The sequence below is a fragment of the Xylophilus sp. GW821-FHT01B05 genome, from assembly GCA_038961845.1.
GTDB lineage: Bacteria > Pseudomonadota > Gammaproteobacteria > Burkholderiales > Burkholderiaceae_C > Xylophilus.
In genome coordinates this window covers 113,859-338,636 of sequence record CP152408.1, presented here as the reverse complement: position 1 = coordinate 338,636, position 224,778 = coordinate 113,859, and the positions used below count along the sequence as shown (strand labels likewise).

The 224,778-nt window shown below is 67.3% G+C and carries 212 protein-coding genes and 3 pseudogenes (2 of these 215 running past the window's edge); 110 read left to right on the top strand and 105 right to left on the bottom strand.

Annotation, left to right across the window (positions count from 1 at the left end):
- A protein-coding gene (gene ptsP, locus AAFF27_01585) for a phosphoenolpyruvate--protein phosphotransferase (protein ID XAH23904.1) crosses the window boundary here: on the bottom strand, window positions 1-1,126 show its 5' end (the start). It extends 1,382 nt beyond the left edge of the window; 1,126 of the gene's 2,508 nt are visible here — the first part of the coding sequence; the start codon lies at window positions 1,124-1,126; the stop codon falls past the left edge of the window.
- A 263-nt stretch (window positions 1,127-1,389) separates the two neighbouring features.
- Between ptsP and AAFF27_01580 the strand changes: the two genes are divergently transcribed.
- A complete protein-coding gene (locus tag AAFF27_01580; protein ID XAH23903.1) occupies window positions 1,390-2,382 on the top strand; it encodes a LacI family DNA-binding transcriptional regulator in 993 nt (330 codons plus the stop codon).
- A 1-nt stretch (window position 2,383) separates the two neighbouring features.
- Here the strand turns inward: AAFF27_01580 and AAFF27_01575 are convergent, their stop codons facing one another.
- On the bottom strand, window positions 2,384-3,565 hold the full coding sequence (locus tag AAFF27_01575; GenBank protein XAH23902.1) for an MFS transporter: 1,182 nt from the start codon (window positions 3,563-3,565) through the stop codon (window positions 2,384-2,386).
- Window positions 3,566-3,667: 102 nt separating this feature from the next.
- On the opposite strand from AAFF27_01575, the gene AAFF27_01570 reads away from it, so the two are divergent.
- Both AAFF27_01570 and AAFF27_01565 read left to right on the top strand, forming a co-directional pair.
- Entirely contained in the window at window positions 3,668-4,234 is a 567-nt protein-coding gene (locus tag AAFF27_01570; protein XAH23901.1) for a TetR/AcrR family transcriptional regulator, read from the top strand.
- A 104-nt stretch (window positions 4,235-4,338) separates the two neighbouring features.
- Entirely contained in the window at window positions 4,339-5,262 is a 924-nt protein-coding gene (locus AAFF27_01565; GenBank protein XAH23900.1) for a DMT family transporter, read from the top strand.
- On the opposite strand, the gene AAFF27_01560 is transcribed toward AAFF27_01565, so the two are convergent.
- From AAFF27_01560 to AAFF27_01535, 6 genes are all read right to left on the bottom strand, one after another.
- Window positions 5,256-6,056, bottom strand: coding sequence for an aldolase/citrate lyase family protein (locus AAFF27_01560; protein ID XAH23899.1), 801 nt, complete (start codon window positions 6,054-6,056; stop codon window positions 5,256-5,258). The genes AAFF27_01565 and AAFF27_01560 overlap by 7 nt on opposite strands.
- A 183-nt stretch (window positions 6,057-6,239) precedes the next feature.
- Window positions 6,240-7,058: a 2-oxo-hept-4-ene-1,7-dioate hydratase gene (hpaH, locus tag AAFF27_01555; GenBank protein XAH23898.1), complete on the bottom strand. Its 819-nt coding sequence runs from the start codon at window positions 7,056-7,058 to the stop codon at window positions 6,240-6,242.
- Window positions 7,055-7,921 carry a fumarylacetoacetate hydrolase family protein gene (locus AAFF27_01550; GenBank protein ID XAH23897.1) on the bottom strand — a complete coding sequence of 289 codons (867 nt, stop codon included), beginning with the start codon at window positions 7,919-7,921 and terminating at the stop codon, window positions 7,055-7,057. Before AAFF27_01550 ends, hpaH begins: the two co-directional genes overlap by 4 nt.
- A complete protein-coding gene (locus AAFF27_01545; protein XAH23896.1) occupies window positions 7,918-8,805 on the bottom strand; it encodes an amidohydrolase family protein in 888 nt (295 codons plus the stop codon). Before AAFF27_01545 ends, AAFF27_01550 begins: the two co-directional genes overlap by 4 nt.
- Before the next feature lie 10 nt (window positions 8,806-8,815).
- Entirely contained in the window at window positions 8,816-9,262 is a 447-nt protein-coding gene (locus AAFF27_01540; protein ID XAH23895.1) for a RidA family protein, read from the bottom strand.
- Window positions 9,220-10,170 carry a tripartite tricarboxylate transporter substrate binding protein gene (locus AAFF27_01535; GenBank protein ID XAH26360.1) on the bottom strand — a complete coding sequence of 317 codons (951 nt, stop codon included), beginning with the start codon at window positions 10,168-10,170 and terminating at the stop codon, window positions 9,220-9,222. Before AAFF27_01535 ends, AAFF27_01540 begins: the two co-directional genes overlap by 43 nt.
- A 230-nt stretch (window positions 10,171-10,400) precedes the next feature.
- Here AAFF27_01535 and AAFF27_01530 point away from each other — a divergent pair, with 230 nt between their 5' ends.
- Both AAFF27_01530 and AAFF27_01525 read left to right on the top strand, forming a co-directional pair.
- On the top strand, window positions 10,401-11,033 hold the full coding sequence (locus tag AAFF27_01530; protein XAH23894.1) for a flavin reductase family protein: 633 nt from the start codon (window positions 10,401-10,403) through the stop codon (window positions 11,031-11,033).
- Window positions 11,030-11,824 carry an IclR family transcriptional regulator gene (locus AAFF27_01525; GenBank protein XAH23893.1) on the top strand — a complete coding sequence of 265 codons (795 nt, stop codon included), beginning with the start codon at window positions 11,030-11,032 and terminating at the stop codon, window positions 11,822-11,824. Before AAFF27_01530 ends, AAFF27_01525 begins: the two co-directional genes overlap by 4 nt.
- A 57-nt stretch (window positions 11,825-11,881) precedes the next feature.
- Here AAFF27_01525 and AAFF27_01520 read toward each other — a convergent pair whose 3' ends face one another.
- Both AAFF27_01520 and AAFF27_01515 read right to left on the bottom strand, forming a co-directional pair.
- A complete protein-coding gene (locus AAFF27_01520; GenBank protein XAH23892.1) occupies window positions 11,882-13,333 on the bottom strand; it encodes a D-aminoacylase in 1,452 nt (483 codons plus the stop codon).
- Entirely contained in the window at window positions 13,333-14,241 is a 909-nt protein-coding gene (locus AAFF27_01515; GenBank protein ID XAH26359.1) for a tripartite tricarboxylate transporter substrate binding protein, read from the bottom strand. Before AAFF27_01515 ends, AAFF27_01520 begins: the two co-directional genes overlap by 1 nt.
- Before the next feature lie 235 nt (window positions 14,242-14,476).
- On the opposite strand from AAFF27_01515, the gene AAFF27_01510 reads away from it, so the two are divergent.
- Together AAFF27_01510 and AAFF27_01505 are read left to right on the top strand one after the other, a co-directional pair.
- On the top strand, window positions 14,477-15,442 hold the full coding sequence (locus AAFF27_01510; GenBank protein XAH23891.1) for a LysR family transcriptional regulator: 966 nt from the start codon (window positions 14,477-14,479) through the stop codon (window positions 15,440-15,442).
- A gap of 174 nt (window positions 15,443-15,616) precedes the next feature.
- Entirely contained in the window at window positions 15,617-16,570 is a 954-nt protein-coding gene (locus tag AAFF27_01505; GenBank protein ID XAH23890.1) for an N-carbamoyl-D-amino-acid hydrolase, read from the top strand.
- A 595-nt stretch (window positions 16,571-17,165) separates the two neighbouring features.
- Here the strand turns inward: AAFF27_01505 and AAFF27_01500 are convergent.
- The 5 genes from AAFF27_01500 to AAFF27_01480 are packed head-to-tail and all read right to left on the bottom strand — an operon-like array spanning window position 17,166 to window position 21,420.
- Window positions 17,166-17,726: a TIGR00725 family protein gene (locus AAFF27_01500; protein ID XAH23889.1), complete on the bottom strand. Its 561-nt coding sequence runs from the start codon at window positions 17,724-17,726 to the stop codon at window positions 17,166-17,168.
- The gene (locus AAFF27_01495; GenBank protein XAH23888.1) at window positions 17,677-18,498 is read right to left on the bottom strand and encodes an ABC transporter permease subunit; all 822 of its coding nucleotides are present in this window, start codon (window positions 18,496-18,498) and stop codon (window positions 17,677-17,679) included. Before AAFF27_01495 ends, AAFF27_01500 begins: the two co-directional genes overlap by 50 nt.
- A gap of 18 nt (window positions 18,499-18,516) precedes the next feature.
- Window positions 18,517-19,596, bottom strand: coding sequence for an extracellular solute-binding protein (locus tag AAFF27_01490; GenBank protein XAH23887.1), 1,080 nt, complete (start codon window positions 19,594-19,596; stop codon window positions 18,517-18,519).
- A gap of 34 nt (window positions 19,597-19,630) precedes the next feature.
- Window positions 19,631-20,659 (bottom strand): ABC transporter ATP-binding protein, encoded by a 1,029-nt coding sequence (locus AAFF27_01485; protein XAH23886.1) that lies wholly within the window; start codon window positions 20,657-20,659, stop codon window positions 19,631-19,633.
- Window positions 20,656-21,420, bottom strand: coding sequence for an ABC transporter permease subunit (locus AAFF27_01480; protein ID XAH23885.1), 765 nt, complete (start codon window positions 21,418-21,420; stop codon window positions 20,656-20,658). The genes AAFF27_01485 and AAFF27_01480 overlap by 4 nt, the downstream gene beginning before the upstream one ends.
- A gap of 181 nt (window positions 21,421-21,601) precedes the next feature.
- On the opposite strand from AAFF27_01480, the gene AAFF27_01475 reads away from it, so the two are divergent.
- Entirely contained in the window at window positions 21,602-22,504 is a 903-nt protein-coding gene (locus tag AAFF27_01475) for a LysR substrate-binding domain-containing protein (protein XAH23884.1), read from the top strand.
- Window positions 22,505-23,063: 559 nt separating this feature from the next.
- Here the strand turns inward: AAFF27_01475 and AAFF27_01470 are convergent.
- Window positions 23,064-25,130, bottom strand: a complete 2,067-nt coding sequence (locus AAFF27_01470) for an acetoacetate--CoA ligase (GenBank protein ID XAH23883.1) — start codon at window positions 25,128-25,130, stop codon at window positions 23,064-23,066.
- A gap of 190 nt (window positions 25,131-25,320) precedes the next feature.
- On the opposite strand from AAFF27_01470, the gene AAFF27_01465 reads away from it, so the two are divergent.
- The 8 genes from AAFF27_01465 (at window position 25,321) to AAFF27_01430 (ending at window position 32,040) form a co-directional block, all read left to right on the top strand.
- Window positions 25,321-25,689 carry a hypothetical protein gene (locus AAFF27_01465; GenBank protein ID XAH26358.1) on the top strand — a complete coding sequence of 123 codons (369 nt, stop codon included), beginning with the start codon at window positions 25,321-25,323 and terminating at the stop codon, window positions 25,687-25,689.
- 142 nt (window positions 25,690-25,831) lie between these two features.
- Window positions 25,832-26,998, top strand: coding sequence for a saccharopine dehydrogenase C-terminal domain-containing protein (locus AAFF27_01460; protein ID XAH23882.1), 1,167 nt, complete (start codon window positions 25,832-25,834; stop codon window positions 26,996-26,998).
- 79 nt (window positions 26,999-27,077) lie between these two features.
- Window positions 27,078-28,325, top strand: coding sequence for an FAD-dependent oxidoreductase (locus tag AAFF27_01455; protein XAH23881.1), 1,248 nt, complete (start codon window positions 27,078-27,080; stop codon window positions 28,323-28,325).
- Window positions 28,326-28,402: 77 nt separating this feature from the next.
- Window positions 28,403-29,239: a transporter substrate-binding domain-containing protein gene (locus tag AAFF27_01450; GenBank protein ID XAH23880.1), complete on the top strand. Its 837-nt coding sequence runs from the start codon at window positions 28,403-28,405 to the stop codon at window positions 29,237-29,239.
- Window positions 29,240-29,378: 139 nt separating this feature from the next.
- Complete coding sequence (locus AAFF27_01445; GenBank protein XAH26357.1) at window positions 29,379-30,047, top strand: amino acid ABC transporter permease; 669 nt, start codon at window positions 29,379-29,381, stop codon at window positions 30,045-30,047.
- A 1-nt stretch (window position 30,048) separates the two neighbouring features.
- Window positions 30,049-30,825 (top strand): amino acid ABC transporter ATP-binding protein, encoded by a 777-nt coding sequence (locus AAFF27_01440; protein ID XAH23879.1) that lies wholly within the window; start codon window positions 30,049-30,051, stop codon window positions 30,823-30,825.
- 58 nt (window positions 30,826-30,883) lie between these two features.
- Window positions 30,884-31,345 carry an Lrp/AsnC family transcriptional regulator gene (locus AAFF27_01435; protein ID XAH23878.1) on the top strand — a complete coding sequence of 154 codons (462 nt, stop codon included), beginning with the start codon at window positions 30,884-30,886 and terminating at the stop codon, window positions 31,343-31,345.
- Between the two features lie 17 nt (window positions 31,346-31,362).
- The gene (locus AAFF27_01430; protein ID XAH23877.1) at window positions 31,363-32,040 is read left to right on the top strand and encodes an aspartate/glutamate racemase family protein; all 678 of its coding nucleotides are present in this window, start codon (window positions 31,363-31,365) and stop codon (window positions 32,038-32,040) included.
- A gap of 134 nt (window positions 32,041-32,174) precedes the next feature.
- Here AAFF27_01430 and AAFF27_01425 read toward each other — a convergent pair whose 3' ends face one another.
- From AAFF27_01425 to AAFF27_01410, 4 genes are all read right to left on the bottom strand, one after another.
- Window positions 32,175-32,771 carry a hypothetical protein gene (locus AAFF27_01425; GenBank protein ID XAH23876.1) on the bottom strand — a complete coding sequence of 199 codons (597 nt, stop codon included), beginning with the start codon at window positions 32,769-32,771 and terminating at the stop codon, window positions 32,175-32,177.
- Window positions 32,772-32,853: 82 nt separating this feature from the next.
- Entirely contained in the window at window positions 32,854-33,492 is a 639-nt protein-coding gene (locus AAFF27_01420) for a hypothetical protein (GenBank protein ID XAH23875.1), read from the bottom strand.
- A gap of 410 nt (window positions 33,493-33,902) precedes the next feature.
- Window positions 33,903-34,202, bottom strand: coding sequence for a HigA family addiction module antitoxin (locus AAFF27_01415; GenBank protein XAH23874.1), 300 nt, complete (start codon window positions 34,200-34,202; stop codon window positions 33,903-33,905).
- 99 nt (window positions 34,203-34,301) lie between these two features.
- Window positions 34,302-35,213 carry a LysR family transcriptional regulator gene (locus AAFF27_01410; protein ID XAH23873.1) on the bottom strand — a complete coding sequence of 304 codons (912 nt, stop codon included), beginning with the start codon at window positions 35,211-35,213 and terminating at the stop codon, window positions 34,302-34,304.
- A 124-nt stretch (window positions 35,214-35,337) separates the two neighbouring features.
- Here AAFF27_01410 and AAFF27_01405 point away from each other — a divergent pair, with 124 nt between their 5' ends.
- Complete coding sequence (locus AAFF27_01405) at window positions 35,338-36,801, top strand: amidase (GenBank protein XAH23872.1); 1,464 nt, start codon at window positions 35,338-35,340, stop codon at window positions 36,799-36,801.
- Window positions 36,802-36,827: 26 nt separating this feature from the next.
- Window positions 36,828-37,817, top strand: a complete 990-nt coding sequence (locus AAFF27_01400; GenBank protein ID XAH23871.1) for a tripartite tricarboxylate transporter substrate binding protein — start codon at window positions 36,828-36,830, stop codon at window positions 37,815-37,817.
- 278 nt (window positions 37,818-38,095) lie between these two features.
- Here AAFF27_01400 and AAFF27_01395 read toward each other — a convergent pair whose 3' ends face one another.
- Complete coding sequence (locus AAFF27_01395) at window positions 38,096-39,070, bottom strand: LysR family transcriptional regulator (protein XAH23870.1); 975 nt, start codon at window positions 39,068-39,070, stop codon at window positions 38,096-38,098.
- Window positions 39,071-39,159: 89 nt separating this feature from the next.
- Here AAFF27_01395 and AAFF27_01390 point away from each other — a divergent pair, with 89 nt between their 5' ends.
- Window positions 39,160-40,521 (top strand): aspartate aminotransferase family protein, encoded by a 1,362-nt coding sequence (locus AAFF27_01390; GenBank protein ID XAH23869.1) that lies wholly within the window; start codon window positions 39,160-39,162, stop codon window positions 40,519-40,521.
- 159 nt (window positions 40,522-40,680) lie between these two features.
- Window positions 40,681-42,828 carry a TonB-dependent receptor gene (locus AAFF27_01385; protein XAH23868.1) on the top strand — a complete coding sequence of 716 codons (2,148 nt, stop codon included), beginning with the start codon at window positions 40,681-40,683 and terminating at the stop codon, window positions 42,826-42,828.
- Window positions 42,829-43,008: 180 nt separating this feature from the next.
- On the opposite strand, the gene AAFF27_01380 is transcribed toward AAFF27_01385, so the two are convergent.
- The 3 genes from AAFF27_01380 to AAFF27_01370 form a co-directional block, all read right to left on the bottom strand.
- The gene (locus AAFF27_01380; GenBank protein ID XAH23867.1) at window positions 43,009-43,503 is read right to left on the bottom strand and encodes a RidA family protein; all 495 of its coding nucleotides are present in this window, start codon (window positions 43,501-43,503) and stop codon (window positions 43,009-43,011) included.
- Entirely contained in the window at window positions 43,500-44,114 is a 615-nt protein-coding gene (locus AAFF27_01375; GenBank protein ID XAH23866.1) for a GNAT family protein, read from the bottom strand. Before AAFF27_01375 ends, AAFF27_01380 begins: the two co-directional genes overlap by 4 nt.
- A 186-nt stretch (window positions 44,115-44,300) precedes the next feature.
- The gene (locus AAFF27_01370; GenBank protein ID XAH23865.1) at window positions 44,301-45,587 is read right to left on the bottom strand and encodes an AsmA-like C-terminal region-containing protein; all 1,287 of its coding nucleotides are present in this window, start codon (window positions 45,585-45,587) and stop codon (window positions 44,301-44,303) included.
- A 93-nt stretch (window positions 45,588-45,680) separates the two neighbouring features.
- Here AAFF27_01370 and AAFF27_01365 point away from each other — a divergent pair, with 93 nt between their 5' ends.
- The 3 genes from AAFF27_01365 (at window position 45,681) to AAFF27_01355 (ending at window position 49,799) form a co-directional block, all read left to right on the top strand.
- The gene (locus tag AAFF27_01365) at window positions 45,681-46,973 is read left to right on the top strand and encodes a solute carrier family 23 protein (protein ID XAH23864.1); all 1,293 of its coding nucleotides are present in this window, start codon (window positions 45,681-45,683) and stop codon (window positions 46,971-46,973) included.
- Window positions 46,974-47,061: 88 nt separating this feature from the next.
- Window positions 47,062-49,185 carry a PAS domain S-box protein gene (locus tag AAFF27_01360; protein ID XAH26356.1) on the top strand — a complete coding sequence of 708 codons (2,124 nt, stop codon included), beginning with the start codon at window positions 47,062-47,064 and terminating at the stop codon, window positions 49,183-49,185.
- On the top strand, window positions 49,182-49,799 hold the full coding sequence (locus AAFF27_01355; GenBank protein XAH23863.1) for a response regulator: 618 nt from the start codon (window positions 49,182-49,184) through the stop codon (window positions 49,797-49,799). Before AAFF27_01360 ends, AAFF27_01355 begins: the two co-directional genes overlap by 4 nt.
- Window positions 49,800-49,823: 24 nt before the next feature.
- Here the strand turns inward: AAFF27_01355 and AAFF27_01350 are convergent, their stop codons facing one another.
- Window positions 49,824-50,585, bottom strand: coding sequence for an SDR family oxidoreductase (locus AAFF27_01350; GenBank protein XAH23862.1), 762 nt, complete (start codon window positions 50,583-50,585; stop codon window positions 49,824-49,826).
- 39 nt (window positions 50,586-50,624) lie between these two features.
- Window positions 50,625-51,851, bottom strand: coding sequence for an MFS transporter (locus AAFF27_01345; protein XAH23861.1), 1,227 nt, complete (start codon window positions 51,849-51,851; stop codon window positions 50,625-50,627).
- A 101-nt stretch (window positions 51,852-51,952) separates the two neighbouring features.
- Between AAFF27_01345 and gcvA the strand changes: the two genes are divergently transcribed.
- From gcvA to AAFF27_01320, 5 genes are all read left to right on the top strand, one after another.
- Window positions 51,953-52,897 (top strand): transcriptional regulator GcvA, encoded by a 945-nt coding sequence (gcvA, locus tag AAFF27_01340; protein ID XAH23860.1) that lies wholly within the window; start codon window positions 51,953-51,955, stop codon window positions 52,895-52,897.
- 670 nt (window positions 52,898-53,567) lie between these two features.
- On the top strand, window positions 53,568-54,233 hold the full coding sequence (locus tag AAFF27_01335) for a hypothetical protein (protein XAH23859.1): 666 nt from the start codon (window positions 53,568-53,570) through the stop codon (window positions 54,231-54,233).
- 422 nt (window positions 54,234-54,655) lie between these two features.
- On the top strand, window positions 54,656-55,003 hold the full coding sequence (locus AAFF27_01330; GenBank protein ID XAH23858.1) for an STAS-like domain-containing protein: 348 nt from the start codon (window positions 54,656-54,658) through the stop codon (window positions 55,001-55,003).
- Window positions 55,000-55,695: a hypothetical protein gene (locus AAFF27_01325; GenBank protein ID XAH23857.1), complete on the top strand. Its 696-nt coding sequence runs from the start codon at window positions 55,000-55,002 to the stop codon at window positions 55,693-55,695. Before AAFF27_01330 ends, AAFF27_01325 begins: the two co-directional genes overlap by 4 nt.
- Window positions 55,696-56,241: 546 nt before the next feature.
- Window positions 56,242-57,597 (top strand): MFS family transporter, encoded by a 1,356-nt coding sequence (locus AAFF27_01320; protein XAH23856.1) that lies wholly within the window; start codon window positions 56,242-56,244, stop codon window positions 57,595-57,597.
- Between the two features lie 693 nt (window positions 57,598-58,290).
- Here AAFF27_01320 and AAFF27_01315 read toward each other — a convergent pair.
- The 11 genes from AAFF27_01315 to AAFF27_01265 all read right to left on the bottom strand — a co-directional run bounded on the left by AAFF27_01315 (window position 58,291) and on the right by AAFF27_01265 (window position 68,445).
- A complete protein-coding gene (locus AAFF27_01315; protein XAH23855.1) occupies window positions 58,291-59,253 on the bottom strand; it encodes an IS1595 family transposase in 963 nt (320 codons plus the stop codon).
- A gap of 110 nt (window positions 59,254-59,363) precedes the next feature.
- Complete coding sequence (locus tag AAFF27_01310) at window positions 59,364-60,269, bottom strand: acyltransferase domain-containing protein (protein XAH23854.1); 906 nt, start codon at window positions 60,267-60,269, stop codon at window positions 59,364-59,366.
- A 1-nt stretch (window position 60,270) separates the two neighbouring features.
- Entirely contained in the window at window positions 60,271-61,140 is an 870-nt protein-coding gene (gene mdcB, locus AAFF27_01305; GenBank protein XAH23853.1) for a triphosphoribosyl-dephospho-CoA synthase MdcB, read from the bottom strand.
- Window positions 61,137-61,817, bottom strand: a complete 681-nt coding sequence (gene mdcG, locus AAFF27_01300) for a malonate decarboxylase holo-[acyl-carrier-protein] synthase (GenBank protein ID XAH23852.1) — start codon at window positions 61,815-61,817, stop codon at window positions 61,137-61,139. Before mdcG ends, mdcB begins: the two co-directional genes overlap by 4 nt.
- A gap of 1 nt (window position 61,818) precedes the next feature.
- The gene (locus AAFF27_01295; protein XAH23851.1) at window positions 61,819-62,526 is read right to left on the bottom strand and encodes a biotin-independent malonate decarboxylase subunit gamma; all 708 of its coding nucleotides are present in this window, start codon (window positions 62,524-62,526) and stop codon (window positions 61,819-61,821) included.
- Window positions 62,527-62,729: 203 nt separating this feature from the next.
- On the bottom strand, window positions 62,730-63,722 hold the full coding sequence (locus AAFF27_01290; protein ID XAH23850.1) for a tripartite tricarboxylate transporter substrate binding protein: 993 nt from the start codon (window positions 63,720-63,722) through the stop codon (window positions 62,730-62,732).
- A 50-nt stretch (window positions 63,723-63,772) separates the two neighbouring features.
- Window positions 63,773-64,687 carry a biotin-independent malonate decarboxylase subunit beta gene (locus AAFF27_01285; protein ID XAH23849.1) on the bottom strand — a complete coding sequence of 305 codons (915 nt, stop codon included), beginning with the start codon at window positions 64,685-64,687 and terminating at the stop codon, window positions 63,773-63,775.
- The gene (gene mdcC / locus AAFF27_01280) at window positions 64,684-65,007 is read right to left on the bottom strand and encodes a malonate decarboxylase acyl carrier protein (GenBank protein ID XAH23848.1); all 324 of its coding nucleotides are present in this window, start codon (window positions 65,005-65,007) and stop codon (window positions 64,684-64,686) included. The genes AAFF27_01285 and mdcC overlap by 4 nt, the downstream gene beginning before the upstream one ends.
- Before the next feature lie 75 nt (window positions 65,008-65,082).
- Complete coding sequence (gene mdcA / locus AAFF27_01275) at window positions 65,083-66,768, bottom strand: malonate decarboxylase subunit alpha (protein XAH23847.1); 1,686 nt, start codon at window positions 66,766-66,768, stop codon at window positions 65,083-65,085.
- 179 nt (window positions 66,769-66,947) lie between these two features.
- Window positions 66,948-67,565: a YitT family protein gene (locus AAFF27_01270; protein XAH23846.1), complete on the bottom strand. Its 618-nt coding sequence runs from the start codon at window positions 67,563-67,565 to the stop codon at window positions 66,948-66,950.
- 106 nt (window positions 67,566-67,671) lie between these two features.
- The gene (locus AAFF27_01265) at window positions 67,672-68,445 is read right to left on the bottom strand and encodes a DJ-1/PfpI family protein (protein XAH23845.1); all 774 of its coding nucleotides are present in this window, start codon (window positions 68,443-68,445) and stop codon (window positions 67,672-67,674) included.
- Between the two features lie 102 nt (window positions 68,446-68,547).
- On the opposite strand from AAFF27_01265, the gene AAFF27_01260 reads away from it, so the two are divergent.
- The 6 genes from AAFF27_01260 (at window position 68,548) to AAFF27_01235 (ending at window position 72,455) form a co-directional block, all read left to right on the top strand.
- Window positions 68,548-69,522, top strand: coding sequence for a tripartite tricarboxylate transporter substrate-binding protein (locus tag AAFF27_01260; GenBank protein XAH23844.1), 975 nt, complete (start codon window positions 68,548-68,550; stop codon window positions 69,520-69,522).
- Window positions 69,473-70,582: a helix-turn-helix domain-containing protein gene (locus AAFF27_01255; protein XAH23843.1), complete on the top strand. Its 1,110-nt coding sequence runs from the start codon at window positions 69,473-69,475 to the stop codon at window positions 70,580-70,582. Before AAFF27_01260 ends, AAFF27_01255 begins: the two co-directional genes overlap by 50 nt.
- Window positions 70,583-70,745: 163 nt before the next feature.
- A complete protein-coding gene (locus AAFF27_01250) occupies window positions 70,746-71,312 on the top strand; it encodes a TetR/AcrR family transcriptional regulator (GenBank protein XAH23842.1) in 567 nt (188 codons plus the stop codon).
- The gene (locus AAFF27_01245; GenBank protein XAH23841.1) at window positions 71,309-71,641 is read left to right on the top strand and encodes a multidrug efflux SMR transporter; all 333 of its coding nucleotides are present in this window, start codon (window positions 71,309-71,311) and stop codon (window positions 71,639-71,641) included. The genes AAFF27_01250 and AAFF27_01245 overlap by 4 nt, the downstream gene beginning before the upstream one ends.
- A gap of 17 nt (window positions 71,642-71,658) precedes the next feature.
- Window positions 71,659-72,192 (top strand): hypothetical protein, encoded by a 534-nt coding sequence (locus AAFF27_01240; protein XAH23840.1) that lies wholly within the window; start codon window positions 71,659-71,661, stop codon window positions 72,190-72,192.
- Window positions 72,189-72,455: a DUF2164 domain-containing protein gene (locus AAFF27_01235; protein ID XAH23839.1), complete on the top strand. Its 267-nt coding sequence runs from the start codon at window positions 72,189-72,191 to the stop codon at window positions 72,453-72,455. Before AAFF27_01240 ends, AAFF27_01235 begins: the two co-directional genes overlap by 4 nt.
- Here the strand turns inward: AAFF27_01235 and AAFF27_01230 are convergent, their stop codons facing one another.
- Genes AAFF27_01230 through AAFF27_01215 form a run of 4 tightly spaced genes read right to left on the bottom strand, consistent with a single transcriptional unit; the run spans window position 72,456 to window position 75,645 of the window.
- A complete protein-coding gene (locus tag AAFF27_01230; protein XAH23838.1) occupies window positions 72,456-73,133 on the bottom strand; it encodes a YoaK family protein in 678 nt (225 codons plus the stop codon).
- On the bottom strand, window positions 73,117-73,557 hold the full coding sequence (locus tag AAFF27_01225; GenBank protein ID XAH23837.1) for a DoxX family protein: 441 nt from the start codon (window positions 73,555-73,557) through the stop codon (window positions 73,117-73,119). The genes AAFF27_01230 and AAFF27_01225 overlap by 17 nt, the downstream gene beginning before the upstream one ends.
- On the bottom strand, window positions 73,557-75,416 hold the full coding sequence (locus tag AAFF27_01220) for an amidohydrolase (protein ID XAH23836.1): 1,860 nt from the start codon (window positions 75,414-75,416) through the stop codon (window positions 73,557-73,559). The genes AAFF27_01225 and AAFF27_01220 overlap by 1 nt, the downstream gene beginning before the upstream one ends.
- Complete coding sequence (locus AAFF27_01215) at window positions 75,406-75,645, bottom strand: DUF1427 family protein (GenBank protein ID XAH23835.1); 240 nt, start codon at window positions 75,643-75,645, stop codon at window positions 75,406-75,408. The genes AAFF27_01220 and AAFF27_01215 overlap by 11 nt, the downstream gene beginning before the upstream one ends.
- A gap of 114 nt (window positions 75,646-75,759) precedes the next feature.
- On the opposite strand from AAFF27_01215, the gene AAFF27_01210 reads away from it, so the two are divergent.
- Complete coding sequence (locus AAFF27_01210; GenBank protein ID XAH23834.1) at window positions 75,760-76,677, top strand: LysR family transcriptional regulator; 918 nt, start codon at window positions 75,760-75,762, stop codon at window positions 76,675-76,677.
- Window positions 76,674-77,138: a ribonuclease HI family protein gene (locus AAFF27_01205; GenBank protein XAH23833.1), complete on the top strand. Its 465-nt coding sequence runs from the start codon at window positions 76,674-76,676 to the stop codon at window positions 77,136-77,138. The genes AAFF27_01210 and AAFF27_01205 overlap by 4 nt, the downstream gene beginning before the upstream one ends.
- 90 nt (window positions 77,139-77,228) lie before the next feature.
- Here the strand turns inward: AAFF27_01205 and AAFF27_01200 are convergent, their stop codons facing one another.
- The 4 genes from AAFF27_01200 to AAFF27_01185 form a co-directional block, all read right to left on the bottom strand.
- Window positions 77,229-77,942 carry a YebC/PmpR family DNA-binding transcriptional regulator gene (locus AAFF27_01200; GenBank protein XAH23832.1) on the bottom strand — a complete coding sequence of 238 codons (714 nt, stop codon included), beginning with the start codon at window positions 77,940-77,942 and terminating at the stop codon, window positions 77,229-77,231.
- A 66-nt stretch (window positions 77,943-78,008) separates the two neighbouring features.
- The gene (locus AAFF27_01195; GenBank protein XAH23831.1) at window positions 78,009-79,277 is read right to left on the bottom strand and encodes a type II toxin-antitoxin system HipA family toxin; all 1,269 of its coding nucleotides are present in this window, start codon (window positions 79,275-79,277) and stop codon (window positions 78,009-78,011) included.
- The gene (locus AAFF27_01190) at window positions 79,277-79,552 is read right to left on the bottom strand and encodes a helix-turn-helix domain-containing protein (GenBank protein ID XAH23830.1); all 276 of its coding nucleotides are present in this window, start codon (window positions 79,550-79,552) and stop codon (window positions 79,277-79,279) included. The genes AAFF27_01195 and AAFF27_01190 overlap by 1 nt, the downstream gene beginning before the upstream one ends.
- 87 nt (window positions 79,553-79,639) lie before the next feature.
- Window positions 79,640-80,572, bottom strand: a complete 933-nt coding sequence (locus AAFF27_01185; protein XAH23829.1) for a LysR family transcriptional regulator — start codon at window positions 80,570-80,572, stop codon at window positions 79,640-79,642.
- 52 nt (window positions 80,573-80,624) lie between these two features.
- Here AAFF27_01185 and AAFF27_01180 point away from each other — a divergent pair, with 52 nt between their 5' ends.
- Both AAFF27_01180 and AAFF27_01175 read left to right on the top strand, forming a co-directional pair.
- Window positions 80,625-81,842 carry an alpha-hydroxy acid oxidase gene (locus AAFF27_01180; GenBank protein ID XAH23828.1) on the top strand — a complete coding sequence of 406 codons (1,218 nt, stop codon included), beginning with the start codon at window positions 80,625-80,627 and terminating at the stop codon, window positions 81,840-81,842.
- Window positions 81,843-82,056: 214 nt separating this feature from the next.
- Complete coding sequence (locus AAFF27_01175; GenBank protein ID XAH23827.1) at window positions 82,057-82,479, top strand: hotdog fold thioesterase; 423 nt, start codon at window positions 82,057-82,059, stop codon at window positions 82,477-82,479.
- Between the two features lie 100 nt (window positions 82,480-82,579).
- Here AAFF27_01175 and AAFF27_01170 read toward each other — a convergent pair whose 3' ends face one another.
- Window positions 82,580-83,692 carry an LLM class flavin-dependent oxidoreductase gene (locus tag AAFF27_01170; GenBank protein XAH23826.1) on the bottom strand — a complete coding sequence of 371 codons (1,113 nt, stop codon included), beginning with the start codon at window positions 83,690-83,692 and terminating at the stop codon, window positions 82,580-82,582.
- A gap of 21 nt (window positions 83,693-83,713) precedes the next feature.
- Window positions 83,714-84,697: a tripartite tricarboxylate transporter substrate-binding protein gene (locus AAFF27_01165; GenBank protein XAH23825.1), complete on the bottom strand. Its 984-nt coding sequence runs from the start codon at window positions 84,695-84,697 to the stop codon at window positions 83,714-83,716.
- Between the two features lie 173 nt (window positions 84,698-84,870).
- On the opposite strand from AAFF27_01165, the gene AAFF27_01160 reads away from it, so the two are divergent.
- The 12 genes from AAFF27_01160 (at window position 84,871) to AAFF27_01105 (ending at window position 97,713) form a co-directional block, all read left to right on the top strand.
- Window positions 84,871-86,532 (top strand): rhodanese-like domain-containing protein, encoded by a 1,662-nt coding sequence (locus AAFF27_01160; GenBank protein XAH23824.1) that lies wholly within the window; start codon window positions 84,871-84,873, stop codon window positions 86,530-86,532.
- A gap of 68 nt (window positions 86,533-86,600) precedes the next feature.
- On the top strand, window positions 86,601-87,449 hold the full coding sequence (locus tag AAFF27_01155; protein XAH23823.1) for a transporter substrate-binding domain-containing protein: 849 nt from the start codon (window positions 86,601-86,603) through the stop codon (window positions 87,447-87,449).
- Window positions 87,450-87,527: 78 nt separating this feature from the next.
- Entirely contained in the window at window positions 87,528-88,385 is an 858-nt protein-coding gene (locus AAFF27_01150) for a transporter substrate-binding domain-containing protein (GenBank protein XAH23822.1), read from the top strand.
- Between the two features lie 17 nt (window positions 88,386-88,402).
- Window positions 88,403-89,227, top strand: a complete 825-nt coding sequence (locus tag AAFF27_01145) for a transporter substrate-binding domain-containing protein (GenBank protein XAH26355.1) — start codon at window positions 88,403-88,405, stop codon at window positions 89,225-89,227.
- Complete coding sequence (locus AAFF27_01140; GenBank protein XAH23821.1) at window positions 89,224-90,708, top strand: FAD-binding oxidoreductase; 1,485 nt, start codon at window positions 89,224-89,226, stop codon at window positions 90,706-90,708. The genes AAFF27_01145 and AAFF27_01140 overlap by 4 nt, the downstream gene beginning before the upstream one ends.
- Window positions 90,705-91,976, top strand: a complete 1,272-nt coding sequence (locus AAFF27_01135) for an aminotransferase class I/II-fold pyridoxal phosphate-dependent enzyme (protein ID XAH23820.1) — start codon at window positions 90,705-90,707, stop codon at window positions 91,974-91,976. The genes AAFF27_01140 and AAFF27_01135 overlap by 4 nt, the downstream gene beginning before the upstream one ends.
- The gene (locus AAFF27_01130; GenBank protein ID XAH23819.1) at window positions 91,973-92,719 is read left to right on the top strand and encodes an amino acid ABC transporter permease; all 747 of its coding nucleotides are present in this window, start codon (window positions 91,973-91,975) and stop codon (window positions 92,717-92,719) included. Before AAFF27_01135 ends, AAFF27_01130 begins: the two co-directional genes overlap by 4 nt.
- A complete protein-coding gene (locus tag AAFF27_01125) occupies window positions 92,709-93,527 on the top strand; it encodes an amino acid ABC transporter permease (protein ID XAH23818.1) in 819 nt (272 codons plus the stop codon). Before AAFF27_01130 ends, AAFF27_01125 begins: the two co-directional genes overlap by 11 nt.
- On the top strand, window positions 93,514-94,377 hold the full coding sequence (locus tag AAFF27_01120) for an amino acid ABC transporter ATP-binding protein (GenBank protein ID XAH23817.1): 864 nt from the start codon (window positions 93,514-93,516) through the stop codon (window positions 94,375-94,377). The genes AAFF27_01125 and AAFF27_01120 overlap by 14 nt, the downstream gene beginning before the upstream one ends.
- 159 nt (window positions 94,378-94,536) lie before the next feature.
- Entirely contained in the window at window positions 94,537-95,175 is a 639-nt protein-coding gene (locus tag AAFF27_01115) for a cysteine dioxygenase family protein (GenBank protein ID XAH23816.1), read from the top strand.
- On the top strand, window positions 95,172-96,368 hold the full coding sequence (gene metC, locus AAFF27_01110; protein XAH23815.1) for a cystathionine beta-lyase: 1,197 nt from the start codon (window positions 95,172-95,174) through the stop codon (window positions 96,366-96,368). The genes AAFF27_01115 and metC overlap by 4 nt, the downstream gene beginning before the upstream one ends.
- A gap of 76 nt (window positions 96,369-96,444) precedes the next feature.
- Window positions 96,445-97,713: an outer membrane protein transport protein gene (locus AAFF27_01105; protein ID XAH23814.1), complete on the top strand. Its 1,269-nt coding sequence runs from the start codon at window positions 96,445-96,447 to the stop codon at window positions 97,711-97,713.
- A gap of 60 nt (window positions 97,714-97,773) precedes the next feature.
- Here the strand turns inward: AAFF27_01105 and AAFF27_01100 are convergent, their stop codons facing one another.
- Both AAFF27_01100 and AAFF27_01095 read right to left on the bottom strand, forming a co-directional pair.
- Window positions 97,774-99,093, bottom strand: a complete 1,320-nt coding sequence (locus AAFF27_01100; protein XAH23813.1) for an ATP-binding protein — start codon at window positions 99,091-99,093, stop codon at window positions 97,774-97,776.
- 127 nt (window positions 99,094-99,220) lie between these two features.
- Complete coding sequence (locus tag AAFF27_01095) at window positions 99,221-100,171, bottom strand: LysR family transcriptional regulator (protein XAH23812.1); 951 nt, start codon at window positions 100,169-100,171, stop codon at window positions 99,221-99,223.
- A 90-nt stretch (window positions 100,172-100,261) separates the two neighbouring features.
- Here AAFF27_01095 and AAFF27_01090 point away from each other — a divergent pair, with 90 nt between their 5' ends.
- Both AAFF27_01090 and AAFF27_01085 read left to right on the top strand, forming a co-directional pair.
- Window positions 100,262-101,443: an MFS transporter gene (locus tag AAFF27_01090; protein XAH23811.1), complete on the top strand. Its 1,182-nt coding sequence runs from the start codon at window positions 100,262-100,264 to the stop codon at window positions 101,441-101,443.
- 140 nt (window positions 101,444-101,583) lie between these two features.
- A pseudogene (locus tag AAFF27_01085) lies at window positions 101,584-102,276 on the top strand (aldo/keto reductase).
- A gap of 166 nt (window positions 102,277-102,442) precedes the next feature.
- Here AAFF27_01085 and AAFF27_01080 read toward each other — a convergent pair.
- The 11 genes from AAFF27_01080 to AAFF27_01030 form a co-directional block, all read right to left on the bottom strand.
- The gene (locus AAFF27_01080) at window positions 102,443-103,222 is read right to left on the bottom strand and encodes an alpha/beta fold hydrolase (protein XAH23810.1); all 780 of its coding nucleotides are present in this window, start codon (window positions 103,220-103,222) and stop codon (window positions 102,443-102,445) included.
- Window positions 103,223-103,400: 178 nt separating this feature from the next.
- On the bottom strand, window positions 103,401-104,387 hold the full coding sequence (locus tag AAFF27_01075) for a tripartite tricarboxylate transporter substrate binding protein (GenBank protein ID XAH23809.1): 987 nt from the start codon (window positions 104,385-104,387) through the stop codon (window positions 103,401-103,403).
- 101 nt (window positions 104,388-104,488) lie between these two features.
- The gene (locus AAFF27_01070; GenBank protein XAH23808.1) at window positions 104,489-105,703 is read right to left on the bottom strand and encodes an acyl-CoA dehydrogenase family protein; all 1,215 of its coding nucleotides are present in this window, start codon (window positions 105,701-105,703) and stop codon (window positions 104,489-104,491) included.
- Window positions 105,704-105,829: 126 nt separating this feature from the next.
- A complete protein-coding gene (locus tag AAFF27_01065; GenBank protein ID XAH23807.1) occupies window positions 105,830-107,563 on the bottom strand; it encodes an ABC transporter ATP-binding protein in 1,734 nt (577 codons plus the stop codon).
- Entirely contained in the window at window positions 107,560-108,507 is a 948-nt protein-coding gene (locus AAFF27_01060) for an ABC transporter permease (protein XAH23806.1), read from the bottom strand. Before AAFF27_01060 ends, AAFF27_01065 begins: the two co-directional genes overlap by 4 nt.
- A gap of 200 nt (window positions 108,508-108,707) precedes the next feature.
- Window positions 108,708-109,673, bottom strand: a complete 966-nt coding sequence (locus tag AAFF27_01055) for an ABC transporter permease (protein XAH23805.1) — start codon at window positions 109,671-109,673, stop codon at window positions 108,708-108,710.
- A gap of 18 nt (window positions 109,674-109,691) precedes the next feature.
- Window positions 109,692-111,314, bottom strand: coding sequence for an ABC transporter substrate-binding protein (locus AAFF27_01050; protein XAH23804.1), 1,623 nt, complete (start codon window positions 111,312-111,314; stop codon window positions 109,692-109,694).
- Window positions 111,315-111,407: 93 nt separating this feature from the next.
- On the bottom strand, window positions 111,408-113,012 hold the full coding sequence (locus AAFF27_01045) for an ABC transporter substrate-binding protein (GenBank protein XAH23803.1): 1,605 nt from the start codon (window positions 113,010-113,012) through the stop codon (window positions 111,408-111,410).
- Between the two features lie 5 nt (window positions 113,013-113,017).
- Window positions 113,018-114,604: an ABC transporter substrate-binding protein gene (locus AAFF27_01040; GenBank protein ID XAH23802.1), complete on the bottom strand. Its 1,587-nt coding sequence runs from the start codon at window positions 114,602-114,604 to the stop codon at window positions 113,018-113,020.
- A 163-nt stretch (window positions 114,605-114,767) separates the two neighbouring features.
- Window positions 114,768-116,180: a leucyl aminopeptidase family protein gene (locus tag AAFF27_01035; protein XAH23801.1), complete on the bottom strand. Its 1,413-nt coding sequence runs from the start codon at window positions 116,178-116,180 to the stop codon at window positions 114,768-114,770.
- Complete coding sequence (locus tag AAFF27_01030; protein XAH23800.1) at window positions 116,180-118,387, bottom strand: rhodanese-like domain-containing protein; 2,208 nt, start codon at window positions 118,385-118,387, stop codon at window positions 116,180-116,182. The genes AAFF27_01035 and AAFF27_01030 overlap by 1 nt, the downstream gene beginning before the upstream one ends.
- Window positions 118,388-118,560: 173 nt before the next feature.
- Here AAFF27_01030 and AAFF27_01025 point away from each other — a divergent pair, with 173 nt between their 5' ends.
- Together AAFF27_01025 and AAFF27_01020 are read left to right on the top strand one after the other, a co-directional pair.
- On the top strand, window positions 118,561-119,547 hold the full coding sequence (locus AAFF27_01025) for a tripartite tricarboxylate transporter substrate binding protein (protein ID XAH23799.1): 987 nt from the start codon (window positions 118,561-118,563) through the stop codon (window positions 119,545-119,547).
- A 241-nt stretch (window positions 119,548-119,788) separates the two neighbouring features.
- On the top strand, window positions 119,789-120,733 hold the full coding sequence (locus AAFF27_01020; GenBank protein XAH23798.1) for a CysB family HTH-type transcriptional regulator: 945 nt from the start codon (window positions 119,789-119,791) through the stop codon (window positions 120,731-120,733).
- A 105-nt stretch (window positions 120,734-120,838) separates the two neighbouring features.
- On the opposite strand, the gene AAFF27_01015 is transcribed toward AAFF27_01020, so the two are convergent.
- Together AAFF27_01015 and AAFF27_01010 are read right to left on the bottom strand one after the other, a co-directional pair.
- A complete protein-coding gene (locus tag AAFF27_01015) occupies window positions 120,839-121,582 on the bottom strand; it encodes an amino acid racemase (protein XAH23797.1) in 744 nt (247 codons plus the stop codon).
- Between the two features lie 162 nt (window positions 121,583-121,744).
- Complete coding sequence (locus tag AAFF27_01010; protein ID XAH23796.1) at window positions 121,745-122,623, bottom strand: transporter substrate-binding domain-containing protein; 879 nt, start codon at window positions 122,621-122,623, stop codon at window positions 121,745-121,747.
- Between the two features lie 242 nt (window positions 122,624-122,865).
- On the opposite strand from AAFF27_01010, the gene AAFF27_01005 reads away from it, so the two are divergent.
- Together AAFF27_01005 and AAFF27_01000 are read left to right on the top strand one after the other, a co-directional pair.
- Window positions 122,866-124,074 carry a D-amino acid dehydrogenase gene (locus tag AAFF27_01005; protein XAH26354.1) on the top strand — a complete coding sequence of 403 codons (1,209 nt, stop codon included), beginning with the start codon at window positions 122,866-122,868 and terminating at the stop codon, window positions 124,072-124,074.
- A 236-nt stretch (window positions 124,075-124,310) separates the two neighbouring features.
- A pseudogene (locus AAFF27_01000) lies at window positions 124,311-125,273 on the top strand (IS1595 family transposase).
- A gap of 64 nt (window positions 125,274-125,337) precedes the next feature.
- Here the strand turns inward: AAFF27_01000 and AAFF27_00995 are convergent.
- A complete protein-coding gene (locus AAFF27_00995; protein XAH23795.1) occupies window positions 125,338-126,237 on the bottom strand; it encodes a LysR substrate-binding domain-containing protein in 900 nt (299 codons plus the stop codon).
- A 3-nt stretch (window positions 126,238-126,240) separates the two neighbouring features.
- The gene (locus AAFF27_00990) at window positions 126,241-126,804 is read right to left on the bottom strand and encodes a cob(I)yrinic acid a,c-diamide adenosyltransferase (protein XAH23794.1); all 564 of its coding nucleotides are present in this window, start codon (window positions 126,802-126,804) and stop codon (window positions 126,241-126,243) included.
- A gap of 185 nt (window positions 126,805-126,989) precedes the next feature.
- On the opposite strand from AAFF27_00990, the gene AAFF27_00985 reads away from it, so the two are divergent.
- From AAFF27_00985 to AAFF27_00945, 9 genes are all read left to right on the top strand, one after another.
- Window positions 126,990-127,352, top strand: a complete 363-nt coding sequence (locus AAFF27_00985; protein ID XAH23793.1) for an EF-hand domain-containing protein — start codon at window positions 126,990-126,992, stop codon at window positions 127,350-127,352.
- A gap of 79 nt (window positions 127,353-127,431) precedes the next feature.
- Window positions 127,432-128,052 (top strand): TetR/AcrR family transcriptional regulator, encoded by a 621-nt coding sequence (locus AAFF27_00980; protein XAH23792.1) that lies wholly within the window; start codon window positions 127,432-127,434, stop codon window positions 128,050-128,052.
- A 23-nt stretch (window positions 128,053-128,075) separates the two neighbouring features.
- Window positions 128,076-129,068, top strand: a complete 993-nt coding sequence (locus AAFF27_00975) for a tripartite tricarboxylate transporter substrate binding protein (protein XAH23791.1) — start codon at window positions 128,076-128,078, stop codon at window positions 129,066-129,068.
- On the top strand, window positions 129,065-130,546 hold the full coding sequence (locus AAFF27_00970; GenBank protein XAH23790.1) for a carboxylesterase family protein: 1,482 nt from the start codon (window positions 129,065-129,067) through the stop codon (window positions 130,544-130,546). Before AAFF27_00975 ends, AAFF27_00970 begins: the two co-directional genes overlap by 4 nt.
- Entirely contained in the window at window positions 130,543-131,967 is a 1,425-nt protein-coding gene (locus tag AAFF27_00965; GenBank protein ID XAH23789.1) for an FAD-linked oxidase C-terminal domain-containing protein, read from the top strand. The genes AAFF27_00970 and AAFF27_00965 overlap by 4 nt, the downstream gene beginning before the upstream one ends.
- Before the next feature lie 178 nt (window positions 131,968-132,145).
- Window positions 132,146-132,838, top strand: coding sequence for an FCD domain-containing protein (locus AAFF27_00960; protein ID XAH23788.1), 693 nt, complete (start codon window positions 132,146-132,148; stop codon window positions 132,836-132,838).
- A gap of 73 nt (window positions 132,839-132,911) precedes the next feature.
- Window positions 132,912-133,895: a tripartite tricarboxylate transporter substrate binding protein gene (locus tag AAFF27_00955; protein XAH23787.1), complete on the top strand. Its 984-nt coding sequence runs from the start codon at window positions 132,912-132,914 to the stop codon at window positions 133,893-133,895.
- Between the two features lie 10 nt (window positions 133,896-133,905).
- Window positions 133,906-135,276 carry an MmgE/PrpD family protein gene (locus AAFF27_00950; protein ID XAH23786.1) on the top strand — a complete coding sequence of 457 codons (1,371 nt, stop codon included), beginning with the start codon at window positions 133,906-133,908 and terminating at the stop codon, window positions 135,274-135,276.
- Window positions 135,273-136,262: a D-2-hydroxyacid dehydrogenase family protein gene (locus AAFF27_00945; protein XAH23785.1), complete on the top strand. Its 990-nt coding sequence runs from the start codon at window positions 135,273-135,275 to the stop codon at window positions 136,260-136,262. Before AAFF27_00950 ends, AAFF27_00945 begins: the two co-directional genes overlap by 4 nt.
- Before the next feature lie 403 nt (window positions 136,263-136,665).
- On the opposite strand, the gene AAFF27_00940 is transcribed toward AAFF27_00945, so the two are convergent.
- Window positions 136,666-138,228 carry a TULIP family P47-like protein gene (locus tag AAFF27_00940; protein XAH23784.1) on the bottom strand — a complete coding sequence of 521 codons (1,563 nt, stop codon included), beginning with the start codon at window positions 138,226-138,228 and terminating at the stop codon, window positions 136,666-136,668.
- A gap of 28 nt (window positions 138,229-138,256) precedes the next feature.
- The gene (locus tag AAFF27_00935) at window positions 138,257-139,519 is read right to left on the bottom strand and encodes a TULIP family P47-like protein (GenBank protein XAH23783.1); all 1,263 of its coding nucleotides are present in this window, start codon (window positions 139,517-139,519) and stop codon (window positions 138,257-138,259) included.
- A gap of 815 nt (window positions 139,520-140,334) precedes the next feature.
- Here AAFF27_00935 and rutA point away from each other — a divergent pair.
- From rutA to AAFF27_00895, 8 genes are all read left to right on the top strand, one after another.
- On the top strand, window positions 140,335-141,444 hold the full coding sequence (rutA, locus tag AAFF27_00930; protein ID XAH23782.1) for a pyrimidine utilization protein A: 1,110 nt from the start codon (window positions 140,335-140,337) through the stop codon (window positions 141,442-141,444).
- Window positions 141,445-141,455: 11 nt separating this feature from the next.
- A complete protein-coding gene (rutB, locus tag AAFF27_00925; protein ID XAH23781.1) occupies window positions 141,456-142,250 on the top strand; it encodes a pyrimidine utilization protein B in 795 nt (264 codons plus the stop codon).
- A 24-nt stretch (window positions 142,251-142,274) separates the two neighbouring features.
- Window positions 142,275-142,667 carry a pyrimidine utilization protein C gene (rutC, locus tag AAFF27_00920; GenBank protein XAH23780.1) on the top strand — a complete coding sequence of 131 codons (393 nt, stop codon included), beginning with the start codon at window positions 142,275-142,277 and terminating at the stop codon, window positions 142,665-142,667.
- Between the two features lies 1 nt (window position 142,668).
- A complete protein-coding gene (gene rutD / locus AAFF27_00915) occupies window positions 142,669-143,469 on the top strand; it encodes a pyrimidine utilization protein D (protein ID XAH23779.1) in 801 nt (266 codons plus the stop codon).
- The gene (locus AAFF27_00910; GenBank protein XAH23778.1) at window positions 143,466-144,053 is read left to right on the top strand and encodes a malonic semialdehyde reductase; all 588 of its coding nucleotides are present in this window, start codon (window positions 143,466-143,468) and stop codon (window positions 144,051-144,053) included. The genes rutD and AAFF27_00910 overlap by 4 nt, the downstream gene beginning before the upstream one ends.
- Window positions 144,054-144,063: 10 nt before the next feature.
- Window positions 144,064-144,591, top strand: coding sequence for an NADH-dependent FMN reductase RutF (gene rutF / locus AAFF27_00905; protein ID XAH23777.1), 528 nt, complete (start codon window positions 144,064-144,066; stop codon window positions 144,589-144,591).
- Between the two features lie 796 nt (window positions 144,592-145,387).
- Window positions 145,388-145,747, top strand: coding sequence for a DUF2946 family protein (locus AAFF27_00900; GenBank protein ID XAH23776.1), 360 nt, complete (start codon window positions 145,388-145,390; stop codon window positions 145,745-145,747).
- Window positions 145,748-145,835: 88 nt separating this feature from the next.
- Window positions 145,836-147,902 carry a TonB-dependent receptor gene (locus AAFF27_00895; protein XAH23775.1) on the top strand — a complete coding sequence of 689 codons (2,067 nt, stop codon included), beginning with the start codon at window positions 145,836-145,838 and terminating at the stop codon, window positions 147,900-147,902.
- A 455-nt stretch (window positions 147,903-148,357) separates the two neighbouring features.
- Here AAFF27_00895 and AAFF27_00890 read toward each other — a convergent pair whose 3' ends face one another.
- The gene (locus AAFF27_00890) at window positions 148,358-149,578 is read right to left on the bottom strand and encodes an MFS transporter (protein ID XAH23774.1); all 1,221 of its coding nucleotides are present in this window, start codon (window positions 149,576-149,578) and stop codon (window positions 148,358-148,360) included.
- A 350-nt stretch (window positions 149,579-149,928) separates the two neighbouring features.
- On the opposite strand from AAFF27_00890, the gene AAFF27_00885 reads away from it, so the two are divergent.
- Entirely contained in the window at window positions 149,929-150,222 is a 294-nt protein-coding gene (locus AAFF27_00885) for a GNAT family N-acetyltransferase (protein XAH23773.1), read from the top strand.
- A 186-nt stretch (window positions 150,223-150,408) separates the two neighbouring features.
- Entirely contained in the window at window positions 150,409-150,936 is a 528-nt protein-coding gene (locus AAFF27_00880; GenBank protein XAH23772.1) for a hypothetical protein, read from the top strand.
- Between the two features lie 24 nt (window positions 150,937-150,960).
- Here AAFF27_00880 and AAFF27_00875 read toward each other — a convergent pair whose 3' ends face one another.
- The 4 genes from AAFF27_00875 to AAFF27_00860 all read right to left on the bottom strand — a co-directional run bounded on the left by AAFF27_00875 (window position 150,961) and on the right by AAFF27_00860 (window position 152,799).
- Complete coding sequence (locus tag AAFF27_00875) at window positions 150,961-151,332, bottom strand: type II toxin-antitoxin system RelE/ParE family toxin (protein XAH23771.1); 372 nt, start codon at window positions 151,330-151,332, stop codon at window positions 150,961-150,963.
- A complete protein-coding gene (locus tag AAFF27_00870; protein XAH23770.1) occupies window positions 151,319-151,570 on the bottom strand; it encodes a type II toxin-antitoxin system Phd/YefM family antitoxin in 252 nt (83 codons plus the stop codon). The genes AAFF27_00875 and AAFF27_00870 overlap by 14 nt, the downstream gene beginning before the upstream one ends.
- Before the next feature lie 80 nt (window positions 151,571-151,650).
- Complete coding sequence (locus AAFF27_00865) at window positions 151,651-151,809, bottom strand: GNAT family N-acetyltransferase (protein XAH26353.1); 159 nt, start codon at window positions 151,807-151,809, stop codon at window positions 151,651-151,653.
- 375 nt (window positions 151,810-152,184) lie between these two features.
- Window positions 152,185-152,799 carry a TetR/AcrR family transcriptional regulator gene (locus AAFF27_00860; protein ID XAH23769.1) on the bottom strand — a complete coding sequence of 205 codons (615 nt, stop codon included), beginning with the start codon at window positions 152,797-152,799 and terminating at the stop codon, window positions 152,185-152,187.
- Between the two features lie 57 nt (window positions 152,800-152,856).
- Between AAFF27_00860 and AAFF27_00855 the strand changes: the two genes are divergently transcribed.
- The 4 genes from AAFF27_00855 to AAFF27_00840 all read left to right on the top strand — a co-directional run bounded on the left by AAFF27_00855 (window position 152,857) and on the right by AAFF27_00840 (window position 159,498).
- Entirely contained in the window at window positions 152,857-153,585 is a 729-nt protein-coding gene (locus AAFF27_00855) for a nitroreductase family protein (GenBank protein ID XAH23768.1), read from the top strand.
- 206 nt (window positions 153,586-153,791) lie between these two features.
- A complete protein-coding gene (locus AAFF27_00850) occupies window positions 153,792-155,291 on the top strand; it encodes an efflux transporter outer membrane subunit (GenBank protein ID XAH23767.1) in 1,500 nt (499 codons plus the stop codon).
- A gap of 145 nt (window positions 155,292-155,436) precedes the next feature.
- Window positions 155,437-156,384 carry an efflux RND transporter periplasmic adaptor subunit gene (locus tag AAFF27_00845; GenBank protein XAH23766.1) on the top strand — a complete coding sequence of 316 codons (948 nt, stop codon included), beginning with the start codon at window positions 155,437-155,439 and terminating at the stop codon, window positions 156,382-156,384.
- 3 nt (window positions 156,385-156,387) lie between these two features.
- Window positions 156,388-159,498 (top strand): efflux RND transporter permease subunit, encoded by a 3,111-nt coding sequence (locus AAFF27_00840; GenBank protein XAH23765.1) that lies wholly within the window; start codon window positions 156,388-156,390, stop codon window positions 159,496-159,498.
- A gap of 116 nt (window positions 159,499-159,614) precedes the next feature.
- Here AAFF27_00840 and AAFF27_00835 read toward each other — a convergent pair whose 3' ends face one another.
- Both AAFF27_00835 and AAFF27_00830 read right to left on the bottom strand, forming a co-directional pair.
- Window positions 159,615-159,998 carry a hypothetical protein gene (locus tag AAFF27_00835; GenBank protein ID XAH23764.1) on the bottom strand — a complete coding sequence of 128 codons (384 nt, stop codon included), beginning with the start codon at window positions 159,996-159,998 and terminating at the stop codon, window positions 159,615-159,617.
- Window positions 159,999-160,054: 56 nt separating this feature from the next.
- Window positions 160,055-161,035 carry an aldo/keto reductase gene (locus tag AAFF27_00830; protein XAH26352.1) on the bottom strand — a complete coding sequence of 327 codons (981 nt, stop codon included), beginning with the start codon at window positions 161,033-161,035 and terminating at the stop codon, window positions 160,055-160,057.
- Between the two features lie 238 nt (window positions 161,036-161,273).
- Here AAFF27_00830 and AAFF27_00825 point away from each other — a divergent pair, with 238 nt between their 5' ends.
- The gene (locus AAFF27_00825; protein ID XAH23763.1) at window positions 161,274-162,167 is read left to right on the top strand and encodes a LysR family transcriptional regulator; all 894 of its coding nucleotides are present in this window, start codon (window positions 161,274-161,276) and stop codon (window positions 162,165-162,167) included.
- Here AAFF27_00825 and rutR read toward each other — a convergent pair whose 3' ends face one another.
- Entirely contained in the window at window positions 162,168-162,899 is a 732-nt protein-coding gene (gene rutR, locus AAFF27_00820; protein ID XAH23762.1) for an HTH-type transcriptional regulator RutR, read from the bottom strand. It abuts the gene before it with no gap.
- Between the two features lie 212 nt (window positions 162,900-163,111).
- Here rutR and AAFF27_00815 point away from each other — a divergent pair, with 212 nt between their 5' ends.
- From AAFF27_00815 to AAFF27_00780, 8 genes are all read left to right on the top strand, one after another.
- Window positions 163,112-164,113 (top strand): 2-oxoglutarate and iron-dependent oxygenase domain-containing protein, encoded by a 1,002-nt coding sequence (locus tag AAFF27_00815; GenBank protein XAH23761.1) that lies wholly within the window; start codon window positions 163,112-163,114, stop codon window positions 164,111-164,113.
- 173 nt (window positions 164,114-164,286) lie between these two features.
- The gene (locus AAFF27_00810) at window positions 164,287-164,673 is read left to right on the top strand and encodes a VOC family protein (protein ID XAH23760.1); all 387 of its coding nucleotides are present in this window, start codon (window positions 164,287-164,289) and stop codon (window positions 164,671-164,673) included.
- The gene (locus AAFF27_00805; protein ID XAH23759.1) at window positions 164,673-166,184 is read left to right on the top strand and encodes an NAD(P)/FAD-dependent oxidoreductase; all 1,512 of its coding nucleotides are present in this window, start codon (window positions 164,673-164,675) and stop codon (window positions 166,182-166,184) included. The genes AAFF27_00810 and AAFF27_00805 overlap by 1 nt, the downstream gene beginning before the upstream one ends.
- Entirely contained in the window at window positions 166,181-166,702 is a 522-nt protein-coding gene (locus tag AAFF27_00800; GenBank protein ID XAH23758.1) for an ureidoglycolate lyase, read from the top strand. Before AAFF27_00805 ends, AAFF27_00800 begins: the two co-directional genes overlap by 4 nt.
- Window positions 166,703-166,773: 71 nt before the next feature.
- Window positions 166,774-167,847, top strand: a complete 1,074-nt coding sequence (locus AAFF27_00795; protein ID XAH26351.1) for a BMP family ABC transporter substrate-binding protein — start codon at window positions 166,774-166,776, stop codon at window positions 167,845-167,847.
- 124 nt (window positions 167,848-167,971) lie between these two features.
- Window positions 167,972-169,492: an ABC transporter ATP-binding protein gene (locus tag AAFF27_00790; GenBank protein XAH23757.1), complete on the top strand. Its 1,521-nt coding sequence runs from the start codon at window positions 167,972-167,974 to the stop codon at window positions 169,490-169,492.
- A 49-nt stretch (window positions 169,493-169,541) separates the two neighbouring features.
- Entirely contained in the window at window positions 169,542-170,663 is a 1,122-nt protein-coding gene (locus tag AAFF27_00785) for an ABC transporter permease (GenBank protein ID XAH23756.1), read from the top strand.
- A gap of 3 nt (window positions 170,664-170,666) precedes the next feature.
- On the top strand, window positions 170,667-171,593 hold the full coding sequence (locus tag AAFF27_00780) for an ABC transporter permease (protein XAH23755.1): 927 nt from the start codon (window positions 170,667-170,669) through the stop codon (window positions 171,591-171,593).
- A gap of 131 nt (window positions 171,594-171,724) precedes the next feature.
- Here AAFF27_00780 and AAFF27_00775 read toward each other — a convergent pair whose 3' ends face one another.
- The 5 genes and pseudogenes from AAFF27_00775 to AAFF27_00755 form a co-directional block, all read right to left on the bottom strand.
- Entirely contained in the window at window positions 171,725-172,108 is a 384-nt protein-coding gene (locus AAFF27_00775) for a site-specific integrase (protein XAH23754.1), read from the bottom strand.
- Window positions 172,109-172,354: 246 nt separating this feature from the next.
- Entirely contained in the window at window positions 172,355-173,371 is a 1,017-nt protein-coding gene (locus AAFF27_00770) for a zinc-binding dehydrogenase (protein ID XAH23753.1), read from the bottom strand.
- A gap of 60 nt (window positions 173,372-173,431) precedes the next feature.
- Window positions 173,432-173,701, bottom strand: a pseudogene (locus AAFF27_00765) (IS630 family transposase).
- Window positions 173,702-173,946: 245 nt separating this feature from the next.
- Window positions 173,947-174,438: a GNAT family N-acetyltransferase gene (locus tag AAFF27_00760; GenBank protein XAH23752.1), complete on the bottom strand. Its 492-nt coding sequence runs from the start codon at window positions 174,436-174,438 to the stop codon at window positions 173,947-173,949.
- A gap of 4 nt (window positions 174,439-174,442) precedes the next feature.
- The gene (locus AAFF27_00755; protein ID XAH23751.1) at window positions 174,443-174,715 is read right to left on the bottom strand and encodes a DUF1778 domain-containing protein; all 273 of its coding nucleotides are present in this window, start codon (window positions 174,713-174,715) and stop codon (window positions 174,443-174,445) included.
- Between the two features lie 102 nt (window positions 174,716-174,817).
- On the opposite strand from AAFF27_00755, the gene AAFF27_00750 reads away from it, so the two are divergent.
- The 3 genes from AAFF27_00750 (at window position 174,818) to AAFF27_00740 (ending at window position 177,825) form a co-directional block, all read left to right on the top strand.
- A complete protein-coding gene (locus AAFF27_00750; protein XAH23750.1) occupies window positions 174,818-175,495 on the top strand; it encodes an isochorismatase family cysteine hydrolase in 678 nt (225 codons plus the stop codon).
- A 72-nt stretch (window positions 175,496-175,567) separates the two neighbouring features.
- The gene (locus AAFF27_00745) at window positions 175,568-176,647 is read left to right on the top strand and encodes an alpha/beta fold hydrolase (GenBank protein XAH23749.1); all 1,080 of its coding nucleotides are present in this window, start codon (window positions 175,568-175,570) and stop codon (window positions 176,645-176,647) included.
- A gap of 56 nt (window positions 176,648-176,703) precedes the next feature.
- Entirely contained in the window at window positions 176,704-177,825 is a 1,122-nt protein-coding gene (locus AAFF27_00740) for an ABC transporter substrate-binding protein (protein XAH23748.1), read from the top strand.
- Between the two features lie 49 nt (window positions 177,826-177,874).
- Here the strand turns inward: AAFF27_00740 and AAFF27_00735 are convergent, their stop codons facing one another.
- Complete coding sequence (locus AAFF27_00735) at window positions 177,875-178,717, bottom strand: tripartite tricarboxylate transporter substrate binding protein (GenBank protein ID XAH23747.1); 843 nt, start codon at window positions 178,715-178,717, stop codon at window positions 177,875-177,877.
- A 171-nt stretch (window positions 178,718-178,888) separates the two neighbouring features.
- Window positions 178,889-179,773 carry an amidohydrolase family protein gene (locus tag AAFF27_00730; protein XAH23746.1) on the bottom strand — a complete coding sequence of 295 codons (885 nt, stop codon included), beginning with the start codon at window positions 179,771-179,773 and terminating at the stop codon, window positions 178,889-178,891.
- A gap of 101 nt (window positions 179,774-179,874) precedes the next feature.
- On the opposite strand from AAFF27_00730, the gene AAFF27_00725 reads away from it, so the two are divergent.
- A complete protein-coding gene (locus tag AAFF27_00725; GenBank protein XAH23745.1) occupies window positions 179,875-180,813 on the top strand; it encodes a LysR family transcriptional regulator in 939 nt (312 codons plus the stop codon).
- A gap of 65 nt (window positions 180,814-180,878) precedes the next feature.
- On the opposite strand, the gene AAFF27_00720 is transcribed toward AAFF27_00725, so the two are convergent.
- Together AAFF27_00720 and AAFF27_00715 are read right to left on the bottom strand one after the other, a co-directional pair.
- Window positions 180,879-181,946, bottom strand: a complete 1,068-nt coding sequence (locus AAFF27_00720; protein ID XAH23744.1) for a peptidoglycan-binding protein — start codon at window positions 181,944-181,946, stop codon at window positions 180,879-180,881.
- 107 nt (window positions 181,947-182,053) lie between these two features.
- Window positions 182,054-182,791, bottom strand: a complete 738-nt coding sequence (locus tag AAFF27_00715; protein ID XAH23743.1) for a class I SAM-dependent methyltransferase — start codon at window positions 182,789-182,791, stop codon at window positions 182,054-182,056.
- 173 nt (window positions 182,792-182,964) lie between these two features.
- Between AAFF27_00715 and AAFF27_00710 the strand changes: the two genes are divergently transcribed.
- Genes AAFF27_00710 through AAFF27_00675 form a run of 8 tightly spaced genes read left to right on the top strand, consistent with a single transcriptional unit; the run spans window position 182,965 to window position 191,849 of the window.
- Window positions 182,965-184,398, top strand: a complete 1,434-nt coding sequence (locus AAFF27_00710) for a UbiA family prenyltransferase (GenBank protein ID XAH23742.1) — start codon at window positions 182,965-182,967, stop codon at window positions 184,396-184,398.
- Window positions 184,392-185,705 carry an FAD-binding oxidoreductase gene (locus tag AAFF27_00705; GenBank protein ID XAH23741.1) on the top strand — a complete coding sequence of 438 codons (1,314 nt, stop codon included), beginning with the start codon at window positions 184,392-184,394 and terminating at the stop codon, window positions 185,703-185,705. Before AAFF27_00710 ends, AAFF27_00705 begins: the two co-directional genes overlap by 7 nt.
- Before the next feature lie 21 nt (window positions 185,706-185,726).
- Complete coding sequence (locus AAFF27_00700) at window positions 185,727-186,494, top strand: SDR family NAD(P)-dependent oxidoreductase (GenBank protein XAH23740.1); 768 nt, start codon at window positions 185,727-185,729, stop codon at window positions 186,492-186,494.
- A gap of 12 nt (window positions 186,495-186,506) precedes the next feature.
- On the top strand, window positions 186,507-188,201 hold the full coding sequence (locus AAFF27_00695; protein XAH23739.1) for a hypothetical protein: 1,695 nt from the start codon (window positions 186,507-186,509) through the stop codon (window positions 188,199-188,201).
- Between the two features lie 25 nt (window positions 188,202-188,226).
- Entirely contained in the window at window positions 188,227-189,165 is a 939-nt protein-coding gene (locus AAFF27_00690; protein XAH23738.1) for an NAD-dependent epimerase/dehydratase family protein, read from the top strand.
- Window positions 189,166-189,191: 26 nt separating this feature from the next.
- Window positions 189,192-190,490: an NAD(P)/FAD-dependent oxidoreductase gene (locus AAFF27_00685; protein XAH26350.1), complete on the top strand. Its 1,299-nt coding sequence runs from the start codon at window positions 189,192-189,194 to the stop codon at window positions 190,488-190,490.
- Window positions 190,491-190,497: 7 nt separating this feature from the next.
- Complete coding sequence (locus AAFF27_00680) at window positions 190,498-190,908, top strand: GtrA family protein (protein ID XAH23737.1); 411 nt, start codon at window positions 190,498-190,500, stop codon at window positions 190,906-190,908.
- Window positions 190,905-191,849 (top strand): lysylphosphatidylglycerol synthase transmembrane domain-containing protein, encoded by a 945-nt coding sequence (locus AAFF27_00675; protein ID XAH23736.1) that lies wholly within the window; start codon window positions 190,905-190,907, stop codon window positions 191,847-191,849. The genes AAFF27_00680 and AAFF27_00675 overlap by 4 nt, the downstream gene beginning before the upstream one ends.
- A gap of 76 nt (window positions 191,850-191,925) precedes the next feature.
- On the opposite strand, the gene AAFF27_00670 is transcribed toward AAFF27_00675, so the two are convergent.
- From AAFF27_00670 to AAFF27_00595, 16 genes are all read right to left on the bottom strand, one after another.
- Entirely contained in the window at window positions 191,926-192,852 is a 927-nt protein-coding gene (locus AAFF27_00670) for a ParB/RepB/Spo0J family partition protein (GenBank protein ID XAH23735.1), read from the bottom strand.
- Between the two features lie 12 nt (window positions 192,853-192,864).
- A complete protein-coding gene (locus AAFF27_00665) occupies window positions 192,865-193,164 on the bottom strand; it encodes a cupin domain-containing protein (GenBank protein ID XAH23734.1) in 300 nt (99 codons plus the stop codon).
- A gap of 2 nt (window positions 193,165-193,166) precedes the next feature.
- Window positions 193,167-193,712: an alpha/beta fold hydrolase gene (locus tag AAFF27_00660; protein XAH23733.1), complete on the bottom strand. Its 546-nt coding sequence runs from the start codon at window positions 193,710-193,712 to the stop codon at window positions 193,167-193,169.
- Between the two features lie 183 nt (window positions 193,713-193,895).
- Window positions 193,896-199,652: an IPTL-CTERM sorting domain-containing protein gene (locus AAFF27_00655; protein XAH23732.1), complete on the bottom strand. Its 5,757-nt coding sequence runs from the start codon at window positions 199,650-199,652 to the stop codon at window positions 193,896-193,898.
- 535 nt (window positions 199,653-200,187) lie between these two features.
- The gene (locus AAFF27_00650; GenBank protein XAH23731.1) at window positions 200,188-200,973 is read right to left on the bottom strand and encodes a ParA family protein; all 786 of its coding nucleotides are present in this window, start codon (window positions 200,971-200,973) and stop codon (window positions 200,188-200,190) included.
- Between the two features lie 6 nt (window positions 200,974-200,979).
- Window positions 200,980-201,594, bottom strand: a complete 615-nt coding sequence (locus AAFF27_00645; GenBank protein ID XAH23730.1) for a LysE family transporter — start codon at window positions 201,592-201,594, stop codon at window positions 200,980-200,982.
- A 41-nt stretch (window positions 201,595-201,635) separates the two neighbouring features.
- Window positions 201,636-202,322: a 16S rRNA (guanine(527)-N(7))-methyltransferase RsmG gene (gene rsmG / locus AAFF27_00640; protein XAH23729.1), complete on the bottom strand. Its 687-nt coding sequence runs from the start codon at window positions 202,320-202,322 to the stop codon at window positions 201,636-201,638.
- Window positions 202,319-204,286 (bottom strand): tRNA uridine-5-carboxymethylaminomethyl(34) synthesis enzyme MnmG, encoded by a 1,968-nt coding sequence (gene mnmG / locus AAFF27_00635; GenBank protein XAH23728.1) that lies wholly within the window; start codon window positions 204,284-204,286, stop codon window positions 202,319-202,321. The genes rsmG and mnmG overlap by 4 nt, the downstream gene beginning before the upstream one ends.
- Window positions 204,283-204,711, bottom strand: coding sequence for a type II toxin-antitoxin system VapC family toxin (locus tag AAFF27_00630; protein XAH23727.1), 429 nt, complete (start codon window positions 204,709-204,711; stop codon window positions 204,283-204,285). The genes mnmG and AAFF27_00630 overlap by 4 nt, the downstream gene beginning before the upstream one ends.
- A 4-nt stretch (window positions 204,712-204,715) precedes the next feature.
- On the bottom strand, window positions 204,716-204,967 hold the full coding sequence (locus AAFF27_00625) for a type II toxin-antitoxin system Phd/YefM family antitoxin (protein ID XAH23726.1): 252 nt from the start codon (window positions 204,965-204,967) through the stop codon (window positions 204,716-204,718).
- Between the two features lie 343 nt (window positions 204,968-205,310).
- Window positions 205,311-206,762 carry an aldehyde dehydrogenase gene (locus AAFF27_00620; GenBank protein ID XAH23725.1) on the bottom strand — a complete coding sequence of 484 codons (1,452 nt, stop codon included), beginning with the start codon at window positions 206,760-206,762 and terminating at the stop codon, window positions 205,311-205,313.
- A 32-nt stretch (window positions 206,763-206,794) separates the two neighbouring features.
- The gene (locus AAFF27_00615; protein XAH23724.1) at window positions 206,795-207,505 is read right to left on the bottom strand and encodes an ABC transporter ATP-binding protein; all 711 of its coding nucleotides are present in this window, start codon (window positions 207,503-207,505) and stop codon (window positions 206,795-206,797) included.
- On the bottom strand, window positions 207,502-208,245 hold the full coding sequence (locus AAFF27_00610) for an ABC transporter ATP-binding protein (GenBank protein XAH23723.1): 744 nt from the start codon (window positions 208,243-208,245) through the stop codon (window positions 207,502-207,504). Before AAFF27_00610 ends, AAFF27_00615 begins: the two co-directional genes overlap by 4 nt.
- Window positions 208,242-209,165 carry a branched-chain amino acid ABC transporter permease gene (locus AAFF27_00605; protein XAH23722.1) on the bottom strand — a complete coding sequence of 308 codons (924 nt, stop codon included), beginning with the start codon at window positions 209,163-209,165 and terminating at the stop codon, window positions 208,242-208,244. The genes AAFF27_00610 and AAFF27_00605 overlap by 4 nt, the downstream gene beginning before the upstream one ends.
- Window positions 209,162-210,037 carry a branched-chain amino acid ABC transporter permease gene (locus AAFF27_00600; protein XAH23721.1) on the bottom strand — a complete coding sequence of 292 codons (876 nt, stop codon included), beginning with the start codon at window positions 210,035-210,037 and terminating at the stop codon, window positions 209,162-209,164. The genes AAFF27_00605 and AAFF27_00600 overlap by 4 nt, the downstream gene beginning before the upstream one ends.
- A gap of 4 nt (window positions 210,038-210,041) precedes the next feature.
- Entirely contained in the window at window positions 210,042-211,235 is a 1,194-nt protein-coding gene (locus AAFF27_00595; protein XAH23720.1) for an amino acid ABC transporter substrate-binding protein, read from the bottom strand.
- Window positions 211,236-211,420: 185 nt separating this feature from the next.
- On the opposite strand from AAFF27_00595, the gene AAFF27_00590 reads away from it, so the two are divergent.
- From AAFF27_00590 to AAFF27_00560, 7 genes are all read left to right on the top strand, one after another.
- Window positions 211,421-212,368 (top strand): helix-turn-helix domain-containing protein, encoded by a 948-nt coding sequence (locus AAFF27_00590; protein ID XAH23719.1) that lies wholly within the window; start codon window positions 211,421-211,423, stop codon window positions 212,366-212,368.
- A 32-nt stretch (window positions 212,369-212,400) separates the two neighbouring features.
- Window positions 212,401-212,901 (top strand): hypothetical protein, encoded by a 501-nt coding sequence (locus AAFF27_00585; protein XAH23718.1) that lies wholly within the window; start codon window positions 212,401-212,403, stop codon window positions 212,899-212,901.
- Between the two features lie 95 nt (window positions 212,902-212,996).
- Window positions 212,997-213,383 (top strand): hypothetical protein, encoded by a 387-nt coding sequence (locus AAFF27_00580; protein ID XAH23717.1) that lies wholly within the window; start codon window positions 212,997-212,999, stop codon window positions 213,381-213,383.
- A 62-nt stretch (window positions 213,384-213,445) separates the two neighbouring features.
- A complete protein-coding gene (locus AAFF27_00575; protein XAH23716.1) occupies window positions 213,446-213,931 on the top strand; it encodes a hypothetical protein in 486 nt (161 codons plus the stop codon).
- Between the two features lie 716 nt (window positions 213,932-214,647).
- Window positions 214,648-214,902, top strand: coding sequence for a helix-turn-helix transcriptional regulator (locus tag AAFF27_00570; GenBank protein XAH23715.1), 255 nt, complete (start codon window positions 214,648-214,650; stop codon window positions 214,900-214,902).
- A gap of 66 nt (window positions 214,903-214,968) precedes the next feature.
- Window positions 214,969-215,217 carry a DUF1272 domain-containing protein gene (locus AAFF27_00565; protein XAH23714.1) on the top strand — a complete coding sequence of 83 codons (249 nt, stop codon included), beginning with the start codon at window positions 214,969-214,971 and terminating at the stop codon, window positions 215,215-215,217.
- A 218-nt stretch (window positions 215,218-215,435) separates the two neighbouring features.
- Entirely contained in the window at window positions 215,436-217,076 is a 1,641-nt protein-coding gene (locus tag AAFF27_00560; GenBank protein ID XAH23713.1) for a methyl-accepting chemotaxis protein, read from the top strand.
- A 112-nt stretch (window positions 217,077-217,188) separates the two neighbouring features.
- Here the strand turns inward: AAFF27_00560 and AAFF27_00555 are convergent, their stop codons facing one another.
- Window positions 217,189-218,034 (bottom strand): transglutaminase family protein, encoded by an 846-nt coding sequence (locus AAFF27_00555; GenBank protein XAH23712.1) that lies wholly within the window; start codon window positions 218,032-218,034, stop codon window positions 217,189-217,191.
- 15 nt (window positions 218,035-218,049) lie between these two features.
- Window positions 218,050-218,235: a DUF1328 domain-containing protein gene (locus AAFF27_00550; protein XAH23711.1), complete on the bottom strand. Its 186-nt coding sequence runs from the start codon at window positions 218,233-218,235 to the stop codon at window positions 218,050-218,052.
- Window positions 218,236-218,432: 197 nt separating this feature from the next.
- Here AAFF27_00550 and gstA point away from each other — a divergent pair, with 197 nt between their 5' ends.
- Window positions 218,433-219,041: a glutathione transferase GstA gene (gstA, locus tag AAFF27_00545; GenBank protein ID XAH23710.1), complete on the top strand. Its 609-nt coding sequence runs from the start codon at window positions 218,433-218,435 to the stop codon at window positions 219,039-219,041.
- A 16-nt stretch (window positions 219,042-219,057) separates the two neighbouring features.
- On the opposite strand, the gene AAFF27_00540 is transcribed toward gstA, so the two are convergent.
- From AAFF27_00540 to tauA, 3 genes are read right to left on the bottom strand one after another with little or no spacing between them, the layout of a single operon-like run.
- Complete coding sequence (locus AAFF27_00540; GenBank protein ID XAH23709.1) at window positions 219,058-219,933, bottom strand: ABC transporter permease subunit; 876 nt, start codon at window positions 219,931-219,933, stop codon at window positions 219,058-219,060.
- A complete protein-coding gene (locus AAFF27_00535; protein ID XAH26349.1) occupies window positions 219,930-220,721 on the bottom strand; it encodes an ATP-binding cassette domain-containing protein in 792 nt (263 codons plus the stop codon). Before AAFF27_00535 ends, AAFF27_00540 begins: the two co-directional genes overlap by 4 nt.
- Window positions 220,722-220,776: 55 nt before the next feature.
- Window positions 220,777-221,736, bottom strand: coding sequence for a taurine ABC transporter substrate-binding protein (gene tauA / locus AAFF27_00530; GenBank protein ID XAH26348.1), 960 nt, complete (start codon window positions 221,734-221,736; stop codon window positions 220,777-220,779).
- A 315-nt stretch (window positions 221,737-222,051) separates the two neighbouring features.
- Between tauA and AAFF27_00525 the strand changes: the two genes are divergently transcribed.
- Together AAFF27_00525 and AAFF27_00520 are read left to right on the top strand one after the other, a co-directional pair.
- Window positions 222,052-223,158: an alkene reductase gene (locus AAFF27_00525; GenBank protein ID XAH23708.1), complete on the top strand. Its 1,107-nt coding sequence runs from the start codon at window positions 222,052-222,054 to the stop codon at window positions 223,156-223,158.
- Between the two features lie 80 nt (window positions 223,159-223,238).
- Window positions 223,239-224,246 carry an alpha/beta fold hydrolase gene (locus AAFF27_00520; GenBank protein XAH23707.1) on the top strand — a complete coding sequence of 336 codons (1,008 nt, stop codon included), beginning with the start codon at window positions 223,239-223,241 and terminating at the stop codon, window positions 224,244-224,246.
- A 68-nt stretch (window positions 224,247-224,314) separates the two neighbouring features.
- Here the strand turns inward: AAFF27_00520 and AAFF27_00515 are convergent, their stop codons facing one another.
- A protein-coding gene (locus AAFF27_00515; protein ID XAH23706.1) for a sensor histidine kinase N-terminal domain-containing protein crosses the window boundary here: on the bottom strand, window positions 224,315-224,778 show its 3' portion. 928 nt of this gene lie beyond the right edge of the window; the window shows 464 of its 1,392 coding nt (coding positions 929-1,392); its start codon lies beyond the right edge, outside the window; the stop codon is at window positions 224,315-224,317.

Below are 224,778 nucleotides of genomic sequence, written 5' to 3'. Positions count from 1 at the left end.
CCAGCGCCTGCTGCCAGGACCAGGCGGCGGCATGGCCTTGCACCACGCGGCGCGAGGTTTCGCGCAGCAGTTCGGCATCGGCCAGCAGGCCGGCGTGGGCGGTGAAGACACCGGCTTGTTCCGTCGCACCACGTTCGCGTGCCTCGGCGGCCAGGGCTTCCAGCCGGTCTTGCGCGGCGGACAGGGCCTGGTCCAGCGCTGCCGCTTCAACGGCGATGTCAGCGGGGCGGTCTACCGCCTCTAAACGTGGCGAAGTGGCGGCGGCGATCGTGCCAATCACCAGCCCCGGGCTGGCGGCGATGCCGGTGAGCGTGCGCGCGGCGTCTGGCTGCCAGTCGCCCAGCTCACGGCCCAGGCCTTGGGCCTGCGCCTGGCGCAGTGCGGCGCGCTCGGCCTGGCGGGTTTCCTCGGCGCCCAGGCGCTGGATGGCGTCGCGCAGCGCGGCCAATGCAGCCTCGGCGTCTTCGCCTTGCGCGGACAGGCGCAGGGCGGCGCCGCGTGCCGCGCCCAGGCCCAGCAGCTCGGCCACGCTGCGGGCGTCGGCCACGGCGTCGCCATGGCGCACGCGCAGCGCAGCACGAAAGCGCGCCGCGGTTTGCGCCCACTGGGCGGCGGGGCGGGCGTGCAGGCCGTTGGGGTAGTCCAGCACCAGGTCCTGCGCCAGCGCGAAGTCGGCCAGCGCCGGTGCGGCAGGCGCGGCGTCTTCGCCGGTGAGTGCGCGCACGATTTCGGCGGCATCGGCCGTCTGCCCCAGCGCTTGCAGGCGGGCGTCGTCGCGCATCAGGCGGGTGAGGCGGCGCAGCAGCGCGATGTGCTCGTCCGACGCGGCGGCAATCGCCACCACCAGGTGCACGCGCTGGCCGTCATCGCCCCAGGCCACGCCACCCGGCACCTGCAGCACGGCCAGGCCGGTGCGCTGTACCAGGTGCTTGTCTTCGACCATGCCGTGCGGGATCGCCAGGCCCTGGCCAAGGAAAGTGGTGGCGGTGCGCTCGCGCCGCAGCAGGCTCTCGACATAGGCGGGAGCGGCAAAGCCGGCCTGCACCAGCAGGGCGCCGGCAGCGCGGACCGCGTCGTCGCGGTCTATAGGTGCGGCGGCAAGCCGGACCTCGACGGGGGTGACCATGGGTTGTCTCCTGAAGACGATTTGGTGCAGGGCAGCACCAAATTTGGTATCGATACCAAAATTTTAAGCCGCCAATTTGGCGCTTGGCAAATGCATGCAGATCAACATAAATCCATCAATCCCTTGATTTCATTGGAGTTTGTGAACTTTGCAGCGCAACACCTATTCGGGAAAACCCCAGGGTTTTGCGTCATAAATTTGGTATCGATTCCATTTTTGGCGTGGCATCATTTCAACGTCCCAGCCCCTTCAGAGAATCCTCCGTGGCCAGCATCAAGGACGTCGCCCGCGAGGCCGGCGTATCCACCACCACCGTCTCCCGCGTTCTGAGCCAGCCCGATGCCGTGCGGCCGGCGCTGCGCGCGCGGGTGCAGCAGGTGATCGAGGCGCTGGACTACCGCCCCAACCTGGCGGCGCGCCGGCTGCGGCAGCAGCGCGCCTCATTGATCGGGCTGATCGTCTCGGACATCCGCAACCCCTTCTTCACCGACATCAGCCGCGCGGTGGAAGACATGGCCTACCGGCACGGCCTGCGCGTGATCCTGTGCAACTCGGACGAAGACCCGGCCAAGGAGCGCGCCTACCTGGAGCTGATGGCCGACGAGCAGGCCAGCGGCGTGATCCTGTCGGCCACGCCCGAGGGCCTGAAGCACCTGGCAAGCGGCCCGCGCCCGGCGGCGCCGGTGGTGCTGATCGACCGCGCGCCCGAAGCCCTGCCGGCCGACGCCGTGACGCTGGACAACAGCGCCGCCGCGCAGCGCCTGACCGAGCACTTGCTGGCGCAGGGCCACCGCCATATCGTGGCGCTGGCCGGCGCCCACAGCACCACCGGCCGCGACCGCCAACAGGGCTATGAGAACGCGATGCGCGCAGCGGGCCTGGCGCCGCAATCCGTGCCGCTGCGCCCCAGCGCCGGCGCCGGCCAGGCCGCCATGCAGGCGCTGCTGGCCGCGCCGCAGCGGCCCGACGCGGTGCTGGCCACCAACGGCCTGCTGCTGCTGGGCGTGGTGCAGGCGATGCAGGCCGCCAACCTGGCCTGGCCGCGCGACGTGGCGCTGGCCGGCTTCGACGACAACGACTGGACCACGCTGGTGCAGCCCGGCATCACCGTGATCGCCCAGCCCACCTACGACCTGGGCCGCACCGCCGCCGAGCTGCTGCTGCAGCGCATGGCCGAGCCCGCACGCGGCCCGCGCCGCATCTTGCTGGAGGGCGAATTGCGCGTGCGCGGCTCCAGCGGGCCCCGCGTGGCTTGATTCACGCGCCCACGGTACGGCGCGGTGCGGCAACCAAGGTAGCAAGCGCCAGCAGCACCAGCACGCAGGCGTAGCCATCAGTGGTGACGCTCAGCCCCACGGCATGCACCAGCACCCCGGCCAGGATGGCCGGCAGGCTGAAGGCCAGGTAGCTCAGCACATAGAAGGCCGCCATCAGCCCGCCGCGCTCATGCGGCGCCGCCAGCGGCAGCACCGCGCGCAGCGCACCCTGGAAGCCCGTGCCAAAACCCACGCCCGCCACCGCCGTGCCCAGGAAGAACAGCACGGCACCGCCGCCATGCACGCCGGCCAGGGTAATCAGCAGGCCGGCGGCCAGCGCCAGCGCGCCCAGGCGCAGCAAGGCCGGCGCAGCCCAGGCGCGCAGCAGCCATACCGCCAGCGCACCGCTGGTGGTCAGCGCAAACACCACCCAGCCGCCAGTGGTGACCGCGTCTGAGCCGGTCACCGCGCGCGCCAGCGTGGGCCCGAGCGACAGATAGAAGCCGCCCAGCGCCCAGACCGCGATGTCGATAGGCGCCACGCGCAGCAGCGCCTGCCGTGCCGCGGCCGGCACCCGGATGCGCGGCCACAGCGCGGCCAGCGCACCGGGCCGGCGGCTGACGGTCTCAGGCAGGCGCGCGGCGGCAATGGCCTGCAGCACGAACAGCAGTAGCAGCACGCCGTAGACCAGCCGCATCGGCGCCGGCGCGTACTGCACCAGCAGGCTGCTGCCGAGCGCGCCCACCGCCATGCCCTGCACCGGCGCCAGGCTGTTGAGCAGCGCGCCGCGTGCCCGGTCCACGTCCAGTACCGCAGCCGCCAGCACGCTGGCCGCCACGCCGGTGGCAAAGCCCTGCAGCAGCCGCGCCAGGATCAGCGTGGCCACGCCGTCGGCCTCGGCAAACACCAGCATGGCCACCACTTCCAGCGCCAATGCGCCCAGGACCACCGGGCGCCGCCCGACATGGTCGGACAGCGAGCCAGTGGTGAGCAGCGCCAGCAACAGGCTGAAGGCATAGACACCAAACACCAGCGTCAGCGTGCCGGCGGAGAAACCCCAGGCTTCCTGGTACAGGTGGTAGAGCGGCGTTGGCGCGCTGGACGCGGCCATGAAGGTGGCGAGCATGAGCGCATACAGCGCCAGCGCATGGCGCGGAACGCGAAGGTTTTGGTGGGCAGGCATTACACGCTCCGGCAAAATAAACGCAAAATATTTGCTTTTGCGGATTGTGCACCTATCTCATCCACTAACGCAAATATTTAGCTTTAATAGCTGGGAGACAACATGACGCTCAGAGAAGGCCTGCGCCCCGGCGGCCGCAGCGCACGGGTGCAAGAGGCCGTGCACCAGGCCACCCAGGCCCTGCTGGCAGAAACCGGCCGCGACACGCTGACCGTGCCGCAGATCGCCGCGCGCGCCGGCGTCACGCCCTCGACCATCTACCGCCGCTGGGGCGACCTGCCCCAGTTGCTGGCCGACGTGGCCCTGCGGCACATGCGCCCGGACACCGGCCCGCAAGACACCGGCACCTTGCGCAGCGACCTGGAGATCTGGGTCGACCAGTACACGGAAGAGATGTCCTCCGCCCCCGGCCGCGCCATGCTGCGCGACGTGCTGGCGGCCACCGACCAGGGCTACGCCGCCAGCCAGTGCGCCGGCATCACCCGCGCCCAGATCGAGCAGATCCTGCAACGCGCCCAGGCGCGCGGCGAGGCCGTGCCCGAGGCCGCGCTGCTGATGGAGCGCGTGGTGGCGCCTGTCGTCTACCGCATGCTGTTCGATGCCGTGGCGCTGGATACCGCCTATGGCCGTGCGCTGCTAGCGGGCTGCCTGCAGACTGTCGCCGCGTAGAATTCAATAGAAATAGGCCTCTAGCCCATACCACGACTGGGCTAATAGCTATATTTTTAATAGCTGCCAAGTTCCCGCACCGCCCCCACCCTGACCCTCCGCCCATGAGCTTCCCGCGCCGCGACCATCTCGACTCCCTTGCCGTCTCCTTGCTGCTGGCCTGCTGCCTGTTCTGGGGCTTTCAGCAGGTGCTGGTGAAGGCGACGGTGGCCGAGGTGGCGCCGGCCTTCCAGGCGGCGCTGCGCTTTGCCTTGGCGCTGGCGGTGTTGTGGGCCTGGTGCCTGTGGCGCGGTGTGCCGCTGTGGCGGCGCGACGGCTCGCTGGGGCCGGGGCTGCTGGCGGGCGCGCTGTTTGCGGGGGAGTTCGTCTGCATTTACGTGGGCCTGCAGTTCACCCATGCCTCGCGGCTGACGGTGTTTCTCTACGGCGCGCCGTTCTGGCTGGCGGTGCTGCTGCCGCGCTTTGTGCCCGGCGAGCGGCTGCGCGGCGCGCAGTGGATGGGCCTGGCCTGCGCCTTTGCCGGCGTGCTGCTGGCCCTGGGCGACGGCGGCGGCGCGGCGGCGCTGCCACGGCAGTGGCTGGGCGATCTGCTGGGCCTGCTGGCCGGGCTGCTGTGGGCGTTGACCACGGTGGTGATCCGCGCCACGCCGGTCGGCCGCATCGCGCCGGAGAAGCAGTTGTTCTACCAGGTGGGCGTGTCGGCGCTGATGTTTCCGCTGCTGTCGCTGCTGCTGCGCGAGCGCTGGGACTGGAACCTGAGCGCCTTCGCGCTGGGCTCCATCGGCGCGCAGGCGCTGGTAGGCGCCTTTGCCAGCTACCTGGCCTGGGTGTGGATGCTGGCGCACTACCCGGCCACAAAGCTGTCGGTGTTTGTCTTTCTGACGCCGGTGTCGGCATTGGTGGCCGGCGCGCTCTGGCTGGGCGAGCCGGTGACGGCTGGCTTTGTCACCGCACTGGCGCTGGTCGCGGTGGGCATCGCGCTGGTGAACCGCAAGCCGCGCGTGGCGGCGGCCACGCCTGGTCAGTAACTACCGCTGGCTGGGCCTGCGGCACCGGCCTTGAACTTGGCGGCCACCGCGTCGGCCGCATTGCGCAGCAGCAGCATGTCCATGGCCACGGCCACAAACAGCGCGCCGTTGGCCAGGCATTCACGCGCGCGCACCTCGTCGGCCATGAGAATGCCCGGCGCCTTGCCGCAGGCGCGGATGCGGCGGATCGCGTCGTCGATGGCGGTGCGCACCTCGGGGTGCGCGGCGTTGCCCGGGTGGCCCATGCTGGCCGACAGATCGGCCGGGCCGATGAAGACGCCGTCGATGCCATCCACCCCCGCGATCTCTTCGATGCGCTCCAGCGCCTCGCGCGTCTCCACCTGCACCAGCAGGCACAGCTCGCTCTCGGCGTCGCGAACATAGGCGGCGTCGCGCCCAAAGCGCGAAGCCCGCATCGAGCCGCCCATGCCGCGAATGCCGCGCGGCGCGTAGCGAATGGCGGCCACGGCGGCGCGTGCCTCGTCGGCGTTCTGCACAAAGGGCAGCAGCAGGCTTTGCGCGCCAATGTCCAGGTAGCGCTTGATCAGCACCGGATCGTTCCAGGCCGGCCGCACCACCGCCGCCGTGCGGCGCGAGGGCTCGGCATCCACCGCCTGCAGCTGCTGCAGCATCAAGGGCACGTCGCTGGGCGTGTGCTCGGTGTCGAGCAGCACCCAGTCATAGCCCGAGCCGGCGATCAGCTCGGACACATAGGGCGAAGGCAGCGTGGACCAGATGCCGATCTGCGGCGTGCCGGCCGCGAGGGCGCGTTTGAAGGTGTTGGGTGTGGGCATGGGGAGAAGTGAGAACAAGGTGCGAAACCGTACCAGTTTTCCACAGCGCGGCGCAGGCAACACAAAAGCACCAAAGGCCGCGGAGCAGGCCAAGCCAAAACATCCGCGGAACCGGCTCCGCCGGGCCACTGGATGTGCCCCCTTTAGGGGGTTGGCGAAGACACGAAGTGCGTAGCCTGGGGGTCAGCCAAAACAACAAGAGACGGTACCGAATTCACCATAGTCGGCCACGATGGTGTCGCCCTTCTGCACGTCGATCGGGCGGATGAAGGAGCCAGCCAGCACCACCTCGCCCGCCTGCAGCGTCACGCCATGGAGGTGCAGGCGATTGGCCAGCCAGGCAATGCCATAGGCCGGGTGGTTCAGCACGCCGGCGGCCAGGCCGGTTTCCTCGACCTCGCCGTTCTTGCTGACGATGGCGCCGATGCGGCGCATGTCGGCGTCGATCAGGTTGGGCTTGAAAGCGCGGCCGCCCAGCACCAGCGCGGCGTTGGCGGCGTTGTCGGAGATGGTGTCGAGCACGGTGCGGCTGCGGCCGGTGGCGGCGTCCACTCGCTGGATGCGGGCGTCGAGGATCTCCAGCGCCGGCGTGACATAGGCCGTGGCGTCGAGCACGTCGAACAGCGTGCAGTCGGGCCCGGACAGCGGCTTGTCGAGCACAAAGGCCAGCTCGGCCTCGATCTTCAATTGCAGGAAGCGCGCAGACGGGATCACCGCGCCGTCGCGGTAGAACATGTCGTCCAGCAGCGTGCCGAAATCGGGCTCGTCTATCTTCACCGCGCGCTGCATGGCCTTGGAGGTGAGGCCGATCTTGTGGCCCTTCACGCGGCGGCCGTTGCGCAGCTTCAACTGCATCCAGGCGTGCTGCACGGCGTAGGCGTCGTCCATGGTCATGCCGGGATATTCGAGCGAGAACTGGCGGCAGGCAACGCGGCTGCGCTCGGCCTCTTCCAGTTGCTGCGCGGCGCGCTCCAACTGCTCGGCGGTAAGGCTTGTGCTCATTGCTCTTTCTCCACCACGTTGCGCAGGATGCCCACGCCGCTCACCTCCACCTCGACCACGTCGCCGGGCTGCAGAAACTTGGGCGGATCAAAGCGGATGCCGGCACCGGTCGGCGTGCCGGTGGCGATGACGTCGCCGGCCTCCAGCGTGGTGAAGGTCGACAGGTAGGCAATGAGATAGGCGAAGTCGAACATCAGATGTTCAGTGGTGTCGTCTTGCCGCGCCTCGCCGTTCACGCGGGTCTGCACGCGCAGCGCGCCGTAGCCCTGCGTAAATTCGTCTGCCGTGACGATCCACGGGCCGATGGCGCCGGAGGCGTGGAAGTTCTTGCCCTGCGTGACGTTGAACTTGGCGTGGTGCACCCAGTCGCGGATGGTGCCTTCGTTGATGCAGGTCAGGCCGCCGATATGGGCCAGCGCCTGCTCGCGCGCAATGCGCCGACCGCCACGGCCGATGACGATGCCGATCTCGCCCTCGTAGTCGAGCTGCTGCGACTCATGCGGCTGCAGCAAGGCGCTGCCATCGCCCACAAACGAATCTGGCACGCGCATGAAGATGCTGGGGTACTTGGGCAGATCGCTGCCGTCCTTGTACTCGGCATTGCGGTGCGCGTAGTTCACGCCTATGCAGAAGATCTTGCGCGGCGCGGGGATGGGCAGTTGCAGTTGCACCCCGGCCAGCGCGTGGTCGGGCGCGGCGCCGTTCAGCGCGGCACGCGCCTGCTGCAGCGCGGCGTCGCCGCCTTCAAGAAAAGCCGTGACCGAGCCGAACTGCGGCAGGCGCCGACCCAGGTCAACGATGCCGGCATCGGTGGCGGCGCCCCAGCAGGGGCGGCCGGCGTGAAGAAAGCTGACGAGTTTCATGCGGGATCGAATCCAAAAAAGCGGGCGGGGTTGTCGACCAGGATCTGCTGCCGCGTGGCAGCATCAGGCGCAAAGCGGTAGAGCAGCTCCAGCAGCGCGCCCTCGTTGGGCGGCTGCTTGAGCGACACCGGGTGCGGCCAGTCGCTGCCCCAGACGCAGCGCTTGGGCGCGGCGGCGATCAGGCGCTGCGCCAGCGGCACTACGTCGTCCCAGGGTGCGCCGGTCTTGGAGATTTTTTCGGACAACGACAGCATCACCCAGAAGTTGCCGCGTTTGAACAGCTCCAGCATGCGCGCCAGCGTGGGATCGGCGTCGCCGCGCGCCGGGTCTGCGCGGCCCATGTGGTCCAGCAGCACCGGCACGTCGAGTGCCTCGAAAGCATCCAGTTGCTCCGCCATGCCCGAAGGCTCTGGCTGCACCTTGACGTACCAGCCCAGCTCCTTCACGCGGGCAAAGGCGCGCGCCTGCTCTGCGGCCGTGAAGCTGATGCCCAGCCCACCGCGCGTGAAGCGCGCGCCGCGCACGCCGGCGTCGTGCAACTGCTGCAGGTAGGCGTCGTCGCGCTCGATCAGCACCGCCGCATTGGCGCAGGCCATGTAGCGGCGCGGGCCGCTGCCGTTCAGGCCGGCCAGCGCATCCAGCACCACCGTGTGGTCGGCGCCATAGGTGGTGGCCTGCACGATCACGCCGCGCTGAATGCCCAGCGTGGCATGCAGCTGCTGCGCCACCTGCCAGGTGGCGGTGGGCATCTCGTAGGCCGCGCCTTCGCGCACCGGGTATTGCGAGCGCGGGCCAAACACGTGGAACTGGCTGTCGCAGGACAGGGCCGGCGGCAGCGGCACCGGCGCGCGTGGATGGGGGTCGAAGGGGAGGTAGTCAGGCATGGGGTTCTTGCTAGTCGATGTATGCCGTGAAGCTGCACTCGATGAGTTTTCCCATGTCGAGTTCGGGCGCCACGATGGCGTGGCGCGCGGGGCGCGATGCGGCATCGGGAAACATCTCCAGCCAGGGCACGTTGAGCGCGGGGCGCTGGCTGCGGTCCTTCATCCAGACGGTGAGCTTGACGATGTCGCCGGTGTTGCCACCAGCGGCCTCGACGATGCGGCGCACGTTGTCGAGCATGAAGCGGCACTGCGCCTCGATCGTCTCGGCCGGCTTGCCGGTGGCCGGGTCGGTGCCCAGCACGCTGCCGCTCTCCACCAGCGGCCCGATGCGGCTGGCGGCCGGGATCGGGTTCTTGTGGCTGAAGCCTTCGATGTAGATGCTGGTGCGCCGCGCGGGGGCGGCACGCCCCAGCACTACTCCGCCGTGATGTTGGCCTGCTTGATGATCGGAATCCATCGCCTGTCTTCTTTCGTGAGGAACTGGGTGAACTGTTCGGGCGTCATGCCGCGCGCCTCGGCGCCCAGGATCTGGAACTTGTCCTGCACGGCCTTGTCGGCCAGGATCTTCTGCAGCACCGTGGAGAAGCGCAGCACGATCTCCGGCGGCGTGCCCTTGGGCGCGAGGATGCCGGTGAAGGTCTCGGCCTCGAAGTCCTTGAAGCCGGCCTCTTGCAGCGTCGGTACGTCCGGCAGTTGCGGTACGCGGCGGGCCGATGTCACCGCCAGCGCGCGCGTGCGCCCTTGCTGGATGAAGGGCTGCGCCACAGACAGCTGGTCGAAGTTGAACTGCACCTGGCCGCCGAGCAGGTCGGTGGTGGCGGGCGCGTTGCCCTTGTAGTGCACGGTGGTCCATTGCGCGCCGCTCTCGCGCTGCAGGTATTCGCTCACCAGGTGGTTGGTGGTGCCGGCGCCGGGCGATGCCATGCTCAGGTGGTTGCCGGTTTTTTTGCCCTCGGCCAGCAGCTCGGCAATGGTCTTGTAGGGCGTGGACGGGTGCACCTGCAACACCAGCGGCGTGAAAGAAACCGAGCCCACCGGCACGAAGTCTTTCTTCCAGTCGTAGGCGTTGCGCTTGAAGATGACCGGCGAGAACAGGATCGGCCCGTTGGCGCCCATGAAGAAGGTGTAGCCGTCTGGCGCGGCCTTGGCCACGTATTCGCCGGCGATCATGCCGCCGGCGCCAGGCCGGTTGTCGACGATGAAGACCTGCTTGAACTGCGCCTGCAACTGTTCGCTGATGATGCGCGCGGCGCCGTCCACATTGCCGCCGGGCGGGTAAGGCAGCACCAGCCGCACCGGCTTGTCGGGCCACACCGCTTGTGCGCCGGCCAGGCCGGGTGCCAGGGTTGCGCAGACGGCAAGCAATGCCGCCGCGCAAGAGAAAGCGTGCTGTTTCAAGTCTTGTCTCCTTATGCCGGAACGCCCCGCGCAACGATGGCGCGGGATCAGCGTTCGACTCTAAGAAGGGCATGCCCGATGCTGCAATGCAATAAACCCGTTTTGTTCCATGATGCGGACTTTTATCGAAGACCGGCCGCAACGCGGCGGGCGGCGGCTGCGCACAATTGCCGTTCTGCCCCGACACCGCACACACCATGTCCATCGACGCCCGCAGCCTCAGCCCCGAAGCCACCTACCGCCTGATGAGCGGCATCGTGGTGCCGCGCCCCATTGCCTGGATCACCACGCTGTCGCCCACGGGCGTGGTCAACCTCGCGCCGTTCTCGTGCTTTACCTTTCTGTCCAACAAGCCGCCGCTGCTGGGCGTGAACATCGGCCGCAAGGCCGGGCAGCGCAAGGACACCGGCGCCAACATCCATGCGCTGGGCGAGTTCGTGGTGAACATCGGCGACGCCTCGCAGATGGTCGCCATCCACGAAAGCAGCGCCGAGCACGCGCCCGACGTGAGCGAGGCCGAGCTGCTGGGCCTGGGCACCCTGCCCTCCGAGACCGTGCGCGTGCCGCGCCTGGCCGATGCGCCGATCAGCATGGAATGCCGGCTGCAGCAGGTGATCCCGTTTGGCGACACCGGCGCTGAATTCATCGTGGGCGAGGTGCTGCGCTTTCACGTGCGCGAAGGCCTGCTGCACGACGGCAAGATCGACACCCGCGCGCTAGCCCCGGTGTGCCGCATCGGCGGCCCCAACTACGCCACGCTGGGCGAGATCGTCACGCTGCGCGGCATGCAGCAAACGCCCAAGTCGGTGCTGCGGGAGACCTCTGGTTGACTGAAGAGGCCACGGCACCCACTGGCGGCGCGCAGAGCATCCGGCGCGCGTTGGCGGTGCTGCGCATCGTCGCTGCCGGGCAAGAGCACGGCGTGCGCCTGGTCGACGTGGCCAACGCCACCGGGCTGAACCGCCCCACCGCGCACCGCATCCTGCGCGTGCTGGTGGAAGAAGGCGCGGCCGAGCAAGACAGCGCCACGCGCCGCTACATGATCGGCCGCGAGGTCTCGCTGCTGGGCCTGGCGCGGTCGGCGCGCTTCCCCATCCGCGCCATTGCCGAGCCGCACCTGCGCGAGCTGAGCCAGACCCTGGGCGACACCACTTTCATCACCATCCGCAACGGCGACGACTCGGTCTGCCTGGACCGCCAGCCCGGCAGCTACCCGATCAAGGTGCTGTCGATCGAGGTCGGCGCGCGCCGCCCGCTGGGCGTGGGCGTGAGCGGCCTGGTGCTGCTGGCCGCCCTGCCCTTCGACGAGGCGCAGGCCGTGGTGCAACGCAACGCGCGCCGCCTGCAGGCACTGCAGCTGGACCCGGCCGAACTGCTGGAGCGCGCCGCGCTGGCACGCGTGCGCGGCTACGCCTATGCCGCGCCCGGTGTGGTGCCGGGCACCTGCGCACTGGCAGTGCCGGTCTGCACCGCCGACGGCCGCACCGTGGCCGGCCTGGCCGTGACCGCCATCCGCGACCGCCTGACGGAAGAGCGCGTGCCGCGTATCGCCGAGCTGCTGGGCGAGCATGCGCGGCGCATTGCGCAGCAGGTGAATCTGCGCGGGCGGGCGCGGCGGTGAACTATCAAATGCATAGCTACTAGCTCAGGCAGTACCTGGGCTAGAGGCATATTTCCCTCACAAACTGCGCACCAACACTTCCCCAGGCCGCGCGCCCGTGGCGCCAAGCCCATCCCACACCCGCTGCCCATTGACCCACACGCCTTCAATGCCCACGCTGGTCTGCAGCGGCTGCTCGAAGGTGGCGCGGTCGGCCACGCGTGCCGGGTCGAGCAGGGTCAGGTCGGCGCGCATGCCGGGGCGCAGCACACCGCGGTCGGGCAGGCCGTAGTAGTGCGCGGCCAGGCCGGTCATCTTGTGGATGGCGGCCTCCAGCGTGAGCACGCCGCGTTCGCGCACCAGGGTGCGCAACACGTTGGTGAAAGTGCCCCACTGGCGCGGGTGCGGGTGCTGGTCGAAAGGCAGGCCGTCGGAGCCGACCATGCCGCGCGGGTGGCACATGATGCGTTCCACGTCGCCCTCGTCCATCAGGAAGTAGATGGCACCGGCGGGGGCCAATCGCTCCAGCGTTCCCTGCTCGTCCAGGCCCAGCTCGCGCTGCACGTCGGCGAAGTCGCGGCCCTGCGCGGCCGGGTAGCCGCGCGACCAGGTGACCAGGGTGCGGCGCGCAATGCGCACCCGGTCCAGCCGCAGCATGGTGGAGGTGGCCGGGTAGGGGTGGCAGTCCAGGCACACCGGCTGCAGCGCGGCGGCGCGGTCGATGTGCGCCAGGGTCTCGCGCGAGCGGCCATGGTTGCGGCCGCCGGCCAGCTTGTGGTGCGAGAAGACCACCAGGCAGCCCAGCGCGCGCCCGATCTCCAGCGCCTCGTCCATGGCCGGCACGATGTGGTCGGCCTCGTCGCGCAGGTGCGTGGCATACAGGCCCTGGCGGCCGCGCAGCGGCGCGCCGACGGCGATGATTTCTTCCGTCGGCGCATGTGCCGCCGGCGGGTAGAAGGTGCCGGTAGACATGCCAAAGGCACCGGCCTCCAGCGCCTCGGCCAGCAGGCGCTGCATGTGCTGCGTTTCTTCTGCGTTGGCGGGGCGCTGCGTGTCGGCCATGGCGGCCACGCGCAAGGTGGTGTGGCCCACCAGCGGCACCACGTTGACCGCTGCCGGCGCCTGCCGCAGCGCGTCAATCCACGCGGCAAAGCTGGCAAAGCGAAACAGCTCGGCGGGCCCGAGCAGATCCAGCGGCTGCGGCACACTGGCACGCACCAGCGGCGCCAGGCTGATGCCGCAGTTGCCGGTGACGACGGTGGTGATGCCCTGCGACACCTTGGGCAGCATCTCCGGGTGCACCAGCAGGTAGCCGTCGTCGTGGGTGTGCGAATCGATGAAGCCGGGCGCCAGCACGCGGCCGCTGATGTCCTGCACCGGCACGTCTTGCGGCATGTCGGCGGCATTGCCAATGGCGGCGATGTGCGCGCCCTCCAGCAGCAGGTCGGCACGCCGGCCCGGCGCACCCGTGCCATCGATGAGGGTGCCGCCGCGCAGCAGCAGCCGGGTGTCCTGCGTTGTACCGGGCATCAGTCGAGCTTCTCGATCTGGGCCTTCTCGATCAGTTGGCCCCAGCGCTGGGTTTCGCTGTTGATCAGGCGCTGGAAGTCTTCCGGCGAGCCATCGGCCGGCACCGCGCCGAGCTTGGCCAGGCCTTCGCGCACGGCGGGTGTTTTGAGCGCGGCGCGGATGGCGGCGTTGAGCTTGTCGACCACTTCGCGCGGCGTGCCGTGCGGGGCGACCACGCCGCCCCAGGCGATGGTCTCGTAGCCCTTCAGGCCGGATTCGTCCAGCGTGGGCACCTCGGGCAGGATGGGCAGGCGCTGCAGGCTGCTGACGCCCAGCGCGCGCACCTTGCCGGCGCCAATCAGCGAGCCGACCTCGGACGAGTTGGCGAACAGGTAATCGATGCGCCCGCCCAGCAAGTCCTGCAGCGCGGCCGGGCCGCCGTTGTAGGGCACGTAGAGCACGTCGATGCCGGCCATGCTGCGGAACAGCTCGCCGCCCATGTGGCCGGTGGTGCCTATGCCCGGCGCGCCAAAGGACAGCTTGCCCGGCGACTTGCGCGCGGCATCCACCAACTGGCCCATGCTTTGGTAAGGCGACTCCTTGCGCACGATCAGCACGTTGTAGAGGTTGAAGGCCGGCGCCACCGGCTGCAGGTCGCGGTCCACGTCGTAGGGCAGCTTCTTGAACAGCGAGCGGTTCACCGCCAGCGTGTTGACGTTGCCGTAGCCAATCGTGTAGCCGTCGGCGGGCTTGCCCTTGATCTGCAGAATGCCGATGTTGCCGGCCGCGCCCGGCCGGTTGTCCACCACCACGGCCACGCCCAGGCTCTTGGCCAGCTCGGTGGTCAGCAGGCGCGACAGCACATCGGGCGAGCCGCCAGCGGCCGAGGGCACAATGAAAGTGATGGTCTTGTCTGGCCAGGCGGCCATGGCGGGCAGCGCGGCACAGAGCAGGCCGGTGGCCGCAGCAAGCGATGCGGCCCAGCGGGGAAGAGGGGTTCGGAACATGGTGCGGTCTTTCTGCCGGAACGCCGGCCGGGTGGGTTTCTTTTTTCAGACTAGCTGCGCCGCGCCAAAACGCCTCATCCAAAAATGTCCCAAGCCCATAAGGGTTCGTTATCGCGCAGGCCTGTGGGCACGGAACCTGCGTCCAACTTTTCACAACATGGACAAGCTCTGGACTGACGACGAAACCCCCACCGGCAGCGGCCCGCGGCGCCCGCTCAACCTGCGGCAGATCGAGGTGTTTCGCGCCATCATGGTGGCCGGCTCGGTCAGCGGCGCGGGCCGGCTGCTGCATGTGTCGCAGCCCGCCATCAGCCGCGTGCTGGCGCTGACCGAAAGCCGCCTGGGCTTCCAGCTGTTCGAGCGCAAGCAGACCCGCTTTGCGCCCACGCCTGAGGCGCGCCGCCTGTTCACCGAGGTCGAGGGCCTCTACCAGGGCGTGCAGCGCGTCAACGACCTGGCCACCAACCTGGCGCGCAGCGGCGCCGGCAGCCTGCGCATCGTCTCCAGCGCCAGCCTGGGCGAGCGCCTGGTGCCGCTGGCGCTGCAGCGCTTCGAGAAGCGCAACCCGGGCGTGCGCATCAACTTTCGCAACGTCACCTACGACGAGCTGACCACGCGCTTTCTCACCGGCGACGCCGACATCGGCATATCGCTGCTGCCGCCCGAGCACGCCAGCCTGGCCGCCGACGAGCTGGGCCAGGACGAGGTCGTGTGCCTGATGGCGCCCGACCACCCGCTGGCCGGCCAGCCCGTGGTCAACGCCCAGGCGCTGGCCGGCACGCGCTGGATCGGCTACCCCGCGGCCACGCCGCTGGGCCACTTGCTCACTGAACTGCTCGGCGCCGACCTGGCCGCCTCGGCCCAGGTGCAGGTGCATTCGCCCATGACCGCCATCGCCTTCGCACAACAGGGCCTGGGCGCGGCCCTGGTGGACCGCTGGAGCTTGCCGGTAGCGCTGCGCCCCGGCATGGTGGTGCGGCCATTGCAGCCCACGCCCACGGTGGCGGTGTGGGCCACCTACTCCAAGCTCGAATCCCTGCCACTGCTGGCGCGCCGCTTTCTGGCCGCCGTGAGCTGGGTGCTGCGGCACGAGCAGCCATCGGATTTTGTGGAAACGCCATAACCTGAGGCTATCTGGCGATTGGCACTGCAGTGCCCGCAAAGCCTTGCGCCATGCGGGTTTGCGGCCATCGGCAGGTGCTTGAAGACAGGGCCGGCCAGCGCGCGCCGGCGGGTAGCGCCGGGCACGTGCCGCCGGCATGATCCGCGCATCGACAACAGCCTGAGTGCCCGCGCCATGACCACAGCCCAGCCCCGCAAGATCGGCCTTGCCGTTGCCCAGATGGGCCCGGTCCACCTCCACGACAGCCGCGCCGCCGTGGTCGCGCGCCTGCTGGAGATGCTGCGCGAGGCCAAGTCGCGCCAGGCCGACCTGGTGGTGTTCCCCGAGCTGGCGCTGACCACCTTCTTCCCGCGCTACTGGATGAGCGACGAAGAAGCGCGCGAGCGCTTCTTCGAGGCGCAAATGCCCAACGCCGCGGTGCAGCCGCTGTTTGACGAAGCGCGCCGCCTGGGCATTGGCTTCTACCTGGGCTATGCCGAACTCACGCCCGAAGGCCGACCCTACAACACCGCGATCCTGGTGGACAAGCAGGCCAACATCATTGGCAAGTACCGCAAGGTGCACCTGCCCGGCCACACCGAGCACAAGCCGGATGCGCCCTTCCAGCATCTGGAGAAGAAGTTCTTCGACGTCGGCGACCGCCCCTGGGGCGTGTGGGACGCGATGGGCGCCAAGGTCGGCATGGCCCTGTGCAACGACCGCCGCTGGCCCGAGACCTGGCGCGTCATGTCGCTGCAGAGCGCCGAGGTCGTGGTGCTGGGCTACAACACGCCGTCCGAGAACATCCACTGGCCCGAGCCGGTGCACCTGCGCATGCACCACCACCTGATCACCCTGCAGGCCAGTGCTTACCAGAACTGCGTCTGGGCCGCGGCGGCCGCCAAGTGCGGGCGCGAGGACGGCTTTCACATGATCGGCGGCTCGGTCATCGTTGCGCCCACCGGCGAGATCGCCGCGCAGGCCAGCACGGAAGACGACGAGGTCATCAGCGTGCAGGCCAACCTGGACCTGGCTGCGGCCTTCCGTCACAACGTGTTCGACTTTGCACGGCATCGGAGGCCGGAGCATTATGGGTTGATTGTGGAGAGGACGGGGCCGGGGGAGCCGTTGGAGCAATTGCCGCTGTAGAGACTCAAGGTCTTTGAGATATCTCGGCTCTGCTTGCCTTGCGGGCGGCGGGTGCCGGGAGTTCGCCCCGGCGGGCGAGTAACTTTCTCTTGTGTCGCCAAGAGAAAGTCACCAAAGAGAAGGCGACCCCGCTGTGGCGGTCCGGCTTTGCCGGACTGCTCTGCGGTGCTCAGAGTCAGCAGGCGGCTGCGGAACTCGCCTTCGGCTCAAACAGTCCTCGCCGTCCCTTCGCTTCGCTACGGGCAACCTGCCGACTCCTCCGCTCCTCGACGCCACAGAGGGGACCCGGGACTGCCAGTCGGGCCATCGCTTCGCTCGGCCTTTGTCTCTGCATTACTCCCTCCCCCGTTGGGGGAGGGCTGGGGTGGGGGCCGGCTGTTCGGCTGTTGGCTGCTCACCGCCGTTGGCAGCGCAGGGAAGCCCACAGGGCCCCTGGCTCCGGCTCGCCTTTCTTCTGCCTACTTTTCTTTGGCGAAGCAAAGAAGAGTAGGTCGCCCGCCGGGCCGAGACCCGGCACCCGCAAACAGCAAAACACGCCAACTATCAAATAGATAGCTAATAGCCCAGGCAGCACCTGGGCTAAAGGCATATTTCCCTACGAAACCAACTCACCCACCAAACACCCCAACACCAACCCCAACAAGTGCTCCACATCCCGCGCCACCACAGCCCCCGGCAACGCGATGTCGCCGTGCAGCACGAATACCGGCTTGCCCCACTTGAGGCCCATGGCCATCTCTGACAGCGTGCCCATGTTGCCGCCCACGGCGACGATGCAGACACCGCTGCGGGCCACCAGGGCGTTGCGCATTTCGCCCATGCCGGTGGGGATGGCCACCGTCAGCCATTCGTTGGCGGCGCTGGTGTCTTCTTCGGGCAGCAGGCCCACGGCCACGCCGCCGGCGTCGGTGGCGCCACGGGATGCGGCCGCCATGACACCGCCACGGCCGCCGCAGACTATCGCCATGCCGGCGCCCGCCAGGGCGTGGGCTACCGTGTAGGCGGCCTCGCACTCACGCACGCCACCATCGCCCGGGCCGATCATGGCCACCGGCTGGCGGTGGCGTTGCGGGCCGCGCTGTTTTTGCGCCAGGCGCGCTAGCGCCTCAATGACCGGCGCCGACAGCACCGCGTTCGCGCTTGCGCGTAACGACATCCCCTACTCCCATGACGATCACACACACCACCATCAGCACCAGCGACAAGGCTGCTGCCAGGCCAAAATCCGATCCGCCGTCGCTGACCTGCGCGAGCAGCATCAGCGGCAGGATGTTGAGCTGCGTGCCCACCAGCGCCAGCGCCGTGCCGTAGGTGCCCATGGCCAGCGCCGCCACCAGGCAGGCGCTGGACAGCACCGAGGGCGCGACCTCGGGCACGACCGTGTCCCAGAAGGCGCGCAGGCGCGAGGCACCCAGCGTGCGTGCGGCCAGCAGCGGGCGCTCATCGAAGTTGGCAAACACCGGGTAGAGCGACAGCGCCACGCGCGGGATCAGGTAGTAGGCATAGGCAAAGGCCAGGCCCGACACGCTGTAGATCCAGCTGCCCACGGTGGCTGGGTCGGCACCCAGGCCGGCCAGCAACTGCGTAACAAAACCGGCGCGGCCAAAAGCCAGGATGAAGCCGTAGGCAATCACCAGCCCGGAGAAGGCCAGCGGCAGACCGAGCAAGGTCATCATCCATTGGCGCCGCTGCGCCGGCTGGCGCGCCAGCTCGATCGCGATGCAGGTGCCGACCAGCGCCGACAACGCGCCCGCGACCAGGCCCAGCACCAGCGTGTTGCGCAGCGCACCCATGAAGAGCGGGTTGCCAAACAGGCGGCCAAAGGCGCTGCCGCCGTCGGCAAAAGCCTCAGGCAAGAGCGCGGCCAGCGGTGCCGCAAAGAAGAGCGCCATGAAGGCCCATGCGGGCCAGGCGCCGAAGCGTCGCATCGACACGTGTGCCCTGCCCTACTTGCCGAGCACGGCCTGCGCCCAGAGCTTGTCCAGCTCAGCCTTGCGCTCGGATGCTTTCACCACGTCCAGCGGGCGCACCTGCGGTGCCGGCGGCATCTTGGCGGCGACGTCGGCCGTGAGCGGCGTGCCTGGCACGGCCGGCCGCACAAAGCCTTGCGCGAACAGCGACTGCCCGGCCTCGCTCATGATGAAGTTGAGCCAGAGCTTGCCGGCATTCGGGTTGGGGCCGTTCTTCACCAGGCTGATGGCGTAGGGTGCGGCCACGCTGGCTTCCTTGGGGATCACGACCTCGGCGGCGTCGCCCATGCCGTCTACGTACTTGGCTTTGAGGCCATCGTTTTCGTAGCTGATCCAGATCGGGACTTCGCCCTTCAGGAACTTGGCGTAAGGCGTGGTGCCTTCCACGCGCAGCACATTGCCGGCGGCGTGCAGCTTGCCCAGGTAGTCGGTGCCGGGCTTGATGTTGTCGACGTCACCGCCGTTGGCGTAGGCCGCGGCAAAGGTCAGCACCTGGCCAATGCCGGTGGAGCGCGGGTCGAGATAGACCACGCTGCTCTTGTACTCAGGCTTCAGCAGATCGGCCCAGCTGGTGGGCACGTTCTTCACCAGCTTCTTGTTGACCAGGAAGGCGATGTTGAGCGTGTGGATGGTGAACCAGCGGCCTTCCGCTTCTTTGAACACCGCCGGCAGCTTGTCGAAGTTGACGGGCTTGAAGGGCGCGACCACGTCCTTCTTCACCGCATCCACCGCCGAGGCGGCGAAGTAGTAGGCGGTGTCGGCCTGTGGGCGGCGGCGGGTCTTGTCGAGCGCGACCACGGTGGCGGCCGAGCCGATGTCGTTGTAGGTCAGCTCGATCTCGGGGTAGCGCTTCTTGAAGTCACGGAACAGCGACTTCCAGTTGGCCCACTCGGGACCGGTGTCGAAGGAGACGCACAGGCCTTCCTTTTGCGCCTCGGCGTACAGCGCCTTCTCGCCCGCGTACAGCTCGGGGCCGTCGAAGGCAAAGGCGGTGCGGGCCACGACAGATGCCAGCGGCAGGGCGCCGGCGGCCTGGATCAGGGTTCTGCGATGCATGGAGGTTTCTCCTTCGGACAGTGGATGGGCTAGCTCAGTTATCTAGCAACCGGATGTGCTCCGGCGCCACGGCGATCGCGTCTGCGGCGGGCGTCCGTGATTCGGCCAGGAACGGAACATCCGTCCCCGGCACATGAAAGTCGTAGCGGGTCAGCGCGCCAAAGTAGCGCTGCGCACCAGGCTTGCCGGCCAGGCGATTCAAGGCACCGGCCGGCGGATCGGCCTGCACATGCTCGGGCCGCAGCAGCGCATGCACGGCCGTGCCGACCGTGCGCGTGCCGGTGGGCGCGGCCCATTCGGCAAAGCCCAGGTCGATGCGGTCTTGCGCGCTGACCTTGGCCGGCAGCAGCGTGGACAAGCCCACAAACTGCGCCACCGCGCGGTTGGCCGGGCGCTCGTAGATCTCGCGCGGGGCGGCGATCTGCAGCAGCTTGCCGTCTTGCAGCACCGCCACGCGGTCGGCCATGGTCAGCGCCTCTTCCTGGTCGTGCGTGACCAGCAAGGTGGTGGCGTTGAAGCGCTGCTGGATCTGGCGGATCTGGTCGCGCAGGTGGCCGCGCACGCTGGCGTCCAATGCAGACAGCGGCTCGTCCAGCAGCAGTGCGCGCGGGTCTATCGCCAGCGCCCGCGCCAGGGCCACGCGCTGCTGCTGCCCGCCGGAAAGTTGCGCCACCGCGCGCTGCGCGAAGCTGCCCAGGCCGACCATATCGAGCAGCTCTTGCGCGCGCTTGTGGCGGGCATCGGTGGCCACCTTGCGCAGCTTCAGGCCGTAGGCCACGTTGTCGAGCACGCTCAGGTGCGGGAACAGCGCGTAGCTCTGGAACACCATGCCGATATGGCGCTGGTGCACCGGCTTGGCCGACAGGTCTTCGCCGTCCAGCGCAATGCGGCCGCTGTGGCCGGTAGACAGCCCCGACACCAGCTTGAGCAGGGTCGATTTGCCCGAGCCGCTGGGCCCGATGACCGCGACCAGCTCGCCGGTGCGCACGTCAAGCGATACGTCGTCCAGCCCTTGCGTGCTGCCCGGGTAGGTGTAGGAGACGTGGTCGAGGACGAGGCTCATGAACGTTTAACCAAAGAAGAAGACAGAAAGGCCGACGCACCCGCCAGCACCAGCAGCACCACCGTGGCAGCGCAGGCAAAGCCGGTGGCGCCATAAAAGGCCTGCAGCAGCACGATGGGATAGGTGCGGTTCTGGAAGCTCACCAGCAGGTTGGACAGGCCAAACTCACCGACCGAGATCGCCGCCACCATCACCAGCCCGCTGATCAGGCTCTGCCGCAGGCTGGGCAGCACGATGCCCATGAAGCGCTGCGCGCCCGAGGCGCCCAGCGTGGCCGCGGCCTGCTCCAGCCGGTCCAGGCCCAGATGGCGCAGGTCGGCCAATAAGGTGTTGGTGAGATAGGGCAGCGTGGCCACCGCATGCGCGGCGATCAGCAGCGGCATGGTGCCCAGCCAGGGCAGGTAGTCGGTGTTGAACACCACCATGTAGCCAAAACCCAGCGTGATGGTGGGCACCGCCACCGGCATGGCGCTGACGATGCGCGCGGCCAGGCTGCCGCTGCGGCGCGCGCCGTGGTACAGCGCATAGGCCAGCGGCAGCGCCAGCACGGTATTGATGACACAGGCCGACATGGCCACCAGCAGGCTGTTGACAAAGGCCTTGCGGAAAGACGTGTCCTGCCACAGGTCCCAGTACCACTGGCCGGTGATGCCGGTGGGCAGCAAGGTGTTGGTCCAGCTGCCGCCCACGCTGCCCACCAGCAGCAGCGCAATGGGCAGCAGCAGGTACAGGCCGTAGATCAGCGCAACGCCACGAATCACTGTCGTCTCCGTCTTGGAAGGCGCCTGGGGAAGCTCATACTTTCCAGGCGCGCCAGTTTCAGCCCCACGACTGTGGAGCCCCGGGAATTCTATGCAGCCCGGCATGCACCATGGATGAATAGTGGATGATCAAGCTTGAGCGAAAGGAAAGTGTTTTTCACCGCTGCGACACAATCCCCCCATGAAGCGAGACTGCCCCACCATCCAGGAACTGCTGGCCTTTGACGCCGTGGCCCGCCACGAGAGCATCACCCTGGCCGCCGGCGCACTGTGCATTACCGTGAGCGCCGTCAGCAAGCAGATCGCCGGACTCGAGGCCTTCATCGGCCGGCCGCTGCTGCAAAAGAGCGGCCGCGGCGTGCAGCTCACGCCGCAGGGCCGGGTCTACTGGCAGAAGATTGCAGGCGGCCTGCGCGCCATCGAGACCGCCACCTTCGAGGCCCGATCCGGCGACGCCGGCGCCGGCCTGCTCACGCTGGCCAGCGTGCCCACCTTTCTCACCAAGTGGCTGATCCCGCGCCTGCCGGCCTTCAGCCAGCAGAGCCGCCACGTCACCCTGAGCTTCAGCCGCCACCTGGAGCCCACCGACGGCATCCCGGCCGGGGTGGACGCCGCCATCCGCTATGGCTCAGACGCCTGGCCCGGCGTGGTGTCCGAGTACATCGCCGGCCGCGAGTTTGTGCTGATCGCCGCGCCCGTGCTGCTGGGCGGCGGCCACCGCATCACCCAGCCCGCCGACATCATCGGCCACACCTTGCTACACCACGAAGGCGCCCCCACCGCCTGGCGCCAATGGGCCGCCCAGCACGGCGTGGCCGAGATCCACACCACCGCCGGCCCGCGCTTTGCTCAGTACTCAGCCTTGATACAGGCGGTGCAGAGCGGCCTGGGACTGGGCCTGGTGCCACGCGTGCTGGTGGAGGCCGAACTGGCCGAAGGCGCCCTGCGTTTGCCCTGCGGCGAGCCGGTGACGGTGGACCAGGGGCATTACCTTTGCTATCGGGCGGATCGGCTGCATTTGCCGGCGTTTGTGGCGTTTCGGGAGTGGGTGTTGGGGGAGGGGGCTAGGTCGCAGGGGGGTTAGGGTTTGTTGTTTTGGTTGGTTATTTAGATATCTGGGGTTGCTTGCCTTCGCTGGCGGCGGGTGCCGGGAGTTCGCCCCGGCGGGCGAGTAACTTTCTCTTGTGTCGCCAAGAGAAAGTCACCAAAGAGAAGGCGACCCCGCTGTGGCGGTCCGCTGCGCGGACTGCTCTCCGGTGCTCGGTGCGGGCAGGCGGCTGCGGAACTCGCTTCGCTCAAACAGTCCTCGCCGACCGCGCTACGCGCGGCAACCTGCCCCCACCTCCGCTCCTCGACGCCACAGAGGGGACCCCGGGACTGCCAGCCGGGCCGTCGCTGCGCTCGGCCCGGTATTGCTCCCTCCCTCGCTGGGGGAGGGCTGGGGTGGGGGCCGGCTGTTCGGCTGTTGGCTGCCCACCGCCGTTGGCAGCGCAGGGGAGCCCGAAGGGCCCCTGGCTCCGGCTCGCCTTTCTTTTGCCTAGGGGCGAGTCCCGGCACCCGCAAACAGCAAAACCACAGAACTATCAAATAGATAGCTAATAGCCCAGGCAGCACCTGGGCAAAAGCCACTTTTCATCAAAAAATCACCTAGACCGCGCAAACTCCACATACCAATCCAAACACTCCGGATTGGCCATCGCCTCCCGGTTCACCACCTTCTCCACCGGCTGCCCCAGCAGCAGCTTCTTCACCGGCAGCTCCTGCTTCTTGCCTGACAAGGTGCGCGGGATGGCGGCCACTGCGTAGACGGCGTCGGGCACAAAGCGCGGGGACAGGGCCTCGCGGATGGCGGCGGCGATGCGGCTGCGCAGGGCGTCGTTCAGCACCGCGCCTTCGCGCAGCACCACAAACAGCGGCATCCAGCTGTCGCGGCCCAGCACCTCCAGGTCGACCACGAGCGCGTCCAGCACCTCGGGCAAGGCCTCGACGGCGCGGTAGATCTCGCTGGTGCCCATGCGCAGGCCGTGGCGGTTGATGGTGGCGTCGCTGCGGCCGTGGATGACGCAGCCGCCGTCCTCGCGCAGCAGCAGCCAGTCGCCGTGGCGCCAGACGCCGCCCTGGCCGCCGCGCCGGCCGTGGCCTTGCGGGTAGTGCTCGAAGTAGCTGCCGCGGTAGCGCGCGCCGTCGGCGTCGCCCCAGAAGTACAGGGGCATGGAGGGGATGGGCTGGGTGCAGACCAGCTCGCCCAATTGGCCTATGACCGGCTCGCCGGCCTCGTCCCAAGCCTCAACCGCGGCGCCCAGCATGCGGCACTGCATGACGCCGGGCTGCTGCGGCAGCTCGCGGTTGCCGCCAAGAAAGGCGCCGGCAAAGTCGGTGCCGCCAGAGATGTTGCACCACCAGATGTCCGGCGTGCCGATGGCGGCGAACTGCTGCGACACCCAGGCCTGCACCTCTTCCGACAGCGGCGAGCCGGTGCTGCCCAGCGCCCGCACCTGCGACAGGTCGCCGTAGGCGGCCAGGTCCACGCCGGCCTTCATGCAGCCGGCAAAGAAAGCCGCGCCAGCGCCAAAGAAGCGCACGCCGGTCTCGGCGGCAAAGCGCCACAGCACGCCCCAGTCCGGCCGCTCTTTGCTGCCGCTGGGGCTGCCGTCGTAGATGCAGCAGGTGGCGCCCAGCAGCAGGCCGGCGGCCTGGGCGTTCCACATGACCCAGCCAGTGGAGCTGTACCAGTGAAAGCGCTCGCCCAGGCTGTTGGGCGCGTAGCTCGGGCCCACGTCGTAGTGCAGCGCGCCGTTGGCCATGGCGACGATCAGCGTGCCGCCATGGCCGTGCACGATGGGCTTGGGCGCGCCGGTGGTGCCGCTGGAATAGACGATCCACAGCGGGTGGTCGAACGGCAGCCAAAGCGGCTCGAAAGCCGCCGTTTCTGCATCATTTCGGGCGCAAGCCAAGGCCAGACAACGGCTATCAGCTATAGATCCAGGAGCACCCAGGTGGTGCAGCACCAGCAGCTGCTGCACGCTGGGCAGGGCCGCGCGCAGCTCTTGCACCAGCGCGCGGCGGTCTATGTCGCGGCCGGCGTAGGTCACGCCGTCGCAGGCGATCAGCACCTTGGGCTCGATCTGGCGGAAGCGGTCCAGCACCGCGCCCGCGCCCATGTCGGGCGCGCAGATGCTCCACACCGCGCCAATGCTGGCGCAGGCCAGCAGGCAGACGATGGCCTCGGGCACGTTGGGCAGGTAGGCGGCCACGCAGTCGCCGGGGGCCACGCCGGCGGCCTGCAGCTCCAGCGCCAGCGAGGCGACCTGGCGCCGCAGCTCGGGCCAGGACAGCTCGCGCGCGTTGCCGCGCTCGTCCCGGCTGACGATGGCCGGCAGGCCCGCCGCATCGGCCGCCGCCACATGGCGCAGCGCCTGCTGCGCGTAGTTGACCTGCGCGCCCGGGAACCACACGGCGCCGGGCATGGCGTTGTGGGCCAGCACCGCCAGGTGCGGCGTGGGCGACTGCAACTGGAAGTAATCCCAGATGCTTTGCCAGAAGGCGTCCAGCTCGGTCACCGACCAGCGGTGCAGCGCCGGGTAGTCGTCAAAACGCAGGCCGCGCTCGGCCGCCAGCCACTGGCGGTAGAGCGCCATTTGCGGCACATAAGGCGGCTGCACGTCGGGCGTGATGGCGGGCAGGTGGACAAGGGCAGAGGCATGGGACATGCGCTTGAGCCTATGGCGCAGCGGCCGGCAGCGGGCACCGGGTTTTCACCGGCGGCGTCGTGCCGGCGACAGCCTGCCGCCCTGCAATTTTTAGAAGAAAAATGCCTCTAGCCCATACCCACCAAGGGCTACTAGCTATAGTTTTTGCAGTACCCGTATGCAACACAACGGCTCATGCATCATCGCCACCATGACATTGCAGTACCTGGACTTTGACTACAGCGAAGACGACGAAGGCACCGGCACCTTCGACGCCATGGCCAGCACCGCGCCGCAGCAGGTGGCCGCCGTGCGGGCCGAACTGGTGCGGGTGCTGGCCTGGGCGCACGCGGCCTTCCCCGATGCGCGTGGCCCGGTGGAAGACGGCGGCGAGTGGGACTACGACCTGCGCGGCCACTGCGAGTCCACCGTGCCTGAGCAGTTCACTTTTGACGAGCACGCCGGCCGCCTCGCGGTGCAGCCCGAGCCGCCGGGCACGGTGCGGCACACGGTGAACCTTGCCATCAGCGGCAGCGCGGCCTTTTGCGCGGCGCTGCGCGAGCAGTTCGCGCTGGAATAGCACCCGCCCGCGCAATCGACGGCCGGCATCGTCAAAACAGCGGAAACGCCCGCGCTTTCGACGTTTTGCACGCTGGTGCCTGCCAGAGGCCGCTCCTACCATTTCTCCAACGCACGGCGCCCCGCCGGCCAGGAGAAATGACATGAAAAAAACCGATATCCGCAACGTGCTGGTGCTGGGCGCCGGCAAGGTCGGCAGCACCGTCGCCGACATGCTGGCTGAATACCACGGCCTGCCCGTAACGCTGGCCGACCGCATCGGCTGCGACAGCCCCGGCAGCGACGCCCTGGTGCGCCGCATGCCGCTGGACGTGGACGACGCCGCAGCCCTGGGCCGCGCGCTGGCCGCGCATTCGGTCGTCATCAACGCCCTGCCCTTCTTCCTGGCCGAGCGCGTGGCCGCGCAGGCCGCGCAGCACGGCGTGCACTACTTCGACCTGACCGAAGACGTGGCCGCGACCACCGCCATCCGCCAACTGGGCCGCACGGCGCGCTCGGCACTCATGCCGCAAAGCGGCCTGGCGCCGGGCGTGATCGGCATGCTGGGCGGCCACCTGGCCGGGCAGTTCGACGAGCTGTACGACCTGCGCCTGCGCGTGGGCGCCCTCACGCGCAACGCCACCAACGGCCTGCGCTACAACTTCACCTGGAGCATCGACGGCGTCATCAACGAGTACTGCCACCCCTGCGACGCCATCGTCAACGGCCAGCAGGTATCGGTGCAGCCGCTGGAAGGCCATGAAACCTTCACGCTCGACGCCGAGGCCTACGAGGCCTTCAACACCTCGGGCGGCCTGGGCACGCTGTGCGACACCCTGGCCGGCAAGGTGCGCAACCTTGATTACAAGACCATCCGCTACCCCGGCCACCGCGACGCCATGGCCTTCTTGCTGCAGGACCTGCGCCTGATAGAGCGGCGCGACCTGCTGCGCCAGGTACTGGAGCTGGCCGTGCCGCACAGCCGCGAGGATGTGGTGATCCTGTTTGCCTCGGCCAACGGCCTGCGCCAGGGCCGCTTCGAGCAAGAAACACGGGTGGCGCGCGTCTTTGGCGCGCCGCTGCGCGGTGTGGACCGCACCGCGATTGAGCTGACCACCGCCGCCGGCGTGGTCGGCGTGTTCGAGCTGCTGCGCGAGGGCCGCCTGCCCACCGCCGGCTTCATCGGGCAAGAGCAGGTGCCGCTGGAAGCTTTTCTGGGCACGCGCGTGGGCCACTATTACGCCGGGCTGGGTGTGGGCGCCGCGCCGCATGCAGCGCAGGCACAGCCACAGGCCAAGGAACAGCGCCGCGAGCTTGCCGCCTGCGCTTGAACGCGGCGCACACCGAATACCATCCGCTATTCGACCGGCTGCCGCAGGCGCAGATTCAGGTCGCTCTATCGGGGTTTTGATGAATCACACGGTCGCCGTCATGGGCGCGGGCATTGTCGGCGTGTCGTGCGCCCTGGAACTGCAAAGGCGCGGAGCGCAAGTCACGCTGATCGACCGGCGAGCGCCGGGGCAGGAGACCTCTTACGGCAACGCCGGCGTGATCGCCCGCAGTTCGCTGATGCCCTTCAACCACCCCGGCCTGTGGCGCGCACTGCCCACGCTGCTGCGCAATCAATCAGCACAGTTCCGCTACAACCCGGCCTTTTTGGCGCGCAACGCGGGCTGGGCGCTGGGCTTTCTGGCGAATGCGCGCCGCTCCGTGTTCGAGCAAACCACCACTGCGCTGGACGCGCTGATCCGCCTGTCCATGGCCGAGCACCTGCGCCTGCTCGACCAGGCCGGCGCACGCCAGCGCCTGCGCGAAAACGGCTGGCTGTTTCTGTACCGCAGTGCCGAGGCCTTTGCGCGCGGCCAGGCCTCACGCAACACCTTTGAGCACTTTGGCGTAGCCACCGAGGCGCTGGACCCGCACGGCCTGTCGGACCTGGAGCCGCACCTGGCGCCCATCTTCCCCAAGGCCTTGTGGATCAAGGACACGGCGTCGGTCGACAGCCCGGGCCAGGTCGTGGCGGCCTATGCCCGCTTGTTTGCAGAGCGCGGCGGCAACATAGAGCAGCGCGAGGTCACGGGCCTGGAGCGCGATGGCAGCGGCTGGCGGCTGCGCGATGCGGCGGGCGGCGCCACGGCCGCCGACCAGGTCGTCGTCGCGCTGGGGCCTTGGGCCAAGGATTTTCTGGGCCCGCTGGGGCTCTCGGTGCCCATGGCCTTTGAGCGCGGCTACCACATGCATTACGGCGCCACCGGCGGCGCCACGTTGAACCGGCCCATCTACGACACCGGCGGCGCCTATGTGCTGTCGCCCATGGAGCAGGGCCTGCGCCTGAGCACCGGCGTGGAGCTGACCGACTGCGACGCACCGCCCAACCTGACGCAACTGACATTGGCCGAACAAGCCGCCACCGCCGCCTTCCCGCTGGGCCAGCGCCTGGAAGACACGCCCTGGCTGGGCCGCCGCCCGACGCTGCCCGACAGCCGCCCGGTGATTGGCGCCGCGCCCCGGCACCCGGGCCTGTGGCTGGCCTTTGGCCACCAGCACATTGGCTTCAACACCGGCCCGGGCACGGCCGCAGTGCTGGCATCGCTCATGGCGGGGGAAGCCCCGGCCATCGACCCGGCGCCGTTCCGGCCAGAGCGCTTCATCCGGTAACGCGCACAGAGGCGGCCCGGGCAGACTCTAAACTCGCGGCCTGATAAAGATGGCGAGCTTATTGCTTGGAGAATGTAATGACCACTAAACGACGCTTCGCTCACGTTCTGATCGCCCTTGCCGGCATCGTCTCCTTCGGTGCCGCCCTGGCGCAAGACGCCGCTGAAAGCTCGCTGGCCCGCGTCCAGCGCACCAAGACGCTGCGCGTAGGCACGGTGGCGGGGGCCGTTCCCTACTTCAACAAGGACATCACGTCCGGCAAATGGGAAGGCTTTGGCCCCGACTTTGCCGAGAGCCTGGGCAAGAAGCTCGGCGTCAAGGTCGAGTACGTGGAAACCACCTGGGGCAATGCGGTGCTGGACATCCAGGCCAACAAGATCGACCTCATGTTTGGCATGGCGCCCACGCCGGCCCGGCGCGAGGTGGTCGGCTTCTCTGACACGCTGTTCGACAACACCTACACCGTGGTCTGCAAGAAGGGCTTCCCGCAAAAGACCTGGGAGCAGCTCAACACGCCCGACACCAAGGTGGTGGTGGACGTGGGCTCCAGCCACGACCAGCTCGCCACCAAGGTGCTGACCAAGGCCAACGTGAGCCGCCTGGAAAACTCCGGCTCCGCCACCCTGGCCCTGCAATCCGGCCGCGCCGACTGCCAGATCCTGGTGGTGCTGCTGGCCCAGCCCCTGCTCACCAAGCGCCCGGGCATCGGCACCATGTACATCCCAACCCCGGTAGAGACCGCGCCGGTCAGCATCGGCATGCGCAAAGAGGCCGACACCGGCCTGCAAAAGGCCGTCAACACCTGGCTGGCCGAGGTGCGCGCCAAGGGCGAGGTGCGCAACGTGATCCTGCAGAACATGGAGAAGCTGGCCGGCGTGCCCGCCAGCGCCTTCCCGCCCGAGATCAAGTTCTAAGAGGCCCGCCGTGGAAGAAGCAAACTCCCAGGCCGGCCAGGGGAGCTGGAGGCATCGCTCGCGCCTGACCTCCATCCTGGTGCTTGCCCTGGGCCTGGTCGGCCTGTGGGCCATCCTCAAGCATTTCTCGGCCGGGGCGGTGGCCTATGACTGGGATTTCGGCTCGCTCTGGAAGTACCGCTGGCTGCTGCTGTCGGGCATTGGCTACACGCTGCTGTTCACCGTGATGTGCGTGGCGCTGGGCCTGCTGATTGGCCTGGTGACCGGGCTCGGGCGCCTATCCAGCAACCCCTACATCACGGCGCCGCTGCGCGCCTATATCGAGATCTTTCGCTGCACGCCGGTGCTGGTGCAACTGGTGTGGTTCTATTACGCGTTGCCGGTGCTCACCGGCATAGAGATGTCGGCGGTGGTCGCGGCCACCATCTGCCTGTCGCTGTATGGCGGCGCGTTTTATTCCGAGATCGTGCGCGGCGGCATCATCTCCACCGACCTGGGCCAGACCGAGGCCGCCAAGGCACTGGGCATGACGCGCCTGCAGCTGCTGCGCCGCATCGTGCTACCGCAGGCCTTCAAGAAGATGGTCCCGCCGCTGATGAACCAATCCATCATGCAGCTCAAAAACACCTCGCTGCTGTCGGTGCTGGCCGTGCCCGACCTGCTCTACCAGGGCCAGGTGATCGCGCATGACACCTACCGGCCGCTGGAGATCTATACCTTCATCGCCGTGGCCTACTTTGCGGTGCTGCTGCCGGTGACGATCTGGGCCAAGCGCATGGAATTTGGCACGGCGCCCAAGGAGGTATGACATGGCCCAGGCATTGATAGAGATCAAGGGGCTGAAGAAGTCCTTCGGCGGGCACACCGTGCTCAAGGACATCACGCTGCAGGTAGAGCGCGGCCAGGTGGTGGCGATGATCGGGCCTTCGGGCTCGGGCAAGTCCACGCTGCTGCGCTGCATCAACCTGCTGACCGTGCCCGAGGGCGGGCAGATCACCGTGGGCGAGCAGACCATTGCCTTCTGCGGCGCGCAAACCGTGCTGCCGTCAGAGCGCAAGCTGGCGCGTTTTCGTGCCACCACCGGCATGGTGTTTCAGCACTTCAATTTGTTCCCGCACATGACGGCGCTGCAGAACGTCATGGAAGGCCCGCTCACCGTTTTGAAAACGCCCAAGGCGCAAGCCCAGGCCGAAGCCCGGGCGCTGCTGCAGAAGGTGGGCCTGCTGGAGCGTGCCGACTACTACCCCGACAAGCTCTCTGGCGGCCAGAAGCAGCGCGTGGCGATTGCCCGCGCGCTGGCCATGAAGCCTGCGGTGATGCTGTTCGACGAGGCCACCTCGGCCCTGGACCCAGAGCTGGTGGGCGAGGTGCTCAACGTCATCAAGGGCCTGGCCAAAGAGGGCATGACCATGATCCTGGTCACGCACGAGATCGGCTTTGCGCGCGAGGTGGCCGACCAGGTGATCTTCATGCGCGACGGCGTCGTCGCCGAGGCCGGGCCGCCCAGCGTGGTCATAGACAAGCCGCAGAACGAAGCCACCCGCGCCTTCCTGGGCCGCTTCAACGCCGCCGCCGCAACTGCGTGAAGCACGGGCATGGCGGCGCCCGGGACACAATAGCCCGGAACCCAAACAGAGGCAGGCCATGGACCTACGGCTAGACGACACCGACCGACACCTGCTGGGCCTGCTGCAGGCCAATGCACGCGAACCCGCAGCCACGCTGGCGCGCAAGCTGAAGATTGCGCGCACCACCGTGGTCGCACGTATTGCGCGGCTGGAGCGCGAAGGCATCGTCGCCGGCTACGGCGTGCGCCTGGGCCGCCGCCTGGAGCAGGCCGCCGTGCGCGCCTACTGCGGCCTGAGCGTCAACGCCAAAAGCACGGCAGCCGTCATCAAGGCGCTGGAGCGCCTGCCCGAGGTCGAAGAGGTCTCGGCCGTGAGCGGCCAGTTCGACTACATGGTGTTCTTGCGCTGCGAGACGCCCGAGCAGCTCAACAGCCTGCTGGACCAGTTGGGCCAGATCGAAGGCGTGCACCAGACCCACACCTCCGTCGTACTGAGCCGCAGCATCGACCGCCGCAGCGCGGTCGGTAGCGCCAACTGAAAGCGAAAGCGATAGCCATGGACGGCTTTCTCGGCATGCTGATGCTGGACACCCGCTTCCCACGCCCGCCCGGCGACATCGGCTGCCCCGAAACCTTCAGCCGCGCCGGCATACCGGTGCGCTTCGTGACCGTGCAAGGCGCATCGCCCAAACGCATCGTGCAAGAGGCCGACCCCACGCTGCTGCAACCCTTCGTCACCGCCGCGCAAGCACTGGCCCAACAAGGCGCACGCCTGATCTCCACCAGCTGCGGCTTCCTCGCCGCCCACCAGACCCGCTTGGCACAAGCCGTGCCCGTGCCGGTCATCACCTCCAGCCTGCTGCAATGCAGCCGCTACCCACGCCCCGGCATCGTCACCTTCGACGCCGCATCCCTCAACCCCAGCATCCTGGCAGCAGCCGGCGTGCCGGTGGGCACACCCGTGCAAGGCATAGAGCCTGGCTGCGAAATGCACCAGCGCATCTTGTCCAACGACACCGTGCTTGACCTTGCAGAAGCTGAACGCAACGTGGTCGCCGCAGCGCTAACGCTAGTGCAGCGCCACCCGGAGGTCACGGACATCGTGCTGGAGTGCACCAATATGCCGCCGTACCGGCAGAGCGTGGCAAAGGCTACGGGGCGGCGGGTGGTGGATATTGAGACGCTGTTGGTGGGGGTTTGGGGTGGGTTGGAAGTGGGTGTTGGCTCTGCGTAGATGCGGGGATTCGGGCGTCTAGTGCCTTGCGGGCGGAAGCCGCTGGAGGCGTGGCCGGGCTTTGTGGCCGCAGCAGACCGGAAGCGGACTGCAAGTCCACCTTAAGGCGATCGTTACGTCCGGATGAAAAATGGCTAGACCTGATCTTGGGAGCTTGGAGGAAGAGTGGGCTGAATGGTCTTGCGCCTATACCGCACCGGGAAGAGGTAGTCCTTAACCAGAACTCTCCTGTTCCAAATAAGTTCTTCTTCCATCGCGACAACAGCATCTCTGTAGGCCCCGCTCAATGCGAGCAACTGTCCCTCTGAGAGGGGAGGACCTGTTTCTGCTTTGTAGATGAGCATGTTCACTTCACCATTACAGCAAAAGACCATTTGATGCGCTTCCGAGAGCAGCGGAAAGTACAAGCGCACAAGCATGATGATCTTCTTATGAAGATCGAGGCCTTGACGATCAACTGAGTGGCCGCTGATTGTCGGCTTGGTAAAGGGCGTCGCCGATGCGAGCGGAAGAGCCTCCTCAACTCTCCTGACATTGTGTGCGGATATCTCGTTCAGGGCCAAGTAGAGCTCCTCAAGCTTTTTAGTGAGGAGCTCCGTCCTCGCCCTCCGGCCCAAGATCCATTGCGTCAGAACTGTGACCAATACGGTAATACCCGCGGCCAGACCGGCTGTCAGTATTGCAATGGCGCCCTGTGGTGCCGAAGAGAGCCACTCTACAAAAGCCGGCATTGGTTTCTTGGGGTAGGTCGTTGAAATTGAGCCTCAGACCAGGGCTTGTCGAAGGCTGTCGACTCAAACAACAACCTACCCATCATCTGCGGCCGCCCTGCGCCTGGCCAAGAGCAAAGACCAAAAACATTGCCAAAAGCACTGTCAAGAACGCATCGAAGAAGGTCTTTTCGTAGAAAAGCCAAATTGAAGTCGCCGCGACAGGAATGCAGAAGAAAAAGAACACCAACATCGTGACGGCTGACCAAATACGGGAAGTAACCGGATGGATTGAATCGATGATCGGATACAACATGGAAGTGCCAAACTCCGCAATGACGAGAAGCGGAAAATAGAGAACAGCCGCAATGATAAAGAAGGTAATTTGAAGGTAGTCCTTACCAACGGGAATGGGGGGCAAAATATCCCCGATGAATCTTGCATGACTAAGGAGAACGTCGCCCTTTGAAAACAATGCTTTGAACAAGAGCGGCATTGTTACTGAAAGATAGAGCGCCCCGAAGGTTGCCAGATAGAAAATGAACCTGTGCGCAACGCGCTCAAGGGATTTCCGATTCTGCACGCGTCGATCAAGATTGGCATCAACCTGCACCTTCTTCGGCTCAGGCCGTGCGGCGGTGGGCGGAGGCCGATTTCCACGCCTCCGCCATAGCGAGACAATCCCAGCAAATACGAATGAGGCGACGACGCTTAGGAAGATGCTCCAGAGATCACTTGCCATACAAAACTTCCGAACCAAGAGTTAACGTGTTTCATATCGTACGATGCTGCGACATAACGTGCAATTTTGACCACTTGCAGCCAGAGACTTATTCCAATAAAAATATCAGCAGGCCCGGCCTCATGTCGAGTTTCTCGCTCGATATTCGAATCAATCTCCGACCAGTCGTTGTGGTTTGCAGACCTCCCATTTTGGGGATGCTTGCCAAGAAGGCCGTGCTCGCTGCATTGCGAGCACTCATAGCAGCAACACCCAATCCAGCCCATCCACAGCGATGGAATCAGCCGCACGTCGCTAATCCGCGGCCCAATCGCGCCGTTCCCGCCTCCCCAGTCGCACAACCTCGCGCGATGCGCTGTTACGAAAGCACATCAGTTCAGCCAGGAGTCAATCTACGGAAAGGATCATGCTCACGCCGCCACCCCAAACCGCTCAATCCCAGCCAGCCTTGGCCCCAGCACTTCGCGCGCCTGCGCTACGTCGTAGTGCGATTGCAGATTGATAAACCCCTCGGCTTCGACGCCGAAGAATTGGCCCAGCAGCACCGCTGTCTCGGCCGTGATGGAGCGGTTGCCATGCACGATTTCATTGATCCGGCGCGGCGACACGCCAATGCCTTTTGCCAGGGCGGACTGGGACACTCCCAGCGGGTTCATCCACTCTTCGAGCAGGATCACGCCGGGGTGTACGAGAGGAATTTGACGGGCCATAGGTAGCTCCTAAACAGTGTCCGTAGTAGTTCACGATTTCAACGTTCATAGGGCCAGCGCCAGCCTACACAAAGCCACGCGCCATGGGTCATTGAGCCCTCACCCCGGCACCGGCAACGCCCCCCGCAAAAACTCCAGAAACACCGCCACGCCCGCTGGCAGCGTGCGCCCATGCAGGGTTTGCAGCTCTATCGCGCGGCGGTCCAGGCCGCGTTCGCGCAGCGCCACGCCGTGCAGCTCGCCGCGCTGCATGCGGTGGCGCACGGTGATCTCGCCTGAGATCGACACCACGCCGCTATGCAGCACGAAGTTGGTCAGGGTCTCGAAGCTGCTGCTGGTCAGCACCGGTTCGAACACCAGGCCGCGGTGGCTGCAGCCTATGTCGAACAACTGGCGCACGGTGTTGTCGCGGTCAGGCAAGGCCACCGGGTGGGGGTGGAGTTGCGCCAGCGTCAGGCTACGCAGCGATGCCAGCGGGTGATCCGGCCGCATGATGGCCAGCACGGGCGCGGTCTGGCGGTGCACCACGCGGATGCCCTGCTCGGCGGTGCGGCTGTAGGTCAGGCCGATGTCGACATCGCCGTGCAGCACGGCGGTGGTGACATTGGCCGGGCTGGCGACCTGCAGCTGGAACTGCAGGCCCGGGTACTGCAGCCGGAAGTCGGCAATGGCACGCGGCAGAAATTCAATGGCAAAGCCGGCCGAGCTGGCCAGGCGCACGCGGCCGCGGCGCAGGCCTTGCAGTGCCTCGATGTCGGCCACCACGCGCTCGGCCTCCAGCGCGCCACGGCGGGCATGCACGGCCAGCAACTCGCCTGCGGCGCTGGGCACCATGCCGCGCGGGCGGCGCTCGAACAGGGCCACGCCCAGCGCGGCCTCCAGCCCCGATATCTGCCGGCTCACGGCCGAGCCCGAGACGCACAGGCGCCCGGCGGCCTCGCTGATCGAGCCGCAGCGCACCACTTCCAGGAAATAGCGCAGGGCGGTGTCTTGCAGATGCGGAGCTTGCATGGCAGTGGTGTGCGTAAAACGCAAGGCTTGCTTGCAGAAATTGTGATTGTCGCAAGGCATGGCGCTTTCTACGATGCAGACAACCCGCATCCCCGCACACCTTTTCTGCGACTGCCCACAGCCCATGAATGCCCGCGCTCCCAGCCCCGCCGCCCAGGACATTGTTGAACTCGACGCGGTGGCCTTGTCGCAGGCCATTCGCCAGCGCGCGCTGTCTTGTGCGGAGGTGCTGGAGGCCTACCTGGCGCAGATCGACCGCTTCAACCCGCAGGTCAATGCCCTGGTGGCGTTGCAAGAGCGTGATGGCTTGCGGCAACTGGCGGCCGAGCGCGATGCGCAACTGGCTGCGGGCGAGTACCTGGGCCCGCTGCACGGTTTCCCGCAGGCGCCCAAAGACATCATGCCGGCCGCCGGCATGGTGACGACGCGGGGCTCACCGATCTTTGCCGGCCAGGTGTCGGCCACCGACGCGGTGGTGTTCGAGCGCATGCGGCGCGGCGGTGCGCTGTTTGTGGGGCGCAGCAACACGCCCGAGTTTGGCCTGGGCGGCCACACCTACAACCCGGTCTACGGCACCACCGGCAATGCCTACGTGCCCGGCCGCAGCGCGGGCGGCAGCAGCGGCGGCGCGGCCAGCGCGGTGGCGCTGCACATGCTGCCGGTGGCAGACGGCTCAGACATGATGGGCTCGCTGCGCACGCCGGCGGCCTTCAACAACGTCTACGGCCTGCGCACGTCCTTTGGCTGCGTGCCGCACGGGCCGACGGAGGAGGTGTTCTTCCAGCAGTTCAGCGTGGCCGGCCCGATGGCGCGCAACATCCCCGACCTGGCGCTGCTGCTGTCGGTGCAGGCCGGCTTTGACGCCCGCCTGCCACTGACGCGCCGGCAGGACGACGCGGCGGCCTTCAGCGCGCCGCTGGAACGCGACTTTGCCGGTACGCGCATTGGCTGGCTGGGCGACCTGGGCGGCCACCTGGCGACCGAGCCCGGCGTGCTGGAGGTCTGCACCCAGGCGCTGCGGCATTTCGAGACCATGGGCTGCACGGTCGATGCGGTGACGCCGGCCTTCGACCTGGAGCGCCTGTGGCGCGCCTGGATCGACCTGCGCAGCTTCAACGTGGCCGGCAACAACGCAGCGCTCTACCGCGACCCGGCCAAGCGCGCGCTGCTCAAGCCAGAGGCGCTGTGGGAGATAGAGCGCGGCCAGCAGTTGTCTGGCCCGGACATCTTCCGCGCCGCCTGCGACCGCAGCGCCTGGTACCAGGTGCTGCGCGGGCTGTTCGAGCAGTACGACTACCTGGTACTGCCGGGCGCCCAGGTGTTCCCGTTCGACGCGCAACTGGACTGGCCCAAGACGATCAACGGCCGCGCCATGGACAGCTACCACCGCTGGATGGAGGTGGTGGTGCCCGCCACCATGGCCGGCCTGCCCGCGCTCGGCGCACCGGCCGGCTTTGGCGCGGGCGGCCTGCCCATGGGCCTGCAGATCATCGGCCCGGCGCAGGCCGACTGGGCGCTGCTGCAACTGGGCCACGCCTATGACCAGGCCAGCGGCCATGCACGGGTGCGCAGCCCGCTGTTGGGCTAATGTTTTCTTCCTCGACTGGAGTTTTGATGACGACACCCGGATTGATCCGCCTTGCCGCCCGCCTCACCACCGGCCTGGCCGCCACTCTGGCGCTGGCCCTGCCGGCCTTGGCGCAAACGCACTACCCCGACCGTCCGGTGAAGCTGATCATTCCGTACGCGGCCGGCGGCGCCACCGACGTGCTCGGGCGGGTGCTGGCCGTGGGCCTGGGCGAGAAGCTGGGCCAGCCGGTGGTGGTGGAGAACAAGCCCGGCGCCAGCACGGTGCTGGCCGCCGGCCAGGTGGCCAAGATGCCGCCCGACGGCTACACGCTGCTGCTGGGCGCCAGCACCACGCTCACGCTCAACCCGGCGATCCGCCCGCAACTGCCCTATGACCCGGTCCGCAGCTTCACGCCGATCGGCATGCTGGCCGACATGCCCTTGGTGCTGGTGGCCAACAGCGCCGGCCCCACTTCGCTGAAAGAGCTGGTCACGCAGGCCAAGGCACAGCCAGACAAGTTCTCTTACGGCTCCTTTGGCACCGGCTCGTCGGTGCACTTTGGCGGGGAAATGCTCAAGTCCACGACCGGCATCCAGATGGTGCACATCCCCTTCAACGGCAGCGCCCCCAGCCTCAATGCGCTGATGGGCGGGCAGGTCGAGCTGGCGGTGGATTCGGTGGTGGCGTCGGGCCCGCTGATCAAGGGCGGACGGATCAGGCCACTGGCCGTGCTGTCGGCCCAGCGCCTGCCGCTGCTGCCCGATGTGCCCACCGTGGCCGAAAGCGGCTACCCCGGCTTTGCCATGGACACCTGGTTTGCGCTGCTGGCACCGGCCGGCTTGCCGCCCGCAGTGCAGCGCCAGCTGGAGAAGGCACTGGCCGACGTGGCGGCCACGCCCGAGATGAAGAAGAAGCTGGGCGAGCTGGGCCTGGTGCCGGCTTATGGCAATGGCGCGGCGTTGGCGGCCCGGGTGGATAGGGAACTGCCGCTGATGCGGGCGGTGGCCCAGCGGGCGAGTATTCGGGCGGATTGAGGGCCGTCGTTCAAAGGCTTTGAGCTATCCGTTCCTGTGAGCCTTGCAGGCGGCGGGTGCCGGGAGTTCGCCCCGGCGGGCGAGTAACTTTCTCTTGAGGTCTGCCCAAGAGAAAGTCACCAAAGAGAAGGCGACCCCACTGTGGCGGCCCGGGACTGCCAGTCGGGCCGTCGCTGCGCTCGGCCTTGGTTCTGCGCGTTAATATTAAATTGATAGCTAATAGCCCAGTCTCCGCCTGGGCTAGAGGCACTTTTCATCAATAATCGAAAAGCACCCACTCACCCCACCGCATGCGCCGCCAGCAAACACTCCCTAAACGCCTGCGCCGCGCGTGAGGGCTGGGGCGATCGCCGCAGCATGCAGACGAACTGGCACTCATAGCGCAGCCGCTGCGGCGCCACGGCCTGCATGCGGCTGCTGCGCTCGAAGGCTTCGGCGTAGTGGTCGGGCAGAAAACCCAGGTAGCGGCCGGACAGGATCAGCGTGGCGATGGATTCCTGATCGAAGCCGGTGGCCTTGCGCGGCAGGCGGGCGCCGTGGCTTAGCTCCATGTTGGGCGAGTGGTAGCCCAGCCCGGCAAAGCCCCAGGCGCGCAGGCCGTCCCAGTCGAGTGCGCTGTGGTCTGCGCCAAACAGCGGGTGGCCGGCGCCGCAGTAGAGCTGCATGGATTCAGTAAACAGCTCGTCATACAGCAGGCTTTGCGAATGCCGGTGCGCCGGGATGATGCCGACCTGAAAGCTGCCGTCGATCAACCCGCGCTCAATGGCGTTGATCGATGCCACGTGCATCTGCAGCCCGACCTCGGGCGCGCGCCCGGCAAACAGCGCAATCGCCTCGCCAATGCGCGCCTGCGGGTTGCTGGCGGTTTTGTCGAACACGGCCACGGCCAATTGGCCGCCCATGCGCTGGTGGATGTCATCGACGCCGCTGCGAAACACATCCACCGCCGCCAGCAGGCGCTCGGTTTCTTCGTACACGCGCTGGCCCTCGGCGGTCAGCGCAAAGCCGGCCCGGCCACGCCGGCACAGCACCAGGCCCAGGCGGGTTTCCAGGTCTTTGACGTGGCGGCTGACGGTAGAGGTGCCGATGTTCAGCTCCAGCTCGGCCGCGGCCATGCCGCCGCAGTCGGCCACGCTCTTGAACACGCGCAGCAGGCGCAGGTCCATGTCGCTGAGCTGGCCCAGCACGGCGCGGCTCTTGCCGGGTGAGGCAGCGGCTGGCCGGCGGGGTGGGCGGGATGGCTTTGCTTGCATAAACTGGCAAGTGAACATTGATATCGCTCTATTCTCAAGACTATCGCGCCGCCCAACAATCCCCCTCATTCCTCCTACGGACTACCGCCATGACCGCCATCGCTCCTCCCGCCCACGAACCGCAGACCCCCGCCGTGCGCACCGACGCCGCCTGGCTCGACGCGCACTGGATGCCCTACACCGGCAACCGCAACTTCAAGGCCGACCCGCGCCTGATCGTGGCCGGCCAGGGCGCCTACTACACCGACGCCGATGGCCGCAAGATCTTCGACGGGCTGTCGGGCCTGTGGTGCTCGGGCCTGGGCCATGGCCGCCCGGAGATCACCGAGGCGGTGAGCCGCCAGATCGCCAAGCTTGATTACTCGCCGGCCTTCCAGTTTGGCCACCCGTTGTCTTTCGAGCTGGCCAACAAGATCAAGGAGCTGACGCCAGCCGGCCTGGACTACGTGTTCTTCACCGGCTCGGGCTCTGAGGCTGCCGACACCTCTTTGAAGATGGCGCGCGCCTACTGGCGCACCAAGGGCCTGGCCAGCAAGACGCGCCTGATCGGCCGCGAGAAGGGCTACCACGGCGTGAACTTTGGCGGCATCTCGGTGGGCGGCATTGCGGCCAACCGCAAGCTGTTTGGCCAGGGCGTGGAGGCCGACCACCTGCCGCACACGCAGCTGCCGGGCAATGCCTTCAGCCGTGGCGAGCCCGCCACCGGCGCCGAGCTGGCCGACCGCCTGCTGGACCTGATCACGCTGCATGACGCGTCCAACATCGCGGCGGTGATCGTCGAGCCGTTCTCGGGCTCGGCCGGCGTGGTGATCCCGCCCAAGGGCTACCTGCAGCGCCTGCGCGAGATCTGCACGCAGAACAACATCCTGCTGATATTTGACGAAGTCATCACCGGCTTTGGCCGCTGCGGCGCGCTCACCGGCGCCGACGCCTTTGGCGTGGTGCCCGACATCATGAACATCGCCAAGCAGGTCACCAACGGCGCGCAGCCGCTGGGCGCGGTGATCGCCAAGAAGGAGATCTACGACACCTTCATGGCGGCAGGCGGCCCGGACTACATGCTTGAATTCCCGCACGGCTACACCTATGGCGCGCACCCGGTGGCCTGCGCCGCCGGCATCGCCGCACTCGACGTGCTGGTGAAGGAAGACATGATCGGCCGCGTCAAGGCGCTGGCGCCGCACTTCGAGGCCGCCGTGCACAGCCTGAAGGGCGTCAAGCACGTGACCGACATCCGCAACTACGGCCTGGCCGCCGGCATCACGCTGGCCCCCGTGCCCGGCGAGCCGGCCAAGCGCCCTTATGAAGTGGCGCTGGCCTGCTGGAAGAAGGGCTTCTACGTGCGCTACGGCGGCGACACCATCCAGCTGGCACCGCCCTTCATCAGTGAGAAGGCCGAGATCGACCGCCTGGTCAACGCCCTGGGCGACGCGCTGGCCGAGACGGCTTAAGCCCCGCAGGCGCTGCAAAGGCGCCGCCCCCACAACGGCCCCAGCCTCAACCGCTGGGGCCGTTGCATTTTCGGCACTGCCTTGCTCGCACATGAGAATGCAAAGAATTCTCAATTACCATCACGCCTCCTTACCGTTGGTAGTCATTTCTTTACTTTCATGTGTTATTTGCCCAGCGCTGGCCTGCCGTTTGGCCTGCGCCTTCCCCTCGTGCCCGTATCGGGTGTTTTGCTGGCACTGCTGGCCGCGCCGGCCACGGCCCAGACCGCCGCTGAGGGCGGCGCCACCTTGTCGGAAGTGCAGGTGCGCAGCGACAGCGGCGGCTACGCCGCACCGCAGGGCGGCAGCGCCGCCACCCGCACCGACACGCCGCTGCGCGAGTTGCCGCAATCGGTGCGGGTCATACCGCGCCAGATGATCGAAGACCTGGGCGCCACCAAGCTCGCCGACACGGTGGACTACGTGAGCGGCATCAGCCGGCTCAACGACTTTGGCGGCACCTGGGACAACTTTGCCGTGCGCGGCTTCAGCAGCGGCGACATGGGCTATCTGCTCAACGGCTTTCCCGGCTCGCGTGGCTACGGCCCGCAGCGCGACGCAGCGACCATAGAGCGCATCGAATTCCTCAAAGGCCCGCCGGCCGCGCTGTATGGCGGCAGCGAGCCCGGCGGCACCATCAACGTGGTGACCAAGAAGCCCCAGTTCACCGCCGCCAACAGCGCCGGCCTGCAGATCGGCACCATGGGCCTGCGCCGCGCCACGCTGGACAGCACCGGCCCGATCAACGACCGCCTGGCCTACCGCCTCAACCTGGTGTCGGAAGACGGCACCAGCCGCAGCCCGCTGGTGGACAACCGCCGCCACGTGATCGCCCCGGCGCTGACCTGGAAGCTGGCGCCCTCCACCGTGCTGCACTACGAGGCCGAGTTCATCCGCATCAGCACGCCGCTGGACCGTGGGGTGGTGCAGGTCAATGGCCAGCTCCCGCTGCCCAATGACCGCTTTCTGGGCGAGCCCGGCCTGGGCAATATGCGGGTCAACGGCGACACGCACCAGTTCACGCTCGACCACGAGCTGGCCGAAGGCTGGCGCACCCGCGCCGGCCTGAGCTACCGCGAAACGCAGTACTCCGGCAACGCGGCCGACCTCACCGGCCGGCTGCTGGACGACGGCCGCACGCTGACGCGGCGCGACAGTTGGCGCAGCCTGCCCTCGCGCGATACCTCGGCGCAGCTGGAGGTCGAGGGCAAGTTCCGCGCGGGCGGCCTGGGCCACACGCTGCTGGCTGGCGTGGAGGCGTCGCGGCTGTTCATGGCGATGGACATCTACTACTCGTCGCTGGCGCAGAACCCCTATGCGATCGACATCTACCAGCCGGTCTACGGCCAGCCGCGCCCCGCGCTGCTGCCCGGCTACCGGGTGCGCGAGCAGCGCCGCAGCACCGGCCTGTTCGTGCAAGACCAGATCGACCTGTCGGATCGCTGGAAGCTGCTGCTGGGCGCGCGCGCCGACCGCTACCACCAGGATTTCAGCAACCTGCTCAACGCGCCCGGCCAGCAGGACGTGTCGCAGAACCAGTCATCCGTGTCGCCGCGCGCCGGCCTGACCTGGCTGGCCAGCACGCAGACCTCGTTCTATGTGTCGGCGGGCAAGTCGTTCCGGCCCAATGACGGCGAAGGCGCGCTGGACGAAGGCGGCAGGCCGTTCGACCCGCAGCGCGGCCGCGCACTGGAGGCCGGCATGAAGTGGGAATCGGCCGACCAGCGCACCGGTGCCACCGTGGCGCTGTTCGACATCCGCAAGAACAACGTGCTCACGCCCAGCCCGACCAACGCGCTCTACAGCGTCGCCGCCGGCGAGGTGCGCAGCCGCGGCCTGGAGACCGACGTGTTCGGCCGCATCGGCAGCCACTGGCGCATCAGCGGCAACCTGGCGCTGACCGACGCCAAGGTCACGCAGGACAACAACCCCAACCTGATGGGCAAGCGCCTGAGCAACATCCCGCGCGTGAGCGGCGCGCTGCTGGCGATCCGCGAAGCGGCACTGGCGCGCGGCGGCCGCTGGGGCCTGGGCGGCGGCGTGGTGCACGTGGGCGAGCGCAGCGGCAACAACACCGACAGCTACCGCCTGCCGGCCTACACCACGGCGCGGCTGATGGGCTACTGGCAGGTAGACGCGCGCACCCGCGTGTCGCTGGACATCCACAACCTGTTCGACAAGGGCTACTACACGGCGTCGTGGAACAACCTGACGGCGCTGCCCGGCCTGCGCCGGCAGGTGATTGCGGGCGTGCAGGTGAAGTTCTGACGCGCGCACTGCAAAATAGATAGCTAATAGCCCAGGCGGAACCTGGGCTAAAGGCATATTTCTCTAAACTTTTTAGCCCCCCCCGTTCGGGCTGAGCTTGTCGAAGCCCTGCTACGTATCGCCAAGCCCTTCGACAGGCTCAGGGCGAACGGGTGAGGGCCGACCCGGGCCGGCCCGCTTTCACGCCGTGGCCGCCACCAGGCTCACCTCCACGGTGGCGTTCTTGGGCAGCCGGTACACGCCAACCGAGGTGCGCGCGTGCACGCCGGCCGGCCCCAGCACCGTCTGCAGCAGGCCGGAGGCGGCGTCGGCCACCTCGCTCAGCAGGGTGAAGTCTTCGGCCGCCTGCACATAGACCGTCACCTGCAGCACTTGCTGCACCGCGTCCAGACTGCCCAGTGATTGCTCCAGCAGCCGCAGCGCGCGCATGGCGCAGATGCGCGCAGCGTGCTGGGCCTGGGCCAGGCTGGCGTCGGCACCGGCGCGGCCGGTGACCATGACCTGGTCGCCCACGCGCGGGATCTGGCCGCTGACATGGGCCTGGCCGCCATGCACGATGACGGGACGGTAGTCGCCGCCGATGCGGATCTCGCCCTCGAAGCTGTGGCCCAGGTCAGCTGCGGCGTGATCGAAGCGCTGGCGTCGGGTGGTGGAGGTGGTGGTGGGGGTGGTCATTGCGTAGTTAGCTCTGTGTTGGTTTGCATGCGGGCCTGAAGCCGGGCCTCAAGCCGGGCCTTCACCTGCGGCCACTCGTCATCAATGATGCTGAAGCGCAGGGTGTCGCGCTGGCGGCCGTCGGGCATGACGCGCTCCTTGCGCAGCAGGCCCTCTTGTGTCGCGCCCAGGCGCAGGATGGCGGCGCGCGAGCGCTGGTTGAGCGCATCGGTCTGCAACTGCACCCGCAACAAGCCCCAGGTCTCGAAGGCGTGGCGCAGCATCAGGTACTTGGCCTCGGTGTTGACAAAGCTGCGCTGGTGGCTGGCCGCGATCCAGGTGTGGCCGATCTCGGCCTTGCGGTTGCGGTGGTCGACCTTCCAGAAGCGGGTGCTGCCCACTACCTCGCCGCTGGCGCGCAGCGTGGTCACAAAGGGCAGCACCGTGCCGGCCGCCGCGCCGTCCAGCGCAATGCGCAGGTAGTCGGCCACAGTCGCAGCCGAGGGGATGGCGGTGAGCTTGCTGGTCCAGAGATCGCCGTCGGCGGCGGCGCGCACCAGCGCATCGCCATCGGTGGCGGCCAGGGGGCGCAGGACAAGGCGCGGCCCGGTCAGGGTGCAGGGGGTGGTCATGGAAGCAGCAGCCTTGGGTGCAAAGGGTGAAGGCCACCATGATGCCCACGGCCCGGCGCCGGCATAAGGCACAGATGGCGCCCTGCCGCAAGATAACAGCGGCCACCGCCTTATGAGCCAAATAGGCCTCTAGCCCAGTCGTGGCCTGGGCCATTAGCTATCTATTTAATAGCATTCGGCTGCAGCTTAGCGCGCCGGCTTCTCCGGCTCCTTGCCGAAGATCTGGCGGATGGTGTCGCCCACGCGCGCGCCAATCGCCGTGCCTACGCCCGGCAGCACCGCCGTGCCCACCGCTGCGCCGGTCAGTGCGGCGGCAGACAGCGACAGCGTCGGGTCGTCCAGCGTGCCGCCAAACTGCAGCGGCAGGCCGACCACGCCATTGACCAAATCCACCGCCACATGGCCTTGCACGCGGCGGCTTTGCAGCACGGCGTCGCCCGTGGCGCTGAGCACGCCGGAGCGGGCCTTGAGATCGCTGTAGCGCACCACCAGGCCGGCGCGGTCGTTTTGCGTTTCCACGATGCCGCTGAGGCGGTCGAGCGCGGTGGTGCCGCCACGGTGCATGCCGGCGCTTTTCACGGCCGCCGCCAGGTCGAACTTGAGCAGCGTGGCCGGCGCCAGCGTGAAGCTGGTGCGGGTGTGCGCCGAGCGCAGCAGCGCGGCGGCATCCGCGCCGCGCGCGTCCAGCTCGGCATGGCCGCTGGCCTGGCCGGCCACGGCGGATTCGCGCTCGAACGCGGCCAGCAACTGCACCAGGTCCACGTTCTGAAAATCCAGGCTGCCGGTGACGGCGTAGTCGCTGCCCTGCGTCTGCAGCGCCAGCGTGCCGGTCTCGCGCCGGCCGCCGGCGTGCAGCTCAAGCTGCCAGCGGTCGTCCTGGCCCTGGCGGGTGATCAGCAACTGGGTGTCGGTGGGCGCGCCGCTGCGCACCAGCGTGGCACGGCGCGGGCGCCAGTGGGCGTCGAAATCCACCTCGCCCGCATAGGCCAGCGCCTTGCCCGGCACCGACACCCAGCGCAGGTTGCGCCACTCGGCGCGTTCGATCGGTATGCCGGCGACCTGCAAGGGGCCGACGCCGGCCGGCGCCGCGTCCTGCGGCGGCAGCTTCAGGCCCGACAGCAGCGGCTGCGGTAGCGTGGCGTCGTCCAGCTGCAGCCGGGCGATGGCGATGCGGCGCTGCAGCAGCGCGGGCAGGTCCAGGTCAGCGCTCAGCCGCCCAATGCTGGCGGCCGGCACGCCGGCCACGCCGGCATCGGCACGCAGGTTTTCCAGCACCAGTTGCGGCCGTGGCAGCAGGCGCCAGTGCAGGTCGCCCACGCTCACCGGCACACCCAGCGTTGCGCTGGCGCGGGCAGCCACACGCTGCGCCAGTTGGGCATCCGATGGCACCCATGCGGCTACCGCCGCCGCCCCCAGCACCACCAACGCCGCCACGGCGCCCAGCGCGGTCCACCATCTTCTTTTGCCTTGCATCACATGCTCTCAAAGTGCGAGGGGCAGAACTTACTCCAGTTGTCCCTACACTGCGCGCATTTCACAAGCTCACACAACACAAGGAGACCTGCAGTGTCTGAACCCTTCTTCCCCCGCTGGCGCGAGGTTTCTCCCGCCGAAGGCGCCGTGGTGGCGCCTGACGAGCGCCTGCCCTGGCCGCAGACCGGCGCCATGGGCCTGCAGCATGTGGTGGCCATGTTTGGCTCGACCGTGCTGGCGCCGATCCTGATGGGCTTCAACCCCAACATCGCCATTTTGATGAGCGGCATCGGCACGCTGATCTTCTTCGTGCTCACGCGCGGCCGCGTGCCCAGCTACCTCGGGTCGAGCTTTGCCTTCATCGGCGTGGTGATCGCCGCCACCGGCTATGCCGGCCAGGGCCCCAACCCGAACCTGGCCGTGGCGCTGGGCGGCATCGTGGCCTGCGGCGCCATCTACGGGCTGATCGGGGTGCTGGTGCAAGCGGTGGGCACGGGCTGGATCGAGCGCTTCATGCCGCCCGTGGTGACCGGTGCAGTGGTGGCGGTGATCGGGCTCAACCTGGCATCCATCCCGGTAAAGAGCATGGCGCCGACCAATTTCGACGCCTGGATGCAGGCGCTGACCTTTCTCTGCGTCGGGCTGGTGGCGGTGCTCACGCGCGGCATGGTGCAGCGGCTCTTGATCCTGGTCGGCCTTATCGCCGCCAGCGTGCTGTACGCCGTGCTTACCAACGGCCTGGGCCTGGGCAAGCCGGTAGACCTGTCGGGCGTGGCCGCTGCCGCCTGGTTTGGCCTGCCGAGCTTCACCACGCCGGTGTTCACCGCCAACGCCATGCTGCTGATCGCGCCGGTGGCCGTCATCCTGGTGGCCGAGAACCTGGGCCACCTGAAGGCCGTCACCGCCATGACCGGCCGCAACCTGGACCCGTACATCGGCCGCGCCTTCATTGGCGACGGCGTGGCCACCATGGTGTCGGGCGCAGCCGGCGGCACCGGCGTGACCACCTACGCAGAGAACATCGGCGTGATGGCCGCCACCCGCATCTACTCCACCGCCGTGTTTGTGGTGGCGGCGCTGATCGCCGTGCTGCTGGGCTTTTCCCCCAAGTTTGGCGCGGTGATCCAGGCCATTCCGCTGGCGGTGATGGGCGGCGTGAGCATCGTGGTGTTTGGCTTGATTGCCGTGGCCGGCGCCAAGATCTGGGTCGACAACAAGGTCGACTTCTCGCAGAACCGCAACCTGATCGTGGCCGCCATCACCCTGGTGCTGGGCACGGGTGACTTCACCTTGCGCTTTGGCCAGTTTGCGCTGGGCGGCATCGGTACCGCCACCTTTGGCGCCATCCTGCTGTGGGCGCTGCTGGGCCGGTCGAAGAACCGCTGACAGCGCCTTTGACGGTGCCACGGACAATAGCGGGCTTGCCATGCCCTCTCACTCGTCCGCACCGCCACCGCCATCACCACTCGCCTCCATGGGCTGGCGCACGCGCAGCGCCTGGGCCGCGGCCATCGCGGCAGCGCTGCTGCTGATAGCCGCCGCCGGCCAGTGGGCCGCGCGGCGCGAGGCCGGCCTGCAGGCCGACTCGATCCGCCGCGCCATGGAGGTGCACGCGCTGGGCCTGCGCGACGCCGCCGCCAAGTACAGCTACCTGCCCGTCATCGCCGGCCAGCACCCCGACGTGCTGGCCGCGCTGGCCCACCCGCAGGACGCCGCCCTGCGCCAGCGCGCCAACCAGTACATAGAAGAAGTCAACCGCCGCGCCGGCTCGGAGGCGCTCTACCTCAGCAACCTGCAGGGCCTGACGCTGGCGGCCAGCAACTGGGCCACGCCGCAGAGCTTTGTGGGCGAGTCCTATGCCAACCGGCCCTATGTGATCGACGCCCTGGCCGGCCGCAGCGGCCTGTTCTACGGCGTGGGCCAGACCACCGGCGCGCCGGGGCTGTTTCTTTCGGCACCGGTGCGCGCGGATAGCGGCGCCGTGCTGGGCGTGGTCACGGCCAAGGTCAGCCTGCACCCGCTGCAAGAGGCCTGGGCCTTTGTGCGCGACCCGCTGCTGCTGACCGATGCGCACGGCATCGTCTTTTTGGGCTCGGTGCCGGGCTGGATGTACCAGGCCACGCGCGCGCTCAGCGCCGCCGACCTGGCCGCCGTGCAGCGCCACCAGCAATACGGCGCCCACCACGATTTCCCGCAACTGCCCTGGGCGGTAGAGCGCAGCGCAGACGCCCCCGGCTACCTGGTGCGCACGCGCATCGACGGCCGGCCGCGCCGCTTCCTGGCGTTGGACGAGCCCCTGCCCGAACTGGGCTGGACCTTGACTGTGATGGCCGACTACACGGCGGTCGAGCACGCCCGCGAAGCCGCATGGATGCTGGGCCTGCTCTGCGCCGGCGTGCTGCTGCTGGGCGGCCTGTACTGGCAGTTGCGCGAGCGCCGCTTTGCCGAGCAGCGCGACGCCCGCCGCGACCTGGAGCTGCGCGTGCGCGAGCGCACCCACGCGCTGGACGAGGCCCACGCCTTTCGCAAGGCGATGGAAGACTCGCTGCTGGTGGGCATGCGCGCGCGTGACCGCGAGGGCCGCATCATCTACGTCAACCCGGCCTTCTGCGCCATGACCGGCTACGGCGCCGACGAGCTGCTGGGCAAGCTGCCGCCCTACCCCTACTGGCACCCCAACGACGTGACCGAGCACTGGCGCCACTACCAGGCCATGATCAGCGGCCAGCCCGCGCGCTCGGGCTTTGAGTCGCGCCTGCGGCACCGCGACGGGCGCGAGGTGATCACCATGGTCTACACCGCGCCGCTGATCGACGCCGATGGCCAGCACAGCGGCTGGATGAGTTCGGTGGTCGACATCACCGAGCAAAAGCGCGCCGAGCTGCGCCAGCGCCAGAACGACGAGCAACTGCAGCACGCGCAGCGCCTGGCCAGCCTGGGCGAGATGGCCTCGACCCTGGCCCATGAGCTGAACCAGCCGCTGATGGCGCTGACCAACTTCGCCAGCGCGGCCAAGGCCTTTGCCGAACAAGGCAACCAGGCGCTGCTGGCCAGCAGCCTCGACGAGACCATGGCCCAGGCGCAACGCAGCGCCGAGATCGTGCGGCGCATTCGCGGCTTTGTGCGGCAAAGCACGGTTGGTGCAGAAGACTGCGCCGTGGCCGCCCTGGTCGCCAACGTGCTGGCCCTGCTGCGCGGCGAGATGCGGGCGCAGCAGGCGCGCGCCGTGGTGCGCGTGCCGGCCAGCCTGCCCAGCGTGCGCGGCGACCGCGTGCTGCTGGAGCAGGTGCTGCTCAACCTGCTGTCCAACAGCCTGCAGGCCATGCAGGCCACGCCACCAGAGCAGCGCGTGGTCGAGGTCGAGGCCGAGCTGTGTGAGGGCCGCATGCACTTGCGCGTGGCCGACCGCGGCACCGGCATTGATGCGGCGCTGGCCGAGCAGGTCTACGCGCCCTTCTTCACCACCAAGGCCGGCGGGCTGGGCCTGGGCCTGAACATCTGCCGCACCATCGTCGAGGCCCACCGTGGCCGCCTGTCTTTTGCCAACCGGGCCGGCGGCGGCACGGTCTTCACCCTGGAACTGGAAATTTCACCGTGAACGCAGCCCTTGCCAAACACCTGTGCATCGTCGACGACGACGAGGCCGTGCGCCGCTCACTCGGCCTGTTGCTGCTGTCGCGCGGCTACGCGGTGCAGGCCTTTGCATCTGGCGAAGCCTTCCTGGCCGGCGCCGACCTGCAACGCCCCGGCTGCGTGATCCTGGACCTGCGCCTGGACGGCATCAGCGGCCTGCAGGTGTTCGACGCGCTGCGCGCACAAGACAGCCCGCTGGTCGTCATCTTTTTATCCGGCCACGGCGACATCCCCATGGCGGTCGAGGCCGTGCAGAACGGCGCCTTCGGCTGGCTGGAGAAGCCCTGCCACGACGAGCGCCTGCTCGACAGCATCACCAAGGCACTGCAAAAAGCCGACGACATCGCCATCCGCCGCCAGGCCAAGCAAGCCGCGCAAGCCCTATGGGACAAGCTCACCCCGCGCGAGATGCAGGTCGCCCGGCTGGTAGCCGAAGGCAAGCCCAACAAGCAGATAGCGCTAGAGCTGGCACCGCTGGAGCAGCGCACGGTGGAGACACACCGGGCGCATGTGTTTGCCAAGCTGGGGCTGTCGAACAGCCATCAGTTGGATAGATTTTTGCGGGAGCATGGGGTGTAGGAAGCCGGCGCGGCCCCCGGTTGCTCACTTGCCGCCAGTGACATCCAGGAAGGTGCCGGTGATGAAGGACGCCTCGGCGCCAGCCAGCCACAGGATTGCACGCGCAACCTCTTCAGGCTGGCCGCCTCGGCCCATGGGGATCGAGTCCTTGACGCGATCCACCCGCCCGGGCTCGCCGCCGCTGGCGTGCATGTCGGTGTAGATGTGGCCGGGGCGAATGCAGTTGACGCGTATGCCATCCCGCGCGACTTCCTTGGCGAAGCCGGTGGTGAAGGTCTCCAGCGCCCCCTTGGACGCGGCGTAGTCCACATACTCGCCCGGGCTGCCCAGGCGCGCCGACGCCGATGAGATGTTGACCACAGCGCCACCGCGCCCGCCGTGGCGGTAGGACATGCGCTTGGCCGCCTGCTGTGCACACAGGATGGGGCCGATGGCGTTGACCGCGAAGATGCGCTGCATGCGCTCAAACCCCAGGTCCTCCAGCCGGGATTGCCGCGCCAGCATCGCGGCGTTGTTCACCAGCACGTCGATGCGCCCAAACTCGCGGTCGATTGCGGCGAACAGCTGCGCGACCTGATCTGGGTCTGCGCTATCTGCGCGCACAGCCAAGGCCCGGCGCCCCGCCGCCTCTACATCTGCCACCACCGCAAGAGCGGCTGACTCGTTGGAGATGAAGCTGATCGCTACGTCGTAGCCTTGTGCGGCAGCCAGCCGCGCAGTCGCCGCGCCAACGCCGCGACTTCCACCCGTGATCAGAATCAGCGGCGCCTGAGAGACCGTATCCATGGAGAGAACCTTTCCTTATATGGTGGTGAGATGAGAAGCCTACGGTCGAGGCTCGTCGGGGACGATATGCGCGCGCAGGGCAATGGCCAATGGGTAGATGGCCAAGGCGGTCAGCGCAGTAGCAAAGGTGGCGCCTTGCACGCCAATCTGGTCGCCAAGCAAGCCGTAGATCACCGGCGCGATCGCGCCCGCACCAATGGTGCCGGTGTAGAACAGCGCAAACGCCCGCTCGGTCGCATGTGCGGGTGCCAGCTCCGGTACCGTGCCGTAGAGAACGGAAGACGTTCCATTGAGCATCACGCCAAGCAAGGGAAGCAGCACCAGGCTAGGCCATAGCGGGCACAGCATCACGGCGATGATCAGGGCCGCGGTGCCGCCCTCGGTGGCCAGCACGGTGCCGATCACGCCCACGCGCGCCCCCAGCCAGCCGCACGCAAACTTGCCTGCCGCGCCGCCAATGAACACCAGCGCAAGCGCGGTGCCCACCATCGGTGTCGAGGCGCCCTTGGCCTTCAACAGAAAGGGCAGAAACGTCAACAGCCCCATGCGGACGGCGGTGTCGAGCACACCAATCGCCAACAGCAGATTGAAGCCCGTGCCCGCAGTCTTGCGAACCTGATCGGATGCCTCTTCGGCCGGGGGCGCGCTGCGCGGGATCGAAGGGAGAAACAGCACGATGGCCACGGCCACCACGCAGCCCAGCGCCGACACCATCCATAGCGCATGGCGCCAGGGCATGAGGGTCACCAGCAGGGCAACCGCCGCCGGCAGTGCCGCCTTGCCCAGGTCGCCAGCAAAGTTGTAGATGCTCAACGGACGCCGCGCATCCCGCCCATAGACACGGGCCACCGCGCCCGAGGCCAGCGGATGCTGGGTGCTTGAGCCGCTGCCCGACAGCGCCAAGGCCACGCACAGGCCCAGCAAGCTGCCCGACGCCCCCGCGGCGGCGTAGCCAATGGCAGCCAGCAAGGTGCCCCAGGCCAGCACGGCCTTGTTGCCAAACCTTCGCGCCAAGTGCCCTGCGGGAAGCTGCAGGCTGGCCATCGTGCCCGCATAAATGCCCCGCAACATGGCCAGCGCGCCGTAGCTCAGGCCAAAGTCCGTCTGCCATATGGGCAGCAGCACGTAGATCATGTCGGTGTAGCCGTCGTGCAGCGCATGCGCCACGCACGAGAGCCACAACACCCGCGAGCGTGACGTGGATGCTGGCGGCGCAAGCTGCTCGGCTTGCGGCAGGTCTGGCAACGAAGTTGGCGTGGCGCTCATTGCTCTCGGGGTTCGGTGGCGGGCAAGGGACAACTCTAGGTCCACGCACCGTAGCCCACAACGGACCAAACATTGACCCAGCAGAGAGATAAAGTCACGCCATGGCACCTACCCCCATCCACGCCGGGAACCGTGACAGGCTCCCGCCGCTCAACGCGCTGCGCAACTTCGAGGCGGTAGCCCGCCATGGCAGCTTCGCCGCCGCGGCGGCTGACTTGCACGTCACCCACTGGGCCGTCGGCAAGCAGATCAGGCTGCTGGAGGACTGGTTTGGCGTGCCCTTGTTCGAGCGCCAGGCGCGGGGCGTGGTGCTTACCGACGACGGCGCCGCCTTGCTCCACGACGTGACCCACGCCTTCGACCGCCTGGCGGCCGGCGCGACCCGCCTGCGCCACGACGAGCCTGCCCGCCGCGTGTCGGGCATCGTGCGCGTGAACGTGTTGGCCAGTTTCGCCCTGTGCTGGCTGCTGCCGCGCCTTGGCGATTTCCAGTCACGCTACCCCGACATCGACGTCCGGGTATCGACCACGTCGCGCAAGCTGCGCTACGTCGGCGACGCCTTCGATGTGGGCGTGCGCTCCGGCCCTGAAGAAGGCGCGGGCATCGTGTCGCGCCCGCTCATGGCCGACCAGCGCCTTCCGGCCTGCAGCCCCGAGCTTTTGCGCCGAAGCCCGATCCACAGCGCGGCGGACTTGCGCCATCACACCCTGCTCCACTCCGCCAGCACACGCACCGCCTGGTCGCACTGGTTGCGCACAGCCGGCGCAGCAGACCTGCGGGCTCCCCGCCGCGCCGAGTACGACCACACCTACCTGCAGCTCGCCGCCGCCGTAGAGGGGCTGGGGGTAACGCTTGCCTCCCTGCCCCTGATCGACCGGGACATCGCCGCGGGCCGACTGGTATGCCCGATCGCAGCACCCACATGGCGCGCGCCCGACTACACCCTGGTGGTGAATGCGGAGCGCATCAGCGACGGCGCGGTGCTGGCTTTTGAGCGGTGGATTACGGGGATGGCTAGCCAGGCGGGCGGCAATGCCCAGGGTTGACGGTGCGGAGGCTTGCGGGCGGCCCGGCATCGGACAAGCGGACGTTCGGGCGGGGCCTTCCTGGCCGGGGGCGATCTGCAGCGTGCGGGCGGCGTGGTTCTTGCCCTGCGCATGGAAGGCGTAAGCGGTCTGCAGGTGTTTGACGCGTTGCGCGCGCAGGGCAGCCGGCGGCCGGGCCAAGTAGACCGCGCAAGCGCTATGGGACAAGCTCAACCAGCGCGAAATGCAGGTCGCCCGACTGGTGGCTGAAGGCAAGCCCAACAAGCAGATCGCGCTGAAGCTGGCACTGCTTGCTGGAGCAGCACACGGTGGAGACGCTCCGGACGCCTGTCTTCGCCAAGCTGGGGCTGGTAAATAGCCATCAGTTGGATCGGTTTTTGAGGGAGAGGGTGGGCCCCCGCCAATTGGGCGCCCTCACCGTGGCGTGGCTTCGCTAAAGGGATGGAATAGGGCGGGCTAGACATCATGGCCTCCGATCCGGGGGTGACAGCCTTGATGTCTGGGAGGCGGACTGATTCCCCCGGAGTGGACGGAGCCATCTTCAAGGCCGAGGCTAAAGCGGGCATTGGGCCATGCCTCGACGAATCGAGTAAGTCTGTTTGCCGTCGGGTTACGCATCGTGCGATCGTCGGAGGGAGGCTAGACTTGAGAAAACGGGGACGAGGCCAATATGAAGAAACAGAGAGAGAAGCAAAGACGGTTTCAAGGCTGGAAAAGTGCATATGTGATGCGCTTGCGCCAGAAATCGAAACTGAAAGTCGCCCAGCACGTGCATCGCCGGCATCGGAATGCTCTTGTCAAGCACGTGTTGGTGGCGCCATCGCATTTCATAATTTTATCTGCAAAGAGTCATCAAAGTGGCACAGACGTTAATGAGTATTTTCATTTTCTAACCATGTTGAGGGCCGCCAATCCACCCGAACTAGTAATTGATATGAGTGGCGTTCGGCGAATGATTTCTGATGCCGCACTATTATTTAAGGCAGAATTGTCACGCCTGACCCAACTGCGGGGGATTCGAATTAAAGCAATCGCACCGAAGAGCCACAGAACACAACAAGTACTCAAGCAAACTGGTATTGATCGGCTCTTAAACCTCAATATTGAAGTAGAGCCAGGCAGAGAAGATGTGATCCACTGGAGAATAGCTGAAGGACCCCAGGCTGGCGTAGATCCGAGCTCACTAGAGCCAATGATGGAAGATATTGAAGAGGTCACTGGATTGGCCACCCATCCAGTTTACCAGGGAATAATAGAATCAATCGGCAACTGCGCCGAACATGCATACAAAGATCACCCTGATGTCACGTGGAGAATGCCGAAAAATCCAGGTTGATGGGTTTTTCAGCAGGTTAAGGATGGCGTGCTGATGGTGGTTGTCTGCGATCTGGGCATTGGCGTCAATCGAGCACTCCCCCTTACGTTGGCGAGCGAGCAGGGTTTATTTAGAAAATTAATGCATTTCGTACGCAGAACGAAGGGTGAAGACGCTCGCTCACTATTGGCAGCCATGGAATATGGCCGAAGTAGCACTGGACTACAGCAGCGAGGAAAGGGAATGAAAAATGCCCATTCCGTGATTAACGATCACGGTGAGGGTGATTTTTATGCAATAAGTAATAAAGGATATTACGTGTATCGAAAACCCTCCCGATCAACAGAGGGGCAGCACAGAACCGTAAAATTGCGTCATTCCATCCACGGAACGATTCTGGGCTGGAGGCTCCCACTGGAGCACCCCCCGAAACAAGGAATGTCATGACACCCGTTGCGACTGTGAGAGTCAATGTGGCAAAGCAGTTCACAAGGCTCCCCGGCTTGAGATATATGCGTCTGGGCTCCTTTAGCGGAGAAGAGTTTCGCCAAAAATTCCTGATAGAACCAATGCGGCAAGGCAAAACCGTAATTGTAGAACTGGACGGTGTGCGAGGCTATGGAAGTAGTTTTCTAGAAGAGGCGTTCGGGGGAACTGTTCGAGAGCTCGACCTCGACATTGAAGATGCCTTACAACGACTAAAAGTCGATACGTCTGTGCAAAGTTGGCAGCTTGATGTTGATGAATACATCCGGACCGCCAAACTCAAAAAGAGTGCGCCCGGTGTATGAGTAAAATCGAGGCTCAATCATCCCTCTCTGCGGCGGCTGCGGTGTCCCCATCCCAGTCAATCAGCGACTCCTGCTGCGGCCTTGAAATAAAACTAGATAAATTTCTGGTATTGAATCCGCATGAATCACATCGTCCTCCGATAGCGCTCGCAAGTGCCTATACATGCTCACCACAATTCAATTGCATTCAATCCGGCGCCTCAACCGCGCCGGGACTTGTCACGACGTTATTACCTAGCTCTGTTTCAGCTGTAATGGTCATTGTTGGCTGGTACGTTGTCAATAAAGCGCAAAGCAATCGTGAGCGTCGAAAGCAAATTAGAGAATATGTCTCCAATTTGTGCGATAACCTGGAGGAGCTTGAAGCCTTGACCATCGGCTATCACACCACTACGCGCGAAGAGGCTAAAGAGCAGGAAATAATTTCCAAGCTTGGGCGCTTTGAAAAAAACTGCTCCGCATTGCCGCGTTTTATTGAAAGCCAAAAATACCTTAAGGCAGTACCGCCCGAAAAACTAAAGATTGATGGCCAGCATTTGCAGGTATTGCGAAAGGCCATGACTCTTAACCATTTTGGGGATGAACACACTGGAGCGCTTAGTCGTCAGAATGAATACATTATGAATTTGGAGCTTGCTTCATCGAACATGCAGGAAACGCTAGAACGCGTTCGTATTGACTCGCTGGATTGAGTGGTCCATCTCTAGTCAAAATACTGTTCCCTGGCCTGACTTATGTGTCATGGGATACCTCAACCGAGATCGCCGCACCTAGCCAAAACGGAAGGGCCGCCGGCACTGGTATTTCTCTGCCGACACACCGATTGCGTCTGAGCTTCGGCGGTCCAGTACCCACACCGGCCTGTCACCTCAATTTATGACACTGAGCAGCTTTGTCCGAGCGCCGGTATAGCGCATCATCCCATTACACACAAGTCCGCATTTTCTTATGAATCAACGACTTACGCACTACCGGGCGATATCCATCCGGATGAGCGGATGCCCACGAAATCAACCACTTAGGTGCAGGACTACCGGCAAAAATCTGGTCGGACCTGATTTGTGTGCAATGGGATGGGTATAGCGGCGAGCGACAGCCCCTAGGTACTAACCCTTGCGTACCCCTACGTAGCCCCCCACCCATCAGCTACGGACGACAGACAGACGGCGGCAAACGAGACTCCCAGTCACGGCTTCACGCGGCCCCTTGGCGGGCTGCGGCCAGAGACAAGGACCCTCATGACTGCCATTACGAGTGCACGTGCAAGTGCCACCAGCGCCGGCGCGCCGAGCCCGGCCGCCGCTACCGACCACACACCCTACACCTTCGAAGAAAAGCGCAAGCGCATCTTCGCGATCTTTGCCGCGTCGTCGGGCAACCTGGTGGAGTGGTTTGACTTCTACGTCTACGCCTTTTGCGCGATCTACTTTGCGCCGGCGTTCTTCCCCAAGTCTGACCCGACGGTGCAGTTGCTGAACACGGCGGGCGTGTTCGCCGCCGGCTTCTTGATGCGCCCAATCGGCGGCTGGCTGTTTGGCCGGCTGGCTGACCGCAAAGGCCGCAAGACCTCGATGGTGACCTCGGTGGTGATGATGTGCGTGGGCTCGCTGGTGATTGCCTGCCTGCCGACCTATGCGCAGATCGGCGCCGCCGCACCCGCGCTGCTGCTGGCGGCGCGGCTGCTGCAGGGCCTGTCGGTGGGTGGCGAGTACGGCACCACGGCCACCTACATGAGCGAAGTGGCCATGCGCGGCCAGCGCGGCTTCTTCTCGTCGTTCCAGTACGTGACGCTGATCGGCGGGCAGTTGCTGGCCGTGGTGGTCGTGGTGGTGCTGCAGCAGGTACTGGACGACGCCGAGCTGAAGGCCTGGGGCTGGCGCATTCCCTTCGTGCTGGGTGCGGCGGCGGCCATCGTGGCGCTGATGCTGCGCCGCACGCTGACCGAGACGGCCAGCACCAAGACCCGCGCCGCCAAGGGCGCCGGCACCATGGGCGAACTGTTCAAGCACCACAAGCGCGCCTTCCTGGTGGTGCTGGGCTACACGGCCGGCGGCTCGCTGATCTTCTACACCTTCACCACCTACATGCAGAAGTACCTGGTGAACTCGGCCGGCATGTCGGTCAAGACCGCCAGCAACGTGATGACGGCCTGCCTGTTCATCTACATGTGCATGCAGCCGTTGTTTGGCGCACTGTCAGACCGCATTGGCCGCCGCACCAACATGCTGTTGTTCGGTGCGCTGGGCGCGCTGATGACGGTGCCGGTGCTGAGCAACCTGCAACACGTCGGCAGCCCGCTGATGGCCGGTGTGCTGATTACGCTGGCGCTGGCGGTGGTGAGCTTCTACACCTCGATCAGCGGCATCGTGAAGGCCGAGATGTTCCCGCCCGAAGTGCGCGCGCTGGGCGTGGGGCTGTCGTATGCGCTGGGCAATGCGATCTTTGGCGGCACGGCGGAGTACGTGGCGCTGGGGCTGAAGTCGCTGGGGCACGAGTCGTACTTCTATTGGTATGTGACGGGGATGATGGGCGTGGCCTTCTTGGTCAGTTTGCTGTTGCCGCGGCAGGCTACTTATTTGCATAACGACAAGTGAGTTCGACCGGGGGAGTGCCTTCCTTTTTAGGTCTTTGAGATATCACGGGGTTGTCTGCCTTGCGGGCGGCGGGTGCCGGGAGTTCGCCCCGGCGGGCGAGTAACTTTCTCTTGTGTCGCCAAGAGAAAGTCACCAAAGAGAAGGCGACCCCGCTGTGGCGGTCCGGCTTTGCCGGACTGCTCTGCGGTGCTCGAAGTCGGCAGGCGGCTGCGGAACTCGCTGCGCTCAAACAGTCCTCGCCGTCCCTTCGCTGCGCTACGGGCGACCTGCCGACTCCTCCGCTCCTCGACGCCACAGAGGGGACCCGGGACTACCAGTCGGGCCGTCGCTGCGCTCGGCCCCGGTACTACTCCCTCCCCCGCTGGGGGAGGGCTGGGGTGGGGGCCGGCTGTTCGGCTGTCCAACGCCGTTGGCAGGGCCGAGCAGCGCAGCGACGGGCGGATCAGGGATCGCCCTTGTCTGAGCGAAGCGAGTTTGGGCGATTCCCCGCCCGGCGCGAGCAGCGCAGGGAAGCCCGAAGGGCCCCTGACTCCGGCTCGCCTTTCTTCTGCCTACTCTTCTTTGGCGAAGCAAAGAAGAGTAGGTCGCCCGCCGGGGCGAGTCCCGGCACCCGCAAACAGCAAAACTACAGAACTATCAAATAGATAGCTATAAGCCCAGGCAGCATCTGGGCAAAAGCCACTTTTCACCTGATTAGGTACCTGCCTCAGACATGCGGAGGATGAGCAGAGGCTGGGGCTTGGTAGTAACAGCGGCGCGCAGCAAGCGAGCAGGCATGGAGGAGAGATCAAAGCGGCGGTTGAATCGATACGCAAACTCCGCCAGATAGCGCGCCGCATACTTGGCATGATCAAACGAGTGGTAGGTACCCGCCAGCGCGGTCTTCAGATTGCCTAGCATCGTGTTGACCCAGCGCAGTTCGGGCTTCTTAGCCGCCTCCCGTCCGCCACCGGTCACGTAGCGCTCGTGGGTAGCGCCGATCTGGCGCACCTGCGCAAAGCTGCGCAAGCCATCGGAGACCACGTGGGCCGTGGGAGCCAGGCTCTCTGTGGCCCAGACCTTGAGCGCCTCGTTCGTGAAGGCTGCAACGGGACTCAGGCGCATAAACCTCGGATGGCCTTCGGTATCGGTCTGCACCGCTGCCACAAAGGCTGACTTGCGCCAGGCCCCGCGCCCGCCGTGGATATGGCCGGCACGCTCGCCGCCCAGATAGGCGTCATCAATCTCCACCCGCTCATCCAGACGCCGCGGCGCCTCGCGCAACAGCATGGTCTGCATGAGCTTGTGCTTGACCAGCCAGGCCGTCTTGTAACTCACGCCCAGTTGGCGCCCCAAGGCCAGCGCGCTGATGGAGTTCTTGTGCTGGGTCATCAGATACATCGCCAGAAACCACACCCGCAGAGGCAGCTTGGTGTGCTCAAACACCGTGCCGACGATGCTGGAGGACTGGTAGCCACAGATCAGGCACTCCCACAGCTGGCGCCCATGGCCATTGCGCGTTTGAAACGAGCGTGAACATCCGCAGTGCGCGCAACGCCAGCCCTGGGGCCAGCGGGAGGCAAAGAGAGCGCTCTCGCACTGCTCCTCGTTGCCATAGCGCTCGTGGAACTGCAGCAGCGACAGGCCGGGCTGGAACTGGATGAGGTTCATGGACATGGGATGCCTCGCAGATAACTGGACATAAATCCAGTATCAAACATCCCAGCCAGAATTCAAGTCAGTCTGAGGCAGGTACCTAATCAGGACTTTTCATCAAAATCCTGCATTCACAGCAGCGCGTGCCTACCCACCCAATCCGCAATCGCCCCGGCACTCCGAAACTCATCCACAGACCGCGCTGGCACCTGCGGATAGCGCTGGTTCCACATTCGCGCCAGCGCCTGACCCGGCCCGATCTCCAGCACGCAGGCCACGCGCCGGCTGGCGATGTTTTCCATGCACTCGTCCCAGCGCACGGTGTGGTCGATCTGCGTTGCCAGTGCGCACCTGGCCTGCTCTGCGTTGGTGATGCGGCCGGCGGCGTTGCTGAACAGCAGGGTGCGCGGTGCGCGCAGTTCCAGCGGCGCGATGGCCTGGGCAAAGGCCAGCGCGGCCGGCTGCATCCAGGGTGTGTGCGAGGCCAGTTGCACGTTGAGCGGCGTGGCATGCGCGCCCTGTTGGCGGGCGGCGTCTAACGCGGGCGGCAGCAGGGCGCGTGGGCCGCCCAGCACTACGCTGTCTTCCCCATTGCGGATGGCAATGGCCAGCCCGAAGTCGGCGCACAGGCGTTCTGTTGCCGGGCCGGTCAGGCCGCTGAGCCCGAACAGGCCGGTGGGGCGGGCCTCTGCGGCTTGGTCCATCAAGATGGCGCGCTGCTGCGCCAGGGTGAGTGCGGTGTCGGTATCGAACACGCCTGCCGCGGCAAAGGCGGCCAGCTCGCCCACGCTGTAGCCGGCCACGGCGGCGGGGGGCGGCAGCAGCGGCGCAAGCTGGGCCCAGGCCGCCAGCGCGAGCCCGGTCAGCAGCAGTTGCGCATGGGCGTTGCGCCCGGCCCATGCGGGGTCGGCCAGGCGCTCACGCCAATCGCTGCCCAAGTGCTGCTGCACGCGCTGCAGCGTGCCGTCTTCCACCAGCCAGGGCAGCATGGCCGGGTGCTGCATGCCCTGGCCGGAAAAGAGCAGTGCCAGGCCCATGTCAGGCGGGGCCGCAGATGCGCACTGTCCAACAGGCGGCGGCCAGCGTGTCCGCCGCGCCGCCCGGTGACAGCCGGCGCGCGACAAAGTCGCGGTGCAGCGCCCAAGCCGCCTCCAGCCCACCCGGCCGCGCGGCGCCGCCGTCTGCAAGAAAGCCGCGCGCCGCCTGCTGCGCATGCCGCAGGCCGGCCATGCCGCCGCGGTGGACCAGGTTGGTGTCGTCCAGCACGGCCATGGCGTGGAACAGCGCGTCTAGCCGCGCCTGCTCTGGCGTCAGGCCACGGCGCAAGCCTTGGTCCAGCGCCGGCACCACGGTATCGAATAGCGTGGGCAAGCCCGCCGCCGCCTCTTGCGACGCGCTGCGCAGGCCGTGGCGCTGCGCGGCGATGCCGCCCGGCAGGCCGGTGGGTTGGCCGCTGCGCGCCAGCAGCGCCGCGCCCCAATGCTGTTGCAGGGCTGTGCGCAGACTGGCAGGCTGCGGCGCCTTGCCTTCGCGCAGCAAGGCCCCGGCGCTGGCGCACAGCAGCCCCAGCGTGAACACCGCGCCGCGGTGCGTGTTGATGCCGCCGGTGGCGGCCAGCATGCGTGCCTCTGCCGCGATGCCGCAGGCCTGCAGCGCGTCGAAGGGCACGCCGTGCCAACCCAACTCTGCAATCTGCCCAAAGTAGTGGCGCAGCGCGAACAGGCTGCGCATGAAGGTGCGCGCGTCCATGTCGCTATGGCTGCCGTTGTCGATGAAGGACACCAGGCCCGGCTTGGGCGCCAGCGCCAGTTCCTCGTAGAGCGCCACGGTGGCGGCTGCGCCTATGCGGTGCAGCCGCACGGTATCCGGCGCGTGGCCGGCACGGACGATGGAGCGGGCCTGGCTCATGCAACGGCCTCCAAGGCGAGCCAATCCAGGCCGCGTTCCAGCGCCACGCCGTCGCGCCGCTTGACCATCACAGCCGCCGCATCGCCCGCACGCCAAGCCTGCCATTCACGCCAGGCCACGGCCGCGCCGTGGGGGAACAGCAGCTCGCCATCCAGTCGCGGCGCGGCAATGCCTGCGTTGGTCAGCACGCGCACGGCCGCATCGGCATCGTCGGCGTCGTCCACGCGCACCAGCAGATCCAGGTCCGACGTGGCATGCAGATAGGCCAGCCCGCTCAGTTGCTGCCAGCCATAACTGCCGTAGACGCGCGCTGGCAGGTAGAGGTCGTCCAGCGCGCGCTGCAAGTGCGCCCAGCCGGCGCGCACCGCGCGCGGCAGCAGCGGCGCCACGGCCGCCATGCGCGGGAACTCGTCGCTGTAGAGCAGCGCTGCACGCGGCACGCGCAGCGCGATGCGGCGGCGCGACCAGCAAAGGGGCGCGGGCAGGCCCAGCGCCACTTCGCCATCGGTCGCCGTGCGGCCACTGCAATCGATCTGCCGCGTGACCACCAGCGGCAGTTGCTGCACGGCCCAGTGCTTCAGGCAGGCCTGCGCCTCGGCGTCCCATGCGCGCGCCAGCACGCCGGCCCAGCCGGCGCTGGACAGGTACACAAGGCCGTGGCGCTGCAGCGGGGGCATGTCAGACGGCGTCGAGCACGCGTTGGATGACGGGGGCAGCCAGCTTGCGGCCACCGCGTGCCAGGCCATCGGCGGCGCGGCTGTCTTGCGTGGGCGTATCGGCCAGCGCCTGGCGCAGGCAGGCTTGCAGGTCGCCCCGCCACAAGCTGCGCACACCGCCCATGGCGACGTAGTTCTGCACGCCGGGCGCAAACACCGGGTTGGATTGCGACAGGCGCGTGAGCATTTCTTCTGGCAGCTTGGTCACGCGCGCCATGGCGGGGATGCGCATGACACGGATCTCTGCATCCGGCAGCGCGTCGCAGGCGTCGGCGATCAGGCCCGAGGTGATGAAGCCGCCCGACAGCGCCTGGTCGTACACCAGCCCCAGCACCTGGTGCCCCTGACGCCGCGCCAGGTCTATGGCCATGCCCAGATGCGCCATGGCGCGGTTGATGCCCAGCAGCTCGTCACGCCGGCGCAACTGCTGGCCCTGGGTATCGATCAGCAGCAGGATGGGCCGGCCCGGGTGCTGCGCCACGGTGTCGAGCACCGCGCGCGCCTGCGCCAAAGCCAGCTGCACGCCGATGGCGGCATGGCCGGTGGTGCCCACGACGGTGACCGGCGCACCATCGACCAAGACCGTGCCATGCAGGAAGTCGCCTTCGGCGGTGATGCCGTGGTCGGCGCCGAAGAGCGTGGTGGCGAGGGTGTTCCAGTCTGGGGTCATGGCAGCGGGGTAAGTAGTGGTGTGAGGCTTCGGTTGTTCATGGCGCTGCCCCCGCTGCGCACAGAGCACAACGGGACAAGAGGCCGCGGAGCAGGCCATGCCAGGACATCCGCGGAACTGGCTCCGCCAGGCCGCTGGATGTGCCCCCTGCAAGGGGGTTGGCGCAGCGACACGCAGTGCGCGGAGACTGGGGGTGTGTCATATCAGTCCAACTTCACGCCGGCGGTCTTTACGACCGATGCCCAGCGGGTGATTTCGCCGTCGACGAACTTGCCGAACTGCGGCGCCGTCAGGCTGCCAAACTGCGCGCCGTTGCTGGCCCATACGGCCTTGATCTCGTCGGCGGCGCCCAGCTGGCGCACCTCGTCGGCGATGCGCGCCTGCACCTCGGCCGGCGTGCCCTTGGGCGCCCACAGGCCGTACCAGGTGGTGACGTTGTAGGCCGGCAGGCCCATCTCGGCGGCGCAGGGTATGTCGGGCAGCGACGGGTTGCGCTTGGCGCCCGAGACCATCAACGCCTTGATGCGGCCGCCCTTGATATGCGCGGCCGAGGAGCCCAGGCCGTCGAACATCAGGTCGACGTTGCCCGAGATCAAATCCTGCAGCGCGGGGCCCGCGCCACGGTAGGGGATGTGGGTGATGAAGGTGCCGGTCTGCTGCTTGAACAGCTCGCCCGCCAGATGGTGCGAGGTGCCCGCGCCGGCCGATGCGTAGTTGAGCTGGCCGGGGCTTCTGCGCACCTGCTCCAGGAAGGTCTTGAAGTCTGGCGCGGTGATGCGGCGCGGGTTGACGACGATCACCTGCGGCACTTCGGCCAGCAGCGCCAGCGGCACGAAGTCGCGCTGCAGGTCGTAGTCGAGCTTGGGGTAGATCGAAGGCGCGATGGCATGGTGCACACCACCCATGAACAAGGTGTAGCCATCAGCCGGTGCGCGCGACGCAATGGACGCGCCCAGCGTGCCGCCGGCGCCGCCCCGGTTGTCGATGACGAGCTGCTTGCCGGTCAGTTTGGAGAACTGCCCCGACAGCGGCCGCGCGAAGGCATCGGTGCCGCCGCCCGCCGGGAAGGGCACGATCAGCGTTACCGGCTTGCTCGGCCAGGTGGATGTGGATTGCGCGCGCACGCCTGCTGCGGCCAGGGCGGCAGCGCCTGCGGTGGTGCGCAGCAGGCTGCGCCGGGTCAGATCGAATGTCATGGTTTGTCTCCTGTTGTTGAACTCACGCTTCTGTGCCCGGCCGCAACTCTTTAACGGTTGCGTTCCGGGAACAGGCCGCGTACTGCGGCCACCTCCATGTCGGGAATGCGGGCGGGCTCGGCAATGCCAAGCCCGCGCCACAGACGCACGGCATTGTCTTCGGCACCGTCGTGCCATGTTGCCTCTGGCGCGGCGGCCAGCCTTGCGGCCAGCAGCGCGTGCTCGGCCTCCAGCGCGGCCAGCGTTACCGGGCGCGCAGCATCGGGCGCGGCCAGCACGGCGATGGCGGCATCGCGGAAGGCCTGCACGTCGTCTTCCACCAGCAGATCGCAGTCGCCGGTGAGCCAGCGGTGCTTGCCGCCGGTGGTGCGCCAGACCAGCGCGCGGTCGCGCGAGTCGAACTCGTCCACGCCGTGCGATGCCTCTATCACCTCGGGGCCGGACATGGCGAGCCGGCCGGTGTCGCTCATGACGATGCGGTCGGCGCAGCGCGCGACGATGCCCATGCCGCCAAAGCAGCCGTTGGCGCCGCCGATCAACACCAGCGTGGGGGTGCCGGCGGCGCGCACGTCGAGCAGCGCGCGCATCACTTCCGACACCGCGATGAGCCCCGCATTGGCCTCATGCAGGCGCACGCCGCCAGACTCGGCCAGCAGCAGCACCGCCGCCGGCTTGTCGCGCAGCGCGCGCTGCAGCAGGCCAACCAGCTTGGCGCCATGCACCTCGCCCACGCCGCCGCCCATGAAGGCGCCCTCTTGCGCGGCGACAAAGACGCTGCGCCCCGCCAGCGTGGCCCGGCCTATGGCCACGCCGTCGTCAAAGGCCGATGGCACGCCCAGCTGCGCCAGGTGCGGGCTGGCCAGGCGCTCAGACGGCGGCAGCCATTCGTGGAAGCTGCCCTTGTCCAGCAGCAGCGCGAGGCGTTCGCGGGCGGAGCATTCGGCGTAGCTGATGGATGTCGTCATGCCTTCAACTCCGAAACTGCTTGGTCGAGTCGAAGGCTGACGACGGCAGGCGTGGCGCCCATGTCGTTGACCGACACGCGCACGCCAGCCAGCCCGTGGCGCTGGTGGAAGTCGCGCACCACGGCGTCCCAGATCGGGCCAAAGCCGCGCGCCGAGGTCTCTATGCGCACGGCGCAGTCACTGCCGGCGGCGGGCTCCAGCAGCACTTCGAGGTTGCCGGAGCCGACCACGCCGACCAGCACCGGCGCAAACGCGCCGGCCGGGTGGCTGCCGGGAAAGGAGTAGTCCAGGGTTTCAAGCCCGGGGGTGATGTCGCTCATTGAAGTACCTTCGTGCTGCGCACTGCGGTGCGAGCTTGCTTGGGGCGGCCCGGCGCGTCGCTCATGCTGTGTGTCCTACCAATTGCGGAAGCGCCGGGGCGGCTGGTACAGCCCGCCGGATGCGCGCACCAGGTCGCGCATGCCGCGCGCGGCCAGCAGATTGCGGGTGGCGTCGCGCGGGTCTATGCCCAGGTCTTGCGGGCGCTGGATGATCTTGCGGTCACGCAGGTTCTCGACCATGCGCTGGTCGCGTGCCAGGCCCACCGCCGTGTAGCCGGCCACGCCGCGGATGGCCTGCGCGCGCTCTTCGTCGTTGCGGCACAGCAGCAGGTTGGCAATGCCTTCTTCGGTCAGCACATGGCTCACGTCGTCGCCGTAGACCATGATGGGCGGCAGGGCCATGCCGGCCTGCTGCTGCAGCGTCCAGGCGTCGAGGTTTTCGACAAAGGCCGGCTGCATGTGCTCGCGGAAGGTCTCGACCATCTGCACCACCAGCTTCTGCCCACGCGGCGTGCCGGCCGCGCCGCTGCGGCCCGCGCGCGCCTGCTGGCCGGCCTTGAGCCAGGCCGGGCTGGCATGGCGCCGGCCACGTGCATCGGCGCCCATGTTGGGTGCGCCGCCAAAGCCGGCGATGCGGCCCAGCGTGGCGGTGGAGCTGTTGCCGTCCAGGTCCATCTGCAGCGTGGAGCCAATGAACAGGTCGCAGGCATAGTGGCCCGCCGCCTGGCTGAAGGCGCGGTTGCTGCGCAGGCTGCCGTCGGGGCCGGTAAAGAACACGTCGGAGCGCGCGCGGATGTAGTCCTCCATGCCCAGCTCGGAGCCAAACGAATGGATGGACTTGACCCAGCCCGCCTCTATCGCCGGGATCATGGCCGGATGCGGGTTGAGCGCCCAGTGCTGGCAGATCTTGCCCTTGAGCCCCAGCGACTCGGCATAGGTGGGCAGCAGCAACTCGATGGCTGCCGTGTCAAAGCCGATGCCGTGGTTGAGGCGCTGCACGCCGTACTCGGCATAGATGCCCTTGATCGCCATCATGGCCATCAGCACCTGGATCTCACTGATCTGCGCCGGGTCGCGCGTGAACAGCGGCTCGATGAAATGCGGGCGCGGCGCCGGCACCACAAAGCTCACCCAGTCAGCCGGGATGTCGATGCGCGGCAGCGTGGTGGTCTTGCCATCGACCAGCTCGTTGACCTGCGCGATCACGATGCCGCCAGAGAACGCCGTGGCCTCGACGATGGCCGGTGTGTCTTCGGTGTTGGGGCCGGTGTAGAGGTTGCCCTCGGCATCCGCCGCCTGCGCCGCGACCAGCGCCACGTTGGGTGTCAGGTCCACAAAGTAGCGGGCGAACAGCTCCAGGTAGGTGTGGATGGCGCCAATCTCGATGCGCCCCGCCGACACCAGCTTGGCCAGCCGCGCGCCCTGCGGGCCGGAGAAGCTGAAGTCCAGCTTGCTGGCAATGCCGTTCTCGAACACGTCCAGATGTTGCGGCAGCGCCAGCACCGACTGCACCATGTGCAGATGGTGCACCCGCTGCGCATCCAGCCCCACCAGCGCATCGGCCAGAAAGTCGGCCTGCTTCTGGTTATTGCCTTCCAGGCAGACGCGGTCGTGCGGCTCTATCACCGCTTCGAGCAGCGGGCCGATGGCATCGGTGGCCACCACCTTGCCCTGCAGTTGCGCGCCAAGGGCCTGGGCGGCGCGGGCAAGTCGTGTGGTGCGGGCTTGGGCGCGAAGGTTCCAGCGCGGGGTGTTGTCCATGGCGCTGACGGTAGTCGGCGCGCACCTTGGGATCAATCAAGGAAGGAGGCGGAAGCTTACGCTTTGCGGAATGGATGGGCGGGGGTTTTCACGGGGGTGTTTGCCGAACCAGCCTTTCGTCGGGTGCACACCTTTCGGTCAAGCGCCGCCACATGCACCTGCGATGCACTGGCGGGAACTCAGCCCTGGTACCTGCCAGGCTTGTGCCAAACGATGACCATTGCATTCATGGCGAGGGTGCCGAGGAGCGACCAAGCAATGGTTCGCCAAGGGAGGAACATTGACGCAACAACGAAGAGCAGCGCGTCGATCATCAACTGGCCCACGCCGGCGTTCAGGCCGTACCGTCTCTGCAGCCAAAGGACCACGGCGCCCGTCCCTCCCAACGATGCGTTGTGCCGGGCGAGAAAGAGGATGCCCGTGCCCAACAGCGTGCCGCCTCCGATGGCTGAGAAAGCAGGGGAAATCTCGGAAACGATCAGTGAACGGCCGAGCAGCGCAACCGCGATACCGAGTACGGTGCTCACGACCAATGTCTTTGCGCCAAAGCCTTGCCCCATGGCGACGAATGCGAAGGCGACAAATGGCGCATTCCATATCCAGACCAAGCCTCCTACAGGCTGCTGAACGAACAGGGAGAGCAGCAGCGAGAGGCCGGCGATCCCGCCTGTGATCATCTCGCCTCGGTACAGGAGGCCAATCCCGACGGCGCAGAAGAATATTCCGAGCGCCACACCGTAGAGATCCTCGCGCGTGCTGTGAGGGCGGGGCGGCACTGCGGCGGAACGTCGGTCCATTGGCCACGATCGGCGCATTTTCAGGCTTATGCCCTGCACGAAACCGCGAGCGTCACGCGCGGCTGCAGCCTCGTCCGGGTAGTGCCATATCCGTCAGTCACGGCAGTCATTGGTTTTCCAGCCGCTGGGCGACGCGTGCCGAGACCTCTCGACGCTGCCGCAACATGCCCTGCGCCGAGAGCCGGACCTTCTCGACGAGCTCTGGGGCGGCCACGCGGGGGTGGCCGCTCTGAAACGGCGGGGCCGGATCGTATTCGAGCATCAGCTGAAGCGACTTTGCGGCTTCGGCCCCGCGGAGTACTTCAAGCACGGTGAAGGCGAAATCGAGACCAGAGGTCACACCAGCACCGGTGATCCTGTTTCCATCCACGACGACCCGGTCGGGGACGATCTCGACGCCGAACAGGGCCAGTTGGTCGATAGACAGCCAATGGCATGTGGCCTTGCGTCCTGTCAGCAGACCGGCCGCCGCGAGCAACAGGGAGCCAGTGCAGACCGAGGTCACCAGTCCAGCACCGAGCGCCTGCTGGCGCAGGAATTGCATCACCTCCTCGTCGTCCATCAGCGGGGTCTGGCCGGGGCCGCCAGGCACTACCAGCACGTCGTACTGCGGGGCCTCACCGAAGCTTTGGTCGGGAATGATCGTGAGCCCGGTGTCGCCCTTGATGGGATTGCGATCCTTCCAAACCAATTCCGCGTGGCAGTCCGGCGCACGCGCCAACACTTCAAAGGGTCCAAGGATGTCCAGCGAGGTCATCATCGGGAACGCAAGCATGCCGATTCGGGTTTTATGTTTCAAGTTCATGCCGAATACTTTGCCCGGCGGCCCGGGTTCGCGTTGGACAAACAGTGCTTGTTTGTGGACACGCAACAGCAGCAAGGCGGCGGATGTCCCGGAATCAGTTGTCAAAGTCCGGCACTGTCGATTCCTCACAGAAAGACTTGCACTCAAAGCTGCCCTTCGGCAGCTACGAGGTGGGTCATGAGCAACCGACGAGAATCCATTCAAATGCTGGGTGCGCTCGCGCTGATGCAGCCGTTGCTGTCTATGTCGCAGGACTCGCACCCCAGCATGGTGAGGCTCCTGGTGGGCTTCCCGGCCGGCGCAACCGGCGATCGGATCGCAAGAGCAGTCGCACCGCTGCTGGCAACCAACCTGCAAGCCAGCGTCATCGTCGACAACAAGGCGGGGGCCGGTGGGCAGTTGGCGATCGAGTACGCAAGGGGTGCGCCATCCGATGGCAGCGTGCTGCTGCAAACCATCGGTTCTTCGATGGTCATCTACCCGCACACCTACCGCAACCTGCGCTACGACCCGGTTCACGATTTTGTTCCCCTCGGAACGGTTGCGACCGCGCCGATCGCATTCGTCAGCGCGGCGAACCTGCCGGTGAAGACACTGGCGGAGGCCGCAGCCTTGATCCGGCAAAACCAGAAGCTGGGCTTCTATGGTTCGCCCGCCTCGGGCAGCGTCTTCCATTTCTCGGGCGTTCTGTTTGCGCGCGCATTGGGCTGCGAGTTCACCCATGTCGCTTACCGTGGCTCCGCCCCCGCCCTGGCCGACGTGCTCTCCGGGCAGATTCCTTTTGCTTTCCTGGCACCCAGTGACATCCTGGAGCACCACCGCGCCGGCAAGTTGAGGATTCTTGCCGTGACCGGGCAGACGCGTGCAACGCAGCTTCCCGATGTCCCCACCTTCCCCGAGGCGGGATTCAAGGACCTGGTGAACAGGGAGTGGTTCTCGTACTTCCTTAGCCGAAGTGCGAGCCCGGAGACTGTGGCCCGCTACAGCGCCGCCCTGCGCAAGGTGGTGATGGACCATGAGTTACGTGCCATGCTGTTGGCCGCGGGGCTCGAAATCGGTGATGGAGACCCGGCACTCCTTGCAGCAACGATGCGGAACGAATATGTCCAATGGAAGCAAATTGTCAAAGACATCGGATTCGTTGCGGACTGACGCTCGTCCATCCGCGACACCGTACGGCAGGACTCGGGAAGTCGGCATCGTCGTTTTCAGCGACGTACTGCTGCTCGATGCGAGCAGCCCGGCCGATGTATTCGGCCGGGCAAACCACCATTTGCGCCGCCCGGACCAGCCCGATCGCTATCGGCTCACCGCGATCTCTTCGTTCGGAGGTGAAGTCGTGACTTCGTCGGGGCTGCGTCTTCAAACCAGCGCGCTACCGCCCCCAGAGATATGCGCGTTCGACACGCTGATCATTGCCGGCGGGCCCGGTGTGATGAACGCCAAACATGACCTCCACCTGAGCAATTGGCTGCAGGCCGTCGAGCCGCGCGTGCGACGGATCGGGTCGGTGTGCACCGGCGCATATGTGCTCGCGGAGTCCGGCTTTCTTGCCGGAAAGCGGGCGACGACGCATTGGGGGCATGTCGCCCGTTTCGTACAGCTGTACCCTGACGTTTGCGTCCTTGAGGATGCCCTCTTCACGCGCGACGCAAAATTCTTTACCTCGGCTGGAGCAACGGCGGGCATCGAGCTTGCCCTGAGCCTGGTGGACGAGGATTTTGGCCGCGAGCTTGCGCTGGCTATTGCACGCGAGCTGGTCGTCTTCAGGGTACGTTCTCCGGGCCAAGGGCAGCGAAGCGCTGCTCTGGACGCCTACGGTGGCACATCGGACCGCCTGAGCCGGGCAACGGACTACATCCTGGCCCATCTGGAGGACGGCGTCACGGTGGAGCAGGTGGCCGAGCACGTGTGCCTTGGTACGCGCCAGCTGTCCCGCACGTTCAAGGAAGTCTTTGGTCTTTCGCCAAGCGAATACATCCGCGCGGCGCAGGTCGACTTGGCGCGTGAACTGCTTTCAGGCAGCCATCTGTCGATGGACAAAATCGCCCTGCGCTGTGGCTTCTCTGGACGTCAGCAAATGGTGCGCGTCTTCGAACGCGTACTGGGGCTTGCGCCGATGGCATTCAGAGAGCAGCTCGATGTGCACCGGAAGCCGGAAGCGGCAGCACGCCCGCGGGGCAGGCACGGCAGTAGTCGCCACGCGGCTTGAATACCTACGTGGGACCTTCGGATGAAGGTCAGGTTTGGAGAAAAGCGCATGGCCGCTGCGGACCCGCTGCGCCGCTCCAAATGCCCCCACACCACCCCAAGGCCATTCACAAACCCGACGGACAAGCACGCTAACATCAAACAATCCATCCAGCTGGATTGTTATGTCCCTAGCCAATCGCCGCCCCAAGCAACCCGAACTCGTCCGCCAGCAACTGCTGGATGTCACCCTGCAGATCGTCGCCACCGAAGGCGCACACGCGGTGACGCTGGATGCGGTGGCCAAGCGGGCACAGGTCACCAAGGGCGGGCTGCAGCACCACTTTCCCAGCAAGCAGGCGCTGCTCGATACCTTGTTCGATACGCTGTTTGCGGACTTCGAGGCGCAACTGCAGCAGATGCTGGAGGCGGAAGAAGACACGCCCGGGCGGCATGCGCGCGCCTACATCAAGCTGGTTTTTGACAATGCAAGCGATGTCGCCACGCACCGCGCGGTTCTTTCGCTGGGCCTGAGCTGGGCGCCCTATGCCGCGCGCTGGCGCGACGCTTGCGCTGCGGCCTTGCTGGCCGATGGCGGGGATCGGGGCAATGCCAACCGGCTTTTGCTGTGCCGGCTGGCCGCAGATGGGTTGTGGTCGGCGCAGATGTTCGACATCTACGCGCTGGACACCGCGCGGCGGGCCGATCTGCTGGCCCTGCTCTTGAAGCTCTGCAGCGAAGAGCCCGCATGAGCTATTGGAACTACGGCTTCCTCGCGATTGCCATCGTGAGCGAAGTGATTGCCACTGCCGCCCTGAAGGCGACCGAGGGCTTTACCAAGCCCGTGCCCAGCGTGATCACGGTGCTGGGCTACGCAACGGCCTTCTACTTTCTGTCGCTCACGCTGAAGACACTGCCCACGGGCGTGGCCTACGCCACATGGTCGGGGGTGGGCATCGTGCTGATCTCGCTCATAGGCTGGCTGTACTACAAGGAAAGCCTGAATGTCCCCACCATGCTGGGCATGGCCATGGTGATTACGGGCGTGGCCGTCATCAACCTGTTTTCGAAAGCGCATTGAACATGCAGGCAGCCAGCATGGACGACGAACAATGGATCACCGGTTTTGCGGCGCAGGCGGCTTGCCGCTGGCCCTGCATGGCGACGGAATCCCTCACCGAGCTTGCCCGTGGACTGGCCACCGAGCCGCACTGGCGGGAGCTTGAACCCAGCATGGGCGCAGACAACTACGTGCGCTCGATGGAAGAGCTGTGCTGGGTGGAGCCCAGCGCCATGGAGCTGAGCATCGACATGGAGGGCGCCAGCGCGCAAAGCCTTGCGCTGGGCGTGGCGGCGGCGCTGGAGGTGTTCCGGGCGGCCAATGTATCGCCGGCGGCCGGTGCGCGCGCCATCTTTGCCCGCGATTCATGGGGCGCGCTGGGCTACCCGGAAGAAGCCCTGCCGGCCGCGACCTTCCTGGATGCGGCACGCGCCTGGGAAAAGGCCGAACTGGCCGCGCACCAGGCGTGCTGCGGGGACACGGCGGCCAGCCCGCAGGCCTGCACGCTCAGGCTGGGCTGGCGGGTGCCGGAACAACAGACTTACCGGGCCTATGAAAGATCAATGCGATGACGATTGAACTGAGCAAGGACGCGCGCAAGGCCGCCGTGTCCTCCATAGAGCGGTTCTTCCGCGAGAACATGGACGAGCCCATAGGCAACGTCACCGCCGGCCAACTGCTGGAGTTCTTCCTGAAGGAGATCGGGCCAACCATCTACAACCGCGCCGTGACGGATGTGCAGGAGCGCGTGCAGGCGCAGGTGATGGAGCTGGACATCGAGATCCACGAGCAAGAGTTTGCGTACTGGCGCACGCCTCATGGCCGCGGTGGATGACTACTGCAGGCGCACCCTGAGCAGGATCAACACCAGCGCAACGGCTGGAGCGCACAAAGACCAGAAGCCCGCCAGCCGGTAGCCCAGGCCACCAGCAATCGCCCCCACGGCAAAGGCAAGCACCGCCGGCCAGGTCTTGCGCATGCGCTCCCGGGTCCCAGGTGCGGCGGCGCCGCTCATGAGGTCGACCAGGTCGATCACGATCTGGGTGACGTTTCCGGTCATCACCGTGGTCGGCCCCAGATAGGCAAAGGTGAGCCGGGACGCGGTGTTCTGCACCGCCATGGTGGCCACCCCAACCATGCCCACGATGATGGTGGGCCAGGCGTCAGCGCTGCCAAAGGGTTCCGCCCAGACGCCGGCCAGCATGAAGGCCAGCAACAGCACGAGTTCGGCGGTCACCACCGGCACGGCGACGGCGCGCTGCCTGCGCTCCAGCAACAGCAGATAGGCACGCGTGCCCGCAACGCCGAGCACGAACATCGGCAGGGCCAGCAGCTTGCCGATGACGCCCGGGTGCCCGTTTGCCACCGATGCACCAACAAGCACGAAATTGCCAGTGACATGCGCGGTAAACATGCCAAACAGCGCAACAAAGCCCAGGGTGTCTACAAACCCCGATGTGAAGGCCTTCAGCGTGCTCACTACGCGCACCTCGTGTTCAGGCTGTGGGTTCATGGCTTGCCCTTGTGTCTGTTGCACTGGCCAGCACGGCCGCCAGCGCGAGGCCGCCTACCAAGCCGATGTGTTCAAGAAAGGTATTGAACTCCCGAAAGCGCTCAGCCGGATCATGAAAGGCCCAGAAGTTGTGTGCAACCAAGGTGGCAAGCATGGTGAACACGCCCAGGGAACCGGCGGCAAGCCAGGACAGCCGGCCGACGATCAGCAGGGCCGACGCGCCCAGTTCAACGGCAATGGTCAGGGCTGCAACCGCCCACGCCGGCGCCAGGCCGAAGTGCTGCGCCTCCGCTACCGCGCCCTGGAAGTCGAACAGCTTGCCAAAGCCGCCCCACCAGAACGCGCAGGTGAGCGCGATACGCGCCAGCAGTGCAAACAAGGGCGCGGCCAGCAACGCACGGATAGGCTGCGGAACGGGCGCCATCACACCGCCCAGCAGCCGCAGCCGAAGGCCCCCCAGAAGCCCTGCGCGTCACTGGCAGGAATCTGGCGGCCGAGCGTGGCGGCATGCTGGTGGCCGTGGACCCCGCAGGCCGTGCTGCAGTTGCACAGCGCCGCCATCCGCGCTGCGCCTGGCTGGCCCAGCCGGCGCTGCTGGTAGCCACCAAAGCGCTTGACGGGGGACCACTCTGGCAGCACCGGCGGCAGGGGTGGTGCCAGGTCGCTGAACTCGGCCTCGCCATGCACGACTTCACCGCCCAGCACGGTCAGCACCGACGACAGATGCGCGATGTCGCTCTCCGGGACCTTGAAGTAATCCTGCGACAGCACCGCCAGGTCCGCCAGTTGGCCAACCACCATGCTGCCCTTCTTGCCTTCTTCGCTGGAGAACCAGGTGTTGGCCTGGGTCCACAGCCGGAGCGCCTGCTCACGGTCGAGCCGGTTGGCGGGCGGGTAGAGCTGGGCGCCGCCCACGGTCTTGCCGGTCACCAGCCATGACAGGGACACCCACGGGTTGTAGCTGGCCACGCGCGTGGCATCGGTGCCCGCGCCCACCGGCACGCCCGCGGCCAGCATGCGCGCGATTGGCGGCGTGGCCTCTGCCTGCCGGGCGCCGTAGCGCTCGCTGAAATACTCACCCTGGTAGGCCATGCGGTGCTGGATGGCAATGCCGCCCTTGAGCGCCGCGATGCGGTCTATGTTCTTGTCGCTGATGGTTTCCGCATGGTCGAAGAACCAGTGCAAGCCATCGAAGGGGATCTCGCGATTGACCTTCTCGAACACGTCGAGCGCCCGGTCAATCGACTCGTTGTACGTGGCATGCATGCGCCAGGGCCAGCGGTTCTGCACCAGCACGCGCACCACGCGCTCCAGGTCTTCTTCCATGTTCTGCGGCAGCTCGGGCCGCGGCTCGCGGAAATCTTCGAAGTCGGCAGCGGAGAACACCAGCATCTCGCCGGCGCCGTTGGCGCGGTAGCTGTCGTCGCCCTGGCCTGGCTTGACCAGCCCGGCCCAGCGCGTGAAATCCTCGGCCTCGCTGCCGGGTTTCTGTGTGAAGAGGTTGTACGCAATGCGCAGCGTGAGCTGCTTGTCGGCGTGCAGCTTCTCGATGATCTCGTAGTCGTCCGGGTAGTTCTGGAAGCCGCCACCGGCATCTATCACGCTGGTCACGCCCAGGCGGTTGAGCTCACGCATGAAATGGCGGGTGGAATTCAACTGCAGCTCGGGCGGCAGCTTCGGGCCCTTGGCCAGGGTCGCATACAGGATGGTGGCGTTGGGCCGCGCCAGCAGCAGCCCGGAGGGCTCGCCGGCCGCATCGCGCACGATCTCGCCGCCCGGGGGATTGACCGAATCCCGCGTGTAACCCACGGCGCGCAGGGCAGCGCGGTTGAGCAGCGCCCTGTCGTACAGGTGCAGGATGAACACTGGCGTGTCGGGCGCCGCAGCATTGAGTTCGTCCAGCGTCGGCAGGCGCTTCTCGGCGAACTGGTGCTCGGTAAACCCCCCGACGACTCGTACCCACTGCGGTGAGGGCGTGGCCTGCGCCTGGCGCTTGAGCATGGCCATCGCATCGGCCAGCGACGGCACACCGTCCCAGCGCAGTTCCATGTTGTAGTTGAGGCCACCCCGGATGACGTGGATGTGACTGTCGATCAGGCCCGGGATGGCACGTCGGCCGCGCAGATCGATCACGCGCGTTTGCGGGCCGCGTGTCGGCATGATGTCCTTGGCATCGCCAATGGCGCTGAAGCGGCCGCCGGTGATCGCCACCGCCTCGGGGTCGGGCTGCGCCCGGTCCAGCGTGGTGAAGCGGCCGTGAGTGAGGATCAGATCAGGGTGCATGGTGTACATCTTTCATGGGGGGCGAGGCTGGAGGTGCATTGGCAGCACTGGACGTCGCGGCCGCAGGGGCATGCAGGTGGCTGCGGACCGCCGAGACCGCCTGCTCGCCAGCCACCATGCCCAGCAGGCCGATCAGTGCGATGACCGGCGGCGCGGGCGAGCGGACCTGCAGCAGCCCGTAGAGTGCGCCAACGCCCAGCCCGACGATGAGAGACAGCATGTAGTTCATCCAGTTTCTTGCCAACATTTCACTTTTTGAAAGATATCCCGGCGTATCAAACTGTTCAATACAGGATTGCGCAACATAAGATTCCACTTTTCGGAAAATACGGCAGCTAGGGCTATGGCAGACCAGATCAACGACCTCAAACTTCTGACCCGGCTCGTGGCTGCCGGCAGCCTCTCCAAGGCAGCGTTGGAGCTGGAAAGCTCACCGCCGGCCATGAGCCGACGCCTGGCCGCCATGGAGGCGCGGCTGGGCGTGCGCCTGATAGAGCGCCACTCGCGCCGCTTCATGCTGACGGAAGAGGGGGCGCTGCTGCACGAACGCGCGGTGCGCATCCTGCGCGACGTGGACGAGGCAGAGGCCGAGGCATCGGCCAGGGGCGACGCGGTTGGCGGCCTGCTGCGCATAGGCGTGCCGACCGAGTTGGGGCGCCGCGTGATCGCGCCCTTGCTGGCGCAGTTCCGGGAGCGCTGCCCATCGCTCGAAGTGCTGTTGGTGCTGTCGGACGCGGGGCTTGACCCGGTGGAAGACGAGCTGGAGATGGTGCTGCGCAACGGCATGCCCGACGACCCGACCGTAGTCGTGCGCAAGCTGCTCACCAGCCGCCGCGTCGTCTGCGCCACACCGGACTATCTGGCCCGGCACGGCATGCCGATGCGGCCCGGCGACCTGCTGCAGCACGATTGCATCCGGCTCGTCAGAGGACGTCGCGTGTTTGACGAGTGGCCCTTTCTGGAGGACGGCAAGCGCCGCGTGGTGACCGTGCGCGGCACCCTCTCCAGCACCAGCGGCGAAGTGCTGCACGACTGGGTGCTGGCCAGCATGGGCATCGGCCTCAAGGCGTTGTGGGACGTAGAGGCCGACCTGCGACAGGGCCGGCTGACAGAGTGCCTGGCCGACCATTGGTGCGACGAGATCGCGCTGTACGCATGCTTCCCCAGCCGCGCCCATATGCCACGGCGCGTGCGCGCCTTCACCAACTTTCTAGTGGAGGCGCTGGCGACTTTGGCGCCTGCGCAGACGGTGCTTGCGTGAGCGAGACCTCTTCCCTGCACTGGACCATCCACTGCGACGGCAGCGCCATGCCCAACCCCGGGCGCATGGGCCTGGGGGCCGTGCTGGTGGCGCCCGATGGCACGCGGCACACGCTGTCGCGGGCCACGCACACCATCGGCTGCAACAACGAGGCCGAGCTGCTGGCGCTGATGGCGGCCTTGATCGAGCTAAGAAAGCACAAGGCCACGGCGCTGCAGATCTACAGCGACAACAGCATCCTGGTCGAGCAACTGGGCCCGCGCGCCGGCCCGCCCATTGCCCCCATCGCCCGCCTGGCGGATCTGTTTGACGAAGCGCGTGCATTGCTGGACAGCTTCGACAACGCCCGCCTGCAATGGATACCGCGCCACCGCAACGGCGAGGCCGATACACTGGCGCGTGCGGCGCTGGGCATGGCGCCGAAGGCGCCGCCCAAGCCGTTTAAAAAGCGGCGGCGCTAGCCGCATTGCTCCCCGCTCGCCCTTAGCCGGTCGTTGGGCTGGCAGATGCGGGTAGGGCTTCGACAAGCTCAGCCCGAGCGGGATGTGGGCTCAGTTGCCCAGGCCGACGAACATGTTCTGCACGTCGTCGTTGGCGTCGATGGCCGCAAGGAAGTCTTCCACCTCGGCCAAATGCTCGGCGCTCAGCGTGGCCGGATCGACCGGGTTCTTGGCCTTGTAGCCCAGCTTGGCCGACAGCACGGTAAAGCCTTGCGCCGGCAGGGCGCGGCTCACCAGGTCCAGGTCGGTCGGGTCGGTCAGGAACAGGGTGGAGCCGTCTTCCTCTGCCGGCTCGAAATCCTGCGCGCCGGCCTCGATGGCGGCCAGCTCGGGGTCAGCGCCCGGCGTGGCGGGCTCGGCTTCTATCAGGCCCAGGTGGTCGAAATCCCAGGCCACCGAGCCCGAGGTGCCCAACTGGCCCTTGCGGAACAGCACGCGCATCTCGGGCGCGGTGCGGTTCACGTTGTCGGTCAGGCATTCGACCATCACCGGCACGCGGTGCGGGCCGTAGCCCTCGTACATCACGTGCTCGAAGTTCACGGTCTCGCCGGTCAGGCCGGCGCCCTTCTTGATGGCGCGCTCCAGCGTCTCCTTGGGCATGGACACCTTGCGTGCCTGCTCTACCACCAGCCGCAGCTTGGAGTTGGCGGCCGGGTCCGCGCCGCTGCGCGCGGCAACCATGATTTCCTTGGCAAGCTTGCCAAAGAGCTTGCCGCGCGCGTCTGCTGCAGCGGCCTTGCCTTTGGCTTTCCATTGGGCGCCCATGTGATCTTCCTTCGTGTTCTGGCGCACGTGGCGCCCGGTGTCTGGTGTGTTGCGGAAAGGGGCTGGTTATAAACCACCGGCGCCTGCAATGCGCGCGGCCGTCTTCCGGGTCGTGGTGGCGACGAAGGCCAGCAGGCGCTCCGACAGGCTGTGCGCCGCACGGGGCAGCAGGGGTGCCATGGCCTCAGCCGCTTGTGCAATGGCACCGGGCAGGACCTGCGCCATGTCTGCGGCCACCTTGCGCACAAAGGCCGGCTGCATGCGCAGCGCTACCGCCATGCCGTCGATCTGCGCGCGGCCTATGGCGCCCGGCAGGGTCTCGCCGCCGATGGCGAATGCAAACTCCGGCGACAGGCCCGGGTACAGGCGCGTGCACATCAGGTCGTAGAAGGGCGTCAGGCGCACGCCCTGCTCCGGTCGGTAGTAGACCGACAGGTTCTTGGCGTGGCTGTCGTTGTTGCCCACGTAGAGATTGAAGAACACCCAGCGCAGCAGTTCACGCAGGTCCAGCGCTGGCTGGCTGCTGTAGCGGCGGACCAGCTCGGCGCAGGCGGCCAGGCTGGGGCCGCCTTCCTTCTCGTACTTGTGCTCTGACACAGTGCCGACCAGCTGGCACATGTCGTACTGCACCAGCCGGCCCAGGCTGCCATCGGCGCGCAGGGTGCGGTCAAAGCGGCGCACCACGCAGGATTGGGTCACCGGTTCGTAGAACACCTCGGCCGTGGGCAGGCCGCACAGCGCGGCGGCACGCATCACGATGGCCTCGTTGGCGGCGGATTGCCAGACCTGGCCCAGCCGCCGGATGTCGGGCTTCAAGATGTGCGTGGAAGGCGCCGTGCCCTGCGGCAGGCGCGGCGCGCCGTCGCCGAAGATTGCCAGGCTGGCCTTGTCCTGCGCGCCGGCCAGGGAGATGCGCGCGCCCTCGCTCGCAAGATCCATCGCGGCGGCCAGGGGCGCATTCAGGCGCTGCGCCAGCGCCTCCCAGGTAGTCGGCTCGTAGCGCGGCGCGGCAGGCGCTTGCCCCGCCGGCAGCATGACGAAGGCCCCGGCGGTATCGCCCGCCACTTCCAGCAGCAGCGAGAACAGGGTCGAGGCCTTCTTCTGCTGCGCCAGGTACTGCCGCAGCTCGCCCTCGGGCAGCAGGTTCTCAAAAAACGCCAGTACCGCCGGGCCGCTTTGCAGCCCCGGCTGCAGCGCGATGGCAGCCACGGCCATGGGCCGCGGCTGCGCCAGCCAGCCGGGCGCATAGGCGAAGGCCAAGGGCGATGTGTCGTGGAGGACGCCAGCCAGTTGCGCGTCCAGGTACAGGTCGAGCTGCGTGGGGCGCGCTGCCATCACGGTACCCGGGGGGTCTTGGGCCGCAGCACCAGCTCCAGCCCCAGCAGATCGATCAGGTCCAGCACCTTCTGCAGCTGCACCGTGGGCTTGCCGCGCTCCAGCTCGACGATGAAGCGGTTGCCGGTATTGCCCAGGCCCGCGACCTCTTGCTGCGTAAGCGCCTGCTGCCGGCGCTGCGCGCGCACCAGCGCACCCAGATCGATGGCCGAGCGGACGGGCTGGCCTGGGCCAATCCCATTACCGAGCGGTAATGGATTTACTTGCGTGTCCATAGATGCCCCGTTAAGTTACCGATCAGTAACTTTACTTGGATTTTCTGATGCAAGTCAATGAAAATTACCGATCAGGACAATCTACATCTATCCCAAGCGCCCCGCCCCCACCACCACCCGGCAGACCGAGGCCAACAGCAGCAGATCCGGGTCGCGCTCGCGTGGCTTCAGGAAGGACAAGCCGATGGACTGGCGCGCGCGGTACTTTTCCTCCAGCGCGATGAACTGCAGCTTGTGGCCGAAGATGCTGCGCACGCGCCCGGGCAGCAGGGTGTAGCCGACGCCGCCGCTGACCAGGTTGGCCAGCGAGAAGATGTCGCCGACCTGCATCGCCACCTCGGGCGCGAAGCCGGCCACCTCGAACGCGCCGCGAAAGCCGCGCTGGGTGGCAAAGCCTTCGCCCAAGGACACAAAGCGCTCTTGGGCGCAGTTGCGCAGGTCGATGGACTGCAGCGCCGCATAGGGCGAGCCCAGCGGGGCGGCAAAGTACATGTCGTCTTCCAGCAGCGGGAGCGAGACGATGCCGGGCTCGGGGTCTGGCAGGGCCATCAGGGTGGCGTCTAGCGTGCCCTGGCGCAGTTTCTCCAGCAGCTCGGCGTTGGAGCCCAGCACCAGCTCGGCCTGCAGGTTGGGGCGGCGCTGGCGCAGGCCAACGATGACCTCGGGCACGAGCTGGATGGTGAGCGAGTAGAGCGAGCCGAGCTTGATGCGCCCGTCGGCGTGGCCGGCGGCGGCGCGGGTGGCGCGCAGGCCTTCGGCCATGCTGCCCAGCACCTCGCGCGCGACCTCGGCCAGCACCTGGGCGGCTTCGGTCGGGATCAGGTTGCGGCCCTGGTGGCGAAACAGCGCGCAGCGCGCGCCCTCTTCCAGCGAATGCAGCGCACGGTGCACGCTGACGGCGCTGGTGCCCAGGCGCTCGGCGGCGCGGGCCAGGTTGCCGGTGTCCATGAAGGCCAGCAGTACCTCCAGCTTGCGAAAGCTGATGTCATCGTCGATGCGGGGCAGGCCGGCGTTGGTCATGCGGCGATGCTAGCCGGCATTAGCATGGCGCCCTGTTTCGTCTGCCCTCGCCATGCCATCCACTACCGAGTCTTCCACCCATCGCGCGGCCTATGCGCCGCCTCCCAGCAGCCTGCCGCGCCGGCTGCGGCGCGTGCTGTCGCTGCATGATTTCGAGGCCGCCGCGCAGCGCCACCTGCCGCGGCCCTTGTTTGGCTATATCGCCGGCGCGGCCGAGGACAACATGGCGCGCACGGCCAACCGCCAGGCCTTTGCCGCGCACGCGTTTCGCACGCGGGTGATGGTGGACGTGTCGCAGCGCAGCCAGGCCGTCACGCTGTTTGGCAAGCGCTATGCCTCGCCCTTTGGCGTGGCGCCGGTGGGCATCAGCGCGCTGTCGGCCTATCGCGGCGACCTGGTGCTGGCGCAGGCGGCGCAGGGCGCGGGCGTGCCGGCGATCATGAGCGGCTCGTCGCTGATCCGCATGGAGGACGTGGCCCAGGCCGCGCCGGGCACCTGGTTCCAGGCCTACCTGCCAGGCAAGCGCGAGCGCATCAGCGCACTGATAGACCGCGTGGCTGCGGCCGGCTTCGAGACGCTGGTGCTGACGGTGGACATCCCCGTCTGGGCCAACCGCGAGAACAACGTGCGCACCGGCTTCTCTACCCCGCTGCGGCCCAGCCTGCGGCTGGCCTGGGACGGGCTGACGCACCCGCGCTGGCTGCTGGGCACCTTTGCGCGCACGCTGCTGGCGCACGGCATGCCGCACTTCGAAAACTCCTTTGCCGAGCGCGGCGCACCAGTGGTGTCGGCACGCGCGGTGCGCGACACCACCGGCCGCGACCACCTCGACTGGAGCGACGTGGCCGCCATCCGCAAACGCTGGCAGGGCCCGCTGGTCATCAAGGGCATCCTGCACCCGGACGACGCGCGGCTGGCGCTGCAGCACGGCGCCGACGGCGTGATCGTCTCCAACCACGGCGGGCGCCAGCTGGACGGTGCCGCCGCGCCGCTGCGCGTGCTGCCGTCCATCGTCGATGCGGTGGGCGCGCGCATGCCGGTGATGCTCGACAGCGGCGTGCGCCGTGGCGGCGATGTGCTCAAGGCGCTGGCGCTGGGCGCGGCCTGCGTGTTTGTGGGCCGGCCCTTCATGTACGCCGCCGCCGTGGGCGGCCGCGCCGGCGTAGACCACGCCATGGACCTGCTGCGCGCCGAGGTGGACCGCGACCTGGCCATGCTGGGCCTGGCCGATGTCGCGGCACTGGATGCGAGCTGCTTGCTATCTAATTAGTAGCTAATAGCCCAGGCAGGGCCTTGGCAAAAGGCATATTTCTTCAAAATTCCTGACGCACAGGCGTCCCTGCCGGACGGCCACCACAAGGTGCTCGCCCTAGACTGCCGGCTGCGCTTGCCGTGCCCGTCAAGCTATGCTATTAATAGCTATCAGCCCAGGCAGCTATTGGGCTGAAGCCATATTTGACCCATACAACCTGGAGAAACTTGCGATGGCCATCTGGCAAAAACCCCTGAGCCTCGAGATCCTGCGCGCCCACCACGCCGACACCGCGCCCGAACTGCTGGGCATGGAGTTTCTGGAGGTGGGCGATGACTTCATCCGTGGCCGCGTACCGGTGGACAAGCGCACGCGCCAGCCCTACGGCATCCTGCACGGCGGCGTGTCGGTGGTGCTGGCGGAAACGCTGGGCTCTTGCGGCGCGGCCTACAGCAGCCCGGAAGGCCACCGCGCCGTGGGCCTGGACATCAACGCCAACCACATCCGCTCCGCCAGCGAGGGCTGGGTGACCGGTACCGCGCGGCCGGTGCACATTGGCCGCACCACGCAGGTCTGGCAGATCGACATGGTGAATGACGCGGGGCAGTTGACCTGCGTGTCGCGCATCACGATGGCGGTATTGGCTCCTCGCTGAGGGCCGTACTGTTCCAGTAGCTCCGTTCGCCCTGAGCCGGTCGTTGGGCTGCTAGGTACGGGCCCAGGCTTCGACAAGCTCAGCCCGAACGGGGGGCGAATCAAGCCAAGCGCCGCGCCCCACGCGCATCGCGCTCGGCCGCACCAGCGCGCAGCAGCGGCACCAGCGCGCGGCCATAGTCATCGGCGTCGGTGCGCGGGTCAAAGCCGCGGAACAGGAAGTTGTGCACGCCCAGGTCGTAATAGGCCAATAGCGCCGCGCTCACCTGCTCGGGCGTGCCGACGATGGCGGTGGTGTTGCCCGGTGCATTGGTGGCGCTGGCCACGCCCATGAATAGGCGCTCGTCCAGCACCTCGCCCTTCTTGACCAAGGCCAGCAGGCGGCGCGAGCCCTCGTTCTCTGCCTGCGGCGGTGGCACGTGGCCGCCAAACACGGGCGACTTGGCGCTCCACAGGCCGACCTCGCGCGTGCGCTCGGCGATCTCGCGGGCGCGCTGCCAGGCCAGCGCCTCGGTGTCGTCGACGATGACGCGGATCGAGATGCTGAAGCCCGGGTCGCGGCCCCGGGGCACGGCGGCGGCGCGCACGCGGGCGATCAGCTCGCGCGTGCCCTCCAGCGTCTCGCCCCACAGCGCGTACAGATCGGCATGCCGCGCCGCCACGCGGATGGCGGCATCCGACGCGCCGCCAAAGCTGATCGGGATGGCCGGCTGCTGCAGCGGCTTTAGCTCAGAGAACGCGCCGGCCACGCGGTAATGCTGCCCCTGGTAGTCGATAGGCGCCGGGCTGCGCCAGATGCGGCGCACGATGTCCAAAAACTCATCCGTGCGCTCGTAGCGCTGGTCGTGGTCTAAAAAATCGCCGTCGCGCTGCTGCTCGGCATCGCGGCCGCCAGTAACCACGTGCAGTAGCAGGCGCCCGCCGGTGAAGTGGTCCAACGTGGCGAGCTTGCGCGCGGCCAGTGTCGGCGCAACAAAGCCGGGCCGGTGCGCCAGCAGAAACTTGAGCCGCTCGGTAACGCCTGCGGCGCGCGCGGCGGTCAGAAAGTTGTCGGCCCAGCCCGCGTTGTGCGGCAGCAGCACGCCATCGAAGCCGGCCGCTTCATGGGCACGGGCCACGCGCTCGATGTGGGCAATGTCAAAGGCCGGGCCCTCGGCCGGAATGGTCTCGGAGAACAGCCGGGGGTAGAGCGTGCCGAAGAGCGATAGCGTCATGGATGTACCTTGCGGAGAAAGTCAGGCCTGGATGCCGGCACGCGCGATCACCTGGTTGTTCACCGCGATCTCGGACTTGAGCAACTGCGTGATCTGCGCCTGGGATAGAGGCGCGATCTCCACGCCCAGCGCCTTCAGCTCAGCCACCACCGCCGCATCGCGTGCCAGCGCGTCGTAGGCCTGCAGCAGCGCTTGCACCACGGCCGGCGGCGTGTGCGCCGGCACGGCGGCCAGGAAGAAATTGGTGGCCTCCCAGCGCGGCACGCCGGCCGCGTCGATGGCCGGCACGCCGGGCAGGTCAGGCGCCGAGCTGGCACCCGAATAGGCCAGGCCGCGCAGCTTGCCGGCGCGCACATAGGGCGCGGCCAAAGGGTCCAGCACCAGTTGCACGTGGCCGGCCACCGCATCGTTGAGCGCGGGTGCCGAGCCACGGTAGGGCACGTGCACGATGTCAATGCCGGTGCGCAGCCGCAGGTACTCGCCCGCGATATGGCCGCCGGTGCCATTGCCCGCCGTGCCGTAGTTGATGCGGCCCGGGTTGCGGCGCGCGTAGTCCAGAAACTCTGCCAGCGTGGTGGCCGGCACCGAAGGGTGTACCGCCAACACGAAGCGGATATGGCCCAGGAAGCCCACCGGCACCAGGTCAGCCAGCGGGTCATAGGAAGCCCCCAGCACCTGTGGCGCCGAGGTGAGGTTGCCGCTGGAGGCGTTGAGCAGCGTGTAGCCGTCGGCCGCGCCCTGCGCCACGGCCGCCGTGCCCAGCGTGCCGCCGGCACCGCCGCGGTTGTCCACCACCACCGGCTGGCCCAGCAAGGCCGACAGCCTGCGGCCGGCCACGCGGGCCACCAGGTCGTTGGTGCCACCGGGCGGGTAGGGCGACACCAGGTGCAGCGCGCGCTCTGGATAGGCCTGGGCGTGGGCCGCGCCCCAGGGGCTTGCGGCGATGGCGCCGCCGGCCGCGCCCACGGTGAAGAGAAAACGGCGGCGGCTGCGATGGTGGATCATGGTGCGGCCCATTCTGGGAAGCAGCGCCACCGCCGGCAACGAAGAAGGCCGCATGAGTTCATGCAGGCGCCAAGCAAGCCACGGAACGCGCATGCTTATGCGCAAATCTTCGTAGCCCGCAGCAGCCTGCGGCCGATATGGTCGCGCGCTTATTGCCCCTTGATCGCCTCGCCATGTCCGATACCGCCGTCGCCGAACCGCTTGCCACCCAACCCACCGTGGCTGCCCCCGCCATCAACGCCAGCACCCTGCAGCAGTGGCTGCAGGACGGCGGCGAGATCGCCCTGCTGGACGTGCGCGAGCATGGCCAGTACGGTGAAGGCCACCCCTTCTTCGCGGTGCATCTGCCCTACAGCCGGCTGGAGCTGGAAGCGCCGCGCCTGGTGCCGCGTGCCAGCACGCGCACCGTGGTGTTCGACGATGCGGCCTCGCCCGGCGTGGCGGCGCGCGCGGCAGCGCGGCTGGCCGCGCTCGGCTACAGCCAGGTGTCGGTGCTGGCCGGCGGCGCAGAGGCCTGGGCCGCCACCGGGCGCGCGCTGTTCCAGGGCGTGAACCTGCCAAGCAAGACCTTTGGCGAGCAGGTGGAGCACGCCTTCGACGTACCCCACATCAGTGCCCAGGAGCTGGCCGCGCGCCTGCAAAGCGGCGAGCCGCTGGTGCTGCTGGATGGCCGCACGCTGGAAGAGCACCACAAGATGACCATCCCGGGCGCGATCCCCGTGCCCAACGGCGAGCTGGCCCTGCGCTGGCGTGCGCTGGTGCCTGACGCCACCACGCCCGTGGTGGTGCACTGCGCCGGCCGCACGCGCAGCATCATCGGCGCGCAGATCCTGCGTGACCTGGGCCTGCCCAACCCGGTGCTGGCACTGGAGAACGGCACCCAGGGCTGGGCCCTGGCCGGCCTGGCGCTGGAGCGCGGCAGCAAACGCACGCTGCCCGCCGCCCCCGACGCCGCGCAACAAGACACGGCCCGCGCCGACGCCCAGGCCTTTGCCCAGCGCAGCGGCGTGCCAGTGCTGAGCGTTGCCGCCGCGCAGGCCTGGCTGGATGACGCCGCACGCAATACCTTTGTCTTCGACGTGCGCACCGCTGGTGAATTCACCGCCGGCAGCCTGCCCGGCGCGCGCCATGCGCCCGGCGGCCAGCTGCTGCAGGCGGCCGACCTGCAGTTGGCCGTGCGCGGCGCGCGCGTGCTGCTGCTGGACGACGAGGGCATCCGCGCGCCCGTGGTGGCCGCCTGGCTGCAGCGCCTGGGGCTGGAGGCCGCCGTGGTCGAAGGCGGCACCCGGGCTGCGCTGCGCGTGCCCCGCACGCCCGCATTGCCGCTGCCGCCGGCCGTGCCTGAGCGCACGGCTGAAGAGTTGTCCACGCTGCGCCAGGCGCCGGGCCGCCAGCCGCTGGTGATAGACCTGCGGCCGTCCCAGCTCTACCGCCACCGCCATGCGCGCGGCGCCGCCTGGTCGATCCGCCCGCGCCTGGTGGCCGACGTGCGCGCCGCCACGCAGGGTGACCACCTGCGCCCGGTGCTGTTGCTGGCCACGGAAGAAGCCGTGGCCCGCCTGGCCGCGCAAGACCTGCGCGAGGCCGGCTGGCAGTCGCTGGCCTGGGCCCCGGCCGCCGCCACCGAGCCCGCCGGCTGGCCACAAGAGTCGACACCGAACCTGCCCACCGACCACGACGCGATCGACTACCTGTTCTTTGTGCACGACCGGCACGACGGCAACCTGGACGCGGCGCGCCGCTATCTGGAATGGGAAACCGGCCTGCTGGCCCAGTGCGCGCCAGAGGAACTGGCGGTGTTCCGCCTGCCCGCCGCAGCACATATCGATATCTGAAAGCCTTCCTTGTAGGGGTGTAGGGGGCGCGGGAAGATGCGCCCCTTTCTTCGTTTCAGTCTGATTCCATGCAGCCAGCGCACCTCTTTCGCCCCGCCCACCGTATTGCCGCCGCACTCGCAGCCGCGTTGTGCCTGGCAGGCGGTACCGCCCATGCCGACGCCACGCTGGAGCGCATCCACCAACGCAGCAAGGTAGTCATTGGCGTGCTCGCCAATGGTGGCCCGTTCGGCTCGATAGACCCGGCCACGCAGCAACTGGTGGGTTGGAACCCCGAGCTGGCGCGCGACCTGGCCAAGCGCCTGGGCGTGGAGGCCGAGCTGGTGCAGGTGCAGCCGGCCAACCGCGTGCAGTTTCTGCAGTCGGGCAAGGTCGATCTGCTGATCGCATCGATGGAATACAACGCCGACCGCGGCGAGATCCTGGGCTATGCGCCCACGCCCTTCTACCGCGTGGGCGGCACGGCGGCCGTGCTGAAGACCAGCGGCATCACCAAGTGGGAAGACCTGCGTGGCAAGACGGTGTGCGCCTCGCAGGGCAGCAGCTTTGTGAAGCCCTTGCAGGAGCAGTACGGCGCGCAGGTGCGCGGCTTCAAGACCTCGGCCGAATCGCTGCTGGCGCTGCGCGGCAACAACTGCGTGGCCGCCGTGCATGACGCCACGCTGATCCACCCGCTGCTGCGCGGCAATGCGGAATGGGCGGCCTACGCGGCACCGATTGCGGACGAGATCGCACCCGCGCCCTCGGTGGTCTGGGCCCGCAAGGGCGAGGCCGACACCATCGCCGCAGTGGACAAGGTGGTGCAGCAATGGCACCGCAGCGGCTGGCTGATCGACACCGAGAAGCGCCTGGGCATCACGCCGGCGCAGCCGCTGCTGCCTGAGCTGCAAGCCAAGTTCAAGGCCGCAGCGTCCTGATCCGCTGACAGGGCGCGCTGCGCCCTTTTCTTTTTGTTCTCAAAGGCCGCCCGTGCGTGGCCGGGGAGTGCTTTTGCCATGAGATTCCGTTCCTTCATACCGCTGCTGTCGGCCCTGGCCTTGCTGGCCGCCGGTGCCGCCCATGCCGACGCCACGCTCGACAAGATCAAGCAGCGCGGCAAGATCGCCGTTGGCATCGACGGGCCCAACCCGCCCTTTGGCTACCTGGACACTGCCACCGGCAAGACCGCGGGCTACCAGACCGACCTGGCCAGCGACATCGCCAAGCGCCTGGGCGTGCAGCTGGAGACGGTGCCCGTCACCGCCGCCACGCGCGTGCAGTTTCTGCAGGCCGGCAAGGTCGATCTGCTGATCGCCAACATCCAGTGGACACAAGAGCGCAGCGAGATCCTGAGCTTTGCGCCCACGCCCTATGACCTGATTGGCGGCGCAGCCATGGTCGCCAAATCCAGCGGCATCACCAAGTGGGAAGACCTGCGCGGCAAGGTGGCCTGCGTGTCGCAGGGCAGCAACTTTGCGCGGCCGCTGCAGGAGACCTATGGCGCCATCGTCAAGGGCCTGCGCGGCATCCCCGAATCGCTGCTGGCGCTCAAGGGCGGCACCTGCGCCGCCTCGGTGCACATCCAGCCCGCGCTCTACCAGACGCTGCACGGCCCAAGCGCCGGCGAGTGGAAGGACTACGCCTTGGCCACGCAAGACCAGTTGATCCCCTCACCCACCGTGGTCTGGACGCGCCGTGGCGAGGCCGACACCGTGGCCTTCGTCGACAAGGCGATCCAGGACTGGCACCGCTCCGGCCTGCTGCTGGCCGCCGCGCGCAAGTACGGCATCCCGGACGCCTACATCCAATCCGGCAACCAGAAGGCGCAGCAAGGCCAGTTTGACCGCGCGCCCTTCGAGCAAGACAAGCCATGACCACAAAGCCCACCCTCATGTCCCGCGCCTCTGTACGCGCTCTGCTGCTTGCCGGCCTGGCGCTGGCCGGCGCCAGCGCCCATGCCGACGCCACGCTGGACAAGATCCAGCAGCGCGGCAAGCTCATCGTCGGCGTGATCCTGTCGGGCCCGCCCTTTGGCACCATCGACCCGGTCACGCAGAAGCACATTGGCTACAACGTGGAGCTGTCCGAAGGCGTGGCCAAGGGCCTGGGCGTGGCGCTGGAAACCATCCAGGTGCAGCCCTCCAACCGCGTGCAGTTTCTGCAGCAGGGCAAGGTCGACATCCTGATCGCCAACATGCAGTGGACGCAGGAGCGCAGCGAGATCCTGTCCTTCGTGCCCACGCCGTTTGAAGAAGTTGGCGGTGCGGCCATCGCCCGCAAAGGCAGCGGCATCAGCAAGTGGGAAGACGTGAAGGGCAAGGCCGTCTGCGTATCGCAGGGCAGCAACTTCACGCGGCCGCTGGCCGAGCAATACGGCGCGCAGATCAAGGCCTTCCGTGGCCAGCCCGAGTCGCTGCTGGCCCTGAAGGGCAGCAACTGCGTGGCCGCCGTGCACGTGAGCCCCACGCTGCGCGAGCTGGTGGCCGAGAACGCCGACTGGAAGGACTACGAGATCGTCTCGCCCACCGACCTGATCCCATCGCCTTCGGTGATCTGGGTGCGCAAGGGCGAGGCCGACACCCAGGCCGCAATCGACAAGATCGTGCAGAACTGGCACCGCACCGGCTGGCTGATCGAGGTCGAGAAAAAGAACGGCATGACGCCCACGCCGCTGCTGCACCAGTTGCACGACAAGTTCAAGAAGAGCCCGGCATGAACACCGCCACCGCATCGCTGCCGGCACAGCAGCACGCACACGCCGCGCCTTTTCTGGAGCAGCTGCGCGCCATCCTGGGCGCAGCCCATGTGCTGACCGGCGACGATGCGGCGGGCTACCTCACCGACCAGCACCGCCGCCTGACCGGCCGCGCGCTGGCCGTGGCGCGCCCGGCCGACACCGCGCAGGTGGCGCAGGTGGTGCGCCTGTGCCGCGAGCATCGCGTGCCCATCGTGCCGCAGGGCGGCAACACCGGCCTGGCCGGCGCAGCCACGCCCGATGCCAGCGGGCAAGCGCTGCTGCTGTCGCTGACACGGCTGAACCGGGTGCGCGCCATCGATACCGACAACGACACCATCACGGTCGAGGCCGGCAGCGTGCTGGCCCATGTGCAGCAGGCCGCGCGCGATGCCGGGCGGCTGTTTCCCTTGAGCCTGGGCTCTGAAGGCAGTTGCACCATAGGCGGCAACCTGGGCACCAACGCCGGCGGCACGCAGGTGCTGCGCTACGGCAATGCACGCGAGCTGACGCTGGGCCTGGAAGTGGTCACGGCCGAGGGCGAAGTCTGGGAATCCCTGAGCGGCCTGCGCAAGGACAACACCGGCTATGCGCTGCGCGACCTCTACATCGGCAGCGAAGGCACGCTGGGCATCATCACCGCGGCCACGCTCAAGCTCTACCCGCTGCCTGCGGTGCAGCACACGGCGCTGCTGGCCTTTGGCTGCATACGCGATGCGATTGCCTTCTTGTCGCAGGCGCGCACCGGCTTTGGCGCGGGGCTGACGGCCTTCGAGCTGCTGTCCGATACCGCGCTGGGCCTGATCGCGCAGCACGTGCCAGAGCAACCCATTCCGCTGAAAGAGCTGAACTACCCCTGGTATGCGCTGATAGAGCTGTCTGACAGCGAAGGCGAAGCCCATGCGCGCGAACGCTTCGAGGCCGTGGTGGGCAGCGCCTTTGAAGACGGCCTGGTGGCCGATGCCGCGATTGCCGAGAGCCTGCAGCAAAGCCAGGCGCTCTGGCGCCTGCGCGACGAAGCGCTGGGCGAGGCACAGCGGCGCGACGGCCGCAATGTGAAGCACGACATCTCGGTGCCGATATCGCGCATTCCAGATTTTCTGCGCGCCACGGCGGCGGCGCTGGAGGCGCGCTTTCCCGGTGTGCGGCCAGTGGCCTTTGGCCACCTGGGCGACGGCAACCTGCACTACAACGTATCGCACCCCGTGGGCCAGACGCCAAGCGCGGTGTTTGCGGTAGAGGACGCGATCCACGAAGTGGTCTACGACAGCGTGCAACTGCATGGCGGCTCGATCAGCGCCGAGCACGGCATAGGCCAGACCAAGCGCGACCTGCTGCCGCGCTACAAGAGCCCGGTGGCGCTGGGCCTGATGCAGCGCATCAAGCAGGCGCTGGACCCGCTGGACCTGCTCAACCCCGACAAGGTATTGCAGCACCCGCTGCGCTGGAAGGATTTCCCATGACCCAGGCCACGCCACCCGCCGCATTCCCGCTCTCGCAGCGCGTGCGCCGCGTCAAGCTCTCGCCCAATGCCGCCGCCAGCGCACGCGCGGCCGCGCTTGCCGCGCAGGGCCGCGACGTGCTCACGCTGACCTCGGGCGAGCCCGACTTCGACACGCCCGAGGCCATCAAGCAGGCCGCCATCGCGGCCCTGGCGCGCGGCGAGACCAAGTACACCGGCACGCCCGGCACGGCCGAGCTGCGCCGCGCCATCAGCGCCAAGTACGCACGCGAGAACCAGTTGGACTACACGCCCGCGCAGGTCATCGTCTCCAACGGCGGCAAGCAGGTGATCTTCAATGCCTTCGCCGCCACGCTGGATGCGGGCGACGAGGTGCTGCTGCCCGCGCCCTACTGGCCCTCGTTCCCGGATGCGGTCGCGGTCAACGACGGCACGCCGGTGATCCTGCCCTGCACCGAGGCCACGGGCTTCAAGCTCACCGCCGCAGCGCTGGAGGCAGCCATCACGCCGCGCACGCGCTGGCTGGTGCTGAACACGCCCAGCAACCCCACCGGCGCCGTGTATTCGCGCGACGAACTGGCCGCGCTGGCCGCCGTGCTGCGCCGCCACCCGCAGGTGCTGGTGCTGCTGGACGAGCTGTACGAGCACATCTGGTTCACGCCCGAAGCGCCCGCGCACTGGCTGCACGTGGCGCCTGATCTGAAAGAGCGCACGCTGCTGGTCAACGGCGCCTCCAAAACCTATGCCATGACCGGCTGGCGCATTGGCTACGGCGTGGGGCCGGCAGCGCTGGTGCAGGCCATGACGGTGATCCAGTCGCAGGTGTCCTCGGGTGCCAACTCGATCGGCCAGGCCGCCGTGACGGCGGCGCTGAATGCGCCCGACCAGTCCTTTGTGGCCCAGGCACGCGCCGCCTATGCGCGACGCGCCAGCTTCATTACCGAGGCTTTCAACGCCATCCCCGGCATCACGCTGCTGCCGCCGGAAGGCGCCTTCTTTGCCTATGCCAACTGCGGCGCGCTGATCGGCCGCGTGCGGCCAGACGGCCAGGTGATTGCGTCGGACACCGATGTGGTCGACTGGCTGCTCGAAGCCGAAGGCGTGGCCGCAGTGGACGGGCCTTCTTACGGGCTGTCGCCCTACTTCCGCATCTCGATTGCCGCGAGCGACGCCGTGCTGGCCGATGCCGCCACCCGTATTGCCCGCGCGGTCGCGGCGCTGCGGCCCGCCGTGGCGGTGGCCGAGCCGGCGCTGGAGGCCGCTGGATGAGCGAGGGTGTTCTGCCGCAACTGGTGGCGGCGTTCAAGCATGTGGGGCTGAACTACGCCTTCGTGCTCGACATCTCCGAGCGCCAGGCCTTTGCGCATGGCTTGCTCGTGACGCTGCAACTGTGCCTGCTGACGATTCCCGGCAGCCTGGCCGCTGGCGTGCTGTTGGCCGGGCTGCTGACCTCGGGCCGGCCCTGGCTGGCGCAGCCGGCGCGCGCCTTTGTCGAGGTCACGCGCAACACGCCCACGCTGGTGCAGCTCTACTGCGCCTTCCTAGTGCTGAACATGCTGATCACCCAGCAACTGCAGACGCACGGCGGCGGCAACCCGCTCACGCCTTTTGTGTGGGTGGTGATCGTGGTGTCGCTGCACAAAGGCGTGTTCCATGCCGAGGCATTGCGTGCCGGCATCGAGGCCGTGCCGCAGGTGACGCTGGAGGCGGCGCGCTCGCTCGGCTTCTCGCGCCGCCAGTTGCTGTGGCGCGTGGAGCTGCCGCTGGCGCTGCGCTTTGCCCTGCCCTCGCTGGTCAACAACGTGGTGGACCTGGTGAAGATGACCGCCGTGGCCTCGGCCATTGCGGTGGGCGACGTGACCTATGAATCCATCATGATCTGGACGCAGCGCGACAACGTGCTGGAGCTGCTGCTGCTGATCCTGCTGTACTTCGGCCTGCTGACCTGGCTTGTGAGCTGGGCCGGACGCTGGCTGGAAACCCGTTTGAGGATGCCCGGCTATGGCCAGTGATGCCCTTCTTGCCGCACCGCCGCGCACAGCGCCAGGCGCCGGCCTGCTGCGCGCGCTGCGCAACCCCTGGAGCCTGGGCGCGTTGGCCGTGCTGGCGCTGCTGGTCTTCTGGACCAGCACCGGCAGCACGCCTGCGGCCTTTGTCTACCTCTGGACCTGGACGCCCGCTCTGCTGCGCGGCCTGCTGGCCAATATCGAGATCAGCGTGCTGGCCGTGGCGCTGGGCACGGTCGTGGGCCTGGTGGTGGGCGCGCTGTCGCTTTCGCCCTCGCGCGCGCTGCGCAATGCCACGCGCTGGTATGTGCAGGCGTTTCGCAATGCGCCCATCCTGGTGCTGATCTACTTCACCACCTACGTCTTCCCGTTCGAGGTGCACCTGGTGTCCTGGACCTTCCCGTTCCCCGACTGGATCAAGGTGGTGCTGGGCCTGGCCCTGCCCACCAGCGCCAACGTGGCCGAGATCTTTCGCGGCGCGATCCAGTCCATCCCCAGCGCGCAGTGGGAAGCCTCGCAGTCGCTGGCGTTCCGCCGCACGCAGATCTTCCGGCTGATCGTGCTGCCGCAGTGCGTGCGGCGCATGCTGCCGCCGTGGATGAACCTGTACGCCAGCATCACCATGAGCACCTCGCTGGCCTCGCTGGTGGGCGTGCACGACGTGGTCGATACCGCGCAGATCGCCAGCAACACCGTGGCGCGCACCGACTTCACCATCCTTGTCTACTTCACGCTGCTGGCGCTCTTCTTCGCCTACTGCTACCCCATCGCCCGCGCCACCCGCGCCCTGGAGCGACGCCATGAACGCCACTGAATCCTTTCTGCGCACCGCGCCCCCCGCCGCCGCCATCGAAGCACCGCTGGTGCAACTGCGCGACGTGCATCTGTCCTTTGGCGCCAACGCCGTGTTGAAGGGCATAGACGTAGAGGTGCGGCGCGGCCAGGCCGTGTCCATCATCGGGCCCTCGGGCTCGGGCAAGTCCACCATCCTGCGCTGCATCACCGGCCTGCTGCGGCCGCAGCGCGGCGAGATCCGTGTGGGCGACACAAGGGTCGATGCGCTGCGCACCGAAGCCGAGCTGATCGCCCTGCGCAAGCGCGTGGGTTTTGTGTTCCAGCAGTACAACCTGTTCCCGCACCTGACGGTGCTGGAGAACCTGGTGATCGCCCCCACCCGCGTGGTGGGCCGCCCGCGCGCCGAAGCCGAGCGCGAGGCGCGCGCGCTGCTCGACAAGGTGCGCCTGTCGCATAAAGAAAAGGCTTACCCGGGCGAGCTGTCTGGCGGCCAGCAGCAGCGCGTGGCGATTGCCCGCGCGCTGGCCATGCGGCCCGAGCTGATCCTGTTCGACGAGGTGACCTCCGCGCTCGACCCAGAAACCGTGGGCGAGGTGCTGACCGTTATCCGCGACCTGGTGAAGGACGGCATGACCTGCGTGCTGGTCACGCACGAGATGCGCTTTGCCGAAGAGGTGAGCGACAGCGTGTACTTCACCGAGGCCGGCCGCATCGTCGAGCACGGGCCGCCAGCGCACATCTTTGGCGCACCGCAAAGCGAGCGCACGCGCGAATTTTTGCAGCGTGCGCTGGGCGATGGCGGGCGGGCTGCGCGTGCCACGCCGACCTTCGGCCCCGTCCCCTTGGAGCTCAACCGTTTTTCCTATTGATGGATACGGCTCTGCAATCAAAGATGGAAACCGTTCGCCTTGAGCTTGTCGAAAGGCTCTCCTGAGCCTGTCGAAGGAGCCCTGGCTTCGATCCTTCGACAGGCTCAGGACAGGCCAAGCTCAGCCCGAACGGATTATTCCGAACGCCCGCAACTTGGTATGACAACAACCCTCACGAGACCCACCATGACCACCACCGCAGACACCCGCCGCGCCGCCGTCACCACCGCCCTCGCCGACATCCGCCAACTGGCCGCCGGCACCCCCGACCGCGCCGTACTGGCCGCCATCACCGCGCGGCTGGAGCAGCTCGCCACCGAGCGCGCGCTGTTCACCCGCGCCGACTTCCCGCCGCCGGCAGAGAACGCGGGCGTGGGCGCATCCACCCGCTACCGGCTCAACCCGGATGACGCCGACACCGACATCGCGCTCTACCTGAACTCGATCAACCCGGGCAAGACCACCATCCCGCACAACCATGACACCTGGGCCGTGATCGTGGCGGTGGAAGGGCAGGAAGAGAACCGCGTCTACCGCCGCACCGACGACGGCAGCAACCCGGCCGTGGCGCAACTGGAAGTGGCGCGTGAACTCACCGTGCAGCCCGGCACCTCGATCGCCTTCCTGCCCGATGACCTGCACAGCATCCACGTGGTGGGCAGCGAGCCCACGCTGCACTTTCACCTCTATGGCCGCCCGCTGGAGACACTCACCGGCCGCATCGGCGTGAACCTGGAAACCGGCGAGGTGGTGAACTACAACGCCACGCAGTTCAAGCCGAGCAAGGTGGCGGCATGACGGGCGCAGCAACACGTTTGCTGCATGCCGGCAGCCCGGCTCTGCGCGATGGCTCGGGCCCGGTCAACGTGCCCGTGGTGCGTACCAGCACGGTGCGCTTTGCCGACATGCAGACCTATGACGACTACCACCATCGCCGCGTGGCCGGCGAGCGCGTGGCCTCTTACGGCCGCCACGGCCTGGACACGCACCGCGCGCTGGAAGACGCCATTACCGGGCTCGAAGGCGGCCACCGCGCCTTCCTCGCGCCCTCGGGCCTGGCGGCGATCACGCTGGTGTTGATCGCGCTGCTGTCCCCGGGCGATCACGCGCTGGTGGCCGACAGCGTCTACTCGCCGGTGCGGCGCGTGGACCAGACCTTGCTGCAGCGCCTGGGCATCACGCTCGAATACTTCTCACCCACGCAAGACGACCTGGCCGCCAGGATCCGGCCGCAGACCAAGCTGGTCTACCTCGAATCGCCCAGCTCGCTGCTGTACGAGGTACTTGACCTGCCCAAGCTCAGCGCCATTGCCCGCGCACACGGCGTGCCGGTGGCGGCTGACAACACCTGGAGCGGCGGCTGGTTCTACCAACCGCTGGCGCTGGGCGCCAACATCTCGATCCAGGCCGCGACCAAGTACATCTCCGGCCACTCGGACCTGATGCAGGGCATCGTCGTGGTCGACAGCCCGGCGCTGGCGGCCAAGCTGTCCACTGCCTACGAGGCGCTGGGCCTGTCCATCGGTGCAGACGACGCCTACCTGGCGCTGCGCGGCGTGCGCACGCTGCCGGTGCGCCTGGCCCAGCACCAGCGCCACGCCACGCAGGTGGCGCAGTACCTGCAGCGCCACGCCCAGGTGCAGCGCGTGTTCTACCCCGCGCTGCCCGAGGACCCTGGCCATGCGTTGTGGAAACGCGACTTCAGCGGCGCCAGCGGCCTGGTGTCCTTTGCCTTCGAAGACGACGACGTGGCCGCCGCGCACGCCTTTGTCGATGCGCTGCAGTACTTCGGCATTGGCGCCTCCTGGGGCGGCTACGAAAGCCTGGCGCTGATCGCCGCGCCGGCGCGGCTGCAAGAGCACAGCTACTGGAGCAGCAGCGCGCCGGTGGTGCGCCTGCATATCGGGCTGGAAGATCCGGTGGATCTGATTGCGGACCTGGAGCAGGCGTTTGCGCGCGTGCAGGCACCCGAGCGGCTGGCAGCCGCATAAGGATATGCGCGCTTCTTCGTGGCGGCACCCAGGCGGCGGCCCCAGCATGGGGCATCGTCACTCACCTGCAAACGCCATGTACCAGCCTCGTCTGACCGCTCTCTGCGCCCTGCTGGGAGCGGCTCTTTGCCCGCTGGCCGCCCACGCCACCAACGGCTATTTCTCACACGGCTACGGCGCCAAGAGCCAGGGCCAGGCCGGCGTGGGCATCGCCTGGGGGCAGGACGCGCTGGCCGCCGCCACCAACCCCGCCAATACCGCGCTCGTGGGCGACCGCCTCGACGTGGGGCTGAACTGGTTCGTGCCGCGCCGCAGCGCTGATATCCAGGGCAACGCCTTTGGCCCCGATGAACACTACAGCGGCGACGGCAAGAAGAATTTCTTCATCCCCGAGTTCGGTGTCACACGCCAACTCGATGGCCGCTGGGCCGTGGGCCTGGCCGCTTACGGCAACGGCGGCCTGAACACCGACTACGGCCGCAACCCCTACGCGCGCTTTGGCGCCACGGGCGAGGCCGGCGTGAACCTGGAGCAGCTCTTCATCACGCCCTCGGTGGCCTGGAAGGCGAACGAGAACCACAGCTTCGGCGTGGGCTTGAACCTGGCCTACCAGCGCTTCTCCGCCAAGGGCCTGGGCGTGTTCTCTGGCTTTTCCTCCGACCCGGCGCACGTGAGCGACCAAGGCACGGACTCCAGCCTGGGCGCGGGTATCCGCCTGGGCTGGACGGGCAAGGTAGCGCCCGACGTCACGCTGGGCGCCACCTGGGCCTCCAAGGTGCGCGGCAAGTTTGACGACTACCGGGGCCTTTTCGCCAACGGCGGCCGCTTCGACGTGCCCGAGAACTACGGCGTGGGCGCGGCCTGGCGCCCCAGCAGCGCCTGGACGCTGGGCGCCGATGTGCAGCGCATTCGCTACGGCCAGGTGGCCGCCGTGGGCAACCCGCTGGGCCCGCTGCTGCAGGGCGTGCCGCTGGGCGCGGCGGGCGGCCCGGGCTTTGGCTGGCGCGACATCACCGTGCTCAAGCTCGGCGCGGCCTACCAGGTCTCGTCCGCGCTCACGCTGCGCGGCGGCATCAGCCACTCGGGCCAGCCGGTGCCGTCGAGCCAGACCTTCCTCAACATCCTGGCGCCGGGCGTGGTGCAAAACCACCTGACGCTGGGCGCGAGCTGGAAGACGGCCAGCGGCCTGGAGGTGAACGGCTTCCTCGCCCATGCCTTCGGCCGCTCGGTGAACGGCAATGGCTCCATTCCGGCGGGCAACCCACCCGGTGGCTTTGGCGGCGGCAACGCAAACGTGCGGCTGAAGGAAACCATTCTTGGCATCTCGTTTGGCTGGGCGCTCTGAGTTCGCCACCCGCCGGCACGGCATGCGCCTTCACGCCCCTCGGCCTGGCAGGCCGGCCAGCTAGCCAGCCAGCAACCAGTCGCGCGCGGAAGCCAGCACTACGCCCGCTGGCAGCTCCAGCACCGGCGGCATGTCGAGCGCGATCAACAGCCGCTCGGCCTGTGGGTACTCGGCGTGTGCGTCGCCCAATGCGCGCAGTTCACGGGCGCGGGTGTCGGCACTGTCCAGGCTGGCGCAGACCTGCACCAGTTGCTGGCGGCCGTCGGCAAAGCGGGCCAAAAAATCGACCTCAAAGCCGCTGGCAGTGTGTACATAGGCCAGCTCGGCGCCACGGCGCTCCAGTTCCAGGGCCACGGCGGTTTCCAGCGCATGGCCGGTGTGGGCCCGGCCCGAGCGGTCGAACACAGGGATCAGGCCCATGTCCACCGGATAGGCCTTGCGCGGGTTGACGCGGCGGCGCTGCTCGGATTCGGTGGCAATGCCGATGCTGCGCAGCAGGAAGGCGTCCTCCAGGTGCGCCAGGTAGGCGTGCAAGGTCTCCTTGCCGACCGCGATGTTCTGCGACTTGAGGTCTGCGTGGAACTTGTTGATGCTGAAGCTGCCGCCCGCGTTGCCCAGCAACTGGCGCACCATCCAGCGCAGCACCAACGGCTGCGACACCGCGTGGCGCTCGACCACGTCGCGCAACAGCACCACGTCTACATAGCCATTCAGCAGCGCGGTGCGGTTGCGGGCATCAAGGCCTTGCGCCTCGGGGAAACCGCCCTGCGTCAGGTAGCCCTGCAATGCCTTGTCCAGGGCCGAGCGCGCGCCCTTGTCCAGGCGCTCCACCGGCCGGTCAGGCTCCTGCCCCGCGTGGCGCAGGCTTTCACGAAAGCTGAAGGGCCGCACGACGGCCTCCATGGCACGGCCGCGCATGCTGCTGGCCACCTCACGCGACAACAGCCGCGCGGAGGAGCCCGAGAGGAATAGATCGATCTGCTCGGTCTCCAGCAGGCGGCGCGCAAACACCTCCCAGCCAGGCACCAGCTGGATTTCGTCCAGAAAGAAACTGGCGCGCCGGCCGCTGCGCCGCCATTCGGGTTGCAGGCGGAAGTATTCGTCCACCAGCACATCCAAACCGGCTGTTGGCATACCCGCCAGCCGCTCGTCCTCGAAGCTGAAGTACAGCAGCCCTTCGCGCGGCATGCCCGCGGCCAGGCGGTCCGCCAGGATCTGCCACAACAAGCTGGTCTTGCCCGCCCGCCGCATGCCGATGACCGCCAGCGCCTTGCCAGGCACGGCCGGCAGCCAGACATCGCGGCGCGTGAGCGCGGGCGGGGCGCTGGCCAGGCTGTCGATGATCTTTTGCCGGATCAGGGGGCGGTATTGCTCTTCCATAAGAGTCTTTATGGCATGAAATCAGACTTTTAAAAAGTATGAATTTAAAGTCATTCAGACTTTCAAGCCACAGCCATGAACGCGATAACTATTAAAAATATAGCTAAAAGCCCAGACTGCATAAGGTCTAAAGGCCAATTTCCACCCTATTCATCACCCGACCCGCATCCAGCACCTCTTGCGTCACCTCCGCCGCCAGAAAATCCAGCACCGCCCGCACCCGCGCCGGTAGCCGCCCGGGCTTGCCCAGGTAGACGGCGTGGATCGGTTCCCGCACGCCGGGGTTGAGGTCTTCCAGCACGGGGACCAGGCGGCCCTCGTCCATGTCGGGGCGCACGTGGTAGTGCGACAGGCGCGCCAGCCCCACGCCTTCCAGCGCCAGGCGGCGCAGGGTTTCGCCGTCGGCGGCGCGCACGCTGCCTTCGATGGGGATGGCCTCGATGCGGCCGGCGATGCGCAGCGGCCAGTCGGGCATGTTGCGGCGGTAGCTGGAGCCCAGGCGCTGGTGCGCCAGCAGCTCTTGCAGATTGCGCGGCGTGCCGTGGCGCGCCAGGTAGGCGGGCGCGCCGACGATGGACAGCGCCGTGTCGCCCAGTCGCCGCGCCACCAGGTCCGAGGCCGGCAGCGCGCCCCAGCGGATGGCGATGTCGGTGCGCTCGTCCATCAGGTCGACCACGCGGTCGGTCAGGGCGATGTCCAGCGCCACCTGCGGGTACAGCGCCAGAAAGCGCGGCAGCAGCGGCAGCAGCAGGCGGTGGCCAAAGGACACGCTGGAGTTGATGCTGACCCGGCCACGCGGCGCGGCGCTGGCGGTCACGCAGCGCTCAGCCTCGTCCATGTCGGCCAGCACGCGCACGCTGTGCTCGAAGAACTGCTGGCCCTCGGGCGTGAGCTGCAGCTTGCGCGTGGAACGGTGCACTAGCTGCGTGGCCAGCCGCGCCTCCAGGCGCCCGACCAGCTTGCTGACGGCCGAGGGCGTCATCTCCAGCGCGCGCGCCGCGGCCGAGAAGCCGCCGCGCTCGACGATCTGCACAAAGACTTCCATCTCACCAGAGCGGTTGATGTCGGGACGGGGCATGGGACGCCTCCAGGTTGTGAATTCAATTCACGAATCTACTTCCTCACGGCTGGCTAGTCACAGCAAGGCTTATCCCGGAGCATTGCCCCCATGCCTATCGCTCTTCTTGCCCTTACCGCCGGCGCCTTTGGCATCGGCACTACCGAGTTCGTCATCATGGGCCTGCTGCTGCAGGTTTCGGCGGACTTGCACGTCAGCATCGCGGCTGCCGGCCTGCTGATCTCGGGCTATGCGCTCGGGGTGGCTATCGGCGCGCCGGTGTTGACGATTGCCACGCGCAAGCTGCCACGCAAGACCGTGCTGCTGGCGCTGATGGCCATCTTCACGCTGGGCAACCTGGCCTGCGCGCTGGCGCCCAACTACGAGCTGCTGATGGCCGCGCGCGTTATCACCGCCCTGGCGCACGGCACCTTCTTTGGTGTGGGCGCGGTGGTGGCGACCGGCCTGGTGGCGCCAGAGAAGCGTGCCTCGGCCATTGCCACCATGTTTACCGGCCTGTCGGTGGCCACGCTGCTGGGCGTGCCGGCCGGTGCCTGGCTGGGGCTGCATTTTGGCTGGCGTGCCACCTTCTGGGCCGTGGCCGTGATCGGCGTGCTGGCCTTCGCGGTGCTGGCGGCCTTTGTGCCGCGCAGCCAGGGCAGCGCGCCCACCGGCGCGCTGCGCGAAGAGCTGGCGGTGCTGGCCCGGCCGCAGGTGCTGCTGGGCCTGGGCATGACGGTGGTCGGCTTTGCCGGCGTGCTTACGGTCTACACCTATGTGCAGCCGCTGCTGACGCAGATCGCGGGTTTCAGCGAAGCCGCCGTGTCGCCCATCCTGCTGGTGTTTGGCGGCGGCATTTTTGTTGGCAATCTGCTGGGCGGCCGCTGGGCCGACCGGGCACCGGCCGGCGCGCTGCTGGGCTCGTTGGTGGTGCTGACGCTGGTGCTGGGCGCCATGGGCTTTGCGCTGCATTCCCCCATTGCAGCGGTAGCAGCCATCGGCCTGCTGGGTGTGGCCTCGTTCTTGACGGTAGCGCCGCTGCAGCTCTGGGTGCTGGAGAAGGCGCACGGCGCAGGCCAGAACCTGGCGTCGAGCCTGAACATCGCCGCCTTCAACCTGGGCAACGCGCTGGGCGCCTGGTTGGGCAGCATGGTGATCGCCCACGGCCTGGGGCTGGGCGCGCTGACCTGGGTGGCCACGGCGGTCACGCTGGCAGGCCTGGCGATTGCCGCCGGCAGCGTGCTGCTGGAGCGGCGCGGCAGTGGTGCGCTGGCCACCGCGGCTGCGGGCTGAAACTACAAAAACCATAGCTACTAGCCCAGATAGGACAAGGGCTAGAGGTCGATTTGACTCATATTTTCTGTTTGAAGGACTTCTCCATGGAAACCCGTTTTCTCGGCAACTCCGGCTTCCAGGTACCGGCCTAGTGTCGCGTCAAGCGCCTGGGCACCGACTACATCGACCTGCTGCAGTTGCACGCCTTCGACGCCAAGACGCCGGTGGAGCAAGTAGTGGCCACGCTGGACGACCTGGTGCGCGCCGGCAAGCTGCGGCAGGTGGGTGTGTCCAACTACGCCGGCTGGCAGCTCATGAAGTCACTGGCAGCGGCAGACCGGCACGGGCGCACGCGCTTCGTCGCGCACCAGGTCTATTACTCGCTGATCGGCCGCGACTACGAGTTCGAGCTGATGCCGCTCGCACAAGACCAGGGCCTGGGCGCCATCGTCTGGAGCCCGCTGGGCTGGGGCCGCCTCACCGGCAAGCTGCGCCGCGGCCAGCCCCTGCCCGCCGGCAGCCGCCTGCACGACACCGCCGGCTTTGCGCTGCCGGTGGAGGAAGAGCGCCTGTACCGCGTGGTCGATGCGCTGGACGCCATCGCCACCGAGGTCGAAAAGACCGTGCCGCAGGTAGCGCTCAACTGGCTGCTGCAGCGCCCCACGGTAGCCAGCGTGCTGATTGGCGCACGCGACGAAGCCCAACTGCGCCAGAACCTGGGCGCGGCCGGCTGGAAGCTGAGCGCAGAGCAAATCGCCCGCCTTGACGCTGCCAGCGCGACCAGCGTGCCCTACCCCTACACCCCGTACTGGAACGGGATGTTTGCGGAGCGCAATCCGGCGCCGGTGTGAGGTGGGCCTGCCGGGCTCGGCGCTGAATTCGTTTTGATGCAATCGCCCGGCAATCGAAGCGTTTTTATGCAGAGGAATTCGTTTCAATGCAAAAGCGCTGCTCTGTAAGCATTTCCCCGAGCCCTTTGCTCACGGTAGGCACATCGAGGCTTGCCGGCGCTCCGACCTAGACCACGAGGAGCTCGGCCGGCGCAGGCACGGGCGGCGCGCGCAAGAACCCCAGAATGCCCTCGATATAGGTCGCGCGCTGCGCCGGCCCCTTCCACTCGCGCACCAGGGTGGCATTGGGCGCGAGCTGCACAATTTCTTCTGCGATCTCGGTCGGGTGCTGCAGGTCATTGCCGGCCAGTACCAGCAGGGGCGTGGCGGTCTGGCGCACGGAGTCGCGGCTGACGCTGAAGACGAAGTCATTGCCGCCGTACAGATTGCGCTGCAGCGCCTGCAGGTTCGCCTCTGGGGTTTCCGGCGCGCGCTGGCGCAGGCCGCTCGCCCAGCTCTCAAAGGAGTCGCCGCGCACCGCAGCGTTCTGCGCTGTGTGGCCGATGGGCGCCTGCAGCACGGCCGACAGCACGCGCTCGGGCGCCACTTCGGCCAGCTTGAGTGCGAACGAGGTGCCTATGCAGGCGCCGATCACATGAAAGCGCTGCACACCCAGATGGTCGAGCACGCCCAAATGATCTGCGGCATAGCTGTGCCAGCCGTCGTCCGGGCCGACCACGGCGCGCGAGCGGCCGGCGTTGCGCTGGTCGACCGCGATCACTCGGTAGTCGCGGGCGAACTCCACCGTCGGGTCTGGCCAGGGGCGCGGCAGGCCTTCATGCGTGTGGCGCCACAGGCCGATATGCGAGCGCAGGCCGCCGGGCGCGAGCAGCAGCAAGGGCACGCCGTCGGGCGGGCCATACAACTCATAGTGGATGTCGGCGTGCGGCAGGGAAGCGATGGGCATGGGAACTCTCTATCAGGCGGAATGGAACGAGGGGCTCATTCGAAATTGCACGCAAGGCCACCGAAGGCCGCGGAGCAGGCCATGCGCGAACTGCCGCGGAACTGGCTTTGCCAGGCCGCAGGCAGTGCCCCCTGCAAGGGGGTTGGCGAAGACGCGAAGCGCGCAGCCTGGGGGTGTTTCATTCAAGGCTTGCGCCAATGCCCTTGAGCAGTGAAGGGAAGCGCTCGACATCACTGCGCAACTGCGTGGCAAAGGCCTGCGTGCTGCTGCCCACGGGCTCGAAGCCCTGCTGCGCGAGCAGGCGGCGAAAGGGCGCGTCGGCCAGCGCATCGGTCACGGCCTGCTGCAGGCGCGCCACCGTGGCCGGCGCCGTGCCGGCGGGTGCGAGCAGGCCAAACCAGCCGTCGTCCAGCGGGATGCGCACACCGGCTTCCGCCAGCGTCGGCACCTGGGGCGCGATGCTGCTGCGCCGCTCTTGCAGCACGGCCAGCGCGCGCAACTTGCCGGCCTCGATCTGCGCGGCGGCGGCCGGCAGGGCGACGATGGCGGCATCGGTCTCGCCGCCCAGCAGGGCAACGACAGCCGGGCCTGCGCCCTTGTAGGGAATGTGGCGCAGCTCGCCATCGACCACGGCCTGCAGCTTCACCAGCGCCAGGTGGTTGCCATTGCCGTAGCCAGGCGTGCCGATGGTGAGGCCGCGCGTCTTTGCCTGGCGCAGCAGCGTGGCCAGGTCGGGCGCAGGGGCGTCATTGCGCACCACGATCACGGCGGGCGTGGTGGCGACGATGCTGACCGGGGCAAAGCTGCGCAGCGGGTCGTAGCGCACCCGGCCGGCGTAGAGCGTGACGTTGGCCACCAGCGCGTTGCTGGTCAGCAGTAGTGTGTGGCCGTCGGGTTTTTCAGCGGCGACCAGCTCGGTGGCGATGTTGCCGCCGGCACCGGCGCGGTTCTCGACGATGACCGAGCTGCTCAGCCGCACGCCGAGCTGCTGCGCCAGGCCACGGCCCAGCACGTCCATGGCGCCGCCGGGGGCCAGCGGCAGCACCAGGCGCACCGGCCGTGTGCCCAGCGCCGAGGCGCGCGCCGCGCCAGTAATCCAGGGTGCCGCTACCAAAGCTGCGGCACGGTATAGCGCCTGGCGGCGTGTGGGGGTCTGCAAATCCATCGCAAAGGCTCTCTGCCAAAGAGCCCATGCTAGGAACGCCCCTTCAAACAGGGAACGAAGCTTTGCCGATATGGCTATGCGGATCGCGCGCTTGACAGCACTCAGGCTGGCGCGACGCCCACGGACCAGTAGAAGGTGGGCCGCGTGCCGTTCAAGGCGTGGTCGCCAAGGGCGCGGGCCTTGTAGATCGCCGGGTTGTGCGATGCGAGGGTGCGGGCGTTGCGCCAATGGCGATCCAGCCGCCGGTCCTCGTCCAGCGCCGAGGCGCCACCCACATCAAAGAGCCGCGTGGCCGCGCCCAGTACCGCTTCGCTGACGCTTACCTGCGCCTGTGCCGCACGCAGCTCTACATCGACCACCAAGGCCTCGGGAACGGCGTGGCCGGCTGCGCGCAAGCGGTCGATATCGCCCAGGCCACGCGCCACCTCGCGCGCGGCAGCCGTGGCAGAAAACGCCACGGCCGACAGATGTCCCACCACCTGCTGCACCAACGGATCGTCCCGCGTGCGCGGCGCGCTGCCCTGGCTGTAGACCCGCTGGCGCGCCTGCACATAGGCCACGGCGTCGCGCAGGATGGCGCGGGCCACGCCGGCCAGCGTGGCGATGTGGAACAGCTGGAACAGCGCCGTGATCGATGAAGGCTGGCTGCGGTCGAAGACGAAGATGTGCTCGTCCGGCACCGCGACGTTGCGCAGCCGGGTGGTGCCCGATGCGGTGAGGCGCTGGCCAAACCCCCGCCAGTCGTCGCTGCGCTCAACACCAGGCGCGGTGGCGCGCACCATGGCGATGACACGGTCGTCCGTATCAGCGCCCTGGCGGCGCGCCGTGATGGCGATCCAGTCGGCGTACAGGCTACCGGTGCTGTAGTACTTGTCGCCGCTCAGCCGCCAGTCCTTGGCATCCGGCGTCAACACGGTCTGCAGGACACCGACCGTGCCATCACCAACCTCGGTCGTGCCATTGCCAAAGATGCCGCCCTGCCCGGCCAGCGCCAGCCATGGGGCGGCTTGCTCCGGCTGCAGCTCTGAACGTGCGCGCTCGATGAAGCCGAAATGCGAACGCAGGGCCTGCGGCAGGTTGGAGTCGGCCTCGGCCAGGTCGATCACGAGGTCGAACAACTCCTCCACCGACGCGCCCAGACCGCCCTGCTCCTGCGGGACGCGCAAGGCGCCAAAGCCGGCGTCACGCAGCCAGCCAACGGCCTCGTGCAGCAGCTCGCGCTCGCTTTCGCGCTGGACGGCGCCTTGCGCGATGCGCTCGAACACCGGGCGAAAGCGCAGGGACAGGGGAAGGGTGATGTCGGGGGTGTGGGACATGGGAATCGTGGGGCCGTATCAGGCGCCCACTATGCCCAGCCCAGCCCGAGGCGGGAACGACGCTTACCGGTTTTGCTTAGAACGTATTTGCGATCTGTATGGGGATCGCAAACACGTTCTTATGCGTCATGCCGCCGCCAGCACGGGCGCCCGCCGCGCCTTCACATCCGGCACGGCCGCCATCAGCTCGCGCGTATAGGCGTGTTGTGGCGCGGCAAACACGGCCTCGGCCGAGCCCAGCTCTACCAGTTGGCCGCGCCGCATCACGCCGACCTGGTCGCACATGTGGCGGATCACGGCCAGGTTGTGGCTGATGAGCAGGTAGGTCAAACCAAATTCGTCCTGCAGATCACGCATCAGGTTGAGCACCTGCGCCTGCACCGAGACGTCGAGCGAAGACGTGGGCTCGTCGCAGACGATGAACTCGGGCCGGCTGGCCAGGGCGCGCGCGATGGCGATGCGCTGGCGCTGGCCACCCGAGAACTGGTGCGGGTAGCGCCGGCCGTCGTCGGGTGACATGCGCACGCGGCGCAGCGCGTCGGCCACGCGCTCTTCGGTCTCGGCGCGGCTGCTGGTGAGGCCCAGCACTTCGAGTGGCTCTGCTATCAGGCGGTCTACCCGCCAGCGCGGGTTCAGGCTGGCGTACGGGTCCTGGAAGATTATCTGGAAGCGCCGGCGCAGCGCCACCGCGCCTTGCGGGTCGGCCCAGCGGTCTATGCCGTCGATGACGATGCGCCCGGCCGTGGGCGGCGTGAGCCCGGCGATCATGCGCGCCACGGTGGACTTGCCCGAGCCCGATTCACCCACCAGCCCGAAGGTGGCGCCGCGCGGGATCTCGAAGCTCACCTCTTGCACCGCGTGCAGCACTTTCTTGGGCTGGCGCGTGAGCGTGCGCACCCACCAGCCGGCCGACAGATCGAAGTCGCGCGACAGGCCTTGCACCTGCAGCAGCGGTGGGGCGTCGGGCACTTTTGCGGTCTCAGCCTGCGCAGGCGGCAGCGGCACGGGCGCGGCAATGTCGGCGCCCACCTCGGGCACCGGCAGCCGGTGCAGGCGCTGCTGCACCGAGGGGATGGCGGCCATCAGCGCGCGGGTGTAGGGCTCTTGCGGATGGTCGAGCACGTCGCGCACCGGGCCGGTTTCCAGCACACGGCCACGGTACATGACCATGACGCGGTCGGCGGCCTCGGCGATCACGCCCATGTCGTGGGTGATGAGCATGGCCGCCGTGCCGCGCTCGCGGCAGACGCGGCGCAGCACGCGGATCACCTGCGCCTGCACCGACACGTCGAGCGCGGTGGTGGGCTCGTCGGCAATCAGCAGCTCGGGCTCGGCGCACAGGGCCAGCGCAATCGCCACGCGCTGGCGCATGCCGCCAGAGAACTGGTGCGGGTACTGGTCGATGCGGGTGGCGGGGTCTGGGATCTCGACCTCGGCCAGCAGCGCCAGCGCGCGCTCGCGTGCCTGGGCCGGTGACAGCGGCAGGTGCAGGCGGATGGTTTCGACCAGGTGGCGGCCAATGGTGAGCACCGGGTTCAGGCTGGTCAGCGGGTCTTGGAACACCATGCCGATGTGCTTGCCGCGGATGCGGCGCATGTCTTCGCCACGCAAGGTGTCGATGCGCTCGCCGCGCAGCTCCACCGTGCCGGCGCTGAGGCGCCCGGGCGAGTCGATCAGGCCGATCACGGCATTGCCGGTCATGGACTTGCCCGCGCCGGATTCACCGACCACGCCCAGGATTTCGCCCGGGGCGATGTCAAAGGAGACGCCGTCCAGCACCTGCACCGTGCCACGGTAGGTGTCAAAGGCCACGCCCAGGTCGCGCACGCGCAGGGTGGGGATGTCTTGCGTCGTGTTCATTGCAACCTCGGGTTGAGTGCGTCGCGCAGCCAGTCGCCGACGAGGTTCACCGACAGCGCCAGCGCCAGCAGCACGACGGAGGGGAACAACAGAATCCACCACTCGCCCGAGAACAGAAAGCCCTGGCCAATGCGGATCAGCGTGCCCAGCGAGGGCTCGGTGGGCGGCAGGCCCACGCCCAGGTAGGACAGCGTGGATTCGGCCACGATGGCCAGCGCAAAGCTGATGGTGGCAATCACCAGCACGGGGGCCAGCAGATTGGGCAGGATGTGGCGCACCAGGATGCCGCTGCGCGAGCGGCCAATGACCTGGGCCGCCAGCACGTAGTCCTTGTGCTTCTCGACCATGACCGCGCCGCGCACGGTGCGGGCGTACTGCACCCACTCCGACAGGCCGATGGCCAGCACGATCACGTACAGCGCCATGTCGTCGCGGTAGCCGTCGGGCAGGAGGCCGCGCGCAATGCCAAACACCAGCAGCGCCACCAGCAGCACCGGGAAGGTGAGCTGGATGTCGGCTATGCGCATCACCAGCGTGTCGAACCAGCCGCCGGCATAGCCGGCCACCAGCCCCAGCGGCACGCCAATGGCCAGCGACAGCGCCACCGCCGACACGCCCACCAGCAGCGACATGCGCAGCCCGTAGAGGATGGCCGAGAACACGTCGCGGCCCTGGTCGTCACTGCCCAGCGGGTAGAGCACGCCGGATGAGCCCGCCTGGCCCGGACGCGTGAAGGCGTCGAGCAAATCGAGCGCCGCCGGATCGAACGGGTTCTGCCGCGCCAGCCACGGCGCAAACAGCGCCGCCAGCACCAGCAGCGCCAGCACCAGGACGGCAGCCTGCACCATGCGCGAACGGGCAAAGGAGCGCAGCACCGGCGAATCGGATTCGCGCCAGCGCCGCCGAACTGGGCGCGGCGCGGCTACGGAAGTAGGTTTGGTCATGGGCAAGACAGAAGGTGTTTGCTACTTAAACAATAGCTAGTAGTCCAGGCATACAAAGGACTTCAGCCACTTTTCACGAAAATCCGCAACTACTCACCCCGTTCGCCCTGAGCCTGTCGAAGGGCTTGCCGATAAGTGGCACGGCTTCGACAAGCTCAGCCCGAACGGTGCGGAAACCTGAGTAATTACCCAAAGCTGTCTCAAGCGCGGCGCAGCCGTGGGTCGACCAGCAGATAGACCAGATCGACCACGAAGTTGATGCACACGTAGAGCACCGCGATCAGCAGCAGGTAGGCGGCAATGATGGGCACGTCCACCGCCTGGATCGAGGAGATGAACAGCAGGCCCACGCCGGGCCACTGGAACACCGTCTCGGTGACGATGGCAAAGGCGATCAGCGAGCCGATCTGCAGGCCGGTGATGGTGACCACCGGGATCAGCGTGTTGCGCAGCGCGTGGCCGTAGTGGATGCGCCGCTCGGGCAGGCCGCGTGCACGGGCAAAGCGCACGTAGTCGGTGCGCAGTGTCTCCAGCATCTCGGCGCGCACCAGCCGCATGATCAGCGTGAGCTTGAACAGCGCCAGCGTGCACACCGGCAGCACCAGCGATGCCCAGCCTGATGCGGTGAGCAGCCCTGTCGTCCAGCCGCCGATCTTGACCGTGTCGCCACGGCCAAAGGACGGCAGCCAGCGCAGCTCCACCGCAAACAGGTAGATCAGGCCGATGCCGATCAAAAAGGTGGGCAGCGAGATCCCAATCAACGACACCGTCATGAGCGCGCGGCTGAGCAAGCCGTCGCGCCGGATCGCGGTGTACACGCCCAGCGCCACGCCGCCCAGCACCGCCACCAAAGACGCCACCAGCGCCAGCTCCAGCGTGGCGGGCAGGCGCTCGGCCAGGACTTCGGTCACCGGCCGCTTCAAGCGGTAGGAGATGCCGAAGTCCCCGTGCAGCACATTGCCCACGTAGTGCAGGTACTGCACCGGCACCGGCTGGTCAAAGCCAAGCCGGCTCACCAGCGCCTGGCGGTCTTCCAGCGAGGCGTCTTCGCCCAGCAGGCTGATGGTCGGGTCTCCGATATGGCGAAACACCATGAAGGACACCAGCGACACCGCCAGCAGCACCAGCACGGACTGGCCCAGGCGGCGCAAAAGATGGGCAAACATGCGAACCGAGCCCCCGTCTTACTTGTTGCCGACCGTGACGTTCTTGAAGAAGGTGTAGTTCATCGGGTCCACCGGAATGTCGAGCTTGCGCGCCATGGCGTAGTCCAGCACCTGGTTGTGCAGCGGGATGTAGATGCGCTCTTTCTGCACCGTGGCCCAGATGTCGTGGATGGCCTTGTCGCGCTTGGCCTTGTCGCTCTCGGAAGACAGGCCGACGATCTTCGCGTCCAGCGCCGGGTTGCTGTAGCGCGTGGCATTGGTCGGGCCACGGCCGTCCTTGCCGCGCGTGTGCACCAGGTAATCAAACACGTAGGCCGAATCAAACGTGGGCACGCCCCAGCCGAACAGGTAGAAGTCGGTGTCGGCTGCGTTGATGGCTGCGCTGTGCAGCGCGATCGGGCGCGCCGCCACCGTCGCCTTCACACCGATGCGGCCGAGGAAGCTCGACAGTGCGGTGCAGATCGCCTCGTCGTTCACGTAGCGGTCGTTGGGGCAATGCAGGGTGATGCCAAAGCCGTTCGGGTAGCCGGCCTCGGCCAGCAGCTTCTTGGCCTGCGCCGCGTTGGCCTTGGGATAGGTGTCGAAGGCCTTCTCGTAGCCGTGCACAAAGGGCGGCGCGATGATGCCGGTGGGCTCCGACAGGCCGCGCATGACGGCCTTCTGGATCGCGTCGCGGTCGATCGCCAGGTTGAAGGCCTCGCGCACCTTGGGGTCGGCCAGCGGGTTCTTGCCCTGCACGTCGGAGTACTTGAGCGGGTCGGGGCCCACGTTCAGGCCCAGGAAGATGGTGCGGTTCTCAGGGCCCTGGTTGACGCGCAGTTTTTTGTCTTCCTTCAGGCGCGCAACATCAGGCACCGGCACGTCCTGCAGGAAGTCGACCTCGCCCGACAGCAGCGCGGCCACGCGCGTGGCGGGCGACTTGATCGGCACAAACACCAGCTCGGTCACCTGCAGCGGGAACTCGCCACGGCCCCAGTAGCCGGGGAACTGCTTGAAGACGGTGCGGCTGTCCTGCTCGCGCGACACCAGCTGGAACGGGCCCGTGCCGTTCTCGTTGCGGGTGAAGTAGTTTTCTTCCTTGCCCTTCTCGTCTTGCGGCGCCTCGGACTTGTTGGCCTTGGCCCAGGCGGCGTTGACGACAAAGACGTTGACCAGGTTGTCCGGGAAGATCAGGTTCGGGCCCTTGGTCTTGACGTGCACGGTGAACGGGTCGGCCTTGCGCACCTCCACCACCGAAGCCAGCAGCGACTTCATGCCCGAGGACGGCGCGCGGGCGCGCTCCAGCGAGAACACCACGTCATCAGCCGTCAGCAGCGAGCCGTCGTGGAACTTCACCCCACGGCGCAGCTTGAACTCCCACACCGTTGGGTCAGACGTCATGGCCCAGGAAGTGGCCAGCGCCGGGATCAGCTTGCCGGCGATGTCGCGCAGCACCAGCGGCTCATAGAGCTGGTGCGAGATATTGATGTTGGTGCCGGTGTTGACCGAATGCGGGTCCAGCGTGGCGGCGTCGCTGGAGCGCGACCAGCGCACGGTCTCGGCCTGGAGGGCAGCGCCCTGCAGCATGCCGGCGGCCAGCAGGGAAGTCACCAGTAGTTTTCGCATCATGTCCAGTTCCTTGATCGGGTCGTGCAGATCCATCTGCACGGGGGAAAGAAATCGGCCTGCAAGATGCAGGCCGACCGGTGTTTGCCACGGCGCTTGCCGTACGGTTGTTGCTTGTTGGAGTAGGTATCAGTGCGCGGCCGGGGCTGCGCCTATTCTCACGTACTTGAAGAAGATTGCGTCCTCTGGATTGACCGGAATATCCAGCCGGCGCTGCATCGCGTAGTCCAGCACCTGGTGGTGCAGCGCGATGTAGAAGCCCTGCTGCTGCACCGTCTGCCAGATGTCGTGGATGGCGGCGTCGCGCTTCTTGGCGTCGCCCTCGGAAGCCAGCGCCACTATTCTGCTGTCGATCTCCGGGTTGCTGTAGCCAATCGCATTGGCCGAGCCGCGCCCGTCCGTGCCGCGGGTGTGCACCAGGTAATCAAAGATGTAGGCCGAATCAAAGGTGGGCGCGGCCCAGCCGTACAGGTAGAAGTCGGTGTCGGCCTGGTTGATGGCCGTGGCGTGCAGCGCAATCGGCCGCGCCACCACCGACACCTTCACGCCTATGCGCGCCAGGAAACCCGCCGTGGCGGTGCAGATGGCCTCGTCGTTCACATAGCGGTTGTTGGGGCAGTGCAGCGTGATGCCAAAGCCGTTGGGGTAGCCGGCATCGGCCAGCAATTGCTTGGCGCGCGCGGTGTCGGGCTTGGGCCAGGTATCAAAGCCCTTCTCGTAGCCATGCACGAAGTGCGGCGTGATGACGCCGGCCGGCACCGACAGCCCGCGCATCACGGCGGTCTTGAGGGCCTCGCGGTCAATCGCCAGGTGGAAGGCCTCGCGCACGCGTGCATCGGCCAGCGGGTTCTTGCCCTTCACGTCGGAGTACTTCAGCTCCTTGGCGCCCACGTTCAGGCCCAGGTAGATGGTGCGGTTCTCCAGGCCCTCGGTGACGCGCAGCTTGGGCTCGGTCTTGAGACGCGCCACATCTTGCGCCGGCACGTCCTGCACAAAGTCGACCTCGCCCGACAGCAGCGCGGCCACGCGCGTGGCGGCCGACTTGATCGGCAAGAAGACGATCTCATCCACCTGCAGCGGGAACTCGCCCCGGCCCCAGTAGCCGGCGAACTGCTTGAAGACGGTGCGCGTGTCCTGCTCGCGCGACACCAGTTGGTAGGGGCCGGTGCCGTTCTCGTGGCGGGTGGCAAAGTTCTCTTCCTTGCCCGACACGTCCTGCGGCTGCTCGGACTGGTTGGCGCGCGACCAGGCGGCGTTGACGATGAACAGGTTGGTCAGCGTCTGCGGCAGCACCAGGTTGGGGCCGGCGGTCTTGATCTGCACCGTCAGCGGGCCGCGCGCGCGCACCTCGACCACCGGCGCCAGCAGCGTCTTCCAGGCGGATGTGGGCGCCTTGGCGCGCTGGATCGAGAACACCACGTCATCGGCGGTCAGCAAGGCGCCGTCGTGGAACTTCACGCCGGGCCGCAGCGTGAATTCCCACACGCTCGGGTCAGCGGTGATCTTCCATGCGGTGGCCAGCGCTGGCTGCAGCTTGCCGTCGGCGCCGCGCAGCACCAGCGGCTCATAGACCTGGTGCAGCAGCGTGACATTGGTGTTGAGGTTGACCGCATGCGGGTCCAGCGTGGCCGGGTCAGAGGAGCGCGCCCAGCGCACGGTCTCGGCCTGCAGCGCAGACAGCGGCAAAAGGGCAGATGCCAGCAGGCCGGCGGCCAGGAGTTTTCGGATCAGCATGGTGCTCACTTTGCGAGCTTGAACAGCTTGAAGTACGGCGTGTTCGACGGGTTCACCGGAATGTCGAACTTGCGCACCATGGCATAGGTCTGGATCTGGTCGTGCAGCGGCAGGTAGATGCGCTCTTTCTGTACCGTGGTCCAGATATCCTTGATGGTGGCGTCGCGCTTCTTCTCGTCGCCTTCACCTGCGAGCGAGACGATCTTGGCGTCCAGCTCCGGGTTGCTGTAGCGCGTGGCATTGGTGGCGCCACGTGAATTCTTGCCACGCGTGTGCACCAGGTAGTCAAAGATGTAGGCCGAGTCATAGGTCGGCACGCCCCAGCCATACAGGTAGAAGTCGGTGTCCTGGTTGTTGATGGCCGCCGTCTGGATGGCCAGCGGGCGCGCGGCCACCGCCGTCTTCACGCCGATGCGGCCCAGGAACCCTGCCACCGCCTGGCAGATCGCCTCGTCGTTCAGGTAGCGGTCGTTGGTGCAATGCAGGGTGATGCCAAAGCCATTGGGGTAGCCGGCCTCGGCCAGCAGCTTCTTGGCCTGCGCGGCATCGGCCTTGCCGACCACGTCAAAGGCCTTGTCGTAGCCGTGCACGAAGGGCGGCGAGATGATGTTGGTCGGCACCGACAGGCCGCGCATCACAGCCGACTGGATCGCCAGGCGGTCAATGGCCAGTTGGAAGGCCTGGCGCACGCGCGGGTCGGCCAGCGGGTTCTTGTCCTTCACGTCGGAGTACTTGAGCGGCTCCGGCCCCACGTTCAGGCCCAAAAAGATCACGCGGTTTTCCGCCGCCTGGTTGACGCGCAGCTTGGGGTCTGCGCGCAGGCGGGCGATGTCCTGGATCGGCAGGTCTTGCACAAAATCCACCTCGCCCGACAGCAGCGCGGCCACGCGCGTGGCGGGCGACTTGATCGGCAGGTAGACCAGCTCGTCGATCGGCAGCGGGAACTCGCCCCGGCCCCAGTAGCCCGGGAACAGCTTGAACACGGTGCGCGTGTCTTGCTCCCGCGACACCAGCGTGTAGGGGCCGGTGCCATTGACGTTGCGCGTGGCGTAGGTCTCTTCCTTGGCCGTGGCGTTCTGCGGCTGCTCCACGCCATGGGCCTTGGCCCAGGCCGCGCTCAGGATCTGGATGTTGATCAGGCTGTCGGGCAACAGCGGGTTGGCGCCGGTGGTACGGATGCGGATCGTGAACGGGTCGACCTTGGTCACCTCGGCAATCGAGACCAGCAGCGCTTTCATGTCCGAGTGCGGCGACTTGGCGCGCTGCAGCGAGAACAGCACGTCGTCTGCGGTGAACAGGCTGCCGTCATGGAACTTCACGCCCTTGCGCAGTTGGAACTCCCAGACGGTCGGGTCGGCCGTGATCTTCCAGGAGGTGGCCAGCGTGGGCAGCAGCCGGCCGTCGGCGGTGCGGATGATCAGCGGCTCGTAGACCTGGTGCAGCAGGTTGTGGTTGGGGCCGTTGTTGAGCGCGTGCGGGTCCAGCGTGGAGGCATCGGTGGAGCGGGCCCAGCGCAGGGTCTCGGCCTGCAGGCCAGGGGCGGCCAAGGCTGCGGCAGCCAGGGCGGCGGCCAGTACCAATTGTCGAATCATGGGGGGCTTTCTCTTCGTCGTGCCGGAGGGGCCACGCAGCGCCCCGCATGACAGCTGCCAGCACGGGGAGTGCGAGAAGGACAGGACCACAGAAGAGCGCCGCATCGCTGCGATGCGGCCCATTATTGAGAGCGGCCTGCGCCGCAGCAACGCAGAAAAGCGTCTAAGCAATTGCGGTTTGCGCGCTTGCCTGGCCTGACGAAAAGCGGCTCGACAGCAATGCAAACAAGGCCCGCAAGGATTGCGCTTCACCACCCTTGGGCCGGCCCGGGCGCGCCTCCTGGTTCCAGGCGAACAGATCCACATGCAGCCAGGGCGTGCCGGCGGGCACGAAGCGCTCCAGGAACAATGCCGCCGTGATGGCGCCCGCCAGCGGCGCGGTGGCCGCGTTGAGGGTGTCGGCGCTGGACGACTTCAGCATGCTGCGATAGGGCTGCCACAAGGGCAGGCGCCAGAGCGGGTCGGCCTCTTGCCGGGCATGGCCGGCCAGCTCGGCGGCCAGCGCCTCGTCGTTGCTGAAGAAGGCCGGCAGGTCCGGCCCCAGCGCCACGCGGGCCGCGCCGGTGAGCGTTGCCAGGTCGATGGCGATTGCCACCGGGCCGCTCACCGCCGCCAGCGCGTGGTGCAGCGCGTCGGCCAGCACCAGCCGGCCTTCGGCGTCGGTGTTCTCGATCTCCACCGTGCTGCCGTTGCCGGCGCGCAGCACGTCGCCCGGGCGCAGCGCACCGGCGCCCACGGCGTTCTCCACGGCAGGCACCACCAGCGTCAGGTGCAGCGGCAGGCGCGCCTGCATGACCAGGCCGGCCAGTGCGATGGCATGCGCCGCGCCGCCCATGTCCTTCTTCATCCAGCGCATGCCGGCCGGCGGCTTCAAATCCAGCCCGCCCGAGTCAAAGCAGACACCCTTGCCGACCAGCACCACACGCGGCGCGGCCGGGTCGCCCCACTGCAGCTCGGCCACGCGCGGCGCATCGGCGGCGGCGCGCCCTACGGCATGCACCAGCGGGAAGCCGGCATCAGGCAATGCATCGCCCACCCATTCACGAAAGCTCGCGCCGTGGCGCTGCGCCAGCGCCTGCACCTCGGCTGCCAGTTGGGTCGGGCCCAGCAGGTTGGCCGGGGCATCGACCAGCCGGCGCACCAGCCCTACTGCCGCCACCAACGGCTGCACCTGGTCCAGCACGGGCTGCGGCAGCACCAGTTGGGCGGTGGCCGCCGGCGGCGATCCCAGCGCCCAGCCAAGCGCAGACAGCAGTGCCTGCGGGCTGGCATCGGCCAGCCCGGGCCAGGCATAGCGGCCGGGCGGCAGCGCGGCGGGCAGGCCGGCAAGCTGCCACAGCGGCTGCTCCGGGTCTGCGCCCACCAGCACGCCCACCAGGGCGCCTTGTGCATCCGGCAGCAGTACGTGGCTGCCGGCCTGAGCGTCGAAGCCGCTGGCCCGCGCCCAGCGCGCCTGCACCGGCGGCGATTGCGCCAGCCAGCGATCCAGATCGGCCGGGCCGAGCAGATGCAGCGCTACTGCATCTTGCGGCGAGGTGGTGAAGCTGGAGAGATTCGATTCGGGCAGCGCAGGCATTACGCCGCTGCCACCAGGCGGATGCCCACATCGCCTTCGCGCTGCAGCTGCTCCACCAGCCCCAGCTCCCAGTCCAGATAGGTCTTGAAGCCCGCATCACGCGCGGCCAGGTCGGCGTGGTGGTAGGGGCTGAACCAGTAGTCGTCGTCGCCGGTCAGCACGCCTTCGGCGCCGCTGCCGGTGGCCAGACCCGCGGCCACCCAGGCCTGCGTGCCGCCGGCAATGGCGCGCACATCGCGGCCAGTGCGGGCTGCCAGTTCTGCCGCGACGCTGCGCGCCAGCACACCGTCGGGCGAGGTCAGCAGCACGGTCTGCGCGGCGGGCAGGTCGGCGGTGAAGGCCTGCAGGCGATCGGGCACGGCAAAGCGGGCGCCGGCCACGTGGCGGCGCTCGTAGGCGGCGCGGCGATCCACATCAAAGGCGACGGCGCTGCCGGCCTGCAGCAGCGCGGCGGCCTGCTGCGGCGAAACGACCGCTGCCGGCGCATGCGACTGCAGCACACGCACCGGCTCCGGGCCGGTGGCCAGCACGTGCAACGCGGGCGGCGCGTAGACAAAGACCTCGTGCCCGCCCAGTTGCGCCAGCCAGGCGCCGGTGGTCAGGGCGCGCACGCCGTCCCAGTCGGCCAGCACGATGCGGGCGCGGCGGCTGGCGGCGTATTCGTCGGTGGCCTGCACCAACTGGCCGCCAGGCGCCCAGCGCCAGCCTTCGAGGTGGCCGCCTTCGTATTCGGCGCGGGTGCGCACGTCGAACTTGTAGAGCGTGCGCTCGCCAGTGCTGGCTTCTTCGAACAGCGCCAGCTCCACGGCGTCGATGCGGCGCACGCCGGCACGCGCGGCCACCGCCTCTGCGCGTTCGCGGGCGCTGGCCAGGGCTTGCGCGCCGGGCTCGGGCGGCGGCACGACGCGGCCATGCGCCAGCGCGCGGCCGGCCAGCAGCCAGGCCATGGTGCCGTCCTTGAGCGAGGCCACGCGGTTGGGGATGCCGGCGTCGATCAAGGTCTGCGCGCCGACGATGCTGCGGGTGCGGCCGGCGCAGTTGACGACCACGAAGGTCTCGGGATCGGGTGCGATCTCGCCAATGCGGTAGACCAGTTCAGCGCCCGGCAGGCTGTGCGCAAAGGGCAGGCTGAAGTCAGCAAACTCTTCAGGTGTGCGGCTGTCGACCACGACGATGTTGTCGCCGCGCTCCACGCGCTGCTGCAGCTCTTCGGTGTCGATCCAGGGCGTGTGCTTCTCGACCTCGATCACTTCGCCAAAGGCCTTGCTGGGTACGTTGCTGCCGCTGAAGATCTCGAAGCCCGCAGCCTCCCAGCCATCGGTGCCGCCGGCCAGCACCGAGACATTGCGCCAGCCCAGGCGCACCAGCTTGGCGGCCGCCTGGTGCGCCAGGGATTCGTCATGGTCGACCAGCACCACGCGCGTACCACGGCGCGGCACCAGCCGGTCGATCAGCAGCTCCAGCCGCCACAGCGGCGCCGATGTCGCAAACAGGATGTGGCGGTGCACGAAGACACCGGTTTCGCGCACGTCGAGCACGGCGATTTCCTCGCCATCGGCCAGCGCGGTTTTGAGGGCCTGCGGCGTGAGCGCGGCATGGCGGATGTGGGCCGGTGGCGCGAAGTGCCGGTAGCTGCCGCCCTCGCGCCCCTCAAACACCACGCGCTGCGTGAGGCGCTCCAGCGCCAGACCGTAGAAGTGCAGGTGCAGGCCGGGCTGGTCGCCAATCAATTCGATGGTGTGCACGTCGGTGGGCGACAGCACGATGGCGCTGCCGGATGCAACGTCTACCGTGCGCTGCTCCACCAGCCGGTCGCGCAGCGGGTCGGCCGTGGCCTCGCGCTGGTAGACCACGTTGCGCTCGTTGCCGGCAATGCCCGCGATGATGGCCCAGGTGGTGTGGTCGTGCGGCGGCTGGGCCTTGCCCGGCAGGCCGGCGGACACATAAAGCGCAAAGCGGCCATCGCCCTCTTCCGCCAGGCGGTAGACCTGGGCCGGGCGATCCGCCGACACCGGGAAGTGTGCGGCCGGGAACAGCTCGCTGCGCTGGCCCAGGCGCACCAGCGCCTGCGACACCTTCTGCAGGCCGTCGGCCCCGCGCGAGGCCAGCAGCGTGCGCGCCTCGCGCAGGAAGGACTCCACCGCATGGCTGCGGCGGCTGGCGATGTCGTTGCCGGTGGTGTCGGGGGAGAGGTCGGTATGGCTCATGGCGCGAATCATTGGGGTGGCGGGGCTGGGGCACAGCGTAGGCAGCACCGGGCAGGCAAACAAGGAATCTTTTCTCCTATGCATATCCGAAGCCATTCCTTGGCCGTGCGCGGCCGGCGCAGCAGCATCCGGGCCCATGGCTGCTTCTGCAGCGACCCACGATTGCCTTGTTCATGCGTTTCTCTTTCCCGCTCCGTTCCTTTGTCGCCTTGCTGGCCGCGTGCGCGCTGCACGCCACCGCCGCGCCGGCGGACGATGCCGCCGCCTATCCGTCCAAGCCGGTGCGCATCATCGTGCCGGTCGCCGCTGGCGGCAGCGCGGACAAGCTCACGCGGCTGGTGGCCGACCAGCTTGGCATCTTGTGGAAGCAGCCGGTGGTGGTCGAGAACGTGGCCGGCGCCAGCGGCACCATTGGCGCGGCGCGTGTGGCCAAGGCCCCGGCCGACGGCTACACGCTGATGGAGCAGGGCGAGGGCCTGACGCTCAACGCCATCCTCTACCGCCACCTGTCTTTCGATACCGACACCGCCTTCGTGCCGGTGATCAAGGCCGTGGTCAACCCGCAGATCCTGGTGGTCAACCCGCAGACCGACCTGCGCAGCTTTGCCGACTACCTGGCGCGCGCCAAGGCCCAGCCCGAAAGCATCAGCCTGGGCCTGCCCGGCAATGGCGGCATCGCCCACGTGGCACACGAGCTGATCGCGCAGCAGACCGGCGCCAAGGTCAACTACATCCCCTACCCCGGCGGCGGCCCGGCCACCATCGACGTGCTGGCCGGCCACACCAATGCCACACTGATCACCCTGGCCGCCGTGACCGAGTACGTGCGTGCCGGCAAGCTGCGCGCGCTGGCCGTGACCACGCCCTACCGCTCGCCCGCCCTGCCCGACGTGCCGACCATGGCCGAGGCCGGCCTGCCGGGCTTCTCGGTAGAGAGCTGGCAGGGCTTCTTCGCGCCGGCCGGCACGCCGCCCGCGGTGGTGGACAAGATCAACCGCAGCATCCAGACCGTGCTGCAGCAGCCCGAGATACGCGCCCGGCTGGAAGACATGGGCTTCAAGGTGGCCGGCGGCAGCCCGGCCGACCTGGCCGCCAGCCTGCGCAATGAGCGGCCGCGTTACAGCAAAGCCATCCTCACAGCTGGAATATCTTTGAAGTGACCCCCGTTGCTTGCTCACTTCGTGTAGCCGCCTCCCCCCTGTAGGGGGCAACACCAGTGGCCCGGCAAAGCCGGTTCCACGGTGTTCCTGGGTTAACAGCCCCATTCCGCTTCATGCGCGGCCCAAGCATCAAGCAACGTTTTTCGCATAAGAAAACAACAATTTATTTGTTGGAGGAATAAGCTGCGCGCCGAATAATCGTTTTCCGAATAGCCGCACCGGACGACGATCCTTCTTCCTCATGAACTTCCAGCAACTGCGCTCCGTGCGCGAAACCGTGCGCTGCGGCTTCAACCTGACCGAGGTGGCGCTGGCGCTGCACACCTCGCAGCCCGGCGTCAGCCGCCAGATCCGTGAGCTGGAAGAGGAGTTGGGCATCACCCTGTTCGTCCGCGCCGGCAAGCGCCTGACCGGCCTGACCGAGCCCGGCGCGCATGTGCTGCCCATCGTCGAACGCATCCTGCAAGACAGCCGCAACCTGCGCACCGCGAGCCAGGAGTTCGTGGCGCAGCAGCGCGGCCAGTTGTCGATTGCGGCCACCCACTCGCAGGCGCGCTATGCGCTGCCTACGGCTGTGCAGGAGTTCCGTGCCCGCTTCCCCGAGGTGCGGCTGAACCTGCACCAGGGCTCGCCGCGCCAGGTGGCCGAGATGCTGCTGGCCGGCGAGGCCGACGTCGGCATTGCCACCGAGGCGCTGGACGGCTACGAGATGCTGGTGGCCCTGCCCTGCTACCGCTGGACCCACTCGGTGATCGTGCCGCGCGGCCATGCGCTGGAGCAGGGCCCGCTCACGCTGGAGCGGCTGACGCAGTTCCCGCTGATCACCTATGACGCCGGCTTTACCGGCCGCACCCGCATCGACGACGCTTTTGCCCACCAGGGCCTGACGCCGGAGATCGTGCTGTCGGCCATGGACGCCGACGTGATCAAGACCTATGTGGCGCTGGGCCTGGGCGTGGGCATCGTCGCCTCCATCGCCTACGAGGAAGAGCGCGACACCGGCCTGGCGGCGCTGGACGCGGGCCGGCTGTTTGGCATCAACCTGACCAAGCTCGCGGTACGGCGCGGCGCCTACCTGCGCGGCTATGTCTACGCCTTCATCGAATCCTTCGCGCCAACCCTGGCGCGCAGCGTGGTGGAGCGTGCGCTGGCGGACGATGCGCCTGGTGCGCAATATGAAATTTAGCTCTCCCCCAGGCTACGCGCTTCGCGTCTTCGCCAACCCCCTTCCGGGGGCAACACCTGTGGACTGGCGGAGCCAGATCCACGGTGTTCTTGGGTTTGGGTCGTGCTATGCGTAGGCCCTGGCCGCCAGGGCTGCGGCCAGCACTTCTGCGGGGTCTACCAATACCAGGTCTGTGACGTGGCCGGGCAGGGCCAGCGGGATCTCGGTGCAGCCCATGATGATGGCGCTGCCGGGGTGGCGGCTGGCGGTGGCAAGGGCCACGCTGGTGAAGCACTCGCGCGCCAGCGCCAGGTCGCCGGCCTTCACGCCGTCGTAGATGCCGCGCATCACCGTGGCGCGCTCGTCCGGCGTGGGGCGGTGGCAGGTCACGCCGGCGTGCTGCAAGGCGGCGTCGTACAGGCCCGTGCCGTAGGTGCCTTCAGTGGCCAGCAACACGGCCTCGCGCACGCCGCGCGCTGCCAGGTGGGCGGCGGTTTCGTTGGCGATGTGCAGCAGTTCTATTTGTGGGAAGCGCGCCTGCAGCGGCGCATGCCAGGCATGCGCGGTGTTGCAGGCAATGGCGACGGCGCGCGCGCCCAGCGCGGCCAGGCGGCCCAGGGCCATCAGCATCGGGTCCAGTGGCTGGTGCGCGCCGGGCGTGGTGTCAGCCAGCGCGCGGCTGCGGTCCGGCACCGGCACCTGGGCCAGCCAGTGCTCGGGAAAGCCCTGGTCGTTGACCGGCAGGCCCAACTGCTCCATGCGCCGGGTGCAGGCCAGCACAAACAGGCGCGCAAAGTCCGCGCCCGCCGCCGGGCCCATGCCGCCCAGGATGCCCACGACCTCAGGATGAACTGTCTGTATGGCGCTCACCTCAATGCTCCGCCAGCAACGCACGCGGCACCAAGACACAGGCGGCCGCGGGGCAGGCCAAGCGCGGACATCCGCGGAACCGGCTCCGCCGGTCCGCAGGATGTGCCCCCGGCGAGGGGGTGGGCGGCCACACGCAGTGGGCAAGCCTGGGGGTGAACTTCTTCACTGCGCGGGTTTATCGCTGTTGGCGCTGAGGTTGGCGCGCAGCTCGGCGCTCATGGGCACCTTCAGCGCCACGTTGCGCGGCGGTATGGGTTGCAGGAACCACTTGTCGTAGAGCTTCTCGAAGCTGCCCGACTTCATCATGCCGTTGATGACGCCATCGACCACCGCCTTGAAGGGTGCGTCGTCCAGGCGCAGCATGCAGGCGTAGGGCTCGACCTGCAGCGCGTCGCCGGTGACTTCGTAGTCGTCCGGGCTCTTGGCGTTGGCCTTCAGGCCGTAGAGCAGGATGTCGTCCATGCCAAAGGCCAGCGCGCGGCCGGTTTCCACCAGCAGGAAGGCGTCTGCGTGGTCCTTGCCATAGACGAACTGCATGCCCAGCTTTTTCTCGGCGTCGTACTTGCGCAGCACCTGCAGGTTGGTGGTGCCGGTGGTGGTGGAGATGGGCTTGCCGGCCAGGTCGGCGTAGTTCTTCACGCCAGAGGATTTCTTGGTCAGCAGGCGCGTGCCGGTATAGAAGTAATTGGTGGCAAAGCCCACTTCCTTGCCGCGCGCCGCGTTGTTGGTGGTGGAGCCGCATTCCAGGTCGACCGTGCCGTTCTGCACCAGCGGGATGCGGTTCTGCGAGGTCACCGGCTGCCATTCGACCTTGATGTCGGGCTTGCCGAGCTGCTTGCGCACCGCGTCGACCACGGCGTTGGAGATATCGACCGCGAAGCCGATCGGCTGGCCCTGCCCCTGCACGTAGCTGAAGGGCACCGACGATTCGCGGTAGGCCAACGTGATCTTGCCGGACTCGGCGATCTTGGAGAGCGTGTCGGCCTGGGCCACGCCTGCGGCCAGCAGCAGTACAGCGGCCATCGATGCGGAGAGCTTCATGGGAACCTTTCGGAATGAAAAGAAGGAACTAGCAAGTTCCGGGGCAGTTTAGAAAGCCGGAACCCTGCCGACGCATGCTTTCCTTGTGCAAGGCCATGCCGAAAAGTCATGGGTTTTCCACCGCCATGGACCGCCCGACACAGGCCAGCGGCCGGCCATAACCGGGCGGCATGGGCCGGCGCCGCAGTGGCATGCGCCGCCCGGCACAGCGCGCCTACAGTGGCCGCATGCCCTCCCAACCCATGCACATCTGCGTGCTCGGCGCCGGCATTGCCGGCCTGGCCACCGCCTACACCTTGCAACGCCAGGGCCACCAGGTCACGCTGCTGGACCGCGCCGCACCCGGCCAGGGCGCCAGCGGCGGCAACGGCGCGCAGCTGAGCTATTCCTACGTGCAGCCGCTGGCCGACCCGGGCCTGTGGCGCCAACTGCCCAAGCTGCTGCTGGCGGCCGATTCACCGCTCAAGCTGCGCCCCCGGCTAGACCCGCAGCAGTGGCGCTGGGCGCTGCAGTTTCTGGCCGCCTGCAACAGCGCCGATTCGCGCGAGACCACGGCGCAGTTGCTGGCGCTGGCGGCCCAGAGCCGCGCCGGCTTCGAGGCCATGCGCGCCGACCTGCAGCCCGATTGCGACTTCAGCGCCCAGGGCAAGCTGGTGCTCTACAACAGCGCGGCTGCACTGGCCGGCGCCGAGCGCCAACTGGCGCTGCAGCAGACGCTGGGCAGCGCGCCGCAGCGCATCGTCACGCCGGCCGAATGCCTGGCGATAGAGCCGGCGCTGGAAGGCTACCGCCACGGCATCGCCGGCGCGGTCTACACGCCCAGCGAATGCGCGGCCGATTGCCTGAAGGTGTGCCAGGCGCTGGCCGCCGCCTTGCAGCAGCGCGGCGCAAAGCTGCTCACCAACACCGAGGTGCTGGGCCTGGAAGTACGCGGCGGCCGCGCCGTAGCGGTACGCACGGCGCAAGGCCCGTTGCAGGCCGACCGCTTTGTGCTGGCGCTGGGCAGCGCCTCGGCCCGCCTGGCACGGCCGCTGGGCGTGCGCGTGCCGGTCTACCCGCTCAAGGGCTACAGCCTGACGCTGGAGCTGGGCGCGCAGGGCCCGGCCGGCCCGCAGGTCAGCGTGACCGACAGCCCGCGCAAGGTGGTGTTCGCCCGCATCGGCTCGCGCCTGCGCGTGGCCGGCATGGCCGAGATCATTGGCCACGACGCCGGCATTCCGCCGGCGCGCATCGCCACGCTGCGGCAGGCCACGCAGGCCGTGTTCCCGCAACTGGCCGGCACGGCCGAGCTGCAGCACTGGACCGGCATGCGCCCGGCCACCCCCACCGGCCGCCCCCTGCTGGGCCGCCTGCCGGGCGCGCCTGAGGGGCTGCTGTTCAACACCGGGCACGGGGCTTTGGGCTTTACGCTGGCGTTTGGCAGTGCGGAGCGGCTAGCCAAGATGTTGTGACCCCCAGGCTGCGCGCCTTCGCCAACCCCCTGCCCGGCAAAGCCGGTTCCGCGAATGTCCTGGCATGGCCTGCTCCGCGGCCTTTGGTGTCTTGTGGCGCGGGCGCTGCCGGCGATAAATTGCCGCCGTGGAAATTTGAATAAAAAGTCCTGATTAGGTACCTGCCTCAGACTGACTTGAATTCTGGCTGGGATGTTTGATACTGGATTTATGTCCAGTTATCTGCGAGGCATCCCATGTCCATGAACCTCATCCAGTTCCAGCCCGGCCTGTCGCTGCTGCAGTTCCACGAGCGCTATGGCAACGAGGAGCAGTGCGAGAGCGCTCTCTTTGCCTCCCGCTGGCCCCAGGGCTGGCGTTGCGCGCACTGCGGATGTTCACGCTCGTTTTAAACGCGCAATGGCCATGGGCGCCAGCTGTGGGAGTGCCTGATCTGTGGCTACCAGTCCTCCAGCATCGTCGGCACGGTGTTTGAGCACACCAAGCTGCCTCTGCGGGTGTGGTTTCTGGCGATGTATCTGATGACCCAGCACAAGAACTCCATCAGCGCGCTGGCCTTGGGGCGCCAACTGGGCGTGAGTTACAAGACGGCCTGGCTGGTCAAGCACAAGCTCATGCAGACCATGCTGTTGCGCGAGGCGCCGCGGCGTCTGGATGAGCGGGTGGAGATTGATGACGCCTATCTGGGCGGCGAGCGTGCCGGCCATATCCACGGCGGGCGCGGGGCCTGGCGCAAGTCAGCCTTTGTGGCAGCGGTGCAGACCGATACCGAAGGCCATCCGAGGTTTATGCGCCTGAGTCCCGTTGCAGCCTTCACGAACGAGGCGCTCAAGGTCTGGGCCACAGAGAGCCTGGCTCCCACGGCCCACGTGGTCTCCGATGGCTTGCGCAGCTTTGCGCAGGTGCGCCAGATCGGCGCTACCCACGAGCGCTACGTGACCGGTGGCGGACGGGAGGCGGCTAAGAAGCCCGAACTGCGCTGGGTCAACACGATGCTAGGCAATCTGAAGACCGCGCTGGCGGGTACCTACCACTCGTTTGATCATGCCAAGTATGCGGCGCGCTATCTGGCGGAGTTTGCGTATCGATTCAACCGCCGCTTTGATCTCTCCTCCATGCCTGCTCGCTTGCTGCGCGCCGCTGTTACTACCAAGCCCCAGCCTCTGCTCATCCTCCGCATGTCTGAGGCAGGTACCTAATCAGGTAAAAAGTGGCTCTAGCCCAATACCGACCTGGGCTTCTAGCTATACATTTTGAAGGACACTAAGCCACATCCTTCAGCGCCTGCTGCATGGCCCGGGCAATCGCCCGCACCGCGACCGAGTCCGGCTTGTCGGCCTGGCGCAGCACGCGGATGGGCACGGGGATGTGGGGCTCCAGGCGCAGCACGTCGACCTTCTCGCGGTCGGCCGAGCAGGCGGTGCAGCCGTCCACCAGCGCCACGCCCAGGCCGTGGTGGGCCATCGACAGCGCGGCGTGGTAGGTCTGCACGGTTACCACGGCCTGTAGGCCCACGCCGGCGTCGCGGCAGGCCTGGTTCAGGCTGATGCCGACCGGGTCGCGCGCGTCCAGCGCCACGGCGGGCAGCTCGGCGATGTCGTCCAGCGCCACCCAGCCGCGCCGCACCAGGCGCGCTGGCAGCATGCCCTTGGGCGCGATGCAGACGATGCGGCTCTCGGCCAGGGCCTCTTGCGTGAGCGATGGGTGCGCGGCCGGGCTGAAGACAAAGCCGACATCGGCCTCGCGCAGCAGCAGCGCCGACATGATCTGCGGCGAGTGCAGCGCCTCGACCCGGATGGCGATGCCCGCATGCTGCTGGCGGAACAGGTGCAGCGCGCGCGGCAGTACCTCGTAGCTCAGCGCCAGCACGGTGAGGATGCGCAGCTCGCCCGCGTCCTGCGCGGTGCGCAGGTTCTCGGCCAGGCGCTGCACCTCGTCCAGTTGGGCAAACAGGCGCTCGATGTGCGGGTAGAGCGTGAGCGCCTCGGTGGTCGGCACCAGACGCCCGCGCGTGCGCTGGAACAGCGGGAAGCCCAGCTGCAGCTCGGCATGCTGCAAGGTGCGGCTGACCGCCGGCTGGGTAACGTTGATGAGCCGCGCCGCCGCGCTGACGCTGCCCGTCAGCATGATGGCGTTGAAGACTTCGATGTGGCGCAGGCGCATGGCTCAGGACGCGTCGCGTTTCATGCGCTCGCTCTTCCAATACACGTCATCACCGCCATCCACGCGGTTGAGCACGCGTGCCAGCACAAACAGCAGATCCGACAGGCGATTGAGGTAGCGGCGCGGCGCATCGCGCACCGCATCCACATGGCCCAGCGCCACCACGGCGCGCTCGGCACGCCGCGCCACGGTGCGGCAGACATGGGCCTGCGATGCGGCGCGCGTGCCCGCAGGCAGGATGAATTCGGCCAGCCGTGGCAGCGCAGCGTTGTGCGCGGCCAGGGCCTCGTCCAGCTGCAGCAGTGCGGCATCTTTCAGCAGCTCGAAGCCGGGGATGGACAGCTCGCCGCCCAGGTCGAACAGGTGGTGCTGCACATCCACCAGCAGCGTGCGCACGGCCTCCGGCAGCGGCTCGCACAGCAGCAGGCCGATGTGGGAATTGAGCTCGTCCACATCGCCCATGGCCTGCACGCGCAAGTGGTCCTTGGGCACACGGCTGTTGTCGCCGAGGCCGGTGGTGCCGTCGTCGCCGGTGCGGGTGGCGATCTGGGTGAGTCGGTTGCCCATGGTCTGTGTCGCGGAGGAAGAGAAAAGGTGAGCGGCTGACTGTAGCGGGACTGGCGTTACCCCGGGCACGTGGATGTTTCCAAGGCAAGCCAAATGTCAGCGCGGCAACACCCGGCAAAAGGGCTGGCCCTGGCCGGCCATGCAGGGTCGAATGCAGCTTGCATCCACTCTTGAAAGACCGCTACATGATCTCTGTGCCAACGCAAGTTCCCGCCCGCGCTGCCCGCCGCCGCTACACCCCGGCCGGCTTCGACACCCGCAGCGTGATGCTGTTTGCCGGCCTGGCGCTGGGCGCCGCGCTGGCCGCCCATGCCCAGGCCACGCCCGATGGCAGCCCGGCCGCAGCCCCGCCGGCCGTGTCGGCGGCCGCAGCCGGCAAACCCGACGTGCCCGCCATCTTTGCCCGCGCCGACGCCAACCACGACGGCCAGCTGAGCCGCATCGAGGCCGAGCGCCTGCCCGACGTGGCACGCAACTTCGACCGCGTCGACAGCAACCACGACGGCTCGATCTCCCTGGCCGAGCTGCGCTCCGCCACCGGCAATTGACCGGCCAAGCGCCGCGCGGGGCGGCGCTCCCAGGGCAAACCCTGTCATTTGGAATATGCCTGTATGGTAAATTTTTCCAATGCCAAGCCCTGCTCCACAACGCGCCCGGCGCAGCCACGCCGAGCGCAGCCGTGAAACCCAAGACCACCTGATAGACACCGCCATCGGCGTGATCCAGGACAAGAGCTTCCAGGGCGCGACGATTTTTGAGATTGCCAAGTCCGCCGGCATGACGCCCGGCGCGCTGCAGCACCACTTCAGCTCCAAGGCGGTGCTGATGATGCGGGTGGTAGACCGCCTGACCGAGCTCGGCGCGGCCAGCGGCGGCATCTGGCCCGACGCCAGCGGCCCGTTGGCCGAACGCGCCCAGGCCCTGGTGCGCACCGCCTGGGAGCGCATCTACGAGCCGCCGCGCTTTCTGGCCGCGTGGAACGTGTACTTCGGCTGCAGCACCGACGAGGCCGTGCGCGACTACATCGCCGACAAGCGCCTGGCGCTGCAGCAGGGCCTGCGCACGCGCTTTCACGCCAGCTTCCCCGAACTGGCCGGCCGCCCCGACGCCGACGCCTTCATCGACATGGTCTTCACCACGCTGCGCGGCCTGGGCCTGCTGCGGCTGTTTGGCCCGCAGGCTGCGGAATGCGAGGCGCAACTCGCCGCCCTGGCACAGACCATCGTGCAGCGTTGCCAGGCCGACTGAGATTCCACCAACGGAGACAAACGATGACGACATTAACCGCCCTGCGGCGCGGCGGAATCGCCGCGGCCTGCGCCCTTGCAGCCCTGAGCGCATCGGCCCAGACACCGCCTTACCCCGACCCGCACAAGATCATCCAGATCATCGCCATGCAGCCGCCCGGCAGCTCTTCCGAGACCATGGCGCGCAGCTGGGCGGAATGCGCGGCGCGGCAACTGGGGCAGCCGGTGACCGTGCAGAACAAGCCCGGCGCCAACGGCGTGCTGGCGGTGCGCTACCTGGAGAGCCAGCCGCGCGACGGCTACACGGTGATGTTCATAGGCATGTCGCAGATGGCCATCACGCCCTACATCTTCAAGAAGCCGCCGTACGACCCGCTGAAGGACTTCGACGGCATCGCGCTGCTGAGCAGCACCCCGATGATCCTCACGGCCAGCCCCGGCTCGGGCATTCGCAGCCTGGCCGACCTGGCCCGCGTGGCGCGCGAGACCAAGGGCCAGCTCAACTTCGCCTCGCCCGGCAACGGCAGCCCGGCGCACCTGCTGACCACGGCGCTGGCCGACAAGCTGGGCGCGCCCATGACCCACGTGCCCTTCGTTGGCGAGGCCGCCGGCATGACCAGCCTGATGGGCAACCAGGTGCAGCTGATGACGCTGGTGCTGGGCACCGCCATCCCGCAGGTCAAGGCCGGCAAGATCGTGCCGCTGGCGGTGCTGGCGCCGCAACGCTCGGCGCTGCTGCCGGATGTGCCGGCGCTGGCCGAGCTGATGGACTTCAAGGACCTGGAGCGCCCGGCCTGGGGCGCGCTGGTGGCCGCCGCCGGCACGCCGCGCCCGGTGATCGACCGCCTCAACGCCGTCACCCAGCAATGCATGGCCGACCCGGCCCTGCGCGAGCGCTTTGCCGGCATGAACATCAGCACCGTCACCTCGACCCCCGAAGACGTGAAGCTCTGGGCCGCGCGCGACACGCAGGTCTGGCGCCCGCTGATCGAGAAGCTCGGGCTGGTCACGCAGTGAGCGTGGCGCTGGCAGACGACACGCTTCTCTTGCATGGCCTGCGCGGCCGGCGCGAAGGCGGCGTGGCGGTGTTTCGCGGCATTCCCTATGCCCAGGCACCGACCGGCGCGCGCCGCTTTGCCGCGCCCGAGCCGGCGGGCCTGCCTGAAGGCGCGCACGACGCGCGGGCCTTTGGCCCAATCCCGCCACAGCCGCCGCGCCCCGGCGGCGCCCGCAGCGCGCAAGCGAGCATTGGCAACTGCCTGAACCTCAATATCTGGACGCCCGACCCCGCCGCGCGCGGCCTGCCGGTGCTGCTGTGGCTGCCCGGCGGCGGCTTTGTGCGTGCCGATGCCGGCCAGGACTGGTACGAGGGCGCGGGCTTTGCGCGCCAGGGCATCGTGTTTGTGTCGGTCAACTACCGCGTCGGCGTGGACGGTTTTGCCGCGCTGGACGGCGCGCCCGCCAACCGTGGCCTGCTGGACCAGATCGCCGCGCTGCAATGGGTGCAGCGCCACATCCAGCACTTTGGCGGCGACCCGGCGCAGGTCACGCTGGCCGGGCATTCGGCCGGCGCGGGCTCGGTGGCCTGCCTGCTGGGCCTGCCGCAGGCGCGCGGGCTGTTTCGCCGCGCCATATTGCAAAGCCCCAGCGTGGCCACGCTGGACACGGCCCAGGCCGGGCGCCTGGGCGCCGAGCTGGCCGCGCTGCTGGGCGTGCCGGCCACGCGCGCCGCCTTTGCCGCCCTGCCGCTGGCCGAGCTGCTGCGCGGCGTGGAGCAACTGTTGGCGCGCGGCATGCCCGAGCGCGACTGCGCGGCCTTTTGCATGGCCTCGCCCTTTCGCCCCACGGTGGACGGCACGCTGCTGCGCGCGCCGGTGCTGCAGCAACTGGCGCAGGCCGCGCCACAACTGCAGGGCATGGATGTACTGGTCGGCTCGAACGACGAAGAAATGCGCTTCTACCTGGCGCCAGACAACCGCATGGCCCAGGTCAGCGAGGCCGCGCTGGATAGCTTCTGCCGCGCCACCGGCCTGCCGCCCGCGCTGGCCGCCGCCTACCCCGGCAGTGCCGGCGAGCGGCTGTGCGCGCTGCAGTCTGATTACTACTACCGCCTGCCCGCGCTGCGCATAGCCGAGCTGTGCGCCAGCGCCGGCCTGCGCAGCTTCCACTACCGCTTTGGCTGGCGCTCGGACGCCTGCGGCGGCCGCATGGGCGCGGCCCATGCGCTGGAGGCGCCCTTTGTCTTCAACACCCTGGCCAGCAACACCGCACGCGGCCTGGCCGGCAGCGCGCCGCCTGCGGCGCTGGCGCAGCAAATGCACGCCGCCTGGGGCCGCTTCGTGCGTGAAGGCACGCCGGGCTGGGCGCCCTTCCAGGCCGGCCAGCGCCACACCGAACGACTCGGAGCCACCGCCGGCAGCGCGGACATCGCCCTGCCGCTGGCTGCGCCAGCGCAGTGGAGTGCTATCTTTCCCTCCCCCGGAGACCCCACATGAACGCCCCCACCACCGCTACCCACCTGTTGCCCACCATCGCCCAGCGCGCGGTGCCCGCCGCCATGCTCGATGCCCTGGCCGCGCGCTTTGGCGCGCAATGCTCCACGGCCCAGGCCGTGCGCGAGCAGCACGGCCGCGACGAATCCTCCTTCCAGGCGCCGCCGCCCGCCGCCGTGGTGTTTGCCGAAAGCACGCAGGACGTGGCCGATGCGCTGCGCATTGCCGACGCGCACGCGGTGCCAGTGATCGCCTTTGGCAGCGGCTCGTCGCTGGAAGGCCATCTGCTGGCGGTGCAGGGCGGCATCAGCGTGGACGTATCGCGCATGAACCGCATCCTGCGGCTCGATGCAGACGACCTCACGGTGACGGTGCAGCCCGGCATCACGCGCAAGCAGCTCAACGAGCAGATCAAGGACAGCGGCCTGTTCTTCCCGATAGACCCGGGCGCCGACGCCTCGCTGGGCGGCATGGCTGCCACGCGCGCCAGCGGCACCAACGCCGTGCGCTACGGCACCATGCGCGAGAACGTGCTGGCGCTGGAGGTGGTGAGCGCCAGCGGCGAGGTACTGCGCACCGGCACGCGCGCACGCAAGTCGGCCGCAGGCTATGACCTCACGCGCCTGTTCGTGGGCAGCGAAGGCACGCTGGGCATCATCACCGAGGTCACGCTGCGCCTGTACCCGCTGCCTGAAGCGGTGTCGGCCGCGATCTGTTCCTTCCCCAGCATCGAGGCCGCCGTGCGCGCCACCATCCAGACCATCCAGATCGGCGTGCCGATCGCGCGGGTGGAGCTGATCGACGCCAACACCGTGCGCATGGTCAACACGCATTCCAAGACCACGCTGCGCGAAGAGCCCATGCTGCTGATGGAATTCCACGGCACGCCCGCCAGCGTGAAGGAGCAGGCCGAGACGGTGCAAGACATCGCCGGTGAATTCGGCGGCAACGCCTTTGAATGGGCCAGCACGCCCGAGGAACGCACCCGCCTCTGGACCGCGCGCCACAACGCCTACTTTGCGGCGATCCAGTCGCGCCCGGGCTGCCGCGCCATCTCCACCGACACCTGCGTGCCGATCTCGCGCCTGGCCGATTGCCTGCTGGATTCCGTGGCCGAGGCCGACGCCAGCGGCATCCCCTACTTTTTGGTCGGCCACGTGGGCGACGGCAACTTCCACTTCGGCTACTTGATCGACCCCGACAGCGCCGAAGAACGCGCCACCGCCGAGCGCCTGAACCACACCCTGGTCGAGCGCGCGCTGCGCCTGGAAGGCACCTGCACCGGCGAACACGGCGTGGGCCTGCACAAGATGGGCTTTCTGGTGGACGAAGCCGGCGCGGGTGCCATCGACATGATGCGCACCATCAAGCGCGCGATGGACCCGAAGAACATCCTCAATCCGGGGAAGATCTTTTCGCTGTAGGGCGGGTGTGCCGGGCCCTCCATGATGGCCCGTTCAATGCTCGGCGCCGGCGTAGACCCACATGGGCTCTGTCTTGCCGGCCCGCGCGCCCGGTAGAGGCCGGGCGCCCTCCCACAAAACACGTGTCAATTTGTTTTTATTCGTATACGATATTCGAAACACCTCCTGAAACCACCGCATGCTCCCCTGGCAATCCCTCACCACCGCACCCAGCCAACTGGCGGCCGTGCGCGATACCTCGCTGGCCAAGCTGGTGCGGGAAGACGTGCTGGGGCTGATCCTGCGGGGTGAACTGCCGGCGGGGGCGCGCATCAACGAGCCCGATGTGGCGGCGCGGCTGGGGATTTCGCGGGTGCCCGTGCGCGAGGCGCTGCGCGAGCTGGAGAGCTCGGGCCTGGTGGTGGCGCGCAAGCATTCGGGCGTGTTCGTGCGCGAGCTGCCCGCGGCCGAGATCCGCGGGCTGTATGAATTGCGCGCGCTGCTCGACGGCTATGCCGGGCGCCGCGCCGCGCAACTGGAGCCGGCCCGCCGCACGGCGCTGGCCGACACGCTGGATGCATCCATCGCGCTGATGCAGGACGCCGCCGACGCGCCCGACGTGCCGCGCTACTACGCCGAGAACCTGCGCTTTCACTGGCTGATGGTGGAGGCCGCAGGCAACGCGCCGCTGGCCGACACCTACCGTGGCGTGGTGCAGAAGCTGCACCTCACGCGGCTCAAGAACCTGTCGCAGGACATGGGCATGCAGGCCTCGATTGCCGAGCACCGCGCCATTGCCGCGGCGCTGCGCGCCGGCGACGACGCGCTGTGCGAGACGCTGCTGGCCGCCCACGTCCGGGGCGCCCACGAAAGACTGCCCCGCGCTGGCTGAGCGCCGGCCCCCCCGCGCAGGCGCCGTGCCCTGCGCTCGTTCCGCATCCAGTTCATCACCCAAGGAGAGACTCATGCAACGACGTACCCTGCTCCAGGCCGCACCGGCCTTGCTGTCCCCGGCGCTGGCGGGCCTGCCCGGCCTGGCCGAGGCGCAAAGCGCCTTCCCCGACAAGATGCTGCGCTACATCGTGCCGGTATCGGCCGGCGGCGGCAGCGACCTGGTCGGCCGCACGGTGACCGAGCGCTGGGGCCGCGCGCTGGGCCAGGGCTTCGTGGTGGAGAACCAGGGCGGTGGCGGCGGCATCATTGCCAGCCAGAACACGGCCAAATCCGCGCCCGACGGCTACACGCTGATGCAGGGCTACGTCGCCACCCACGGCACCAGCCCGGCCACGCGCAAGGTTCCCTATGACGCGGTGAAGGACTTCACCCCGATCGGCATGATCGGCGCCACGCCCAACGTGCTGGTGATCGACCCCAAGCTGCCGGTGCAGAACTTCAAGGAATTTGTCGCCTACCTGCAGGCCAACAAGGGCAAGGTCAGCTACGGCTCGGCCGGCGCCGGCTCGCTCACCCACCTGACCATGGAGCTGCTGGCGCAGCAGTTGGGCACGCCCATGGTCCACATCCCCTACCGTGGCATTGCCCCGGCCTTGACCGATGCCATGGGCGGCCAGACGCAGGCGGTGTTCCCCGGCCTGGCGGCGGCCCTGCAGCACATCCGCGCCGGCCGCGTGCGCGCCTTGGCCGTGACCGGCAATGTGCGCGCGGCGCAGATCAAGGACGTGCCCACGCTGGATGAGCTGGGCCTGAAAAATTTCGACGCCATGCAGTGGTACGGCGTGGTCGGCCCGGCCGGCATCCCGGCCGACATCGTGCAAAAGCTCAACAGCAGCTTGAACAGCGTGCTGAAGGCGCCCGACATGCGCGAGAAGCTGTCCACCGAAGCGGTAGAGCCCATGCCCATGAGCGCAGCCGAGTTCGGCGTGTACATCCAAAAAGACATCGCGCGCTGGACGCAACTGGCGCGCGCCCAAAACATTTCTCTGGACTGATTTTTTCACCATGGCACGCAACACCCAGGTCGACGCCGACCACAACGCCCCGCCCATCACCCGCATCCTGGCCGAGTACGTCGCGAACCACCCTTCGCGCGGCTGGAGCGATGCGGTGGACCACGAGGCGCACCGCACCTTCCTCAACTGGCTGGGCTGCGCCGTGGGCGCGGCGCACCACGAGGCGGCCAACGCCGCGCTGGCCGCCGTCCAGGTGCTGCAGCCGGCGCCGCAGGCCAGCATTGCCGGGCGCGCAGAGAAGGTCGACATCGCCAGCGCGGCGCTGATCAACGGCATTACCTCGCACACCTTTGATTTCGACGACACGCACCTCAAAACCATCATCCACCCGGCCGGGCCGGTGGCGTCTGCGCTGCTGGCGCTGGCCGAGCACACCGGCGCCTCGGGCCGGCAAGTGATAGACGCGCTGGTGCTGGGCATAGACGTGGCCTGCCGCGCCGGCAACATGGTCTACCCCGAGCACTACGACCGTGGCTGGCACATCACCGGCACCACCGGCGTGCTGGGCGCGGCCGCCGGCTGCGCGCGCCTGCTGGGCCTGAACGCCGACCAGACGCAGATGGCGCTGGGCATTGCGGCCTCGCAGCCGGTGGGCTTGCGCGAGCAGTTCGGCACCATGACCAAGCCCTTCCACCCGGGCGCGGCGGCGCGTGCGGGCCTGATGTCGGCCTTGCTGGCGCAGCAGGGCTTTACCGCCAGCCTGCGCGCACTGGAGGCGCCACGCGGCTTTGCCCAGGTGGTCTCCACCAAGCACGCGTGGAACGAGATCACCGACGAGCTGGGCCAGCGCTTCGAGATCTCCTTCAACAGCTACAAGCCCTTTGCCTGCGGCATCGTGATCCACCCCAGCATCGACGCCTGCGTGCAGCTGCGCGAACAGGGCGTGACGGCCGAGCAGGTCGAGCGCATCGAGCTGAAAGTGCATTCGCTGGTGCTTGAACTCACCGGCAAGAAGGAGCCCGCCGACGGCCTGGCCGCCAAGTTCAGCGTCTACCACGGCTGCGCCGCCGGCCTGCTGTTTGGCAAGGCCACCGAAGACGAATACGCCGACGACATCGTCACCCGCGCCGACGTGGTCGCGCTGCGCCGCAAGGTCGTGGCCACGGTCAACGACGGCATCGACGAGGCCAGCGCCGACGTCACCGCCGTGCTCACCAACGGCCGGCGCGTGCAGGTCTTTATCAAGCACGCCATTGGCTCGCTGCAGCGGCCCATGAGCGACGCCGACCTGGTGGCCAAGTTCAGCGGCATGTCCGATGCCATCCTGGGCACCGAGCGCACGGCGCAGTTGATAGACGCCTGCTGGCAACTGGGCAGCGCGGCCGATGTGCGCGGCCTGGCAGCGCTGACGCGGCCATGAGCGCCACGGCACGCGCGCGCATCGTCGTCCTGGACGACTGGGAGCGCGCACTGCAACGCCTGGCCGACTGGAGCCAGATCGAGGCACTGGCCGACGTCACCGTGCACCACGCGCCGCTGCAGGGCGATGCCTTGCAGCGCGCGCTGCAGTACGCCGACGCCGTGGTGCTGATGCGCGACCGCACGCCCTTCGACGCCGCGCTGCTGGCGCGCCTGCCGCAGCTGCGCTACCTGGTCTTTACCGGCACGCGCAACACCCGGCTCGACCTGGCCGCGCTGCAGGCGCGCAACATCCCGGTCAGCCACACCGGCTGGGGCCCGTCCAAGGACAGCACCTGCGAAATGGCCTGGGCGCTGATCCTGGCCGCCACGCGGCAGCTGGAGGCGCAATCGGCACGCCTGCGCGCCGGCCACTGGCGCGACCCGGCCGGCGGCCCGCTGCCGGGCGTGCTGCACGGCCAGCGCCTGGGCCTGATCGGCCTGGGCGAGATCGGTGGGCGCGTGGCGCGCATCGGCAAGGCCTTTGGCATGGAAGTGGTGGCCTGGAGCCCGCGCATGACGGCCGAGCGCGCGGCCGAGCACGGTGCGCAGTTTTTGCCGCTGGAGGAACTGCTGGAGACCTCGCAAGTGGTCAGCCTGCACCTGGTGCCCACACCGCAAACACGCAATCTGCTGAACGCCGAGCGCCTGGCGCTGATGCGCCCGGGCAGCCTGCTGGTGAACACCTCGCGCTCGGCCCTGGTCAACCATGCCGCGCTGGCCGAAGCGCTGGCCTGGGGCCGCCCCGGCGCCGCCGCGCTCGATGTGTTCGACGCCGAGCCCCTGGCCGCAGACGACCCACTGCGCCAGGCCCCCAACCTGCTGCTGACACCGCACATGGGCTTTGTCAGCGAGCCAGTGTTCCAGCGCTTTGCCGACGACACCGCCGAGTGCCTGCTGGCCTGGCTGCAGCAGCAGGCGCTGCCGCGGCAGGTGCCGGTGCTGTGAGAATCGCCTTCTATCGCTATTGATTACAAAGCTATATGCCTTGGCATCCAGATGATTTAAGGGGCGGCTGTAGTACTAAGTTCAAACCTCAAAGGCCCAGTTCATCTTCGGATGGCTGGGCCTTTCTTTGATGTGCTCCATTCCAAGTATGCAGCGCCATGGGCATGACGGCCGAACAGTCACCGTCGGGCGGTACCACTAACCAGGCGCAGCAGCAACTGGTGCCGCCAAGCCAAGCCGGCAGGCTTGCTCTGAGATCCGTCGAGGGGTGCCTACGAGTTGATGCCCCCGTGCGCAGGCTGGCGGTGTCCAGGCTGACGTCATACCGACCTCAGGACAGGATGACACGTCATTCCAGCCGCCTCCTCAAACTGTGCAAACGCGGAGGCGGGCCATAGCAGGCTCAGTTCGTCGGGAAGGCTAGCCCGCCCATCTGGAGCGAGCCGTTCAGCTGGACCAGCTTGATGTCGAAGTCTTGGCCGCCGCTCCACTTGATCTTGTTGGTGGCGGCGGTGACCAGCGCGCCGATGCTAGGCAGGTGGCCGATCACGCCACTGGAAGTGATCTTGGCGATCAGCTGCGGGACAGCCGCCGCCACGCCCGCCACAACGACGATGATGATGCCCACGACGACACGCATTGCACCCTCCAGGATTTTGGCAGCCACACCCGCGGCCACGGCGCCGACGATGCCGATGACAATCCCGGCAATGACGATGCCGGTGGCCACATCTACCCAGTGATGGGTCCTGGCCGGGGCTGCTATTTCGTAGGCTAGGTACTGGTTGCCCTTGTCGTCGGTCTGCAGCTTGAGGTCAAAGTAGTTCGTGCTTTCGACATAGGCATCGATGCCCGGTGAAATTTCGATGTGTACCTTGCTGTAGACAATGATCTGCGTCGCCTGCAGAGTGACTTTGAAATCGGTGCACTTTGGATGGTAGTTGATCGACCCGTGGCGCACCTTGGGCATCGGGATGGTCTTGGCGTTCGAGATAACCGTGTCGTTGTTGGTGATCTTGAAGTAGGTCTGGTCGATGGTGGCCGAGTTGCCGGCGTTAAACGAATTCGCCATCACCGGCAGCACCATCCGCTTCATAAACAACTGGTCGGAGATATTGAAGCCGGACTGAGCGCCGCTGGGGATCGAGCCGGGGCCAATCTGGTTCGAATTCTGTCCCGGTGAATTGCCGCTGACCATGCACAGCACGCCAAACACTGCCCTGTCGAGGGTCGGGGCGTCGTAGTACGCGTAGGACGTATAGGTCGGCTGCAGCCACGTGAAGGCGTCCTGGTCGGCTACCGCGCCCAGGTTGACAGTGTTGAACACGTAGGTGATGCGGTCCAAGTGCTTGTTGAAGAAGTCCTGAAACGCCCCTTGGATGGCCCCAAGCAGGGTTTGGTCGGTCTGGCCTGGTACCGCCACGTTGGTCACCTGGGCGATGTTGCCAGTGGCGTTAATCGCCTTGGTGGAGACCTGCAGTTGGTTCGGCGTGCCGGCCGGGCCCTGAGCCGGCTGGGGCAGATAGTTGAGCTTGACCTCGACAGAGATACTGCCGCCAGCCAGGACAACAGCGGTGCCGGTTTGTCCGCCAGTCATGCGGCCGCTGGCGATCGGGATTGACAGGTTGAGGATGGCGCCCGAACCGTTCAGAGCGATGCTCCACGGCCTGAACACGCCACTCACATTCACGGTGAACAGGGCGCCGGACAGGGTGCCTTCGAAATCGAGCGGATACAGGTCCGGCCGGGAGAAATGCTTGTTCACTTCGACGACTGGGACCGCGAACACGGTATCCCAACCGAGAGTGTTATGGATGGGCGTGTCGTTGAGCGGCAGAGGTGGCAGCACGATGCCTTGTCTGAGCGGTGGCAGAGCAATGTCGATTGGAGCGTTGCGCGCTTCGGGCAGCGGGAACTGGAAGCGCATCGGGTGGTCGAGGGCGATGGCGTTGGCGGTAGCGCTCATGTCGATTTCCTTTCTTGCTCTGAGACGATTACTGGCCGGGTTGACCAGTGAGGATGACGGCGCCGTCGAACACAGCACCAGTGACGTGAAACTGTTTCATGCCGGCGAACTGCACCGATGTCGGCGGCGCCGCGCTCATCAGGCCGGCGCCCACTTTGCCTTTTATGAAGGAAGCGATGCTGTTGCCGATCAGACTGGCAACGCCTTTGGCGATCGCGGTGATGATGGGGGAGAGTAGCCAGTAGTACCAAGGGATACGGATGTTGTGTCTGAGCGAGGGTGAGCCAGCCACGAAGTCGATGGTCTGCTTCTGGGCGTTGAACTGGAAGCTGTTGGTGACGTTGCCGCTCCAGCTCATCGACAGGCCGGCACGGACATTGCAGCCACCGTTGACGTTGATCCGCATCTGGTTCACACCCGGGGTGGCGCAGAAACCGTCCATCGACGGGTGATAGGTGATCGCGCCGACTTTGACGTGGCCCAGACCAGTGCCCGAGGTCAACACCACTTGGGGCGGCACGTTGTTGTTGACGACAAACTTGTTGACCGGGTTGCTCGGCAGCGTGGCCGCCATCTGCGGAATCACGCAGTTCCTGAAGAACAGCGGCAATGAGAACGCGAAGCCGGCCGTACCACCCGCGGTCAGTTGGGGATCGACCGTAACTGGCAGCCTGGTCGGGTCGCCGGTAGTGGACAGGATCGCCAGGAAGCCCTGGTTTTGCAGGTTGGCGAAGAACGCGTAGGCCAACTGATGCGGCGCCAGCCAGCTATTAGCCCCCGACGGCACTAAGTTGATCTGGGCGAAGGCGAAATGCAGCTTGGCGGCTTGGGCCACGAGGCCGGTGGCGATGGCGTTCAGAGCCAGCGTGCCGACCGTCGGGTCGGGCGCGGCGCCGACGAAGCCCAGCGGCACCACCACGCCGGGCGCCGGCGATTGGCCGAGCGTGCCTGCTTGGGTGAAATCGAAGCGTAGCGCTTGCTGCTGGGGCGCGCTGGTCAGTAGCTTGAGCGAGACGCTGAATAAGGCCGTATAGCCCTTCAGCGAGATCGACTGGCCGCCGGTCGAGGTGATACTGCCGCCGATGATCGGCACCTGAAGATTGATCAGTTGGCTAGAGCCGCCCAAGGCGATCTGCCAGGCGCCGAACTCGACCGAAACGGTGTAATTGCCGAGGACGCCGCTGATCTCGCCTTGCACCCCCGGGACTAGCTGGCTCAGGCTCGATGCCAGCGCCTGGTTGGCGTTGACGATGTTGAGCGCGTAGACGGTGTCCCATCCATTCATGTTCATGACATACCTCTCCTTAGACGGGTGTTATGCGGCCGGCGCGACGGGGACGTTTCGACGTACTGGTAGCCGTAGCTAAAGCAGCCATGACCACGCCAGCCACTGTCGGTGATGAAGGTGGCGCTGAAGCATTCGGTCGCCATGCCGATAGCCGGCGGCGGGAACGGCGTGAAGTACTCATCCTGGACCGTGAAGGTCTGCTGGGGTGGGTCGTACAACACAGGCCCTGCTTGACCCAGATCTCATCGCAGCTGGCATTGCCCAGCAGCAGGGCCGGGGGGATAAGGAGGCGGTGCAAGGCGGGCATGGGACGGTCCTGCGCGCGCGCCCGGGATGGACACGCCAATGCCGCCGATGCTGCCCAGCTTGCAACAAGCTGTACATCCCCGAAACTAGGTAGGCCGCTGCCTGGCCGGCACGGTGGCGGTGGGGCGTTCTGGCCGGCCTTGCATGCAAATCGTGAACACGTGCCGCATGCGGGAAATCAAAAAACATAGCGCTATGCCGTTGCATATCCTTCGCTTCAGATACAAAAGTACCTGAAGTGCAGAATATACGCCGGCTTGCAGCTATTAATTAAGTAGCGCCACTTCCACGCCGCGCCACGGCGCGTGCACCGCAATCGCCGGTGCCTGCACCGTTTCCGTGAGCGCGTGCAGAACCACATGCTCCAACATGGACCATTTGGTCAAAACAAATCCAGAAAAGAATCACAAGCCCTTGATATGAAAGAAGATTTTCTTCTGGCACGGTAGATGCATTCGTGGCCTCGCATGCCGGCATGCCGGCGCCCTTTGTCTACCCAGCGAGGCCTCCCCATGAAAGTCGGCATCTTCATCCCCATCGGCAATAACGGCTGGCTGCTGTCGGAGAACGCTCCGCAGTACAAGCCGACCTTTGAGCTGAACAAGCAGATCACCCTGAGCGCCGAGCACTACGGCCTGGACTTTGTGTTGTCCATGATCAAGCTGCGCGGTTTTGGCGGCAAGACCGAGTTCTGGGACCACAACCTCGAATCCTTCACGCTGATGGCCGGCCTGGCCGCCGTCACCAGCAAGATCAAGCTGTTTGCCACCGCCGCCTCGCTGGTGATGCCGCCGGCCATCGTGGCGCGCATGTCGTCCACCATCGACTCCATCTCGGGCGGGCGCTTTGGCCTGAACCTGGTCACCGGCTGGCAGCGGCCCGAGTATTCGCAGATGGGCGCCTGGCCCGGCGACCAGTTCTTCAGCACGCGCTACGAGTACCTGTCTGAATACATCCAGGTGCTGCGCGACCTGTGGGGCAAGGGCCAGTCTGACTTCAAGGGCGAGCACTTCAAGATGGACGACTGCCGCCTGAGCCCGCAGCCGCAGGCCGACATGAAGGTGATCTGCGCCGGCTCCAGCGACGCCGGCATGGAGTTCTCGGCCAAGTACGCCGACTACAACTTCTGCTTTGGCAAGGGCGTGAACACGCCCAAGGCCTTTGCGCCCGCCGCAGACCGCCTGATCGAGGCCACCGCCAAAACCGGCCGCGACGTATCGACCTACGTGCTGATGATGGTCATCGCCGACGAGACCGACGAAGCCGCCCGCGCCAAGTGGGAACACTACAAGGCCGGCGCCGACCACGAGGCCATCGCCTGGCTCGGCGGCCAGGCCGCGGCAGACACCAAGTCCGGCACCGACACCAACGTGCGCCAGATGGCCGACCCGACCTCGGCCGTCAACATCAACATGGGCACGCTGGTGGGCTCTTACGCCAACGTGGCGCGCATGCTCGACGAGATGGCCGAGGTGCCCGGCACCGAAGGCGTGCTGCTGACCTTTGACGATTTCGTGGCCGGCGTGAAGAACTTTGGCGAGCGCATCCAGCCGCTGATGCAAAGCCGCGTGGGTGCCGACAGCCCCGTGCCTTCGCAAGTGCAAGAGCGCCTCGCGGCCTGAAGGAGCAGCACATGACAAGCCCCAAGACCAACGCCACGCTGACTTCCACCACGCCCGCAGGCGCACCCGATGCGCTGCGCCCCGGCAGCGGCGCCCACGTGCTGCCGGCGCGGCCCGAGCCGCTGGCCTTCCACGCCGGGCAGACCGCGCTGATCGTGGTCGATATGCAGAACGCCTATGCCTCGGTGGGCGGCTATGTGGATTCGGCCGGCTTTGACATATCCGGCGCGCAGGGCGTGATCGCCAAGGTCGGCCAAGCCATAGCAGCCGCACGCGCCGCCGGCATCCTGGTGGTGTTCTTGCAGAACGGCTGGGACAAGCAATATGTCGAGGCCGGCGGCCCCGGCTCGCCCAACTGGCACAAGTCCAACGCGCTCAAGACCATGCGCAAAAAGCCCGAGCTGCAAGGCCAGTTTTTGGCCAAGGGCGGCTGGGATTACGAGATGGTCGACGCGCTCCAGCCGCAAGCCGGCGACATCGTCGTGCCCAAGACGCGCTACAGCGGCTTCTTCAACAGCACGCTGGACAGCACGCTGCGCGCACGCGGCATCCGCAACCTGGTGTTCACCGGCATTGCCACCAACGTGTGTGTGGAATCGACGTTGCGCGACGCCTTCCACCTGGAGTACTTCAGCGTCATGCTGGAAGACGCCACGCATGAACTGGGCGGCGCCGCCATCCAGGCCGCAGCGGTCTACAACGTGATGACCTTCTTCGGTTGGGTATCGACCGTGGAAGAGTTTTGCAAGACCGTGGCGCCGCAAGCCGCCACCCAACCCATCCCGGCCGAAGCGGCCACTGTCTGATCTTTTTCCCAGAAGGACCTTTCCATGCCCAAGCAAGCCATCATCCCCGCCGGCACCGGCAAGCCGCTCGCTCCCTACGTGCCCGGCACGCTGGCCGACGGCATCCTCTACGTGTCGGGCACGCTGCCCTTCGACAAGGACAACAACGTGGTCCACGTGGGCGACGCCACGGCGCAGACGCGCCACGTGCTGGAGATCATCAAGGGCGTGGTCGAGGCCGCCGGCGGCACCATGGACGATGTCACCTTCAACCACATCTTTGTGCGCGACTGGGCCGACTACGCCAAGGTCAATGAGGTCTACGCGGAGTTCTTCCCCGGCGTGAAGCCGGCGCGCTATTGCATACAGGCCGGCTTGGTAAAGCCCGACGCCTTGGTAGAGATTGCGTCCATCGCCCACGTCGGCAAGAAGGCCTGATATGGCGCTGTACCACGAGGTGCATGGCCCCGCCGATGGCGAGACCGTGCTGCTGTCCTCCGGCCTGGGCGGCTCGGCCGCCTTCTGGCAGCCGCAGATCCCGGCGCTGGTCGAGGCCGGCTACCGCGTGGTCGGCTACGACCAGCGCGGCACCGGCCGCAGCCCTGGCGCCCTGCCCGCGCCCTACTCCATCGCCCACATGGCACAAGACGTGGTCGAGGTGATGGACGCCACCGGCACCGCGCGCTGCCACCTCATGGGCCACGCGCTGGGCGGCCTGGTCGGCCTGCAGCTGGCGCTGGACGCGCCCGAGCGCATCGCCAGCCTGGTGCTGGTCAACGCCTGGTCGCAGCCCAACCCGCATTCGGCGCGCTGCTTTGATGCGCGCCTGGCGCTGCTGGGCGCGCTTGGTGCGCGCGCCTATGTCGAAGCGCAGCCCATCTTCCTCTACCCCGCCGCCTGGGCCGCCGCCCACGCCGACAAGGTGCAGGCCGAAGTCGACCACGCCTTTGCCCACTTCCCCGGCGAAGCCACCATGCGCGCGCGCATTGCCGCACTGCGCGCCTTTGATGTCGACGCGCGCCTGGGGGCAATCGACGTGCCCACGCTGGTCATGGGCGCCATGGACGACACTCTCGTGCCCTGGACCTGCTCGCGCCGCCTGGCCGAAGGCCTGCCGCACGCCACGCTGGACCTGGTACCGCACGGCGGCCACGCCCACAGCGCCACCACGGCCGCCGCCTTCAACGACTGCGTGCGCACTTTCCTCGCCCGCGCAAGCCAATCCGTCACCGCTTCATGACCACTCTCGACACTGCCGCCCTGGCAACGCTTTTCACCGACGCCCGCACCCACAACGGCTGGACGGCCGAGCCCGTATCCGACGCGCTGCTGCAGCAGCTCTATGACCTGGTGAAGATGGCCCCGACCTCGGCCAACTGCTCGCCCGCGCGCTTTGTGTTTGTGCGCACGCCAGAAGGCAAGCAACGCCTGGCGCCTGCGCTGTCCAAGGGCAACCTGGACAAGACCATGGCCGCACCGGTGACCGTGATCGCTGCCTGGGACACCGCCTTCTACGACAAGCTGCCGCAGCTGTTCCCGCATGCCGACGCCAAGAGCTGGTTCACCGGCAGCGCAGAGAAGGCACACGAGACCGCCTTCCGCAACGCCACGCTGCAAGCCGGCTACCTGATCCTGGCCGCGCGCGCGCTGGGGCTGGATACCGGGGCAATGTCGGGCTTCGAGAAGCCCCTGGTCGATGCCGAATTCTTCGCCGGCACCACGTGGACCACCAACTTCCTCATCAACCTGGGCCATGGCGACGCCAGCAAGGTCTTTGGCCGCTTGCCGCGCCTCGATTTCAGCGACGCCTGCACGCTGGCCTGACGGAGCCCTGATGCTGAACCCCGCCCCCATCGTTGCAAGCGCCCTCACCGGCATGCTGCCCAAGAGCGACTACCGCAACGCCATGGCGCGGCTGGGTGCGGCGGTCAACATCATCACCACCGACGGCCCCGGCGGCTGCGCCGGCTTTACCGCCTCCGCCGTCTGCAGCGTGACCGACGAGCCGCCCACGCTGCTGGTCTGCCTCAACCGCTCGGCCTCGGTCTACCAGGCCTTCAGCAGCAACGGCGTGCTGTGCGTGAACACGCTGGCGCCGGACCAGCAGGCGCTGTCCAACCTGTTCGGCGGCAAGACCCCCATGGCCGAGCGCTTTGCCGCCGCGCAGTGGTCACGCAAGGCCACCGGCGCGCCGCTGCTGCAGGGCGCGGCCGTGTCCTTTGATTGCCGCGTAGTACGCAGCACCAGCGTGGGCACGCACGACGTGCTGTTCTGCGAGGCCGTGGCCATTGCCGTGGGTGATGCGGCGCATGGCTTGATCTACTTTGATCGGGGCTATCACGGGATCAGTGCGACGCATTGACAGCCAGGGGCGCGGGCCACGCGAATATCGATGCGACACGTGTGGGCGTGAGAACCATGCATTGCAAGGTCTTTGAGATATCCCTGCGATGTGTGCCTTGCGGGCGGCGGGTGCCGGGAGTTCGCCCCGGCGGGCGAGTAACTTTCTCTTGTGTCGCCAAGAGAAAGTCACCAAAGAGAAGGCGACCCCGCTGTGGCGGTCCGGCTTTGCCGGACTGCTCTGCGGTGCTCGAAGTCGGCAGGCGGCTGCGGAACTCGCTTCGCTCAAACAGTCCTCGCCGTCCCTTCGCTGCGCTACGGGCAACCTGCCGACTCCTCCGCTCCTCGACGCCACAGAGGGGACCCGGGACAGCCACACGGGCCATCGCTGCGCTCGGCCTCTTGCGCCCCCACCCCTGCCCTCCCCCAAAGGGGGAGGGAGTTAGGAAGTTGGGCCATTCGGTATTACTCCCTCCCCCGCTGGGGGAGGGTTGGGGTGGGGGCCGGCTGTTGGATGTTCAGGCTGTCCACCGCCGTTGGCAGGGCCGAGCAGCGCAGCGACGGGCGGATCAGGGATCGCCCTTGTCTGAGCGCAGCGAGTTTGGGCGATACCCCGCCCGGCGCGAGCAGCGCAGGGAAGCCCGAAGGGCCCCTGGCTCCGGCTCGCCTTCTCTTTGCCTGCCGGGGCGAGTCCCGGCACCCGCCCCTAGCAAGACACCCGAACCACCGAACAGATCACAGAACCTTGGAAGGGATGGTTCTAAGAACGTGTTTGCGATCTCACAGCACGCCGCCGCGCCAACGATAATCGCGCACCCATGCATGTCCTGCGCACGTCCTCACTTCTGGCCCGTCTGGTGCTGCTGTGGTTCGCCTGCGTGCTGGGCGTGGCGGCGGCATCGCCCATCGTCCATCCGCAGGCCATGGAGCTGGCCTGCTCGGCCAGCGGCAACCTGAAGCTGGTGGTGATGGGCGACGACGGCCAGGCCATGGAGGCCGGCCAGCACAGCCTGGACTGCGCGCTGTGCCTGGCCGCGCATGTGCCGCCGCCGCGCACGCACACCCCGCCCGTGCTGCCCCAGCCGCTGGCGCATGCGCTCTTGCCTACGGTGGCGGCCCATATTGCCGCGCTGGTGGGCGCGCCGCTGCCGCCGCGCGGGCCGCCCTTCTTCTCCTGAACCCACGCCACCCACCGGGCGCCTGTGCGCGCCCGGGCGCACGGCTGCACGGCCGTGCGCCAGCCCGTGACCGACTTCAGAGAAGACCATGCTTGCATCCCGTTTCCCATCCCGGCTCCCATTTCCGTTTTCGTTTCCACTTTCTCCCCTGGCCCTGCTCGCGCTGGGCTTTGCCGGGCCGCTGGCCGCGCAGGACGGCGCCAGTGCCGACTCGGCGCTGACGCTGGGCACCGTCAACATCACCGCCCCGGCCGGCGGGCCGCTGTCTGCGCGCGGCGTGTTCAGCTCGGTCGACATCCTGGGCGCGAGCGTGCTCGAAGACCAGCATGTGGACTACAGCTGGGAGCTGCTGTCGCGCGCGCCAGGGGTGCAGGTGACCCAGTTCAAGCAGGGCACGGATGCTGGCCGTTTCTCGTTTCGCGGCTTCAACGGCGAGGGCCGCGTCAACGCGGTCAAGCTGCTGATCGACGGCATTCCCAGCAACGACAACGCGGGCGGTATGCCCTATCTGGACGCGGTGTTCCCGCAGGACATCGAGGCCATAGAGATCGTGCGCGGCACCAGCGACCCACGCTATGGCCTCTTCAACATTGCCGGCAACGCCAATGTGCTGACGCGCATCGGTGGCAACGACACGCGCGCCAGCGCCACCGTGGGCAGCTTTGGCACGCGGGAAGTACAGCTGGCCAAGGGCATCGAGAGCGGCAACTGGAGCCAGAACTATGTGCTGGCCTGGCGCGACTCGGACGGCTACCGCGAGCATGCCGACGCGCGCAAGCTGTCGCTGGCCGGCAAGTGGTTCTACACCAGCGACGACGGCCGCTGGCGCGCCGGCGCGATCGCGCGCTACTACCGCAACCGGGCGCTTGAATCAGGCTACCTCAGCTACGCCCAGGCCATGGACGCGCCGCGCAGCTCGCCCGCCTATGCCGCGGCCGACCGCAGCACGCGCGAGACGGCGCAGTTCAGCCTGCACCTGGACGGCGAGCTGGGCGGCGGGCTGTCGTGGTCCAGCAAGGCCTATGTGAACCGCTTCGAGAACCAGCGCTGGGTGCGCTTCTCTGCAGAGGGCGTGCAGCAAGAGCGCGACAACGACGAGACCCACACCGGCGCGCTGACCACGCTGACCTGGCGGCCCCAGGTGCGCTGGGCACATGAGTTCACACTGGAGGGCGGGCTTGATGCGCAGCGCCAGTCCAACCAGGCGCAGCGCTACCGCACGGCAGACCGCGTGCGCACTTCGCAGTTCCGCGACTGGGACTTCGACCTTGACACCCAGGGCGCGTACCTGCAGGCCGTGCTGCGGCCCGTGGCCGCGCTGAAGATCATCCCGGCGCTGCGCGTGGACCACATCAGCGGCAGCTTCACCGACCGCCTGGGCGGCAGCACGTCGCCCGTGCATGACTACGGGCTCATCAGGCAGCCCAAGCTGAGCGCGGCCTATGCCCTGGGCCCGGGCGCCAGCGTGTACGGCAACTGGGGCCGCAGCTTCCAGATCGGCAGCGGCATCGACGCCTACCGCACGCAGGCGCGCAACCTCAAACCCTCCATCAACGACGGCTGGGAGGCCGGCGTCAAGTTCAGCCCCGCGCCCTGGCTGGATGGCCGCGTGGCCTATTGGGAGCAGCGCGCCTCGGGCGAGGTGGCGCGCGTGCTGGGCGTGGACGGCCTGCCAGACCCGGGCGGCCTGGGCAATGTCGGCAAGACGCTGCGCAAGGGCTATGACATCCAGCTCAATGCGAAGCCCAACGCACGCACCTCGGCCTGGCTGGCCTATTCACACCAGGTCGCGCGCATCACCGCGCCAGACCCGAGCGCGCCAGCGACTTTGGGCAAAGAGATCGAGAACGTGCCGCACTACCTGGCATCGGCCGGCATCGACTACCAGGCCACCGAGCGCCTGCGCCTGTCGGCCTCGGCCACGGCGCAGGGCGCCTACTACCTGGAGCGCAGCAACACCCAGGGCCGCACCGGCCAGTACGCGCTGCTGAACCTGGGCGCCCGCTACCGCCTCACGCCCACGACGGATGTGCAGCTGCAGCTGAAGAACGCCAGCAACCGCCGCTATGTCTATGCCTGGTATGACAGCGGCTCGTCCGGCTATTCGCCGGGCGACGGCCGGGCTGTCTATGCCAGCGTGGACTGGCGCTTTTAGTGCCATCCCTTGCAAGGTCTTTGAGGTATCCCTGCGCTGTGTGCCTTGCAGGCGGCGGGTGCCGGGATGTGCGCCCGGCGGCGCAGTCACCTTCTTTTGCTTCGCCAAAAGAAGGTAACCGAAGAAAAGGCGACCCCACGTGCTGCGTCCCCTGCGCTTCGCTGCGGGGCAACCTGCGGTACTCGCGTCAGGCGGGGTCTCGCCCAAACTCGCCTTCGGCTCAAACAAGGGCGATCCCTGATCCGCCTGCCGCTGCGCTCCTCGGCGCATCCCGAGGGGGCCCGGGACAGCCATACGGGCTGAGCTTGTCGAAGCCCTGCCCCCCATCGCCAAGCCCAACGACCGGCTCAGGGCGAACGGGGGGAGTAGCCACAAGAATTCTGAAGAAATATGCCTTTAGCCCAGTCCCCGCCTGGACTATTAGCTATATATTTTGTAGCCGCAATACCTGACCGTCAGGCGCGCTGCAGGGCTGGCGCACGGCCCAGCGTGCCGACGATCAGCGCGGCCACCAGCACCAGCGCCCCGCTCACCAGCATGGTGCTGCTGATGCCGTAGCCATCCACCACCAGGCCGCCCAGCAGCGCACCGGATGCAATCGCCACCTGGAAGCCGCTCACCAGCAGCGCCTGGCCGGCCTCGGGGGCGTCGGGCACAGCCTCCATCATCCAGCCGGTCAGGGCCACCGGGATCAGGCCAAAGGCCAGGCCCCAGATCAGCACCACCACCGCGCCGGCCAGCATGCCCTTGCCGACCAGGGTCGACAGCAGCAGCGCAGACGCCAGCAGCAGCGCCGCCAGCAAGGTGGTGCCGCGCACGCTGCGCGCCACCAGGCTGCCACCGACGAAGGTGCCGACAAAGCCCACCGCGCCATAGACCAGCAGCAGCGTGGTCACCGCGTTGGGCTCCAGCTCAAACACCTGCTGCAGCAGCGGCTTGAGGTAGGTGTAGGCGCCAAAGTGCCCGGCCACAAAGAACAGCACCGCCAGCAGCCCGACCTGGGCCATGCGGCGCGTGAGCGGCGTGAGCAAGTCGCGCGGCCTGATGGCGCGCGCTGGCGGCAGCGCGGGCAGCAGCCACAGTTGCACCAGCAGCACCACCGTGGCCAGCGCGCCCATCACCGCAAAGGTGGCGCGCCAGCCGGCCAGCGTGCCCAGGTAGGCACCGGCCGGCACACCCAGCACCGTGGCCGCCGACACGCCCGCCAGCACCAGCGACATGGCGCGTGCCTTGGACGCCTGCGGCACCAGTTGCATGGCCGCTGCGGGCGCAAAAGTCCAGAAGCCGCCCACGCACAGGCCCAGCAGCATGCGCGCCACCAGCATGGTGGCGAAGTTGGGCGCAAACGCGGCCAGCAGGTTGGAGCCGATCAACAGCACGGTGAGCGCGATCAGCACCGTGCGCCGGTCCAGCCGCCCCGAGGCCACGATCAGCCCCGGCCCGGCAAACGCCGCCAGCACGCCCGGCACCGTCACCATCAGCCCCGCCGTGCCGTTGGACACGCCCAGGCCGCTGGCGATATCGGTCAGCAGGCCGATGGGCATGAATTCGGTCGTCACCGTGGCAAAAGAGCCCACCGCCATCGAGCCCACCGCCAGCCAGGCAGAGCGGGAAGTCTCGGCCGGCCCGGCCGCCAGCTCGTCGGCGCAGGGGTTGCTGCTGGGTGCGTTCATCATCGAAAGAAAGTCCTGAATGAAAAGCGCCGGCTACGCGCGTGCGTGCCGACACCAGTGTCGTGTCAAGTGTGAGGTGACGGAAGTGCGCGCAGCCATCGGCGTGCAGCGCAAGGCGTAGGCCGCAGCCCAGGCTAAAGCCTGGGCAAGGACTGCAACGCGGCGATGCGCGGCGAGGGCCAGTGCACGCCGGCAGATCACGCTTGATACGACACTAACTATGGGACGGCGAGTGTGAAGGCGCAGCCTTGTGCGACCAAGGGGCCTGGCGGCAGTTGAGAGTTTCCTGTTGGTGAACAATGGGTGGCTATAGCCACCAGAACCACCGCACGCAGGGACCTGTACACCACGCCATGAAGATTCGCATCGCCACGCCCGCCGACATCACCGCCGTGTTCGACGTTCGCACCAGCGTTCGAGAGAACCACATGTCCATGGCAGAGCTCGCCGCCATCGGTGTCACGCCAGACACCCTGGCCGCAATGCTGAGCGGCGACGGGCGCGGCTGGGTGGCGCAAGAGCAAGGCGAGGTCATGGCGTTTGCAATGGCCGATGCGGCGGACGCAACGGTTTTCGCGATGTTCGTGCGCAGCAGCAGCGAAGGCCGGGGGCTTGGCCGGCAACTCATGGCGCAGGCCGAGCAGTAGCTTTTCTCGCGCGGCTGCGAAGAGATCTGGCTCGTCACCGACAGCGACCGCGCCGTCCGTGCCAACGGCTTCTATCGGTATCTTGGATGGCAGGACGCCGGCATGCAGGAAGACGGGCAGGTTCGCTTCACGAAGCGGGCCGGCGCACTTGGCTGACAGGCAGATTGCCCCAAGAGACTTTCATCCATGAGGCGCTTGTTCACATTTGCGGTGGCCCATCTGACGGCTTGCAGCGCAATCGCGCAAGGCCTGAGTTCGTCCGCTCCTGGCCGATCTTTTTGCCCCCTCGGGGCAGAGATCGGATTGCCCACTGGGGTGTACTCCGTCAATGACATACCGGGCTGTTCGAGTCCGCCCAAGCCCGTCACACCGACCGCCAACACGGTCGGCCTGCGAAACACGCTGGCTTTCTATGCTCTGGGCAATTTCGATAAGCCTGAGCGTCTCGACGACATCACGCTGATGCTCAACGTGAATACGCCGAGCGAGGCGAAGACGGCCTATCCGCACCTGCAACACGCCGCATCGGAACTCGCGGCCAAGTTGCTGGGGAAGAATGCCGTTCCCGCTGACCTAGAGACGGCGGTCACGAACGGCGGAACGCGTCGATGGCGGGTGAAGACCTGGGCTATCGAGGTCAAGCGCACCGACTGGCGCCCCAACAGCAACGGCCATCAGGTGACCGTGCGCTTCAAGCCCGCCGGGGCCAAGTAGCGTGAAGGTGAGCATGCTTGCCAGCTACTTCTTCAGCTTGTCCCGCAGCGCCTGCGACAGCGCCGCTGCGGCAACAGAAAGTCGCGCAAGCGCGGACTCGTAGACCACGCCGTCTTCCCGTTTGTCGACGGCTATGACGGTGACCAGCAGGTGGTCATCCTCGACCGAATAGACCAGGCGCACGCCTTGCTGCCGCGGCTTGATCTTGTAGCAGCCCGCAAGCGCTCCATGCAGTTGCCTGCCGGGCACATGGGGATTGTCGAGTCGCTTGGCGAGCAGCTTCTTGAGGTTGGCCTGGACGGAGCCATCGAGCTTGCGCCACTCGTCCAGCGCCTCTGGCATGAAGCGCAGCTTGTACTTGTGCTGCTGCTTAGTCTTGCCTTTAGAGCTCGCCAATATCCACCTCGACGGCGCGCGACTTCTCAGTCAAGCGGGCTACGGCCCTGCCGTACAGGTCCTGGTCGGCCAGCTCTTCCATCATGGCCTCGAAGAGGCGCGGCTCGACCATGTAGAACACGGCGCGCTGGTGATTGAGCACCGCCACGGGACGATTGTTGGCCTCCCTGAGCACAGCGGCCGGGTTCTTCTTGAACTTGGACATGCTCACGGTGACTTCGGCAAGGATGGCTTTCATCAATAGCTCCGTATTTGGAGCCATTCATAGCTACGGTTGAGCTCTTGGTCAAGCGCGTGCAATGACAGCCGATGCAGCACCTACCCTCGCAGAGTCTTCTCCATCACGCAGCGCGAGTTGCGGTTGGCCGGCACGGTGTTGGCCACGATCTCTTGCAGCCCCAGTTGCTCAAAGCGAAAACGCAGCGCCGCGCCTGCGGCCTCCGGCGCGTAGCCCTGGCCCCAGAACGAGCGGGCCAGTGCCGCGCCAAGTGTGAGGTGACGGAAGTGCGCGCAGCCATCGGCGTGTAGCGCAAGGCGCGGGCCGCCGCCCAGGCTTTACGCCTGGGCAAGGGCTGCAACGCAGCGATGCGCGGCGAGGGCAAGTGCACGCCGGCAGATCACGCTTGACGCGGCACCAAACGCCAGCCTCGGGCGAGGCCAGGGCAGGCAGATGAGCCATGACCTCGGCATCTGCAGACATGGCGGCGAAGGGCGCGCGATCGCTGTCGCGCCAGGGGCGCACGGATCGGGCGCGTCATTCTCGAAGAGCAGAGCGAGCGTGATGTGGCATCGTTGGCGCGCCTGCTAACGCGGTTTGCGAGCGATCTGGAACAGACTGCGGAAGATGGTCGGTCAGTCTCTGCAGAGATAGCGTTCGAGCAACGTGACGAGTTCCGCGACAAAGCTCGGATGATCGAGCAGCTTGGGCCGTTCGGCGGTGACAGTGTGGATGATGCCGTGCGCGGCCACCGCCATCATGTAGATCGCCAGGTCCGCGTCGGGCACGCCTCTCATGAAAGGCCTCAGCGCGGTTGCGAACTGTCCGCGAAGCTGCTCCCGATCGTCGTCATCATGGCGCACCGTGCCTGGCAGCTCCTCATAGATGGCCTTGTGTACGGCGGGCGCGACGCGGTGTTCCTTGACGATCATCTCCACGATCAGGGTCAGCGCCTGCCGGAGTGATGGCTGGTCCGGTAGAACCTGCAGCGCGCTCCGCAAATAGCCTCGTGAATCGGCGGCGTGCCGGCGCTGCAGCTCGGCGACGACCGCCTCCTTGTTCGGGAAGAACTGATACAGCGATCCGATGTTGACGCCCGCGCGCTCTGCGATTGCGTTGGTCGTCAGGCCTTCCCATCCGACCTTGGTCAAAATGTAAGTTGCTGCTTGAATAATGGCGTCAACCGTCGCGCGGGAGCGCGCTTGAGACGGGAGTTTCCGAGGGCTGGAGGCGGTACGGCTTCTTGGCATGGATCGCTGGAGGAATGTGAGTTTCTAAGATTTAAGCATTAGCTTACGATTTGAGCCATGAAAACACAAGACCTCTTGCGTCCCTGGGACGCCTTCCAAGCCGCGAACCGCTTTCGCCGGGCGATTCGTAAATTCAACCCGACGCCCATCCCGGAGGACGATGTCCGCGAATTGCTGGCCGAGGCGGCATTCGCGCCCTCAAGCGGGAATCTGCAGCCGTACGAGTTCCACTGGATCCGCACGCCAGCCCTGAAAGCCAGCGTCGCACTGGCCTGCAATGGACAGCGGGCGGCCGAGACGGCCGCCGAGTTCATCGTCGTTGCCGCCAGCCCCGCACTTGGGCGCCACACAGCACTCGCACAGCTCATCCATGTGGAGGAGTCCGCCGCGATGGGCTCTGCATCCAAGGCCTATCACCGCAAGCACCTGGGTATGTTCCAGAAGATTCTCGGCGTCGGGTCCTCCGCGTTCTGGTCGCCCATCATCTTGCTCGCGGCCCTGATCCGCCCCACGTTGTCCCTGCTTCCGATCGGTCACATCGGCAGCCGACAGTGGGCTGCACGCAACGCCATCTTTGCCGCTCAGACGCTCATGCTGGGTGCCGCGGCCAAGGGCATCGACTCGTGTCCCATGGAAGGCTTCTCGGCACCCCAGGTTGCCAAGCTGCTGGCGCTGCCGCGCGGCACCGTGATTCCGCTTGTCGTCGCGCTGGGCTACCGCGCCGAAGATGCGCGGATCGAAGAGCGGTGGCGTCGGCCGATGACGGACATCGTCGTTTCGCACTAGTCAACAACTCCGACGAACGGACGCTAGACCAATGCGTCTCGGCTGAAGGCACCGGCGTGAGGCTCGAGGCAGCAATCGTCACCCGCCAGCGCACACAGCTTCTCGATGCGCCACCGCGAAGGGCGCTGGCCTGTGGTCGCCATGACCGCTCTTGCCGCTGACAGCGGCTCAACCTGCAATTTTCCCGGCTCACCGAAATGACTTCAATGATCAAGACGCGCGATAGCGGCGGTCAACGCGACGCCCAGCCTGCTGTGTCGCGCCGATTCCTGGAGGCGCACGCTTTGGCTGTCGCCGTACTTGCGCTGGGTGGGTGTGCATTGCAGCCCGCGTATGTCAAACCGAACATGGCCTCAGCAATAGCCTGGTCTGTCCCTTCGGAGGGTGTGAAGGCGCCGCCTCTCGCCGTGGTGGACGCGTGGTGGCGCCCTTTGGGCGACCCCGCCATCGACCGCCTGACCGAAGCCGCATTGGCCGACAACCCGACCTTGCTCGAAGCTTTGACGCGCATCGACGAAGCCAACGCGACCCTGGGTGTGAATTCCGCATCCATGCTGCCCACTGTCGGCGTCGATGCGAGCCTGGCGCGCGCGCAAAGTCGCAATACGTCGACTCCATCTCCAACCACCATGCGGAGCACGTCGGCATCGGTGGGACCCAGTTTCAGCTGGGAGTTCGACCTCTTCGGCCGAGTGCGCCAATCGGTGGACGCCGCCCAAAGCCGTGTCGATGCCCGCACTGCGGACGCCGTGTCGACACGTCTGGCGCTGGCCGCCGGGGTTGCGAACGGCGTGCTGACACTGCGTGGCTGCGAGAACACGCGGCGGGTTTACGCAGAGGACATTGAGTCCAGGCAGAAGACGCTCGACTTGACCCGTTTGCGCCTGGCGTCGGGGTTCTCGGCCCCGGTCGACGAAGCGCGCGCCGTCTCGGGCATCGCCACTTCGCGCACCAATCTCGCATCCGAGGGCGAGCAGTGTGCGCGACAGGTGAATGCGCTGGTGGCCTTGACCGGCAAGGATGCCAACACGGTTCGTTCACTCGTCGGCATCGTCCAGCGAGGATCCGAGCCGGGCCCGGTGTTCATGCCGCAGGCGCCGGACGCCGCGCCCGAGTTGCCGGCCGCGGTGCTGGCGGGCCACCCCGACGTGATTTCGGCCGAACGGGAAGCCGCGGCCGCCTGGGCGGAGATCGCTGTCGCCCGGGCCAATCGCCTCCCACGCCTGGACCTGGCCTCCGCCTTGGCGGGCCAGTGGATCCGCGCCGCCGGCTCGAGCCTGGATTTCACCACGTGGTCCCTCGGCCCCAGCCTGGCGGGCACGCTCTTCGACGGCGGCGCCGGCGCGGCCAACGTGCGAATCGCGGATGCCCGCTATCGCCGCGCTGTGGCGACCCTCCAAGCCACGCTGCGCACTACCGTCCAGGACGTGGAAAACGCACTTGCCGCGCAAGCCTCGGCCAAGTCCCGGGTCGCGTCCACGGCGGAGGGAACCGTCGCCGCGCGCACCACGTTCGAGGCCACCGAAGCGCAATGGCGGGCCGGTGCCACCAGCCTGTTCGAACTCGAGGACAGCCGCCGCCTGTTCGCCTCGGCACAAGACGCCGAGATATCCGCTCGCCGCGACCAGGCTCAAGCATGGGTCGCCCTCGTCAAAGCCACGGGGGGTGCCATCGCCTCCCATCCGGAGACCATTTCCCATGAATAAGACGCCATCTCGTGTGCCAGCAATGTTCAGCAGCAAGCCAATGATCGCTGTCGCCGCGTGTTCCCTCCTGCTTGTCGGGGGCATGCTGCTCCTGACCGCTCGCTCCGCCGCCAGCCCGCAAGTTCCCGCTCAACCGTCAACCGCCTTGACGGTCACCGTCACGGCGACGACCGAGGCCCGATGGCCGACCACCCTCGAAGCCAGCGGGTCCATTGCGCCTTGGCAGGACGCGGTGATCGGCTCGCAGGTGTCGGGCCTGCGGCTGACCGACATTCGAGTGAACGTGGGCGACCATGTCAAGCGTGGGCAGGTGTTGGCGGTGTTCGACGTCGATCTGCTGCGCGCCGATGAGGCCCGCCTCCAGGCGCTCTCCCAGCAGGCGGAGGCCAACGGCAAGCGCGCCCTGCAACTCAAGGGCTCGGGGGGCATCAGCGAGCAGGAAGTGCTCCAGTACACGACCCAAGCCGACGTGGCCAAGGCACAGCTCCAGAGCACCCGGTTGCAACTGCGCTATGCCGAGGTGACGGCCATGGACGACGGAGTCATCAGCGCGCGCACGGCCACCGTCGGAGCCGTCTATGGCACGGGCCAGGAGTTGTTCCGCATGATTCGCCAAAGTCGCCTGGAATGGCGCGGCGAGATGACCGCCGTGCAACTGGCCCAGGTCCAACCTGGCCAGCGCGTCGAGCTCGCTCTACCCGATGGCAGCTCCGCCATCGCCAAGGTGCGCCAGATAGCGCCCAGCCTGGACGGCCAGACGCGGCTCGGGATTGCCTATGCCGACATCGGCCCAGGCAGCGCGGCTCGCGCCGGCATGTACGTCAGGGGCCAGGTTGCGCTGCCTGACAGCCGCGCCGTCTTCGTGCCCGCCGCCAGCGTGGTGATCCGCGACGGCCGCAGCTACGTGCCCAAACTGCTGGATGGCGACCGAATCGGCCTGCAGGCCGTGACCGTGGGCCGCCGCCAGAAAGACCGGCTGGAGATCGTCTCCGGCCTTCGCGTTGGGGAGAAGGTTGCCGTGCAAGGAGCTGGGTTCCTCAATGATGGCGACCTGGTGCACGTTGCTACGGCGCCTCTTTCCGCGAAGGAGTAGCCCATGAACTTTGCAACCTGGTCAATCCGCAACCCGATCCCCGCGGTACTGCTTTTCATCCTGCTTTCTCTCGCTGGCATCCTCGGCTTTCGTGCTCTGCCGATCGCCGACATGCCCGATCTCGATCTGCCAACGGTGGTGGTCATGCTGACCCAGCCCGGTGCCGCTCCGGCCCAGATGGAGACGGAGGTGGCCCGCAAGGTGGAGGACTCGCTGGCCACGCTGTCCGGCATCAAGCACATCAGCACTTCCATCGTCGATGGCCAGGTCACGATCAACGTCGAGTTCATCCTCGAGAAGAAGCTGTCCGACGCGTTGATCGAGACAAAGGATGCCGTCGACAAGGTCCGTTCCGATTTGCCCACGGACCTGCAGCAGCCCTCCATCAGCGCAGTCCGGGTCGGCAGCGGTGAGGCAACCCTGGTCTACGCGGTGGCGTCCTCGCGAATGAACGAAGAGGCCCTGTCCTGGTTCGTGGACGACATCGTCAACAAGACCATCCTGGGCGTGCCCGGCATCGGAAAGTTCGAACGCGTCGGAGGCGTCCAGCGGCAGGTGCGGGTGGAAGTGGATCCGTCGCGGCTGGCCGCGCAGGGGGCAACGGCCGCCGACGTTTCCCGCGCATTGAAGAGCGTGGAGCAGGAATCGTCGGGCGGCCGCGGGCAGTTAGACGGCAACGAGCAAGCGGTGCGCACCATCGCCACCGTGCGCCAGGCCAATGAACTCAACAGCCTCCCGGTCGTCCTGGACAACGGGCGACGCATCAATCTGGACCAGGTCGCCACCGTCAGGGACACCTACGCAGACCGCACCCAGCTCGCCACGTTGGACGGCAAGCCCGTCGTTGGCTTCCGAATCACGCGGGCGAAGGGGTTCGACGAGACGCGCGTCGCCGCGAGCGTTATGGACGCGCTTGGGAAGCTGCACGCCGCAGATGCGAGCCTGAGCTTCACCAAGGTGTCGGGCACGGTCGACTACACGCGCGAGCAGTACGAGGGCTCCATGCACATGCTCTACGAGGGAGCATTGCTGGCGGTCATCGTCGTCTGGTGGTTCCTGCGCGACTGGCGCGCCACCCTGATCTCCGCCTCGGCCTTGCCGCTGTCGATCCTCCCGACGTTCGCCGTCATGAACTGGCTCGGCTACTCGCTCAACACCCTGACGCTGCTGGCACTGGCCGTGATCGTGGGGATCTTGGTCGATGATGCGATTGTCGAGATCGAGAACATCGAGCGCCACAGCCGCATGGGCAAGCCCATCAAGCAGGCCGCTGGCGACGCGGTCAACGAGATCGCGCTCGCAGTCCTCGCCACCACCATGGCCCTGGTGGTGGTGTTCCTGCCGACGGCCATGATGAGTGGCGTACCAGGCCTGTTCTTCAAGCAGTTCGGCTGGACGGCCGTGGTCGCGGTGCTTTCCTCGTTACTCGTGGCGCGGGTACTGACACCGATGATGGCCGCGTACCTGCTCAAGACCCACACCACCCACGTGGAGACCAAGGACGGCGTACTGATGACCCGCTACCTGGGTTGGGTACGCTGGTGCCTCAGCCATCGCAAGATCACGTTGATCGGCACGATACTGGTCTTCGCTGCTTCCGTGGCGGCGGTGCCGCTTCTCGAGACGGGCCTGATACCCGCCTCCGACAAGGGCTACAGCAACATCAACATCGAGTTGCCCCCGGGCAGCAGCCTGGAGTCGACCCGGGCATCCGCTGAGGCGGTGAGCCGCGCCATCCAGAAGATTGCGGGTATTGAACATGTCATGACCACGGTGGGCGTGTCCCAGCCGGCGGGCCGCGGACAGTCCCAGGCGGCAGAGGTGCGCCGCGCCACGATGACGCTGGTCTTCTCAGAGCGCGGCGCCCGGCCTAGCCAAATCAGCATCGAAAACCAGGTGCGTGGTGTGTTGCGCGAAGTGCCGGGGGCACGGTTCTCCATGGGGAGCGGTGGCCTGGGAGAGAAGGTATCCCTGATTCTCGCTAGCGACGACAAGGTCGCGCTGAAGGCCTCAGCGCAGGCACTGGAGCGGCAGTTGCGCGATGTCCCCGGCCTGGCCAACATCACGTCGACCGCGAGTCTGGAACGTCCCGAGATCACCGTGCGCCCCGACGCGCAGCAAGCGGCGGAACAAGGCGTCGCAACGTCTGCCATCGGAGAGATGGTGCGCATCGCCACCAACGGCGATTTCGCCGCGCAGATGGCCAAGCTCAATCTCGACAACCGCCAGGTCGCGATCCAGGTTCGAATCCCGGACCTTGCACGGCAGGACCTGGAGACGGTGTCGAACCTGCGGATCCATGGCCGCAACGGCCTGATTCCCTTGTCGAGCGTCGCGACCTTGACGGTGGAGAGCGGCCCCAGCCAGATCGACCGCTTCGACCGGCGCAGATATGTCAACGTCTCCGCCGACCTCGGCGGCATGCCCCTGGGCCAGGCCCTGGCCATCGCCAAGGCCTTGCCGGCGATCCAGGCCATGCCCTCCAGCGTCAAGCTGATCGAAACCGGCGACGCAGAAGTCATGACGGAACTGCAGCAGGGCTTCGGCATGGCCATCGTCATCGGCGTGCTGTGCGTCTACTGCGTCTTGGTGCTGCTGTTCCAGGACTTCTTCCAGCCGCTGACCATCCTGTCCGCCATCCCGTTGTCGGTCGGGGGCGCCTTCGTCGCTTTGCTCGTCAGCCGCGGCATGCTGAGCCTGCCGTCGATGATCGGCCTCGTGATGCTGATGGGCATCGTCACCAAAAACTCCATCCTGCTCGTGGAGTACGCCGTGATGGGGATCAAGCAACAAGGCCTATCCGTCGGCCAGTCCTTGATCAACGCGTGCCATATGCGCGTGCGCCCCATCGTCATGACCACCCTGGCAATGATCGCCGGCATGCTGCCCATCGCACTGGGCCTGGGCGCGGATGCCAGCTTCCGCCAGCCCATGGCCATCGCCGTTATCGGTGGACTCATCACGTCAACCGCGCTGAGCCTGCTGGTCGTCCCCGTGGCGTTCACTTACGTAGATGACCTGGAGAACTTGCTGCATCGCTGGTTCGGCAGACAATCCGCGACACCGCTGGCACTTGAGCACTCAGACCGGGCAGCCAATGCCAGCAACGCATGAGGGGGGCTTCAAGAACGCGAAGCAAGCCAAGAGCCCGTACTACCAGCCCATATTGGTCGGCACCAGGCCGGTTTGATCTGTCGGTGCGCGCTGGCCCTCGCCGCGCACCGCCCGCGTCAAAGACTGTTGGCTTCCCCGCCGGGCAGATGGGCAGAGTCGGCCCCCGGGAATCCTTCGCCGGGCCTGGGGATTTCGCGCCTGTGGATGGACGCGAAGCTGGCGCAGCAGACCGCCCCGATCACCGGGACCAGCCACACCAGCAGCAGTTGCAACCCACGCTGCAGCGGCGAATAGAAGTCGCTGCGCAGCACCACAAAGCTTGCGATCAGGTTGCCGACGAGCACGGCGACGGCGATGAAGACAAGCACGGCGTATACATGTCCAGGCAAGGTGGTTTCTCCAAAGTCTTTGGGTGAATGTAGCAAGGGCGCAGGCCTGCGCAGCGGGCTATTCACGGGCACCAAGGGATGATCAAAATCATCCGCCGGGTCATGCGACATGCCCAGCTTCTCCATCACGCGACGCGGGGAGCGGGTGATTCTCACCCGGCCACTTTCTAGTCAACCACCTTCATCTGCATCTCATTCATGCGCCCACCGTGCACCGTGAGCTGCGCGAAAGCGGCATCGAGCCGGGCGACGTCAGCCACCGTCAGTTGGACATGGATAGCGCCCAGGTTCTCCTTCAGGTGGGCGGGGTTGCGCGTGCCGGGGATGGGCACGATGAAGGGCTTTCTGGCCAGCAGCCAGGCCAGCGAGATCTGGGCGGGCGTGGCATTTTTCGACGCGGCAAACTGCCGGAGCAGATCGGCGATGGGCTGGTTGGCCGCGACCGCATCGGGCTTGAAGCGGTCGAAGCCTGAGCGCAGGTCGGTGGCCGGGTCGAGCCTGGTCTGCGCGTTGATCTTGCCGGTGAGGTAGCCCATGCCCACCGGGCCCCAGGGGACGAAGCCTATGCCCAGCTCTTCGCAGATGGCCAGCACGCCATTGCGCTCGGGGCTGCGCTCCATGAAGGAGTACTCGGTCTGCACGGCGGCGACGGCTTGCACGGCATGCGCGCGGCGGATGGTTTGGGCGTTGGCTTCTGACAGGCCAAAGTGCAGCACCTTGCCTTGCTGGATGAGGTCCTTGACCGCGCCGGCTACGTCTTCGATGGGCACGCTGGGGTCGACGCGGTGCTGGTAGTACAGGTCGATGCGGTCGGTTTGCAGCCGCTTGAGCGAGGCTTCGACGACCTTGCGGATGCGCTCAGGGCGGCTGTTGAGGCCGCCTTCGGGCTGCTCCAGCTCGAAGCCGAACTTGGTGGCGATGGCCACTTTGTTGCGGATGGGTGCGAGCGCCTTGCCCACCAGTTCTTCGTTGGTGTAGGGGCCATAGACCTCGGCGGTGTCGAAGAAGGTGACACCTTGATCGTGCGCGCTGCGGAGGATGGCAATGCCTTGGTTGATGTCTGCGGGCGGCCCGTAGTTGGCGCTGATGCTCATGCAGCCCGCGCCGATTTCCGAGACGCTGAGTGCGCCGAGTTTGCGTGTCTGCATGCTGTGTGCTCCTGTGTGCTGTGCGTTGCCAGAGGCGCCCCATGACAAGGGGCTGGCGGCCAGCGCGGCGCCGGCCAGCGAGGCCATGCGCAGGTAGTCGCGGCGGCCGATGGGGCCGTGAAAGTCGTTGGTCATGCTTGCTTTCAGGGGAGAGAAGGCGGGTTCAGGGCACTTTAGGATTCCCGGTGCAATAGAAAAAGTAGCAAATGCCGCATGTCTTTTGAAGATAATCTTCAATATGAAACTCAAGCAACTCGACGGCCTGATGGCGTTCTGGAAGGTGGCGCAGCGCAATGGCTTCAGTGCGGCCGCCGCCGAGCTGGAGGTATCGCCCTCTGCGCTGAGCCAGGCCATACGCAGCCTGGAGACGCGCCTGGGCGTGCGCCTGCTGAACCGCACCACCCGCAGCGTCAGCCTGACCGAGGCTGGCCGCGCCTACCTGGACCGGGTCGGCCCGGCGCTGGCGCAGGTGATCGATGCGGGCGAAGAGCTGAACGTCATGCAAGGCCGCCCGGCCGGGCTGCTGCGGCTTAACGCGGCGCGGGTGTCGATTGCCATGGTGCTGCAGCCCCTGCTCGCGGGCTTCTTGCGCGAGCACCCGCTGGTGCAGCTGGAGCTGGCCAATGACGAGGGCTTTGTCGACATCGTGGAGCGGGGCTTCGACGCCGGCATCCGCATGGGCGAAAGCGTGCACCAGGACATGGTGGCCGTGCCGCTGGGCGGGCCCGTCACCATGGTGGTGGTGGCCTCACCGGATTACCTCAAGCGGGCGCCCGCGCTGCGCCACCCCGATGATCTGGCGGGGCACAACTGCATCCGCTTTCGCTTTGCCGGCACGGGGGCCATCTACAAATGGGAGTTCGAGATCGAAGGCCGCCCGGTCGAATACGAGGTGCGCGGCAGCCTGACCATCAGCGATTCGCTGTTCGGCCTGGATGCCGCGCTGGAGGGCGTCGGGCTGGCCTACACCTATGAGCAACTGGCAGAGCCCCACATCAAGGCCAAGCGGCTCAAGCGCGTGCTGGCGCCGTTTGCGCCGACCTTCCCCGGCTTCTACCTGTACTACCCCAGCCGGCACGACCAGCCGACCAAGCTCAAGGCCTTGATCGAATATGTCGGGCGTAGGGCTTGATCAGCGGGCCACCGGTGCAATGCCTTCAAGCACGATGCGCGTCACGTTCGTGACGGCTTCCTCAAAAAACTCCGGATCATCCAGCGTGCGCCCGGTCAGCGCCTGCACCTGCACGCCAAAGTCGGCGTAGTGCTGTGTGGTGGCCCATAGCGCGAAGATCAGGTGGTGCGGATCGACCGGGGCAAGCTTGCCGTCGGCGACCCAGCTGCGGATCACCTCTGACTTGCGCTCGACCAGGTCGCGCAGCTCGCGCCCCAGTTCGTCGCGCAGCAGCGGTGCGCCCTGCACCATCTCCAGGCAGTACAGGCGTGAGGCCTCGGGGCTGTCGCGCGATACGGCGAGCTTGCGGCGGATGTAGTCGCCAATGGCCTGGCGCGGGTCCTGCTCTGCGCTGAAGCCGCGCAGGGGCTCCAGCCATACGTCCAGCAGGTTGCGCAGCACCGAGACGTACAGCTCTTCCTTGTTGGCGAAGTAGTAGAGCAGGTTGCTTTTGGACACATCCGCGCGTGCAGCGACCTGATCCACGCTGGTGCCATGCAAGCCAAAACGCGAGAAAAGCCCCAAGGCGGCGCTCAGGATGGTGCTGCGCTTGTCCTCGATCTGGCGCTGGCGGCGGTTCACGGCGGTGGGGCTGCGCGCGGCGGGTGCGCGTTTGGCCACAACTCGCTTGGCGGGCGCGGTGCCGCGTGCGCTCTTGGCTTCGGCCAGCGCCAGTCCTTTGGTCTTTGGCATGTGTGCCCGCCTCCTTGAATTCGTTGATGTGTGCTCTGCCCAGCTTGCCTTGCACAGGCCGTACCCGGCGCGGCGCACCACTGTAAAGCCCACGGCCACCAAGCGAAGCGGTTTGTCCATTTGGTCCAACTGGCATGGACGTTGCATACCGCCCTGCCCATGCAGCCCGCCACGGATTCCCCGTGCACGCGGCGTGCGTGGAGATTCGAGTCATGACTCTGTTGTCCGTACCGATCATCGATCTGGCGCCCTACTTCGCCGGCACGCCTGAGGGCAAGGCCGCCGTGGCGCGCGAGGTGGACGAGGCCTGCCGCAGCATCGGCTTTCTGGTGATCACGCACCACGGCATTGCGCCCGGGCTGATTGCCCGCGTATCGGCCGCGTCGCGCGCCTTCTTTGCGCTGCCGCTGGCCGACAAGCGCCGGGTAGACCGCCCGCGCGACGATGCCGTGCGCGGCTTCAGCGCGGTGGGCGAAGAAGGCTTGTCGTACAGCCTGGAAGAGCAGGCGCCGGGCGACCTGAAGGAGTCCTTCTCGATCGGGCCCAGCAATGTGCCCAATGACGACTACCACCGCGGCCCCGCGGCGGGCGCGCACTTCGAGCCCAACAGCTGGCCCAGCATCGCGGGCTTTCAAGAGGCGTACACCGAGTACTTCGATGCCATGAGCGCGCTGTCGCGCTCGCTGATGCGCATCTTTGCGCTGGCGTTGAAGTTGGATGAGCACTACTTCGACGACAAGATCGACCAGCACATCAGCATGTTCCGCGTGCTGAGCTACCCGCCCCAGAAAGAGGCGCCGCTGCCCGGCCAGTTGCGCGCCGGTGCGCACAGCGACTACGGCAGCCTGACCATCGTGCTGCCCGACGACAAGGGCCTGCAGGTGTTCAACAAGGCCGGCCAGTGGGTGGACGTGCCCATGGTGGAAGGCGGGCTGGTGGTGAACATCGCCGACCTGATGATGCAGTGGACCAACGACCAGTGGGTGTCCACCCTGCACCGCGTAAGCAACCCGCCGTTCGAGGTGGCCAGCACCAACCGGCGGCAGTCGCTGGTGTTTTTCCACCAGCCCAATTACGACGCGATGGTGGAGTGTTTGCCAAGCTGCCTGGCGCCGGGTGAGCAGCCGAAGTACGCGCCTGTGACATCGGGCGACCACCTCACGTCGAAGTTCGTCAAGCAGACGACTTTTGGTGGGACGAAGGTTGTGGCTTGAGATGGCAGTTTGTTGTTTGGGCCGCAAAAGCACAGCGTGCCCTGTGCACAGGGCGCCGGGTGCTCCCCGCAGCGAAATCAAGGAGGAGGCCGCAGGCCGGGGGACATTCGCGGAGGGGAGTACCCGGTGGCCTGGGCACACGTACTGAAAAAACCCGCAAACAGACACCCGACATGCCCCACCTCTCCTACGTCAACGTCTTCGCCAAAGACGTAGTCGCACTCAGCGGCTTCTACCAACGGGTATTTGGATTTGCAGAGATAGAGGCGATCCGCTCGCCCATCTTCCGCGGCCTGGATACCGGCAAATCAAGCCTTGGCTTCAACGCGCTCGAGGCCTACGAGCTGCTGCATTTATCCGAGCACTCAGACACGCGCGGCGTGAAGTTTCTGCTCAACATTGACGTCGACAGCCAGGCCGATGTCGACCGCATGGTGCCGGTGGCGCTGGCGGCCGGTGCCACGCTGGTGAAGGCGCCCTACGAGACCTACTACCACTGGTACCAGGCGGTGCTGCTGGACCCGGAAGGCAACGTGTTCCGCATCAACTTCATGATGTGATGGGCCATCCACCCACCTTGCTGCCCACCGAAGTACACGGCGCCGAGCAGGCGCTGGCGGCCTTGGCGGCGCAGGCGCGCGCGGAGCTGGCCGCCCTGGCCTACCCGGAGCGCGCCTGGGTGCAACCGGCCCGTGCCGACGGCGCGCACGTGCATGACGTGCTGATCGTCGGCGGCGGCCAGAGCGGGCTGACCGCCTGCGCCATGCTGCGGGCGCAGGGCGTGGCCAACGTGGTGGTGCTGGACCGCGCACGCGCCGGCAGCGAAGGCGTGTGGGAAAGCTTTGCCCGCATGCCCGAGCTGCGCACGCCCAAGCAGCTCAACGGCATGGAGCTGGGCCTGCCCGCGCTGGGTGTGCAGCGCTGGTACGCCACCCGCTTTGGCGCTGCGGCCTGGCAGGGCATGGACCGCATCCCGCGCACGCTGTGGATGGACTACCTGCGCTGGTACCGCGCCACGCTGGCGCTGCCGGTAGAGAACGAGGTCGAGGTGCTGGACCTGCGCCCCGCGCCGCAGCCCGGCCTGCTGGCGGTGGACACCCGCAGCCACGGCCACACGCGCACCCGCCTGGCGCGCCTGGTGGTGCTGGCCACCGGCAGCGATGGCGCCGGCGCCTGGCGCGTGCCGGCCTTCATCGCCGCGCCCTTGCCGGCCGGGCGCTGCCACCACTCCAGCGATGCGATCGACTTCAGCGCGCTGCGCGGCCAGCGCGTGGGCGTGCTGGGCCACGGCGCATCGGCCTTCGACAACGCGGTGGCGGCGCTGGAGGCGGGCGCGCAGTCGGTGGACCTGTGCTTCCGGCGCGACCGCCTGCCGCGCATCAACCCGCACCGCCACATCGAAACCGCCGGCCTGATGACGCACTACGCGCGGCTGGGCGACGCCACGCGCTGGCAGGTGGCGCAGCACTTCCGCAGCGTGGACCAGCCGCCGCCGCGCGGCAGCTTCCGGCGTGCGCTGGCGCTGCCCGGCTTGCGGCTGCGCGCGGCCTGCGGCTGGCAGCAGGTGCGCTGGTCGGGGCAGGACATCGCCATCGACACGCCGCAGGGCGAGCTGCGCTTTGACCACGTGATCTGCGCCACCGGCCAGGCCTTTGACCTGTCGGCCCGGCCCGAGCTGCAGACGCTGGCGCCGCGCGTGGCGCGCTGGCACCAGCGCTATGCGCCGCCGCCGGCGCAGGCCAGCGAGACGCTGGGCGCACACCCCTACCTGGGCGAGCACTACGAGTTTCTGCCGCAGCAGGCGGCAGACGACTGGGTCACGCGCGTGTTCGCCTTCAACAGCGCGAGCTACGTCAGCCACGGGCCGCACTCGACCTCCATCAGCGGCCACAAGCACGCGCTGCCGCGCCTGGTGCGCGGCCTGACGCAGCGCCTGTTCCTGGACCAGGAAGGCACGCTGCTGGAAGGCCTGCGGCGCTACGCCGAGGTGGAGCTGGAGCTGCCCGACGACTTCGAAGCCGCACATTCCGCCCCAACCGAACCTGCCGCGCCGCTGCGGGAACCCGCATGAAGTCCACAAGCTTTGCCCTGATAGACCTGCCGATCCAGCCGCTCACGCCGCAGGCCTTTGCCCCCTTTGGCACGGTGATGGCCGCGCTGGAAGACGGCATCGCCTTTGGCCCGCAGGACGCGCAGCTGGAGCTGTCGCGCGGCACGCCGCGCTTCTACACCATGCGCCTGCACAGGCGCCACACCGATGCCGACATGACGGTGCGCCGCATCACGCGCCACCGCGCAGTCACGCAGGCGCTGGCCTCGGCCGGCGGGCATGACTGGGTGATGGCGGTGGCACCGCCGCTGCAGGTCGATGTGCCGGACGCCGAGCCGGCGCTGGCCGACATCCGCGCCTTTCGCATTCCGGGTGACGTGGCGGTGATGCTGCACCGTGGCACCTGGCATGCCGGCCCGCTGTTCGATACGCCCGAGGCCTGCTTCTTCAACCTTGAGCTGGCCGACACCAACCAGGTCGACCACCACAGCTGCGAGCTGGGCCCGCGCTATGGCGCGACGCTGCGGCTGGTGGGCTGAGCCGCTCTGTTTTCCGCATCCCCGCATCTCTCTCCTCTTCAACGAAAGGTCTTCCCATGTTGCGTAAATCCATGCTGGGCGCCGCTGCGGCGCTGGTGTTCTGTGCGGTGCTGTCGGGCCCCGCGCTGGCCGATGGCTTCACCCTCAAGGACAAGCCCAAGATCGCCATGATCTATTTCGGCCCCAAGAACGACGGCGGCTGGACCCAGGCCTTTGATGAGGCGCGCGTGAAGATCGAGGCCGCGCTGGGCCAGAAGATCCAGTTCGTGGAAGGCGTGCCGGAAGACGCCTCGGCCATCAAGCCGGCGGTAGAGCGCTTTATCCAGCGCGGCGCCAACATCGTCATCGGCACCGCCTTTGGCTACTCTGATGCGTTCAAGGAGCTGGCCGACAAATACCCCAACGTGGCCTTCCTGAACGGCTCGGGCACCACCAACGGCGCCAACCTTGAATCCTTCTACGGCCGCACTTATGAGAGCCAGTACCTGTGCGGCATGGCGGCCGGCGCGGCCAGCAAAAGCGGCAAGCTCGGCTTTGTCGCGGCCAACCCCTTTGGCGTGGTGAACTGGACGGTCAACGCCTTTGCGCTGGGCGCGCAGAAGATGAACCCCAACGCCACCGTCACCGTGATCTACACCGGCGCCTGGAACGACCCGGTCAAAGAACGCGCCGCCGCCGTCGCCCTGATCGACCAGGGTGCTGACGTGATTGGCCAGCACGTGGACAGCCCCACGCCGCAACTGGTGGCGCAAGAGCGCGGCGTGTACGGCACCGGCCACCACCGGGATCTGCGCCAGTTCGCGCCCAAGGCCACGCTGTGCTCATCGGTGTGGATCTGGGACAAGTTCCTGATCCCCGAGCTGAAGAAGATCGAGGCCGGCAACTGGAAGCCCGCGCCCTACGGCGCCTTTATCGAAATGAAGGACGGCGGCACCGACATCGCCGGCTTTGGCCCGGCCGTGCCCAAGGACAAGGCCACCGCCATCATGGCCGAGCGCGACGCATTGCTGAAGGGCAAGCAGATCTACGCCGGCCCGCTGAAAGACCGCGACGGCAAGGAGCGCGTGGCCGCCGGCGCCGTGCTGTCGGACGCCGACCTGTGGAAGATGGACTGGTACGTCAAGGGCGTGGTCACGCAGAAGTAGCCGGCACTGGGGAAGATCATTTTGGGACGTTTTTACTTTTTTATCTGAATGATCTTGCCCAGGCAGCCCCTGGGCATCAAGCCCATGCCGCAAATTTACCCATCAATTTCAGACCATTTTCGCCATGACCGATGCGCTGCTGCTTCAAGGCATCCACAAATCCTTTGACGGCTTCGTGGCGCTGGCCGACGCGCACTTTGCCGCGCGCTGGGGCGAGGTGCATGCGCTGCTGGGCGAGAACGGCGCGGGCAAGTCCTCGCTGATGAACATCGCGGCCGGCCTCTACGCGCCCGAGGCCGGCACGCTGCTGGTAGACGACAACCCGGTGCGCCTGGCCGGCCCCAGCGATGCGGCGCGCCACCGCATCGGCATGGTGCACCAGCACTTCAAACTGGTCGCGCCCTTCAGCGTGGCCGAAAACATTCTGCTCAGCGTGCCGGTGGACGACGAGGACGTGAGCAGCTACCGCCAGCGCCTGGCGCGCATACGCGCGGCCATCCTCACGCAGGCGCATGCGCTGGGCTTTGAGATCGACCCCGATCAGCGTGTAGACCGGCTGTCTGTCGCCGAGCAGCAGCGCGTGGAAATCCTCAAGGTGCTGCTGGCCGGCGCGCGCATCCTGATCCTGGACGAGCCCACTGCCGTACTCACCGACACCGAGGCCGCGCGCCTGCTGCAAACCGTGCAGGCGCTGGCCCGGCGCCAGGGCACGGCCGTGGTGCTGGTCACGCACAAGATGGCGGACGTAAAACGCTACGCCGACCGCGTCACCGTGATGCGCGGCGGCCGCACCATCGCCACGCTGGACCCACGCGAAACGCCCGAGGCCGAGCTGGTGCGCCTGACCGTGGGCGAGGCACTGCCGCCACCCGCGCGCGCACAGACCACACGCGGCGCCGCGCGGCTGGTGTTGAAGGATCTGTACAGCGCCAACGCAGGCGGCCCGCCCGCGCTCGACGGCATCAGCCTCACCGTGCACGCGGGCGAGATCTATGGCCTGGCCGGCGTCGGTGGCAACGGCCAGAGCGAGCTGGCCCAGGCCATCATGGGCCTGCTCGCCACGCAGGGCGGCAGCATGACGCTGGAAGGCTTTGGCGACCTGCGCGCCGCCACCACGGTGCAGCGCCGCGAGCTGGGCATTGCCGCGATACCGGCCGACCGTTATGGGCTGGCGCTGGCCGGTGCTTTGTCGGTGGCAGAGAACTTTGGCATCGGCCAGGTGCACGCCGGCCGCTATGGCCGCGCGGCGCGCCTGGACCGCCGCCGCATGGAGGCCGAGGCCACGGCTGCGGTGAAGGCCTTCGACGTATTGGGCGTGCGCTCAATCCGGCAAAAGGCCGCGCTGCTGTCGGGCGGCAATGCGCAAAAGCTGGTGATCGCGCGCGAGTTCAGTCGCAACCCGCGCCTGGTGCTGGCGCACAGCCCCAGCCGTGGCCTGGACGTGCGCGCCGGCGCCCAAGTGCACGAGCGCCTGCGCGCCGCCCGCGATGCCGGCGCCGCCGTGCTGCTGATCAGCGAAGACCTGGACGAGGTGCTGGCGCTGGCCGACCGCGTGGGCGTGATCGTGCGCGGGCGCATCGTCGGTGAATTCAACACCCCGGTGGATCGCCAAGCCGTTGGACAAGCGATGGTCGCGCATGGCTGAACTCACTCTTCCCCTTTCCGGCCATGCACAGGCCCCCGCCGCAACGCCCATGACTGAACCCACTGCACCTGCAGCACCACCGCCGCGCCGCCGCTTTGTCCCCCTGCTGGAGCGCCGCTACACGCTGGAGCTGCGCCAGCAACTCAGCTGGCCCAAGCAGGCCGCCATCCTGGCACTGGCCGTTGCGCTGGGCTTGTTCATCTGCGGCGCCATCCTGGTGGCGGCCGGGGTGTCGCCAGAAGACCTGCTCAACGAGTTCGTGGTGCAGACCTTCACCGACCCGCAGAACCTGCGCGCCGTGCTGTTCCAGGCTGCGCCTATGGTCATGGTGGGCCTGGCCGCGGCCATGGCTTTTCGGGCGCGCTTCTGGAACCTGGGGCTCGAAGGCCAGATGGTGTGGGGCGCGATTGGCGCCACCTTTGTCTCCATCCATGAAGTCGGCCCACCCGCGCTGCGCCTGTGGCTGATGGCCGCCGCCGCGCTGCTGTGCGGCCTGGCCTGGGTGGTACTGCCGGCGCTGTTCAAGATGCGGCTGGGCATCAACGAAATCATCTCCAGCCTGATGCTCAACTACGTGGCCGCCAACTTCCTGCTGCACCTGCTCTACGGCAGCTGGAAGGACCCTAAGGATTCCTTCCCCTACAGCCCCAAGTTCCAGGCCTTCGAGCGCCTGCCCGACATTGCCGGCGGCTTCAGCAGCGCCATCGTGCTGGCGGCTGTGGTGGCGGTTGCGGCCTGGTGGTTTGTGGACAAGAGCCGCGCCGGCCTGTACCTGCGCTTTGTGCACGCCAGCACGCGCGTGGCCGATGCCGTGGGCGTGCCGGTGCGCCGGCTGGTGCTGGGCTCTGTGCTGCTATCGGGTGCGCTGGCCGGGCTGGCGGGCTTCATGGTGGCCGCCGGGCAAGAGGGGCGGCTGACCCAGGCCTTCTACAACGGCTATGGCTTCTCGGGCATCCTGATCGCCTTCCTGGCGCGCAACAACCCGCTGGCCGCCAGCGTGGTCGCGGTGCTGGTGGCCACGCTCTTCGTCGCCGGCCGCAGCCTGCAGGTGTTCTACCAAATCCCGTTCTCGATGGTGCAGCTGATCCAGGCGATTCTGGTGGTGTGCGTGGCGTCTTCCGATTTCTTCATCCGCCACCGCATTCGTGCCGTCGGCCAGAAAGGCGCCTGAGCCATGGACCTGATCACCCACTGGCTTGGCAACATGCCGGACTTTGCCGTGCCCTTTGCGCTGGCCGCGCTCGGGCTCATCATCAGCGAGCGCGCGGGCGTGCTCTCGCTCGGCGCCGAAGGCCTGATGCTGGTCGGCGCGCTGGCCGGCGTGGGCGTGCAGCTCGCCGTGCACGAGCCCGGCATTGCGCTGCTCGGCTCCATGCTGGCGGCCGCCACCGTCTCCATCCTGTTCGCGGTGATGGTGGTCTGGCTGCGCGTGAACCAGGTCATCGCCGGGCTGGCGCTGGTGTTCTTCTGCCAGGGCCTCACGGGCCTGCTGGGCACGGTGCTGGGCTGGACGAATCAGCCGGTCACCGGCCTGGACGTGCTGCCGCTGGGCCCGCTGGCGCAGCTGCCGCTGATCGGCGGGCTGTTCCGGCAGAACGTGGTCGTCTACCTCACGCCGCTCATCTTTGCGCTGGTGGTCTGGTACCTGAACCGCACCGTGTCCGGCCTGCGCCTGCGCGCCGTGGGCGAGAACCCGCAGGCCGCAGACGCCGCCGGCATCCCGGTGCTGCGCACGCGCTTCCTGGCGATCCTGGCCGGCTCGGCGCTGATCGGTTTGGCCGGCGGCTACATCGCCGTGCTCAGCACCAAGCTGTGGATCGCCGGCATGACCGGCGGGCGCGGCTGGATCGCCGTGGGCCTGGTGATCTTCGCGCGCTGGTCGCCCTGGCGCGCCTTGGTCGGCGCCCTGCTGTTCGGCGGCATCGAAGCCCTGATTCCCCAACTGGCCGCCGCCGGCATCAGCCTGCCGCAGTACTTCGTGCTGATGACGCCCTACGTCGTCACCCTGGGCGTGATGGTCTGGGTGGCGCTGGCAAGGCGCGGCAGTGATGAAACGCCTGGCGCGCTGGGCGAGCCCTACCTGCGCGAGGAACGCCGCTGAGTCGAATGCTGCTCAGTTAGCCCCGTTCGCCCTGAGCTTGTCGAAGGGCTGCTAGTGTTCTGATCGAGAAGTTCGTAGTAAGCAAGAAGTGCCGATCCGCACTCGATCAAGGGCGAGACGGATCGCTTTGCCTATCGGTTCGTGAAGCGCTGACAGGTAGGCGACCCGAGAGCGGTCACTGGCGGGCTGAGAACTACCGGTACCTTGTGCGGCAGCTTGACCGGATGCATTCGGGCAATCAGGTCCAGGCGCTGCAGCGTCACGTCGAAGAAGAACCGCAGGCCGGTCAACGTGGCGTTCAGCGTTATGGGCGAGACGCCCGTATCGACCAGGTGGAGCTGGAAGTTGCGCAGGTCCTCCACGCTGGCTGTGTCCGGCGAGCGGTGCAGATAGGCGGCCAGCTTGCGCACTGCGCGGATGTGGGCTACCTGCGTGCGTGGCTCCAGTTTGCGCATGCGCATGTCTTCGAGCATGCGCTGACGCAGTGGCGTGACCGCCGGGATGATCGTGTCCATGGTTGCAGCTCCGTCGATGAGCGAGGCGGGATTGCCTCGCCATCGACGGTGGCACCAACGCGGGGATCAGACGCCGAAGTGCCGCGCGGAGCGCCTACCGCGCGAGCGGTTTAGTCCTGCGTCGACTACCTGCCGATCCAGCAGGAGCGAATCGTCCTCCTGAGTGCGACGATCCATCTGACCCGCCCGCACGGTGGGTGCCTACGGGCGGATCACACTAACGGCGCGCTGAGGGATGGTGTTTGCTCAGAACGATATGAGAACGTTGCCCTGCTTCTTCGGCGATGTGGCGGCGTCGACCGCGGCGGTGATGTCGGATAGGTCGAAGGTCGAACCACTGTCGAAAAGCTTGGGTGAGGTGCGCGCGATATCGATCGCGGTGTCGTAATCGCGCGCCTGGTCTTGCGCACTGGTTTCCGAATGCCACGTGCCGATGGTCGCACCGCGCAGCGTCAATGCCTTCGGCAGGAACATGGTCATGTCGGATGGGCCTTTGGCGAGCAGACCGAACGAGACCAGCGTGCCGCCCTCGTTGAGCAGCCAACCGCTTTCGGTGACCATCTTGCCGCCAACGCCGTCGATAATGAGCGGGACATCGTCACTTGCCGCCTTGCGAACGGCATCCTGCCAACCATCGGTTTCGGTCGCGACAATCTCGCCGCCCGGGAGCAGTTCGGCGAGCCGCCTCGCGCTGTCCTCCGAACGGACAAGACAAATCAAGGGGAGGCCTTCCCGTAGCGCCAGCACCGCAATGAGCTTACCTACATGCGATGAGGCGGCTGTCAGCACGATACGCGTAGGACGCTTGCCAACGGTCTGCTTTGCGACGCGGAGCACATGAAGCGCGGTGATCGTGTTGAGCAGCATCTGAGTTGCCACATCATCGGTGATGTCGTCAGGAACCGCGACCAGCGAGCGGGCCGGGAGATCGACCGATGTCTGCCAGGTGCCGTCGCCCATGAAGGCCACCCGCGTGCCGATGGTGATGCCTGTTCCGACCAATGCCTCTGGACTGGCTTCCTCGACGATGCCGACCCCTTCCATGCCGGGGACGCGTCCCTCGGGAATGTCGTCGTGGCTCGAGACATAATGCGCGGCCACGACCTGGAGATCAGCGGGATGGATCATGCTGCGCGTCAGCCGCACCCGCACCTTGTCGGCCGCGAGTGGCGGCAGCGGAATATCCTTTTCAGCCCGCAGAACCTCCTGGGGGCTGCCGAAGCTGTAGTGGGCGACACGACGCATCGAGTTTTCAAGACTCATCGGATTCTCCTTCGAAAGCGGCCTTGCCGCGCGCTTCAAAAAGTACAGGGCGTACAAATACTAGTGTTCTGATCGAGAAGTTCGGAGACAAAAGCGTTCGATGCTGGCGAGGATCTCGTCAGCGGTTTTGGCCCAGCAGAACGGACGCGGCTCTTGGTTGTTCAGATCGACATAAGTGCGGATGGCCTTCTCCAGCGCTCGCGTGGAGTGATACGTGCCGCGGCGGATACAGCGCTCGGTGAGCGTGGCGAACCAGCGCTCGACCTGGTTGAGCCAAGACGCCGATGTGGGTGTGAAGTGCACATGAAAACGAGGTCGTGCGAGCAGCCAGCGCCTGCAGATCGCCGCGCTCGGCATCGGTCAACACCAGCTCTGCTTTGGGTCTTCCGCGCATACCAGTCTCATCATGTCCAAGGTACACGACTGGACTCGTAGTGCACGCGATAGTTCCGCGAACTTCTCGATCAGAACACTAGCTGCGGGCCCAGGCTTCGACAAGCTCAGCCCGAACGGAGATATTCATTCAACCGAGCAACATTGGCGCTAAACCGGATGCCCGTCCAAGGCAGCAGCCGTCACGCCCCTGCAATCGGCAGATACAGCGTCAGCGCGGCACTGGCCGTGCGGCGAAAGCCAAAGCCTTCGTAGAAGGCAGCCGCCTGCGCGTCCTTGGCATCCACCACCAGCACGCGCACGCCCATCGATTGCCGCACAGACAGCGCCAAATTGACGGCATGGCCCAGCAGCAAGGGGCCATGGCCTTTGCCCCGCTCGGCCTGAGAGACCGCCAGCCGCCCTACGCGTATCGCGGGCACGGGGTAGGCGGGCAGGCGCTTGCGGTCTTGCTCGCGCAGATCGTGCAGGTAGAGCTGCGCCGCAGACAGCGAGCAATAGCCCAGGATGCGCGCCGGCTGCGCGTCGTCTATCAGCACATGGGTGGTGGCAATGCCCTCGCGCTGGTGCTGCCCGGCGCGCTGGCGCAGGTAGTCGTCCAGCGCGGCGACACCGCAGCTGAAACCATCGCGGTCGTGATGCCGGCCGTCGAGGACGGTGAAGGCGAGCGCCATTCCTTCAGCGTTGAGCCAAGCGAGCGGCGGCGGCCATGGCCTTCTTCAGGCGCGCATTGGGCTGGAAGGGCTCGTCCAGCGCGGCCAGGAAGCGGCGCGACTCCTGCTCAGACAGCGTGACAACGGCATCCGCCGCAATCGCGGTATCGGCTTCGCGCAGCACCGCATCACGCACAAAGGCCGACACCGCCATGCCCCGCAGCGCAGCGGCCTTGGCAATGCGCTCCTTGTCGCGGGATTCCAGGCGCAGGTCGAGGCGGGCGGTAGTGGTCGTCATGGCGGGCTCCATTTTGTACGGCATTTTACCGTACAGGCGTGCGCGGGCACGAAGCATGCGTTGCTGGGGCTCACCTACGTCCCTGCTTTCTGCCCCGAACCCATGCAAGCCTATGTCTACGAGCAGCCGCGCCAACTCGACGATGCCGAGTTCGCCGACTACCTGAACCCCGCCACCACCGCCGTCATCTCTATCGACATGCACCGCGGCCACCTGGACGACTCGCCCGACTGCCCCTGCCCGGCGCCGCGTGCGCGCGATCTGGTGGCGCCGCTCGATAGCTTCCACGACCAGGTGCGCGCGCAAGGCGTGCGCCTGATCCATGTGCGCTCCACGCTGCGCCCCGGCGGCGAAGACGACACGCGCGGCATCCCGGCCGCGTGGCGGCGCACCTTCCCGCTGCATGTGGGCCCCATACCGAATGCCGATGCGCACGCCATAGAAGGCAGCCGCTGGACCGAGTGGTGCACCCGCGTGGAGCCCGGCGACATGCGCGTGGATACCAAACGGCGCCTCTCCGCCTTCTACCCCAGCGACCTGGACTTTCTGCTGCGCAACCAGCGCATCGAGACCGTGGTGCTGGACGGCGGCTTTACCGATTGCTGCGTGCTCAGCACCGCGTTCGATGCCAACAACCACAACTACCGCGTGATCGTGCTGCGCGACCTGGTGCGCGGCACCGATCCGCAGCTGGAGGCGGCGGCGCTCAGCATGGTGTCGCTGCACCTGGGGCTGGTGATGGATTCGCAGGAGCTGCTGCGGGTGTGGCGCCAACGCTGAATCTGCCGCTGCCGCCATGGCTCTTGAAAAAAGAGCGCGGCATACTACGCCTCGTTACATCAAAGAGCCAGTATGAAAACCCCTAGTCGACTGTTCTCCGCGCTAACGGGCGCGGCTCTTGGCCTGCTGGCCGCAACGTCCTGGGCAGCCGACTATCCGGCCGCCAAAGAGGCCAGTTGGACGGCGCGTGACTTCCGCTTCCACACCGGCGAAGTCATGCCCGAACTGCGCCTGCACTACCGCACCGTGGGCGCACCCACCGGCGAGCCGGTGCTGGTGCTGCATGGCACTACCGCGTCAGGCGCGGGCATGCTGACCCCGGCCTTCGCCGGCGAGCTGTTCGGCCCCGGCCAGCCGCTGGACGCCAGCAAGTACTTCATCATCCTGCCGGACTCGATCGGCGCCGGTAAATCCGCCAAGCCCTCCGACGGCCTGCGCACCAAGTTCCCGGCCTACAACTACGACGACATGGTGCAGGCGCAGTACCGCCTGCTGACCGAAGGCCTGGGCATCCGCCACCTGCGCGTGGTGCTGGGCTACTCGATGGGCGGCATGCACACCTGGCTGTGGGGCGAGAAGTACCCCGGCTTCATGGATGCACTGGTGCCGCTGGCCTCGCAGCCCAGCGAGATGTCGGGCCGCAACTGGCTGATGCGCCGCTTCCTGATCGACGCGATCCGCAACGACCCCGACTGGAACGGCGGCAACTACACGGCCCAGCCACGCGGCATGAAGGCCGCCAACGTCTACTTCAACATCGCCACCACTGGCGGCTCGCAGGCCTTCTACAAGGCCGCGCCCACGCGCGAAAAGGCCGACCAATTGCTGGCCGAGCGCCTGGCCGCGCCCTACACCGCCGACGCCAACGACGTGCTCTACCAATGGGAATCCTCGCGCGACTACAACGCGGTGCCGGCCCTGGCCGCCATCGCCGCGCCGGTGCTGGCCATTAACGCGCTGGACGACGAGCGCAACCCGCCCGAGCTGGGCACCATGGAGCGCGACCTGAAGCAGGTGAAGAACGCGCGCCTGTACATGATCCCGGGCAGCGAAGACACGCGCGGCCACGGCACCGCCGTGATCGCCAAGCTCTGGCGCCAGCAGCTGCAGGACTTCCTGGCCACGGTGCCCGCGCGCGCGCCTGCTCCGTAAAACGCCCCCAGCCCGGCGCCGCGCGCGCCGGGCCTTCCCCTGAAAGAAACCCTCGTATGCAGCGCAGAAGCATGATGCTGGCGACCGCAGGCCTGTGCCTGGCGGGCGCCGCCCGGGCCGAGCCCGGTGTGACCGACAAGGAAATCGTCTTCGGCCAGACCGCCATCCTCAGCGGCCCGCTGGGCGTGCCGGTAAAGGGCCGCATGGTCGGCGCCGAGCTGGCCTTTGCGCAGGCGCGGCGCCAGGGCGGCATCTATGGCCGCAACATCCGCATCCAGTCGATCGACGATGAGCTCAAGCCCGAGCGCGCGCTGGCCAACTACGAGCGGCTGCTGAACGATGGCGTGATTGGCTTCTTTGGCTGCGGCGGCTCGGCCACCACGGCGGCAGCGGCCGACATCCTGCAGCGCAGCGGCGCGCCCCTGGTCGGCGGCTTTGCCGTGGCCGACGGCGCGCGCGACAAGGTCACCGGATCGGCCTACTTTCTGCGCGCCACCGGCAAGCGCGAGGCCGAGGTGCTGGTGCAGCACCTGGCCACCGTCGGCACCACGCGCATCTCCATCGCCTATCTGGACAACCCGGGCGGCGTGGAGGCGCTGAACCTGCTCAAGGCCGCGATGGACGCGCGCCAGCTCAAACCGGTGGCGATTGCCGCCGTCAAGGGCGACGGCAGCAACGTGGGCGAAGCCGCCAAGGCGCTGGCCGCCACGCCGCCCCAGGTGGTCATCATGTACCTGGGCGGCCCGCTGCCCGGTGAGTTCATCAAGGCCACCAGCAGCACCGACAGCCGCCCGATGTTCTACGGCATGTCCATCGTGGCGGGTGAGCTCACCGCCAAGATCGCCGGCGACAAGGCACGCGGCCTGGTCATCGCCCAGGTCGTGCCCTACCCCTGGAGCCAGGTCGACACCACGGCCAAAGAGTTCCGCGAGCTGGCCAAGCAGGCCCAGGCGCCGGTCGACTACTACAGCTTCGAGGGCTACCTCACCGGCCAGATGCTGATCGAAGCCCTGAAGCGCACCGGCCGCGACCCCACCCGCGCCCGCCTGGCGGCCACCATGCGCGCCCTGAAGTTCCGCATCGGCGGCATGGACATCGACTTCAGCAGCGGCGGCCACACCGGCTCCAACTTTGTGGAGCTGGTGCAGGTCACGCGCGAGGGGACGTTTGTGCGCTGAGCCGCTGATGCGCACATGGGCGCGGTGGCGGGCGCGGTGACAGGCGCCGCTACTCCACCTTGAGGCGGCCCTGCTTGACCAGGCCAGCCGCCAGCACCGCCTCTTCATTGACCAGGCGCTGCAGGACGCCCGCGCCTTCAAGGAAGGGCTCGCTTCCCAGTTCGCGGATCACATTGGAAAACTCCGGCTCGGCCACCGACTTCGATATCCAGCCGTAGAGGCTTTTCACGTTGGCAGGCGGCGCGCCCTTCGGGGCGAACACCCCCACGAAGGTGGTGGCGTCGAAGGTCGGCAGACCGAGCTGGGCCAGGTTCGGCACGTTGGCAAGCATGCCGCCGGCCTGGGGGCCCAGCACGAACAGCGCGCGCAGAGCGCCGCCCTTGATGTGCGGCGTGGAGCTGGTGATCTGGTCCACCACCGCGTCGATCTGGCCGCCAATCAGGTCAAGCAGGGCCGGCCCCGAACCCTTGTAGGGCACGGTGTTGACGCGGGTCTTGGCGGCGTCCTCCAGCTGCAGCAGCGCGAGGTGGTTCGGCGATCCCGGGCCGGCATGCCCCACCGTCACGTTCTCGCCCTGGGCCTTGATCGCCTTGAGGAAGTCCGCCGCGGTCTTGAAGCGCGGATCGTTGGCGCGCACCACCACGACCACCGGCGTACGGCTGACCACGGCAACCGGCACGAAGCTGTCGGCCCGGTAGGGGACTTTGATCATCTCCGGCAGCGTTCCCAGCTGACCTGGCGTGGCCACCAGCAGCGAATGCCCTTCGGGCTCGGCCCGCGCCGCCCAGCCCGTCCCCACGGCGCCGCCACCGCCCGCCCGGTTGTCGACAACCACGGGCTGCCCGGCATACCGGGCCAGAGGCAGGCCCAGCGTGCGGGCCACGATATCCACATTCCCCCCTGGCGCAAAAGGCACGATCAGGGTAATCGGCTTCGACGGAAAGACGCGGGTCTGTGATATGGCGGGGAAAGCCGCCGCAAACGCAGCGACCGACACGCCTCTTTGAATAAAGCCTCTGCGGCCGATTTTTTTCTTTGACAATTGATGCCTCCTCGTGATGGATTAGTTATTCCAGTACAGCTGCGTGGGGTTATCCACCATGACTTTTTGAATATTCCCGGCAGGCAACCAGTCAAATACGGCTCCCGCCAGCTCGCTACTGGAAGTCGAATGCGCATTGATCCCGGGATGTGGCCAGTCCGACCCCCACAAAATACGATCCGGATTGGCTTGGACGAGTGAGTGAGCGAGCGGAATCAGGGAAGGGTCGACGGCCGACGCTGTTTCCGACAGCCGATAGGCGCCAGAAAACTTGACCCATGCGCGCCCCTCTTCGAGCAGGCTGTGAAGATTCCGGAGGCCGCGGCCACCCACGTTCTTATGGACCGACGGATGCCCGAAGTGATCGACCACTACCGGCAAACCCATTTCGGCTACTAGCTTTGGCAGATCAGGAGCCCAGTCTACGTCCACCAGCAACTGGATATGCCACCCCAGGCTCTTGATGCGATCCGCAATGGATTGCAGGCTGGATACCGAAACACCACCCGAGAACAGCGCGTTGCACCTGGCGCCCCGCACGCCCAGCCGGTGCAGGCTTTCGATTTCACTGTCCGGCGTGTCTTCAAAAATCACCGCCACGCCCCGCATGCTGCCGGGGACGGCATTTTTGAGCGTCAGCTTGAGCAATTCATGGTTACGGCCATATACGCTGGGCTGCACCAGAATGCATCTATCCACGCCCACCGGTCGAAAAGACGCCCAATAATCGGCAATAGATGCCGGGGCCGGCGTATAAGAGCGCTCCGTGATGAATGGGAATTCATGCGGATGCCCAAAAACATGGAAATGCGTATCGCAAGAACCCTGCGGAAATATTCTTTCCTTGCATCCGCCCGCCGATTTTTCAGCGGTGTCGATCCGGCCATTCATTTGAAGCGGTTCCATTTGGAGTTATTTGAAAGCCGAACCTATTGTTTTAAGATGGCCAGACCTTAGTCAAGATCATCTTTGTCATCTTCATAGTGAATCGCATTCATCAGGCGTCCGTGAACCTCCGCAACATCGACCTCAACCTCCTGGTCATCTTTGAAGCACTCTTCGAAGAGCGCAGCGTGGCCAAGGCCGCCGCAAGGCTAGACCTCACACCTTCTGCCGTCAGCCATGCACTGCGGCGCCTGAGAACCCAGTTCAAGGATCCGCTGCTGCTTCGAACCGCAGAAGGCATGGCCCCCACGCCCGAAGCCGCCCGCCTGGCCATGAGCTTCCGCAAGGCCTTCAGCGAAATCGAGAAAGCCATAGAAGTCAGCGGCGAGTTTGATCCCGCCAAGGCCCGGCGCAGCTTTCTTCTGCGGCTGTCCGACTACGTGGGCGTTCTGCTGCTCCCCCAGCTGTGCATTCACCTGCGTGCCGTGGCGCCCGGCATCAGCCTGTCCGTCCAGTCCTTCGACGTACGCCAGCCTTTGGATCGCGTGGAATACGAAGGCGTGGAGATCAGGCTGTCCGTCTCGCGGGGGCAGTCGGTTCTCTCCGCCTCCCGCCGCATACTGGATGACCAATGGATGGTGCTGATGCGAAAGGGCCACCCGGCGGCATCAGGCCCCCTGACCCTGGAGAAATACCTGGAGCTTGGACACCTGAAGGTCTCAGGCGTGGGAAGCAGCATCCTCGATGAACTTCTGGCCGAGCGCGGGCTGGCACGGCGGGTCATGATCCAGGTCCCGACCTGGCTCGGGATGATTCCCGTGATCGAATCCACAGACCTGATTGCCGCCATGCCCGCGCACTGGATGGACAGCGTCCTCTCCGGCTCGGATTGCGTGGCGCTTCCCATGCCTCTGCCCGAATTGGGACTGTCCATTGATGCCGTCTGGCATCCGCGCAATGACCACGATGCGGGTCACCGATGGTTCCGGGAACTCATCCACCAGATTTTTCAGGAGGCGTACACCAAGTCCCATCTGCAACACCTGACGGGTGCGGGCTGAGCAGCCTGGCCCATGAAAAAAGGCGCTGCCATCACTGGCAGCGCCTTTTTCACGAGAGCCGGAATTTACTTGGACAACTCACCGGCCGTAGCCGCATCCAGGCGGCCCGTCTGCGCAATGCCGCGGTCCTTCTGGAAGGCGCGCAGCGCGTTTGCGGTGCGTGGGCCCATGCCGCCGTCGGGCGTGCCGGTGTTGTAGCCCAGCTCGTTGAGCTTGGCCTGCGCGTCGCGCACCGACATGCCGACACCGCCGCCGCCAGCACCGGCGCGCGGTGCCGAGGTTTGCGACGGGGCTGCCGCGCCGTCCACGCCCAGTCGGCCGCCGCCGCCCAGGCCCTGGCCGCGCACGCTTTGCGCCTTGTAGTTGCGCAGCGCGCGCACCATCTGGTTGAAGGCGTCCATGAAGGCGGCAGAGATCACCTTGCCTTCGGCGGTGTTGCTGTAGCCGCTCAGTCCGGCACCGCCGGAGTTGCCAAGCAGCCGGCCCATGGCACCAAAGTCGGTCTTGGAGGCGCTGCCTTCCGAGGCCGCCACCTGCACGCCCGAGCGGTTGTCGACCAGGGTCAGCATGGTGCTGGCTTCCTTGGTGTTCAAGCTGCCGCTGAGCGCGCCGACCAGGCCGCTGTAGCGACCGCCGATGGCGCTGCTCAGGTTGGCGCCAACGCCGCCGGCGTTGTTGTTGTTGAAGACAACTTCTGGCGTCAACGCGTAGTCGGAGGCAACCAGTTGGCCAGCGCCCATATTGCTGCCCTGGCGCATTTCGCCGGACTGCATCAGTGCACGCTCGCGGCTCATGGCGTTCATGCCGGCGGCGCTGCGCTCGACCACGACGAAGCAGTTGGACTGCTGCACCAGCAGACGCAGCAGGTTGGCCGTGGGCGGCAGCTTGTATTCGTTGCGCAGGATGGTGTACCAGCCGGCACTCTGGTTCTCGTTCAGCGACACGGTGCCCAGGGGCGACTCGCAGCGCTCGAGCTGGCTGCTGGCGCCGTCGGTGGCACCACCAGCGGCAGAGCCGGTGGCCATGGTCTTGGCGTCGGCGCTGCCCATCTTCATGTCGGTGGTTTCACAGCCCGTCAACAGGAGGGCGGCGGCGGCCACGCAGGCCAAGGGCAATTTCTGGATGGAGTGCATGGAGGTCCCCGAAAACGCGGCCCATGTTACGGGCCTGTAAAAAAGCGAAGCGGCGAGGATAAGTGGCACGCCAAGCCGCTGGCAACCGGTGGCGCCGGTAATTTTTCTCAGCAAGCGGCTTTTTTCGACAGGCGGTACAAGTAGAGCAGCCGGCCGGTTGATAGATGCAAGCAGTTGTTAGCGGCCACCCCCGGCACCTCAAAGTCCAGGCTGACCACCCAGGCGCCCGCCGGCAGCTCGGCGCAGGCCTTGGCCCAGGCGCGGGGCATGCTCTCGGGCCGCTGGAACAGGTAGACCAGCGCGTAGCCGCTCCAGTCGGCGCGCCAGATGTCGCCGCGCCGCACGCGCGCCCAGGGGCAACGCAGCGCGCACACCAGCCGCAGCAGCCAGCTCCATTCGATGCCATGCAGCTGGGCCTGTGGATAAGCCCGGCGCAGCGCGCGCAGGCCGTCGCCCAGGCCGCAGCCGGCGTCCAGCACGGCCGCGCCAGCAGGCAGCGGCGCAGCCGCCATCAGTCCGTCCAGCGCCTTGCGCGGCGTGGGGAACACCGGCGCATCACGCCAGGCGTTGAGCGGGTAGACCAGCAACAGCAGCGACAGTGGCAGCAGCCAGGCCCATGCGGGCAAGACGGCGGCACCGGCCAGGGCCACCGAGAGCGGGAAGCCCGCCGCAATCAGCATGCGCCGCCACCAACTGGCGCCGAGCAGGCTGGCTGCAGTGCCCACCGCACAGCCGGCGACCAGCGCCACGAGCGGCGAAGCCTGCTGCTGCAGGCCGACGAATACCAGCCACGCCAGGGACCAGACGATCAGGGCAGGCAAGGGCCAGGGCAGGCGCGACATCATGGGAGACGGGTCCAAAGTGCCTAGTGTCGCGCCATCACCGCTTCTACAATGCGCCCCTGCCCTGCGCCCTCACCCCACAGCGCTACTGATCATCCGTGTCGCTGCGTCTTTCCGTTTCAAAAAGGCCTCTTTTGCTCTCACCGTCCGGTCCGCCGCTTTCTGCCCACGATCCGTTGCCAGCGCTCCCCCTGGTGGTTGATCTGGACGGCACGCTCATCCTGACGGACATGCTGCACGAGTCGTCGCTGCAGCTGCTGCGGGATGCGCCGTGGCGTGTGCTGGCCATGCCGCTGTGGCTCTCCCGGGGCAAGGCCGTGCTCAAGCAAGAGATCGGGCAGCGCGTGCAGATGGACGCCGCCACACTGCCTTACAACGAGCCCTTCCTGCAGTGGCTGCGCGCGCAGCACGCGGGCGGGCGGCAGATCGTGTTGTGCACGGCCTCGGACCGCACGGTTGCAGACGCCATCGCACGCCACCTCGGGTGCTTCGACCAGGTAATGGCCAGCGACGGCAGTACCAACCTCGCCGGGTCAGCCAAGGCGGCCGCGCTGGTGCAGGCGTTCGGCGAGCGCGGCTTCGACTACGCCGGCAATTCGCAGGCGGATGTGGCGGTGTGGCAGGCCGCGCGCTCGGCCATTGTGGTCAACGCCTCGGACGCCGTCACCCGCCGCGCCGAGTCCCTGGGCAACGTGGCCGACCGCTTCGCGCGCGCGCCGGCCGGACTCACGCCCTGGCGCAAGGCACTGCGCCTGCACCAGTGGCTCAAGAACCTGTTGTTGTTCGTGCCGCTGCTGGCCGCGCACCGCATTGCGGACGGGGCAGCCTGGGGCGATCTGCTGGTGGCGTTCCTGGCGTTCAGCCTGTGCGCCTCGTCGGTTTATGTGGCCAACGACCTGCTCGACCTGGAAAGCGACCGGCGGCACCCGCGCAAGCGCCGGCGCCCCTTTGCCTCGGGTGCGCTCGCAGCGTGGCAGGGCGTGGCTGTGGTCCCGGTGCTCACGGTGGCCAGCCTTGCATTGGCCTGGCAGGTGGGCGCGGGTTTCTTCGCGTGGCTGCTGGTGTATTTCACGATCACCTGGGCCTATTCGCTGGCGCTCAAGCGCTTGGTGCTGGTGGATTGCATTGCGCTGGCGGTGCTCTACACGCTGCGCATCGTCGCCGGAGCGGCCGCCATCGCACTGCCCATGTCGTTCTGGCTGCTGGCGTTCTCGGGCTTTCTCTTCCTGTCGCTGGCCTTCGTCAAGCGCTATGCCGAGCTGATGGTGCAGCAGGCTGCCGGCAAGACGCAGGCCCACGGGCGTGGCTACCTCACGTCGGACGCGCCCATCGTGCAGAACCTGGGCATCACGGCGGGCTACACGGCCGTCGTGGTGCTGGCGCTGTACCTCAACAGCGAAGCCGTGCTGGTGATGTACAGCACGCCCGAGCTGATCTGGGCCACCGTTCCCCTCATGGTGTTCTGGGTCAGCTGGATGTGGCTGCGTACGGTGCGCGGAGAGATGCATGACGACCCGCTGGTATTTGCCTTCAAGGACAAGGCCAGCCTCGCAACGGGCCTGCTCTTCGGCCTGACCCTGGTCGCGGCAAGCGTGGGATACCCGTGGTAGCCGTGCGCTCCTGGGGCCGGCTTTCGGCCGAGGACCACGACCTGCGCGTCCTCTCGGAAAGGCCGCTGACGCACCTGCCGCGCGATCCGGGCCAGCACGGCCTGGCCTTCGGCATGGGACGCAGCTACGGCGACGTGTGCCTGAACCCCGGCGGCGCGCTGTGGTCCATGCGCGGCCTGGACCGCTTCATTGCCTGGGACGAGGCTACCGGCGAGCTGACCTGCGAAGGCGGCATGCTGCTGCGCGACATCCAGCGCAGCTTTGCGCCGCGCGGCTGGATGCTGCCCGTGACGCCCGGCACCCAACTGGCTACCGTGGGCGGCGCCATCGCCAACGACGTGCACGGCAAGAACCACCACGTGCACGGCTCCTTTGGCGACCATGTGCAAGAGCTGCGGCTGCTGCGCACCGACGGGACCCTGATCCGCTGCGGCCCGCAGCTACACCCGGATTGGTTCGCCGCCACCGTGGGCGGCCTGGGCCTGACGGGCGTGGTCACGCAGGCCACATTGCGGCTGCGGCCCGTGCCCAGCGCCTGGCTGGACACGGAGACCCTTCCCTACGGATCGCTGAACGAATTCTTCGCGCTGGCCGATGCCTCCGAGGCCGGGTGGGAACACACGGTCTCATGGATCGACTGCCTCTCGGGCGGCGACCCAGGCCGCACGCGTGGCATCTTTCTGCGTGCCAACGCGGCCCCCGATGCCCCGCCCGGCGCGCAGCCGCCCCGCGATCACCAGCGTACCGTGCCGTTCGCGCCACCGGTGTCGCTGGTCAACCGCCTGAGCCTGCGCCCCTTCAACGCGGCCTACTACCACCTGAACCGGCGCCGCGCCGGGCGCGCGCTGCAGCACTACGAACCCTTTTCCTACCCGCTGGACAACCTGCAGGAGTGGAACCGCATCTATGGCCGCCGCGGCTTCTACCAGTACCAGTGCGTGGTGCCGCGCCCGCATGGCCCGGACGCGGTGGCTGCGCTGCTGCACCAGATCACCGCCTCGGGCCAGGGCTCTTTCCTCGGCGTGCTCAAGACCTTCGGCAACCGCGAGTCCGTGGGCCTGCTGAGCTTTCCGCAACCGGGCGTCACGCTGGCGCTGGACTTTCCCAACCTGGGCGAGCGCACGCTGCGGCTGTTCGAGCAGCTCGATGCCGTGGTGGCCGAAGCCGGCGGGCGCCTGTACCCCGCCAAGGACGCCCGCATGCCGCGCGCGCTGTTCGAGGCCGGCTACCCGCGCCTGGCGCAGTTCCTTCCCTACCGCGACCCGAACATCCGCTCAGCCATGTCGCTGCGCCTGATGGGCGACTGACATCCCGCGAATCCAACCAGAATGCAAGACACACTCAACCAATCCAAGACGGTCGTCATCGTGGGCGCCACCTCGCTGATAGCGCAGCACTGCGCGCGGCAATGGCTGGCCGTTGGCGGCATTGGCCGCATGGTGCTCGTGGGCCGCGACGCGGCCCGGCTGCAGGGCGTGGCCGACGACCTGCAGGTGCGCCAGCCCCAGGCCCGCGTCGAGGTGCTGGCCGGCGACGTCACGCAGGCCGCTTCCATCGCCGCACTGGTGCAGCGCCTGGCCGCACAAGGCGTGCCCGACGTGGTGCTGATCGCCCACGGCAGCCTGCCCGACCAGCCGCAGTGCCAGACCGACCTGGCCAGCGCCGAAGAGGCCATGGCCGTCAACGGCCTGTCGCCTGCGCTGTGCGCCGAAGCCTTCGCGGGCCTGATGCAGCCGCTCGGGCGCGGCACGATCGGCATCATCGGCTCCGTGGCCGGCGACCGAGGGCGCAAATCCAACTATGTCTACGGTGCCGCCAAGGGGCTGGTGGAGCGCTACGCCGAAGGCCTGCAGCACCGGCTCGCGGGCACGGGCGTGCAGGTGGTACTGGTCAAGCCCGGCCCCACGGACACGCCCATGACGGCGCACCTGAAGGCACGCGGCGCCAAGCTGGCCAGCGTGGAGCAGGTTGCCCAGGCCGTGGTGCGCGGCATGGCGCGCGGCACGCCGGTGGTGTATGCGCCCGCGAAATGGGCATTGATCATGGCGGTGATCCGCAACCTGCCGCGCGTGGTTTTTCACAAGATGGATATCTGAGCGATGCAACGAATGGCAACGCCTCCCCGCTCCCTTGTCACCCATGGCCTGATCGGTCTGGCGGCTCTCTTTGTGCTGCTGGGCGCAGTGGCCGGGTGGCGCGCCCACACCTCCGTTCCCGTATGGGACATGTGGGGATCGCTCGATTTCTACACCGCTTTGCACGAGGGGGCCGGTTGGTCTGCCTGGTGGCAGCAGAGCAATGAACACCGCATCGTGCTCTCCCGGGCATTGTTCTGGATGGACTACGTCTGGTTCGGTGGCAAGTTCGCCTTCCTGCTCGTGGTGAACTACCTGCTCGCGCTGTGCAACGTTGCCGCGTTCTGGGCTTTTCTGAAGGCGCGTGCGGAGCCCCTTTCCCGGGCACAACTCCTTGGTGCGACGGCCTGCCTTTGTATCTGGCTGTTGTCCTGGGTGCAGAAGGAGAACCTGTCGTGGCCCTTCCAGAGCCAGTTCTTCCTTTCCCAACTGCTGCCGCTGCTTGGGCTGTACTGCCTGTTTCGCGCAACCAGCGAGGACGGTATCGGTCGCTGGTTTGCTGCCGCCTGTGCACTAGGGGTTCTGAGCGTGGGCACCATGATCAACGGCGTCATGGCGCTGCCGATGATGGTGCTCTACGCCGCCGTGATGCGCATGGGCTGGCGCCGCGTGGCCATGCTGGCTGTGCTGGCGGCTGTTTGCGTCACCGTCTATATGCAGGGCTATGCCACCCCGCCCGGCCATCCCCGCATGCTCGACACGCTGCGGCAGCAGCCATTGGGCATGGTGCAGTACACGCTGCAGTACCTGGGCGGGCCATTTCAGTTCTTCACGCAGCAGCTGTATGCGCATTTGTGGATCGGCCAGTGCTTCGGAGTGCTGTTCGTGGCGCTGTTCCTGGTCAAGCTGGTGCCGGCGCTGAGGGCCCCTCGCTCCCATGCGCTGGACCTCTCGTTGCTTGCCTTCATCATCTACATCGCTGGCATCGCATTCGCCACGAGCGGGGGGCGCCTGCCCCTTGGAATGGGCACCGCCCTGGCAAGCAGATACACCACACCCACGCTCATGGCCTGGGCTGCACTGGGCGTGCTGTACACACCTCAGCTTCTGGCTTTGCGCTCGCGTGGGAAGGCCGTGGCAGCGGCAGTGCTCATTGGGCTGCTGGCGGCCATGCTTGCCGTCCAGGCATCCGACTTGAAGCGCAACAACATCGGGCACCTGCGCCTGACTGGCGCGCTCGCGCTGACACTGGGCGTGAAGGACGGCCAGCGCGTCGGCATGCTGGTGTGGGACTTCAACTACGCAAAAAACCTGGTGGACAAGGGACTGCGGGATGGCGCAGGAGTATTTGGCCAGCCCATGCTGGTGGATGCCGTTGGCGCCCTGGGCTCGCACGCCGAACCCTTGCCGGCCCGATGCGCCGGATCGATCGATGCAGTACGCACGCTGCCCGAGGACCCTCGGTTCGTGGCCGTTTCAGGGACCCTGTTCCCCGATTCGCAAACCGAGCCACCATCGGTGCGTCTGGCTGCGCCCGACGGGACCATCGTGGGATACGGAATTCCGGATCGCTGGCGAAAGGTCGCCGCCACAGACAAGGACCAGGCACCGGCGCACAAGCTGACTTTCACGGCCTACCTGCGCTCCGAGGCAATGTCCACGACCGTAACGCTCATCGCGCCCGGGACGGCCTGCTCGGTCCCCGTTTCCGTATCGGCGACCCAGTGATGCCTACACACCTTCTGAACACTCCATGAAGAACTCCAGGATCATCCTGCCAGGAGGCGCCGGCCTCGTGGGCCAGAACCTCGTCGCGCACTTCAAGCTGCAGGGCTACCGCAACCTCGTGGTGCTCGACAAGCACGCCGCGAACCTGGCCATCCTGCGGCAGATGCACCCGGACATCACGGCCGAATACGCCGACCTCGCCGAGCCCGGCGACTGGGAGCGCCACTTCGAGGGCGCCGACGCGGTGGTGATGCTGCAGGCGCAGATCGGCGCGCCGCAGGCCGAGCCCTTCGTGCGCAACAACCTCACCTCCACCGAGCGCATCCTCGCGCTGATCCAGCGCCACCAGGTGCCCTACACCGTGCACATCAGCTCCTCCGTGGTCGAGTCGGTCGCCAAGGACCATTACACCGACACCAAGCGCAGGCAGGAAGAGATGGTGCTCGCCAGCGGCATCCCCTGCGTCGTGCTGCGGCCCACACTGATGTTCGGCTGGTTCGACCGCAAGCACCTGGGCTGGCTGTCGCGCTTCATGCGCAAGGTGCCGGTGTTCCCCATTCCCGGCAATGGCCGCTACATGCGCCAGCCGCTCTATGCGGCGGACTTCAGCCGCATCATCGTGCGCTGCATCAAGGAGCGCCGCGTGGGCGGCGTGTTCAACATCACGGGCCTGGAGAAGGTGGATTACATCGACATCATTCGCCAGATCAAGTCCGCCACGGGCGCAGGCGCGTGGATCGTGAAGATTCCCTACGGCCTCTTCTACCTGCTGCTCAAACTGTGGGCGCTGTTCGACAAAGACCCGCCCTTCACCGCCGACCAGCTCAAGGCGCTGGTGGCGCATGACGAGTTCGAGGTGATCGACTGGCCCGGCATCTTTGGCGTGCGCGCCACGCCCTTCGCCGAGGCCATCCACGAAACCTTCAACCACCCGGAGTACAGCCGCGTGGTGCTGGAGTTCTGATGAGCGCACCCGCAAGCTCCCCCGCCATGCCGGGCCAGCGCATCGCCGTGCTCGGCGCCGGCCCGATGGGCCTGGCCGTGGCCTACCAGTTGGCCCGCGACGGCCACCGGCCCGTGGTCTTCGAGGCCGACGATCGCGTGGGCGGCATGACCGCGATGTTCGACTTTGATGGCCTGCCCATCGAGCGCTATTACCACTTCCATTGCACCTCCGACCATGCCTTTCTCCAGGTGCTGGACGAGCTGGGCCTGGCGGGGCAGATGCGCTGGCGCGAGACGCGCATGGGCTACTGGTTCCAGAAGCGCCTGCAGCCCTGGGGCAACCCGATGGCACTGCTGCGCTTTCAAGGGTTGGGCCTGGTCGCCAAGTTCCGCTACGGCCTGCACGCCTTCCTGTCGACCAAGCGCACCAACTGGCAGCCACTGGATGGCGAAGAGGCCACGGGCTGGATCCGCCGCTGGGTGGGCAAGGAGGCCTACGAGGTGCTCTGGCGCCGCCTGTTCGACTACAAGTTCTACGACTATTCCAGCAACCTCTCGGCCGCGTGGATCTGGAGCCGCATCCGCCGCATCGGCCGCTCGCGCTACAGCCTCATGCGCGAAAAGCTGGGCCACCTGGAGGGCGGCTCGGCCACGCTGCTCGACGGCATGGCCGCCGACATCCGCCAGCACGGCGGCGAGATCCGCCTGTCTACCCCCGTCACGCGCGTGCGCATGGACGAAGCGCGCGTGCAAGGGGTGGAGACCGCGCAGGGGTTCGAGGCCTTCGACAAGGTGGTGAGCACCATTCCCCTGCCCTATGTGCCGCGCACCATGCCCGACCTGCCGCCCGCGCTGCTGGCGCAGTACGGCGCGCTGAAGAACATCGCCGTGGTCTGCGTGATCGCCAAGCTGCGCCGGCCCGTCACCGGCAACTTCTGGCTCAACGTGAACGACCCGGACATGGACATCCCGGGCCTGGTCGAATACAGCAACCTGCGCCCGCTGGAGCAGTCGGTGGTCTACGTGCCCTTCTACATGCCGGGCGAGCACCCGAAGTTCGCCGAGCCCGATTCCGCCTTCCTCGACAAGGTGCGCAGCTACCTGAAGACCATCAACCCGCAACTGCAGGACAGCGACTTTCTGGCCCTGCGCGCCAGCCGCTACCGCTACGCCCAGCCCATCTGCCCGCCCAACTACCTGGACAGCCTGCCGCCCGTGCAGTTGCCCGTGCAGGGCCTGTGGGTAGCCGACACCTCGTATTACTACCCCGAGGACCGGGGCATTTCCGAGAGCATCGGCTTCGGCCGCCAGATGGCCCGGCAGGCCGCCGCGGCGCGGTCGTAGGCGCGCCATGCTTGCGCAGTTCCGCTCCCGGCAGTTCGTGGCCTTCCTGGTCACAGGCGGCGTGGCCGCGCTCGCCAATTTCATCGCGCGCATCGTGCTCAACCAGTGGATGCCGTTCTCGTATGCCGTGGTGCTGGCCTACGGCGTGGGCATGGTCACGGCCTTTGTGCTGGCGCGCGCCTTCGTGTTCAAGAGCAGCCAGCAGTCGGCGCATAAATCCGCCGGCTTCTTCGTGCTGGTCAACCTCGTCGCCGTGGTGCAGACCTGGGCCGTGAGCATGCTGCTGGCGCGCCTGGTGCTGCCGGCCCTGGGCGTGACGCATCTCGTGCCCGAGATCGCCCATGCCGTGGGCGTGGCGGTGCCGGTGTTCACCAGCTATCTGGGCCACAAGCGCTGGTCCTTCGCCGACCGGCCATGAAGCCGGCCCACGCCGTCGCTGCGGCCGGGGCCTGCACCGCGGCCTACGTGGCCGCGCTGGTCTGGGCCGACGCGCGCAACCAGGTCTTCCAGCAGCTGCCGCAGGTGCTCGCCTGGATGCCGGCCATGCTCACGCTGGCCTTTGCCTCTTATGTGCTGCGCTACACGCGCTGGCGCTGGCTGCTGGGCCGCGCCGGGTACCGCACGCCCTGGGGCACGGGCTTTCTCTGCTATCTCGCGGGCTTTGCCTTCACCGCCACGCCCGGCAAGGTGGGCGAACTGGTGCGCGTGCGCTACTTTGCGCGCCTTGGTGTGCCGGCGGCGCGCACCATCTCGGCCTTCATCTACGAGCGCGCGTTCGATCTGCTGTCGGTCGTGCTGCTGGCGGCGCTGGCCATTCCGGCGCGGCCGCTGTTTGCCCTGCTGCTGGCCTTCGTGGCGGGAATGACCGGCATGGTGGCGCTGACCGCAGCGCGGCCCGGTTGGCTGTTGCGCAGCGCTGCCTGGCTGCGCCGCCAGGGATGGCCGCGCCTGGCGCGCGCAGGGCGAACGCTCGCGCTCGGACTGGCGGGTTGCAGGGCCTGGCTGCGCCCTGCGGACCTGCTGGCGTCGCTGGGACTGGGGCTGGCGGCCTGGGGCGTCGTCGCCCTGTCCTTCGCGTGGCTACTGGACGGCCTGGGCATTGCGCTGCCATGGCGCGATGCCGCCGCCATCTACCCCACAGCCATGCTGGCGGGGGCTGCGTCCATGCTGCCGGCGGGCATCGGCACCACCGAGGCCACCATCGTCGCCCTGCTGGCGCTGCACGCCGTGCCCTTGGGGTTGGCCGCCTTGGCAGCGGTGGGCATCCGCGTGGCCACGCTGTGGTTTGCCGTGCTGTGCGGCTTCGTGGCCGCTGCGGCACTGGAGCGGGCCGCAAAGCCATATCAAATTGATAGCTAACAGCCCAGGTGGTGCCTGGGCTAGAGGCATATTTGACTATGAATAGGCACGCTTAATCGCGCGCAGGGGCGCCTGCTTAACCCCGCAGCCGCTCGATCAGCCCGTTCAGCGCCTCCAGGGAGCCGAACTGTATTGCCAGCTCGCCTATTTCTTCTGTGCGGCCGTGGCGCTTGACGCGCTTCTTCACGCGCACCTCGACCTCGGCCATGAGCAGGTCGGCCAGCTCTTCTTCCACCTGGCGCAGGTCGCTGGATTTCTCCTTGCGCGAAGCCGGCGGTTTTTGGCCGGCCAGGCTGAACTCGGCGCCGATCTTCTTCACCAGGCCTTCGGCCTCGCGCACCGATAGCTTGCGCGCGGCGATCTGGTGGGCGGCGGTGATCTGGGCGGCGCGGTCCAGCGACAGCAGGGCGCGGGCGTGGCCCATGTCCAGGTCGCCGGCCATGAGCATGGTCTGCACCGGGTCGGCCAGGTTCAGCAGGCGCAGCAGGTTGCTGGCGGCGCTGCGCGAGCGGCCCACGGCCTGGGCCGCCTGCTCGTGCGTGTGACCGAATTCCTTCACCAGCCGCTGCAGGCCCTGCGCCTCTTCCAGCGGGTTGAGGTCTTCGCGCTGCATGTTCTCGATCAGCGCCATGGCGGCGGCCGACTCGTCCGGCACGTCGCGCACCAGCACCGGCACGCTGTCCAGGCCGGCCAGGCGGGCGGCACGGAAGCGGCGCTCGCCGGCGATGATTTCGTACTTGCCGGCGTGGTCGCCGCTCTGCAGCCGGCGCACCAGGATCGGCTGCATGATGCCCTGGGCCTTGATCGACTCGGCCAGCTCGTAGAGCGCGCCTTCGTCCATGCGGGTGCGCGGCTGGTAGATGCCGGGCACCATCTCGGCCAGGGCCAGGGTGCTGGGCACGCCGGTTTCTGCGGCGGCGGTGTCGGCCGGGGCTTCGCTGGCCTTGGGGCCGAGCAGGGCCTCCAGGCCGCGGCCCAGGCCCTTGGGTTTCTTGGTGGCCATGGAAATACTTTCTTATGACTGATCGATGATGACGAGGGTGCCGTGGCTGCCGGGCGCCACCGCGTGCGGCACCCCGGCAGGCACGATGAAGACTTCGCCCGATCGGACCGCCACGACTTCGCCGTGGATATCCAGGTTCATGCAGCCGTCGAGCACCAGCAGGGCCTCGTCAAAGTCGTGGGATTCGTCGGGGTAGGCCGCTGCGTCCATGCGCAGCACCTTGAGGTTGGCGCCCGCGGCCTGGCCGCAGATGCGCGATGTCCAGGCCTGGGGGTTGGCTTGCGCAAGCGCCAGCAGATTGGTGTGTGACATGGTCATGCGGCCGGACGGCCAAGGCCCTGCAGCAGTGCCAGCCCCGCGGGCCAGTCGCCCAGGCCGGATTCCGCATTGATGTGGCCCACGGAGCCAGCGCTCACATAGCGGGAGCCCCAGGCCTGGGCAAGCGCCTGGGCCGATGCGGCGCTGCCGTAGGGATCGTTTTCGCTGGCCACCAGCACGCTGGCAAAGGGCAACGGCTGGCGCACGGCGGGCGCCCAGCCGGGCAGCAGCGGGCGGATGTCTTCGCGTTCGATGTCGGGCGGGGCCACCAGCAGCGCGCCCTGCACGCGGTCGGTGTTGCGCGAGTGCGCGGCCCAGGCCGCCACCAGCAGGCAGCCCAGGCTATGGGCGGCCAGCACGACCGGGCCGCTGCAGCCCAGCAGAACTTCTTCCAGGCGTGCGCTCCAGTCGCCGCGCAGCGGGCGCTGCCAGTCGTGCTGCTCCACGCGCTGGTAGCCGTGCAGCGCCTCCCAGCGGCTCTGCCAGTGATCGGGGCCGCTGCCTTGCCAGCCGGGAAGGGTGAGGATGGAGATTTGTTTCACGCTGCAAATGATGGGGTGCCCATGCCGCCGCAAGGCACTGGGCGCCCCGGGGTGGTAGATGTGGCAGCGATACTACCTTGGCGCACAGGGCCGACGCATCCGCCCAAAGCAAGCAACCCGCTGGCGCAAGGCGCCAGCGGGTTGCCGGGGAAACCAGCCGCCGGTTTTCCGGCGGCTGTGGGTTCAGCGCAGGCGGACTCCGCGGGTCCGCACTGCCATCCAGCCCAGCGCCAGGGAAAGCAGCAGCAGGGCCCAGGGATTGAGCGTCGGGATGCCTGCCACGTTCGTGGGGCGCCGCTCGCCGAAGTTGTAGTCCGTCGCGTTGTCACCGGCCACCAGCGCGATGCCGCTGATGACGTCGTTCACGGATGTGCTGCCGCCCTTGCTGCCCGCTGTGTCCTTGCCATCGTTCCAGCCAGCGGGCTGGACTTCGGTGACGGTATAGGTGCCCGGCACCAGGTTGGTGAAGCTGTAGTGGCCATTGGCGTCCGTCGTCGTCGTGCCCACCACGACCAGGCCGTTGCCGGTCAGCAGGCTCAGCCGCAGCTCCACGCCAGCAATGCCTTCCTCGCCAGCGTCGATGGCGCCGTTGTCATTGCGGTCGTGGTACACGTTGCCGGACAGGGCCGCAACACCGCCAGCCCCGGGTACGGTCAGCGTGGCCTGTGCAGGCGTTGCGTTGTTGCCCAGGTCAGTTTGCAGGCTGCCCGCCGGAATGGTGTTGGTGTAGGTGCCGGCCGTACTGGCCGTCACCCTTACCGAGATGGCGCAGCCGCCGGCGGGGATGATGGTGCCCGAGCGGACGGTGACCGAGCTTGCACCCGCCACGGCGACCACGTCAGCCACGCTGCAGCCGCCGCTCACCACCAGCATCGGCGTCGGGGCCACGACCACGGGCGCAGGCAGGTTGTCCACCAGGGCCGCCGTCAGGGTCGCGGAACCCGCGTTGCCGTTGCCCAGCGAAATCGTCAGCGTGGAGATACCGCCGGCTGCAATGGACGCCGGCACGAAGGCCTTGCTGACGCTGGGCGGCTGGCCAGGATTGACCAGCAGCTCAGCCACGGCGGGTGCACCGTTGTTGCCCAGGTCGGTCTGCAGGGCACCGGCCGGGATGGTGTTGACATACGGGCCGCCCGATACGCTGGAGGTGACATCGACCTGGATGGTGCAACCGTTCGCCGGGATGGTGGCGCCGCTGGCGTAGGTGACGGCCGAGCCCGCTGCCGAGACCTGTGCCACGGTACAGGTGCCGCCGATGTTGGCAGGCGTCGCCACCAGCACGTTGGCCGGCAAGGTGTCCACCAGGGCCGCTGTCAGGGTCGCGGGGCCCGGGTTGCCGTTGCTCAGCGTGATGGTCAGGCGCGAGATGCTGCCGGGGTTGATGGTGCTCGGGGCAAAGGCCTTGAGTACCGAGGGCTCAGTGGCAGCCTTGACCACCAGCGCGGCCTGGGTTGGCGTGGGATTGGTGCCGGCATCCGTCACCAGGGCCCCGGCCGCGATCGTGTTGGTGTAGGAGCCCGCGGTGGCCGAGGTCACACGGACCGAGATGCTGCAGCCGTTTGCCGGGATGGTGGCACCGCTGGCGTAGGTGACGGCCGAGCCCGATGCCGTGACCTGGGCCACGGTGCAGGTGCCGCCGATGTTGGCGGGCGTCGCCACCAGCACGTTGGCGGGTAGCGTGTCTGTCAGCGGGCTGGTCAGCGTCACGGCGGTCGCGTTCGGGTTGCCCAGCACGATGGTCAGCACCGAGGCGCCGCCGACGTCGATGGTGGTGGGGCTGAACGACTTCACGAGCGTCGGCGCAGCCGGCTGGCCGACGCCCAGCGTGGCGATGGCTGGCTCGGGGTTGTCGCCTGCGGTGGTCTTGAGCTGGCCTGCGGCAATGGTGTTCAGGTAGGCGCCGTTCATGGCCGACGTGACGTCCACGGTGATCGTGCAACCGCCCGGCGGGATCGCTGCGCCATTCGCATAGGCCAGGTTGATCGCCTCGGCGACGGCCGTGATGGATGCCGCCGTGCAAGCGGTTTCCCCGCCTGGCACGCTCCCGTTGATGTTGGGCGGGCTGGCCACCAGCACATTGCCCGGCAGGGCGTCGACCAGCGCCGCCGTCAGCGTGATGGCTGCGGCATTGCTGTTCTCCAGCCGGATGCGCAGCGTGCTGGTGCCATTGGCGGCGATCTGCGCAGGCGAGAAGGCCTTGCTGACCGTGGGCGGAGCCAGCACGGTGAGCGGCGCATCGGTCGGGTTGCCGTTGGTGAGCCCTTCATTGCTCTGGATGGCGTTCGCCGCAATGGTATTGGTCAGCACGCCCGGCTCGGAGGCCACCACCGCTACGCGGAACTGGCAATTGCCATTGGCGGGCACGCTGGCGCCGTTGAGCGTCACCTTGGCGCTGCCAGGCAAGGCGGTCACCGCGCCGCCGACACAGCTTGTGCTGGTGTTGGCGGGATTGAACACCGCCAGGCCGGGCGGCAGGTTGTCGGTCAGCGAGACGCCCGTCAGCGCCACCGACGCAGGGTTGGTGATGGTCACGGTCAGCAGCGACGACTGGCCCACGGTCACCGTGGTCGGCGCGAACTGCTTGGCAATCGTCGGCGCGGTCACGGCGTTGAGTGTCGACTCGGCCGGCACCAGGTTGGTGACCTTCTGGTCGGTGGTCACTGCGCCCGCCTCAAGCTGGTTGAGGTAGAAGCCGGGAACGGTGGTGGTGACGTCTGCCAACAGCTCGCAAGTGCCGTTCGGCACCAGCGTTGCACCCGACAGGGTCAGCGCATTCCCCGCCACCGTGATCGTGCCGCTGGAGCAAGTGGTGGTGGCGTTGGGGTTGTTGGCGAAGTTCAGCCCCGCAGGCAGTACGTCGGTAAAGCTCACCCCGGTCAGCGCACTGCTCACATTGGGGTTGTAGGTATTGGCCAGGCGGATCTTCAGGCGCGAGGTCTGGCCCGGCGTGATGTAGGCCGGCTCGAAGCCCTTGGACACGCCCAAGCCTTCCAGCGTGGACAGCGTGGCAGACGTAGGCTGGGCGTTCGTGTAGCCGCCCTGGCTCTTCACAGCGCTGGCCGGAATGGTGTTGGTCAGGTTGAGGAATTCCACGGACGTGACCGTGACCTTGACCTGGCAGGAGGCATTGGGCGCCAGCGTGGCGCCTGTCAGCGAAACCAGGCCGCCGCCTGGCGTAGCGGCCACGGTGCCGCCGACGCAGGTGGTCTGCGCATCCGGCACCGAATACACCACGATCCCCTTCGGAAACGCGTCGGTGAAGGACGTGCCCGCAATCGCCGTGGAGGAGGTATTGACCACGTCGATGGTCAGCAGCGAGGGCTGGTTGCCGGTCACGATCACCGGGTTGAACGACTTGTTGAGCGCCAGTTGGGCGCTCTGCTGGCCCAGGGTGGCCGTGACCGCAACGCTGTTGTAGGCCCCTTCCGCGCTGGTGATCTGGTTCACGGGAATGGTGTTGGTCCAGGGGCCTGCGCCGTTGGCCACCACGTCGAACGACAAGTCGCAGCTCGCGCCCGCAGGCAGGACCACGCCATCAAGGCGCGCACCTGTGCTGCCCGGGTTGGCCGTCAGCACCGTGGCGCCACCGCAGGAACTGGCCGCATTGGCCGGGTTGGCCAGCGAGAGGCCGCCGCCCAGGCCGCTGTCGTTGATCGACACGCCGGTCAACTGTGCATTGGTCTGGTTGGTGACGCGCACGGTCGCTCGCGAGAGGCCGCCCTGCGCCGCAGACGTCGGGTTGAAGCTCTTGGTCGCACTGAGGCCCGCGGTGATCGTCAGGTTGGCGCTCACGTCGGCGGCGATCTGCGCGGTAGAAGCGGTCACGAGCTGCGCCGGCGTGATCGTGTTGGTATAGGTCCCCAGCGCGCTGCCCGTGACCCGGGCCGTCACCGTGCAACTGCTGTCCACCGCGGCGTCCGGGCGGGCGGCCACGGCGGCCCCGGTCAGCACGATCTTGTTATCGCCGGGCGCGGCCTGCAGCGCGCCGCCGCAGGTGTTGGTGGCGGCGGGGTTGGCGGCCAGAACCACCCCGGCGGGCAGGTTGTCCGTGAGGGAATTGACGCCCAGCGCGGACACGTAGCGGTTGGCCAGGGTCAGCGTCAGTACCGAGGTCTGGCCCTGCGCAATGGAGCTGGGGTTGAACGCCTTGCCAAGCACCACGGCATCCACGATGGCCACGGTGCTGCTCGCTGTGTTGGTGTTCTGCATGCCCGGGCCGATGCCCACAGCGCCGATAGGCAGGCTGTTGATGAAATTCACCTTTGCTGTGTTTTCCGGTACGCGGGCGCGGAACGTGACGGTACAGGAGCCCGGCGTGGTGCCAGTGCCTGCAGGGATGGTGCCTCCCGTGCCCACCAGCGACGGCGCGCCGTCCTGGTTCTGCGAGGCAGAAGAGCTGCCGAACGCGAAGCTGCAACCGCTCGGGGCGGCGGAGTAGTCGAGCACCATCTGGCTGCCTGGGACCTGGGGCAAGTCGTCCCGCAGCGAGGCACCGGTCACCGCCGCTCCGGAATAGTTCTGCACCGTGATGGAGAACTGCGCCCACTGGCCAGGACCGATGCTGGTCGGTGACACCGATTTGGAGACACGCAGTTCGCCATAGGCCGTCAGGGTGGCGCTGGCCGCCGGGCTGCCAATGCCTTCGGCGTTGGTGACCGTATTGGCGGGAATGGCATTGGCGTACGCACCTTCGCTATCCGCCGTCACGTTGGCCGTGACCGTGCAGGTGCCGCCGGCCGGCACGGTCGCGCCGGAGAGCTGCAGGCTGCTGGCCCCGGCCGTGGCGGTCACGGTGCCGTTGATGCCACCGGTACACGACGCGGTGGCGTTGGGCGCTGCGGCAAGCTTCAATCCTGCCGGGAAGCTGTCGGTGAATCCCGCGTTGGTCAGTGCCGTCGCGCCATTGTTGGTCACCACGATGGTCATGGCCGAGGGCTGGCCTACCGGAATGACGATGGGGTTGAACGACTTGTTGAGGGCGACCGGCGCATTGACCACCAGGTTCTGGGAAAAGCTGGGGCTGCTCAGGCCGCGGCTGTTGCCGATGGCGCCGGCCGGAAGGCTGTTGGTGAAGGTCTGGCTGGTGCCTGTGATGGAATTCACCACCACGTCGACCGTGATGGTGCAGGTGCCAGCCACGCCGATCGTGCCGCCATCCAGCGTGATGGAAGAGGCCCCCGCCGTGGCCGTCAGCGTGCCGGCAGCAAAGCCGCTGCCCGCGCACACCGCCGACGCGTTCGGCACCGGCGCCACCAACATCCCCGATGGCAGGTTGTCCGTGAAGCTCGTCAACGGCATGGTCTTGCCGGTATTGCTGGCCGGGTTGCTCAGCTGGATCGTCAGCGTGACCGGCTTGCCCACATAGGCAGGCGTGGGCGCGTAGCTCTTGCTCCCGGTGGGTGGCGCCAGCAGCGTGACCAGCAGCGTGACGTTGGCATCGGTGCTGTTGAAGACCGTGGTGCCGTTCTCTGTGGCCTGGAAGCCCGCCACGGTGGGTGTTGGTGCCGTGTCCTTCGGGATCGTGACGGTGTGGTTGCCCGGCACGGTGGAGGTCACGGAAACGTCCACGGTGCACTCGCCGGCTGTATTGCCAACCTGGGCCGGAACGGTGCCGCCGGTCAACTGCACCGTACTGGAGCCCTCCACCGCCGTGACGGTTCCGCCGGTACAGGTGGTGCTGGTCACGCCGGGGCTGGCGATCGTGATGTCTGGACCCAGCAGCGAGGTAGCCGCGGCATTGGTGAGCTGGACGTTTGAGCTGTTCGCGATCGTGATGCGATAGGTCGTCACGTCACCTTGGGCAATGGTGGCCTGCGGTGTGAACTGGTGGTTGATGGTGACCGTGGCCATCGCCATGCCGGGCAGCAACAGGGCCGCCGCAAGGCCGGTGCGCAAAGCACCGGCGACAGCCGGAAGACGGGACGAGAGGCGCTGCAGCATGGTGAAAATCACTCCTGGCGGGCTTGCGGAAGGCGAAAAGACGAGGTCGCCCGCCGGGATGACCCAGACAGGCGCAGCTTGCGAAGCCCCCGCTGAAAGGCAGGGGCCGTCGCCACTGGCTACAACCGACGAAAGCGAGGGAGCTGGCTCATGAACGGGTTTTCGCAACGGGTGCGCTGCAGTTCTGTCGGAACCGCCTCACCCGGCGCAGACAGCGCCACGCACAATCACTGCGAAATGACAACAATTAGTTGCCAAAGTCGCTACTTTGTGACCTCGATTACGTTCAGAGAAATTTAAGCGGAGGCCAGGAAAGGCGCTTTTCCCGGAGCGGCCAATCCGTTTGCTGGGGAGAACTGTCGCAAGCACTTATTGATGGCGGGATCTGGCCAGGGCGGCGCGCTCAGGCCAAGAAAGAACCCGAGGCGCAGCGCGGGGGGCATGGCACGATGCCCCGACGAGGCCACAGACAGAAAGGGAAAGGGACGGCAAGTGGCCCGCGCGGGCCAGGCCACCTGTGCCGGCAGGCGCGGTGCTAGCGCCGACCGACCCGCTGCACCATCTCGTTGGCGAACTCCACGAACGCCTGGCTGCCCTTGGCCAGGGGGTCGAACACCACGCCGGGCAGGCCGTAGCTGGGCGCTTCGGCCAGGCGCACATTGCGCGGGATCACGGTGTTGAACACCTTGTCGCCAAAGTGTTCCTTGAGCTGCTCGCTGACCTGCTGCTGCAGCGTGATGCGCGGGTCGAACATGACGCGCAGCAGGCCGATGATCTGCAGGTCCTTGTTGAGGTTGGCGTGCACCTGCTTGATGGTGTTGACCAGGTCGGTCAGGCCTTCGAGCGCGAAGTACTCGCACTGCATGGGCACGATCACGCCATGTGCGGCGCACAGGCCGTTCAGCGTGAGCATGGACAGCGAGGGCGGGCAGTCGATCAGCACGAAGTCGTAGTCTGAGGCGACCGCAGCCAGCGCGGTCTTGAGGCGCTGCTCGCGCTGCTCCAGGTCGACCAGCTCGACCTCGGCGCCGGCCAGCTCGCGGTTGGCGCCCAGCACGTCGTAGGCGCAGCCGCTCTCGGTCAGGCGATCGGCGCGCACGCGGGCGTCGGCAATGGACACGCCATCCACCAGCACCTCGTACAGCGAGGACTCCAGCGCGCGTTTGTCCACGCCCGAGCCCATGGTGGCATTGCCCTGCGGATCAAGATCCACCAGCAGCACGCGCTGGCCGACCTTGGCCAGGCCGGCGGCAAGATTGACGGAGGTGGTCGTCTTGCCGACGCCGCCTTTTTGGTTGGCAACGCAGAAGATTTTGGCCATGTGGACTTATTTGGAAAAAGCGAGTCGGAGGCCGAAGCCAATCAGGAAGACACCCGTCAGCCGTTGCAGCACCTGCAGAAAGCGCTGGTGCGCCTGCACCTGCTGCTTGACCGCGCGGGCCACCAGCACCAGCGTCAGGCAGTAGAGCGTGCTGAGGACCGCAATGGTCACGGCCATGGCGGCGAAGGTCGGGATGCCACGGTGCGTGGCCGGGTTCACGAACAGCGGGAAGAAGGCCATGTAGAACACGATGGCCTTGGGGTTGAGCAAGGTGATGAAAAAGGCCTGGCGCGTGTAGTGGCCTGGCTTGATATGCACCGGGCTGGCCGCGCCATCCTTGGCGGTGAGCAGGCGCAGGCCGATCCAGCCCAGGTAGGCGGCACCGGCGTACTGCACGGCCTGGAAGACCAGCGGGTTGGCCGCCAGCAGCGCGGCCACGCCGGCCACCGCCAGCCACAGCAGCACCTGGTCACCAACGATCAGGCCCACCATGGCCGCCACCCCTGCGCGGAAACCGCCCTTGCCGGTGGAGTTGAGCAAGGCGAACGTACCCGGGCCTGGCAGCATGAGAAATACCAGTACGGCGGCGCAAAAAGCACCGTAGTCAGAGATGCCAAACATGGGGAAGTCCTGAGGGAAAGGCGGGCGGGAGAAGACCGAGTTTAAGCGCCCTCACCCACCGCGCTGCCACCCTTTGGCGCGATCTTGCGCATCCACACCAGGCAGCGCTCGGCATCCAGGCCCGGCACCTGCAACTGTTCCACGTGAAACACGCGGATGTCTGCGTCCAGTGCGGCCAACTCGTCTGCCGGGTGCTTGCCCTTCATGGCCATCCAGAGGCCATCGGCCGCCACGGCGGCACCTGACCAGCGGGTGAAATCCGGCAGCGAGGCAAAGGCGCGCGAGCAGACTACGTCATAAGGCTGGGTCAGCGTCTCTACCCGCGCATGCAGGCCGCGCAGATTGGGCAGGCGTAATTCCAGCGCCACCTGCTGCTGGAAGGCTGCCTTCTTGGCCACCGTATCCACGCAGGTCACCGTGGCCTGCGGGCAGCAGATGGCGATCACCGCGCCCGGCAGGCCGGCACCAGAGCCCACGTCCAGCACGCTGAAGGGCGCAGCGCCCTCCCCCACGCTGGCGCGCTGGCGCAGCAGCGGCGGGATCACGGCCAGGCTGTCCAGCAGGTGGTGCGTCAGCATGTCGGCCGGGTTGCGCACCGCCGTCAGGTTGTAGACCTTGTTCCACTTCTGCAGCATGGCCAGGTAGGCGGCCAGCTTCTCGCCCTGCTCGGGGGTGAGGGACAGCCCCAGCGCGGCAGCCCCGTCCAGGATGGCAGGTGCGGCGCTCAACCTGGCACCGCCTCTTCTTGTGCCGCCACGCCAAAGCCCTTGGCGCCGCGTTTCTTCAAATGCACCAGCAGCAGGGACACGGCCGCCGGCGTAACGCCAGAGATGCGCGATGCCTGGCCCAGGGTCTCGGGCCTATGCTTTTGCAGCTTTTGCCGCACCTCAAAGCTCAGGGCCGTCACCTGCAGGTAGTCCAGGTCGGCCGGCAGGCGCAGGTTCTCATAGTGGGAGGCGCGCTCTACCTCGTCCTTCTGGCGGTCGATGTAGCCAGAGTATTTGGCTGCGATCTCGATCTGCTCGACCACGGCTTCGCTCACGGCGCCCAAGGTTTCACGTGAAACATCGGCCGTGGCAAAGCGCCCGCCGTCCAGCGACATCAGCGATTCGTAGCTCACATCCGGCCGGCGCAGCAGGTCGGCCAGGTTGTATTCGTGCTCAATGGCCTTGCCCAGCACCCGCTCGGATTCGCTCGCGGGCAGGTTGCGCGGGTTCACCCAGATGGATTTCAGGCGCTCTGTTTCACGTGAAACAGCATCGCGCTTGCGGCTGAAGGCGTCCCAGCGGGCGTCGTCCACCAGGCCCAGCTTGCGGCCGGCCTCGGTCAGGCGCATGTCGGCGTTGTCTTCGCGCAGCTGCAGGCGGAACTCGGCCCGGCTGGTGAACATGCGGTAGGGCTCGGTCACGCCCTTGGTGATCAGGTCGTCCACCAGCACACCCAGGTAGGCCTCGTCGCGGCGCGGCAGCCAGGCGTCTTCACCCCGGCACTGCAGCGCGGCATTGATGCCGGCAAACAAGCCCTGGGCCGCCGCCTCTTCGTAGCCGGTGGTGCCATTGATCTGGCCGGCGAAGAACAGGCCCTGGATCTGCCGCGTCTCAAAGCTGCTTTTGAGCGAGCGCGGGTCGAAGTAGTCGTACTCGATGGCATAGCCCGGGCGCAGGATGTGTGCGTTTGCCAGGCCCTTCATCGAGCGCACCAGCTGGTACTGGATGTCGAAAGGCAGGCTGGTGCTGATGCCGTTGGGGTAGACCTCGTGAGTGGTCAGGCCTTCGGGTTCCAGGAAGATCTGGTGGCTTTCCTTGTCGGCAAAGCGGTTGATCTTGTCTTCCACGCTCGGGCAATAGCGCGGGCCCACGCCCTCGATCTTGCCGGTGAACATGGGGCTGCGGTCAAAGCCGCTGCGGATGATGTCGTGCGTGCGCTCGTTGGTGTGGGTGACCCAGCACGGCATCTGCCGCGGGTGCATGGCCGCATTGCCCATGAAGCTGAATACGGGCACCGTGTCCCCTACCCCGCCCGGCATGCCGTCGCCGGGCTGCTCGGTGCACTGGCTGAAGTCGATGCTGCGGCCATCCAGGCGCGGCGGCGTGCCGGTCTTCAGGCGGCCCTGCGGCAGCTTCAATTCCTTCAGGCGCGCCGACAGGCTGACCGCCGGCGGGTCGCCCGCGCGGCCGGCGGCGTAGTTGTTCAGCCCCACGTGGATCTTGCCGTCCAGGAAGGTGCCGGCCGTCAGCACCACGGTGCGGCTGCGGAAGGTAATGCCCACCTGGGTCACGGCGCCCACCACGCGGTCGCCCTCCACCACCAGGTCGTCCACCGCCTGCTGGAACAGCCACAGATTGGGCTGGTTCTCCAGCCGCTGGCGGATCGCCGCCTTGTACAGAATGCGGTCGGCCTGGGCCCGGGTGGCGCGCACCGCTGGCCCCTTGGAGCTGTTGAGGATGCGGAACTGGATGCCGCCCTCGTCCGTGGCAATGCCCATGGCGCCGCCCAGCGCATCCACCTCTTTCACCAGGTGGCCCTTGCCAATGCCGCCGATGGACGGGTTGCAGCTCATCTGGCCCAGCGTCTCTATGTTGTGCGACAGCAGCAGCGTCTTGCTGCCCATGCGGGCGGCAGCCAGCGCCGCCTCGGTGCCGGCGTGGCCGCCACCGACGACGATGACGTCGAATGTTTCGGGGTAGATCATGTTGCGCTCGCTTCCACAAAATCGGTGATGACGCCCAGCACGCGGGCGCCCTCTGCCTGACGGCGGTCGGCCGTCACAAAAAGGTCTACATCGGCCACCTGGGCCGTGCCCACGTGCAGCGCATCCATGGCCCGCAACGGGGCCTGGCGCATGGCGGCCAGGGCATGGCGCTCGACGGCATCGGTCAGGGGGACGACGGCAAAGTCCTCGAAATCCCGGTCGATGTCGCTCAGCACGCGGTCGTATTCGTCGTGGGTGAACAGGCCTTCGCGCCACTGCCGCGAAAGCGCCGACACCAGCTCGGTGCGGCAATGCGCCGCCACCGTGATGCGGGTGGCGCGGCGCTGTGCCTGCTGCACCTGGGCCAGGCCCGATTCACCGCTGTAGCGCTTGAACAGCGCAGAGCTGTCAAAGAGGATGTTCATGGCTTCACATCCCGCCGTCGCGCTCTTCGACGATCAGCTGCGCACCGGTCTTCTCGGGCGCCCGCAGATAGCGCAGCGGCTCGACCGGCCGCTTCCAGCTCGGCTGCCGCTCGGCTTCGGCCTCGGTCGCCTGCACCGGCACCAGATCGGCCACCGGCTTGCCGTGGCGCAGGATGCGCACGGTCTCGCCCTTCTCCACCAGGTCGAGCATGGCGGAAGCATTGGCGCGGAACTCACTCAAGGGCAAGGTTTGCATATGTACAAATTCAGAATTTTGTACATTTTAAGTGCGGCAAGCTTGGTGGGCGGGCGGCAAAGGCAAAGCCCCTGCGGCGCGCGCGGCGCCGCAGGGGCTTTTATGGGTAAAAAAGGCCTCTAGCCCAGGTGCAGCCTGGGCTATTAGCTATCTATTTTGTAGTCTCATCTTAGCTACGGGCCGCGCCACGCACGGCCCGCAGGGCATGAAACGAAAAGGCCCCAAAGGCCGCGGAGCAGGCCATGCCAGGACATCCGCGGAACCGGCTTTGCCGGGCCGCTGGATGTGCCCCCTGCAAGGGGGTTGGCGAAGACGCGAAGCGCGCAGCCTGGGGGTGTTTCATTTAGAACGGATAGTGGCGCTCAGCCATCTGCAAGGTGATCCAACGCAACTCGGTAAAAGCCTCAATCCCCGCCTTGCCGCCAAAGCGCCCGTAGCCTGAGTCCTTCACGCCGCCAAAGGGCATCTGCGCCTCGTCGTGCACCGTGGGGCCATTGACGTGGCAGATGCCGGCCTCTATGCGCTGCGCCACCTGCCAGGCGCGCGCCACGTCGCGGCCAAACACGGCAGACGACAGGCCAAAGGGGTTGTCGTTGGCGCAGGCAATGGCCGCCTCTACCCCGTCCACGCGCACGATGGGTTTCACCGGGCCAAAGGATTCCTCGTGGTAGATCTCCATGTCGCGTGTGACGTGGTCCAGCAGCGTGGCCGCCATCAGCGTGTTGTCGGCCTTGCCGCCGCACAGCAGCTTGGCGCCCTTGGCCAGCGCGTCGTCGATCAGGCGGTTGCAGCGCTCTACCGTGGCCATGTCCACCACCGAGCCCAGCACCGCCGGGCCCTTGCGCGGGTCGCCCAGCGGCAGGCTGGTGGCCTTGGCGACGAACTTGGCGACAAAGGCATCGGCCACCTTGGCATCGACCACGATGCGCTCGGTCGACATGCAGATCTGCCCTGAATTGGCGAAGGAACCAAAGGCCGCGCCGTTCACCGCCGCGTCCAGGTCGGCGTCGTCCAGCACCAGCAGCGGCGCCTTGCCGCCCAGCTCCAGCACCACGGGCTTCAGGTACCTGGCGCAGGTCTGCGCAATGATGCGGCCGACCTTGGTCGAGCCGGTGAAGTTCACGCGCCGCACCGCCGGGTGGGCCACCATGGCCTCGACCACCGCGCCCGCATCGGCCGGGGCGTTGGTGACGAAATTGACCACGCCCGGCGGCAAGCCGGCATCCTGCAGCGCCTCGATGATCAGGCCGTGGGTCTGCGGGCACAGCTCGGAGCCCTTCAGCACCACGGTATTGCCGCAGGCCAGCGGCGTGGCGATGGCGCGCACGCCCAGAATCACCGGCGCATTCCAGGGCGCGATGCCCAGCACCACACCGGCCGGCTGGCGCACCGCCAGCGCCAGGCTGCCGGGCACGTCGGAGGGGATCTGCTCGCCACTTACTTGCGTGGTGATAGCTGCCGCCTCCAGCAGCATGCCTGCCGCCAGGTGCACGTTAAAGCCGGCCCACATGCCGGATGCGCCGGTTTCCGCGGCCATGGCGGCGGCAATGGCCTCGCCCTTGGCCTCCAGCGCGGCGGCGGCCTTCATCAGCAGCGCGCGGCGTGCATTGGGGCCCAGCGCGGCCCAGGCCGGGAAGGCCTTGGCGGCGGCATCGACAGCGGCGCGCGCGTCATCGGCCGTGGCGGCGGGTGCGGTGGTGGCGACCTGGCCGTCGAGCGGGTTCTTGCGCGTGAAGGTAGCGCCATTGGACGCGGCCAGGGCCTGGCCGCCGATCAGCATGGAAATGGTGGGCATGGTTGCTCCTTGAGAAAAGTGGGATGAAAAGCTCACACAGCGCCCAGGTAGGCACTGCGGATCGCGTCGGATTGAAGAAGTTCGGTTGCGGCTCCGCTCGCCACGATGCGGCCGCGCTCCAGCACATGGCCATGGTCGGCCACGGCCAGCGCCTTGCGCACGTTCTGCTCGACCATGAGCACCGTCGTGCCCTGGTCGGCAATGCGGCGCACGATGGCCAGCAGCTCGGCCACCATGCGCGGCGCCAGGCCCAGCGAAGGCTCGTCCAGCAGCAGCAGGCGCGGCGCGCTCATCATGGCGCGCGCCACGGCCACCATCTGTTGCTCGCCGCCGCTCATGGTGCCGGCCAGTTGCGCCGTGCGCTCGGCCAGGCGCGGGAAGTCGGCAAAGGCCTGCTGCAGCCGCCGCATGCGCTCGGCCGCCGGCACCAGCCAGCCGCCAAGCTCGAGGTTCTCGCGCACCGTCATCTGCGGGAACAGTTGCCGGCCCTCGGCCACCAGCGCCAGGCCCTGGCGCACGCAGGCGGTGGCGTTGCCCGAGGGCAACTCATGGCCATCCAGCAGCACCTGCCCCTGGCGCGGCAGCAGGCCAGCCAGGGCTTTGAGCAGCGTGGTCTTGCCCGCGCCGTTGGGGCCGACGATCACGGTCAGGCCGGGTGCCACCGCCAAGTCAAGGTCACGCAGCACCTGGAAGCCGGCGTAGCCGGCCGCCAAGGCCTTTATCTGAAGATTTGAGGGGGTCATGCCGGCTCATCCATTTCATCGCCTAGATAGGCCTCTATCACCCTGGCATCGCGCACCACCTCGGCCGGCGTGCCGTCGGCGATCTTGCGGCCCTGGTGCAGCACCAGCACGCGCTCCACGTAGCGCAGCAGCGTGGTCACGGCATGCTCGATCCAGACGACGGTCAGGCCGGCCTCGTCGCGCAGGCGGCGGATGCGCTGCGCCATGGCGTCCACCTCGGCTTCGGTCAGGCCAGCCGCCACCTCGTCCAGCAGCAGCACGCGCGGCCGCGTGCCCAGCGCCATGCCGATCTCCAGCAGGCGCTGCTGCGAGGGCGTGATCTCGGCCGCCAGCCGGTCGGCCAGGCCTTGCAGGCCCAGCATGGCCAGGATCTCGGCCTCGCTGCCCAGGCCCGGCGCGCCCGTGCGGCCCCGGCCGGCAAAGGCCATGCCAAAGCGCACGTTGTCGCGCACCGTCATGCCGGCAAACACGCGCGGCGTCTGGAAGGTGCGGGCCACGCCATGCGCGGCAAAGAGCTGCGGCAGTCGGCCGGTCAGCTCCACGTCGCCCGCGAATATGCGGCCCGAGGTGGTCGGCTGCACGCCCGATATCGCGTTGAAGAAGGTGGTCTTTCCCGCGCCGTTGGGGCCGATGATGCCGACCAACTCGCCCGCGTGCAGCGTGGCGCTGACGCCATCGACCGCCGTCAGCCCGCCAAAGCGCACCGTGACCTCGCGGGCTTCCAGCAGTGCCCCGCTCATGGCCGCGCCCTCCCCTTGCGTTTGGCCAGCGAGGCCAGCCCATCCGGCAGCCAGATCACGCAGGCGATCAGCAACAGGCCCAGCACCATCATGTAGGCATAGGGCAGCTGCAGCCGCAGCGTCTCTGCCAGCAGGCTGAACACCACCGCCGCGGCCACCGGCCCGCCAATGCTGGCCGCGCCGCCTATCAGCGCGATCAGCACCGTCTGGAAGCCAATGAAGGGGCTGAACACCGCCGCTGGCTCGATGTAAGTCCAGCGCACCGCCATGGCCGCGCCGGTGGCGCCGGCAAAGGCCGCAGTCAACGCAAAGCCCGCCAGCTTGGCATTGCGCGTGTGCACACCCAGCGTCTGCGCGCGCTGCTCGTCTGCGCCAATGCCGGCCAGCGCCAGGCCTAAGCGGCTCTTGCGCACCAGCAAGGCGCAGCCAATAGCGGCGGCCGCGATCAGCAGCACCGTGAGGTACACCGTGGCCTCCGACGGCACCACCATCAGCACCCGCCCGACCGTGCCCGACACCTGCTTTTCAACAAAGGTGACGGCATGGCGGATCAGCTCGGTCATGCCAAAGGTCAGCACCGCAAAGTAGGTGCCGCGCAGGTGCAGCACCGCCGCGCCCATGGCCACTGCCACCACGGTGGCAATGGCGGCGCCGGCCAGCACTACCAGCGGCCAGGGCAGCACCTCGACCAGCATGGCCGTGGCATAGGCGCCCAGGCCAAAGAAGGCGGAGGTGGCCAGCGACAGATAGCGCGTGGCGCCGCAGAAGGTAGACCAGCTCACCGCCAGCGCGATGTACATCAGGCAGCTCAACACCACCGAGGCGATGAACTCGGACGCAATCCACGGCACCGCCGCCGCCAGCACCGTGCCGGCCGCAAGCCACAGCCAGGGCCGCGAGGAAAAGACAGAAGCATTCATCGCGCAAACAATCCGTTGGGCCGCCACACCAGCACGCCGATAAACACCGCATACGACAGCAGCATCTTGAGCGAGGGACTGCCAAAGTACATGCCCAGCGCCTCGACCACGCCCAGCAGCAGGCCACCGGCCAGGCTGCCCGCGATGCTGCCAAAGCCGCCCAGCGTGATGACGATCAGCGCCGTCACCGTATAGGGCTCGCCCATCGAGGGCGAGATCTCATAGGCCATCGACAGCAGTCCGCCGGCCACCCCCGACAGCCCCAGGCCCATGCCAAACATCAGCGGATGCAGCCGTTTGGTGTCGATGCCGACCAGCTGCGCGCCCGTGGGCGACTGCATCAGCGCGCGCACCGCCTTGCCCAGCAAGGTGGCCTTGAGCAGCACGATCAGCGCCAACGACAGCAGCAGCGCCACGCCAAACAGCAGCAGCTTGTTGGGCGTGAAGCGCATGCCAGCCAATTGCACAGGATCGGCCAGGTAGTCATAGCCGCGCAGGTCGCCGCCCCAGACCAGCAGCGCCGCGTTCTGCACCAGGAACATCAGGCCAAAGCCCACCATCAGGCTGCGCGCCTCGAACACGTCCACATTGGGCGCACGCGCCGCCACCGGCCGAAAGCACAGCCAGTGCACCGCCACGCCCAGCAACAGCAGCGCCAGAAACGCCACAGGCAAAAAGGCCAGCGGCGACCAGCCCCAGGTGGTGTGCGCCCACCAGGTCAGGAAGGCGCCCAGCATCAGAAACTCGCCGTGCGAGATGTTCATGATGCGCATCAGCCCGTACTGCAGGTTCAGGCCAATGGCTACCAGCGCATAGATGCCGCCGGTGATGAGTCCGCCCGCCAGCAGCTCGGCCCAACCGATTAAGGACATGCGCTCACTTCCACGCCGGTTTGGGCGCGACCAGTTTTGCTGTCGCGCGGTCCTGCGGCCACACCACCTCGAACTCGCCGTTCTGCCACTGGCCCACCGTGCCGGGGATGGATGCGTTCTCGCTGCCGTCGAAGCGGATGGGGCCGAGGATGGTCGTGAAGCTGCTGCGCGCAATGTGCTCGCGCAGCGCCTTGCGGTCCAGGCCCACGCTGGCCACCGACTGCTGCAAAACCTCCAGCCCGGCCCAGGCGTGGCCGCTGGCCCAGCGGTCTGGCTCCTTGCCGAACTTCTGCGTGTGCGCGTCGAAGTAGGCCTTGGCGCCCGCGCTGGTCTTGGCGTTCCACGAGCCCATGCCGATCACGCCCTCGGCATTCGCCGCCATCACGTTGCGGTAGAGCTGGAAGGCCGTGCCCACCGAGGCGTAGAAGTACTTGGGGTTAAAGCCCACCTCGCGCGCCTGGCGGCTGGCCAGGATGGTGTCGGGCGGGTAGGTGATGCCAATGAACGCATCCGGGTTCTGGTCCTTGATGCCGCGCAACACCGGCGCCAGGTCCTTCACGCCCAGCGGGTAGCTCTTGCGCTCCAGCACCTGGATCTGGGTCTTCTTCAGCGCCGCGTTGAGCGCCGCAAAGTTCTCCAGGCCAAACAGGTCGTCCATGTAGACGACGGCAATCGACTTCACGCCCTGCGCCACCAGCAGGTCCACCAGCGCGCCCATCATCTTGTCGGGCTGCTGCAGCAGCGAGAAGAAATACGGCAGGTGCATATCGATCAGCTTGCGCGACAGCGCGGTCGGCGCCAGCAGCGGGTAGCCCATGCGGTTGGCCAGCGGCGCAATCGCAAAGTTGGCGCCCGAGCCCCAGGGCGGCAGCACCAGGTCGACCTTGTCGCTGCCCATCAGCTTCTGGTAGGTGCGCACGCAGGTCTCGGTCTCGCTGCGGTCGTCATAGCCGATCAGCTCCACCGGCCGCTTCGCCCCGCCCTTGACCACCAGGCCGCCCGCGGCATTCACCTGCTCGGCCCACAGCAGGTAGTTGGGCTCCTGGCTCACCTGCGCGCCTGCGGCCCAGGGGCCGGTGCGGGCTATGGCGTAGCCGATGCGGATCGGCGCGCCCTGGGCAAGCAGCTGCGGCGCGGCGGCCGCGGCGCCCAGTGCTGCAGCGCCCTGCAGCCAGTGGCGGCGGGTGGATTCGGTCATGGCATGTCTCCTCTGCGGGGGCCGCCGGCGGGTGCCAGGGCACTGCAGCATGCTAGGCCACGGCACCGCACCACGCATGCCCGCCAGCGCAGCCCGGCTTGACGCCGCGCGCAACCTGCCCAGGGTTAACCCCCAACGCCGCCCATGACCCTGCCAGCAACAGGCCACCCATAATTCGGCGAACCATGGCCCGCGCTGCTGCCTTCTCCACCGACCTCGTCGCCCCGCGCGAGCGGGCACCGCTGTGGCGCGAATGGGTCTGGCAGCACTTTGGCGGGCTCGAATCCGACCTCTACGGCGACACCGAATTCGACGGCCACCTGCAGGCCTCGCATGCCGGCGAAGTGGTGCTGACCCGGCTCGAAGCCAACCGCCACCGCGTGCTGCGCAGCGCCGACATGGCGCGCACCAGCGAGGCCGGCTACCTCAAGATCGTGGCGCCCTGGCGCGGCCGCGCCGGCGTGGTGCAACAAGGCCGCGAGACCTGGGTGCAAGACGGCGGCTGGACCCTGTACGACACCACGCAGCCCTACACCGTGGCCAACCCGGACCGCTCGGATCACCTGATCGTCATGCTGCCCGTGGCGCGCCTCTGCGGCGGCGGCCTGCCCACACGCGCGCTGATGGCGCAGCACGCGGGCGGCGCCGCCGGCATCTCGCGCGTGGCGCTGGAGACCATGCGCACCACCTACCAGGAGCTGCCCCAGATGGGCGAAGCCGCAGCGCGCGGCGCGGGCGAGCTGATCCTGCAACTGGTGCGCCTCACGCTGGAAGAACTGGCCGGCCGCCCCGACCCGCAAGCCCAGCGCGCCGCCCTGCAAGACCGCGTGCGCGCCCTGGTGCAGCAGCAGCTGCACGACCCGCGCCTGAGCATCGCCCACATCGCCCAGGCGCTGGGCTGCAGCAAGCGCCTGCTGCACCAGGCCTTTGCCGGCGGCAGTGACACCCTCGCCGGCTACATCCAGCAGCAGCGCCTGAACGCCTGCATGCGCGACCTGCGCCACCCCGCGCAGGCGCAGCGCACGGTGACCGACATCGCCTTTGCCTGGGGCTTCAACAGCAGCGCGCATTTCAGCCGGGCGTTCAGGGCGCATACGGGGATGAGTCCGGGGGAGTTTCGGCGGGGGAGCTAGGGGCGCCCTTGGTCACACGTTAGGCGACACAAATGCAGAAGCACCCGCTCTTTCGCAAAGTAAACACAACGGCACATGGCGTTCACCATCGCTTTGGCGGCGCATTCTCAGAGGAGCGAAGCAGTGCTGCAATCGGCAAGCATGAGGGCACGCATCTGCCGATGCATGGCAAAGCGCGTCGAGGGCTCGACTACACACCGCTGTTCAAGTTTCTTCTCTCGAAGGTCGGCTCGAACTGGAACGAAGTGCACGCCGAGGCAGTGTCGCGGCTCGATCGGCCGGAGCCGATCTCTTGGCTCGTCGCGCTTCATCCGGCGGATGAGCAAGACCTTGTCCGCACGGGCGAGGCGAGCTATTTCAGCGGTCTTCGAGTAGACGAGAATGGTCGGCTACAGGTTGTGAATCCATCACTAGGGCCGGAAAGTCTCGCGCCGCAGTGCAAGTGCTGCACCCATACATTCAACGGTGTCCGCTTCACCCAGCCCTTCAGTGCATCGTCCAACATCGGTCTGGTCACTCGCCGTGTCGCCTAACCCGTCCTTCAAGCGGACTGGCCTTCGGCAGTCCGCTTAAGTCAAACGCTAGGCCGCATACCAGCAAGGTCACAAACACAGAAATGGAAATTCGGATGAAATTCTGGAAGTTTCAGTACCTTGGGGAGGATTCTGTTGAAAACTGCATGCGCGAACGGAAGGCTCCAATGGTGGTTGTGCCAATTCCCGGATTGAAAACCACTGATCGAGAGATATTGGGTCGCCTACGCACAGGTGACGGAGTTGTAATTGCAGAGCTTTTTGGTGAACAGGCAAAGATTCACGCCGTGGGAAGAGTCCTTGAACGGCATGCCTTAAAGCCGACAATCGTTTGGTCGAGAAGCGTCAACTTTCGTCAGCCAGATGAGCGGAGTGGTTTGATTCATTGGCAAACAAAGACTGCTTTCGAAATATCCCCCGTGCCCGCTGAGAGATACGGCCTAAGGGAACTGGTCGAGCACTATGTCAAGAACCACGTCTAACCCTTCCTTCGGCGGCCGCTGAAGTTAAACGTTAGGCGGCACGATCACGGATGTCGATGGCAATGAACATTGATCTAACCAGTGAGCCCATGCTTGGGCATTGGGATGTCACCAACTCGGTCTCGCAGTGCGAGTACCAGTTTGGCTCGCGAATAATCTACGTCCAATACCCCAAGAATGAGCGGCCAATCACATACATCCAGGCTGCTCAACTGCAGGTACAAGATGCATGGCGAGACATCAAGAACGCTGTGGCATTTGCGGAGCAACTATCCAGGCCGCTCATGCCGGAGTTCTGGAAGATCCACGATAGCAGTGGTAAGCCGGGCCCACGTTTGGACGCCTACTCCATCAATTTCAAATTTCCTGACAATCGTCCCACCTATACGGTATCAAGAAGCCACGACTTTGATTTCTCCTACGAGCGATATGAAGAAGCTGACCTCTGGAGCCAAACCGCCATCACTGAGCTACTTCCCGAGCCCCCTGACAATCTCTGGTTGTACGTCAGGCGCCTGGGACCAAATCATTTCGAAAGTACCGCCTAACCCTTCCTTCAAGCGGACCCGCCTACGGCGGTCCGCTTAAGTCAAACGTTAGGCATCAGATGAAGTTCCGCTGTCAGTGCGACAACGTTATTCCCGATCAGACAGATTTCCTGCCCTACAAGGGGCACTTGATCGCAGATCAAGATTGGGAAGACTTTCACGAGTCGTACAGGGAACCCTGGCGCTTCGACCACTCTGTCGTTCGCACCTGCTATCAATGCTCGGCGTGCGGACGCCTATATCTCGAAGGTCCGAACAGTCAACTCGTTTGCTTTGTGCCAGAGGGTGAAGTCCAGCAAGTGCTGCAATCTTCCCGCAGGTCAGCTTGGCGAGCTCCTTTGATAGCCATCTGGCAAGATGTTCCTTCGCACGGCCGCAAAGGCCACATCGAGTGCAGCGCGGACGGTGGAGCTTATGAAGAGTTCGAGGATTGGAGCACTATGGAGAAGGCCTACTTCAAGCTCTTTGCGGAACTTCGCGCACTCAATCGCGTGCGCTCTGCGTTCTTGCGATGCAATGGAAAGACCGTTCACAGTTGGCAACCTGACGCCTAACCCTTCCATCGAGCGGACACACAACAGCATGCCGCTTAAGTCAAACGTTGAGAAAAGGCTGCTTTAGGCCCGAAGCAGCCCTCCGAAAGACCGCGCGCGACACCAAACCCAGCGCCATCGATTGGGCACATCCACCAGCCACCGTGCACAAACAATCCACCCATGACCCAAGGCAAGCGAATCTCTTCCGACATCGATAGCGATGCAGTGCAGGCCATCAAGGACATGGGCGCTGCGGCCAAGCAGGCCCGCCTGGCCGCAGGCGAGGGGCAAGCCGCTGCAGCGGCCCGCCTGGGCGTGCACGTGCAGACCATTGCCCGCATCGAGTCCGGCGAGCCGGGCGTGTCGGTGGGGCATATGCTGGGCCTGCTTGCGCTTTATGGCATCAGCGTCAGCCTGCAGTCGCCCAAGGCCTGAGATCGCGGCCATCGTCCAGTTCGCCTTCGCTTAAGCTTTGGCAACCAAGCTTTCCAAGGTTTCGCCATGCTTCAAATGCGCCCCGGTTGTGAGTGCTGCAACCGGGATTTGCCGCCGGATTCAGCCGATGCCCGCATCTGCTCCTTCGAGTGCACGTTCTGCAGCGACTGCTCCAACCAGCGCCTCGCCGGGACATGCCCCAACTGCGGCGGGGAATTGCTGCCGCGCCCATCGCGGCCGGCGGCCAAGCTTGATAAGTACCCGGGTTCGAACACGCGGGTGTTCAAGCCCGAAGGGTGCACGGCCGCATCCTGAGCTTGCTTTGTCAGCGCATAGCTCTCAAATAGATAGCTAGCAGCCCAGATGCCATAAGGGCTAGAGGCACTTTTCATTCAAAAAACCTGCAGCGGACAGACAAGTCCCTGGCAGGGAGGCGTGTGCGCGGCCCCGCGCGGATGGAACGCATGGACAACAATTCAAACAATAAGTGACAACCCTGGGTCCATAAGTCCAAGCCATTCCATCCAACTGCCATGTCTCTACGCCACCTCTCCATACGCACCACCCTCACCATCGTCCTCACCGCGCTGACCCTGCTCATGGCCGCCATCGGCCTGCTGAGCCTGTGGTCCATCGATGAAAGCAACAACAGCTTCTCCACCGTGCAGAAGAACCTGGTGCCCAGCCTGCGCGCGCTGGACGAGAGCGCGGAGTGGCAGTTGCGTGCGCGGCTGGATCTGCGGCTGCATGAGTCGCTGCTGGGCGAAGACAAGGCCGACGCCGCCGCCAAGGCGCTGGCGCGTGCGCAGGACAAGTTCGCCAACGCCGAGCGGCGCTGGGACGATTACCTGAAGCTGGCCGGCGGCGACCCGGCCAAGAAGGCGCTGGTGGCCGCCGCCTCCGTGCAGCGCCAGGCGCTGGTGCAGCAGCTGATCGAGCCCGCGCTGGCGGCCCTGGGCAAGGGCGATATCGACGCCTACCGGCAGATCGCCGGCAAATCCACCGCGCTCTACGGCGGCTACGAGGCCGAGGTGAAGAAGCTGCTGGCCTTTGATGCCCAGGCCATGGACGCCACCTACGAGGCCGCGCAGACGCGGCGCACGCAGATGCTGGCCACGCTTGCCGCCGGCATCGCCCTGGCCGTGGTGCTGGCGGTACTGACGCGCCTGCTGCTCACACGCACCATCGTGCGCCCGCTGGACCAGGTGGTGGAGCACTTCCGCACCATGCAGACCGGCGACCTGCGCGCAAGCATCGCCGCGCCGCTGGGCCGCAACGAGATCGGCCGCCTGATGGATGCCGCGCACCAGATGCAGCAGGGCCTGGCACGCACCGTGGCCGCCGTGCGCGTGCGCTCTGAAGCCATCAACCTCGGTGTGCAGGAGATCGCCCGGGGCAATGCCGACCTGGCCAGCCGCACCGAAGAACAGGCCGCCTCGCTGCAGCAGACCGCTGCCAGCATGGAGCAGATCACCGCCACCGTGCAGCACAACAGCCAGGGCGCGCAGCGCGCCAGCACGCTGGCGCTGGGCACCTCGCGCGAGGCGAGCGAGGGCGAGCGCGTGATGGGCGATGTGGTCAACACCATGGGCACGATCCAGGGCAGCTCGCAGAAGATCGCCGACATCGTGGGCGTCATCAACACCATCACCTTCCAGATCAACCTGCTGGCGCTCAACGCCGCGGTAGAGGCGGCGCGCGCCGGCGAGCATGGCCGCGGCTTTGCCGTGGTGGCGGCCGAGGTGCGCGAGCTGGCGCAGCGCACCGACAGCGCGGCCAAGGACATCCGCGGCATCGTCGAGCACTCGGTGCAAAGCGTGCAGAGCGGCGCCGCATTGGTTGGCCAGGCCGGCGAGCGCATGAAGGCGATCGTGGGTTCGGTGGGCACGCTGTCGCAGATCCTGGGCGAAATCGCCAATGCCTCGGGCGAGCAGACGCGCGGCATCGAAGAGATCGGCCACGCGCTGCAGAAGATGGAAGAGGTGACGCAGCAGAACGCCGCCTTGGTGGAAGAGGCCGCCGCCGCCGCGCAGTCGCTGGAGAGCCAGACCGGCCGCCTGCAGGAGTCGGTGCAGAACTTCCTGATCCACGACGCGCTGCTGCTGCAGGCGCCGGCGGGTCAGCAGCACGAGCCGCAGCTCGCAGCACCGCGGCTGGAGCCGAGCTACGCCTGATCTGGACCTGATGCTGTTGAGTCGATTTCGTTCGCCCTGACCCTGCCGAAGGGCTGGCAGCCGTGGGCCCAAGGCGTCGACAAGCTCAGCCCGGACGGAGAGGTGGAATTGTCTAGGCCGCCAGCAGCACCGTCGCCTGCACCGGGTCGGGCACGTCCACCGGCGGCGAGTCGTCCTCGTTCACCTGCAGCTCCATGCGCGTCATCACCACCGCGCCAAAGAGGGTGGCAAAGGCCGTGTCCTTGGCATCGCGCCCGGTGCTTACGCGCACGATGCGGTGCGCCTGCACCAGGCCGGTCGGGTCGAACATCACCCAGCGGTCGCCCAGCCAGGCTTCGAAGATCGCGTGGAAGTCCTGCGGCGGCTCATCGAAGTGCACATAGCCCACCACCAGCCGCGCCGGTATGTTGAGCGCGCGGCAAAAGGTAATGCCCAGGTGGGCAAAGTCACGGCACACGCCGGCGCGCTGCAGGTAGACCTCTTGCGCGGTGGTGAGCGGCGTGCTCACTCCTATCTGGTAGGCGGTGTTCTGGCGAATCCATTCGCAGATGTGCGCCACCCGCTGGTAGCCCGGCGCCACCTGGCCAAACAGGTGCTGCGCGGCGCGCGCCATCACATCTGACTGGCAGTAGCGGCTGGGCATCAGGTAGTGCAGCACCTCGTGCGGCAAGGCCTTTACCGGGCACTCGGGCAAGCTGGTGTCGGGCGCCTCGCGCAGCAGGGCCACGCGCGCGTCGTAGCGCACCCGCAGCCGGCCCGGCAGCGCGTCACAGCGGAAGAAGCGGTTGCCGCTGCGCGCGTCCTCGAAGCTCTGCAGCGGGACCTCGGGCGTGAGCTGCAGGCTCTCTTGCAGCACCTGCTGCCCGTAGCCGCGCACCGCCTGCAGGTTGAAGCAAAAGTGGGTATCTGCGCTGATGGAATATTCCAGGTCGCAGCGAAGTGCGGTGATGTTGTCCACGCTGCCGCTGCGGCCTTACTTGAGCATCTTGCGGGCCGCCCCCACACCCAGCGCCGCCAGCACCAGGAAGATGACGGCCAGCACCAGGAACAGGCCGAACAGGATCTTGGCAATGGCCGCCGAGCCCGCGGCCACGCCGGTGAAACCGAGCGCGCCGGCCACCAGCGCGATGAGGGCAAAAATGATGGCGTACTTGATCATGGTGTGTCCTTTTGTTGCGAAAGCATTGCGTTCCATCCTAGGTGGGGGCCCCTGCGCCGCCGGGTGGGGCGCACCCGCGTTGGTTTGTAGGACATGGCCCGGCAGGCGCCGCACGACAGCGGGCAAACGACTAGCATGGCGGCGCTCGCGGGCCCTCCGGCGCGTAAGCAGACACTTCTCACATCCAACACACTCCAATGAAGCTCTACTACAGCCCCGGCGCCTGCTCCCTGTCACCCCACATCGCGCTGCTGGAAGCCGGCCTGGCCTTCCAGGCCGTGCCCGCGTCCACCAAGACGCACCAGTTGCCCGACGGCAGCGACTACTACGCCATCAACCCGCTGGGCTATGTGCCGCTGCTGGAGCTGGACGACGGCACGCGCCTGCGCGAAGGCGCGGTGATCGTGCAATACATCGCCGACCAGGTGCCCACCAAGAACCTGGCGCCCGCCAACGGCACGCTGGCGCGCTACCGCCTGCAGGAGTGGCTCAACTTCATCGGCACCGAGCTGCACAAGGGCTTCAGCCCGCTGTTCAACCCGGCCATCCCGGAAGACGTGAAGCTGGCCACGCGCAGCAAGATCACCGGCCGCCTGGGCTTCGTCAACAGCGCACTCGAAGGCAAGGACTACCTGGCCGGCGACAGCTTCTCCGTGGCCGATGGCTACCTGTTCACCGTGGTCAACTGGAGCGGCAAGATGGGCGTCGACCTGTCGGCCCTGCCCCATGTCGTGGCCCACCATGCGCGCGTGGCGGCGCGCCCGGCAGTGCAGGCCGCGCTGAAGGCCGAAGGCCTGCTCAAGTAAGCAGCGGCAGGCCCGATCAGGCCCGCCCCTTCCAGGGCACCAGGCGGGCCTCGGCCCAGCGCATCAGCAGATCGAAGGCCCAGGCCACCAGGCCGATCACCAGGATGCCCATCACCACCACGTCGGTGCGCAGGAAGTTCGAGGCGTTGAGCACCATCTGCCCTACGCCCACGGTGGCGGCCACCATCTCGGCCGCCACCAGCGTCGTCCAGCCAAAGCCGATGGCGATGCGCAGGCCCACCAGGATCTCGGGCAGCGCGGCGGGCACCACCACATGCCAGACCACCTGCGCGCGGCTGGCGCCGAGCGACGCCGCGGCATTGAGCTGCTCGGTGCTGGCGCTGCGCACGCCGGCCTTGGCGGCCAGCGCGATGGGTGCAAAGCAGGCCAGGTAGATCAGCAGGATCTTCGAGGCCTCGTCTATGCCCAGCCAGATCACGATCAGCGGCAGATAGGCCAGTGGCGGCAGCGGGCGGTAGAACTCGATGGGCGGATCGAACACGCCGCGCGCGATGCGACTCACGCCCATGGCAATGCCCACCGGCACGGCCGTCACCACGGCCAGCGCAAAGGCGCCAAACACGCGCAGCGCGCTCCACTGCAGGTGCAGCCACAGCGGCTCGCCGCCCTGGATATTGCCGCGCCAGGCGTCGGCAAAAGCGCGCGCCACCGCTTCAGGGCCGGGCAGGAACAGCGGCGGCACCCAGCGCCAGTGCGTGGCCGCCCACCACAGGCCGAGCAGCGCCAGGATGCACAGCACGCTGATGGCGCGGCTGCTGCCGGCGCCGGGCAGGCGAAACGGGGCCACCGGCGGCAGCGCGGCAGCGTCCACCGCTGGCGCCTGCAGCAGCTCGCCGGCCGCTGGCGGCGTCGTGGTCTGCTGTGTGGTCATGCCCCTGCCCTCACGGGCTCGGCCTGCGGCCCGACCCAGTCCAGCACCTGCTCGCGCCAGGCGATGAAGTCGGGGCTGGACTTGACGGCGCGCGCAGCCTCGCCGCCCAGGTAGGCGCGGTTGAAGGCCAGCCCGTGCTCGCGCACGATGCGCCCCGGGCGTGGCGACATCACCACCAGGCGCGAGGCCAAAAACAAAGCCTCTTCCACGTCGTGGGTGATGAAGAAAATGGTCTTGCCGGTGCGCTGCCACAGGCGCAGCACCAGCTCTTGCAGGGATTCGCGCGTGAAGGCGTCGAGCGCGCCCAATGGCTCATCCATCAGCAGTACGTCCGGGTCGCTGGCCAGCACGCGGGCAATGCCTACGCGCTGCTGCATGCCACCCGACAGCTGCCACACCGGCGCCTGCGCAAAGGCCTCCAGCCCCACCAGGGCCAGCTTCTCTGCCGCCAGGGCGCGGCGCTCTGCGCGCGGCACGCCGCGCAGGCGCAGGCCCAGCGCCACGTTGTCGATCACATTGAGCCAGGGCATCAGCGCGTGCTTCTGGAACACCACGCCGCGCTCGGCGCCCGGCCCGCGCACCAGGCGGCCGCCCAAGGCAATGTGCCCGGCAGAGGCCTGCGTAAAGCCGGCAATGCAGTTGAGCAGCGTGGTCTTGCCGCAGCCCGAGGCGCCCAGGGCCACCACCAACTCGCCGGCGGCGATGTCCAGGTCTACCCCGGCCAGTGCCAGCGTGGGCTCGGCACCCTTCGCGCCGGCATAGCGCACGCTCAGGCCGCGAATCTGCAGGTCGTCCGCGCCGCCGTGGGGAGCAGGTGCAGGCGCCTCGCCGGTGGCTGGCAGGCTACTGCGCACGCTGTACGGCACGCTGGACCCAGGTGGGGTTCACGCCCACCGAGTAGTCGGGCAGCACCGCCTGGATGGTGCCCTGCTCTTTCAGGAAGGCGGCGGTGGCGGCCAGCGATTGCGCCGCCACAGAATTGGTGCCGCCGCCCAGCCACTTGGGCGAGGCCTGCTCGGCCGGCGGCACGAAGGCGTACAGCGCCAGGCTGGCAGGCACGGTCGCGGCCTCTGCGCCGGTCCACTTGGCCACCGCCTTCACCTGGGGCGAATCGGCCGTCCAGGCCGCCTTGTTGGCGGTGTAGGCGCGGTCGGCGTCCGCCAGCACCTGCACGAACTGCGTCAGGAAGGCGTCGTGCTCCTTCGCAAAGGCCTTGGACACCGCCAGCCCGTCGAAGGTGGCCTTGCCGGTGCTGGCCGCGATCTGGCCCGAGGTGATGATGACCTTGCCGCTTTGCTTGGCCTTGGCCAGCACCGGGTCCCAGACAAAGGTGGCGTCGATGTCGCCGCGCTCCCAGGCCGCCAGGATCTCGGGCGGGCGCAGGTTGACGATCTTCACGCTGCGCGGGTCCACGCCTGCGGCCTGCAGCGCCACCAGCGTATGGAAGTGCGTGGTCGATACAAACGGCAGGCCGATCTTCTTGCCCTTCAGGTCAGACAGCTGGTTCACGCCCGAGCCATTGCGGGCCACCAGCGCCTCGGCTTCGTGGATGTCGTCCAGCACCCAGAACACTTCTATCGGCACGCCCTGCGACAGCGCCGAGGCAAAGGGCGAAGAGCCGGCCTCGCCGATCTGGATCGCGCCCGAGGCCAGCGCGCGCACCACCTCGGCGCCGCTGCCGAGCTTGCGGTAGCTGACCTGGTAGCCGGTGCGCTGCTCCAGCTCTTTTGTCTCTTGCGCGTAACGCCACGGCACCACCATGTCCTGGTAGCCGATCACCACTTCTTTCCTGGTTTGCGCCATCGCGGCGCTGGTGAGCAAGCTGGCGCCAAGCAGGACAGACAGGCCGCGAATGGCGGCCCGGCGGGTGGCGGGAAGAATGGGGTGCATGCGCGATTCCTGGGTAGATGAACGGGTCAAAAATTCTAGGAAGCACGGCCCCCGCCGCATGCGCCCGTTTTACGCATCGATATCCGGAAAACCTGCCAAGCCGGGCCGCATAGCACAGACGGCAAATCCCCGGTTACGCCAACGCACTGCAGCAATTGCGGAATGGCGTTAACTTCCGGCCTCCGGCCCCGCGCCGTCTGACCCGAACCACCCAGGAAAGCCCCCTCCATGACGACTCTCTTCGATACCCTCCAGGCCGGCAGCCTGCAACTGGCCAACCGCATCGTGATGGCGCCGCTGACGCGCAACCGCTCGCCCCAGGCCATCCCGCCGGCGATCACCGCCACCTACTACGCACAGCGCGCCAGCGCCGGCCTGCTGATCACCGAGGCCACCGCCATCAGCCACCAGGGCCAGGGCTATGCCAACGTGCCCGGCCTGTACGGCACCGAGCAGCTCGACGGCTGGAAGCGCGTCACCCAGGCCGTGCACGAGGCCGGCGGCAAGATCGTGGTGCAGCTGTGGCACGTGGGCCGCATCTCGCACACCACGCTGCAGCCCGACGGCCAGGCGCCGGTCGCGCCCTCGGCCATCGCCGCCAAGGCCAAGACCTACCTGATCGATGCGCAAGGCCAGGGCTCGTTCGCCGAGACCTCCACCCCGCGCGCGCTGGACGCGGGCGAGCTGCCCGCCATCGTCAAGGACTACCGCGCCGCCGCCCGCAACGCGGTGGAGACGGCGCATTTCGACGGTGTGGAAGTACACGCCGCCAATGGCTACCTGCTGGACCAGTTCCTGAAGACCGGCGCCAACCAGCGCACCGACGCCTACGGCGGCAGCATCGAGAACCGTGCGCGCCTGCTGCTGGAAGTGGTGCGCGGCATCGTCGACGACATCGGCGGCGGCAAGGTCGGCATCCGCCTGTCGCCCGTCACCCCCGCCAACGACGTGCACGACGACGCACCGCAAGCGCTGTTCGAATACGTGGTGCGCGAGCTGGCGCCGCTGGGCCTGGCCTATGTGCACATCATCGAAGGCGCCACCGGCGGCCCGCGCGAGCTGCCCGACCGCCCGTTCGACTACAAGGCCCTGAAGGCCGCCTACCGCAACGCTGGCGGCAAGGGCGCCTGGATGACCAACAACAACTACGACAAGGCCCTGGCCGAGCAAAAGCTCAGCAGCGGCGAGGTCGACCTGATCGCCTTCGGCAAGCCCTTCATCGCCAACCCCGACCTGGTGCGCCGCCTGAAGGAAAACGCGCCGCTCAACGCGCCCAACCAGGCCACCTTCTACGGCGGCGGCGAGGCCGGCTATACCGACTACCCGACCTTGTAATATCTTGGCCTTTTAGGCCTCTAGCCCAGGGTGGGCCTGGGCTATTAGCTATTTAATAGATAGCAACCCAAGGAGCGCACATGGAAACGGCCGCAACAAGACGCAAGCTGGGCAGTTGGGTCCGTGGGTTGGCCATTGGATGGCTGCTGCTGGGGCTCGCCGGTGCCCGGGCCGACACGCCCGGCTACACCGAGCAGCCGCTGGCGCTGGCTACCGCCACGGGCGCCCTGCAAGGCAGCCTGGTGCTGCCCGAGGGCCGGGCGCGCATGCCGGTGGTGCTGATCATCGCCGGCTCGGGCCCGACCGACCGCAACGGCAACAGCAGCCTGCTGCCCGGCCCCAGCAACAGCCTGAAGATGCTTGCCGCGGCGCTGGCGGAAGCGGGTTTTGCCTCGCTGCGCTACGACAAGCGCGGCATTGCCGCCAGTGCCCCGGCCGCCGCGCGCGAGGCCGATCTGCGCTTTGACCTGTATGTGCAAGACGCCGCCGACTGGGTGCGCCTGCTGCGCGCCGACAGCCGCTTCAGCGCTGTGGCGGTGGTGGGGCACAGCGAGGGCTCGCTGATCGGCATGCTCGCGGCGCGGCAGGCCGGCGCCCAGGCTTTTGTCTCCATCGCCGGCCCGGCGCAGGGCGCGGCAGCCGTGCTGCGCCAGCAGTTCGCGCGCAAGCAGTTGCCGCCAGACCTGGCCGCGCGCAACGAGGCCATCCTGAGCGCACTAGAGCAAGGCCGGCCGGCCGCCGACGTGCCGCAGTCCCTGGCGCTGTTCTACCGCCCGGGCATACAGCCTTACCTGATCTCGTGGTTCAGCCACGTGCCGGCAACGGAATTTGCCCAGCTCGGCATCCCGACCCTGGTGCTGCAGGGCGATACCGACACCCAGGTCCGCACCGACGAGGCCGAGGCGCTGCAGCGCGCCAAGCCGGATACCGAGCTGCGCATCGTCAAGGGCATGAACCATGTGCTCAAGCTGGTGCCGGCCGACCCGGCGCTGCAACGCGCGTCTTCCAGCGACCCCACGCTGCCCCTGGCGCCAGAGCTGCCGCGCGCCATCGCCCGCTTTTTGTCGCGCGTGCTGCCCGCCAAATAAATATGAGCCAAATAGGCCTCTAGCCCAGGCTGCACTTGGGCTATTAGCTATATAAAATATAGCAACACTCAGCCGCGCGGCAGCACCACGCCCACCGCCAGCCCGTGCCCCTGCGGGCCTGAATCCAGCACCAGGCGCGCGCCCAGCAGCTCGGCGTAGCGCTGCACGATGGCCAGGCCCAGGCCCACGCCCTGGCCCAGCCATTCGCCCTCTGGCCCCTGCGCCCAGCGCCGCTGCAGGCCGCTGCGCCGCTCGGCCGAAATGCCCTGGCCGTTGTCCACCACCGACAGCGTGATCGCATCTGGCTGCAGCGCCAGCGCCACCGTGATCGTGGCAGGCAGGCCCGCGGCCGGCCGGCCGTAGCGCAGCGCGTTGTCGATCAGGTTGTTCAGGATGCCTTCCAGCAGCGCCGGCTGGCCTTGCGCCATGACCGGGTCGTCGATGCCGCGCGCGCCCAGGTCCACGCCGGCGGCGTCGGCGCGCGGCAGAAAGCGCAGCACCGCGTCGCGCACCAGCTCGTCCAGCAGCACCG

Bases quoted from the DNA above. Each gene is read 5' to 3' on its own strand.
- AAFF27_01345 (XAH23861.1), bottom strand. From the start codon at position 51,851: ATGAGCGCCACGCCAACTTCGTTGCCAGACCTGCCGCAAGCCGAGCAG.
- rutD (XAH23779.1), top strand. From the start codon at position 142,669: ATGGCGCTGTACCACGAGGTGCATGGCCCCGCCGATGGCGAGACCGTG.
- AAFF27_01125 (XAH23818.1), top strand. From the start codon at position 92,709: ATGGCCAGTGATGCCCTTCTTGCCGCACCGCCGCGCACAGCGCCAGGC.
- AAFF27_01540 (XAH23895.1), bottom strand. From the start codon at position 9,262: ATGGATTCCGATCATCAAGCAGGCCAACATCACGGCGGAGTAGTGCTG.
- AAFF27_01065 (XAH23807.1), bottom strand. From the start codon at position 107,563: ATGAACACGACGCAAGACATCCCCACCCTGCGCGTGCGCGACCTGGGC.
- AAFF27_00870 (XAH23770.1), bottom strand. From the start codon at position 151,570: ATGAAAGCCATCCTTGCCGAAGTCACCGTGAGCATGTCCAAGTTCAAG.
- AAFF27_01405 (XAH23872.1), top strand. From the start codon at position 35,338: ATGAATGCCCGCGCTCCCAGCCCCGCCGCCCAGGACATTGTTGAACTC.
- AAFF27_01565 (XAH23900.1), top strand. From the start codon at position 4,339: ATGAGCTTCCCGCGCCGCGACCATCTCGACTCCCTTGCCGTCTCCTTG.
- AAFF27_01450 (XAH23880.1), top strand. From the start codon at position 28,403: ATGACCACTAAACGACGCTTCGCTCACGTTCTGATCGCCCTTGCCGGC.
- AAFF27_00570 (XAH23715.1), top strand. From the start codon at position 214,648: ATGACCCAAGGCAAGCGAATCTCTTCCGACATCGATAGCGATGCAGTG.
- AAFF27_00650 (XAH23731.1), bottom strand. From the start codon at position 200,973: ATGGCCAAAATCTTCTGCGTTGCCAACCAAAAAGGCGGCGTCGGCAAG.
- AAFF27_00940 (XAH23784.1), bottom strand. From the start codon at position 138,228: ATGAGCGCTACCGCCAACGCCATCGCCCTCGACCACCCGATGCGCTTC.
- AAFF27_01105 (XAH23814.1), top strand. From the start codon at position 96,445: ATGTACCAGCCTCGTCTGACCGCTCTCTGCGCCCTGCTGGGAGCGGCT.
- hpaH (XAH23898.1), bottom strand. From the start codon at position 7,058: ATGAGCACAAGCCTTACCGCCGAGCAGTTGGAGCGCGCCGCGCAGCAA.
- AAFF27_00630 (XAH23727.1), bottom strand. From the start codon at position 204,711: ATGAACATCCTCTTTGACAGCTCTGCGCTGTTCAAGCGCTACAGCGGT.
- AAFF27_00740 (XAH23748.1), top strand. From the start codon at position 176,704: ATGCAGCGCAGAAGCATGATGCTGGCGACCGCAGGCCTGTGCCTGGCG.
- AAFF27_01010 (XAH23796.1), bottom strand. From the start codon at position 122,623: ATGAAGCTCTCCGCATCGATGGCCGCTGTACTGCTGCTGGCCGCAGGC.
- AAFF27_01155 (XAH23823.1), top strand. From the start codon at position 86,601: ATGCAGCCAGCGCACCTCTTTCGCCCCGCCCACCGTATTGCCGCCGCA.
- AAFF27_00655 (XAH23732.1), bottom strand. From the start codon at position 199,652: ATGCTGCAGCGCCTCTCGTCCCGTCTTCCGGCTGTCGCCGGTGCTTTG.
- AAFF27_00785 (XAH23756.1), top strand. From the start codon at position 169,542: ATGACTGAACCCACTGCACCTGCAGCACCACCGCCGCGCCGCCGCTTT.
- AAFF27_00665 (XAH23734.1), bottom strand. From the start codon at position 193,164: ATGTCACACACCAATCTGCTGGCGCTTGCGCAAGCCAACCCCCAGGCC.
- AAFF27_01290 (XAH23850.1), bottom strand. From the start codon at position 63,722: ATGACATTCGATCTGACCCGGCGCAGCCTGCTGCGCACCACCGCAGGC.
- AAFF27_00595 (XAH23720.1), bottom strand. From the start codon at position 211,235: ATGACCGAATCCACCCGCCGCCACTGGCTGCAGGGCGCTGCAGCACTG.
- gcvA (XAH23860.1), top strand. From the start codon at position 51,953: ATGGCACCTACCCCCATCCACGCCGGGAACCGTGACAGGCTCCCGCCG.
- AAFF27_01295 (XAH23851.1), bottom strand. From the start codon at position 62,526: ATGACCCCAGACTGGAACACCCTCGCCACCACGCTCTTCGGCGCCGAC.
- AAFF27_01040 (XAH23802.1), bottom strand. From the start codon at position 114,604: ATGATTCGACAATTGGTACTGGCCGCCGCCCTGGCTGCCGCAGCCTTG.
- mdcB (XAH23853.1), bottom strand. From the start codon at position 61,140: ATGAGCCAGGCCCGCTCCATCGTCCGTGCCGGCCACGCGCCGGATACC.
- mdcC (XAH23848.1), bottom strand. From the start codon at position 65,007: ATGAGCGACATCACCCCCGGGCTTGAAACCCTGGACTACTCCTTTCCC.
- AAFF27_00680 (XAH23737.1), top strand. From the start codon at position 190,498: ATGCTTGCGCAGTTCCGCTCCCGGCAGTTCGTGGCCTTCCTGGTCACA.
- AAFF27_01100 (XAH23813.1), bottom strand. From the start codon at position 99,093: ATGGAAGAGCAATACCGCCCCCTGATCCGGCAAAAGATCATCGACAGC.
- AAFF27_01240 (XAH23840.1), top strand. From the start codon at position 71,659: ATGGACGACGAACAATGGATCACCGGTTTTGCGGCGCAGGCGGCTTGC.
- AAFF27_00525 (XAH23708.1), top strand. From the start codon at position 222,052: ATGACGACTCTCTTCGATACCCTCCAGGCCGGCAGCCTGCAACTGGCC.
- AAFF27_01090 (XAH23811.1), top strand. From the start codon at position 100,262: ATGCCTATCGCTCTTCTTGCCCTTACCGCCGGCGCCTTTGGCATCGGC.
- AAFF27_00625 (XAH23726.1), bottom strand. From the start codon at position 204,967: ATGCAAACCTTGCCCTTGAGTGAGTTCCGCGCCAATGCTTCCGCCATG.
- AAFF27_00610 (XAH23723.1), bottom strand. From the start codon at position 208,245: ATGAGCGGGGCACTGCTGGAAGCCCGCGAGGTCACGGTGCGCTTTGGC.
- AAFF27_01455 (XAH23881.1), top strand. From the start codon at position 27,078: ATGAATCACACGGTCGCCGTCATGGGCGCGGGCATTGTCGGCGTGTCG.
- AAFF27_01160 (XAH23824.1), top strand. From the start codon at position 84,871: ATGTCCGATACCGCCGTCGCCGAACCGCTTGCCACCCAACCCACCGTG.
- AAFF27_00590 (XAH23719.1), top strand. From the start codon at position 211,421: ATGGCCCGCGCTGCTGCCTTCTCCACCGACCTCGTCGCCCCGCGCGAG.
- AAFF27_01575 (XAH23902.1), bottom strand. From the start codon at position 3,565: ATGCCTGCCCACCAAAACCTTCGCGTTCCGCGCCATGCGCTGGCGCTG.
- AAFF27_01545 (XAH23896.1), bottom strand. From the start codon at position 8,805: ATGCCTGACTACCTCCCCTTCGACCCCCATCCACGCGCGCCGGTGCCG.
- AAFF27_01195 (XAH23831.1), bottom strand. From the start codon at position 79,277: ATGGCAGCGCGCCCCACGCAGCTCGACCTGTACCTGGACGCGCAACTG.
- AAFF27_01070 (XAH23808.1), bottom strand. From the start codon at position 105,703: ATGTCCCACACCCCCGACATCACCCTTCCCCTGTCCCTGCGCTTTCGC.
- AAFF27_00670 (XAH23735.1), bottom strand. From the start codon at position 192,852: ATGGCCACCAAGAAACCCAAGGGCCTGGGCCGCGGCCTGGAGGCCCTG.
- AAFF27_01230 (XAH23838.1), bottom strand. From the start codon at position 73,133: ATGAACCCACAGCCTGAACACGAGGTGCGCGTAGTGAGCACGCTGAAG.
- AAFF27_00935 (XAH23783.1), bottom strand. From the start codon at position 139,519: ATGAACATGAATGGATGGGACACCGTCTACGCGCTCAACATCGTCAAC.
- AAFF27_00815 (XAH23761.1), top strand. From the start codon at position 163,112: ATGACTCTGTTGTCCGTACCGATCATCGATCTGGCGCCCTACTTCGCC.
- AAFF27_00910 (XAH23778.1), top strand. From the start codon at position 143,466: ATGACCACTCTCGACACTGCCGCCCTGGCAACGCTTTTCACCGACGCC.
- AAFF27_01510 (XAH23891.1), top strand. From the start codon at position 14,477: ATGGACAAGCTCTGGACTGACGACGAAACCCCCACCGGCAGCGGCCCG.
- AAFF27_01320 (XAH23856.1), top strand. From the start codon at position 56,242: ATGACTGCCATTACGAGTGCACGTGCAAGTGCCACCAGCGCCGGCGCG.
- AAFF27_01465 (XAH26358.1), top strand. From the start codon at position 25,321: ATGACATTGCAGTACCTGGACTTTGACTACAGCGAAGACGACGAAGGC.
- AAFF27_01030 (XAH23800.1), bottom strand. From the start codon at position 118,387: ATGAGCCATACCGACCTCTCCCCCGACACCACCGGCAACGACATCGCC.
- AAFF27_01140 (XAH23821.1), top strand. From the start codon at position 89,224: ATGAACACCGCCACCGCATCGCTGCCGGCACAGCAGCACGCACACGCC.
- AAFF27_01520 (XAH23892.1), bottom strand. From the start codon at position 13,333: ATGCCCGGTACAACGCAGGACACCCGGCTGCTGCTGCGCGGCGGCACC.
- AAFF27_01080 (XAH23810.1), bottom strand. From the start codon at position 103,222: ATGCCCATCGCTTCCCTGCCGCACGCCGACATCCACTATGAGTTGTAT.
- AAFF27_01255 (XAH23843.1), top strand. From the start codon at position 69,473: ATGTCCAATGGAAGCAAATTGTCAAAGACATCGGATTCGTTGCGGACT.
- AAFF27_01250 (XAH23842.1), top strand. From the start codon at position 70,746: ATGTCCCTAGCCAATCGCCGCCCCAAGCAACCCGAACTCGTCCGCCAG.
- AAFF27_00645 (XAH23730.1), bottom strand. From the start codon at position 201,594: ATGTTTGGCATCTCTGACTACGGTGCTTTTTGCGCCGCCGTACTGGTA.
- AAFF27_00830 (XAH26352.1), bottom strand. From the start codon at position 161,035: ATGCAGACACGCAAACTCGGCGCACTCAGCGTCTCGGAAATCGGCGCG.
- AAFF27_00695 (XAH23739.1), top strand. From the start codon at position 186,507: ATGGCAACGCCTCCCCGCTCCCTTGTCACCCATGGCCTGATCGGTCTG.
- AAFF27_01430 (XAH23877.1), top strand. From the start codon at position 31,363: ATGGACGGCTTTCTCGGCATGCTGATGCTGGACACCCGCTTCCCACGC.
- AAFF27_00795 (XAH26351.1), top strand. From the start codon at position 166,774: ATGCTGGGCGCCGCTGCGGCGCTGGTGTTCTGTGCGGTGCTGTCGGGC.
- AAFF27_00855 (XAH23768.1), top strand. From the start codon at position 152,857: ATGAAAACACAAGACCTCTTGCGTCCCTGGGACGCCTTCCAAGCCGCG.
- AAFF27_00745 (XAH23749.1), top strand. From the start codon at position 175,568: ATGAAAACCCCTAGTCGACTGTTCTCCGCGCTAACGGGCGCGGCTCTT.
- AAFF27_01120 (XAH23817.1), top strand. From the start codon at position 93,514: ATGAACGCCACTGAATCCTTTCTGCGCACCGCGCCCCCCGCCGCCGCC.
- AAFF27_01425 (XAH23876.1), bottom strand. From the start codon at position 32,771: ATGCCGGCTTTTGTAGAGTGGCTCTCTTCGGCACCACAGGGCGCCATT.
- AAFF27_00730 (XAH23746.1), bottom strand. From the start codon at position 179,773: ATGGAACCGCTTCAAATGAATGGCCGGATCGACACCGCTGAAAAATCG.
- gstA (XAH23710.1), top strand. From the start codon at position 218,433: ATGAAGCTCTACTACAGCCCCGGCGCCTGCTCCCTGTCACCCCACATC.
- AAFF27_00585 (XAH23718.1), top strand. From the start codon at position 212,401: ATGCAGAAGCACCCGCTCTTTCGCAAAGTAAACACAACGGCACATGGC.
- AAFF27_00980 (XAH23792.1), top strand. From the start codon at position 127,432: ATGCCAAGCCCTGCTCCACAACGCGCCCGGCGCAGCCACGCCGAGCGC.
- AAFF27_01145 (XAH26355.1), top strand. From the start codon at position 88,403: ATGTCCCGCGCCTCTGTACGCGCTCTGCTGCTTGCCGGCCTGGCGCTG.
- AAFF27_01395 (XAH23870.1), bottom strand. From the start codon at position 39,070: ATGCAAGCAAAGCCATCCCGCCCACCCCGCCGGCCAGCCGCTGCCTCA.
- AAFF27_01500 (XAH23889.1), bottom strand. From the start codon at position 17,726: ATGTCGTTACGCGCAAGCGCGAACGCGGTGCTGTCGGCGCCGGTCATT.
- AAFF27_00790 (XAH23757.1), top strand. From the start codon at position 167,972: ATGACCGATGCGCTGCTGCTTCAAGGCATCCACAAATCCTTTGACGGC.
- AAFF27_01225 (XAH23837.1), bottom strand. From the start codon at position 73,557: ATGGCGCCCGTTCCGCAGCCTATCCGTGCGTTGCTGGCCGCGCCCTTG.
- AAFF27_01150 (XAH23822.1), top strand. From the start codon at position 87,528: ATGAGATTCCGTTCCTTCATACCGCTGCTGTCGGCCCTGGCCTTGCTG.
- metC (XAH23815.1), top strand. From the start codon at position 95,172: ATGACGGGCGCAGCAACACGTTTGCTGCATGCCGGCAGCCCGGCTCTG.
- AAFF27_00540 (XAH23709.1), bottom strand. From the start codon at position 219,933: ATGACCACACAGCAGACCACGACGCCGCCAGCGGCCGGCGAGCTGCTG.
- AAFF27_01170 (XAH23826.1), bottom strand. From the start codon at position 83,692: ATGACGCTATCGCTCTTCGGCACGCTCTACCCCCGGCTGTTCTCCGAG.
- AAFF27_00950 (XAH23786.1), top strand. From the start codon at position 133,906: ATGGCACGCAACACCCAGGTCGACGCCGACCACAACGCCCCGCCCATC.
- AAFF27_01165 (XAH23825.1), bottom strand. From the start codon at position 84,697: ATGATCCACCATCGCAGCCGCCGCCGTTTTCTCTTCACCGTGGGCGCG.
- AAFF27_00600 (XAH23721.1), bottom strand. From the start codon at position 210,037: ATGTCCTTAATCGGTTGGGCCGAGCTGCTGGCGGGCGGACTCATCACC.
- AAFF27_01325 (XAH23857.1), top strand. From the start codon at position 55,000: ATGAGTAAAATCGAGGCTCAATCATCCCTCTCTGCGGCGGCTGCGGTG.
- AAFF27_01095 (XAH23812.1), bottom strand. From the start codon at position 100,171: ATGCCCCGTCCCGACATCAACCGCTCTGGTGAGATGGAAGTCTTTGTG.
- AAFF27_00520 (XAH23707.1), top strand. From the start codon at position 223,239: ATGGAAACGGCCGCAACAAGACGCAAGCTGGGCAGTTGGGTCCGTGGG.
- rutR (XAH23762.1), bottom strand. From the start codon at position 162,899: ATGCCAAAGACCAAAGGACTGGCGCTGGCCGAAGCCAAGAGCGCACGC.
- AAFF27_01560 (XAH23899.1), bottom strand. From the start codon at position 6,056: ATGCCCACACCCAACACCTTCAAACGCGCCCTCGCGGCCGGCACGCCG.
- AAFF27_00615 (XAH23724.1), bottom strand. From the start codon at position 207,505: ATGACCCCCTCAAATCTTCAGATAAAGGCCTTGGCGGCCGGCTACGCC.
- AAFF27_00770 (XAH23753.1), bottom strand. From the start codon at position 173,371: ATGAGTCTTGAAAACTCGATGCGTCGTGTCGCCCACTACAGCTTCGGC.
- AAFF27_01045 (XAH23803.1), bottom strand. From the start codon at position 113,012: ATGCTGATCCGAAAACTCCTGGCCGCCGGCCTGCTGGCATCTGCCCTT.
- AAFF27_01220 (XAH23836.1), bottom strand. From the start codon at position 75,416: ATGCACCCTGATCTGATCCTCACTCACGGCCGCTTCACCACGCTGGAC.
- AAFF27_01490 (XAH23887.1), bottom strand. From the start codon at position 19,596: ATGCATCGCAGAACCCTGATCCAGGCCGCCGGCGCCCTGCCGCTGGCA.
- AAFF27_01550 (XAH23897.1), bottom strand. From the start codon at position 7,921: ATGAAACTCGTCAGCTTTCTTCACGCCGGCCGCCCCTGCTGGGGCGCC.
- AAFF27_01175 (XAH23827.1), top strand. From the start codon at position 82,057: ATGGCCATCTGGCAAAAACCCCTGAGCCTCGAGATCCTGCGCGCCCAC.
- AAFF27_01235 (XAH23839.1), top strand. From the start codon at position 72,189: ATGACGATTGAACTGAGCAAGGACGCGCGCAAGGCCGCCGTGTCCTCC.
- AAFF27_01075 (XAH23809.1), bottom strand. From the start codon at position 104,387: ATGGATTTGCAGACCCCCACACGCCGCCAGGCGCTATACCGTGCCGCA.
- AAFF27_01115 (XAH23816.1), top strand. From the start codon at position 94,537: ATGACAACAACCCTCACGAGACCCACCATGACCACCACCGCAGACACC.
- AAFF27_01005 (XAH26354.1), top strand. From the start codon at position 122,866: ATGCACATCTGCGTGCTCGGCGCCGGCATTGCCGGCCTGGCCACCGCC.
- AAFF27_00685 (XAH26350.1), top strand. From the start codon at position 189,192: ATGCCGGGCCAGCGCATCGCCGTGCTCGGCGCCGGCCCGATGGGCCTG.
- AAFF27_00880 (XAH23772.1), top strand. From the start codon at position 150,409: ATGAGGCGCTTGTTCACATTTGCGGTGGCCCATCTGACGGCTTGCAGC.
- AAFF27_00560 (XAH23713.1), top strand. From the start codon at position 215,436: ATGTCTCTACGCCACCTCTCCATACGCACCACCCTCACCATCGTCCTC.
- AAFF27_01310 (XAH23854.1), bottom strand. From the start codon at position 60,269: ATGGGCCTGGCACTGCTCTTTTCCGGCCAGGGCATGCAGCACCCGGCC.
- AAFF27_00900 (XAH23776.1), top strand. From the start codon at position 145,388: ATGCATGTCCTGCGCACGTCCTCACTTCTGGCCCGTCTGGTGCTGCTG.
- AAFF27_00825 (XAH23763.1), top strand. From the start codon at position 161,274: ATGAAACTCAAGCAACTCGACGGCCTGATGGCGTTCTGGAAGGTGGCG.
- AAFF27_00955 (XAH23787.1), top strand. From the start codon at position 132,912: ATGCAACGACGTACCCTGCTCCAGGCCGCACCGGCCTTGCTGTCCCCG.
- AAFF27_01530 (XAH23894.1), top strand. From the start codon at position 10,401: ATGTCCATCGACGCCCGCAGCCTCAGCCCCGAAGCCACCTACCGCCTG.
- AAFF27_01200 (XAH23832.1), bottom strand. From the start codon at position 77,942: ATGGGCGCCCAATGGAAAGCCAAAGGCAAGGCCGCTGCAGCAGACGCG.
- AAFF27_01570 (XAH23901.1), top strand. From the start codon at position 3,668: ATGACGCTCAGAGAAGGCCTGCGCCCCGGCGGCCGCAGCGCACGGGTG.
- AAFF27_01515 (XAH26359.1), bottom strand. From the start codon at position 14,241: ATGGCCGCCTGGCCAGACAAGACCATCACTTTCATTGTGCCCTCGGCC.
- AAFF27_01380 (XAH23867.1), bottom strand. From the start codon at position 43,503: ATGACCACCCCCACCACCACCTCCACCACCCGACGCCAGCGCTTCGAT.
- AAFF27_01400 (XAH23871.1), top strand. From the start codon at position 36,828: ATGACGACACCCGGATTGATCCGCCTTGCCGCCCGCCTCACCACCGGC.
- AAFF27_01390 (XAH23869.1), top strand. From the start codon at position 39,160: ATGACCGCCATCGCTCCTCCCGCCCACGAACCGCAGACCCCCGCCGTG.
- rutB (XAH23781.1), top strand. From the start codon at position 141,456: ATGACAAGCCCCAAGACCAACGCCACGCTGACTTCCACCACGCCCGCA.
- AAFF27_01440 (XAH23879.1), top strand. From the start codon at position 30,049: ATGGCCCAGGCATTGATAGAGATCAAGGGGCTGAAGAAGTCCTTCGGC.
- AAFF27_01035 (XAH23801.1), bottom strand. From the start codon at position 116,180: ATGCCTGCGCTGCCCGAATCGAATCTCTCCAGCTTCACCACCTCGCCG.
- AAFF27_00885 (XAH23773.1), top strand. From the start codon at position 149,929: ATGAAGATTCGCATCGCCACGCCCGCCGACATCACCGCCGTGTTCGAC.
- AAFF27_01375 (XAH23866.1), bottom strand. From the start codon at position 44,114: ATGACCACCCCCTGCACCCTGACCGGGCCGCGCCTTGTCCTGCGCCCC.
- AAFF27_00990 (XAH23794.1), bottom strand. From the start codon at position 126,804: ATGGGCAACCGACTCACCCAGATCGCCACCCGCACCGGCGACGACGGC.
- AAFF27_01460 (XAH23882.1), top strand. From the start codon at position 25,832: ATGAAAAAAACCGATATCCGCAACGTGCTGGTGCTGGGCGCCGGCAAG.
- AAFF27_00690 (XAH23738.1), top strand. From the start codon at position 188,227: ATGAAGAACTCCAGGATCATCCTGCCAGGAGGCGCCGGCCTCGTGGGC.
- rutC (XAH23780.1), top strand. From the start codon at position 142,275: ATGCCCAAGCAAGCCATCATCCCCGCCGGCACCGGCAAGCCGCTCGCT.
- AAFF27_01055 (XAH23805.1), bottom strand. From the start codon at position 109,673: ATGTTTGCCCATCTTTTGCGCCGCCTGGGCCAGTCCGTGCTGGTGCTG.
- AAFF27_00620 (XAH23725.1), bottom strand. From the start codon at position 206,762: ATGCCCACCATTTCCATGCTGATCGGCGGCCAGGCCCTGGCCGCGTCC.
- AAFF27_01020 (XAH23798.1), top strand. From the start codon at position 119,789: ATGAACTTCCAGCAACTGCGCTCCGTGCGCGAAACCGTGCGCTGCGGC.
- AAFF27_00995 (XAH23795.1), bottom strand. From the start codon at position 126,237: ATGCGCCTGCGCCACATCGAAGTCTTCAACGCCATCATGCTGACGGGC.
- AAFF27_00565 (XAH23714.1), top strand. From the start codon at position 214,969: ATGCTTCAAATGCGCCCCGGTTGTGAGTGCTGCAACCGGGATTTGCCG.
- AAFF27_00810 (XAH23760.1), top strand. From the start codon at position 164,287: ATGCCCCACCTCTCCTACGTCAACGTCTTCGCCAAAGACGTAGTCGCA.
- AAFF27_01385 (XAH23868.1), top strand. From the start codon at position 40,681: ATGTGTTATTTGCCCAGCGCTGGCCTGCCGTTTGGCCTGCGCCTTCCC.
- AAFF27_01315 (XAH23855.1), bottom strand. From the start codon at position 59,253: ATGTCCATGAACCTCATCCAGTTCCAGCCCGGCCTGTCGCTGCTGCAG.
- AAFF27_01180 (XAH23828.1), top strand. From the start codon at position 80,625: ATGCCATCCACTACCGAGTCTTCCACCCATCGCGCGGCCTATGCGCCG.
- AAFF27_00840 (XAH23765.1), top strand. From the start codon at position 156,388: ATGAACTTTGCAACCTGGTCAATCCGCAACCCGATCCCCGCGGTACTG.
- AAFF27_01025 (XAH23799.1), top strand. From the start codon at position 118,561: ATGCGTTTCTCTTTCCCGCTCCGTTCCTTTGTCGCCTTGCTGGCCGCG.
- AAFF27_01470 (XAH23883.1), bottom strand. From the start codon at position 25,130: ATGTCCCATGCCTCTGCCCTTGTCCACCTGCCCGCCATCACGCCCGAC.
- mdcA (XAH23847.1), bottom strand. From the start codon at position 66,768: ATGGACAACACCCCGCGCTGGAACCTTCGCGCCCAAGCCCGCACCACA.
- AAFF27_01185 (XAH23829.1), bottom strand. From the start codon at position 80,572: ATGACCAACGCCGGCCTGCCCCGCATCGACGATGACATCAGCTTTCGC.
- rutF (XAH23777.1), top strand. From the start codon at position 144,064: ATGCTGAACCCCGCCCCCATCGTTGCAAGCGCCCTCACCGGCATGCTG.
- AAFF27_01190 (XAH23830.1), bottom strand. From the start codon at position 79,552: ATGGACACGCAAGTAAATCCATTACCGCTCGGTAATGGGATTGGCCCA.
- AAFF27_01420 (XAH23875.1), bottom strand. From the start codon at position 33,492: ATGGCAAGTGATCTCTGGAGCATCTTCCTAAGCGTCGTCGCCTCATTC.
- AAFF27_00575 (XAH23716.1), top strand. From the start codon at position 213,446: ATGAACATTGATCTAACCAGTGAGCCCATGCTTGGGCATTGGGATGTC.
- AAFF27_01335 (XAH23859.1), top strand. From the start codon at position 53,568: ATGAAGAAACAGAGAGAGAAGCAAAGACGGTTTCAAGGCTGGAAAAGT.
- AAFF27_00890 (XAH23774.1), bottom strand. From the start codon at position 149,578: ATGATGAACGCACCCAGCAGCAACCCCTGCGCCGACGAGCTGGCGGCC.
- mnmG (XAH23728.1), bottom strand. From the start codon at position 204,286: ATGATCTACCCCGAAACATTCGACGTCATCGTCGTCGGTGGCGGCCAC.
- AAFF27_00960 (XAH23788.1), top strand. From the start codon at position 132,146: ATGCTCCCCTGGCAATCCCTCACCACCGCACCCAGCCAACTGGCGGCC.
- AAFF27_01245 (XAH23841.1), top strand. From the start codon at position 71,309: ATGAGCTATTGGAACTACGGCTTCCTCGCGATTGCCATCGTGAGCGAA.
- AAFF27_00760 (XAH23752.1), bottom strand. From the start codon at position 174,438: ATGGCGCTCGCCTTCACCGTCCTCGACGGCCGGCATCACGACCGCGAT.
- AAFF27_00605 (XAH23722.1), bottom strand. From the start codon at position 209,165: ATGAATGCTTCTGTCTTTTCCTCGCGGCCCTGGCTGTGGCTTGCGGCC.
- AAFF27_00850 (XAH23767.1), top strand. From the start codon at position 153,792: ATGATCAAGACGCGCGATAGCGGCGGTCAACGCGACGCCCAGCCTGCT.
- AAFF27_00945 (XAH23785.1), top strand. From the start codon at position 135,273: ATGAGCGCCACGGCACGCGCGCGCATCGTCGTCCTGGACGACTGGGAG.
- AAFF27_01435 (XAH23878.1), top strand. From the start codon at position 30,884: ATGGACCTACGGCTAGACGACACCGACCGACACCTGCTGGGCCTGCTG.
- AAFF27_01485 (XAH23886.1), bottom strand. From the start codon at position 20,659: ATGAGCCTCGTCCTCGACCACGTCTCCTACACCTACCCGGGCAGCACG.
- AAFF27_01215 (XAH23835.1), bottom strand. From the start codon at position 75,645: ATGAACTACATGCTGTCTCTCATCGTCGGGCTGGGCGTTGGCGCACTC.
- AAFF27_01210 (XAH23834.1), top strand. From the start codon at position 75,760: ATGGCAGACCAGATCAACGACCTCAAACTTCTGACCCGGCTCGTGGCT.
- AAFF27_01360 (XAH26356.1), top strand. From the start codon at position 47,062: ATGGGCTGGCGCACGCGCAGCGCCTGGGCCGCGGCCATCGCGGCAGCG.
- AAFF27_01350 (XAH23862.1), bottom strand. From the start codon at position 50,585: ATGGATACGGTCTCTCAGGCGCCGCTGATTCTGATCACGGGTGGAAGT.
- AAFF27_00675 (XAH23736.1), top strand. From the start codon at position 190,905: ATGAAGCCGGCCCACGCCGTCGCTGCGGCCGGGGCCTGCACCGCGGCC.
- AAFF27_01415 (XAH23874.1), bottom strand. From the start codon at position 34,202: ATGGCCCGTCAAATTCCTCTCGTACACCCCGGCGTGATCCTGCTCGAA.
- AAFF27_01270 (XAH23846.1), bottom strand. From the start codon at position 67,565: ATGGACCGACGTTCCGCCGCAGTGCCGCCCCGCCCTCACAGCACGCGC.
- AAFF27_01475 (XAH23884.1), top strand. From the start codon at position 21,602: ATGAAGCGAGACTGCCCCACCATCCAGGAACTGCTGGCCTTTGACGCC.
- AAFF27_00700 (XAH23740.1), top strand. From the start codon at position 185,727: ATGCAAGACACACTCAACCAATCCAAGACGGTCGTCATCGTGGGCGCC.
- AAFF27_01260 (XAH23844.1), top strand. From the start codon at position 68,548: ATGAGCAACCGACGAGAATCCATTCAAATGCTGGGTGCGCTCGCGCTG.
- AAFF27_00780 (XAH23755.1), top strand. From the start codon at position 170,667: ATGGACCTGATCACCCACTGGCTTGGCAACATGCCGGACTTTGCCGTG.
- AAFF27_00550 (XAH23711.1), bottom strand. From the start codon at position 218,235: ATGATCAAGTACGCCATCATTTTTGCCCTCATCGCGCTGGTGGCCGGC.
- AAFF27_00580 (XAH23717.1), top strand. From the start codon at position 212,997: ATGAAATTCTGGAAGTTTCAGTACCTTGGGGAGGATTCTGTTGAAAAC.
- AAFF27_00895 (XAH23775.1), top strand. From the start codon at position 145,836: ATGCTTGCATCCCGTTTCCCATCCCGGCTCCCATTTCCGTTTTCGTTT.
- AAFF27_01370 (XAH23865.1), bottom strand. From the start codon at position 45,587: ATGCAAGGCAAAAGAAGATGGTGGACCGCGCTGGGCGCCGTGGCGGCG.
- AAFF27_01495 (XAH23888.1), bottom strand. From the start codon at position 18,498: ATGCGACGCTTCGGCGCCTGGCCCGCATGGGCCTTCATGGCGCTCTTC.
- AAFF27_00965 (XAH23789.1), top strand. From the start codon at position 130,543: ATGAACGCCCCCACCACCGCTACCCACCTGTTGCCCACCATCGCCCAG.
- AAFF27_00805 (XAH23759.1), top strand. From the start codon at position 164,673: ATGGGCCATCCACCCACCTTGCTGCCCACCGAAGTACACGGCGCCGAG.
- AAFF27_01135 (XAH23820.1), top strand. From the start codon at position 90,705: ATGACCCAGGCCACGCCACCCGCCGCATTCCCGCTCTCGCAGCGCGTG.
- AAFF27_00775 (XAH23754.1), bottom strand. From the start codon at position 172,108: ATGGACACGATCATCCCGGCGGTCACGCCACTGCGTCAGCGCATGCTC.
- rutA (XAH23782.1), top strand. From the start codon at position 140,335: ATGAAAGTCGGCATCTTCATCCCCATCGGCAATAACGGCTGGCTGCTG.
- AAFF27_00755 (XAH23751.1), bottom strand. From the start codon at position 174,715: ATGACGACCACTACCGCCCGCCTCGACCTGCGCCTGGAATCCCGCGAC.
- AAFF27_01505 (XAH23890.1), top strand. From the start codon at position 15,617: ATGACCACAGCCCAGCCCCGCAAGATCGGCCTTGCCGTTGCCCAGATG.
- AAFF27_00715 (XAH23743.1), bottom strand. From the start codon at position 182,791: ATGATGTCGCGCCTGCCCTGGCCCTTGCCTGCCCTGATCGTCTGGTCC.
- AAFF27_00975 (XAH23791.1), top strand. From the start codon at position 128,076: ATGACGACATTAACCGCCCTGCGGCGCGGCGGAATCGCCGCGGCCTGC.
- AAFF27_00985 (XAH23793.1), top strand. From the start codon at position 126,990: ATGATCTCTGTGCCAACGCAAGTTCCCGCCCGCGCTGCCCGCCGCCGC.
- AAFF27_00750 (XAH23750.1), top strand. From the start codon at position 174,818: ATGCAAGCCTATGTCTACGAGCAGCCGCGCCAACTCGACGATGCCGAG.
- AAFF27_01060 (XAH23806.1), bottom strand. From the start codon at position 108,507: ATGACCAAACCTACTTCCGTAGCCGCGCCGCGCCCAGTTCGGCGGCGC.
- AAFF27_00720 (XAH23744.1), bottom strand. From the start codon at position 181,946: ATGCACTCCATCCAGAAATTGCCCTTGGCCTGCGTGGCCGCCGCCGCC.
- tauA (XAH26348.1), bottom strand. From the start codon at position 221,736: ATGGCGCAAACCAGGAAAGAAGTGGTGATCGGCTACCAGGACATGGTG.
- AAFF27_01330 (XAH23858.1), top strand. From the start codon at position 54,656: ATGACACCCGTTGCGACTGTGAGAGTCAATGTGGCAAAGCAGTTCACA.
- AAFF27_01130 (XAH23819.1), top strand. From the start codon at position 91,973: ATGAGCGAGGGTGTTCTGCCGCAACTGGTGGCGGCGTTCAAGCATGTG.
- AAFF27_00800 (XAH23758.1), top strand. From the start codon at position 166,181: ATGAAGTCCACAAGCTTTGCCCTGATAGACCTGCCGATCCAGCCGCTC.
- AAFF27_01410 (XAH23873.1), bottom strand. From the start codon at position 35,213: ATGCAAGCTCCGCATCTGCAAGACACCGCCCTGCGCTATTTCCTGGAA.
- AAFF27_01050 (XAH23804.1), bottom strand. From the start codon at position 111,314: ATGGATCTGCACGACCCGATCAAGGAACTGGACATGATGCGAAAACTA.
- mdcG (XAH23852.1), bottom strand. From the start codon at position 61,817: ATGCCCCCGCTGCAGCGCCACGGCCTTGTGTACCTGTCCAGCGCCGGC.
- AAFF27_01285 (XAH23849.1), bottom strand. From the start codon at position 64,687: ATGACGACATCCATCAGCTACGCCGAATGCTCCGCCCGCGAACGCCTC.
- AAFF27_00860 (XAH23769.1), bottom strand. From the start codon at position 152,799: ATGCCAAGAAGCCGTACCGCCTCCAGCCCTCGGAAACTCCCGTCTCAA.
- AAFF27_00835 (XAH23764.1), bottom strand. From the start codon at position 159,998: ATGTCGCATGACCCGGCGGATGATTTTGATCATCCCTTGGTGCCCGTG.